Origin of the sequence: Streptomyces sp. NPDC102274, assembly GCF_044766385.1 — a bacterium.
GTDB lineage: Bacteria > Actinomycetota > Actinomycetes > Streptomycetales > Streptomycetaceae > Streptomyces.
Window position 1 is genome coordinate 57,672 of record NZ_JBIWLW010000002.1, and the last position, 226,012, is coordinate 283,683.

The following is a 226,012-nucleotide window of genomic DNA, read 5'->3' on the forward strand; positions in this document are numbered from 1 at the left end:
GATCTGACGCGACGCGTCAGTGACGACCTGATGCGGGTGAGGGGCCGCCTGAACAGTGGCAGATGCCATACCGCCCAGACGGCGCCCAGCAGGAGGCCGGCCTGAAGGCGGCTCATGGACGCGCGCAGACGCGGATACGCCGTGCCGCGCCGGCCGGGCTCCTCGGCCAGTGGACCGGCGATCAGCATGCTGACGAAGAACGGGACGATTCCGCCGACGGCCGAGAGCAGTTCCCTGCCCTCGGTCAGGCTCACTCCGGGACCGCCCTTGGCGCCGCGCACGGGCAAGCCCTCGACGCCCGCGCCATCCTCATCGAGGCCACGGGCGACGTGCACGGCCGCGACCTCGCGCTCTCCCTGGTATCCCCGGCGAGGAGAACCTTCGCCCGCGAGACAGGAGCAACTCTCGCTCGGGCCCCGCAGAAGCCTCGGCAAAGGGAATGACGGAGCCGGAAAACCCGGGTGTACATCCATCGCCCGACGCCCGAAGCACCCGGCCGCCGAAAAATGGCCCCGGACCAATGAACAAACCCCACGTCACCGACCTGGGGCTTTTATGTGGAGCGGGTGACGAAAATCGAACGCCACGGTTCCGCAGTGTGTGACGGAGCGCCTTCCAGTCCGGTGCGAGTTCGCCGCTCTGCCACACGCAACCGCTCAGCGGAGTTGGCCGTCTCTTGAGGGGATACGGACTATCAGAGGAGACAAAAGTGACGATGGAGCTGGAAGCGGACCAGAGGAGGGCACGCCCCAGGGAGGTGGAAACGGCCTTCCTGCTACTCCTCGCGGCGATTGTCGTGGACGCCGCCCTCTGGGTGCTGGACACATTCGCCATCTCTCCCTCGGGGCTCGACGAAATGCGCAACGAGATGGGCGAGAGCAGAGCGATCCAGCAAGTCGCCATGTCTGCCGGTTTTCTGATTTTCACCAGCGCCTTGTTCTTGTTCTTCGTCTTCAAGATGCGCCAGGGCCGAAAATGGGCGCGGAGCACACTCGCCGCCACCGGCACTCTCGTCATGTTCTTCCTGGTCAACAGTGTGAACGCGAGTGAATTCCATAAAGAGACTGTGGCTGACGTCATTTATGATCTTTTTATCAGCGTCAGTCCGGTCGTCCTGGTTGCCGGTGCTGTCGTGCTGATGTTCCTGCCGAGGGCGAACATGTACTTCTCCTCGACCAAACACTCTCAGTAGAGGACCAGCGTCGGCCTGCTGCGGGGCGGGCCACTACGACGCCGATCTGCTGCAGCCAGGGGCCGCGCGGGACAACAAACAACCCCCGGGTCATTGGCCTGGGGGTTCCTCATGGAGCGGGTGACGAGAATCGAACTCGCGCTCTGAGCTTGGGAATCAACGGTGCTCCGGAGCGCCGCACCGCTCTGAGCAGGGTTTACGTGGGTCTGGGAGCTGTACTGGAGCCTATTGGATTGCCCGCTTCTGACCTTGGTGTACCTCCCTGAAAGGCTGGGATGGGGCTGGCCCGGCGGCCGAGCGGTTACGAAGACTGCCTGGGTGGCCCTTGGGCGGTACGGCGAGGGACTTCGGGCCCATGGCCACGGGGTGGTGTGCTCGCGCGAAGGAACGGGATACCCATCCGCTCGCGCTCGAACTGGCCGCGGCCCGCCTGCGTACGCTCTCGCTGGCCGATCTGGCCGCCGCGCTGTCCGGCCGGTACCGGATGCTGGAGACGATCCGCGAGTACGGCCTGGAGCGCCCGGCCGAGCAGGGCACCCTGACCGGCGTGCGGGACCTGGCCGCCCGTGTAGGGTCTCAAATTTCGCGGCACAATCTCAGCTTCGATGGCACAGCCGTGGCACTTACGCCGTCTTCGTGAGACTTGCTGGTGTCCTGTCGCATTCAAACAGGCGGATTTCTCACTCGATCTCATTCGGGCCGGCAGGTTCTTGCCGACCGGGCTCTGAGCGACGGACCCGTGCAACGCCCTTGTCCAGGTCGACACCAAGTGGCGTCCCCTCTCCGATCCGGACGTTCTTATGGAGCCTCTCTTGCTCCATCGCTCGCTTCACCGCCTGCGCGGCTGGAGAGAACTCCTGTAGCAGCGCAGAGGTACCCCCTTTCGTCTCGCGGTAATAGATCCACCCACGGTGCTCTGCCCACAGCAAAGCGCGATCCACCAAAATCAGGCAGACGCTGGCGGCGACGCCGACTGTCACCACAATCACAGCGCTTCTCATACCGCCGAAACGAACCAACCCCCTACCGCGTTCCACACTCCAGCAGCCGGTACGGCAGTACGACGAACGCAACTTCCGTGAAAGCCACGTCGTTTGAGAATGCCGAGGGCCGTCGCTCTCCAGCGACGTGGCACCCCGGCAGGTCAGCAGCCCGCTGTCTGTCAGATGCACTACGACAGGACAGCGGGTCGCGTACCTGGCTGGCCCCCGGACGATGTCCTGTCTCAGTCGATCGGGTCCCCGTCTCAAACGATCTGGTCCGATTCGCTCGTCGTCTCAGGTGGCCTGGTCCGTCGGAGTCCCGTCTCATCAAAGCGGTCGTCGCACACGACGCGGATCAGCGCGCGACGGAACGCGTGACGCGGAACCCTACGTCGTCGACCTGGAAGTTCGGGTGACTGCGGCGCCGCGCAGAGGCCCGGCAGCTCCAGTGCTCGTCGAACCAGCCGCCGCCACGGAGCACGCGGTAGGTGCCGTAGACCTCGGCGTCATAGATGTCCCAGCACCAGTTCCAGACGTTGCCCAGCATGTCGTGAAGGCCCCACGGGTTGGCCTGCTTGCCGCCCACGTCGTGGATGCGCTCGTGTGAGTTGCCCCGGTACCAAGCGATCTCGTCGAGCGGCCCGTAACGCGGTCCGGTCGTACCGGCACGGCAGGCATGCTCCCACTCGGCTTCGGTCGGCAGCCGGTACCCGTCGGCAGATGCGTCCCACTCGATGCCTTCACCGTTGGAGCGGAGGTGGTAGACGGGTGCGAACCCGTCGCGTTGGGACAGCGCGTTGCAGAACCGGATGGCGTCCCACCAGGAAACGCCCTCGACGGGCAGTTGGTCCCCTTCGGCGGTGCTTGGCCGCTGGCCGGTGATCTGTGCGTACAGCGCCTGGGTGGTCGGGAACGTTGCGAGCTGGTACGGCGCAAGTTCGACCGACCAACTGCGCTGTGTCCGCCGGTCCGACAGCGTTATCTGCCCCGGCGGGATGGCGATCATCTTGTTTCCTGCGCACCCGTCCATGGGCACGTGATCTTACGGGCGCCGGTACTGGCCGACCTCGGCCGACCTCAGTTCGAGCTGGCGGAAGCAGACCGGATCAACCGAGACGACAGTCAACATTCACACGCCAGGGACCCGATCAACTGAGGTTTCCGGCGACCAGGCGGCTCAAGGGATCTGGTCGCCCCAGGCCAGAGCCGCCGACACAGGCCAGATCATCTGAGACGGGACAGACGATGAGGGGACGGCGCCATGCACCTGCTCGCTGTTGTCGACCGGGCGACGACACCTGCCGCCGGCTGATGAACCGGCGGCTGACCGTGCAGGAGTCCCGCCACCGCCTGGCCCGCGCGATCTGCCACGGCGGCCGGGACCAGATCCGCCAGGCGTATCGCGAGGGCCAGGCGGATCAGCTTGCCGCCCTCGGCCTGGGCCTCAACACCGTGGTCCTGTGGAACACCCGGTACCTGGACGCCGCCGTCGCCCAGCTCCGCGCCGAGGGCCACGACATCAAGGACGAGGACGTCGCCCGGCTCTCCCCGTTCAAGGACCGGCACAACAACTTCCTGGGCCGCCACCTGTTCACCATCGAAGCCGGCGGCCCCGGCCAGAACCTGCGCGCGCTGCGCGACCCGGACGCCGGGCAGGGGACGAGCCGGACGAGGGGTGACCGGGACCCGCTCAGCCGCCGCAGGCGCAGTCTGCGGCCACCGGCGCGGGCTCGGTGCTCTCGTCCTGCCCGGCGCAGCAGGAGTCGCCGTCGAGGACGGGGCTGTTGCCCCTCTGGTCGGCATCGGCCTTGACGACGTAGACCTCCCATGGCTCCTTGCCGGGGCCGTGGACCCAGACCTTGTCCTGGAGGGCGTAGCAGCAGGACGTGTCGTTCTCCTCGAAGGTGGCGAGTCCGGCGTCCTTGAGCCGGGTGGTGGCGGCGATGACCTCGTCGGTGGTCTCCACCTCGACGCCGAGGTGGTCCAGGCGGGTCTCCTGGCCGGGCTCGCCCTCGATGAGGACGAGCTTGAGCGGCGGGGTGGTGATCGCGAAGTTCGCGTAGCCGGGGCGCCGCTTGGCGGGCTCGACGCCGAACAGCTGGGAGTAGAAGGCGACCGACGCTTCGAGGTCGGCGACGTTGAGCGCGAGCTGGACACGGGACACGAGTCTTCCCCGATCAGGTTGAATTGATGTCTGTCGATTCAACCTTGCGGTCTTGGATCGAAGAATGTCAACATAGAAGCATGTCGAAACAAGAGCTGGTGGTCCTCGGCCAGGACGGCGCCGACGGATGCTGCCCCACACTGCTGACCGCCCCCCTGGACGAGGGCCGGGCGGAGACGCTGGCAAAGGTGTTCAAGGCCCTGGGCGACCCGGTCCGGCTGCGGCTGCTGTCGATGATCGCCTCACGGGCGGGCGGTGAGGTCTGCGTCTGCGACCTCACCCCGGCCTTCGACCTGTCGCAGCCGACGATCTCTCACCACCTGAAACTGCTGAAGCAGGCCGGGCTGATCGATTCCGAGCGGCGCGGGACGTGGGTGTACTACCGGCTGCTGCCCGAGATGACCGACCGGCTCGCCGCGATTCTCACCCGCCCTGCCGGGCAGTCCCTGCCCGAACCTGCTCCCGCCGGGGCCGCCTCGTGAGCACCGGCACCGCGGCACCCGCGGGGCCGGCAGCCGGGCGGCTCTCGTTCCTGGACCGGTTCCTCGCCGTGTGGATTCTGCTTGCGATGGCTGCCGGCCTCGGCCTGGGCCGCCTGGTCCCGGGCCTGGGCGACACGCTCGCGAAGGTGACCGTCACCGGGGTCTCGCTGCCGATCGCGCTCGGCCTGCTCGTGATGATGTACCCGGTGCTCGCCAAGGTCCGCTATGACCGCCTCGACACCGTCACCCGCGACCGGCGCCTGCTGATCCCTTCGCTGGTGCTGAACTGGGTCGTCGGCCCGGCGCTGATGTTCGCGCTCGCCTGGCTGTTCCTGCCCGATCTGCCGGAGTACCGCACCGGCCTGATCATCGTCGGCCTCGCTCGCTGCATCGCCATGGTCATCATCTGGAACGACCTCGCCTGCGGCGACCGCGAGGCCGCCGCCGTCCTCGTCGCCCTGAACTCCGTCTTCCAGGTCCTCGCCTTCAGCCTGCTCGGCTGGTTCTACCTGACCGCGCTGCCCGGCCGGCTCGGCCTGGAGCAGACCGCGCTCGACGTCAGCGTGTGGGAGATCGCCCGCTCCGTCCTGGTCTTCCTCGGCATCCCGCTGCTGGCCGGGTTCCTGACCCGCCGCCTGGGCGAGAAGGCCAAGGGCCGCACCTGGTACGAGACGAAGCTGATCCCCGGGATCGGACCGTTCGCCCTGTACGGGCTGCTGTTCACCATTGTGGTCCTCTTCGCCCTCCAGGGCGACGCCATCACCTCCCAGCCGCTGGATGTCGCACGTATCGCGCTGCCGCTGCTGGTGTACTTCGCGCTGATGTGGGCCGGATCCATGGCCGTCGGCCGCGCCGTCGGCCTGGACTACCCGAAAGCGACCACGCTCGCGTTCACGGCCGCGGGCAACAACTTCGAGCTGGCCATCGCGGTCGCCATCGCCACCTTCGGCGCCACCTCCGGCCAGGCCCTCGCCGGAGTCGTCGGCCCCCTCATCGAGGTCCCCGTCCTCATCGGCCTGGTCCATGTCGCCCTCGCCGCCCGCCGCTACTTTCCCCAGCCCACCACGGAGGCCGCTTCGGCCGCCGTCCCGGAAGGTCCCGCCCGTGTCTGAGAAGTCGAAGCCATCCGTGCTGTTCGTCTGCGTCCACAACGCCGGTCGCTCCCAGATGGCCGCCGCCTGGCTGACTCACCTGGCGGGCGACCGGATCGAGGTCCGCTCCGCCGGGTCCGCCCCGGCCGACTCGGTGAACCCTGCCGCGGTCGAGGCCATGCGCGAGGTCGGCATCGACATGTCCGCCGAGACCCCGAAGATCCTCACCATCGACGCGGTCAGGGCATCCGACGTCTGCATCACCATGGGCTGCGGCGACACCTGCCCCGTCTTCCCGGGCAAGCGGTACCTCGACTGGAAGCTCGACGATCCTGCTGGGCAGGGCGTTGACGCGGTCCGGCCGACCCGCGACGAGATCGAGCGGCGCGTCCGCGGCCTGCTCGCCGAACTCGGAGTCCAGACGGCATGACCGCCGACACGATGTGAGATGGCCAGGCGTCAAGTCGTCGTCCAGGGTGTTGCGCTTCTCAATTCCGCGCGGTAATTGGTCCCTTGTGGCACGCGGGCCCGAAATGGTCTAGACAACAAACAACCCCCGGGTCATTGACCTGAGGTTCGTCGTGGAGCGGGTGACGAGAATCGAACTCGCGCTCTGAGCTTGGGAATCACCTGGCACTTGATCGCTTCGGGTACCTCTGACCAGCCAAAACCCTGTGTGGATGTGCTCCTGGTCAGCGGCCGGATGATGCCCGTAGCGACCGCTGTTTACCCCTACGAATGGCACGTGGTGGCACGCGGCGCCCGTAGGCCCCATGTGGGGCGGTCCCTTGTGAGAGGTATGGCATGAACTCCGTACGCAGATGGGAGAGCAATGCTCAGGGCGAATGGTGGCCGCCGCGCGAGAAGTCGAGGTCAACGCCTACGAAGCTGAGTTGGCTGACCAGCGGTACGGCGCCGGTCGCCGCCTGGTCGTGTGTCGACCGGCGCAGGTCGGTCACCACGGCCGCCGGCACGGTCAACGTAAGGGCGTCAGCCGGTCATTGACAGCCCTGGTTCTGGCGACCGTCGAGAACAGCCACAAGGTCCTCAAGGATCCCAATGAACTCTGGAGTCGGGATCTCTACCACGAAGACCTCGCCCACACGCTCGGGATGCTTGATCAGGTGCTCCTCACGCCAGAATTGCAGCGTGATCACTAAGCGGTCCCCGTCGCGGAAGAGGTGGGCCGTGGCGCTGTCGGTCGTGGGTCCCCAGCCCAGGCCCGGAACTGGTTGCGAAACCTGTAGTCGGTCTGGGTCTCATCGTCAGCCCCGGCACGGAGCCAGAGGCGTCGGTGTGTGGCTTTCGCGGACAGGCCGTCGAATGGCAGCGGAGAGCCTTTACCGGAGCGCAGCCAGGCGGCCGTGTCCAGCACCGCGAGGCGGAACTGGATGACAAAAGCCATGTTGTCGTCGCAGGTCAGCAACTTCCCCGCTGCCCACGGGTCGACCGGACGCAGCGCCTGGTCCCACTCGCCGACCTCGGCGGCGAACCTGTGCGTGTCTCCCAGAACCACGATTACGCTGGGACCCTCGCAGGCACAGCGCCTCATCCGCAACGTTCCCCGCTCGATCTGGCGCGGTGGTGGTGCGGGCTCCGGAGACCTGTCTCCGCCCGGCCCGCAGTCCCCGCAACAATCCTGAGTGGCCGGCCACCGGGACGTTCGTCCACCGTAACCACCGCCGACCGAACCAGCTCGCCCAGTCCTTCCCCCGGCTCCTGAAGGTCGACGGCCTGGACCTACGCGTCACGGACCTGGACGCGATCGACAGAAGCCCGGTCTTCGACCTCGCGCCGTACTTCCGGCGCTGGACTCGATGCCGGGGAGGCGGGCGGTCGGCGACACGCCGGGTTGGGATCCGCACCTCGCCCTCCCACCCGTCGTGATCCCGATCCCCGGTGCATCTCGTCCCGGGAGCATCCGGGACTCGCTGTTCGCCGCCGAGGGAGCCTCCGCCCCCTAAAGTGCGGAGTGGCCCCGTTTGTACTGTGCGGACCTGAACATTTGAAAGGAAAACCGTCGTGAAGACCTTCACCATGCCCGGCACCGACATCCTCGCTCCGAACGTCGTGCTCGGCCTGATGCGTATCGCCGACAAGACAGACGAGGAAGTCCGCGAACTCGTCCGCACCGCGCGCGATGCGGGCATCGACTTCGTTGACCACGCCGACGTCTACGGCGGCGAGCTGCACGATTGTGAACGCCGCTTCGCCGACGCGATGGCGCTGAGCCCGTCCCAGCGTGACGAGATCACGATCCAGACCAAGGCGGGAATCGTGACGGACGGCCCGTACTACGACTTCTCGTACGAGCACATCGTCAAATCGGTCGAGGGCTCACTCGCGGCCCTACGGACCGACCGTATCGACATCCTGCTGCTGCACCGCCCCGACGCGCTGGTCGAACCCGAAGAGGTCGCCCGCGCCTTTGACGAGCTCGAATCCTCGGGCAAGGTCCGCGCCTTCGGCGTCTCGAACCAGACCCCGCGCCAGATCGACCTGCTGCGCCGGTACGTGCGTCAGCCCCTCGTGGCCAACCAGCTCCAGCTCTCGATCACGCACGAGCCGATCATCGCCCAAGGGGTCTCCACGAACATGCTCGCGGAGCAGCAGTCGGTCACCCTCGACGGCGGAGGGATCGTCGACTACTGCCGGCTGAACGACATCACCATCCAGGCGTGGTCTCCCTTCCAGGCCGGTTTCTTCACGGGTGTCTTCCTCGGCTCGCCGGACTACCCGGAGCTCAACGCCGTTATCGACCGCTTTGCCGGCCAGTACGACGTCCCCGCCATCGCGATCGCGACTGCCTGGATCACTCGCCACCCCGCTCAGATGCAGGTCGTGCTCGGCACCACCAACCCGGAGCGCGTCGCGGGCGCCGCCCAGGGCTCAGAACTTCCACTCACCCGGGCCGAGTGGTACGAACTGTTCCGCGCCGCGGGCCACCTCGTTCCCTGAATCCGGATGCGCGGCGCCACCTGATCATGCCCCTGGTGACCGCTGTTTACCACCCCTACTGGCACGTTGTGGCACGGCCCTCGCGCTTGTGACGCAGCGCGGCCCGGCTGGAAGCCGAGGCCGCTGTTGGCACTGGTGACGAGGGTCGTGCGGCAGGTCTGGGCGGGCAACTGGGCGCTGGTCCACCTGGGTACGTGGGCTCCTCAGAGTGAAGCGGGCGGGTAGGCCCGTTGGCTAGTGCGGTGACAGTCGGGGGAACGCGTTGGGCGCCCCAGAGCCCTATGTCGAGTTCGGCTATCCAGTCGATGCCCAAACTTTGGCCGATTGAGGTGTCTGCGTTGCGGTGACGGTGAACTTCTCCGTTGTCGCCGCGAGTCGCCGCTCATGGCCGGAGAATGCGTGGGGCCCGCTGAGGATGTTGCGATAGAGCTCGTAACCCGATCTTGTAGTGCGGTGGTGTTCGTCCGTAACCGGTGTGGTGATGGAGCCGTTCACGTGGGTGTGAGCGTGAAGCCGTGGGTCGTGGACGACGGGTTGTGGGCGGTGGTCAAGCCTGTGCTGCGTTCGTGGCTGGAGCGGTCGCCCGGGTCTCGGCCGGCGCCGGACCCTGTGCCTGCAGGGAGTGCTGTTCGTGCTCCACACCGATCCCTTGACATCAGATGCCGTTGGAGCTGGGCTTCCGCACCGGCGAGACTTGCTGGCGACGCCTGGAGCGTTGGCAGGACGCGGGTGTGTTCGAGCAGCTGCACCGCATATTCCTGTCGCGGCTGAGTGCGGCCGCCGAACTGGGCTGGTGTCGCGTGGGCGTGGATGCCTCCCACGTGCGCGCGAAAAAGGGGTCCGCCGCGACGGGCCCGTCACCGGTCGACCGCCGCAAGACTGGCAGCAACTCCACCTGATCAGCGACAGCAACGGAATTCCGTTGAGGGTCGTCACCGACGGCGAACATGAACAACGTCACCCAGACCATGGCCCTGATCGACCGCTTCCCCGGGGTCGCCGGCCGTGTCGGCCACCCGTGAAAGCGCCCCGAGATCCTGCTCGGCGACAAGGCTACGACAGCGAACCGGTCCACAACGGGCTGCGGCACTGCGGCATCCTGCCCATAAGCTCCCCACGGGGTGCACCCGACATCGAAGTGGTGTCATGGAGATTCCGATGATCGCAGAATTGGTAACTGCCTGTGTCAGCATCCTGATTGCCATCATGGCCTACTGGTTGAACCATCAAGGAGAGACTCGAAGATCTCTGAGGAAAGCGCGGATCGACTGGGCGAGCAGTCAATTAGAAGACCTCTACGGCCCACTTCTCGTCCTCACGGAAACGAATGAGAGGGCGTGGAGTGAGTACTGCAGACGCTACATTTTATCCATTGGTGCAGGCCCGGCCGAGATTCCGCTGCCGGAAATGGAGGAGGCACGGTGGCGCACGTGGGTAGAAGAGATATTCGCCCCCACGGCCCAGAAGATACGGAGATCATTACCGCCCGGGGAGACCTGATCATCGGGGGAGAAATGCCGCCTGTGGTCCTGGAATTTTGTGCGCACGCAGCATCCCATGACGTCCTTCTGGCGAACTGGGACGGATCCGGACCAAGCAAATCTCCCTTAATTCGCCATCCCGGGAACAGATTTCTGTCCTACGTCCGTGAGTCGTACGGATTGCTAAAGGCGGAACAGGCATTACTACTCAAGGGCGCATGAGGCCCGTCGAGCCGGATTGAATCAACCAGCACGCTGATTAAAATGGAAGGAGACTGTTATGAAGATATTTGCGATGCTGGCCGTCGAGAAGTGCGCCTTCCTCGTCAAAGGCAAGGCGAGGCTTTCCTTCGGATCTTCCGGCTCCTCTGGCTCTGCAATACCGATAGTCATCCTCTGATTCTAAGGTCGCCGACACCGGAACTCCCTGCCTTTGATCTCAAGTGATCAGTTTTGATCAATGAGGGCCTGCTCGAACACTCCCGATGCCCTGATTCAGGAAGGCAAGCCCGCTTGGAAGTCGTAACGAGATCACGATGCCCGTCGGCAGAGGCGTCGCCAGGAGATGAGTTCGCAGGCGAGTGAAACAAGGGCGTCGTCCCAGCGGATGGTAAGACGCTTGAACTGGTGGAGTTGGGCGACGGTCTGCTCGACGACATAGCGGAGCCTGCCGAGGTCGATGATATCGGGCTCGTCCCGGCGAGAGATGACCGGCATAGTGGGGCCGAAGAAGGGAACGGTCGCGATGTGGGTGCGGGACCGGCTGCGGCGGATGAGGACTGCGCCGCCGGGAAGAGCAGAACCGCCGAAGTCCGGTACAGGTTCACCGGTGTGGTGGCAGAACGGCAGTGGCGCTTCGGGCCTGGAGCCCGCCAGGTACTCAGTGTCGGGCCGGTCACTCAGTGTCGGGCCGGTCACTCAGTGGTGGTAGCCGGCTGCGGTTCCTCCGCCAGTTGGTCGGGGACGGCCGCCGCGAGGTCGAGGCAGCGGGTCATGGCGAGACCAGGGCCGTCACGTGCATCACTGCTCGGTATTCGAGACTACTCGACGCGGCTTGGCTTCCAGGGTTCTACCCCGTGATCAATCCGACCGTAAGGGCAATTATGGCAAGCGAATGGCGCGGAAGACCGGAAAGGTCTAGACAACAAGGAAGCCCCAGATCTCTGACCTGGAGCTTTTTCATAGAGCGGGTGACGAAAATCGAACTCGCGCTGAGCGAAAGGGAATCACCCGGTACTGCATAGGCTTGCCCGCCTCTGACCTGGGGAAACGTGCCCCTGGAGGCGTGCCGCAGTGGCTTCGTTCGGGCCTCTGCTGACCACTGTTCACCGTCCTGACTGGCACGTAGTGGCACGCCCACCCCCGGGTGGTCGGCCGAGAGCTGAGCGGGACCGGCCGCGCCCGGTACGGCAGCAGGGCCCGGACCGTGCGTCGCGGTCCGGGCCCTGCCCCGTGCGGTGCCGCCCTGCGGCGGCGGTGCGTCAGCTCTGTGCGGTGTCGTCGCCCGTCTGCCCGGCGCCCTCGGCTGCGCCCTCGGCTGCGCCTGCCTTCTCGCGCATCTTGCGCACCAGCTCCGCCTTCCGGTCGGCGGCACCATTGCGGTCGAGGTTGCGGTGCGGACCATTATTCTGCCGTTCGGCGCGGGACAGCCTCTTGCGCTGGCCGCCGCCCATGCCCACGGGGTTGTTGATGTTCTTGCTCACGGTCATGGGTTCTCCCGGAGTGATGTGAAGTGATCTACGGATTTATCGGTGGGGGACGGGCGCAGCGACGTCGCGGGACGTCAGCAGGGGCCCATCACGCTCCCTCTCGTAAATCGGCGTCTGGAAGAACATGACAAAGACGTTACCCGGTTCCGTCGGCCCCGCACGCCAAGCCTTCCGCCGCCCCGGCGTCGGCCGGGCTTTCGGCGAGCGCCCGGGGTCCGCCGTTTCCTTCCGGGAATCTCAGCACCGCCAGCACCCGCCGGTGCTCGCCGCCCGCCCGGGGCAGGTCCAGATGGACGCTACTGGGCCGCCGCGGGCGTGGTCAGTGGTTGCGAGCACACTGACGGCATGAGCACCGGATCCGTGGACCCCGGCGCACACCGACGCGACAGCCGAGTCATCGGCCTACCCATGACCGACCCGACAAACGAAACGGACCGCCGGAGAACCCGACGGCCCGTCACGAAAATTCGAGGTTGAGGCGAGGTCAAGGCGGTTACGGCACGCGAATGGCACGGGCAAAGAGGTCTAGACAACAAACAAGGCCCTGGTCTCCGACCAGGGCCTTCATCATGGAGCGGGTGACGAGAATCGAACTCGCGCTCTGAGCTTGGGAATCACCCCGGGCTTCGGCCAGATAATGGCCTCTGACCTGGGGTGATGGTCGTTTGTGGCCGTTCGCTCAAGGCCTCGGTGAAGCCCCTGGTGACCGCTGTGTACCGACGGTACTGGCACGTTGTGGCACGGCCCCGTTGCGCTGAGTCCTGGGAGACGGTCGGCCTGGTCGGGGAACTGGACGCTGGTCCCCCTGGATGCGGCGGCTCCTCGGAGTGAGACGGGGAGGGTAGGTCCGCTGAGGCTGATGTGCTTTCCCGGCCGGTCGGGCGGGCGGATCAGCGCAGTCCGGCGAAGAGATCGTTCTCGGGCACGGCCGCCTCGGTGGCGTCCTGGACGCGTACGAAGGTCTCTATGCCCATCAGCTCGCCGAACCTCTCCTTGCCCATCTTGAGGAAGAAGATGTTCTCGCCCTGACTGGCGTGCGCGGCCAGCGCGTCGAACTTCTGACCGCTGAACGTGGTGGTGTCCACCCACGTGGTGATCTCCTCGTCGGGGAGGCCGATCTCGGCCATCGCGGCGGCCTCCGCAGGATCCGGCTCCGGCATGTCCTCCTGAAACTCGCGCATCGTCTCCCCGAACCGCTGCATCATCGAGCGGGGCATCGTCGTCCAGTACACCTTCGGTGTCAGCGCGGTCATCTCCAGCGCCGCCATCGTGATGCGGTGCGCCTGGATGTGGTCGGGGTGGCCGTAGAAGCCGTTCTCGTCGTAGGTGACGACCACATCGGGTCGGTAATGGCGCATGAGTTCCGCGAGCCGGGCGGCGCCTTCCTCCACGGGGGTCTGCCAGAAGGATCCGGGGGCGTCGTTGGTCGGCCAGCCCGTCATTCCGGAGTCGGCATAGTCCAGCATCTCCAGATCGCTGACCTTCAAGACGTCACAGCTCGCATCGAGTTCTTGACGGCGCATCGAGGCGACGGTCGCCGGATCGTGACCGGGATCGCCCGGCTTGACACCCTCCGGTCCGTCACCGCAACTGCCGTCGGTACACGTCACGAGAACCGTGCGGATGCCTTCCGCCGCGTACCGCGCGAGGACCCCACCGGTTCCGGTGGCCTCGTCGTCGGGGTGGGCGTGAACTGCCATAAGCGTCAAGGGCCGGTCAGTCATGAAACAAGTCCTCCTGCGGAAATACGTCTTGGTCCGTGTGCGCGGCGGGCGTACCGCGACCCCGGGAGCCCGGATCCTGGTGGGGCGGACGACCTTGTGGTCTCCGTGTTCCCCGCCCGTGCGGCGCCGGTCCCTCGGTCGATGCAACCGTGCCGACCGGACCGGCTGTTCCCGGCGCGGCCGCTCAGCCTTCCAGGCGTCGACGTCTCCACGCGAACGAGGTACAGGCACGACCCGCTCGTCTCGGCGCCACGTCGGATCCGACTTCCCTCCGGCGCAGGCCGTGAGATTCCGACACGAAAGTCGAAACCCTACAGCGGTCCCCGGGGGCCAGTCCGCCGGGGGCAGACAGAAGAGATCCACGAAGGGCCGGCCATGCGGGCCATACGGCCTCGTCTTCATGGGTGAGCGGGGTGCGGCCCTCCGGGGCGCCAGCTCCGGCCGGAAGTGGCCCACTGCCCGTGCCGCGATCGGCATGCCGAAGGAGTTTCGCTTCTACGACCTGCGGCACCCTGGGACCCTCGCCGCCGACAGCGGCGCCAAGCTGAAGAACCTGGTGGTTCGCGGGTCCAGTCGTCCGAGCGGGCTCAGCTGATCTACTGGCACTCCACCGAGGCGCCGGCGCAGGCGCCGGCGCCAATGACGCAGTCTTCCGCCGCCGCATGTCAGTAGGCCCGCGTCCGGCATCGGCTCGGTCAGCGCCGCCCGCCGGCTCGTGTCCCCGCACCCGGCTCCGACGCGCTACGGAGCTGTTCGACCGGATTACGGAGCGGCTGTCGCCGCGCAGCGCGGGATAGCGACGTTCAAGGCTCGTCGGGCGGTCTCCCTGACGAACAGCAGCCGCACCGCGCGGGTGCTTGACGCGCCGCTTGATCGCCAGTTCATCGTCGGCCAATCGTCTCCTTCGACACTGAGCCGCCGCTGTCACGACCGGCCGTCGCGTCCCCGCTCCCGCCCCCTGTCGTCAGGCTTTGTCCCGGAGCGGCCTGAGTGCGGCGGCCACGAACGAGGCCACCAGCGGCCGGCGATCCTGCTCGGCCCGGGCGAGCACCAGACGGATGGGCGGCGCGTCGGCCACCGGGACGCAGACCAGGCCGGCCGGCACCGGTTCGACCAGCGAGCGCGGCAGCATCCCGATCATCCGGCCCACCGCGACCAACTGGAGCATCTGGACCACGCTGGCGATCTCCGGGTCGGTGCCGTCCTTCCCGGGTATCCCCTGCCAGCGTGGCAGTACCTCACCCTCCAGATCGGCCATGCGCACCGAAGTGCGCCCGGCCAGCCGGTGTCCGGCCGGGACGACAGCCACGCGGTCCTCGGTGTGCAGCGTCTCGTGGGCCAGGCCGTCGAGGTCGTCGAACGGCGCGTAGAGCAGGCCGACGTCGGCCCGGCCGTCAAGCAGGAAGTCGGCCCGGTCGGCCGGGCCGCTGAACAGGATGTCCACCTGGCGGGCGTCGGACTGGTTCGCGTATTCGGCCAGGAGCCCGGAGAGCAGGCCGGCGTCGCCGCCGCTTTTGAGTACGAGCCGCAAGGGGGCCTGGGTATCGCCGGCATGCTGGGCGTGCCGGACGGCGGCGCTCACCGCGTTGAGCGCGTGCCGGCCATGTTCCTGCAACGCCTTCCCGGCCGGGGTCAGCTCGACGTGCCGGCTGGAGCGGATGAAGAGCGGGACCCCGAGCCGGGTCTCGACCCGTCGGATGGCCTTCGACAGCGCCGGCTGGGCGATCGAGAGACGGACGGCGGCCCGCCCGAAGTGCAGCTCCTCGGCGAGGGCGATGAAGTACTCAAGCTCGCGGGTCTCCAGTTCGACCATGCCTCCAGGTTATCGCCGCATGGCAAACCGGTCTTGGACGCCGGCGTTGTACGGAGCCAACATTGACCGCATAATCAACCACACGATGATCGTCTCCTTCGATCAACCGCTGCCTGACGCCGAGCTCGACCAGTACCTCGCGGATATCGAACAGGTCATGCTCGACTCCGGACTCGTGCAGTCGGTCGTCACCCGGCGCCACATCCCCGTCCCCGGCGAGGAGGCCATTCCGGCCCTGATCGCGACCGCGATCGTGCGGGTGACCGTCGCCGACACCGACACGCTCGCGAAGGCGTTCACCGCGCCGGGCCTGCACGAGGTCATCGGCCGCTGGCAGTCCCGGCACCCGTACAAGGTCGCCTGGGCGAACCACACGGCGCTGGCATGAGCGAACGCCCTGTTCCGCCTGACATCCCCGGAGACCGTGGAGCCCACGACGTAAGAAGGGAACCGCAGTCCGGGCCGCGAGCGGGGGATCAAGTTCCCGGCAGGGGATGACGGGTTGCTCGGCCACGTACGGGTGCCGGTGCCGGTGCGGCCCCGCCGTTTCACAGGCGACGGGGTCCGGCTGCCTCGGCCAGAGGCCTACGGTGTCGGCGAGGCTGGCCGGATCGTGCGGTGCCTCCACCGTCTGGTCGCCGGGAACGGCAGCTCAAAGCGCGTTCGCCGGTACATCGCCACGCTGGATGACGCGCCATGACTGCCATCCGCGGCAGGCGATGTAGGCGAAGATCGTGAGCGCCGCGACGGTGGTGTCGGTGATCGAGGACTGCATGCCCTCGGTGGTGTCCAGGATGGTGAAGGCGAGCACCGTTGCCGCGACCTTGTGGAAGATGACCATTTCCCAGATCGCCGGAACGTGCCGGGGCCGGTAGGCGAGCATCGCCCACATCGCGCTGAACACGAGGTATCCGAAGGTTCGCCAGCCCTCCACCATCATGCGGTCGTCGCTCGCTTCCGCCATCAGGAAGAAGCCGTTGATGAACACCGCGAACGTCACTGCGGAGTTGAGGCCCATCAGACTGCGCCCGATGAGATCCCAACGCGTGGTGGTCGCTTTGGCCGCTGTGGTCGCTGCGCTCATGACGAGAGTCCTTTGGCGAGGGGAGATCCGGGAATCGAGAACACTGTTCTCTGTTGAGGAAGGCCATGCCTCACCCCCGGGGCGAAGTCAAGAACAGTGTTCTCGTTCGGTCGAGGCTGCGGGTGTGGGCGCGTGGGTGGAGCGGGTCGGCAGTCGGACGTTGGGGTTGCCGGACGGCTTCCGCTTCTACGATTTCCGCCACACCAGGTGCACCCTGTCGCCGCGGTCCGGCGCGACGCTCAAGGATGCGATGGTGTGCGCAGGGGCGGACCTAGGAGAAGGGCTGAGGCCGGCCCGGACGATCGGGCATCGGGCACGGAACGGGCACATGACGCCTAGGCGGGTCTAGACAGCAAACAAGGCCCAAGTCGCTGACTTGGGCCTTCGTCGTGGAGCGGGTGACGAGAATCGAACTCGCGCTCTGAGCTTGGGAATCAACGGCGCTCCGGAGTGCCGCAGTGCTCCCACCAGGGGTTGCTTGGGTCTGCGAACTATGTGGGAGCCCGCTGGATTGACCGCTTCTGACCATGGTGTACCGCCCTGAAGGGCTGGGGCGGGGCTGGCCCGGCGGCTGAGCGTCTACCAAGACGGCTTCAGTAGCCCTGGGGCGTACGGCAAGAGACTGCGGACCCATGGCCGCAGGGGCGCGTCCGCACGCGAAGGACTCGGAGTCTCGTCCGCTCGCGCGAACGGCTCGAACATCTCCGCCCCATCAAGAAGACACGCCATCGCAGACCGCACATGACCAACTCCTACTCGGGCTCGTCGTTGTCGGCCAAGTCGTCGATCAACCGGACGAGGAGAGGGGGAACCTTGAATCCGGAAGCTCGGCCGGGGCCGTTGTCGTACTCGGCGGTGAGGACCGGCACCGCCGAGTCCGGGACGACCTATTTCTCCATCAGATTCCGGCTGATTCGTGTGATGGGTTTGGTCAGGCCTCTCAGGCTGCGCTCGTCGTCGCGTCGTGCGGCGGCGCGCCACTCACGGTGATCCGTCAGTACATCGAGCAGCGAAAACGTCCGCTGTGACCTGCGGGTCAGAGCAGTCCTGAGATGCGTTTCCCGCCCCGGCTGAAGCCGGGGACACTCACGCGAGATCAGGGATGGGGACGTTGGGCACTATCAGCCGTCCACGAATGGTTGGGGTGCACAGCAGCGGCCGGCGAGCGCACACTCCTGCCCAGGGACCGTCTTACGGCGGGCCGTTTGTGGGTGTCGTGAAGAGTTCGCGCACGGTTCTCGGGATTCGGTCACGGGAGCGGAAAACTCGGAGGGCTCACTCGGTGCTTTCGAAACAGTCGGGCGCCGCCCCATGCGATAGGAGACCGATCACTGATGTTCACTCTGGTACGGAGCAGAGTGCGGACAGCCGCGCTCGCGCTCTCGGCCGTCGCGGCCCTCGCTTCAGGCACGATCGCGACGACCGGCGCGGCAGCAGCACCCGCTCCTGCGAAACAGGGGCCGACCTCGGTGGCGTACGTCGAGGTGAACAACAACAGCATGCGGAACGTCGGCAAGTACACCCTCGCCAACGGCAGCGGCAACGTTTTCGACGTCGCGGTGATCTTCGCGGCGAACATCAACTACGATACGGGTACGAAAGCGGCGTATCTGTACTTCAACGCGAACGTGCAGCGCGTCCTCGACAACGCCGCCACAGAGATACGACCGTTGCAGCAGAAGGGCATCAAGGTCGTCCTCTCTGTGCTCGGCAACCATCAGGGCGCAGGCTTCGCCAACTTCCCCTCCCAGCAGGCGGCTTCGGCGTTCGCGAAACAGCTGTCGGACACCGTGACCAAGTACGGCCTCGACGGTGTCGACTTCGACGACGAGTACGCCGAATACGGCAACAATGGCACCGGCCAGCCCAACGGCAGCTCGTTCGTGCAGCTGGTGACGGCGCTACGCGCGAACATGCCGGGCAAGATCATCAGCCTGTACAACATCGGCCCGGCCGCGTCGCGCCTCTCCTTCGGCGGCGTCGACGTGTCGTCCAAGTTCGACTACGCCTGGAACCCGTACTACGGCACCTGGCAGGTCCCCGGCATCGCACTGCCCAAGTCGAAGCTGTCGCCGGCGGCCGTCGAGATCGGCAGGACCTCGCAGAGCACGTCCGCCGCCCTCGCCCGCCGCACCGTCAGCGAGGGATACGGCGTCTACCTGACGTACAACCTCGACGGCGCCGATCGCAGCTCCGATGTCTCCGCGTTCACCCGGGAGTTGTACGGCAGTGACGCCGTCTACACGCCGTAAGGCGACCGCACGCCCCGGCACGCGCTGTTCCCCCGGGCCGAGCCGCATCCCGTAGGGCCGCGCCCCGTACAGGCCGCGCCTTCGATAACGATGTCGAGGGCGCGGTCGTACGTCATGGCCACGCCGACGCTGCCCGCTCCCTCCGGACCACGCAGGTCTCTGGCGGGCTGCAGCCGAACGTCCCGCGAGCGTGTCTGGTCCTGCCCGAGGGCGGGGCAGAGCCTTGAACTGACCGTCGGTTGCCTGCTCAATAGTGACCAACGACGACCCTGCTGGCGCCCGTTGCGGCGCACACCTCGTCGGTGGGCTCCAGTGGCACGGCTCCGCTCGCGGCGATCCTGCTGGCGACGGCGATGCGCCGGTAGCGGTGCGCGAGTTCCTTGACGGCGTGGGTGTGTACTCGGCGCATGCGCCGAGTCGAGCGGGTCGCCCAAACGAGGGGTGCGTGACGCGAGTCACATGAAATCGACCATTTGAGGGACGCTCGCCGAACATACGGGCGAATGGCCCGGGGCTCACCGCCTGAGTGGACGTTTCCGCCTCTCAAGTGGTGCGCAAGTGGTGCGAGAGGCCATGAAAGGTCTAGACAACAACGAAGCCCCGGGCCGATGACCTGGGGCTTTTGTGTGGAGCGGGTGACGAGAATCGAACTCGCGCTCTGAGCTTGGGAATCCATTGGCTCCGGGGCGCCGCATGGCCTCTGAACTGCCTAAATAATCGATCCAGAGCAGCTTAGGGTTCCCTTGTGGATGCTGCTGGTTACCGCTCTTTACCGCTCCAACTGGCACGTTATGGCACGGTCGGGTTGTTTGCTGCGGACGAAGAATGGCCCTCGCCATGTGACCGTAATCGGGCACATGGTCGCTCTGGCCTACTGGCCGCCACCGCGGGGTGCTCGGGCTCGGCCGCTGGACTTTCCCTCCGTGTCCACACGGTCCGTAACGGGCGGCGAGGCCGGTAGTCGCCGCGCGACTACGTCGGCTGGCTCCGGATCTGCTCCGCTGGCACATGCCTCGGATCGCTCCCGACGGGCGGCTCGGTCCCGGCCTGACCATCTCCCTGGCCCGTTACGGGAGTTCCGGCGCCACGCCGCTGCAGTTGGTGGTGCGGACACCGCCGGCCTGGGCGGACGCCGGACAGCGGATATCCCTGGGCCTGTGAGAGGAGTCCGGGGACGGCGCCTCCGGGCACCCGCTGCATCCGCACCCGCACCCGCATCCCGACCGGCGTTTCCGGCTCGACCTGCACCGGTATCTCTGGGATTCCGAGCGGAGCGGCGAACTGGCGCGGCGGTGCGGTGCGGGCGTGGCGCTGTCCATGGTGCCGTCCGACCAGCCCTACGTATTCGCCCGGCCCCTCTCATCCGATCGGCCGGACGTGCCTGACCGGCCAGATCGGTCCGCCGTCCACGATGACTCGTGGGCGTTGGCACGGTGGGCCGTCGAGGCGGAGTTGCTGTTGGGGGCCGAGGGCCACCTTCGCGGGGCCTTCACCGTGCGGCTCGGTGCGCGGAGCCGCGCCGTGCTCGAACTCGTCGCCCCCGACGACAGCCATGCCCCGACGTTCCGGCCGCTGCGGGAGACGCTGCCGCCGCAGGAGGTCGCGGTGCCTCCGGTGCTGCCGGAGGCGGCGGCCCGGGTCCTTCCGGATCTGGAGCTGCTGCGGGCCGGGCTGGTCGCGACCGATCGCCCGCATCCGCTCGTCGCCTCAGCATTGGCGGCGTTCGGCTCAGCGGTTTCGTCCGGCTCGGGTCCGGCGACCGGCCCTGCCCTCCAGCCAGGTGATCCGCACCGGGTGGAGTGCCGGGGTGAGGTCCACTGGATAGCGCTGCGGGACGGGACACTCACGGCGATCGATCACGACCCGGCACAACTGCGGCGGGAAGAGCTGTTGGTGGCGCTCGGCGGTCCTGCGCTGCCCTGCCTGCGGGCGATCGACGAGGTGCACCGTGACCCGGAGGCACTGCCTGCGGTGCGGGAGCGACTGGGCCACGGTGACGTCGCTGGGGCCCTGGCCGTGGTCGAGCGGCTGCTCGGTCCCGGCGCGGTCCTGCGCGAGGGACCGCTGCGGAAGGAACCGGAGTCGGCTGCGGCCCGCCGCATGGACCACGGGCTCTTCTGTTTGGGGTTGGCCGCTGTGCGTCCCGGTACCGGTTCGGCGGCGGGCGGAATGGCCTCGGACCCGAGGCACGCGGAGGTGGGCCACCGCCCCCGACTGGACCGCCGTACGCCTCCGGCGATGCGCCTCAAGCGGAGCAGCCGGGCCCGGGCCCGTACCGGCCTGTACTTGAGTAACAGCTGACCGGCTGCCCCACCTGAGTCCCGTGCGCGCGCCGCGTATTGGGCGCGGTATGCCCACGACAGCCGTACACCCATGACATCAGGGACGGGCCGTCCCGTTCCTTTATCCCACCCAAGGTGATGCCCATGACCTCCAGTACCCTCCTGCCCGCCCCGCTCCCGGCCCCCGGCGCTCCCGCACCCACCCCCGCCGACGCACCCGGAACCGGCGCCCAACTCGCCGTCGCCGACGACCTCCTGGCCCTCCTGCGCACGACCACCACCGAGCCGCGCCCCGACGAGCAACTCGAAGCCCTCACCCTGGCCGTCGCGGCCGACCTGCCCGTGCCGCTATGGGGCGAGCCGGGCATCGGCAAGACCGCGGCTCTGACGCAGCTCGCCGCTTCCCTCAACCTGCCGTTGACGACCGTTGATCGCCAGCGTCCACGAGCCGACCGATTTCTCCGGGCTGCCCATCGTCGGGGGCTTCGCTTACGACCGGGCCGAAGCGGAGACCCTGTTGGCGATGGCTGCCGCGCTGCTGCGGAACGTGCCTGGCACCAGCGCGTGATGTGGCACCAAGACGACGAGGACCAGGAGCCCGCCAGCGGCCACGGCGCGGCGAAACGAGAAACCGCTGTATCACGGGCCCCTGCACTGAGTACGACAGATGCCCGTCTTGCATGCCACAGAGGCGGGCCTACCGCCGATCCATCCGTACGCTCCGGTGACGCCCGGCCGCTACGTCACGCCCGGAACGGGCGGGCTGCCTCATATCATGATGCAGCCATTCCCCCTGTCGGTCGCCGGGGATGCCGCTGCGACACCTGTCATCGCCCTTGTTGCCAAGACGGTCAAGCAGACGAGGGTGGTGACCGGCAAGATTTTGCGCACGTGCGAGGTTCCTTCCGCGTTGATCATGGAATCGGAAGGTTACCAAAATATCGAACACGCGACACATTTGCAGATCTGAGTTCGAGATTTTACCCTATTCGTCGTAGGCTTCGGAACGGGCATCCGATCCGTCGTCGCCTATGCGTTCGATATCATTCAGGCGGCGGCTGATTCTATGCGCATCAACATTGTCTCGGTGTCGAACCAATTCGAATGCTTGACGTAATGTCATGTGCGCTTCATCGACATCTCCCGCCGCGAGTCGCACCTCCGCCAGCAGCGTCCGCGCGGCGGTTTCCTCGTCGACGTCATGGGTGCGGGTAGCGACAGCGACCGCTGCTCGCAGCCGGGCCGTCGCGGCGTCCAAGCGGCCGTTGGCCAAGTCTGCGCGCCCGAGACAGCGCAGGGCCTGGACCTCGTGGTGGGTCGTTCCTATGTCCTGCGCGATCTTCAGTGCTTCGAGGAGATGCCGGACGGATTCCTCGACGCTCCCCAGTCGCCAGTACGCCTCGCCGATCCCGACCAGAGCCTCGGCCTGGCTTTTCCGGTCGCCGAGCGAACGGAATTCTGAAAGCGTCTCGCTGAATAGGTCAAGAGCCGCCGCGGATTCACCTGACTCCGTGAGGGATCCAGCCAGATTCCTGCGTACGGTCGCACGGTCGTATCGGCTTCCATCGGCTTCCAGGAAAGATAGGGATACCTCGAACGAACGACGGGCCGACATCAATTCACCGGCCTGCATCTGCAATTCCCCGATATTGTTGAACGTCTTGGCAGATGCGATCTCGTCACCCGCCTCCCGGAAACCTGCGAGAGCACTTCGGAAATGCACGAGCGCCCGACCACGTTCCCCGAGGAACAGCATAGTCACCGCTATATTGTTTCGGCTGCGCGCCTTGTCCCAGATATCACCCGAGAGCGACTTGATGGCGAAGGATTTCTGGAGCAGAACGAGAGCCTTGCGATTCTCGCCGAGATGCCAGTTCAGCGTACCAAGGACTCGTAGCGCCTCGGCCTCGGCAGGTCCGTCGCCCAGCGCCCGCGCGAGCTCCAGCGCCCGCTCCCCTGCCTCCGCGGCCTCCGCGTAGCCCCCGATGCTCGCGTCCGCCGCACAAATGTCGATCAGGGCACGGCAGAGCGCCAGCTCGTTGCCGCGCGTTCGGTCCCAGTGGACGACGGCATGTCGCAGGAGCTTCCTGGCGTCCTGCCAGTAGCACTCCGCCTGCAGGAACCCCGCCAGCGCGCAGGTGAGTTGGGCCGCCCGCTCGGGGGCGCCGTTGCGCCGGACGTGGTCTTCGACGGCCAGGAGGTTGCCGCGTTCCGCGGCGAGCCAGGACCGCGCGGCGGCGGAGTCCGGAAAGGGCGGCGGAGGCGCCGACGGGAGTGGCGTCGGTGCGTCCAGCCGTATGCGCCTGGGATATGCCATCTGATCCGCGAGGCCGGCTGTCGTGACGTAGAAATCCGTCAGGCGGGCGACGGCCTGCCGACGTTCCTGCTCGCTGTCCTCCGAATTGGATAGACCATGGGCATATTCACGAAGTAGATCGTGGTAGCGATAGCGGTCCGGTACGGGCTCCCTGAGCAGGTGACACGCCAGCAGACCTTCGAGTAGTCGCTCCGTCGTATCCTGCGGCAGACCCAGCAGAGCGGCTGCCGCGTCGGCGGTGAAATCGGGTCCGGGGTACAGCCCAAGACGGCGAAACGCTGTCCGTTGCTGCACGGTGAGGGTCCGATAGGAGAGAGCGAATGCACGTGTCATCTCCTGCTCCTGATCCGCGGTGCGAATTTCCGCCAGCCGCCCGGGACTTCGGGCGAGACGCTCGGCGAGGACGCTCAGCGTCCAGGACGTACGGGCCCGGAATCGATGCGCCACCAACTCGATCGCAAGGGGGAGATACCCGCACAATCTTACGATCCGGCCGGTCTCCGCGATGTCGCGGGTGCGTTTCTCTCCCGCGAAGCTGCGGAAGAGCGTGACGGCGTCCTCCTTCGACAGGACGTCGAGCGGGACCGACAACGCCTGCGGGATACCGGTCAGATGTCGACGGCTGGCGATGATCGTCAGGGACGGTGACCCACTTGGCAGCAGCGGGCCGAGTTGTTCGGGTCCGGCCGCGTCGTCCAGGATGATGACCACTCGGCGCTCCGCGAGCATGGTCCTCCACAGGGCCGTACGTCCTTCCAGCTCCGCCGGAATGGAGAAGGCCGGCGCTCCGAGCAGCCTCAGCAGAGTCGCCAGCGCCGCCCTCGCGGTGAGTGGTTCCTGGGCGGGTGAATGTCCCTGTAAATCGATATATAGCTGACCGTCTGGGTACCTCTCGGCGAGCAGATGGGCAGCGGCGACGACCAGAGCCGTCTTGCCGACACCCGCCATGCCGCTGACCGCTTCCACGGTGACGACCGATCCGCCGTGCGCGCTCTTGTCGGCGATTATCGAGCTCAGGGCCTGTAACTCCGACCGGCGCCCCACGAGCGACGGTTGCTGGGGCAGATTCCGGGGCGGCGGTACATCGGGCGGGAGCCCGGCAGGCACGGGCACCTCAGGCGCACCGGCAACAGCCGCGAGTGGACTGGCCGTTCGATCCGTACCGCCCCCCTGTGCCAATACACGTGCCGGTACGCGCGCCAGCACACCCTGGTGGATCATGTTCAACTCGACCCCGGGGAGCGCCCCGTACTCAGCCATCAGCGACTGCCTGGCCCGCTGATGAACCCTGAGCGCGTCCGCGTACCTTCCGCTGCCGTAGTAGGCGAGCATCAACTGCCCGAGCAGGGTCTCGTCCTCGGGATACCGCTCAACCAACGCGGACAGCTCGCCGACCTGTTCAGCGAAGCGCCCCAGCCGCAGTCCGGCTGCGATGCGTGACGCGCTGGCGCTCAGTCGCTTCTCCGCGAGCGTCCGCCGTACGGTCGCCGCCCAGAATCCGGGCAGCCCCGCCAGTGCCTCCCCCTGCCACAACTCCTCCGCACGGGAGAGCAGTTCCACCGCCCGCGCGTCACCGTCACTGGTGAACGCCGTGTCGACGAAATGTTGGAAACGTTGCCGGTCCACGGAGTCACGCGGGGTCTGCAGGGTGTAGGTGTGCGCCCCAGCGACGATGGTGGGCGCGCCCGGCCCCGTTCCGGCCGCCCGCAGCCGTCGGCGAATACGGGAGACATAGGTGTGCGCGTTTTCGCGAGCGCGTGCGGGAGGGTCGCCGTCCCAGAGTCGTTCCATCAGCTCGCTGATCGCGACAGGACGGCCCACATCAAGAGCGAGCGCGGCCAGTAACACCCGTTCTTTGTCCGATCCGAGCTTCAGCCAGTTCCCGTTCAGCCGAAGCCCCACCGGTCCGAGAATCTGGAATTCCACCAGCGCCCCCGCTGGTCCGTCGGATGTCTCACGAGCATGACATCAGGTGGCGCACCCCGCCATAGACCGTTGCCATACTTGGCGCGATCCGTTCTTATTCCTGATGGTCATTCCAAGCCGCGCCGGGGTAGGACCCGAAAGCGTCCGTGTAATTGGCAATCGATCTGCGGGGGCGGATGGATGAGCGACTCGAGTACGGCCTCGCAAGGCCCTCACGGGAATGAGATCAGTGGCGAGGCGAGACTGTACGGTCCCACCGTCCAGGCCCGTGAGGTGCACGGCGGCATTCATCTCCACCCCGCGCGGCCCGCGCCCGCGCGGCCCGCGCCCGCGCGGCCCGCGCCACCTCGCCAACTGCTGCCCGTCCCCGTTCACTTCACCAACCGGGAAGGGGATCTCGCGTCGCTGAACGGTCTTCGCGACATGGGACTGCCTCTGATCGTCGTCAGCGGTCCGGCCGGAATCGGCAAGACGACCCTGGTGTCCAAATGGCTGCGTTCGCTGAGCACCGAATTCCCCGACGGGCAGCTGTACGCAGACCTACGTGGGCACTCGGCAGGTGGGCCGGTGGGGCCTGCGGAGATCCTTGGCCAGTTCCTCCGGGCGCTGGGCGCCGGACCACCGTCCACGGACGTGGTCGAACTGGCGTCCCTCTGGCGGTCCTTCACCGCCGACCGGCGGATCGCGGTCATGCTGGACAATTCGTTTACGGCTGCCCAGATTCGGCCGTTACTGCTCGGCGGGCCGGACGGCCTCGTGGTGGTCACCAGCCGCCGCAGGCTGACCGGCCTGCGTATGGACGGAGCGGGCTTTCATCAGCTCGACGCGCTCGATCCGGCCGCCGGTGTCGAACTGCTCACTCGTGGGATCGGCGCGGACCGCGTCGTGGGCGAACTCCCTGCGGTCCGCCGTCTGGTGGCTCTCTGCGCGGGCCTTCCGCTCGCGGTCTGCCTGGCGTCTGCTCGGCTCGCGACACGGCCGAGGCAGTCGGTGGGGGCGCTTGCCGACGCCCTCGCCCGGAACGCGGGCGGTGGCCGGCTGGCCGCGCTGGAAGTGGAAGGGGAGACCTCGGTGCACAAGGCTCTGGACGCGTCGTACGCGGTACTGAGCGAGGAGACCGCGCGCCTGTACAGGACGCTCGGTCTGCTCCCTGTGCGTACCTTCGACGGGATGATCGCCGCGGCGTCCTGCGGTGAGTCGCCGGAGTGGGCGGAGCGCCGACTGGACGAGCTGGTCGAGGCGAACCTCGTGGAGGACGTCGGCCCGGAGAGCTGCCGCTTCCATGATCTCGTACGGACCCACGCGCATGGCCACGCCCTGGAGGACGAAACGAGCGCCGCCCGCGAGGAGGTGCTGCGGCGATTCTGCGACTGGTGCCTGCACACGGCGACGGCGGCTCAGGAGCGGTTGACGCCGGTGCAGTTCACGCTGCCCCGGACTTACGTTTACCGGCCGGATCTTCCGCTGCCGTTCGCAGATGACGTCGCTGCGCTCGGCTGGCTCGACTCCCATCGAACTCAACTGCTGGGTGCCGTAAGGCTCGCGTGGAACCGCAGTTGGTACGAAACGAGTTGGATGCTCGTGGACGCCCTATGGCCCCTTTTTTTACGTTTGCGCCATTACGCCGAGTGGATCGAGGCGCACGAGATCGGCCTGGAGGCTGCCCGACAGGCCGGGAACAGGGCGGCCGAGCGCCAGATGCTCAATTCTGGGGCCATCGGCCTGGGGGCCGCCGGCCGTACCGAGGGGGCCGCCGCCTGGTACCGGGACTCCCTCCAGGCCGCGCGAGTAGCCGGGGACGTACGGGACGAGGGCCAGGCACTGCTGGGCCTCGGTGCGTGCCATCGCGAGGCCGGGCGGCCCGCCGATGCCGTGACATACCTGAACCGGGCGATTTCCGTGTGGGAGGGCTGCGGTTACCCGCGAGGCGCGGCTCTCGCCCGCACCACTCTCGGCGAGATCGCCCTCGCGGCGGGCGACCTGGACGAGGCGGTCGACTGCTTCACCCGGGCCCATGCCGGGATGGTGGCGGTGAACGACCCGCACGACGCCGCGCGGGCCCTCGCTTTCCTGGGGCGCGCCGGTGTCCGGGCGGGCGCGTACGCGGAGGGCGTGGCGAGGATGAACGAGGCGCTGGCGGTCTTCACCGGGTCCGGAGCGGCCTTCTGGCAGGCGCGCACCCTGGAGATGCTGGGTGAGAGTGCCGCGGAGCACGGTGACGCGACGGCTGCGGAGGATTTCCTCGCGCGGGCCCTCGCCCTGTTCGCGACCACGAGCCCCGCCGACGCGCGTCGGCTCGGCGGGGGCGGGTGATCCGGCAAGGCGAGACCGGACCGTGATCGACGGCCCGGTCCCGGTGTGTGGTTGGGCATGTGCCGTTCAGCTGGATGGTGCGTCGTGGGCGTACGGCAATTCCCGCAGCGAGCGCCCCGCCACCAGCCAGGCGTGCAAGAACGACGGCAGCAACGACTGCTCTGCGGAGGCTTGATACGGCCGGTGAGGGCCGTACGGTACGAGGACCACGGACCGGTCGGAGCCGCCGGCCACGGCCCAGCCGCTCGCGCCTCCGGCACCGGCCAGGGGCACCGCGGCGATGCCGCAAGCCGGGTGGGCCGAAGCGAGTTCCGCCAATCGGCGCAGTGCGTCGACGACTGAGTACGCCCGGCTTCCCTGGAGTACATCCGCGCAGTCCAGCAGGGAGCCGTCCTGGCAGGCGTCCACGTCCACGACGAGGTGCTCGTCGATGACCGCTGCGCCGTGGTCACGGTCCGCATGGCTCAGCCGCACTTCGAACGACGCGTCGGCGCAACGCGCGTGCAGCACATCCGGAAAGGGGCTCGCCTCGACCACGACGAAGCGCTTCACGCCGACGCCTCCCCGTGTACCGGAGCCCACGCGGTCGGTGGCAACGGCGGTGGCTCCGGCAGCGGGACGGTCACCGGCTCGTGCGCGGGCTGGCCCATTCCCAGGAGCCCATACATCAGCCTGCGCATGTTCCGGTTGAACCGGCCGGGCTCCGACGTGATGCGCGACCGGATCGCGGCGTACTCTTCGGGCCGGTACTCCCTTGCCGCGTAGTCGAGTTGGTCGGCCAGCGGGTGGGTGGGGGACAATGTCGGCGCGTGGGTGGCGAGGGCAGCGGCGGGGGACGACGGATTGATCTCCTGCTCCGACGAGGTGGCCAGTAGGATCGGCGCCCCGGTGAGCGTCCCGTAGAGAGTGACTGAGCCGTGATCACCGATGATCCAGTCCGCCGCGATCAGGACACTGCGCCAGTCCGCCTCAGGTGGCACGACCCCGATTCCCAGTTGACCGCACCGTGCCAGCCACGACCTGACTTGATAAGCGCCGTGCCCGGCCCACACATTGGGGTGGACGAGCAGGGCCGTACGGTAGCGCGCCGTCGGCAGCTCGCCGATCAGCCGCGGCAGCAGCGCGTCGAACCGGCCGAAGGACGAGTGCGCTCCCCAGGTCGAGACCGCGACGACGAGTTTCTGTCCTTCGGCGAGCCCGAGCGCGCGGCGGTACGCGGCGCGCAGCGGCAGGCTGGCGGTGATCCGGTCGTGTACGGGATCGCCGGTCACGTGTGCCAGCGGGAGCGCCTCCGGGCAGTCGCGCGCGAGCTCGCGCAGCTCGGCGTGGTGCGGCACGACCACGGCGGCCGGCAGCCGCCCACCGGGCAGGAGGTCCTGCCTGCGCAGTCCTGCCACGCCCGCGTTCGCTCCCCCGGTCACCCGCTTCAGGTAGTTGGCCCCGTGCGGCAGCGTGATCAGCGGCGCGTCTATGTACTGCACGCCGCGCGGCCCGGCGGCGAGGGCGAGATCGAAGGGCATGCGGGTCGCCTGGTCCCACGGCAGCAGCACGCTTCCCAGCCTCGCGAGGAAGGCGGGCACGTCGTCGCCGAAGGCGTGCGGCGGTGCCGTGAAGACGACCTGGAGCCGGAAGTCGGCTTCCAGCAGGGAAAGAACGTCGAGCAGTCGTTTCCCGTAGGTCACGGTGTGGATCACCGCGAGTACCTTCTTGCGCCCCACCAGGGTCAGCCACTGCCGTGACTCAGCCACGTTCGTTTCGGCGGTGCCCGTTTCGAACCTGCTCGCTTCGGTCGTACTCAACGCCGACATGGCGTCCCCCTGTTGGCTTCTGTCCGAGTGCCACGAACTGCTTCTGCCGACGGGATGCCCGGCAGGCGGGACGGAAGGCTCGACGGACCCTTGCGAGAACCTTGCAGCGTTTTGCCGTGCCGCCGGCAGCGCTGTGGGCGCTACTTGGTGGAGTCGGTCCGGTGCGGCTCCTCGGCGAGGATGTCCGTGTCCTCGTCGATACGTGACATGGTGAACACGATGCCGAGACCGCCGCTCTTGGCCACCGCGTACTCGGCGGTGAACTTGCCGGTCCTGCCCGGGGCGAGCCAGCCGGTCATCGTCCGGCCTCCATTCTCGGTGGAGATCGATTCCGTCGTACGGCCGGTGGAGGCGCCTTGCGCGTCATAGCCCAATACGTGGAGGTCCACGCGCTTCTTGGACCCGTTGGCGATGTCCCAGGAGAGGCGGAGCCCGGTCTGGTCGGCCTCGGGCTTGGCGTAGTACTCACCGAAGTCGGCCGCCGTCAGCTCACCGACCTTCGTGATGGTGATCTTGACGCCGTCCTTGTAGTGGAAGCCGTCACCGACCGCGAGTTCGGTGTCCAACGTCGGCTCCTCTTCGGCGTCGGGCTCGTCGTCGGCCGGGGCGCCGTCCGCCATGTCGACGGCTTGCTCCTCGGCGGCGGCAGGTTCGGCGGGTCCATTCTCGCTGTCGCCGCATGCGGCGATGAGCGGTGCGGACGCGACTTGAGGGCTGTGAATCATCGGCATACGTCGTACTAGGACAGAGAAAGTTCTGACGTCGATCCGATGTGGGTGGATCTGACCTGCGGCCTCACGTCAACACGCATTGACAAGACCAGTACGTCAACCATGGTCTAGACAACAGTGAAGCCCCGGGCTATTGGCCTGGGGCTTTCATGTGGAGCGGGTGACGAGAATCGAACTCGCGCTCTGAGCTTGGGAAGCTCATGTTCTACCATTAAACTACACCCGCGACGCGGCGCTGATCGGCTTCGCATCGTCGGACACTCTACCCCATTCGCGGGCCCCGGGCGTATTACGCCGTGGGGCCCGTGGTGTTCCCGGGCGGCGTGGGGGCCGTCGTCGTGGGTGGATGTGGGGGGCGGTGGGCGGCAGTTGGGGCGTAGGGTCGGGGGCGGAGTGCCGTTGACGGGTGGGTTCCCTTCATCCCCTAGTGTGGGCTTTCGTCCGCGTTTGTTGGGGAAGGGACTTGATGGACTTGATGGAGCGCACCGTCGTCCGCTGTGCCGAAGGGCATGTGTTCAGTACCGCCACGTTTCCGATGCAGCAGCTCGACTCCGGGCGGATCGGCCCCGGGCGGCTCATTCGGTGTCCGCGGTGTGCGCGGTTGCGGCATGCCGTGCCCGTGGAGCGGGTGGATGTGCCGGCAGAGGCAGTGATGGTGGACGCCGTGGCGATGGAGGCCGTGGCGGTGGAGCGGCACTGACCGTAGTGGTCCAGGCGCGCGGGGCTGCCCGATTGGGGTGGGCTCGCGCGCTCTGCGTATCCTCGGGGCGTGCTTCTCTCAGACAAGGACATCCGGGCCGAGCTCGAATCCGGACGCGTACGCCTCGAACCGTATGACGCGTCGATGGTGCAGCCCTCCAGCATTGATGTGCGGCTCGACCGGTATTTTCGGGTGTTCGAGAATCACCGCTATCCGCATATCGATCCCGCCGTCGAGCAGGTCGATCTGACGCGCACCGTCGAGCCGGACGGGGACGAGCCGTTCATCCTGCACCCCGGGGAGTTCGTGCTCGCGTCGACGTACGAGGTCATCTCGCTGCCCGACGACATCGCCTCCCGGCTGGAGGGAAAGTCCAGCCTCGGGCGCCTCGGGCTGGTGACGCACTCGACCGCGGGCTTTATCGACCCCGGGTTCTCCGGGCATGTCACGCTCGAACTGTCGAATATGGCGACGCTGCCGATCAAGCTCTGGCCCGGGATGAAGATCGGGCAGCTGTGTCTGTTCCGGCTCAGCTCGCCGGCGGAGTTCCCGTACGGCTCCGAGAGGTACGGCTCGCGTTATCAGGGGCAGCGGGGGCCGACCGCGTCCCGCTCGTATCTCAATTTCCATCGGACACAGGTGTGATGCGGGCATGACCGAGACCCGAGAGAACCTCACGTACGAGAAGTTCGGCCGCGCCGTTCGTGCGCTGGCGCAGACGATCGCGGACGACGGGTACGAGCCCGATGTCGTTCTGAGTATCGCGCGCGGTGGTGTCTTCGTCGCCGGGGGCCTCGCCTATGCCCTGGACTGTAAGAACATCCATCTGGTCAACATCGAGTTCTATACCGGGGTCGGGACCACGCTCGCGATGCCCGTCATGCTCGCGCCCGTTCCCAACGTCATCGACTTCTCCAACAAGAAGGTCCTCATCGCGGACGATGTCGCCGACACCGGCAAGACGCTGAAGCTGGTCTACGACTTCTGCATAGACCACGTCGCCGAGGTGCGCAGCGCCGTCATCTATGAGAAGCCCCAGTCCCTCGTGAAGTGCGAGTACGTCTGGAAGCGCACCGACGACTGGATCAACTTCCCCTGGAGCGTCGAGCCGCCCGTCGTCCGTCGCGGCGGGCAGGTCCTCGACGCCTGACACAGCGAGTGAGCGAAGCGCGCGGAGTATGCCGAAGGGGCCCGGCGTTCCTGTCCGGGCCCCTTCCGCGTGCCGTGTGCCGGGTGCCGCTACAGCGTGCCCAGCTTCAGCAGTGACAGCAGCGCGATCAGCTGGATCGCCGACGCGCCCAGCGCCTTCGGCCAGGGCAGGTCGTGCGACTTGCTCACCATCACCGTGAACAGCGCCCCCGCCCCGATCCAGGTGATCCAACCGAGCACCTGTACCAGCGAGTTCTCCCCGCCCAGGAAGAGCGCGAAGACCAGGCGCGGGGCGTCCGTGATCGACATGATCAGCATGGACAGGCCCACGGTCGGCTGCCAGGCGCCGTCGCCGCCGAGCTGGCGGGCGAGGGTGTGGGTCACCGCGCCCAGGATCAGACCGCCGAAGACGAAGGCGATGCCGGTGGTCAGTACGTACGGAATGGCCGTGGTGAGGGTCGCGTTGATCGCGTCCTCGCGGGCCGTGTCGAAGCCGAAGATCGCCAGCAGGCCGTAGACGAACGTCACGATCAGGGCGGGGCCCCAGACCGGGTAGTCGCGCATCCGCAGGAACGTCTCGGAGGGACGCAGTACGACGCCGCTCAGCAGTTCCTTCCAGTGCAGCCGGGGGCCCGTGGGGCCCGCGGCCGCGCCGGCGCGGTAGGGGGTGCCGTCGCCGTACGGGTCCTCGTTGACGCTGAACGCCTGCGTATGACCGGGGTCATTGGCGTACGGGTCGCCCGGCTGCCCGCCATGTCCGCCGTGCGGGGGCTGCCCGTGCTGCCCGTGCTGTCCGTACGGGCCCTGCTGGCCCTGCTGGCCGTACGGGTCGCCGAAGTACTCCGGTTCGCCATGACCGCCGCCGTGTCCACCGCCGCCGTGTCCACCGCCGTATCCGTTCGGTGCGCCGCCCGTGGGAGGCCACTGCTGCTGCCCGTACGGGGGCGCGGCTCGGTGCCCGCCCCCGTAACCCGGGGGCGGCGGCGCCTGCCGTCCATACGGCTGTTGCTGCTGCCGCTGCGGTTGTTGTTGCGGGGTGCGGTTGTCCCGGCCGCGTCCGATCCTGAATCCAGCCACGCGATCGAACGTACCCGCTCGGGGCGGGCCGGGCGGGTGAGGTGGGGGAACAGGGGGCCTTTGCGGCCGAGCTGTGACATCCCCTAGGGGAACCCTATGGGGACCGCACCCGGCCCGCCCGGGGCCTCGCACCCCCTGCCCGAACTACCCGAGGTACCCGGGCTACCCGGACTGTCCGAGGAAGATCGATGTGCTGAACGTGATCACCGGCCGGTCGGCTCCCGACGCGTACAGCGCGATCAGATCCGTCCGTTCGCCCCGGTGGGTGCGGGTCACCAGATCCTGGCGCCCGTCCCCGGTGAAGTCGGCCGTGCCGAGGAGTTCCGTCAGGGCCCGGCCGGACCCCGACGGGAGTCTGGGCGCGGTCGGGAACCGTACGGCCTTGAAGCGGTACGCACCCCCCTCGCGCGTCGGACCATCCGGGCCGCCGAGCAGCAGTTCGCCCTTCGCCGCGGTGCCAAGTGTGCGGGCCCGGGTGTGGGGGACGAGGTCGTCGTAGCCGTCGCCGTTGACGTCGGCCTTGGGCGTGGGCGCTTCGAGGACCGGGCCGCCGCCCGGTATCGGCGCGGAGGCGGCGCGCGGGGCACCGGCGCGGCTGAAGGGGCCCCGGAGGTAGCTCACCTGGCCCGCGCTCGCCGTCACCGCCAGGTCCGTCTCGCCGTCGCCGTCGAAGTCGCCGCAGACGGGATGGTCGGGCCACTCGTCTCCGGCGCGGGCCTTGGCGGGGATCCGGAGGACGACCGCCCTGCCGCCGTTCCCGTCACCACCAGTGCCGCTCGCGCCGAGGCCGTCGGGACCGCCGAAGAGGATCTGGAGCGGTACGGGAGGGGCGCCGATCCCGTCGTACGGCGGGTCGGTGGCGACGATCAGATCGCCGAACCCGTCGCCGTCCAGATCGCACGCGGCCTCGGCGTCGAACGCCGCGGGCAGCGTGCCGTCGACGCGGGCGCCGTGCTTCCGCGGGCTGAGGATCTGGCGTACGGCCGGATCGAGACCGCGCGCCGTGGCGGTGCCGTACACGATCCCGATGCCCGCGTCATCGCCGTAGGTGTCGCCCGCTGCCTTGACCAGGTCGTTCAGTACGAGGTCACGGCGGCCGTCGCCGTTGAAGTCGTCGGGGAGACGGCTGCCCTTGCCGCGCGGTACGGGACGACGCGGGGCGCCGGAGCGGCCGGAGAGAGGGGCGGTGTCGCCGTTCTTGCCGGCTGTCGTGCCCTTGCCCTGGTCCCGGCCGCCGTCCGCGGCCCGGTCGGAGAAGGCGGAACAGCCCGTCAGCAGCAGCGCCGCGCAGACAGCCGCGCACGCGGCCGTACGGACCCCGCGCCTCGCCACTGACGAAGCCGTCGCTGTCACACGTATGCGCATGCCCCATCCACCCCGTCCGTCCGCCCGATCCCTCGTGCCGGCTCCAGTCGTCACATGGTGCCCCAGTCCTCGCCCGCGCAGCGGCCGAAGCCCAACCGAAGCCAAAGCCGACCGATGTCGTCACTCGTCTCGGCCCCGGTTCCGGCCCCGGCCCCTGTCCCCGCCCCGGCCGATACGCCGAGCGGCCGGACCCGCCCCGAGGCAGATCCGGCCGCTCTCCGACCGACTTCAGCTACTTCACCTACTTCACGGGCTGAGGCTCCGGGGCCGGATCAGGATCCGGGTCCGGGTCCGGGTCCGGCGCGCTCTCCCGCTCCTCCAAGCCCTCCGGCCCCGCCGGCGTCCGTACCGAGTCGAGCAGCAACTGCGCCACGTCCACGACCTGGAGGGACTCCTTCGCCCGGCCGTCGTTCTTCTTGCCGTTGACCGAGTCGGTGAGCATCACGAGACAGAACGGGCAGGCCGTCGACACGATGTCCGGGTTCAGCGAAAGGGCCTCGTCCACCCGCTCGTCGTTGACGCGCTTGCCGATCCGCTCCTCCATCCACATCCGCGCGCCGCCCGCGCCACAGCAGAAGCCGCGCTCCTTGTGGCGGTGCATCTCCTCGTTCCGCAGACCGGGCACCTTCGCGATGATCTCGCGTGGCGGCGTGTAGATCTTGTTGTGCCGGCCCAGGTAGCAGGGGTCGTGGTACGTGATCAGACCCTCGACCGGCGTCACGGGGACCAACTTGCCCTCGTCCACGAGGTGCTGGAGCAGCTGCGTGTGGTGGATGACCTCGTACTCGCCGCCGAGCTGCGGGTACTCGTTCGCGATCGTGTTGAAGCAGTGCGGGCAGGTCGCGACGATCTTCTTCGACGACTTCGGCTTCTTCGTCGAAGCGTCGTCATCGTCTTCCCCGTACGCCATGTTCAGCATCGCGACGTTCTCCTGGCCGAGCTGCTGGAACAGCGGCTCATTGCCCAGGCGCCGGGCCGAGTCGCCCGTGCACTTCTCGTCGCCGCCCATGATCGCGAACGTGACGCCCGCGATGTGCAGCAGCTCCGCGAAGGCCTTGGTGGTCTTCTTGGCCCGGTCCTCCAGCGCTCCGGCGCAGCCGACCCAGTACAGGTAGTCGACCTCCGTCAGGTCCTCGATGTCCTTGCCGACGACCGGTACCTCGAAGTCGACCTCCTTCGTCCACTCCAGGCGCTGCTTCTTCGCCAGACCCCAGGGGTTGCCCTTCTTCTCCAGGTTCTTGAGCATCGTCCCGGCCTCGCTCGGGAAGGCGCTCTCGATCATCACCTGGTAGCGCCGCATGTCGACGATGTGGTCGACATGCTCGATGTCGACCGGGCACTGCTCCACACACGCACCGCAGGTGGTGCAGGACCAGAGCACGTCCGGGTCGATGACGCCGCCCGCGGCGAAGCCGCTGTCGGATACGGCCTCCAGCGTCCCGATCAGCGGGCGTTCGGCCTCGGCGAGGGCCGCGGCGGGCACTCCGGCCAGCTGCTCCTCGGTGGCCTTCTCCTCGCCCTCCGTCGTCTTTCCGCCGCCGGCCAGCAGATACGGCGCCTTGGCGTGGGCGTGGTCGCGCAGCGACATGATCAGGAGCTTCGGGGAGAGCGGCTTGCCCGTGTTCCAGGCCGGGCACTGCGACTGGCAGCGGCCGCACTCCGTGCACGTGGAGAAGTCGAGGATGCCCTTCCAGGAGAAGTGCTCGATCTGGGAGACACCGAAGACGTCGTCCTCGCCCGGGTCCTCGAAGTCGATCTCCTTGCCGCCGCTCGCCATCGGCTGAAGGGCGCCGAGCGCCGTGCCGCCGTCCGCCTCGCGCTTGAACCAGATGTTGGGGAAGGCGAGGAAGCGGTGCCAGGCGACGCCCATGTCGGTCTTGAGCGCGACCGTGATCATCCAGATGAAGGACGTCGAGATCTTGATCAGCGCGACCAGGTAGACCAGGTTCTGCAGGGTGCCGAGGCTGAGCCCGTCGAACGCCGCGACCATCGGGTACGAGACCAGATACGCCGCCTGGTACGAGTCGACGTGGTGCAGCGCGCCCTCGAGCCCGCGCAGGACCAGGATCGCCAGGCCGATGATGAGGATGACGGCCTCGACGAAGTACGCCTGGCCGAAGTTCGAGCCCGCGAAGCGGGACTTGCGGCCCGCGCGGCTGGGGAGCGAGAGCTGCCGGATGACGATCAGGGTCAGGATGCCGAGCGTCGTGAGCAGGCCGATGAGTTCGACGAAGACCTCGTACGGCGTCCAGTCGCCGATGACCGGCAGCAGCCAGTCGGCCCGGAAGAGCTGCCCGAAGGCGTTCACCAGGGTCAGCACGAGCGAGAAGAAGCCGACCGCGACGAACCAGTGCGCGACGCCGACCACGCCCCAGCGGTTCATCCGGGTATGACCGAGGAACTCCTTGGCCACGGTCAGGGTGCGCTGGGCGGGCTCATCGGTCCGCTTGCCCGCGGGGACGGGCTGGCCGAGCCGTACGAAGCGGTAGATCTGCGCGATGGCTCGGCCGAACAGCGCCACACCGACGACGGCGAGTACCAGCGACACGATGATCGCGGCGAGTTGCATTGGGGGCTCCTCGGGCCTGCGAGGGTGGGAAATCGGCCCACTCTTCCACGGGCTTCTGCTTTACGGGGACGGGCTACGGGCTTCCTGCTGCTCATTACCGCTTACGTGCTCATTACCGCTTACTAAGCGGTAACTTAATCGGTTCGTGCTGAGGTTACCCAGTTCTCCCGCCGCAATGTAGCGGCGGAGCCGGTGATCTGTGTCGCTCAGGGGGTCTCGGGGGGGTCTCGGGGGTCTTGGGGGGGCGGGAGGCTCGGGGGCCGCGGGGCCTCGCGGGGTCCTCCGGCGGCCTCAGGGAAACCTGACCGCCCCGACCGCCCTCAGTGCGCGTCCGGGCGTGCGCGCGAGGATCGCGAGGTCCAGGCCGATCCAGTGGTGCTCCACGTAGTGCTGGTCGAGCAGCTGTGTCTCGTCCCACGGTAGCCCCGAGTGGTGCCGTACCTGCGCGAGGCCGGTCAGGCCGGGCCGTACGAGCTGCCGCCAGGGCGCCGCCCCCGCCGGGGAGCCGGTCTTCAGGGGCGCGGGCCCCACCAGGGACAGCTCGCCCCGTACGACATGGGGCAGCCGGGAGAGCACGTCGAGCCGGAACAGGCGGGTGCGCAGGGAACTCAGCAGGAAGGGGTGGCCGTTGAGTCCTGTGCGGTAGTCGCGTACGAAAACGCCCCCGGCCGGCCGGGACAGCGCGAGGGCGAGGGCGGCGGCCGCGAGCAGGGGCGCGGTCAGCGCCAGGAGGGCCGAGCCGAGGGTCAGATCCAGAAGGCGCTTGGGCTCCGGGAGGTGGGGCGGGCGCCATGCCGTGGGGCGTCGCTTCAAGGTCACACCTGACCGTTCTGTTCGCTATATGTGCTCTATTGCGTTCAGTGGTAGTTTCGGTAGTTTCATTGAGTTCGGTGCTTTTGCCACGGAACGATCGCACGGTGAAGGTGTGAGGGCCGGGTAGGCGGGCCCCTCAGGCGCGTCCAGGGGTGCCCGGAGTCCGGGGCCGCGCACGATAGTTGAGTCCCTTCGACTCAGGTCCTTTGACTCTCCGGGATCCGTGATGCATCCTTGAGTCTGTTCCACTCAAGTCAGCTGGAGGAATCGAAATGGCACGTGCGGTCGGCATCGACCTGGGCACGACTAACTCCGTCGTCAGCGTTCTCGAAGGCGGCGAGCCCACCGTCATCACCAACGCCGAAGGCGCCAGGACCACGCCGTCCGTCGTCGCCTTCGCCAAGAACGGCGAGGTGCTCGTCGGCGAGGTCGCCAAGCGCCAGGCAGTCACGAACGTCGACAGGACCATCCGGTCGGTCAAGCGCCACATGGGCACCGACTGGAAGATCAACCTGGACGGCAAGGACTTCAACCCGCAGCAGATGTCGGCCTTCGTGCTGCAGAAGCTGAAGCGGGACGCGGAGTCGTACCTGGGCGAGAAGGTCACCGACGCGGTGATCACCGTCCCCGCGTACTTCAACGACTCCGAGCGTCAGGCCACCAAGGAGGCCGGCGAGATCGCGGGCCTCAACGTGCTGCGTATCGTCAACGAGCCGACGGCGGCCGCCCTGGCCTACGGGCTCGACAAGGACGACCAGACGATCCTGGTCTTCGACCTCGGTGGCGGCACCTTCGACGTCTCGCTGCTGGAGATCGGTGACGGCGTCGTCGAGGTGAAGGCCACCAACGGTGACAACCACCTCGGTGGTGACGACTGGGACCAGCGCCTCGTCGACTTCCTGGTGAAGCAGTTCGCCAACGGCCACGGCGTGGACCTCTCCAAGGACAAGATGGCTCTCCAGCGTCTCCGCGAGGCCGCGGAGAAGGCGAAGATCGAGCTGTCGTCCTCGTCCGAGACCACGATCAACCTGCCGTACATCACGGCGTCCGCCGAGGGCCCGCTGCACCTCGACGAGAAGATCACGCGCTCGCAGTTCCAGCAGCTGACCGCGGATCTGCTCGACCGCTGCAAGACCCCGTTCCATAACGTCATCAAGGACGCCGGCATCCAGCTGTCCGAGATCGACCACGTGGTGCTCGTGGGTGGTTCGACGCGTATGCCCGCCGTCGCGGAGCTCGTCAAGGAGCTGACCGGTGGCCGCGAGGCCAACAAGGGTGTCAACCCCGACGAGGTCGTCGCCATCGGCGCCGTGCTCCAGGCCGGTGTTCTGAAGGGCGAGGTCAAGGACGTCCTGCTCCTCGACGTCACCCCGCTGTCCCTCGGTATCGAGACCAAGGGCGGCATCATGACCAAGCTGATCGAGCGCAACACGACGATCCCGACGAAGCGTTCGGAGATCTTCACGACGGCCGAGGACAACCAGCCGTCGGTGCAGATCCAGGTCTACCAGGGCGAGCGCGAGATCGCGGCGTACAACAAGAAGCTCGGAATGTTCGAGCTGACCGGTCTGCCGCCCGCGCCGCGCGGTGTGCCGCAGATCGAGGTCGCCTTCGATATCGACGCCAACGGCATCATGCACGTGGCCGCGAAGGACCTCGGCACCGGCAAGGAGCAGAAGATGACCGTCACCGGTGGCTCCTCGCTGCCGAAGGACGAGGTCAACCGGATGCGTGAAGAGGCCGAGCAGTACGCGGACGAGGACCACCGCCGCCGCGAGGCCGCGGAGACCCGCAACCAGGCCGAGCAGCTCGTCTACCAGACGGAGAAGTTCCTCAAGGACAACGAGGACAAGGTCCCGGGCGACATCAAGACCGAGGTCGAGACGTCCATCGCCGAGCTGAAGGAGAAGCTCAAGGGCGAGTCCGCCGAGGGCGACAACACCGCCGAGATCCGTACCGCCACGGAGAAGGTCGCGGCCGTCTCGCAGAAGCTCGGACAGGCGATGTACGCCGACGCCCAGGCGTCCTCCGGCGCGGCCGCCGGCGGTGCCGAGGCCGGCGCGGGCGCCGGACAGGCCAAGGCCGATGACGATGTCGTCGACGCCGAGATCGTGGACGACGAGAAGCCCAAGAAGGACGGTGCGGTGTGACGGAGGAGACCCCGGGCTTTGAGGAGAAGCCCGACGTTCCCTCCGGCGCGACCCCCGAAGATGCCGCGTCGAAGGGCGCCGAGTCCGACTCCGTAACGGAGCCGGGCCCGGCGGCCCCGGGCGGGGACGTACAGGAAGTCGCCCTGACGGCGCAGCTGGACCAGGTCCGTACGGCGCTCAACGAGCGCACGGCAGATCTCCAGCGGCTCCAGGCCGAGTACCAGAACTACCGCCGCCGGGTGGAGCGCGACCGGGTCACGGTCAAGGAGATCGCTGTCGCGAGTCTGCTGACCGAACTGCTGCCGGTCCTGGACGACATCGGCCGGGCGCGCGACCACGAGGAACTGGTCGGCGGATTCAAGTCGGTGGCCGAGTCGCTGGAAGCGGTCACGGTCAAGCTGGGCCTCCAGCAGTTCGGCACGGAGGGCGAGCCCTTCGATCCGACGATTCATGAGGCCCTGATGCACTCGTATGCGCCGGATGTCACGGAAACGACGTGCGTCGCGATCCTCCAGCCTGGGTACCGGTTCGGCGAGCGGACGATCCGGCCCGCCCGCGTCGCGGTGGCCGAGCCCCAGCCGGGGGCCCAGCCCAAGGCCGGGGACGAGTCGGGCGAGTCCGCCGGCGACAAGGAGAGCGGTGGCCCGGACGAGGGCTGACGCGGCGGCTGGTCATGCGGTATCAGGCGGAGAGGAGGGACGTCGGGAATGAGCACGAAGGACTTCGTGGAGAAGGACTACTACAAGGTTCTCGGCGTCCCCAAGGACGCCACCGAGGCCGAGATCAAGAAGGCGTACCGGAAGCTCGCCCGCGAGTTCCACCCCGACGCCAACAAGGGCGACCTCAAGGCCGAGGAGCGCTTCAAGGAGATCTCCGAGGCGAATGACATCCTCGGGGACCCCAAGCGGCGCAAGGAGTACGACGAGGCGCGCACCCTCTTCGGCAACGGCGGGTTCAGGCCCGGTCCCGGTGCCGGGGGCAACGGCTCGTTCAACTTCGACCTGGGCGACCTCTTCGGCGGCGGCCCCGGCGGCGGCACGCAGGGCGGACCCGGCGCCGGTGGCTTCGGCGGCGGGCTCGGGGACGTCTTCGGCGGGCTCTTCAACCGGGGCGGCGCCGCGACCCGTACGCAGCCGCGCCGCGGCCAGGACATCGAGTCCGAGGTGACGCTCAGCTTCACCGAAGCGGTCGACGGGGCCACGGTCCCGCTGCGGATGTCCAGCCAGGCGCCCTGCAAGGCGTGTTCGGGCACGGGTGACAAGAACGGCACACCGCGGGTCTGCCCGACCTGTGTGGGCACGGGTCAGGTCTCACGCGGCACCGGCGGCGGCTTCTCGCTGACCGACCCCTGTGTGGACTGCAAGGGCCGTGGGCTGATCGCCCAGGACCCGTGCGAGGTCTGCAAGGGCAGCGGGCGCGCCAGGTCCTCACGGACCATGCAGGTGCGTATCCCGGCGGGTGTCAGCGACGGGCAGCGGATCCGGCTGCGCGGCAAGGGCGCTCCCGGCGAGCGCGGCGGCCCCGGCGGCGACCTGTATGTCGTCGTCCATGTCGACGCTCATCCGGTCTTCGGCCGCAAGGGCGACAACCTCACGGTCACCGTGCCCGTCACGTTCACGGAGGCGACGCTCGGCGGCGAGGTGAAGGTGCCGACCCTGGGCGGTCCTGCGGTCACGCTCAAGCTTCCGGCGGGGACACCCAACGGCCGTACGATGCGCGCCCGCGGCAAGGGCGCGGTACGCAAGGACGGCACTCGTGGCGACCTGTTGGTCACCGTCGAGATCGCGGTCCCCAAGGACCTCGACGCGCCCGCGCGGGACGCGCTGGAGGCCTACCGGAAGGCGACCGCGGACGAGGACCCGCGGGCGGAGCTGTTCCAGGCGGCGAAGGGAGCATGACCTCATGGACGGGCGGCGTCGGCAGTCTTCATCGTTCACCAGGGCGTATCAGCTGACCGAGGAAACGCCGGTGTACGTCATCTCCGTGGCGGCACAGCTCTCCGGGCTGCACCCGCAGACGCTCAGGCAGTACGACCGCCTCGGTCTGGTCTCCCCGGACCGCACGGCGGGCAGGGGACGCCGCTATTCGGCCCGTGACATCGAGCTGCTCCGCCAGGTGCAGCAGCTGTCGCAGGACGAGGGCATCAATCTGGCCGGCATCAAGCGGATCATCGAGCTGGAGAACCAGGTCGCCGCGCTCCAGGCGCGGGTCGCCGAGCTGTCGGCGGCGGTGGACGGCGCGGCGACGGCGATGCGGCAGCGCGAGGCGCAGGTGCACGCGTCGTACCGGCGGGATCTGGTGCCGTACGAGGACGTGCGTCAGGCGAGCGCGCTGGTGGTGTGGCGGCCCAAGCGGCCGACGGACTGAGGTGTACGTGAGTGGGCGGGCGCCCGGTCGGGGATTCCCGGCCGGGCGTTTCGCGTTGCCGTGGTGCCGAGCGGTCGGGGCAGGCCGGTCAGCCCAGCTTGCGCTCGTCCGCGGCGGCCTCGGAACTCCACCACACGCCGAGCGCGAACTGCGTATCCACACCAACGGCTTCGTAGAGCTTGTTCAGATCGCTGTTGACCGTGCGCAGACTGACGCCCAGCTCGGTGGCGATCTGCTTGAGCGTGCGGCCCTCTCGCAGCTTGTTGAGGATACGGCGCGACCGGCCCGTCGTGACTGACTCCGCCTTTCGTAGAAAACGGCCGCCCGCCCAGGGCTCAGCGCGCTCCCACTGCTGGTCGTAGATATGGCGGAAGAAGGCCAACATGCCGGGGTGTGTCGCCTTGAAGGCAACGTTCGCGCTAGGCGCGCCTCGGTGGTCGGAGAATATGGCAACTTTGTTGTCCACCAGAATCATTCGCTCAAAATCGGTGGCGAGGGTGCGTACCGCTGCACCGTGCTTGCTCACCTCCGCGGCCCACTCTTGTTCCGCGGATCGAGTGCGAGCGGTGTCCGGATAGATCGTGCGAAGTGCGATACCACGCTGAAGGAGCTTGATTTCGGATGCGACCACCGCTCGAAGCGTCTCGGGCTTTCTGTTCTGCGGATGCGCCGTACAGATCTGGAGCCTCGCCGAATCAACCGCTTGCATGATGGCGGCAGTGACCAGTTCGTTCCGGCCGAGGAACTCGATACCGTCCCCTCTCGACGACTCGGCGCTTCTCAGCTCCCGGTGCAGCTCGGAGACTTGGTCCATGCGGTGGAGGTGACGGGCGATGGCGGCGCGCTCCTCCGCCAGGGCGGTTTGCTCGGCGTGCCACATGTCCGCCGAACTCCATCGGTCGTACTGCGGGTTGTGCACTGCCAGCCCGAGAGCGATCAGTTCCGTGAGACCGGGTTCGGATCCTGCGACCTGTTCGCCCTGAATGAGCCGGCGCAGCAGGGTGCGCGCTTCCCCTGATATGTCAAGTGATGCTTCGTTGTGCGACGCTACGTCGGGTTTCATGTATCCCTCCTGCGAGCTTCCGCAGTGCACATCAGTGCAGGCATCTTTCGCTTGATCCGCGTGGGCCGGCCCCGCATTCTACAGAGGGTGACAGAAGATATCGGAAGGCTACATCGGGCGCCCGGACAGAATTGCGGCGCCTCTTCTCCGGGGTCGCCGGGGGACGGCTGAATGGCGATTCCTGGGTCAATCCGACTCGGCGCCCTGGTCCAGGATTCCGGACCGCGCGATGAGATATCCGAGCTGGGCGCGGCTGCCGCTGCCGAGGACGGAGGCGAGCTTGGCGATGTGGGCGCGGCAGGTCCGTACGTTCATCCCCAGACGCCGGGCGATGGCCTCGTCCACGTACCCCTCGACGAGAAGCTTGGCGATGGTCCGCTGAACGCCTGTGATGCCGTCCGGGGTCGGCTCGTACGAGACCTGCTCGGTGAGGGGCGTGGCGCGCCGCCAGAGCTGCTCGAAGACCTTGACGAGATAGGTCACCAGACCCGGGTGGCGCAGTTCCAGGGCGACCTGCTGGTCGTCGCGCGCGGGTATGAAGGCCACGGTCTGGTCGCAGATGATGAGCCGCTCGATCAGCTCTTCCAGGGTCCTTATCTCGATCTTGCCGCTGGCCATGCGGTCCACATAGGCCATGGTGCCCTGGCTGTGCCGGACAGTGTGCTGGTAGAGCGTGCGCATGCTGACGCCGCGGTCGATCAGTGGCCGGTCCCGTTCGAGCGCCTGACTGAGAATGTGCTCGCGCCGGCCACCTCCGGGCTGGATCGTGAGCATCTCCGTATGGCACTCGGCGGTGGCGAGATTGAGAGCGGCGTTGATCCGGTTGAAGCCTTCGAGGACGGTGATCGAGTGCGTGGGGGCCGGGTTGAGCGCGCTGATGGCCATGAATGGCTCAAAGGATTCTGTTAGATCGTTCGAGAGACGCCTCCGGTCCAGGATCTCCCGCTCGATGGGATGGAGCCGCTGCGCGAGCGCGACGGACGGCGGGACCGGCCGCAGCCAGTTCGGGTCGTCCGGATCGGGGTGCAAAAGAGCAAATTCCAGAAGGCACGGAGCCTCCTCCGCCTCCACGCGGGAGATGCGCCCGGCACTCAGAGCGCTGGCGTAAAGGTGCGCCCCCTCGTCGCACAGTGCGGTCACAGCGTGGGGATGTGTCGGTTTTGGCACGATCCTTGGCAAATCTCCACCCCCCAGGGTCCTGAACGTACAGGAACATGATGCATCTGCCCTGTGGCATTGACGTGCCTGAATGAGCCATCGTCTTGTGACGCGGGGGAGAGGAATCCATCAAGTGAGGACGAAGCCGACTATGTACAAGAGATTGCTTCGCTCGGTGCTTGCCGCAGCTTTCTCCGCGGTCGTGGCTTACGGGGTTCTGGGTGGCGCGGACAGTGGTTGGGGATTCGCGCCTCAGGCCACCCAGTCGGACAGTGGCTGGGGCAGTGGCCCGGGCGACAGTGGCTGGGGCAGCGGCACGAAGTCGGATGACAGTGGTTGGGGCTCTACGCCGGCGAACGAACCGCCGGACAGCGGCTGGGGGAGCTCACCGGCCGACGTAAGCGCATGACTGTCCCGCCGGACGATCGGGTCTTCCGGCGCGAGATGGCCACGGCCTACCGGTCGGGGTGGCACTTCATCGATCTCGTCACCGCTATTCCTCACCGTGGCGACTCGCTGATGGTCACCCTCTTCGGAGAGCCGATCGTCGTCGTACGCGAGGAGGACGAGGACGTCCGTGCCTACCGCTGCCTTCGGAGGCCGCGGGGGGCTCCGCAGCCGGTCCGGTGTGCCATCCGTTACGACATGATCTTCGTCAACCTCGACCAGCGTGACCACCAGTTGGTCGGATCGAATACCACCATCGCCACCCCCCGCAGTGCCTGAGCGATTCCCCCGTCGTTGTAAATCGCTCAGGCGCTTCCCCCACACAGCGGCGCCATCGTGGACCTGAAACACGATGGCGCCGCTGTGCTGTCCGCGTCCGTTTTCGCGTTCCTGTCCCGCGTTCCGGTTTCGCGTGTTCGTGCGCGCCGGACTTCTCGGTCCTGACGGTTCCCCGGTCCTCTCGGTCAGCCGCGGCCGAGCGCCCGTTCCAGGGCGATCTCGATGACGACCCGGTCCGGGTTGGGCGCCGGCGTGCGTTCGTACCGCTCCGCGTAGCGGCTCACCGCGTCCGCGACCACCTCAGGCTCCGTACGGACCGTGGCGCGGCCCTCCAGCGTCGCCCAGTGGCGCTTCTTGACCTGGCAGACCGCCACTCGCGCGCCGTCCGGTCCCGCCGCCAGGATGTTGGCGACCTTCGTGCTGTTCTTACTGGTGATGACGCGGGCGAGCCCGGCCTCGGGGTCGTACGTCACGCCCACCGGCACCACGTGCGGACTGCCGTCCGGACGCAGCGTGGTGAGCGTGCACACAAGGCGCTCGCGCCAGAAGGCGAGAAAATCGGGGCTGGGATCGCGTACGTCATGGGCCATGCCGGAAAGCCTAGGGCCTGTCTTCGAAGTGGCGCCGTCCGCCCGAGGGGCGGGCGGGACTTTGAAGACAGGCCCTGGATCCGGACAGGGCGTGGGGTGGCGAACGCCCCGGGGGGTTCACCGCTCCGGGTACGGGCGCGGAAACCCCGGGAGAGCGGCCCCGATTCAGGCTTGAGTGGAATAGACTCAACTTTGCGCACGTTCCCAATGTCAGGGTCGGACGGAGGCCCGAGGTCTGTGCAGGAGAGGAGAGGGCGCACGTGGACGCCGAGCTGACCAACAGGAGCCGGGATGCGATCAATGCCGCCACCAACCGGGCCGTGGCGGCCGGGCATCCCGATCTGACCCCCGCGCATCTGCTGCTCGCGCTGCTGGAGGGGCAGGACAACGAGAACGTCACCGACCTGCTGGCCGCTGTCGAGGCGGACCAGGCCGCGGTACGGTCCGGAGCGGAGCGGCTGCTGGCCGCACAGCCCAGCGTGACCGGTTCCACCGTCGCGCCCCCGCAGCCCAACCGTGAGCTGCTCGCCGCCATCGACGACGCGGCCCAGCGGGCCAAGGAGCTGGGGGACGACTACCTCTCCACCGAGCACCTGCTGATCGGCGTCGCGGCCAAGGGGGGCCGGGCCGGGGAGGTGCTCGACCAGCAGGGGGCGGGCGCCAAAAGACTGCTTGACGCGTTCGAGAAGGCAAGGGGAGGACGCCGGGTGACCACAGCCGACCCGGAGGGTCAGTACAAGGCCCTGGAGAAGTTCGGTACCGATTTCACCGCGGCGGCCCGCGAGGGCAAGCTCGACCCGGTCATCGGCCGGGACCAGGAGATCCGGCGTGTGGTGCAGGTACTGTCACGCCGTACGAAGAACAATCCGGTGCTGATCGGCGAGCCCGGCGTCGGCAAGACCGCCGTCGTCGAGGGGCTCGCGCAGCGCATTGTCAAGGGTGACGTGCCGGAGTCGTTGAAGAACAAGCGGCTGGTTTCGCTGGATCTCGGTGCGATGGTGGCGGGCGCCAAGTACCGCGGTGAGTTCGAGGAGCGGCTCAAGACCGTCCTCTCCGAGATCAAGTCGAGCGACGGCCAGATCATCACCTTCATCGACGAACTGCACACCGTCGTGGGCGCGGGCGCCGGCGGCGACTCCGCCATGGACGCCGGGAACATGCTCAAGCCGATGCTGGCCCGCGGCGAGCTGCGGATGGTCGGCGCGACCACGCTCGACGAGTACCGCGAGCGGATCGAGAAGGACGCGGCGCTGGAGCGGCGCTTCCAGCAGGTGCTGGTCGCCGAGCCGACCGTCGAGGACACCATCGCGATCCTGCGCGGGCTCAAGGGCCGGTACGAGGCCCACCACAAGGTGCAGATCGCGGACTCGGCGCTGGTCGCCGCCGCGACGCTCTCCGACCGCTACATCACCTCGCGCTTCCTGCCCGACAAGGCCATCGACCTCGTGGACGAGGCCGCGTCCCGGCTCCGGATGGAGATCGACTCCTCGCCGGTCGAGATCGACGAGCTCCAGCGCTCCGTCGACCGCCTCCGTATGGAGGAGCTGGCGCTCAAGAACGAGTCCGACCCGGCCTCCAAGCAGCGGCTGGAGAAGCTCCGTCGCGACCTCGCCGACCGCGAGGAGGAGTTGCGCGGCCTCAACGCCCGCTGGGAGAAGGAGAAGCAGGGGCTCAACCGCGTCGGTGAACTGAAGGAACGTCTGGACGACCTGCGCGGCCAGGCCGAGCGCGCACAGCGCGACGGCGACTTCGACACCGCCTCCAAGCTGCTGTACGGCGAGATCCCCGGCCTGGAGCGGGAGCTGGAGGAGGCCGCCGAGGCGGAGCAGGTGGCGGCCAAGGAGCCCACCGACAAACTGGTCAAGGAGGAGGTCGGCCCGGACGACATCGCCGATGTGGTCGGCTCCTGGACCGGCATCCCGGCCGGCCGGCTGCTGGAGGGCGAGACCCAGAAGCTGCTGCGCATGGAACAGGAACTGGGCAAGCGGCTGATCGGCCAGAACGAGGCGGTCCAGGCCGTGTCCGACGCGGTACGCCGTACCCGCGCCGGCATCGCCGACCCCGACCGCCCCACCGGGTCCTTCCTCTTCCTCGGCCCGACCGGGGTCGGCAAGACCGAGCTGGCCAAGGCGCTCGCGGACTTCCTCTTCGACGACGAGCGGGCCATGGTCCGTATCGACATGAGCGAGTACGGCGAGAAGCACTCGGTGGCCCGGCTGGTCGGCGCGCCTCCCGGCTATGTCGGCTACGAGGAGGGCGGCCAGCTCACCGAGGCCGTGCGCAGGCGCCCGTACTCGGTGATCCTGCTGGACGAGGTGGAGAAGGCCCACCCGGAGGTCTTCGACGTCCTGCTCCAGGTCCTGGACGACGGCAGGCTCACCGACGGCCAGGGGCGGACGGTGGACTTCCGCAACACCATCCTCGTCCTGACGTCGAACCTCGGCAGTCAGTTCCTGAGCGGGCACAGCCTGGTCGAGCCGCTGACCAGCGAGGAGACAAAGAAGCAGCGGGTCCTGGAGGTGGTACGGAGCTCCTTCAAGCCGGAGTTCCTGAACCGTCTCGACGACCTGGTGGTCTTCTCCGCCCTCTCGCGCGACGAACTGGCGCACATCGCCAAGCTCCAGATCGACCGCCTGGCCCGCCGCCTCGCCGAACGCCGGCTCACCCTGGACGTCACCCCGGCGGCGCTCGAATGGCTGGCCGACGAGGGCAACGACCCGGCCTACGGAGCCCGGCCGCTGCGCCGCCTGATCCAGACGGCGATCGGCGACCGGCTCGCGAAGGAGATCCTCGCGGGCGAGGTCACGGACGGTGACACGGTCCGGGTGGACCGCTTCGAGGACGGCCTGATCGTGGGCGCGGCGACGACGGCGTCCGAGGAACCGGCGACGACGGCGTCCCAGGAGTCGGCGACGACGGCCTCTCAGGAGAGTACGAGGGCGGAGTCCGGCAAGACACTGTGAGCGTGCGGCGCGCGGGGGCCGGTACGCGCGTGAGTGCGCGCCGGCCCCTTTGTGCGCCGGATCGGCGGGCCGGGGTTGCCAGGGCCTCCCCGCTATGGGGGAGGATGGAAGGAACCGTACGAAGGGAAATACACGGTGAGCATCGACCCGTCCTCGATTCCGAATTTCGGGGGACAGCCCCAACCGCAGGGTGCAGGACCGGCGGGCCCCGTCGTCCCCGACCAGGATCTGGTCAAGCAGCTCCTCGAACAGATGGAGCTGAAGTACGTCGTCGACGACGAGGGCGACCTCGCGGCGCCGTGGGAGGAATTCCGTACGTACTTCATGTTCCGCGGCGAGGACGACCAGCAGGTCTTCTCGGTGCGGACGTTCTACGACCGGCCGCACCCGATCACGGACAAGGCGAAGGTCCTTGACGCGATCGACGACTGGAACCGCCGCACGCTGTGGCCCAAGGTCTACACCCACATCCACGAGGAGGGTGACGGTCCGCCCACCGTCCGGCTCATCGGCGAGGCCCAGATGCTGATCGGCATGGGCGTCAGCCTGGAGCACTTCGTGTCGTCCACGGTCAGCTGGGTGCGCGCGTCGATCGAGTTCGACAAGTGGCTCGTCGAGCAGTTCGGCCTGGAGCCGGGCGACGAGAAGCCCGAGGACGCCTGAGTCCGCGGACCGCGCTGAACGACAGCCCGGCCGGCGCCGCGATCGTCCGTGATCGCGGCCCTGAGCCGGGCTTTCGCGTACCGCGAGAACTCGGCACGGTCCGGGCGTTGTGCGTTCCTTGGAAGCGGACACGTTCGGAAGCGGACAGGTTCGCCGGTCCTGACCACGCGTCAGGGACCGGACCCGTCAGGCGGCCCTCCGGCGGCCCCTCAGGCGGCCCGCCGGGCCGCCCGCGCGGCCTCCCGCCGGGCCGACGCCGAGGCCGGACCGCGCCACATCCGCGGGGTGCCGTCGTGGAGATGGATGGTGCGGGTGGCGAGGCGGGTGAGGGCCGGCCGGTGGGTGGTCATGACCGCTGTTCGGCTCTCGACCAGGCGGCCGAGCGCGCGGACGACGAGTTCTTCGGCGGCGTTGTCCAGTCCCGTGGTGGGTTCGTCGAGCAGCACAACGGGGGCGTCGGCGAGCAGGGCGCGGGCGATGCCGACGCGTTGGCGCTGGCCGCCGGACAGTCCGGCGCCTCGGTCGGCGAGCCGGGTGTCCAGGCCATCGGGCAGGCGTTCGGTGAACTCGGTGACCAGGGCTGCCTCCGCCGCTCGGGCGACCTCGTGCGGGCCGGCGTCGGGTCGGGCGTAGCGGATGTTGTCGGCGATGGTGCCGGAGAACAGGAACGTGTCCTGCAGCACGACCGCGATCTGGCGGTGCAGCCAGATGGCGGGGATGTCGGCGAGGGGGAGTCCGTCGAGGAGCAGGTTGCCGCGGGTGGGCGGGTAGAGCCCGGCGATGAGGGAGAGCACGGTGGATTTGCCGGAGCCGTTGGGCCCGAGCAGCGCGAGGTGTTCGCCGGGGTGGACGGTGAGGTCGAAGTGGTTCAGGACGGGGCCGCGGCCGTAGTCGAGGGTGATGTCGTGCAGGTCGATTCGGCCGGTGGCGCGGTCGGGCAGGCGCCGGTGTGGTGTCGGGCGCGGGGGTGGCTGGTCGAGGATGGCGGCGACACGTTCCGCGGAGGCCGCGCCCTGGGGGAAGGTGATCGAAAGGCGGGACATCGATCGCATGGGCTTGATCATGTCCTTGAGGTAGCTGGTCACCACGACCAGCAGCCCGACGGACCACCAGTGGTTCACGACACCGAGGCCGCCCGCCCACAGCAGTGCCGCGGTGGCCACCGCGGCGGCGGCTTCGAGCAGTGGAGTGAATCGGGCTCGCAGTTCGACGCTGCGCAGGCCGGCGTCGAGGGTGGTGCTGTTGCTGGTGGCGAAATGCGCGTCGTGCAGGTCCTGGCGGCCGAAGGCGTGGATGGTGCGGATGCCCTGAAGGGATTCGGTGACGAAGGCGGCGAGGTGTCCTTCGGCGGCGCGCTGGCGCCGTTCCGTCTGGCGGGTCAACCGGGTGTAGCGGGCGGCCGTGAGGAATACCAGCGGGGCGCCCGCGATCGCGATCAACCCCAGGCGCCAGTCGACGCAGAGGATGACGGTGGCGTACCCCGCGAGGGCCAGCAGTCCGGGCAGAAGCGTGGAGAACAGGTCGACCAGACCGTCCTGGATCCGGCCGGTGTCGATCGCGACGCGGCTGGTCAGTTCCCCGGCGGCCTGCCGGTCGTGGTAGCTCATGGGGAGCCGTTGCATGTGGGCGAAGACGTCCGTGCGGATCTCCGCGGTGATCCGCTCTCCGGCGCTGTTCATCACACGGTCACCGAGGTAGTCGAACGTCCCCGAGGCGAGAGTGATCAGCAGCAGCGCGCCGGCGGCCGCGCTGAGCATGGCCAGCGGGGACGAGCCGACGATGCCCGTGAGCCAGGTCAGTGGGCCGCTGGTCCGGCCCTTGAGTACGTTGTCGATGACCAGCGCCAGCGGCCAGGGTGCCGCCAGGTCGGCGATCAGTTCTCCGATGCGCAGTCCCACGCCGAGCACGAGCGTGCCCAGATGCGGGTGGCCGTAGGAACGGAATCGCCACAGGTGTCGCATCATTCCCACATCGGCTTGGCGGGCCTTCATCTGCGCACCTCCCCGGTCAGGTCCGCGCGGGCGGCGTCTGTGAGGGCCGCGTTGCTCGCGCCGGGGCGTATGCCGTGCTCGGCCATGGCGGTCAGCACCACCGGCGCGAGTCCGGGGTCGGCACACGTGATCGCGGACAGCAGCCCGGAGAACTGGCGGCGCTGCTTCAAGGCGTCCTTGGTCAGCCGGGTGGCGTCGGCTCCGGCCGACTCCATGCCGCGCAGCAGCGCCGCATCGAAGCGCGCCGCGTCGGCACCCGTGGCGATGACCCGCTCACGAGCGGACCAGCATGCCGATGCCCACACGGTGCCGTCGGCGTGCGGGTCCTGGTCCCGCCCGCCCCAGAAGTGCGCCATTGTCCACCGGGGCTGCAGTTTGCGGCGCCGCGGGTCCCACTCGGCGATGGCCCCGCGGTGCCAGCCGTAGATGTCCGAGGTGCCCAGCAGGATGGCCGTGAAGACATCTGCTGTGCCCTCGTCCAGGGCGATCTTCCGGTTGGTCTGCTGCGCCGGGGGACGCAGCCGGTTGAGCCGGAAGTCCGCGGTGTGCCGGCACAGATGATGGCCGACCTCGTGACAGATGATCGCGACGTTGTGTGAGGGGGCGTGGAAATACCGGCCGCCACCTGGTGCCAGGACGAATCCGTCGCCGCCCCCCAGATGGACCTCACCCGCACAACTGAGAGCGGCGGGCTCGTCCGTGAGTGACGCCCTGGGAAGCCGATAATGCCCTCCGTGCCAGCGGCGGGGCTGGTTGTGCATCCCGATTCTGACCAGCAGGTGAGGGAGAGGGTGGCCGAGCAGGGCTGAAGCGAACCGCAGGGCACGCTGGACGTGGAAGGCCGTGTTGGTCACGCCGAATGCCCGGGCCTGCCGGTCCGCGACGGCGTCGGCCAGGGGACCGCCGCCGGCCGCGGGGTCGAACTTCAACGTGGAGCCGTTGAACAGCCGCCCGCCGCGCTCGTCACGGACCGTGGCCTCGGGCAGCACCACTTCGGCCGGCCGCAGTTCAAGGACGTCCAGGGCGGCTTCGCGCAACTGTCCGGGCCCTGGACGCCCGTCAGGTATGTAGACGATCGCCGGGATCACGGGGCATCATCCCCAGACAGCGGCGTCGGCGAAGGGTCCCGTCGTGGCGTCGGTCCCCCGGCCCGGTGCGCGCACCAGGTCCACGGCCGCGCCGTTTGCCAGCTGTGGCGGGGACAGGACCGGTAGTCCCGTGGCCGCGTGTGCTTCCTGGGAGGCAAGGGGGCTGGCGGTGACCAGGCCACTCACCATGCGGACCGGAACCCCCAGTCCCTGCAGGATCGTCACCCCGGCCACCGCGTCCAACGCGTTGGCCGCCGCCAGTACGACACCGTGGGCGAATCCGGGCAGGCACTCGGCAAGTGCCCGTGTCTCGGAGTGCAGCAGCCCGTCGGCGATCTCCAGGACGACCGCGTCCGCACCGTCGTCGACCAGGGCATCGCGGATGGCGATCATCGTGGTCCGCAGCCGCTCGACCGGATAGCCGAACGTGGAGGACATGCCGAAGTCGAGGAATTCGGCCACGGTGCTGGCGCCCGCGTCGAGGTACATCCAGCGGTCCTTGCCGCTGCCGGAACCGGTGACCTTGCCCGCACCGGCAGCCAGTCCGGCTCGCGTCCAGCCCGACACCATGGCCGACGCCGTCGTGGTCTTGCCCGCGTTCATCGACGAGCCGAGCACGACCAGAGTGCCCCACTCCGGCGCCGTGTGCGGCGACGGCGTCCGCGCGTAGTGTTCCAGCGACAGTGGCATCCCGGACCGGTCGTTCAGCGTGCCGATCACCTTCAACTCGGTCGGTGGCAACCGTCGCGTATGCGCCGAGGCGACCGTTCCCACAAGGCCGCCCGCCGTCAGCAGATGAACATTGGGCCCGGTCGGCAGGTAACCCTCGTAGAAGTCCGTGGCGTACCGGTTGCCATAGGCACCCACCACGATGTCGCCCCAGTAGAGACGGACGCGCCGACCATGGACATCCTCCAGATGGTCAAGCTCGCCCAGGTGGGCCACGGTGGCAACCACAAGATCCCCGAGCTGCGGTTCGCGAACCGACCCACCGGGCGCGGTCGCGTCCCGGTCGTTGACTCTGCGCGTCACATAGCCCCACTTGGCACCAGCAAAGTCTTTCATCACAGATCCCTCATCCGGTGGGGGTCGGGCCCGTGCCGGCGCCCGAACGGATAGTCGTCCATTCCTCAGACCCATGATCGGTGCTCCCGGGATCGACCGCATTGTGGTGGCGGCCCGGGGGCGGCGGTGACCAGTGAGGCGAAGGCCCGGGGTGGGAAATCGCTCGCCGGACGAGCGGCGGGTACGGCACCGGAGAGGGGTCGCCCGCGTTCGGTGCGGCAACCGCGGCCCTGTCGCGGTAGATCGCCGCAGGCTTTACCCTGCCTCATTCGGGACGAAGGTGGCGTGAGTTCAGGGCGCCAGGTGCCGCAGGCGGCTGGTGGCCTCTTGGAGGACGTCGTCCCTCTTGCAGAAAGTGAAGCGGACCTGGCTGCGGCCGGCGTCGGGGTCGTCGTAGAAGACGGAGTTGGGGACGGCGACGACACCGCAGCGTTCGGGGAGGGCGCGGCAGAAGGCATAGGCGTCCTTCTCGCCGAAGGGAGCGATGTCGGTGGTGATGAAGTACGTGCCCTGGGGCTGGTAGACCTCGAACCCGGCCGCGCGCAGGCCGTCGCCGAGCAGGTCGCGCTTGCGTTGCAGGTCGGCGCGGAAGGTGTCGAAGTACGTGTCCGGCAGGCGCAGCGCCTCGGCGACCGCGTACTGGAACGGGCCCGCGCTGACGTAGGTCAGGTACTGCTTCGCCGTCCGGACGGCGGCGATGAGCGGGGCGTCCGCCATGGCCCAGCCGACCTTCCATCCGGTGAAGGAGAAGGTCTTGCCGGCGGATGAGATGGAGACAGTGCGCTCACGCATGCCGGGCAGGGACGCGATGGGGTGGTGCGTGCCCTCGTAGACCAGGTGTTCGTACACCTCGTCGGTGACGACCAGCAGGTCGTGTTCGACGGCGAGCGCGGCGATGGCGCTCTCCTCCTCAGCGGTGAGGACCATGCCGGTCGGATTGTGGGGGGTGTTGAGGAGAAGGAGCCGGGTCCGTGGGGTGATCTTGGCCCGCAGCTCGTCCAGGTCCGGACGGAAGGACGGGGCGCGTAGCGTCAGCGGTACTCGCTTCGCTCCGGCCATGGCGACGCAGGCGGCGTAGGAGTCGTAGAAGGGCTCGAAGGCGATCACCTCGTCGTCCGGCTCCAGCAGCGCCAGCATGGTGGCGGCGATGGCCTCGGTGGCGCCGGCGGTGACCAGCACCTCGGTGCCGGGGTCGAAGGAGAGGTCGTAGAAGCGCTGTTGGTGATCGGAGATCGCGGCGCGCAGTTCCGGGATGCCCGGGCCGGGTGGGTACTGGTTGCCCTTCCCCTCCCGCAGGGCGCGGACGGCGGCCTCGCGGATCTCCTCGGGCCCGTCGGTGTCGGGGAAGCCCTGGCCCAGGTTGATCGCGCCGGTCGCGGTCGCCAGTGCCGACATCTCCGCGAAGATCGTCGTCCCGAGCCCGTCCAGCCTGCGGTTCAGCAGCGGCCTGCCGCTCATCTCTCCACCGTCCTCAACGCGGGTACCGATCGTCCGGAGTCCATCCTGACCGATGCGCGGCAGCACGCCTATGCGGCAAGCGCCGCAGAGGCAGGCGAAAGAGGCCCGACCCAGCCGACCGCCATCTCCGCGAAGATCGCGGTGCCGCCGAGCCATTCTTCGGTCATGACCGCCATCCTGTGCCGAACCTCTGGAGTTGCTCAAGTCGGCTTTGGGCACGGGGCGCCGGGGGGACACCCACGTCACGCAACAAGTTCACGCAGGAAGCCGATCAGTACGGAGCCGGCCGCGCGAGGGCGCGAGAGCTTCGCTACGGGGGAACAGAAGGACGGTGAGGACGATGCTGGGCATAGGAGTGGTGGTCCTACTGGTCGCGATCGCGTTTATCGGGGTCGTGGCGAGTGTGAGCAGCGGGGACAAGCGCAAGAAATCGCGGTCGAAGGCGAAGAGCCGCACTTCGAGCCCCTCGCTGAAGAAGGCGGGCGCCAAGCGCCGCTCCAAGGGCAGTTGGTGGGCCGGAAGCGGCAGCGGCAGCAGCAGCGGTGGCGCGTCGTGCGGTGGCGGCGGCGGGAGTTCGTCCTGCGGCGGCGGTTCGTCGTGCGGCGGTGGTGGTGGGGGTTGCGGCGGAGGAGGCAGCTGACACGGGGCAGCTGATCCACTGTCACGAGGGTGCCCGGTGGGGAACGAACTCCCGCCGGGCATCTCTATGTTGAGGGTACTGATCGTTCGGGCGGCACGACCGGTCATCTCCGCCTGTTTTCGGTTGAACAGTTGAACCCTTGGGCCCCCGAGGGGATGGAAACCCATTCAAGTTGGGTAAAAACACTGTGAGCGTCGCGTACTTCGTGATTCCCTCGCTGTTGAGAGCTTCCAGCCCTCGGGCCTGATACGGAACCGAGCAGGCGACCTCCCCCCACAAGCCACTCGCTCATCGTCCGGGACATCCCCGGTCCACCCGTCAAGCGTGTTTGCGGAGCCGACCCATGCTCACCACCCTCAATACCGCCTACTCCGATACCCGCGCCGCTGATCTGGCCTGGGCGCTGGGCCGGGAGCCGGTCCCCGCCCTGGCCGTCCTCGATCTCGATCTCGCGGGCGCCGGGCTCCAGCTGAGACTGCTCGGCGCCTCTCACCAGGTGATTCTGGAGGAGGAGCGGGGCACCTGCTCCGAGACCGTCGCCTGTATCCCGGGCAGCAGCACACCGCTGCCGCTCGGTGTCTCCAAACGGCTCGGGGACTGGGAGTACGAGTTCGCCGCGCGCGTCGAGACGCTCTCCCAGGGCTCGTTCGCCGGACGCGCCCAGGAACTGCTCGCACTGGTCGCCGATCACCCGAACGGATTAGCGGGGACGTTTCCCGGTGCCCCGAACGCCTTCACCGCGATGCTGGCGCAGCGCGACGGCGGCCAGGTCCGATGGCGTACCTGGCATGCGTATCCACAGGAAGGCCGCCTGGTCGTCACCCGGACGCGGGTGGGGGTTCGTATGCCTGCGGCGCTGTAGATGCAACCGTGTGGGTGACAAACCGCAATGAATTCGTGACGTAGCGTTACGAACATGATCGAGCAGTCCATGTCCGCGCCGCCCCGAGGTGGCGCGCGGCTTCCCGTGCGCGCGGGCGCCGGGCGTTACCTGATCCTCACCGTGGTCTTCATCTGCGCCGCGTGCGGGCTGGTGTACGAGCTGGAGCTGGTCGCGCTCGCCTCGTATCTGATCGGGGACTCCGTCACGCAGGCCTCGGTCGTCCTCTCGGTGATGGTCTTCGCGATGGGCGTCGGCTCGCTGCTCGCCAAGCGGCTGCGCTGCCGCGCGGCGTTCGGATTCGGGCTGCTGGAGGCGGCGTTGGCGCTGCTGGGCGGTTCCTCCGCACTGGTGCTGTACGCGAGCTTCATATGGCTGGAGGAGTCCCGCTACGCACTGGTCGGCTTCTCACTGGCCATCGGCATCCTCATCGGAGCTGAGATTCCGCTGCTGATGTCGCTCATCCAGCGGTTCTCCCGGCAGGACGCGGAGGGAACGGTCGCGGATCTCTTCGCGGCCGACTATGTGGGCGCGCTCATCGGCGGGCTCGCCTTCCCGTTCCTGCTGCTGCCCTGGCTGGGACAGCTGACGGGCGCGCTGCTGACAGGCGCGGTGAACGCGGTGGCGGGGGGCGGGCTGGTGCTCTGGCTCTTCCGGCGCGATCTGACCTCGCGCTCACGCTGGGTGCTGGTGTCCGTCAACGTGCTGGTGCTGGCGCTCCTCGCCACGGCGGCCGTCCTGGTGGACGACTTCGAACGGGCGGCGCGGCGGGTGGTCTACGGCGAGCAGGTGCGGGTCGCCATCCATACCGGCGTCCAGGAAGTCGTCATCACGGGAGGACGCAGCGGGCCGCTGGAGCTGTATCTCGACGGGCGGCTGCGGGTCAGCGCGCGCGACGAGTTCCGCTACCACGAGGCGCTGGTGCATCCCGCGATGCGCGGGCCGCACACGCGGGTGCTGATCCTGGGCGGGGGCGACGGGCTGGCCGCGCGTGAGGTCCTGCGGTACGGGGGCGTCCGCGAGGTCACGGTGGTCGAGCTGGACCCGGGGGTCGTCCGGCTGGCCCGCACGGATCCCGCGCTGCGGGAGCTGAACGGGGAGGCGTACGGGGACGGGCGGGTGCGGGCGGTGTACGCGGACGCGTTTACGTGGTTGCGCCACGCGGTGGACGCCGGAGGCGTCGGGGCCGTGGGGAGTGGCGTGTACGACGTGGTCATCTCGGATCTGCCGAATCCCGGCGTCACGGCGAGTACGAAGCTGTACTCCGAGGAGTTCTACGGCCTGGCCACGCGCGTGCTGGCGGACGGCGGACGGCTGGCGGTGCACGCGGGGTCGCCGGCGACACAGCGGCACACGTACTGGACGGTGGACGCGACGTTGCGGGCGGCCGGGTTCGGGACGAGGCCGTACCACGCGACGGGGCGGCCGTCGGGCTTCGCGGCGGGCCCCGACCGGGTCAAGGACGGCACGCCGGCCGTGAGCGACTGGGGGTTCGATCTGGCGGTGGTGGGCGGGAGCCCGAGGCTGGGTCTGGCGCGGGACGTGCCGCGGTTGCGGTCGCTGGAGGGGGCGACGCTGATGGCGGGGGCGCGGGGGGTGGAGCGGACGAGGGTGCGGGGGTTGCCGCCGTCGACGCTGGTGCATCCGCGGTACGGGAGCTGAGGGTTGGGGCGCGGGTGCGGTGCGCCTCCCGGCGGGGGGTCGTGGGGTGCGGGTGCGGTGCGCCTCCGGCGGGGGTGCGGTGCGGTGCGGGGTGCGGTTGTTGTGGCTGGTGCCGGGGGCCGGGGCCTCCGGAGGTGCATGTCCGGACGGCATGATTTACGGCGCGCAGCTGCCCACAGTCGGAAGACGGGCGTCCGCGCGCCACACATCACGCTTTAGTGTCCGGACACCCACCTCCTGCGACCCCGACCCCCTCCCGCCGGTGGTCGGCTCCCACTCGCCGCACGGCTGGGGGGTTGGGGGTGAGTGCGGCCCCGGTGGGCCCCGCCACTCACCGTCCCGGCAGAGCAAGTGGGCCGGTGCGGGAGGATGCCGCCGCCTCCGCCCGCCCTCGCGCACGACCCCGTGGCTTGTGCGGGCGGTGAAGGGGGGCGCGCAGGGGTCGTGTCCGGGACACTAAAGCGTGATGTGTGGCGCGCGACCGCCCGTGCCCTGACTGTGGCCTGTCACGCGCCGTAAATCATGCCGTCCAGGGCGCGAGGCCCGGAGCGGCACCCGGCAACAACCCGCACCCGGAAACCGGCCCCAGCCGAAAACGGACGCACCTCGAACCACGACCCCCCGCCGGACGGCGCACCGCGACACCCGGCGACAGCCCGCACCGCACCACCGGCCCCAGCCGAAAACGAACGCACCCCGCACCGCGCCCCCCGCCGGACGGCGCACCGCACCCGGAGATCGGTGCTCGCCAAAGACCCACGCCCCCCGCCGGACGGCGTTACGCTCGGGGTTTATGGAGCATGAGGTGTTCGTTCCGGTGACGGCAGAGGCTCTGCGGCAGGCGCTCGCGGACCCCGTCCGTGTCGCCCGCTGTGTGCCCGGACTTCAGCATGACGCGGAGGAGTCGGCCGGGCCGCTCTCCGGCCGTATGAAGGTGCGTATCGGCGGCCACACGATCACCTACCGCGGCGCGCTCACGATCGCCGAGCGGGACGGTGTCTTCGAGGCGGAGGGCGAGGGCGTGGAGGTCCGTGGTTCGGGCTCCGCCAAATTGACGCTCACCGTGCGGCTGATGGAGACGCCGGACGGTACGACGCTCGCTTTCACGGGCGGATCGCGTTCGGAGGGCCGGCTCGCGGAGGTGCCCGCCGAGACGACGACCGCCGCGGCGCGTCGGCTGCTGGACCGTTTCGTCGCGCGGCTGGGGGAGGAGACGGAGCCTCCGAAGGACGTCGTGCCAGTGGCGGAGGTGCTGCCGGAGTTCGGACCCGAGCCGTCGGAGCTCGCGCTCGACGGGGAGACCGTCTCCGGTGAGGGGGACTTCATCATTCCGGACGAGCCGCCCGCCGAGGCCGCGCACGCCCGCCGCACCATGATCGGGCGCAGCGCCGAGGAAGTGGATCACGCGCCGCCGCGTGGGCGTTACGCGCCCGTGCCCGCGCCTGACACCGGTGGCGCGCGGGCCACGCTGCGCTGGGTCGCACCCGCCGCCGCACTCGCGCTCGCCTCCGCCGTGGTGGTCGGACGTGCACTGCGTCGGCGCAAGTAATGTCGTGGTGTGAGTAGCAGCGAAGAGAGCATCCGACTGGCGGCGGGCGACGCCGAGTTGACCATCACCCCGGCGAACGGCTGCCGGATCGGCAGTCTGCGCATCGGCGGGACCGAACTGCTGCGCCAGGGCGAGCGGTACGGCTGCTTCCCGATGGTGCCGTGGTGCGGGCGGATCGAGAACGGCCAGTTCCGCAACGGCGGGGTCGTCCATCAGATGCCGCTCAACTCCCCGCCGCACGCGATCCATGGCACCGGCCGGGACACGGCCTGGCGTACCGCACGGGTGGCCGATAGCGAGGCGGTCTTCACGTATGACCTCGTCGACCCCTGGCCGTACAGCGGCCGGGTCACCCAGACCTTCGAGCTGGCCGAGGACTCACTGACACTCGGGCTCGGGGTGGAGACGTACGACACGTCCTTCCCGGCGCAGGCCGGCTGGCACCCCTGGTTTCTGCGGAATCTGGGGGAGAGCGACGCGCGCGTCGACTTCGACGCGGCCTGGCAGGAGGAGCGCGGGGCCGACCATCTGCCCACCGGCCGCCGGATCACACCGCGCCCGGGGCCGTGGGACGACTGCTTCGGGATGCCCGACGGTGTCGATGTGACCCTGACCTGGCCCGAGCAGCTTGAGCTGAAGGTCACGAGCCGCGCGGAGTGGGTCGTGGTCTACGACGAACAGGCGGAGGCGGTCTGTGTGGAGCCGCAGTCGGGCCCACCGAACGGACTCAACACCGCGCCCCGGCTGGTCACCCCCCTGGAACCGCTGGAGATCGCCGCGACCTGGCGCTGGCAGCGGCTCTGAGGCGAGCACTTAAGCTCGTGGCCATGACTGACGTACGGGCTGAGCTGCTCCAGCTGATCAAAGACAAGGCCGTGGTGCACGGCAGGGTGACCCTCTCCTCGGGGCTTGAGGCCGACTGGTACATCGATCTGCGCCGGATCACGCTGGACGGTCATGCCGCACCGCTGGTCGGTCAGGTCATGCTCGACACCACCGCCGATCTGGACTTCGACTGCGTCGGCGGGCTGACGCTGGGTGCCGACCCGGTGGCGACCTCGATGCTGCACGCGGCCGCCGCGCGCGGGCAGCGGCTCGACGCGTTCGTCGTGCGCAAGGCGCAGAAGGCGCATGGCCTCCAGCGCCGGATCGAGGGCACGGACGTCAAGGGACGCCGCTGTCTGGTGGTCGAGGACACCTCGACCACGGGCGGCTCGCCGCTGACGGCGGTCGAGGCGGTACGTGAGGCGGGCGGCGAGGTTGTGGCGGTCGCGGTGATCGTGGAGCGAGGGGCCGCTCCGGCGATCGCGGAGGCGGGGCTTCCGTACCTCAATGTCTATGCGCTGGATGAACTGGGTCTCGGCTGAGCCGATTTTTCGTCCCGGTCCCGGCCGTTTCACGTGAAACAGCCGAGACCCGAGTGGAGTCCGTACAGGAGTCTGGAAAGATGGGGGGTGACGATGACGTCGCCCCCAGGTCAGGGACAAGCACCTCTCACCCGCACATCACAAGGAGCGGCCCGATGCCCATCGCAACCCCCGAGATCTATGCCGAGATGCTCGATCGGGCGAAGGCAGGCAAGTTCGCCTACCCGGCCATCAATGTGACCTCGTCCCAGACCCTGCACGCCGCACTGCGTGGCTTCGCGGAGGCCGAGAGCGACGGCATCATCCAGATGTCCACCGGTGGTGCCGAGTTCCTGGGCGGCCAGTACAACAAGGACATGGTGACCGGTGCGGTCGCCCTCGCCGAGTTCGCGCATATCGTCGCCGCGAAGTACGACATCACCGTCGCGCTGCACACGGACCACTGTCCCAAGGACAAGCTCGACGGCTATGTCCGTCCGCTGCTCGACATCTCCGCCGAGCGCGTCGCCGCCGGCCGTAACCCGCTCTTCCAGTCGCATATGTGGGACGGCTCCGCCGAGACCCTCGCCGACAACCTGGCCATCGGCAAGGAACTGCTCGCCAAGGCCGCCGCCGCCAAGATCATCCTTGAGGTCGAGATCACCCCGACCGGCGGCGAGGAGGACGGTGTCAGCCACGAGATCAACGACGAGCTGTACACCACCGTCGACGACGCGCTGCGCACCGCCGAGGCCCTCGGCCTGGGTGAGAAGGGCCGCTACCTGCTGGCCGCGTCCTTCGGCAATGTCCACGGCGTCTACAAGCCGGGCAATGTCGTGCTCCGCCCCGAGCTGCTCAAGGACCTCCAGGACGGCGTGGCCGCCAAGCACGGCGGGGCCGCCGGCAGCCAGCCCTTCGACTTCGTCTTCCACGGCGGCTCGGGCTCCACGGCCGAGGAGATCGCCACCGCGCTGGAGAACGGCGTCGTGAAGATGAACCTCGACACCGACACCCAGTACGCCTTCACGCGGCCCGTCGCGGACCACATGCTGAAGAACTACGACGGCGTGCTGAAGGTCGACGGCGAGGTCGGCTCCAAGAAGACCTACGACCCGCGCACCTGGGGCAAGCTGGCCGAGGCCGGCATGGCCAAGCGCGTCACCGAGGCGTGCGCCGCGCTGCGTTCCACGGGCACCAAGCTGAAGTAACGCGCGGGAGCCGCATCTCGCGCACAGCGGGCTCGTACGGCGGGCCCGGCACCGGTCGCGGTCGCGGTGCCGGGCCCTTGCCATGCCGCGGTGCCGGGCCCCTGCCATACCGTCCGCCGGGTAGCCACCCGGCTTCCGGGCGAGGATGATCCCCGTATGGACATCAGGCTGTCCTCCGCCACGGGACGCTGGGTCATTCTGACGACGGTGCTCGGCTCCACCATGGCCCTGCTGGACTCCACCGTCGTCAATGTCGCGCTGCCGCACATCGGGGACTCCCTCAACGCGGATCTCGCGGACCTCCAGTGGACCGTCAACGCCTACATGCTCACGCTGGCCGCGCTGATCCTGCTGGGCGGGTCGCTCGGCGACCGGTACGGCCGACGGCGGATCTTCGTCATCGGGGTGGTCTGGTTCGCGTGCGGCTCGCTGCTCTGCGGGATCGCGCCGAACGCCCTCGTGCTGATCGTCGCCCGCGCGCTACAGGGCGTGGGCGGGGCGCTGCTCGTACCGGGCTCGCTCGCGATCATTCAGTCGAGCTTCCATCCGGACGACCGCGCGCGGGCCGTCGGGGTGTGGTCGGGGCTCGGCGGAGTCGGTGCGGCGATCGGTCCGTTTCTCGGCGGCTGGCTGGTCGACGGTCCCGGCTGGCGCTGGGTGTTCCTGATCAATGTGCCGCTGGCCGCGCTGTGCGTGCCGGTGGCGCTGCGCCACGTACCGGAGACCAGGGATCCGGCGCATCACGGCCGGTTCGATGCGCTGGGGGCGTTGCTCGGTGCGGCGGCGCTGGCGCTGATCACATACGCGCTGATCGGCAAGGACATCTGGTCGGGGGTGGCGGGGGTGCTGGTCGCGGTGGTCTTCGTGCTGGTCGAGCGGCGCAGGCGGGACCCGATGCTGCCGCTGTCGATCTTCGCGTCCCGGCTGTTCACCTCGGTGAATGTGGTGACGCTCTGCGTGTACGCGGCGTTCGGGGGCTTCTTCTTCCTCGCCGCGCTCCAGCTCCAGGTGGTCGTCGGGTACTCGGCGCTGGGCGCGGGGGCGGCGCTGCTGCCGACGACCGTGCTGATGCTGCTGCTCTCCGCGCGCTCCGGCGCGCTGGCGGAGCGGATCGGCCCGCGGATCCCGCTCACCGTGGGGCCGCTGCTGTGCGCGGCCGGGCTGCTGCTGATGCTGCGGGTGGGCCAGGGCGCCACGTATCTCGTGGATGTGGTGCCCGCGCTGGTGGTGCTGGGGATGGGGATGGTGACGCTGGTCGCACCGCTGACGGCGACGGTGCTGGCCTCCGTGGACAACGCGCGCGCGGGTCTGGCCAGTGGCATCAACAACGCGGCGGCCCGTGCGGCGGGCCTGCTCGCGGTCGCCGCGCTGCCGCTGCTGACGGGCACGGGCCCGGAGGCGTACCGCTCGGCGACCGAGTTCGACGCCAGTTTCCGCCGTGCGATGCCGATCTGCGCGGGGGTGCTGGTGGCGGGCGCGCTGATCGCCTGGGCGGCGGTGCGTACGCCGAAGACGGCGGCCGGCCGGACCGAGCCCGAGTGCCGGGTGAGCTGCGGGCTGTCCGCACCGCCCCTGGAGCAGCTGGCCAGGGAGAGCTGGGCCGACGGGAGCGGGGACGGGACGGGCGAAGGCGGCGGTCACCCCGGCGGGGGTCCGGGCGGAGGTCCGGGTGGCGGTGGCGGATCCGGTGGTGGTCCGAGCGGGGGGTCGGGCAGGGGTTCGGGCGGAGCCGGGGACGCGGGGTCCGCCGGGCCCGAGCAAGGCAGACTGTAGGTATGGCCATCCATGAAAACCTCTTGGGGGGACCGCCCCCCACTCAGCTGCCCGATGATCCCGAGCCGCGTGAGCTGCTCGCGAACGGCACGCCGCCCGCCGACGTCGCCGCGAAATATCCGACTTCCTCGCTGGCCTGGGCACAGCTCGCCGACGGCGCGTTCGAGAACGGGAGCGTCGTCGAGTCGTACGCGTACGCCAGGACCGGTTACCACCGCGGTCTCGACTCCCTGAGGCGCAGCGGTTGGAAGGGGCACGGCCCGGTGCCGTGGGAGCACGAGCCGAACCGCGGCTTCCTGCGCGCCCTGCACGCGCTCGCCCGCGCCGCGCAGGCCATCGGGGAGCAGGACGAGTACGAGCGCTGCTCGACGTTCCTGCGCGACTCCTCGCCGCTCGCGGCCGACACCCTCGGCTGACCGGCGACCCGGCAGACTCTTTTCCCTCGCGGCCGACTCCGGTCGACGGCGGCCGACTCGGGCTGACGGCGGCCGGCACCGGCTGACACCGGCCGATCAGCAGCCGATCGCTGCTGATCGTCCCGAAACGGAACCTATCGAAGGCCCCGCCCGTCATCCTGGGCGCGGGCCTTCGTTTGATCGATCAGGCGCCGCGGATCATCAGCCGCCCCGGCACAGAGGCCTCCCACTCGCGCCTCTCCCCCCACGCCGGTCGCACCAGGGGAGAAGTCCGTTTTGGGTAAACGCGCCGCCGTCCGCCGAATAGGCCGTCATGGTCGTGACCGTGTCCGATCCCGCGTGCGCGAGAGACGCCGCGGTCGCGGCCGTCCGCTCTCCCGGCCGGCCCTCGCGGGGCTGGGCCTGATCGCCGTACTCCTCGGTGCCGGCGGCGCCCTCGCTTCCTGGCGGGGCGGCGACACGGGGGAGGGCGGGGCCACCACGACCGCCGACGCGATCACCGCGTCCCCCGTCGCCCCCTCCCTGGAGCCTCCGTCCCCGCCGCCCCCGTCGCCCAGCGAGCCCGCCGAGGAGAAATCTCCGGCCGCGCCGTCCCATGTCCCCGCCTCCGGCCCCGGCACCTTCACCACCGCGCGGGCGCACGGCAAGCCGGTCGGCGTGGGGCCACTGCGCCGCTACCGCGTCCAGGTCGAGAACGGGATCGACATCTCCGCGACGGACGCGGCGACCGAGATCGAGCGGATACTCGCCCATCCGCAAGGCTGGGCAGCGCACGGCCGGGGCTCCTTCCAGCTCGTCTCCGACAACGCCGACTTCGTCATCCGTATCGCCACCCCGGCCACCGCCGACAAGCTCTGCGGCGCCCAGGGGCTCGACACCGGCGGTGAGCTGAACTGCGAGACCGTGGACGGCGTCGTGGTCAATCTGCGGCGCTGGGTCCTGGGGTCCCCGACGTTCGAGGGGCCGGCCTCCGACTACCGGCATCTGGTCATCAACCACGAGGTCGGTCACGAGATCGGCCTGCGCCAGCATCTGGGCTGCTCCGGCCCCGGCCGGCTCGCCCCGGTGATGATGCAGCAGATCAAGGGCCTGGACGGCTGCGAGTCCAACGCCTGGCCGTACGACGAGAACGGGAAGTACATCACGGGCTCCTGACGAAAGCCGTGGCTCTGACCCCGGATTATGATGCCCGCAGGGGACCGGGGCTCCGTAACCAACACGGAAGGGGCGGACCGCTACCCGGCAGCACATATCGAGGAGACAGAGATGTCGCACGCCCCCGATGCCCCCGAAGCCGGTTCGGAAGCCCCGAACCTCGACTTCGCCGGAACCACCCCGTACGAGGACTACGTCCAGGCGGACGTCCTCACCCATCTCCAGCACCCGCGCTCCGACGACCCCGGTGAGATGGTCTTCCTCGTCACCACACAGGTCATGGAGCTGTGGTTCACCGTCCTCGTCCACGAGTGGGAGACCGCGTCCCGCGCGCTGCGCCAGGACCGGATCCCGGTCGCGATCGACGCGCTCAAGCGGTCCGTGTACGAGCTGGAAGCGCTCAACGCCTCCTGGAAGCCGCTCGGCCGGCTGACGCCCGCGCAGTTCAACTCGTACCGTGCCGCGCTCGGCGAGGGCTCCGGCTTCCAGTCGGCGATGTACCGGCGCATGGAGTTCCTGCTCGGCGACAAGTCCGCGTCGATGCTCGTCCCGCACCGGGGCGCGCCGCGTGTCCACGGCGAGCTGGAGAAGGCGCTGCAGGAGCCCAGCCTGTACGACGAGGTCCTGCGGCTGCTCGCCCGGCGCGGGCTGCCGGTGCCCGCGGAGGTGCTCGACCGCGATCTCGCGCTGCGGTACGAGCCGTCGCCGGCGGTCGAGGAGATCTGGGCCGCGATCTACGGCGAGCCCGATCAGCACACCGAACTCGTCCGGCTCGGTGAGGCGTTGACGGATGTCGGCGAGCTGGTGTGGCGATGGCGCAACGACCATCTGGTCGCGACCCGGCGGGCGATGGGCTCCAAGACCGGCACGGGCGGATCCGCGGGCGTGGCCTGGCTGGAGAAGCGGGCCGCGAAGAACGTGTTCCCCGAGCTGTGGACGGCGCGCAGCCATGTCTGAGTCACGTGCGACCGTAGGGACGCCCTCTCAGCACCACGCGTCCCAGGGCAAGTCCCTCGCCGTACGGGCCGCGACGCTGGACGCGGCGGACGAACTGGCCGGAGTGCGCGACCTGTTCACCCTCGACGACGACTCCGTCTATCTCGACGGGAACTCACTGGGCGCGCTGCCCCGCCATGTCCCCGAGCGCGTTCAGGAGGTGATCACCCGTCAGTGGGGCGAGCTGCGCATCCGCTCCTGGACGGAGGGCGGCTGGTGGACCGCGCCCGAGCGGATCGGCGACCGGATCGCCCCGCTCGTGGGCACCGGGCCGGGCCGGATCGTGGTCGGCGACTCCACCAGCGTCAATGTCTTCAAGGCGGTGGTGGGCGCGGTACGTCTCCTGGACCCGGCGGACCCGCCCAGGGACGAGATCCTCGTCGACGCCACGACCTTCCCCACGGACGGATACATCGCGCGGTCCGCGGCCCGGATGACCGGCCTGCCGATCGTCCCCGTCGACCCCGAGAACCTGCTCGGCGCGCTCGGGCCGCGCACCGCCGTCGTACTCGTCAACCATGTCGACTTCCGGACCGGTCGGCTGCACGACCTCCCCGGGATCACCGCCGCCGTGCACGGGGCCGGGGCGCTCGCCGTCTGGGACCTCTGCCACAGCGCGGGCGCCCTGCCGGTCGAGCTGGACGCGCACGGCGTGGACCTCGCGGTGGGCTGTACGTACAAGTACCTGAACGGCGGGCCCGGTTCGCCCGCCTTCCTCTACGTCGCCGAGCGCCATCAGGCCCGCTTCGACTCCCCGCTGCCCGGCTGGAACTCGCACACCGATCCGTTCGCGATGTCCCCGGACTTCGCGGCGGCGGACGGCGCGGTACGGGGCCGGGTCGGCACCCCCGACATCCTCTCCATGCTGGCCCTGGAGGCGGCCCTCGACGTCTGGGAGGGGGTGAGCCTGGCGGCGGTACGGGACAAGAGCCTCGCGCTCACGGACTTCTTCCTGGAGTGCGTGGAGGCGTACGCGCCGCCGGGCCGGGTCCGTTCGCTCACCCCTGCCGCGCACGCCGAGCGCGGCAGCCAGATCGCGCTGCGCTGCGCCGAGGCGCCCGCCGTCATGGCGGCGCTCATCGCCCGGGGGATCGTCGGGGATCTGCGCAGGCCGGATGTGCTGCGCTTCGGATTCACCCCGCTCTATACGGGTTTCGCCGACGCGGAACGGGCGGCGAGGGTCCTCGGCGAGGTCCTGACCTAGGTGCCGGCCGAAGGCGAGCCCACGGCCTAGTGCCGCGACGGGGCAAACGTTGCCGGGAGGGGCACTAGGTTCTGTCCGGACAGAACCCGGATCACCGGCCTGGATCACCGTGACCCGGCGGCCGCCCGTGCGGCCGCCGGGGATCGGGGTGATCGGGTCCGTGCGGGGCTGGTAGCGTCCCCGCTGATCAGGTCAATTCGGCCCCCGTACCGAAAGGTTGGAGCAAGATGCCGGACCCCGCCGCGCACGATGCCCTTGCTCGTGACGCCGCAGAGACCGAATCGGTCTTCTCCCATCCGGTTGTCCGGCCCGATGCCACCGCCGCGTACGGCGAGCACCCTGATCAGGTGATCGACTTCTACGCTCCCCGGGGCAACCAGGAGCGCGTGCCGCTGGTCGTCGTTCTGCACGGCGGCGCCTGGCGCGCGGCGTACGACCGTACGCACCTGACCCCCTTCGCGGACTTCCTGGCCCGGCGGGGATTCGCCGTCGCCAATGTCGAGTACCGACGGGGTCCCGTGCTCCCGCAGCAGGGCGGCGGGTCGCCGGTGGCGGGGCGCTGGCCGGAGACGTTCGACGATGTGGCCGCGGCGTTGGACGCGCTGCCCGCGCTGGCCGCGGGCGTGCTGCCGCAGGCCGACGCGCGGCGGACCGTACTGACCGGACACTCCGCGGGCGGCCATCTCGCGCTGTGGGCGGCGGCCCGGCATGTGCTGCCGGTGGGCTCGCCGTGGCGGCTGCCGGAGCCCCCGCCGCTGCGCGGGGTCGTCGCGCTGGCGCCGATCGCGGATCTCGTACACGCCGTGGAACTGGATGTGTGCGGCGGAGCCATCCTCCAACTGCTCGGCGGCGAGGTGGAGTTCAAGCAGCGCAGGGAGAGTGCGGACCCGGCGGCGCTGCTGCCGACGGGGATCGCGACGGCGGTGGTGCAGGGCCGTGCGGACCTGACCGTGCCGCACACGGTCTCCGAGGCGTTCGTGGACGCGGCCGGGCGGGCGGGCGAGATGGTGGGGCTGACGCTGCTGGAGGAGGTCGGTCACTTCCCGCTGATCGACCCGGCGGCAGACGCGTGCGCGGTGGTGGCGGAGGAGATCGCCCAGCTCGCCTGGTGAGGCTGTGCGTCTCCCGTACGCAGGGAGACGCAGGGAGACGCGGGGATGCGCAGGGAGACGCAGGGAGACGGGGAAGGCGCCGGCGGACGAGGGAAGACGCGGACAGAAACTGACCGCAAGTCTTCCTACGGTCTCCCCATGACCAAGAACACCAGCCAGACCGTGCTCGTGACCGGCGCCACCGGAACCGTGGGCCGCCAGGTCGTCTCCGAACTCCTCCGCCGCGGCCACACCGTCCGCGCGCTCACCCGTGACCCCGAGAAGGCGAGAGCCGGCCTTCTTTCTGACTTCCCGTCAGGCGTCGACGTCGTACGCGGAGACCTCGCCGACCCCGCGAGCCTCGCCCCCGCCCTCGACGGCGTCACCGGGCTGCATCTGATCACCTTCGGCGGGGCGATGTTCGCGCCGCTGGAGACCGGACCGGAGATCGTGGAGCTGGCGCGGAAGACCGGCGTACGGCGGGTGACCGTCCTGTTCGGCGGCGGGGAGACCCCGGTCCAGCGGGCCGTCGAGGCGAGCGGGCTGGACTGGACCGTGGTGCAGCCCGTCGAGTTCATGTCCAACGCGCTGGAGTGGGCCGAGGCGATCCGTACGGAGGACACCGTGAGCGAGCCGTTCACCGGCCGGCTGAGCGCCATGATCCACGAGGCCGACATCGGCGCGGTCGCGGCGGTCGCGCTCACCGAGGAGGGGCACGCGGGCCGTACGTATCTGATCACCGGGCCCGAGGTGCTCACCGTCCAGGACAAGGTGGACGCGCTGGCGGCGGCCCGGGGCCGGGAGATCGGGCTCGTGGAGCTGACCGAGGAGACGGCGAAGAAGCGGTGGCGCGCGGCGGGCCAACCCGAGGATGTGATCGACTTCCTGATCATGGTGTACCGGGACACCCCGCCCGAGGGCAGGACGGTGGTCGACACGGTCGAGAAGGTCACCGGCAGGCCCGCCCGTACGTTCGCGGAGTGGGCGGCGGAGCACGCGACGGTGTTCCGGGCCTGACCCCGGCCGCGTCCGGCCGCGTCCCACCTGGTGGGAGCCGAGTACGCGCAGTAGTACCTGGGACGGACGGGCAAGGATCCGCTTCGCTGGTGACGACCCCGTCCTTCCCTCCGCCTACCGTGGCAACGTGACCGAGACAGATACCGGGAAGACCCGGAGCCCCGAGTTCCGCTTGGCCATGGGAGCGCTTGAGGGCATGCGCCAGGACCTCTTCCACGACGCCTTCGCCTACCGTCCGCTCAAGCCCATGCGGACGGACGGCCCGATCACCCGCCGGCTGCCGGGCCGGATACGTGAGTACGCGGTCTGGACCCCGCACGCCATGATCACGGCGTGCGCGTTGCTGGTGATGTTCGCCGGCTTCCTTGAGGGCGGCAGTCTGCTCGGCCTCCTTCCGGCGATCCCGGTCCTGCTCACCATGGGCAGGCCGGTCGGCGCCCTGTGGCTGTCGCTGGGGGTCTCCGCCGCGCTGGGTGTCGCGGTGTATGACGCATGGCCGTGGGGGGTCTCCAGTTTCCTCGGGTACCTCACCGTGCTGACGGTGGCCGCGATCCGTACCCGCCCGCGCACCGGCGCCTACATGTGGGTGGTCACCGCGGCGTACGCGCTCTTCATGGAGGTCTTCTTCAACCGCGGCTACGGGGCCGGAGCCTCCACCTCGGTGACCATGCTCTTCCTCTCCGCGCTCGTTCTGCTGACCGTGACCGTGCTGCATGTCCGCCGGGAGGCGAAGCAGGAGGTCGCCGCGCAGCAGAGCGTCACCGCCGTCGAACGCGACCGGCGCACGCTGCTGGAGGAGCGCACCACCATCGCCCGCGAGCTGCACGATGTGGTCGCCCACCACATGTCGGTCGTCGCGATCCAGGCCGAGGCCGCCCCGTACCGTGTGGAGAACCCGCCGCCCGAGCTTGAGCAGGCGTTCGCCACGATCAGGGAGAACGCCGTCGCCGCGCTGACCGAGCTGCGCCGTGTCCTCGGGGTCGTACGGGCGGAGGACTACCAGGCCCCCGACGCCCCGCAGCCCACGCTCGGCGATCTCGACGGGCTCCTCGGGAATGTCCGGGACGCCGGGCTGACCGTGGAGAAGGCGATCACCGGATCCGTCCGTACGCTGCCCCAGGGCGTGGAACTGTCGGCGTATCGCATCGTCCAGGAAGCCCTGAGCAACGCGCTCCGGCACGCGCCGGGCTCGACCGCGCGCGTCGAGATCTCGTACGTACTGGGCGGGCTCGGCCTGCGCATCGTGAACACCCCGCCGCGCGGCCTGGTCAAGCCGTCGCCCGGCTCGGGGCACGGCATCACGGGGATGCGGGAGCGTGTCACGATGCTGAACGGCGAGATGACCGCGGACCTCCTGGAGGACGGCGGCTACGAGGTCGCGGCCTTCATTCCGGTGGCCGCCGTGCAGGACGGGGACGCGTCATGACCATCCGGGTACTGATCGTCGACGATCAGGTGATGGTCCGCGAGGGCTTCTCGGTGCTGCTGAACGCGATGCCGGACATCGAGGTCGTCGGCGAGGCGGTGAACGGCCGCGAGGCCGTCAGCCAGGTCGCCGCGCTCCGCCCCGACGTGGTGCTGATGGACATCCGGATGCCGGAGCTGAACGGCATCGAGGCGACCCGCGAGATCGTCGCGGCGAACGCCGACGCGAAGGTCCTGGTGCTGACCACCTTCGACCTCGACGAATACGTCTACCAGGCGCTGCGCGCCGGTGCCTCGGGCTTCCTGCTGAAGGACGCATCGGCCCGCCAACTGGCCGACGGCGTACGGGTGGTGGCCTCCGGCGAGGCGCTGCTCGCACCGACCGTCACCCGCCGCCTGATCACGGAGTTCTCCAAACTCTCGGAGGCCCCGCGCGCCCCGGCGATGGCCCGGATAGGCGATCTCACGGAGCGCGAGACGGAGGTCCTGGTGCTGATCGCGCAGGGCCTGTCCAACGCGGAGATCGCCGAGCACCTGGTGGTCGCGGAGTCCACGATCAAGACACATGTGAGCCGCATCCTGGTGAAGCTGGGCCTGCGGGACCGTACGCAGGCGGCGGTGTTCGCGTACGAGGCGCGGCTGGTGACACCCGCCTGAGCCGATACGAGTGGGATGGCGAGTACCGGTCATTTGATCACTCGCGCGGGTGATCGCACCGGAAAGAACCGTTTCGTCCGCTCGGGGGCCCGTCACGCTGGTGTCCGCCTGACAGGAGGTGCACCATGACAGTTATGGCAGAGCGCGCGGTCCAGATGTCCGTCGAGGAGTTCGAGGAGATCGCCAAACTCATCGAGAGGCAGTCCGACACCGTCAGGTTGGAGTTCATCAACGGACGGATCGGGTTCAAAGGCGTGACGGACGGCGACCACAGCGAGATCATCAGATGGCTGCAACAGCGCTGTATGCGGGTGCGGCCCGACCTGTGGCTGTACGCGGGCGGTGAGTTGGGGCTGCTGGTCGAGGCGTACCGCAGGGGCCGGGCCAAACCCGACGCCGTCCTCGCTCCGGAGGAGAGTTTCGCGGGGCAGGGGGACTGGGCCGACCCGGCGCGCGTGTTGATGACGGTCGAGGTGACGTCGTACGACTCCGACACCGACAAGCGGGACCGCAAGGAGAAGCCCGTCGCTTACGCCGTCGCGGGGATTCCGCTCTATCTGCTGATCGACCGCGACGACTGTACGGTCACCGTGCACAGCCGTCCGGCGCCCGAAGGTTACCGCTGCCGCCAGGTAGCGGACTTCGGAGAGAGAGTCACTCTCCCCGACCCCGTCGGCATCGAGCTGGACACCGAGATCTTGAAGAATTACGTGCGCTGACGCGTGCGGCGGCATGAGTCGGCCCGCCTTGTCCACAGCCTGTGGACAAGGCGGGCCGCCGCCCGTTTCCGGTCAGTTCAGCATGTCGCGGCGCCGCAGTCCCGCCAGCCCCGTCCCCACCAGCACCGCCGCGAGCGCCGTCAGCGCCACCACCGGCGTCCACGCCATCTCCCCGCCCGGCAGCTTCGGCAGGTGTCCGAACGGCGACAGGTTCATCACCGACTGCGGCAGGTCCAGCGCGGGACCGATCCAGCCCAGGGCCAGGGCCAGGCCCGCGACGGCCCAGGCGGCCACGGCCGCCTTCGGGAAGACGCCGTACAGCAGGACCGCCAGCGCGCCCAGGACCCAGACCGCGGGCAGTTGGACCAGGGCGGCGCCGAGGATGGCCGGGAAATGCCGGCCGTATCCGAGGAACAGGCCGAGACCGCCGAGCGCCATGATCAGGACCGCGCCGCCGAAGGCGATCACCAGATGCCCGGCGGCCCAGCGGAGCCGGCCGACCGCACCCGCGAGGACCGGTTCCGCGCGCTGGCCGGTCTCCTCGGCGTACAGCCGCAGCACCGACGCGACCACGTACAGCGCCGCGACCATCCCCAGCATGCCGACCATCGCGGCGAGGAAGGCATCGGTCAGTCCTTGCTGGCCGCCCATCCGCAGGATGATCTGCTGGGTCTGCTGGTTGTCGCCGACCAGATCCGCCGCGCCGTCGGTGATGCCGCCGAACATGATCCCGGCGAGCAGGAAGCCGCTTCCCCAGCCGAGCACGCTGCCGCGCTGGAGGCGCCACGCGAGCCCGCCCGCCGTGGCGAGCGCGCCCTTCGCGGGTCCTGGCCGCGCGGAGAAGAAGCTCATGCCGATGTCGCGCCGGCCCGCCAGGGTGTACGCGAGGACCGCCTGTACGGCGATCGCGGCCAGCAGGACCAGCAGCACCCACCAGCGTTCACCGGCGAAGGCGCGTACGTTCTCGGCCCAGCCGATCGGGGAGAGCCAGGTCAGGAGGGACGAACCGTCGTCGGCCGACGCGTCGCCCGCCGCTTTGAGTACGAATGCGGCGCCGATGACGGCGGCCGTCAGCCCCTTCGCGAGCCGGGCGTTCTCGGTGATCTGCGCGGCGATGGCCGCGGTGCAGGCGAAGAGCATGCCGACCCCGCCGGTCGCGAGACCGAGCGCCAGCCCGCCGGCGGCGTTCTGCCCGTTGCCGACGAGCCCCGCGGTGACCGCGAGGACCAGCGCGGCGTTGGCGATCAGCGCCGTGAGCAGCGCCGCGGTCAGCGGCGCCCGGCGCCCGACCATCGCCGACGAGAGCATCTCCTGACGGCCCGCCTCCTCTTCCTCCCGGGTGTGCCGTACGACGATGACCAGGCTCATCACCGCCGCGAGCGCGGCTCCGAAGGCGATCATGCGCCAGGAGGTGAGCCCGCCCACGGAGTCGCTGAAGACAGGTCCGTACAGGGCGCGCAGTGAGCCGTTGGCGGACATCGACTGGACGAGGTCGGCCCGCTTGGCGTCCGTGTCGTACAGCGTCGACACGGACTGCGTGACGGAGAGGAACGAGGCGCCGAGGACCAGCACCCACACCGGCAGGATGATCCGGTCCCGGCGCAGGGCGAGCCTCAGCAGCGTTCCGGTGCCGGCGAGCTGCCGGCTGCCGCCGGTGCGCGCCACCGGTACGGCCAGGGTGGTGGCGGTCATGACGCGACCGCCCCGTCGGCCGCGTAGGCGTCATCGGCCGCGTAGTGGCGCATGAACAGCTCCTCCAGGGTGGGCGGAGTGCTGGTCAGCGAGCGGATGCCGGACTCGGAGAGCGAGCGCAGTACCGCGTCCAGCTTGTCGGTGTCGACCTGGAGCCTGACCCGCTTCCCCTGGATGTCGAGGTCGTGCACGCCGGGGAGCCGGCCCAGTCCGTTCGGCTCGCCGGACAGCTCCGCGCTCACGCTCGTACGGGTCAGATGGCGCAGCTCGGAGAGCGAACCGGACTCGACGGTCACGCCCTTGCGGATGATGCTCACCCGGTCGCAGAGCGCCTCGACCTCGCTCAGCACATGGCTGGAGAGGAGCACGGTCCTGCCCCGGTCGCGCTCCTCCTCGACGCACCGCTGGAAGACCTCCTCCATCAGCGGGTCGAGCCCGGAGGTCGGCTCGTCGAGGATCAGCAGATCGACGTCCGAGGCGAACGCGGCGACGAGGGCGACCTTCTGGCGGTTGCCCTTGGAGTACGTACGCCCCTTCTTGGTGGGGTCCAGCTCGAAGCGCTCGACGAGATCGGCGCGCCGGGCCGGGTCCAGCTTCCCACGCAGCCGCCCGTACAGATCGATGACCTCACCGCCGGAGAGGTTGCGCCACAGGGTCACGTCCCCGGGTACGTAGGCCACGCGACGGTGCAGTTCGACCGCGTCCTTCCACGGGTCCCGGCCGAGCAGCTGGGCCGCGCCGGAGTCGGCGCGCAGCAGCCCGAGGAGGACCCTGATGGTGGTGGACTTGCCGGCTCCGTTGGGGCCGAGGAAGCCATGGACCTCGCCGGTCTCGACGGCGAGGTCGAGGCCGTCCAGCGCGTGCGTCCGGCCGAACGACTTGTGCAGTCCGGCGACCGTGATTGCCTTCGTCATGCTTCGGAACGTACGCTACATTCACAAACTTGTGAAGTTAAGGAAGCGTAAAAAGGGATCGGGTTAAGATCGAGGTGGACGCCGAGCAGGGGAGACGATGGGCCGATGGGCAGCGAGGACCAGCGCCGGGGCGCGAAAGGGAACAAGAGCGGGAACGCGCGCGGGAGCGAGCGCGAGGACGGTACACAGCGGGACGAGGAAGCCGTGTCCCGCTTCGTGGAGCGCTTCGCGGCCGAGATGACCGAGGCCGGGATGCAGCGCACGGCCTCCCGGGTCTTCGCGGCGCTGCTCAGCTCGGACGACGCGAGCATGACCTCCGCCGAACTGAGCGAACGGCTGCGGATCAGTCCCGCGGCCGTCTCGGGGGCAGTCCGCTACCTGACCCAGGTCAACATGGTCGGCAGGGAACGTGACCTCGGCTCCCGCCGCGACCGCTACCGGCTGCACAACGAGCTCTGGTACACCACCTTCGCCCAGCGCGACTCCGTACTGGTCCGCTGGGAGAACGCCCTCCGCGACGGCGTCGAGACGCTCGGCAGGGACACCCCGGCGGGGGTGCGGGTGGCGGAGACGGTCGAGTTCTTCGAGTTCCTCCAGCAGGAACTGCTCGCGCTGATGGGCCGCTGGAAGGACTATCAGGAGGCCAGGCGCACGGAGGGGACCAGGGGTGCGGGCACGGGCTGAGTGTGACGGCAGGGGTACGGGCCGACCGTACGACGGCGGGGGCCGAAGCGGTGAGCGTCGGCCTCAGCCGGCGGGCTCCGGCCGGTGCCTGTGCTTGACGGAACCCCCCACCAGGCCCGTCAGCGTCAGTGCCACACCGGCCAGGAACAGGGCGGCGTTCACATCATCGGCGGGAGTGCCCCGCAAGTCGGAGTCGTAGAGATCGCCCTTCCACGGGCCGTACGAGACCACCCAGCCGGTCCACCAGTCCTCCAGCAGTGGATCGCGGTCCGGGTCACAGCGGAAGGGGCCCTCGTGCCGCGCTCCGCTCCACGGGTCGGACCACCGCACCTCGCAGGTGCCGTCGGACTGCCGGCTGATCACGGTCAGGTCGATCTGCGGGTCCTTGGACGCGGCGCTGTCCGCGGCGATACCCAGGCCGAGCAGGACCGCTCCCACCAGCAGGATCCAGCGGAAGACGGCTCGGCGACGGTGCGCCGTTTTCGACATCGGTGCCCTGTGGGGCGCATCCGAAATGTCTGACATGTTCGATGCGTGAGGTATGCGCTGCTCCAGCAGCCCGGCCTGCCGCGCCCGCTGCACGGCCAACTGCCGTGCCCCGCTTCCCCGTACCGCTCGCGTCCAGATCGGCGCCGCACCGCCCGGAGGCGCGATCACCCCGCCGGTCCGAGGGTCGCCGCACCACCACAGGACGCCACCCGGGCCGGGCTGGACCGGCTGGTGGAGGCCCCATACCCTCCACACGGTCAGTGGCCACAGCTCTCCGGTCGCCGGGTCCCGCAGCACCACCGTCGCGGTCCGTGATCCGCGCGGGACCGATACGGCGGCGCAGACGGTCCAGGGGGCCGCCGCCAGGTGGTGCCGCATCCGGCCGCAAATCCGGAGGGAGAAGAGGCCCATACTCAGCGCGGCCAGGGACAGCCCCAGCAGGTTCGGCATCAGCGCGACCACTTCGTCCAGGCCCAGGCCGGCCGCGATCAGCCCGATGATCCCGCTGCCGACCAGCAGCGCCAGACCGCCGCGCGCCCACACGGTGGCGCTCGCCCGGTAGCGGGCCAGTGCCTCGGCCGTGTCCGTGACATCCAGCGCAAGGAGCCCAGGGCTCTGCGACGTGTTGTCCCCCATTTTTGTGCCCCCCCGGGCTTTGATGTGCCCCCCGGGCTTTGATGTGCCCCCGGGCTTCGAACCGGAGGCCGAGATTACCTGGAGCCCGCCCCCGCCCCGGCCGAGCCCGTCGCCGCCGGAAGCGTCAGCTGCCACGCCCCCGGCCGGAGCGTCCAGGTCCGCGTCCGTACCGGGCCCGTGACGCGGCTGTCCGCGCGGTAGCGGAAGTCCGCGCCCGAGACCGTGACGGACAGCGCGCTGGCGCGGACCGGCTCGGGCGAGGCGTGCGTACGGATCACGACCTCGGCGCGGCCCGCTCGGGAGGACACCCGTACGCCCTCGACCGGCTCGTCCAGATCGTTCAGCAGCACGCCGTCCGCCTCCACCCTCAGCCGATGGTGCGTATGTGCCGCGAACACATAGGGGACCGGCCGTACGAGCGTACGGACCAGGGAGCGGCAGGTATGCCAGACCGACCCCGTCGCCGGGGCAGTGCCCGTCGCTCCCGTCTCGTCCCTCGTCCCCCTCGCGCCCCTCGCGGGCAGTGCCGGGATCCGCAGATCCCCCAGCACCACCCCGTCGCTGTCGTCGACCAGCAGATCGAGCCGGCGCGCCGCGCCGTCCAGCACGGCGCGCGCCGCCGCCACCGCGCCCGTGGGCACGCCCAGGGAACGGGCCAGCTCCACAGAAGCGCCGACCGGCACCAGCGACAGCGCGCCCGAGGCCAGCTCCCGTTCACGGTGGAGCAGGGCGACGGTGCGCAGCAGCGCCCGGTCGTCGCCCACGACCACGGGCCGTCTGCTGCCGCGCCGGGCCAGCGCCCGCGCGAATTCCTCGGGGCCGTCGGGGAGACACAGCTTCACCCCCGCACCCGCGCTCAGCACGTCCTTCGCGATCCGCACCGATTCGCCGTCGGTCCTGCGGGCGAAGGGGTCGATGACCACCAGAAGCTGTTGCGCACCGTTCTCGGCGGGCTCTGGAGCCGACACCTCGGTCCTTCCTCGGGTAGCATCTTTGTGCAAGAGCCCCTTGCGCTATTGCGCCAGGGGCTTCGTCTATTCCGGGGCATCCGGTTCGACGGTCAGGACCGCGTCGTACAACGTTGTGCGATGTCATACGCGTAGATATGGCGTACACGCGCCGTATGAACGGCGTTTGCGCGCCCCCTGGCCTTGGACATGCCCCGCCCGGAAGGGGTGTACGCCTGTGCCCGCACTTGTGCTGCTCGGTGCTCAGTGGGGTGACGAAGGCAAGGGAAAGGCCACCGACCTGCTCGGTGGGTCCGTGGACTATGTCGTGCGCTATCAGGGCGGCAACAACGCCGGTCACACGGTCGTCGTGGGCGACCAGAAGTACGCACTGCATCTTCTCCCTTCCGGAATCCTCTCCCCGGGGTGTACTCCGGTGATCGGCAACGGAGTGGTCGTCGATCCGGCCGTCCTGCTCTCCGAGCTGAGCGGGCTCAACGAGCGCGGTGTCGACACGTCCAAACTGCTGATCAGTGGTAACGCGCACCTGATCACGCCGTACAACGTAACCGTCGACAAGGTGACGGAACGGTTCCTCGGCAAGCGGAAGATCGGTACGACCGGCCGCGGCATCGGCCCGACCTACGCCGACAAGATCAACCGCACCGGCATCCGCGTCCAGGACCTCTACGACGAGTCGATCCTGGAGCAGAAGGTCGAAGCGGCGCTGGAGTCCAAGAACCAGTTGCTCGCCAAGGTATTCAACCGCCGCGCCATAGAGTCCGGCAAGGTCGTCGAGGAACTGCTGACGTTCGCCGACCAGCTCAAGCCGTACGTCGCGGACACGACGCTGATCCTCAACAACGCCATCGACCAGGGCAAGGTCGTCCTCTTCGAGGGCGGCCAGGGCACGCTGCTCGACGTGGACCACGGCACGTATCCCTTCGTCACCTCGTCCAACCCGACGGCGGGCGGCGCCTGCACGGGCGCGGGGGTCGGTCCGACGAAGATCAGCCGGGTCATCGGCATTCTCAAGGCGTACACGACACGCGTCGGCGCCGGACCGTTCCCGACGGAGCTGTTCGACGAGGACGGCGAGGCGCTGCGCCGCATCGGCGGCGAGCGGGGCGTCACAACGGGCCGCGACCGCCGCTGCGGCTGGTTCGACGCGGTGATCGCGCGCTACGCGACGCGGGTCAACGGCTTGACGGACTTCTTCCTCACCAAGCTCGACGTGCTCACGGGCTGGGAGCGGATCCCGGTGTGCGTGGCGTACGAGATCGACGGCAAGCGCGTCGAGGAACTCCCGTACAGCCAGACGGACTTCCACCACGCGAAGCCGGTGTACGAGTACCTGCCCGGCTGGTCGGAGGACATCACGAAGGCGAAGACCTTCGCCGACCTGCCGAAGAACGCGCAGGATTACGTGAAGGCGCTGGAGGAGATGTCGGGAGCGCCGATCTCGGCGATCGGCGTGGGTCCGGGCCGTACGGAGACGATCCAGATCAACTCGTTCTTGTAGGAACGGGGTTGGGTCGGTTCGGTCGGTTGGGTTCGGTCTGTTCCCCGGTTTGGGTTCGTGCCGGGGGGAGTCGGGGTGGGCCGGGATGTTTGGTGTCGGGTGGGGGCCGCCCCTCAGGTTTCAGTTTCGCGGTTGCGGGTCGGGCGTCAAGGGCGCTCCTTCGTCGCGTCGGTTACGCCGATTGCGCTTCGCTCCACCCTTGACTCCCGTCCCTCCACCGCAAGTGCAGCTTTGAGGGGGGCGGCCCCGGGGGGAGGGGTCCCCGGGGCCGCCCCCTTGGTCCCGGGGGCCGTTGCCGACTGCCGGTCCGGTGGGCCCTGCGGGGCTGCGCGGGAGTGGTGTGGGTGGTCCGGCCCCGGCTCAGCGGCTGAGGGTCGGGAAGTGGCCGGGACTCATGCCCCGCTGGTGGGGGTGTGTGGGTGGTGGGGTGGGTGTGACTGGTGAGGCGCCGAGTGGGCCGGTCTGGGTCGGTGATGTGTCGTGGGGACGAGTTAGCCGAACACAGGACGCGTCACCGGCCGGAGAGCCCCGGAACAGCCCGACAAACCAGGACATATAGATACGCGACGGCAAAGCCCCGGGCCGCTGGCCCGGGGCTTTCGTCGCGCTGTCGGCATCCGGCGCCGTCAGGGCTCCAGCCACCAGGGGCTGGAGTATGCGACACCCATGTCGTTGCAGGGGTGGCCCGCCGGGCCCGGCTGCCCGTTCGGCTGCGAGGGGTCGGAGACCCGCAGCACGACCCACGCACCGTCCTCGACGTCGAGCGGAACGGTGAACTCGACCAGGCTGCCGGACGTGGTCTCGATGATGTCGGCCACGGTCGGCGCGTTCGTGCCGGGGCGCAGCACCTGGACGTTGAGGGGCTTGCCGGCCCACTCGGCGCCGCGGTCGAGGTCCACGGCGAAGCGGACGTCGCCGGAGGCGAGTGGCAGGACGCCGCCCATCCGGACCCCGTTCGCGGTGGCGTCGAGGCGCAGTCCCGAGTACCGGGTCGCGAAGAAGCGGCGGGCGCGCAGGGCTTCGAGCACACCTGCGCGGGTGTTCTCGGTGACCCAGAGCCCGGCGCGGCCCACGCCCTCGGGGTGGCCCCACTCGGTGCCGTGGTGGTCGCTCAGGCCGGTGATGCCGGTGCGCCAGCCGGCGTTGAGGCAGGCGTTGAGGTTCGAGGACTGGCTGTCCGCCCAGCCGTCGAAGAGGTAGTCGTCGCCGCGGTTGAACATCTCGACGCTGACCATCTTGTCGCGCGCCGCGGCGACGTAGGCGAAGTTGTTGAAGCGTCCGGCCTCACGGCCCGGATGGTTGAAGCCGGTGACGCCGTCCCGGCTGCCGAGCCAGTTGTAGTGCGAGTTCATCGAAGTGGCCCCGCCCAGGTCGACGAACTGGTCCGTGAACCAGACGTTGGCGTGGCCGATGAGCGGGTTGGACCACTCGAAACCGCGGATGGCGGTGTACGTGCCGGGGTCGCCCGCGGCGTCCGCGAGCCGGCGGGTACGGTCCCACTCGCTCTGGGTCAGACCGTTGATGGCGAAGAGGGTGGTGTGGTCGGTGAGCGCCGCCACGTCGAGCCCGGCGTCGCGCATGGAGGCGAACGCGAGGGCGGGGTCGCCGTCGCCGTCCGACATCAGCGTGTGGTTGTGCAGATCGGCACGGGCGAGCGGGCCCCGTAGACCCCCGGCCTGTTCCAGGGCCGGTCCATCAAGAGAACGGAGTGCCATGACCATCACACTCGAACGACCTGCGGAGGTATACCGCAGGTATACTGCGCCCATGGCTGACACCACGATCAAGGTCGACCCCGTAGTCCGCGACCGGCTTCAGGAACTGGCCAGGGATCGTGGGATGACGATGCGCGACCTGCTGACCGAGCTGGCAGGTGCGACCCCCACCAAGGAAGAACTCCGCAAGCGGTACGAGGAGACCAAGGCATACGTCGAGGAGCACTTCCTCGGCAGGCCGTACACCGAGGAGGACGAGAAGGCGGGCGAGGCGCTGTGGGCCGGCATCGTGTCCGGGAGTATCGGGTGGGTCCAGTGAAAAAGGACGCGTACCCCCTTCCGCGCGCGGTCATCCTCGATGACACCGCGGCTCTCGCGCTCGGCGCGGGCAACCGGATGGCGTCCCGCCTGGTGGTGGAGGCGGAGAAGGACCCGACGCTGAGGATCTACGTTCCCGCCCTGTGCCTCGCGGTCGCCGAGAGCGATCGGGCGGGCGTGGCCGAACATGTCGGCGCCCTGGAGTCGGTGGACATCACGGAGCTGGACTTCGCGGGCGCGGCCGCGGTGGGCAAGCGTCTCCGTGGCCAGAAGGCCGTGGACGCGGACTGGAGCGGCGCACACGCACTGCACCTGGCGCAGCCGTCGGTCGAGTGGCCGAGGGGCAGGCCGGTGGTCACCGTCGATCCCGTGCGGTACCGAGGTGCGGGCGTACGGGTGATCCCCATCGAGGTGTAGCACCGGACGGGCGGCGGTGCGGGGCCGGACTGCAACCGGCCCCGCACCGGATCCCGCGGCGGTCGCCCACCCAATTTCGACAAGGACGACTACAGGGAGCGGCACACGGTCGAGTGCGGGATCAACCGGCTGAAACGCCACCGCGCGGTTGCGACGAGGTACGACAGGCGCACGCTCGTCGTCCGCTGCCACGCGACCGCGCTGGTCGCGGCCATCAACGGGACAGCCCTTAGCCATTGATGTCCAAGGCCGTCCCGTACAGCCGCTCCACCCTCAACCGAATGACGATCCTGCGCTCGGCGACCAGCTGCTTGAGGAACGCGTCTTCGTCCTCCGGCTTCGCGGCCGTCGGGATCATCGCGAGCAGTTCCCGCCCGACCGCGTCGCCGGGAACCCTCGTGATCTCGGAAGCCTCTGCCGCACCCTCGGCGACGGCGAACGACCACACGTCGCCACCCTGCACATGCAGCGCCGCGCGCGGATTGCGCCGCAGGTGTTTGACCTTGACGCGGTCGGCCGTGGTGGACAGCCGCACGATGTGGGCCTCGGGGTCCCAGTTGTAGAGCATGGTGGTCAGGTGTGGATGGCCACTTTGCTTGACAGTGGCGAGGGTCCCGAACTGCTGCCCGGCGAGTAGAGCAGAGAGGGCTTCGTTGGACAGGGAGCGAGGCGCTGGTCCTTGAGTCATGCTGCGATCAACTTCCTTGACCTCCCCGGCATTCCACGCCCTCTTGCGCCCTACCATCCACTCTCGCAACAGACCCTGATCCCTGCTCAGTTCTCCTTGGTGTAGGTCAGGGACTCGCCGCTCGTCGTCACCCGGCTCAGGCTGCCGTCCGGCTGGATCGTCAGTTCCGTGGAGGTGCCGGGAGTGCAGGCGGACATGGGTTCGCCGGTGGTGACGTTGGAGGGGCCGATCCTCAGCGGCTCCTCCGGGGACGGCGCCGAGGCCAAGGGGGCCTCGAAGACGCAGTGGTACGTGCCGTCGCCGGGCGGGCCGTCCACTGTCAGGGAGAGGACCGTATCGCCCACCTTGCCCTGCTGGATGACGAGTCTGCGGCCGCTGTGGCCGGCGTCGGTTTCCACCCCGCCGGTCCAGGTGCCCAGATACTCCGTGGGTACGTCGCCCTTCTTCGCCTCGGAGGGAGTGGGGGAGGGAGTGACAGACGGTTGGGACGAGGGGGCGGCCGGATCGTCGGCCGCAGGCGTTGGGTCGGCCGTGCCGCTGACCCGTGTGCTCTTGTCGTCCTTCGTGCCGCCGCCGTCCATGAAGGCGTACACCGAACCGCCCGCCCCGATCGCGACGACCACTGCCACGGCGATCAGCGCGATCGTGGCGCGGGTGCTGCGCGGTGTGGGTTCGGGCTCCGGGGGCGTGACGTACGTCGGTGCCGTGCCGTACGGAGGGGTGGGGCCGAACTGCGCGGGAGGGGGCGGCAGTGGCCCGTATCCCGGCTGCGGATAGCCGTACGGTTGCGGAGCCGGAGCCGGAGCCGGAGTCTGCGCCTGAGCCGGGACCTGCGCATGAGCCGGAGTCTGCGCCTGAGCCGGAGCCGGGACCTGCGCCTGCGCGGCCGGAGCCTGAGCAGCCCGGTCCGGCATCGCGGTGGCAGGGGCGGCAGGAGCGACAGGCCTCGGAGTTGGGGCAGGTGCCGGTGGAGTCGGCGCCAGCCGCAGCGTCTGCTCCGACGGTACCTCCACCCCCGGCCCCGGTCGCTGCAGCCGGCCCGTCGGGTCCTCGTACTCCAGCAACTCCACCGCATGCCGCCCCAGTTGGGCCAGCAGCCCGCCCGGCAGCCACGGTTCCCCGCCCGGTCCCGCCCCCGAGTCCGCCGCCTCGCCCACCCGGGCCAGTACGTCCCGTGTCGTCGGACGCGCGGCGGGGTCCTTCTCCAGGCAGCCGCGTACCAGCTCGGCCAGGACCTCGGGCAGTCCGGTCAGATCCGGTTCCTCCTGCGCGATACGGAACATCAGCGCGTGCACACTCGTGTCCGCCGCGCCGAACGGCGGCCGGCCCGTCGCCGCGTACGCCAGGACCGAGCCCAGGCAGAACACATCGCACGCCGCCGTCACCCGGTCGCCGCGTACCTGCTCCGGTGCCATGAACCCGGGCGAGCCGATCAGCGTGCCGGTCCGGGTGAGGCTCTCGCCCGTGACCTCGTCGGCGACCGTCTCCAGCGCGCGGGCTATGCCGAAGTCGATGACGCGCGGCCCGTCGATCGTCACCAGTACGTTGGAGGGTTTGAGGTCGCGGTGGATGAGGCCCGCCCCGTGGATGTCCTGGAGCGCGTGGGCGAGGCCCGACGCGAGGATACGAACGGAACGTTCCGGCAGCGGACCGTGACCGCCACCAGCCCCGTCGGCGGGCAGGGCGGACCCGCCCGGCCGGCCCGAAACGACCATGTGAAGGGACGGGCCCGCCACGTATCCCGTCGCCACCCAGGGCACCGGCGCCTCCGTGTCGGCGTCGAGGACGGGCGCCGTCCACGTACCGCCGACCCGTCGCGCCGCCGCGACCTCCTGCCGGAACCGGCTGCGGAACTGTTCCTGCTCGGCCAGTTCCTGGTGGACGAGCTTGACGGCGACCGTACGGCCCCGGTCGGAGCGCGCCAGATAGACCTGGCCCATGCCGCCCGCGCCGAGGCGTGCGAGCAGCCGGTACGCGCCTATGCGTTGCGGATCGTCAGCTACGAGTTTTTCCATGGCCGGCCGGCCCCTCCCAAGTCGTCACGCCTTGGATCATCTCGCATGACACGGCCGAGCCCATGGGCGGTCTCGAACGAAACCTCTACGGACTGGTGTTCGCCGGAACAGAGAACTCCGTTCTGCTCACTCGGACCCGCTCACTCGGACCCGCTCACTCCGGTCCGCTCACTCGGGCCAGGCCGAGTTCTCGATCACGTCCACGAAGTCCGTCCGTACGAACCCGGGCGAGAAGCGCGCCAGCACATCCGCGTTCACATTGCCGAAGGTCGTCTCCGGCCGGTGTTCGTTCCCCTCCGTGAACGCCTGGAGGATCCGGCGCTTGAAGTCCGGCCGCGGGTGGGCCGCCACGACTTCCTCCCTCACCTTGTCCGGTACGGAGTCCAGCCCCATCCCCAGCACATCGAACTCGACGCCCGCCGTGACCAGCGCGACCTCGGGCTCCATGCGGTACGGGACCCCCGGCGTCGTGTGCAGGGCGATCGAGGTCCAGACGATCCGCGCGCTCTCCTTCGAGAGCCCGTGGCTCAGCAGGAAGTCGCGGGCGGCGTCGGCGCCGTCGAGTTCGAAGCGCTGCCGCGAGGCGCGGTGGCTCTCGGTCAGGCCGAGGTCGTGGAACATCGCGCCGATGTAGAGCAGCTCGGGGTCGTACGTGAGTCCGCGCTGCCGTCCCTGGAGCGAGCCGAAGAGGAAGACCCGGCGGGAGTGGTCGTACAGCAGGGGGGTGGTGGTGTCCCGCACCAACTCGGTGGCTTCCTTGGCGAGGGCGCTGTCGGGGATCTCGATATCGGCGATGCGTTCGGCCGAGGCGGACATAGCGGGTTCCTTTCGCGACGCTGCTTTCGCTTCCGCCTTCCATCTCAACCCGGTCACTCCGCCCCCGCCATGTCTATCCGGACCCAAACCCCACACATATGGCTATGGATCCGGGCTACCGTTGCCGCATGAGGGCCGGAGAGCGCGCCGGACGGCGCGTCGGAGAACGCAGAGACATCACCGTGTTCGTGTACGACGGCGTTCGGCTGATGGATGTCGCCGCGCCGCTGGAGGTGTTCGGTACGGCGGCCGGGCTCGGCGGCGCGTACAGCACGGCGGTCTGCTCGGCGGACGGCCGTCCGGTGATCACCTCCACCGGCACCCGGCTGCACGCCGACGTGGCGGCGGCCGAGATCGGCGGCACACACACGCTCGTCGTGCCCGGCTCCGACGCCCTGCCGCACCGCCCGCCGCCGGCCGGGCTCCTGGACGCGGTGGGCGAACTGGCCGGCGACGACAGGTCCCGTCGTATCGCCTCCGTCTGCACCGGCGCCTTCGCGCTGGCCGCCGCCGGGCTGCTGGACGGCAGGCGTGCGACGACCCACTGGCGGCACACGGCCGCCCTCGCCCGGCGCTATCCCGCGATCACCGTGGACCCGGACGCGATCTTCGTACGGGACGGCCGTACGTACACCTCGGCCGGGGTCACCGCGGGGATCGACCTCGCGCTCGCGCTGGTCGAGGACGACGAGGGCGTGGAGCTGGCCCGTGAGGTCGCCCGCGATCTGGTGGTCTTTCTCCAACGGCCCGGCGGGCAGTCGCAGTTCTCCGTGGCGGCCCGCACGCCGAGCCCGCACCACGACGGGCTGCGCGGACTGCTGCGGGAGGTGACGGCGGACCCGGCGGCCGATCACTCGCTGCCCGCGCTGGCCCGGCGCGGCGGGCTGAGCGCGCGCCATCTGACGCGGCTCTTCAACGAGCAGGTCGGCAGCACACCGGGGGCGTACGTCGAGTCCGTACGGCTGGAGGCGGCGAAGGCGCTGCTGGAGGCGGGGGAGACGGTGACGGGCGCGGCGCGGCGCAGCGGGCTCGGCAGTGACGAGTCGCTGCGGCGGGTGTTCCTGCGGCAGCTGGGCGTGACGCCGTCGGCGTACCGGTCACGTTTCCGGACGACCGCCCCCGCGAACTGAGCCGGGATGACGAGACGAACGGGGTGAGCGGACGGGGCACAGCCCGTTCGACAGGATGCCGACCAAAGTGGCTCACTCCATACAGCTTGGCGATACCGCCCCTCTATCGCGCCTCCCTACCCTTGCCGCATGACCCCTCATACCGACCCTGTCGGCCCGGTCGACCGTGCCGACCCGCAGTCCGGTGCCGCGGTGAAGGCCGCGGACCGAGCACACGTGTTCCACTCCTGGTCAGCCCAGGGCCTGATCGACCCGCTCGCCGTCGCCGGCGCCGATGGTTCCTACTTCTGGGACTACGACGGCAACCGCTATCTCGACTTCAGCAGCGCCCTCGTCTTCACGAACATCGGCTATCAGCACCCCACGGTCGTCGCGGCCATCCAGGAGCAGGCCGGCCGGCTCGCGACTTTCGCGCCCTCCTTCGCCATCGATGTGCGCTCCGAGGCCGCACGCCTCATCGCCGAGCGCACCCCGGGCGATCTCGACAAGATCTTCTTCACCAACGGGGGCGCCGAGGCCGTCGAGAACGCCGTCCGGATGGCCCGGCTGCACACCGGCCGTCCCAAGGTGCTCTCCGCGTACCGCTCGTACCACGGAGGTACGTCCACCGCGATCAACCTGACCGGCGACCCGCGCCGCTGGGCGTCCGACAGCGGCACGTCCGGCGTGGTCCGGTTCTGGGCGCCGTTCCTCTACCGTTCGCCGTTCTACGCCTCGACGGAGGCCGAGGAGTGCGCCCGCGCGCTGGAGCACCTCGAAGCGACGATCGCCTTCGAGGGCCCGGCCACCGTCGCCGCGATCATCCTGGAGACGATCCCGGGCACGGCCGGCATCATGACGCCGCCGCCCGGCTATCTCGCGGGTGTCCGCGAGATCTGCGACCGGCACGGCATCGTCTTCGTACTGGACGAGGTGATGGCGGGCTTCGGCCGTACGGGCAAGTGGTTCGCCGCCGAGCACTTCGACGTGGTGCCGGATCTGCTGACCTTCGCCAAGGGCGTCAACTCCGGGTACGTCCCGCTGGGCGGAGTCGCCATCTCCGCCACGATCGCCGAGACCTTCGCGAGCCGTCCGTACCCCGGCGGGCTGACCTACTCGGGCCATCCGCTGGCCTGTGCCGCCGCCGTCGCCACGATCGGGGTGATGGCGGACGAGAAGATCGTCGAGCACGCCGCGCACATCGGCGAGACGATCCTCGGCCCGGGGCTGCGCGATCTGGCGGCCCGCCATCCGTCGGTCGGTGAGGTGCGCGGTGCGGGGGTCTTCTGGGCGCTCGACCTGGTCAAGGACAAGGAGACGCGCGAGCCGCTGGTGCCGTACAACGCGTCGGGCGAGGCGAACGCGCCTATGGCCGCCTTCGCCGCCGCCTGCAAGAAGAACGGCCTGTGGCCCTTCGTGAACATGAACCGTACGCACGCGGTGCCGGCCTGCAACATCACCGAGGCCGAGGCGAAGGAGGGGCTGGCGGTCCTGGACCTGGCGCTGACGGTCGCGGACGAGCACACGGCGTAGTCCGACGGGCGGCCCCGGCGTGGCGGCGGTGGTCCGGGCGTGGCGTCCGGTGGTCCCGGCGTGGGGCGGGCGGGCCTGGCAACGGGGGCGGGCGGGCCCGGCCCGTCCGCCCCGAACCCCCGCGTCACCTGGCTTAAGGTGTCCGAAGCCGGACGAGGGGACGGAAGACCATGCCCGCCAGCGGAGCTGTGACCCGCAATACTTTGCGGCAGCAGATCGCGGACGCGCTGCGTGACGAGGTGCTCGCGGGGCGTTTGCTGCCGGGCCAGGAGTTCACCGTCAAGCAGATCGCCGAGCAGTACGGGGTCTCCGCGACCCCGGTCAGGGAGGCGCTGGTCGATCTCTCCGCGCAGGATCTGCTCGACTCCGACCACCACCGCGGCTTCCGCGTCCATCAGTTCTCCGTGGACGACTTCCGGCGGATGGTCGACGCGCGCTCGCTGATCGTGGACGCCGTCTTCCGCAGGCTGGAGGGCGAGCATCTGGCGGCCAGGGCGCACGGCACGGTGCTGGTGTCCGTACGGCGCCGTGCCGAGGAAGCCGCGCGTGCGGCCAGGAGCGGGGATCTGACCATTCTCATCGGCTACGACCTGCGGTTCTGGCGCGAGTTGTGCGCGCTGGTCGCCAACCCCTATGTCGCGGACTTCCTGCACCGGCTGCGCGTCCAGGCGTGGGTGTTCTCGGTGCCGTTCCTGCGCGAGGACCCGGAGGTCCGCAAGCGGCTGTGGGGCGGGCACGAGCAGCTGGTCGACGCGCTGACCCTCGGCGACGTGCCGGCGGTGCGTGCCGTGATCGGTGAGTACGACGACCACTCGCTCATGTGGGCGGACAGGCTGGAGAGTCCGCAGCGGTGACCGGTGACACGGCGAGAGCCCCAGAAGTGGGTGCGGGCGACACGGCGGACGTGGCGAATCCGTCGGACAGCGTGAATTCGTCGGACAGTGCGAATCCGCCGGACGTGCCGGGCGTCGATCTGTCCGTGGTCATCCCCGCGTACAACGAGGAGGGGCGGCTGCGCCCCACCCTGGACGCCGTCCGCGCCCATCTGCGCGCGGACCCGGACCGCTGGGGCACGTGGGAACTGATCGTCGTGGACGACGGCTCGACGGACCGTACGGCCGCGGTCGCCGCCGAGGCCGCGGCGGGCGAGCCGCGCGTCCGGGTGCTGACGGGCGGCGGCAACCACGGCAAGGGCCATGCCCTGCGGCAGGGCGTGCTGGCCTCGAACGGCCGGCGCGTGCTGCTGACCGACGCTGACCTCGCGACCCCGATCGACGAACTGGACCGGCTGGACAAGCAGCTCACGGCCGACGGCGGTGACGGCGCGGCGATCGGCTCGCGCGCGCATCCCGACGCGCGGATCGAGATACGTCAGCTGGCGCTGCGCGAGTGGCTGGGGCGGCTCGGCAACCGGCTGATACGGCTGGTCGCGGTCGACGGGATAGCCGACACGCAGTGCGGCTTCAAGCTGTTCGACGGCGAGCGGGCGCGGGCCGCCTTCGCCGACTCCCGGCTGGACGGCTGGGCGATAGACGTCGAGATCCTGCGGTTCTTCCGGCGGTCGGGGTGGCCGGTGACGGAGGTGCCGGTGCGCTGGGCGCATCAGCCGGGCTCCAAGGTGAAGCCGCTGGACTACGGCAGGGTGCTGCTGGAGCTGGTACGGCTGAGGGCGGCGCGGCCCGGTCCCGGCCTCGACTCCGCAACCGGCCCTGGCCTCGACGCCACCACAGGCCCTGGCCTCCATCCCACCACCGGTCCCGGCCGGCGTCGTCGTACGGGCCTGGCCGTCGGCGGGCTCTTCCTCCTCGCCTCCTTCTTCCTCTACAAGGGCCTGTGGGCCGACCTCGACCACGCCTATCTCGCCGACGCGGGCTCCGACCAGAACCAGTGGGAGTGGTTCTTCCGGGTCACCGCCGACAACGTCACGCACCTCCGCAACCCGCTGTTCACCACCCTCCAGAACTTTCCCGACGGCGTGAACCTGATGGCGAACACCGTCATGCTCGGGCTCTCCGTCCCGTTCACGCCCGTCACGCTCGCCTTCGGGCCGACCGTCACATGGGCGCTCGTCCTCACCCTCGGTCTCGCGGCCACCGCGCTCGCCTGGTACTGGCTGTTCGCGCGCAGGCTCGTGCGCGACCGCTGGGCGGCGGCGCTCGGCGCGGCCCTCGCCGCCTTCGCGCCGCCGATGATGTCGCACGCCAACGCGCACCCCAACTTCCTCGTCCTGTTCATGATTCCGGTGATCATCGATCGGGCGCTGCGGCTCTGCGAGGGCCGGCACGTGGTCCGGGACGGCGTGCTGCTGGGGCTCTTCGCGACGTATCAGATCTTCCTCGGCGAGGAGCCGCTGCTGCTCGCCGTGATGGGCACGCTGCTCTTCGCGCTCTCGTACGCGGCGGTGGACCGCGAGCGCGCGCGGGTGGCGGTGCGCCCGCTGCTGCGCGGGCTGGGGTGGGCGCTGCTGGTGTGTCTGCCGTTGCTCGCGGTCCCGCTGTACTGGCAGTTCTTCGGCCCGCAGAGCTACCACAGCGTGCTGCACGGCGACGGCGCGGGCAACAGCCCGCTCGCCTTCCTCCAGTACTCCGGGCGCGCGCTGTTCGGCGACGAGGCGACGGCCGACAGGCTCGCGTTGAACCGTACCGAGCAGAACGCCTTCTACGGCTGGCCGCTGATCGCCCTGGCGTTCGGGATCGGACTGTGGCTGTGGCGGGCCGCGGTGGTCAGGGCGCTGGCGTTCACGGCGGTCGCGGCGGCGCTGCTCTCGCTGGGGCCGAGGATACGTATCCCCTTCACGGACGTGGTGCTGACGGGTCCTTGGCGGATCCTCGCCCATCAGCCGCTCTTCGAGTCGGTCATCGAGTCACGGGTGGCGATGATCTGCGCGCCCGCGCTGGGCGCGCTGGTGGCGCTGGCGGCCGACCGGCTCGCCGACCGGCGCGCCGACCGGCGCGCCGAGGAGACGGGACTTCTGAAAAATGCCCCAGGCGGGGCGGCCCTGGAGGAGCGGCGCAGGCTCCGGCTCGTGGCGTACGCGGCGCTGGCCGCGGGCCTGCTGCCGATCGTCCCGACGCCGCTGCCGGTACGGGAACGCCCGGTCGTCCCGGCGTTCATCGCGGACGGTACGTACCGCTCGTACGTCGGCGAGGGCGAGACCGTCGTGCCCGTACCGCTGCCCGATCCCGGCAACGCGGACGCGCTGCGCTGGCAGTCGGCGAGCGGCCTCGGTTTCTCGGTGCCCGGCGGGTATTTCAACGGGCCGTGGGGCGAGGAGCGGATGGGGATCTACGGGGCGCCGGCCCGCTACACCTCGAATCTGCTGCGCGATGTCCGCTACAGCGGCCAGGTCCCGGTCATCGACGCGAAATGGCGCGCGCAGGCCCGCTTCGACCTGGCGTTCTGGAAGGCGGGGGTGGTGGTGCTCGCGCCGCAGCCCAATGACGCGGCGCTGTACGAGACGTTGGAGAAACTGCTCGGTGGGCCGGGGAAGCGGGTGGGCGGGGCATGGATCTGGGATCTGCCGCCTACGGGATGATGTCTCCGTAGGCACCCACGCGTTCCAGTGGGCACCCACGCGTTCCAGTGGGTACCCGCGTACACAGTAAGCAGCCGGGTACACAGTGGGCACCCGCGTAGACAGTGGGCACCCGGACATACCAGTCCCCGTCGCCCCGGCCTCTTCGCTGAACGTGCCCGCCGCATTACGCTGTCCCGACCGTCGCGACCATCGCGCGCCCGCGTACGACCCGTTGGAGAGCGAGCCTCCCTTGGCCTGTGACCTGTGGTTGGTCCCCCTCGTCGATGTGCTGTGCCACAGCCCCGACAACCCCTTCGCCGAAGAGATCGCCGTCTACGACAAGGCGCTCGGTGCTGCCGGGCTGCCGTCCGTTCCCGTCTTCGCCTATATGCCGGGCCTCTCGGGGGATGTCGCCCCGGTCGCCGGCTTCGACTACGACGCGCTGCACTTCCTGCGGCGCGCGTATCTGCTCCAGCTCTGCGGCCTCGCGGTGACGCCGGTCGGTGAACTGGGCGGTGACTACGAACAGTTGCTGGAGATGTTCGAGTCGACGGCCCAGCAGTCGCATCTGGTCTGGCACTACGACCACGCGGGCGCGTATGTCCCGGTGGACTATGACGCGCCCCTCTCGAACGAGGAACTCCTCGCGGGCGGCGGCCCGCTGGGCTCCACGCAGGGTCTGCTGCGGGAGTTGGAGATCGTCGGCCCGGCGATCGGTATCGACCCGGCCAACCCGCCGGCCGCCCCCGCCCCGCCGGCCCGCCCCACGTCCTTGGAGGAACCGGCGACCTCCATCCCGTACGACGACAGCCCGTTCGCCCGGGAGCGCCATGTGTGGCTCGGTCTGCACGCGGCGGCCACCAGGAGCCTGGGCCAGGGCTCGATGATCATCTTCAGTTGAAGAGCGGAAGAGCGCTGCATTCGGAAGAGAGCGGAAGAGCATGAGGGCCGGGGGCCGGCCGGCGGCGAAACGCCGGCCGGCCCCCGGTCTTCTGCCGGCACCGTGCGATCTCCTGCCCTCACCGCGCTTCCGGCGGTCGCTGCCTCGGCATGTTCGGGCGGGTGCCCGGGGGCAGCGGAACACGTCCCGGGGGCGGTACGGCGCCCTCCCCGCGCGCCCCGCCCATCGGCACCGATTGCATCATCAGCGGCGCGGGCCCCGAGCGGAACTCGACCATCCAGTCCGCCGTCTCCGCCCGTACCAGCTCCGTCACGTCCTCCGTGAACCGCCGCAGGACCCCGAGGCAGCGCTCCGCCGCCTCGCTGGCCGTGCCCTCGGTCGGCCCGAGGACCTCCCGTACGCACTCCGACGCCCAGTCGAACTGGAACGTCTGCAGTCTGCGCTGCACCGCCTGCGCCGTCGCGACCGCCCGCAGCCAGCCGGACGTCAGCCCGAGATACCGGTCGCACCCCGCACAGGCCGCGCCCAGCAGCAGCGAGAGGTATCCCCACCCCGCGGCCCCGGTCAGCGCGCCCGTCAGATCCAGCAGTGGCAGCGCCGCGCCCGCCGTCACCGCGAGAGCCGTCGCCGCCCGCAGGGCGCGGGCGGCGCGCCGCTTGCGTACCCGGTCGGCGAGATACCAGTCGACCGTGCGCAGCGCCCCCGTCTCGACCCAGCGGTAGAGCTCGTCGAGCCGCTCCGCGGGCTCCCCCCAGTCCCCGAGCGGGAACGGACCTCCGGTCAGATCGCCGTAGAACGGAGGGCCGCTCTCGTCCTCGCCGGTGGTCTCCCCGGACGGAGGCCCCTCCTCCCGGGCGGGGCCTCCGGGCTGCATCTCCGGCTGGCTCACCTGGGTACTCCTCTACGGTCTGGCTATGACTCTGCGTGACGGTCGGTGTGCGCGCGTACTGCCCAGGGCCTGCCCAGGACCTGCCCAGAGCCCGCCCAGGGCCTGTCGATGCGGCTGCCGACGCGTACGCACTTCCTACCGCCAAATGGTGGGCTCTGTGCCCGAAACCTCGGCATTTCCTTCCGTGTGGACGCCGTGATCAGGTAGGGGAGCAGGGAGGCTCTCACTCGAAAGAGTTCGCTTGGGGTTCGTTCCGGCGGGGTAGGGCGAGGTGCCCGGGGACCACGTAGGCTCGCCTTACGGACAACTCGTACGGATAACCCGTCCCGGGAAATCCGTCCGGAAAATCCGTTCCGTAACGCGTTCAGTAACCAGTCCTAACTCGTCGTCGAGATGCCAGGAGTGACCGTGATTCCCGGTGGTGGTCAGCCCAATATGCAAGAGCTGCTCCAGCAGGCCCAGAAGATGCAGCAGGACCTCGCGCGGGCACAGGAGGAGCTGGCGGACGCCGAGGTCGAGGGGCAGGCGGGCGGTGGTCTCGTGAAGGCCACGGTCAACGGCTCCGGAGAGCTGCGTGCTCTGGTCATCGACCCGAAGGCCGTCGACCCCGAGGACACGGAGACCCTCGCGGATCTCGTCGTCGCCGCCGTGCACGCCGCGAACGACAACGCGCAGCAGCTCCAGCAGGAGAAGCTGGGTCCGCTGGCGCAGGGGCTCGGCGGGATGCCGGGCCTGCCCTTCTAACCCGCGCTGACACCAACTAGCGTACGTACTCACCGCAGTAGGGAAGGCAATCCGTTGTACGAAGGCGTGGTCCAGGAACTGATCGACGAGCTGGGCAGGCTGCCCGGCGTCGGTCCCAAGAGCGCGCAGCGGATCGCCTTCCACATCCTCCAGACCGAGCCGACCGATGTCCGCCGTCTCGCCCATGCCCTCCTTGAGGTCAAGGACAAGGTCCGGTTCTGCGCCGTGTGCGGCAATGTCGCGCAGGAGGAGCGCTGCGGGATCTGCCGTGACGCGCGCCGCGATGTGACGGTGATCTGTGTCGTGGAGGAACCGAAGGACGTCGTCGCCATCGAGCGCACCCGCGAGTTCCGCGGCAAGTACCACGTGCTCGGCGGCGCGATCAGCCCCATCGAGGGCGTGGGCCCCGATGACCTGCGGATCCGTGAGCTGCTGGCCCGTCTCGCCGACGGTACGGTCACCGAACTGATCCTGGCGACCGACCCCAATCTGGAGGGCGAGGCCACGGCCACGTACCTCGCCCGCATGATCAAGCCGATGGGCCTGAAAGTCACGCGCCTGGCCAGCGGTCTGCCCGTGGGGGGCGACCTGGAATATGCCGACGAGGTCACGCTCGGGCGTGCCTTCGAGGGGAGACGACTTCTCGATGTCTGACGCAACGCTGCACGCCGTGAACCAGGATCCGGACGACTTCGCGGTCCAGATCGCCGACCAGATCGAGAGCTTCATCGTGGCCGTCACGGAAGTGGCGAAGGGCGATGAACCGGACAGCGCCGTGCCGTTCCTGCTGCTGGAGTTCTCCCAGCTCATGCTGGCCGGCGGTCGGCTGGGTGCCCACGAGGACATCCTTCCCGACGAGCGGTACGAGCCCGATCTCGGCCCCGAGCCGGACGTGGACGACCTGCGCGAGCGCTTCGCCGTGATCCTTGAGCCGATCGATGTCTACTCCGAGGTCTTCGACCCGTACGAACCGCGCAAGGCGCCCGTGCCGTCCCGTATCTCCGACGACATCGCCGGTGTGGTGACGGATCTGCGCCACGGTCTGGCCCATTACCGCGCGGGTCGGACGACCGAGGCGCTGTGGTGGTGGCAGTTCTCGTACTTCTCCAACTGGGGTTCCACCGCCTCCGCCACCCTCCGTGCCCTTCAGTCGCTGGTCGCCCACGTACGCCTCGACCAGCCGCTCCCGGCCCTGGACGGCCTCGACACCGACCAGGACCTGACCGAGGAGGCCGAGGACGTTCTGGCGGAGGAGGCCGGCAAGGTGATGGCGGAGGAGATCGCGACCCCGCTGGGCATGCGCACGCTCAGGTGACGCGGGCGGTTTGACCGACGCGGGCGGCTTGAGTGACGAGGGCGGCTCGGACGGCTCGGGTGACACAGGCGCCCGACGTGACGAGGGTGGCTCGGGTGACGCGGGTGCCCGACGTGACGCGGGCGGCTCGGGTGACGCGCGGGGCTCGGGTGTGACTCAGGTGACGTGAGCGGGCAAGGCTCCGTGACGTGGGCCACGTTCCCGCGTGTACCGCGCCATCGGGGGCATGCATGCACACCGAGCGGCCGTGTGCGTCTCAAGATGATCACGGAGTGGGCGGGATATCTCACGATGTGGTATAGCCGGGACGCCGTGCAGTCGCTCGTTAAACTGAGCCGACAGTGACTATGGACTGAGCGAGGAGCGCACGTGGGCCTTGTCGTGCAGAAGTACGGAGGCTCCTCCGTAGCCGATGCCGAGGGCATCAAGCGGGTCGCCAAGCGGATCGTCGATGCCAAGAAGAACGGCCACCAAGTGGTCGTCGTGGTGTCGGCGATGGGCGACACGACGGACGAGTTGATCGATCTCGCCGGGCAGGTATCCCCCATCCCCGCCGGGCGTGAGTTCGACATGCTGCTGACCGCGGGAGAGCGGATCTCCATGGCCCTGCTGGCGATGGCGATCAAAAACCTGGGCCACGAGGCCCAGTCGTTCACCGGCAGCCAGGCGGGCGTCATCACCGACTCGGTCCACAACAAAGCGCGCATCATCGATGTCACGCCGGGCCGGATCCGCACAGCGCTCGACGAGGGCAACATCGCCATCGTGGCCGGGTTCCAGGGAGTGTCCCAGGACAAGAAGGACATCACTACGCTGGGCCGTGGCGGCTCGGACACCACCGCTGTCGCGCTCGCGGCGGCGCTGGACGCCGAGGTGTGCGAGATTTACACCGACGTGGACGGTGTCTTCACCGCGGATCCCCGGGTCGTCAAGAAGGCCCGGAAGATCGACTGGATCTCGTTCGAGGACATGCTGGAGCTCGCCAGCTCCGGCTCCAAGGTGCTGCTGCACCGGTGCGTCGAGTACGCACGCCGTTACAACATCCCGATCCATGTCCGCTCCTCGTTCTCGGGGCTTCAGGGCACATGGGTCAGCAACGAACCGCAAGGGGACCGCAAGGTGGAGCAGGCCATCATCTCCGGTGTCGCCCATGACACCTCAGAGGCGAAGATCACGGTCGTCGGTGTCCCCGACAAGCCCGGCGAGGCCGCGACGATCTTCCGTGCCATCGCCGACAACGAGATCAACATCGACATGGTGGTGCAGAACGTCTCCGCCGCGTCGACCGGTCTGACCGACATCTCCTTCACGCTGCCGAAGACCGAGGGCCGCAAGGCCATCGACGCGCTGGAGAAGACGAAGTCGACGATCGGGTTCGACTCGCTGCGCTACGACGACCAGATCGCCAAGATCTCACTCGTCGGCGCCGGCATGAAGACCAACCCGGGCGTCACCGCCGGATTCTTCGAGGCGCTCTCGGACGCGGGCGTGAACATCGAGCTGATCTCGACATCGGAGATCCGTATCTCGGTGGTCACCCGAGTGGACGAGGTCACCGAGGCCGTACGCGCCGTGCACACCGCGTTCGGGCTCGACAGCGACTCCGACGAGGCCGTGGTCTACGGAGGCACCGGACGATGAACGCGTCCCGTGGCGCCGCGCGGAGCGCCGCGCGATGAACGGCGGGCCGACGCTCGCGGTCGTGGGTGCGACCGGAGCGGTCGGCGCCGTGATGCTCCAGATCCTGTCGCAGCACGCCGACGTCTGGGGCGACATCCGGCTGATCGCCTCCGCGCGTACGGACGGCGGCAAGCTGTCCGTACGCGGGGAGGCGACCGAGGTCGTCGCGCTCTCAGAGGCGGTTCTCGACGGTGTGGACGTGGCGCTGTTCCTCGTACCGGACGAGGTGTCCGCCCAGTGGGCGCCGATCGCCGCGGCCAAGGGCGCCGTGGTCGTGGACAATTCGGCCGCGTTCCGGATGGACCCCGAGGTCCCGCTGGTCGTGCCCGAGATCAACCCGCATGCCGTACGGGTCCGTCCGCGCGGCATCGTCGCGAGCCCGGGGTGCGCCACGCTCTCGATGATCGTGGCGGTGGGCGCGCTGCACGCCGAGTTCGGCGTGCGCGAGCTGACGGTCTCCTCGTACCAGGCGGTCAGCGCCGCGGGAAAGGACGGCGTCAGCGCGCTGCGCGAACAGCTCTCCCTGGTCGCGGGTACGGAGCTGGGTACCCGCCCCGGCGATGTGCGCCGCGCGGTGGGCGATGCCACGGGGCCCTTCCCCGCCCCGCTGGCGCTGAACGTGGTGCCGTGGTCCGGGTTCGCCCTGGAGGGCGGCTGGTCCTCGGAGGAGATGGCGATCCGCGCGGAGACCAGGAAGATCCTGGACCTGCCGACGCTGCGGGTGGCGGCGACCTGCGTCCGGGTCCCGGTGATCACCGGGCACTCCCTCGCCGTGCACGCGCGCTTCGAGCAGGAGATCACGGTCGGCCGGGCGCACGAGATCCTGGCGACCCAACCGGGCGTAGTGCTGTTCGACAACCCCGGCGCGGGCGACTTCCCCACGCCCGCGGATGTGGTGGGGACGGATCCGATCTGGGTGGGGCGGGTACGGCGGTCGCTGGACGACCCCCGGGCGCTGGAACTGTTCGTCTGTGGCGACAATCTCCGCAAGGGCGCCGCGCTGAACACGGCTCAGATCGCCGAGGCCGTCGCCGTCGAGCTGTCGCGGCGGTGACTCCGGCCCGGGAACGGGTGGCCGCGTGGGCAAGCGAAAACAGGAAGCGAAGGGTCCGCAAAACTTTGTAGAATCTGTGAACGTCCTGTGGGCAATTCCACGCTCCATGCCTCTTGAACTGGGACGTTGTCGTGTTCGACGATGCACATCCGTCTTTCTGCGAGGGCTCTGCAACCGCTGGACGGCTGGAAAGCGTCTCTGCGGTCGCCCCTTTGCGATGTCGCAAATATGGGGCATAGGGGGAGATCAGTTACGCATGAGGGTATTTGGTGCAGCGTCAAATAAAGTGGCGTGCGCGTACAACCCTGGTGGGGGGAAGCGTGTCCAACTGGCGTGGCAGAGGTTCTCGAAATCACAGCGATCGGCCCGGTGCGCGGCGCGACAGTGCTTCCGCTCCGGCGGCCCCGCACGCCCGGCGGCATGCCGGTGATCGCCCCCATGCCCGCCGCGCGGCCCGCACGCATACCGTCCCAGCGCGACGGCGCTGACGAGGCGATGGCCGCGGGCACCACCGTCGACCACCTGACCGAGACCTACCGCGCCCACTACCGGTCGCTGCTCGGTCTCGCCGCACTGCTGCTGGACGATACGGCCTCCTGCGAGGACGTCGTCCAGGAAGCCTTCATCCGGGTGCACTCCGCGCGCAATCGCGTACGTGAGCCGGAGAAGACCCTCGCGTATCTGCGGCAGACGGTCGTGAACCTCTCCCGTTCCGCGCTGCGCCGCCGCATCCTCGGTCTCAAGCTGCTCTCGAAGCCGATGCCCGATATGGCGAGCGCGGAGGAGGGCGCGTACGACCTGCTGGAGCGGGACGCGCTGATCAAAGCCATGCGAGGGCTCCAGCGACGGCAGCGCGAGGTGCTGTCCCTGCGATACTTCGCGGACATGACCGAGGCGCAGGTCGCCGAGACGCTGGGAATATCCCTGGGCTCGGTGAAGGCGTACGGCTCGCGCGGCATAGCGGCGCTGCGCGTCGCCATGGAGGCCACGGCATGAGTGGGCGCGAGGACCGGCACGGATTCGGCCGGGGCGAGAGCCCGGCCGAGGATCGCGGCGAGGGCCGCGGGAACGAGTTGGCCGGGCCGGACGCTCCGTCGAACGACCTGACTGGAAACGGAATTGTGAACAACGGGCCGGAGAATGAGCTGAGCGGCCTCGGTGACACGGGTGCCGACAGGTATGAGAACGCCGCCGAGGACGACAGCGGCGGCGGTCGCGGCGACAGTGGCGGCGGTGACGGCGGCGAGGTCGCGAGCAACGACCTGAACGGTGTCCTGAACGAAGACGAACTGGCGCTGCGGCGGATGCTGCACGGCGCCGTGGGCGACTTGCGGCCGTCCGACGGCGCTCTCGACCATCTCCGCAAGGCCGTACCGACCCGGCGGGCCAGAAAGCGCCAGGCGGTCGTCGGCATGGCGGCGGCGGCGCTGCTGTTCGGTACGGCGGTCCCCGCCTTCGTCCATGTCGCCAACTCCATCGATGTGACGGACGACCGGGCCGTCAGCACCGGCCACGGCGAGCAGACGCACGGCGGCACCGACGCCGACAAGGGCACCACGGGCGGCAAGAAGGACACGGACGGCCCCTCCGACAAGGTGTCCGCCGACGAGGACGAGCCCGACAAGCAGGAGAAGCCGGACGGTGGGGTCGCGTCGAACAAGCCGGACGGCGGCAAGGACGGATCGGTCGACCCCGGGGCCCCCTACGAGACCGCCTCCTCGCCCGCCTGCGGCCCGAGCCAGCTCCTGGTAGTGGGCCAGACGGGCGCCCCGGACGCCGGAGGCACGGTCTACGGAAGCTTCCGTGTCTCCAACGTCTCGGGCGCGGGCTGCTCGGTCAGCGGCCGTGGCACGGTCGACGTCCTGGCGACGGGCGCGGCGGACCAGAGCAAGATCACCGTCGCGCAGCACACCGCGGGCGACCCGGCGGCCGCGCTGCCCGACCCCTCGCAGGAGGCGGAGGCGCTGGTGCTGCCGCCGAACGGCGCGTACGAGGTGAAGTTCGCCTGGGTGCCCTCGGAGACCTGTCCGACGACCGGCGCCTCGCCCGACCCCTCCCCGTCCGAGGACGGCTCTGGGGGCACGACCGGCGACCCTGGTACGGGTCCGGGCACCGGCACGGACGGCTCGAACACGGAGACCCAGCTCACCACCGACGGCGGCACGATGGACGGCACGGTCGCGGTGACCCACACGGCGGAGTCGGGCGCCCCGAGCGGCCAGACAAGCATCTCCAACGCCTGCGCCGGCACCATCTACCGGACAGGCGTCCTCAAAGCATCGTAGGGGCAGGACGCGAGCGCTCGTTAGGACACGGGACGCGGGACGCGCGACGCGGGCTACGGTACGTGGGACAGGGCCGGGGCACGGGACGTGGCATACGGGCCGGGAGGCCGGACACGGGTCCGGAAGCCGGACACTGCTCGGGAGGCCGGAGTGCTACGCGGCGGTCTCCAGCCCCAGCTTCCGGTCCTTGATCGCCTCCGCCTCGCGCCGGACGAGCCGGAACCACATGAAGACCACGAACCCGGCGAAGACGAACCACTCACCGGTGTAGCCGAGGTTCTGGAACGCCTTGAGGTCGAGCCCGGTGTTCTGCGGCACGCCCGCGGGCACGGCCCGCAGCCCGTCCGACGCCTTGCCGACGGTGACCCAGGCGTCGTACACGTCGTACGGCACGACATTGACCAGCGACGCCGCGCTGATCATGGCCAGCTGGCCGCGGGGCAGCCCGCCGCCCGCCCGCACCCCGTCCGAGCCGGTGGACTCGGACGCCTGGAGCGACCCGGTCACGGTGACCTCGCCGGTGGGTGGCGCGGGCGCCTTCTCGCCGCTGGGCAGCCAGCCGCGCACCACGGGCAGCGCCTTGCCGCCGTCGGTGCGGAGCATGGTCAGCACATACGAACCGGTCTTGCCGTCCAGCTCCCGGTCGGGCACCAGGAACTGATCCCCGTACCGCCCGCTGGCCGTGGCATGCCGGCCCGAGGTCTCCTGGTCGACCGGCAGCAGTGTCTCCAGCGCCGCCGCGGGCCGCTCACCGGGATCGGGCGCCGTCTTCGCGGCCTCGTGCGAGGCGACGCGGTCCTCGAAGCGGCCCAGCTGCCAGGTCCCCATGAAAACGCACACGGGGATCGCCAGCAGGACGAAGACGTTGATCCCCAACCAGCGCGGAGTCACCAGGAAGCGGTACACCCCTCCACGGTACGGAACGCCGCCCCGGCCCCCGGTCCCGGGTCCCCCGTAGGCCTCTCGCGGAGGTCCCCCGGCAGGGCCCGGGGCCGCGGGCTCCCCTCCCCTCACGTCATCTCAACCTCATCTCAACCTCGCCTCGCCTTACCGTGCGCCCTCCCTCAGGTGTTTGACGGCGAACTCCAGCTCCAGCCGGACCTGCTTGATCCGCTCCTCCACGACGAGCGAGCCATGGCCCGCGTCGTACCGGTACACCTCGTGGACCGCGCCCCGGGCCGCCAGTCTGTCCACATAGTTCTCCACTTGGCGGATCGGGCAGCGCGGGTCGTTCACACCCGCCGAGATATAGACCGGGGCCCGGACGGCGTCGACATAGGTCAGCGGGGACGAGGCCGCGAACCGCTCCGGCACCTCCTCCGGCGTACCGCCCAGCAGCGTGCGGTCCATCGCCTTGAGAGCCTCCATCTCGTCGTGGTACGCCGTCACGTAGTCGGCGACCGGTACGGCCGCGAGCCCCACGGCCCAGGCATCGGGCTGGGTGCCGAGACCGAGCAGGGTCAGATAGCCGCCCCACGATCCGCCCGACAGCACCAGCTTCGCCGGATCCGCCAGACCGGATGCGACCGCCCACTCCCTGACCGCCGCGATGTCCTCCAGCTCGATCAGCCCGATCCGGTGCTTGAGCGCGTCCGTCCACTCCCGTCCGTATCCGGTGGAGCCCCGGTAGTTGACCCGGACCACCGCGAAGCCCTGGTCGACCCACGCGGCCGGGCCCGCCGCGAACGCGTCGCTGTCATGCCAGGTCGGGCCGCCGTGGATCTCGAAGACCGTCGGGAACGGGCCCTCGCCCTCCGGCCGCTGCACGAGCGCGTGGACCCGGCCACCGGGGCTCTCCACCCACGCGTCCTCCACCCGCACCGAGGCGGGCGCCGCCGGCCCCGGCGGATCGAGCACCACCCCGCCGGCCGTGGAACGCACCTCCGGCGGCCGGGCCGCCGACGACCAGAGATACTCCACGCTTCCGTCGGGCCGGGCCGTCGCCCCCGAGACCGTCCCCGCCGGGGTCTCCACCTGGATCAGCGCACTCTTGGCGAAGTCATAGCGCCACAGCTCGCTGCGGGCCTCGAAGCTGTGCGCGACCAGCAGCCCCGATCCGTCCGGATACCACTCGGCGTTGACATCGCCGGGCAGCTCGATGGCGAGATCGGTCTCCTCGCCGGTCAGCGGATTCCAGACGACCGGTTCCCAGCGGCCCCGCCGCTGATGACCGATGAGCAGCCGGCTGTCCCCTTCCACCGGCGCGAAGCCGAGCACCTCCAGGCCCAGCTCGCGCGTACCGCCCTCCGTGTCGTCCAGTTGGGCCACCACCGAGCCGTCCAGCCGCAGCACCCGCACCGCCGAGTGCATCGCGTCGCCGTGCTCGGTGTGCTCTATCGCCAGCAGCGAGCCGTCGTACGACAGATCGCCGACCCCGGCCGACTCGCGGTGCCGGTAGATCTCGACGGGCTTCTCGCCGGGCCGTACGACATGGAGCGTCGAGCCGTCCTCGTCGGTCGAGCGCCCCACCACCGCCGTGCCGTCCCGGCCGAGCGCCAGCCCGGCCGGATAGGAGGGGCCGAGACCCGGCACCGCCGACTCGTCACCGGCCCCGTCCGCCCCGGCGGTGAACCGCTGCCGCATCCAGACCCCGAACTCGTCCCCGTCCGTGTCCGAGAACCACCAGATCCACTCGCCGTCGAGCGAGAGCACGCCGTCCGTCGTCCCGTTCGGCCGGTCCGTCGCCTGCCGCTGCTCACCGGTCGCGCGATCCCACGCGTACAGCTCGTACGTCCCTGTCGCATTGGAGACGAACAGCGCGCGCTCCGGCGCGTCCTCCGCCCAGTCGGGCAGCGAAACCCGCGGCGCGCGGAAGCGCTTCTCCCACTCGGGCATCGAGCCCGGGGCCGAGCCCGGGGCCGAGGCCGCTGTCGAATCCGGTGTCGAACCGGTGATCTCAGTCATGCCCCCTATTCTGCGCCCGGCCCCTGACATCGCGTCGGCGTCCCGCTCAGCCTGTGGATAACTCCTTGAGCAGCATCTTCGTGGCCATGACAGCCAGCTCCCTCTCGGCCTCGTCCCAGGTCCAGCCGCAGTCGTCGACGAGCGTGCGCCAGGCGGCCAGGCCGAAGCAGAACCACAGCACGTCCGCGCACCGCTCGACGGTCATCCCGGCTCTGAGAGCACCGAGGCCCTTGAGGTGTGAGGCGATCTCGCGAAGGGCAGAAGTGTAGATAGAGGTGCCCTCGTCCCAGAGTGCTTCCGCCGCGTCGTTCACGGGCAGCGCGCTGTAGAGGATCGCGATGGATTCGCGGTGCTCCTCGTTGCTGAGCCGGGTGCGGTGGGCGAGCAGGGCGATGGCGGAGACGGCGTCCTCGGTGCCCCGTATCCGCTTCACGGTCTCCTGAGCGCCCGAGTGCGCGGCCGCGCGGTGGACGGTCTCCCGCAGTATGTCGAGCCGGCCCCCGGCACTGACGTACACCGTCTTGACCGCGGTCCCTGCCTCGCGGGCGATCTCGGCGACGGTCACCTGTGCGAAACCCCGCTCAAGGAAGAGCCTCCGCGCCGCGTCGATGATGTCACGTCGCGTGGCGGCCGCGGTGAGTGCGCGGCGAGGAGAGTGATACGAACGCTCGCCAGACATGCCGATATTTTAGGGCAAGTCGGGCATTTATTGAAGTAGCTTTGGGTTCATTACATAGGGGATAACCCCTATTTTCGAGGGACAGAGAATGACGGTTTCATCCGCGCTCCGAGTCGAACGCGCGCGCATGTACGACGAACTCCTCGCCGAGCACACGATCATGCGACGGGGCGCCGCTCTCGTGGCAGTCTCGTTCGCGAATCTCGCCGACGGTCAGCCCGTCGATGTCAGGACGCTGGTCAGCACCTCCCGCTGGCTGATCGAGTACGTCAGGAGCCATCACGGGAGTGAGGACAAACAACTCTGGCCGGCGCTGAGCGACCTGTTTCCCGCCGCCGTCGCCGAACTCGACCGGATGATCGTCGAGCACCAGGCGCTCGACGCCGAGCTGCACACCCTCGCCAGGGCGGTCGACGCGATCGACGCCCGGGAGATCACGGGCGGGCGCGACGAGGTGCTGGTGGTCGTCAGTGAGGCGGCCATGTCGGGGCTGCCGTCGGCCCAGCGGGTCCGCGAGATTCTGACCAGGCATTTCGACGAGGAGGAGCCGGTCCTGCTGGAGCTGTTCCCGCAGGTACCGGACTCCGACCTCGCGCGGGTACGGAAGGGGATCTTCCACGGCGGCTTCCGGTGCAGCGCGCACCTGGTGCTCGGCCTGATGGAGGACCCGGACCGGATCCCCGGATACGCGGCCGTGCTGAGCGCCTTCCCGGCGTCGGTGCGCTGGCTGCGCCCGGTACTGCTGGCGCGCTACCGCTCCACCAAGAAGGCGCTGGCGGTGTCGACGTACCTGGACAGGATCTGAACGTCGTCCCGGACGGATACCTGCCCGGACCGAGCCATGGATGCGGGTGGCTGGATATGGGTGGCTGGGGAGGCGGGGGCTGGACGTGGGTGTCAGCCGCCGGAGGCGCGCGAACGGGCGTGCAGCGTTCGCGCGACCCTCGGGCCCAGCCAGCGCTTGAGCCTGCGCAGTGCCTCCAGCTGCTCGGCCGCCCGGTCGATCCGGTAGTACAGCTGGGGCGGGATGTGCGGCAGCAGCGGCGAGTGCCGCTGCCCGAGCAGCGCGAACATCTGCGGCGGGTCCAGATGGATATAGCGCGGGAGGTTCTCGTACCACTGGGCGCTGTAGCGCGCCGCGCTCTGGACGGGGAGGAGGGCGGACCTCCGTTCCCGCTCGTACTGGACGAGCGCGGGCCGCAGTTCCGCGTGTACGTCGCTTCCGCCGCGTCCATGCTCTCTGCTGTGCCCGCCGCTGTGTCCGCGCAGTGCGCCGGCCAGTGCGATGGCGTCCTCCAGCGCGAGCGTGGTGCCCGCGCCGATGGAGTAGTGCGTGGTGTGGGCGGCGTCGCCGAGCAGGACGAGGTTGCCGTGGTGCCATGTCCGGTTGGTCAGGGTGCGGAAGTTGAGCCACTGCGCGCTGCCGTCCGCGTGCGCCCGGCCGATCAGCCGGTGTCCGTCCAGCGGCCCCGCGAAGAGCCGCTCCAGCAGGGCCAGTCCGTCGGCCTCGCAGGCCTTGTCGAGCCCGAGACCCGTCCAGGTCGCCGGGGAACACTCGACGATGCAGGTGCTCCCGTTCTCGCTGAACCCGTAGGCGTAGCACCAGATCCAGCCGTGCTCGGTCTCGACGAAGGCGAAGGTGAACGAGTCGAAGATCTTGGTGGTGCCGAGCCAGATGTATGTGTTGTGCCCGGCCGTGGATTCGGTGCCGAAGTGTCCGGCGTGCCGCTCGCGGAGTGCGCTGCCGACCCCGTCGCAGGCCACGACCAGTTCGGCGTCGGGCAGTTCGGCGGCGTCGGTGATCGTGTGCTCGAACTCGACGCGTACGCCGAGAGCGCGGGCCCGCTCGGTGAGGATGCCGAGCAGCCGGCGCCGGCCGATTCCGAAACCCGTGTCGCCGTGGTGCACCGTCTTCCGGTCACCGACGTGTGCGATCCCGTCGCTCCAGCGGACCGAATTCTCGCTGATGGCGACCGCTGATTCGGGGTCGTGGACATGGAGACTGTCGATGAGGCTGCCCCAGTAGGTCACTCCCCAGCCGTAGGTGGACCCGGCCGCGTTCCGTTCGTAGACAGTGATGTCGTGGGACGGATTCTGCCGCTTCATCAGGATCGAGAAGTACAGGCCGGCGGGCCCGCCGCCGACGCATGCGACCTTCACAGGAGCTCCCGGTTGTCCCGTTGTGACACTAAGTGATCAATTGCGGACGAAGAGTAGCAGGCTGTGGTGCGGTTGGCTCGGTACGGGCTTGTTGTGGGGTTGTCCCGTGCCGGATACTTCTACAGCGCTGTAGAAGCAGATCGATCCGATCCGTTACCGGGAGAGAGCAGACCTGATGTTCGGCTTGAGTGAACTGGCCCTGATCCTCATCGTCGTCGCGGTGGTCGTCGGGGTGAAGAGGCTCCCTGAGCTGACCCGCTCCGCCGGCAAGGCCGCCCGCATCCTCAAGAGCGAGACGAAGGCGCTCAAGGAGGAGGGCAAGAAGGAGGACGGCAAGGAGGAGGATGGCAAGGAGTACGCCAAGGCGGAGGGCAAGACGTCCGAGGCCGCCGCGCCGGGGGACCGTCGAGTCGTCACAGGCACCATCGTCGAGCGGGACGCCGCGCCCGCGCGGGATTCTCGCGACAAGCCGTAGCCCTAGACTGAACCGCCGGTTCGGGCCTGCGGGCCCACCGGCCTTCGGGCCGACGGGCCCACCGGCCTTCGGGCCGACGGGCCTGCCGGCCTTCGGGGCTACGGTCCACGGGGCTACGGTCCACGGGCGGTTCGGGCATCCGGGCCTTCAGGTATGAGGACATTCGGGTTGACGGGGTGACGGCCCGCGCGGGACGGGAGAGCGATCGTGACGGCAGGTGTGCCGGCGGGTGCCGGCGGCTTCGAGGACCCTCCTGCCGAAGTGCTGGCCGAGGCCGCCGCCGCGTTCGGGCTGCTGGCGTCGTCGGCGCGGCTGCACATCGTGTGGGTACTGGCTCAGGGCGAGAGCGATGTGACCGGACTCGCCGAGCGCGTGGGCGGGGCGCTGCCCGCCGTGAGCCAGCATCTGACCAAGCTGAAGCTGGCCGGTCTCGTACGGTCGCGGCGCGAGGGCCGTCGCCAGGTGTACTTCGTCGACGATCCCGATGTCGTGACCGTGGTCCGGCTGATGGTCGGACAGCTGACCGATCGCGCGGCGCAGGCTCCGGCACGGCGCGTCCGCGACATCACGGCCTGAGCCCGCAGTGCCCGACTCCGTGATGTCCGGGGCCGGGAGGGCGGGTGTGTCCGGGGCGGACGTGTCCCCAGCGGCCGGGTCCGGGCCGGGAGCCGGGCCGGGGTCCGGTGCCGGCCGCGGTCCCACTCCGTGGGCGCCGGGCGGGGACGGCACCCCACCGGACCTGACCGCCCTCACCTCCCTCCAGGTGCTGCGGCGGCTGGACAGCGGGCCGCGCGGGCTGACGGACGCGCAGGCCGAGGAGCGTCTGCTCCGGTACGGCGAGAACGCGGTGCCGGAGTGGCGTACGGCGTCCCGGCCGCGGCGTTTCGTACGGAGCGTGCGGGATCCGTTCACCGCCGTGCTGCTCTGTCTCGGGGCGGTGTCGGCCACCGTCTCCGCCTGGGGCACCGCCCTGGTGATCCTCTCGCTGGTCGTGGTCAGCTGTCTGCTGCGCTCGTCCGGGGAGCATCGGGCCGACCGGTCCATGGCCGGGCTGCGCGAGCTGGTGGCGACCACGGCGACGGTGCTGCGGCGCGGGAGCGGCGGGAGTGCCGGGAGTGCCGGGAGCGGCGGGAGCGAGGGCCGTGACGGGTATGACCGTCGCGGTGCGCGTGACGGGGCTGGCGCGGGTGGCGCGCGTGACGGGGGCGGCTCGCGGCCGAGGGAGATTCCCGTCGACCAGTTGGTGCCGGGCGATGTGATCCGTCTCGGCCCCGGCGATCTGGTGCCCGCCGACGTTCTGCTGCTGCGCGCGAGCGGGCTGACCGTACATCAGGCGGCGCTGACGGGGGAGTCCGCGCCGGTCGCGAAGTACGCCGTCGACGTACCGGGCCCGGGAGGCGTCGAGGCTGTGGCCGGTACGCCCACGGCCGACGAGGCGTTCGCGGGGGTGTTCGCGCAGCCGCGGCTGTGTTTCCAGGGCAGCAGCGTCGCCTCCGGCAGCGGCACCGCCGTCGTCGTGGCGACCGGGACACGTACGCGGTTCGGCGCCGCGCGCAGCCGGCCGGGGCGCCGTACGGCCAGCGCCTTCGACCGGCAGGTGAACGGCATCTCGTGGGTCCTCATCCGGTTCATGCTGCTCACCCCGCCGCTCGTCCTGATGGCCAACGCCGCCCTGCGCGGCCGGGGCCTGGAGACGCTCCCCTTCGCGGTCGCGGTCGCCGTCGGTCTCACGCCGGAGATGCTGCCGGTCATCGTCACCACCGCCCTGGCCCGTGGCGCCTCACGCCTCGCGCGCCACCACGCGGTGATCGTCAAACGCCTGCCCGCGCTGCACGACCTGGGCGCCGTCGACGTACTGTTCCTGGACAAGACGGGCACCCTCACCCAGGACCGGCCGGTGGTCGGCGGGTCGATGGACGCGTACGGGGCCCCCGACCCCGAGGTGCTGCGCTGGGCCGCCGTCAACGCCTGGTGGACCCTGCAACTGGCCGATCTGCCCGCCCCGGACGCCCTCGACGACGCGATCCTCGACGCGGTGGACGAGGAGGATCCGGCGCGGTACGAGGGCGTGGCGGCCCTGCCGTTCGATTCCGTACGCCGCCTCTCCACCGCGGTCGTACGACGGCCGGGCAGCCTCGGCATCCACACGCTCGTCGTCAAGGGGGCGGTGGAGGCCGTACTCCAGCGGTGCGCGCTCGACGACGAGGAACGGAACCGGCTTACCTCGCTGGCCGCCCGCGTGGCGGACAGCGGCCTGCGGCTGCTCGCGGTCGCCCTCGCGGAACGGCCCGCCCGTCACCGCGACTACACCCCGGCCGACGAGCGCGGACTCGATTTCCTGGGCTTCGTCGCGCTCCACGACGCACTCGCTCCGACCGCCGCCGAGGCGCTGAAGGTACTCGCCGCGCGCGGCGTCACGGTCAAGATCCTGACGGGCGACCACCCGGGCACCGCGGCCCGCGCGTGTCTGGATCTGGGTCTGGATCTGGGTCCGGACGTGGCTGCCGCCGACATGGCTGCCGCCGACATGGCTGCCGCCGACATGGTTGCGGCCGACATGGCTGCCGGCGACATGGGGGCCGGTGACATGACGGCCGGCAACCCCGCTGCCGGTGGCAAGATCACCACAGCTGACAGCGGTGAGGTCGTCACCGCCGAACGGCTCGACGCCCTCACCGACGCGGAACTCGCCGAGGTCGCCCGGCGCACCACCGTCTTCGCGCGCTGCACACCCGAGCACAAGGCACGTATCGTCGCCGCCGTCCGTGCCGACGGGCACACCACCGGCTTCCTCGGCGACGGGGTCAACGACCTGCCCGCGCTGCACGCCGCCGACGTCGGGATATGCCCGCGCGACGCCGTCGATGTCGTCCGTGAATCCACCGATGTCGTGCTCGCGCGGAAGGACCTCACCGCGATCGAGCACGCGATCGGCGCCGGGCGCCATTCGAGCGGCAACATCGCCACGTATCTGCGGATCACGCTCTCCTCCAACCTCGGCAATGTCATCGCGATGCTCGTCGCGGGGCTGCTGCTGCCGTTCCTGCCGATGCTTCCGGCCCAGGTCCTCGTACAGAACCTGTGCTTCGACGCCGCGCAGCTCGCCTTCGCGTACGACCGGCCGCGGCCCGAGGCGCTGCGTCGGCCGACGGAGCTGCGCTCCCGGGCGTTCTTCCGGTTCATCACGGGCTTCGGTCTCATCAACGCGCTCTCGGACCTGGCGACGTTCGCGGTGTTCGCGTCGGCCCCGTACACCGCCGTCGACGCGGGCAGCCAGGCGGAGTTCCACTCCGGATGGTTCACCGAGAACCTGCTCACCCAGGCGCTGGTGATGCTGCTGTTGCGTACGAGCGCACGCCCCGCGTCCGGTCGACGGGCCCCGAGCCCCGTCCGCTGGGCCGCCGCCGGGCTCGCCGTGACCGGGCTGCTGCTGCCGCTCTCGCCGCTCGGCCCTGTCCTGGGCATGCCCGCGCTGCCGGGGCTCTACTACGTACTGCTCGGCGCCGTGCTCGGGCTGTACGCGGCCGGACTGGTCTTCGCGCGGGGGCGAATCGGCGGCGCTCAGCTATAGGGGCGTCAGCTATAGGGGAGCTCGGAGACAGGGGAGCTCAGCTGTACGGGCGCTCAGCCGTAGGAGAGGTTCGCGCAGGGGTCGTCGTCGGCGGAGCGTGCGTCATCGGCCACGGCCGACGGCAGGGGGCCGGGCTGCGCCGATCCCGGTTCCGCCGATGCCGCGTCCCCCGATGGCGCGTCCGCGGGGCTGTACGACGCTCCGAGGATGACGTTGATCCCCGCACCCGTCTCCGTGGCGGACGTCGACGCGAGCCGCGCGCCCGGGAAGAGCCTTCCGACGGTCCGCGCCTTGTCCTCGTGGCCGGGACCGTACTCGATCACCGTGGTCGCGTGGTCCTGGGTGCTCGCGGTCGTGGTGCCCGTGATGGTGAAGCCGTGGTCCGTGAGCATACGGGCGGCACGGGCGGCGAGCCCCGTGACCGTGGTGCCGTTGTAGACGGCGACGTCGATGCCCGCGCCCGAGACGGCCCCGGTGGCGCTCGGCGTGGCGGAGGGGGCGGTGGTTCCCCGGCCGCCTTTGCCGCTGGCGTCCGCGCCGTCGAGCGTACGGTCGGCCCTCAGCGCCGCCCAGAGCGCGGACGCGTCCGGCTCGACGATCGCGACGCGCTCCCCCTCGTAACGCCAGGGAATGGTCAGGAACTTGGTGTTGTGCAGATCTATGTCCTTGAGCGACATGGCGAAGCCGAGCAGCTTGTCGGCGGAGCCCAGCCCCGGGTCGACGGTCATGGACCGGACGGCCGCGTCCGCGAGCGGCAGCAGCTTGGCGGGCGTCAGCCCCTGTTCCTTGACCTTCTTCAGCAGGCTCGCGACAAAGGCCTGCTGGCGCTTGATCCGGCCGATGTCGGAGCCGTCGCCCATGCCGTGCCGGATCCGTACGTAATCCAGCGCCTTCTGTCCCGAGACGGTCTGGACGCCCTTGGCGAAGACGCGCTCGCCGCGCGCGGCGCGGCTGGGGCTGAGGTCCTTCTGGTAGATGTCCTGCGGGACGCAGACCTGTACGCCGCCGACGACTTCGGTCAGCTGGGCGAAGCCCTTGAAGTCGACGACGACGGTGTGATCGACACGCAGTCCGGTGAGCTTCTCGACGGTGTTCTGGGTGCAGGCGGGGTTGCCCTTGACCGTCTGCCCCACGGAGAACGCCGCGTTGAACATGGTGTTGCTCTGCGGCTGCGTCCAGCTGCCGTCCGGCAGTCGGCAGGGCGGGATGTCCAGGAGGGTGTCGCGCGGTATGGACACGGCGACGGCGTGCTGGTGGTCGGCGTAGACGTGGAGGAGGAACGCGGTGTCGGAGCGGCCGACGTCGTCCTTGCTGCCGCCGCCCAGCTCACTGTTCCCGCCGGTGCGCGCGTCCGACCCGATGACCAGGACGTTCTGCCCTTTCGCTATGCCCGGCGGGCGGCTGTCGGAGAGCCCGCCGGCGCTGAAGGTGTCGATGTTTCCGCTGAGCTTGAGATAGATCCAGCCGACACCGGCCGAGGCGAGCACGACGAGGGACAGGGTTATCCCGAGGGCGAGCCGCAATCGGCTCCTTCCCTCGCTCCTTCTGCGTCGGCCGTCTGCCATAAGTGCACCTTCCCATGGTTGTACAGTTGCGCAATGTAGCAACTTATAGGCACATGGTTCGACGAGGGGAAGGCGGGGCGGAAGTGTTGCGTAACGGGTTGGAGCCTTGGCACCTGCTGATCGTGGCGATCGTGATCATCGTGCTGTTCGGCTCGAAGAAGCTGCCGGACGCCGCCCGTGCCGTGGGCAAGTCCATGCGCATTCTCAGGAGCGAGGCGAAGGCGATGAAGGAGGAGGGGCTGGGGGAGGGGCTGGGGCTGGGGGGCGGGCAGGGTGCCGAGCACCCTGCCCCCTCCGCTCAGGCGCCTGTGGCCGCGGCGCGGGCGGTGGCTCCGGAAGGCGCCGACGCGGCGCGCTGAGCGCCTGGCCGGCTCGACTCAGGGGCTGGCCCTGTCGATCCCGTACCGCAGTGGCTCGCCCTGTATGCGCGGGTCCCGCCGGTATACGTAGACCGCTTCCGCCTGCGCGCCGCCCGCCGGTCCTTCCAGCTGGCAGGGGTAGGTCACCTGCACCACGGACGGCCGGTCGGTGACCCGCATCCGTATGCCGTCCGCGGGCCCGCCGTCGAGCACCGCGGTTTCCCATTCCGTCGTGCCCGGATTCCTGTCCGGGTACCTGCCCGGATCCCTGTCCTGATCATTCATGCGAACACTTTAAGGGTTGCGCAAGTTTAGGACTATGGTCGAGATCCGGACAGGGACGTACGCCGGCTCTACGGGCAGGTCGGTCGTCCGAGCTCGACTACAGGGTGCGCTCCAGCCGGTCCGCCATCAGCTTGATGAAGCGCGAAGGGTCGCTCAGCTCGCCGCCGTCGGCCAGGAGGGCCATCCCGTAGAGGAGTTCGGCCGCCTCGGCCAGTCCGGCGTCGGCGTCCCGTTCGGTGTGGGCCTTCCGCAACCCGGTGACCAGCGGGTGTGTGGGGTTGAGTTCGAGGATGCGCTTGATGTGCGGCACCTCCTGGCCCATGGCGCGATACATGTTCTCCAGGGCGGGCGTCACATCGTGGGTGTCCCCGACGATGCAGGCGGGCGAGACGGTGAGCCGGGACGAGAGCCGTACCTCCTTCACGCTCTCAGCCAGCTCCGACGTCATCCACGTGAGCAGACCGGCGAACTCCTGCTGCCGCTTCTCGCGTTCGGCCTCGACCTCCTTCTTCTCCTCCTCGGTGTCGAGATCGACTTCGCCCTTGGCGATCGACCGCAGTTGCTTGCCGTCGAATTCCGGTACGGACTGGACCCACACCTCGTCGACCGGGTCGGTCAGCAGCAGCACTTCGAAGCCCTTGGCCTGGAACGCTTCCATGTGCGGTGAACTCTCGATGGCCGAGCGCGACTCGCCAGTCATATAGAAGATGTGCCGCTGCCCCTCCTTCGTACGGTCCACGTACTGCCGGAGAGTGGTCAGCCCCTCCTTGTCCTGGGTCGACGCGAACGAGGAGACGCCGAGGATCGCGTCGCGGTTCTCGAAGTCGCTGAGAAGACCTTCCTTCAGGACCCGGCCGAATTCCTTCCAGAACGTCGCGTAGCGCTCCGGATTGCCGGACATCATGGCCTTCAGCGTCGACAGCACCTTCTTCACGAGGCGACGGTGCATCAACTGGATCTGACGGTCCTGCTGGAGGATTTCCCGCGACACATTCAGCGACAGGTCCTGCGCGTCGACGACACCCTTGACGAAGCGGAGGTATTCGGGCATGAGCGCTTCGCAGTCGTCCATGATGAACACGCGCTTCACATAGAGCTGAACTCCGCGCTTGTGCCCCTGCATGAACAGGTCCTGGGGCGGGTGGGACGGGATGAAGAGCAGCGCCTGGTATTCGAAGGTGCCCTCCGCCTGCATGCGGATGGTTTCGAGCGGGTCGTTCCAGTCGTGACTGATGTGCTTGTACAGCTCGCTGTACTCGTCGTCGGTCACCTCGTCCCTGGACCGGGCCCACAGCGCCTTCATCGAGTTGACCGTCTCGGCCTCGCGTGGGCCGTCACTGTCACCGTCAGCGTCGCTGTTCTCGTCCGTGGACTCCTTGGCCATCTTGATGGGCCAGGTGATGAAGTCCGAGTACCGCTTGACGATCTCCTTGATCTTCCAGGTGGAGGTGTAGTCGAAGAGCTGATCCTCGATGTCCTCGGGCTTGAGCCGCAGCGTCACCGACGTACCGCGCGGCGCGTCGTCGACCGTCTCGATGGTGTACGTACCCTCGCCGCTGGACTCCCAGCGCGTCCCCCGGCTCTCTCCTGCCCGCCTGGTCAGCAGCGTGACCTCGTCGGCCACCATGAAGCTGGAGTAGAAGCCCACGCCGAACTGTCCGATGAGTTCCTCGGACGCGGCCGCGTCCTTGGCCTCCTTCAACTCCTTCAGTTCCTTCAGGAACTTCGCGGTGCCGGAATTCGCGATCGTCCCGATGAGCTGCACCACTTCGTCGTGCGACATCCCGATGCCATTGTCGCGTACGGTGAGCGTGCGCTGCTCCTTGTCGACCTCGATGCCGATGTGGAGATCCGACACCTCTTCCCGCAGCTTGTCGTCGCGGAGCGATTCCAACCGCAACTTGTCCAATGCGTCGGAGGCGTTGGAGATGAGCTCGCGCAGAAATACATCCTTGTTCGAGTAGATCGAATGGATCATCATCTGCAGGAGTTGTCGCGCTTCTACCTGGAACTCGAATGTCTCGATAGGCATGTTGCCCGGATTCCTTCCCCGATTACTCGTCAGCGCCAATGCAGTGAGCCGACCCACATGGTATCCAGCCCTCGAGGCGCTCACAGGGTGTGCGGCGAGAGGGGACGAGGAAGGGCGAGGGCCGGCGGAGCGGGCGGGGGCCGACGTGGCCCGGCGAGGGCTGACGTGGGCTGACGTGGGCTGGGCCGGTAGGGGCGGACGCCTCAGAGTTCCCTCGCCGCGAGGTGCCGCCGCGCACGGGCCCACGCGTTCTCGAACTCCTCGGCGGTCGGCCACTCCGGCACGTACCCCTCCCATTCGGACACGGGACCCGTCCCATCGCCGCTGAACTGTGGGGCCAGAGTGTTCCGTTGGTCGGCCTGGAGCAGTAGCGCTCCTCAGATCAGCGCACCCACCGTCACCAGCGCCAGGTCCGGACCGCCGGCCCCGCCCGTCGGCCCCGCCCGCCGGCCCCGCCCGCCGGTGACGCCCGTCATCGGCGCGCGTCATCGGGCTCATGCCATGGGCATGAATTCGGGCAGGGTGAGGGCCGAATGGGCCGGTCGTCCCTCCGCGGAGGGCATGGCGCTGAGATTGCGCAACATGTCGTTGCGCTGCTCCAGGGCCCGAGCGGTGGTCGGGAAGAGTGTGGCATCGCCCTCGCCGACCTGCTCCTGGTTCACGGTCACAAACTGACGGGTGGTGTGTTCGTAGGCAGCGAAGCCCGCGGCGTGGTCCCGGTCGGCCAGGGAACCGGCGAGCATGTACGCGCCGACGAGCGCGAGGCTGGAGCCCTGTCCGGTGAGGAACGAGGGCGCGTACGCGGCGTCGCCCACCAGCGCGACCCTGCCGCTGGACCAGCGGGGCATACGGATCTGGCTGACCGCGTCGAAGAACAGGTCATCCGCGTCCCGCATGGCGGCAAGCATGCCCGGGACCTCCCATCCCGCGTCGGCGAAGACCGCGGCGACCAGGTCCCGTTGGGCGTCCGGGTTCCGGAACGCGTCGAACGGCGGTTCCGGGTGGGCGAAGTTCAGGAGGGCGTGCACTTCGTCGTTGTCCCCCACGGCGTAGAGTGCCGCCGCCCTGCCCGGGGTGTTCCACATCATGGTCTCGCGGAAGAGCCCGAAGGTGTTGCGCATGGTGAACCCGGCGAAGCAGTAGCCGAGGTACCGGTGGAACTGTTCTTCGGGGCCGAACAGGAACTCGCGGGTACGTGAGTGCAGACCGTCCGCACCGAACACCATGTCGAACGTACGCCTGCTGCCCCCGCGGAAGGTGACGTCGACCCCGTGGCCGGACTGGTCGAGGGTATCGATGGAGTCGTTGAACAAGAACCCCACGTCGTCACGGATCGCCGTGTAGAGAGCGCCGGTCAGATCCCCGCGCCGCACCTCCAGGTCCTGTCCCGCGACACCGCCGGTGACGGTGTGCGGGTTGACCGAGGCCACCTCGCCGCCGTCCCCGTCGAGGAAGGTCAGCCGGCGCAGGTCGATGTGCGCGTCCCGCAGTCGCGGCAGGAGTCCCATCCTCCGGACGACCTCGAGTGCGGTGCCGCGCACGTCGATGGGGTAACCACCGCTACGAAGTGTGCCCGCCTTCTCGACTAACGTGACCGCGAATCCGTAGCGGTTCAGCCAGAACGCGAGGGCGGCCCCCGCGACGCCGGCCCCGGATATCAGGACCTTGCGCCTCGGCGTGGTACGGATATCCCTCAACCGATCAGTGCGGGTCATTCCTTGACTCCTTTGCTCATGGTGCGGGCGACAAACAGGCACAGCGCCGTGACGGCGCCGGCTATGACGAAGCCGGTGACGAAGGCGGATTCGGCCGGGACATCCGACCCGGAAGGGGTCCCGGCGGTGAGGATCGCACCACTGACCTGCACACCCACGGCGTAGCCGATCACGCGAGTCACCAGGACCAGGCTGGTGGCGATGCCGGTGTCACTTTGATCGACGGATGTGGCGGTGCTGGTCACCATCGCGGTAACGCACAGGCCGTTGGCAAGCGCGATCATCATCTTGCCGATGACGAGGTGCCAGACCTCGGTGTGCACGGCTGCCAGGGCGATCAGGGCGGCGGCCATGATGACGATTCCGGCGGTGACCACGGCACGCGAGCCGAAACGCCGCGCCCCGATCCCACTGATCGGCCCGGCCAGCGACGCGGCCACGGCGCCGGGCAGCAGGAAGAAGCCGATCTCGGTGGCGCCGGCCCCGAAACCGTACTCGCCGGCGGACACCGCGAACAGTTGCGGGACGAGATAGACCGCCACCGAGGTACCGACGCACATCACGAACGTCAGCACACACGACTTCCACACCGCAGGCCGTGCCAGCATGTGCAGATCGACCATCGGCGAGGCCGCACGACGCTCAACGGCTATCCATCCGGTCACGAAGGCGGCCAGAACCACGATGAGGGCGCCGAGCACGAGTGGCTGCGAGCCGATGTCGGGCGCCAGCGCGAGCACGAGCATGAGCGTGCCCAGCGTCCCGCTCAGGAGAACCAGGCCGGGCCAGTCGACCCTGGCGTCGTCCGACCGGCCCGGCGGATCATGCGGCATCAGCCTGTTCACAAGCATGGTGGCCCCGATGACCGCGATCGTCGGCAGCGCGAACATCCAGTGTCGGGACAGCCCTTCCGCCACGGGCCCGGCCGACAGCGTTCCCGCCATCCCGCCCCCCACGAACAACCCGCTGACCACCCCGATGGCCACCTTCGACTCTCCCGCGGGGAGGTGTTCGCGCACCAGGACGAACGACAGGGGCAGCGCGCCCACCATCGCCCCCTGCAGTACCTGACCGAGCAGCAGCACCGGCAGGTTCGGCGCCAGGGAGGACACCAGACCACCGGCCGAGACCACCACCATCAGCCGGATCAGGACCCGTTTTCCGCCGTAGCGGTCGCCGAACTTGCCTGCGACCGGTGTGACGAGCGCGCCGGTGATGAGGAGCATGATGCTGAGTAACGCCCCTTCGGCGGGACTCATATCCAGCTCGCGTTGCAGGAGCGGGAGCGTCGGCGTGACCACCGACTCCAAGGCACCGGTGGCGACTGCCAGCATGCCGAGGGCCCCGACAGCGGCCTTCCCGATGCGGACCGGGGAAGCCGGCGTTGCGGTCATGGACATCCTTTCCGTCATTGCCGGGCGAGTAAGGGGTCGGCCGTACGCGTGGCGCTGCCGCCTTGCCGGGCCCGGCGCGGACACAGCGGCCATTCACGCGGGGCGCGGTGTGCATGGTGCTTGGCGGACAGGCGGACAGGCGGACAGGCGGACTGGTCCGAGGTCGTCCGGCGGGGTGAACCCGGGGAAGCGGTACCCGAGGTGGCGCATGCACGGCTCCGCCGGGCGGAGCGGGTGTACGAGTGCGGCCCGCGCCAAGGCGATATTACACTACACCGTGCAGTGTAGAACGGCTAAGATGTGCCCATGCCGACCACGAAGACACTGCGCGAAGGGTCCACGCGGAAGCGGGCCGCCATCCTCTCGGCGGCCCGGGAACTGTTCCTCGCCGACGGCTTCGACCGGACCAGCGTCGACGCGGTCGCCGCTCGGGCCGAGGTGTCGAAGCGGACGGTCTACGACTACTTCGGGGACAAGCAGACGCTGCTGCGAGCAGTCGTCGACGCCGTCGGCCAGTCACTGATCACCACGATCCGGCGCACCCTCGACGACACCCTCACCGACCTCACCGAGGTCGCCGGTCTTGAGGACGCCCTGGTCACGTTCTCGATGCGCATCGCGACCGACATGCTCGACTCGGCGGAGTACGCAACGCTGCAACGACTGGTCCGGTCGGAATCCGGCCACCTGCCGCACCGGGGCTACAACTCCATGGCCGACACCCCCGACGAGGCACTTGCCGAGCGGTTCGCCGCCTTCGCCGCGGCCGGACTGCTAGACGTCCCCGACCCCCGACTCGCGGCCGACCAGTTCATCGCGCTGACCTTCGGCGTCGCGCTGGACAGGCTCGGTTCCGCGAATGCCGCGGAGGACACCCGCGTCCGGCCACTCGTCGTCGAGGGAGTGCGGACCTTTCTCCGGGCATACCGAACCACGTAGGGCTGGGGCAGCACGAAAGAACAGTGCGCCGTCAGCCACACGTTCCCTCCCTCTTCTCCTCCCCTTCGAGCTCGTAACACGATCATGACCGGTGTTTCTTGAGGCGTCTCCAGCAGATGAGGCCGCCGGAGCGTAGGTGTGCGAGGGCGAGCAGTGCCTGCCGTGCGGCGGGCAGTCGGCGCCATCGGATGCCGCGTTCGCGGCGACGGGGCCGCAGGCAGGCGGACAGGCAGCGCAGGGTCGCGGTGGACACATCGACGCCGGAGGGGCGGACAAGCACACGAAAGCTCCTGGTCAGACAGGCGGTTTCGGCTACCCGAGGAGTCAGCCCGCGGCGGTGTTGTAGTTGACGATTCGCTCCACCATGAGAGCGACCGCACCGGCCAGTGGGCTGTCCGCCCCTTTGCTCACCACGTCAGGTAACCGGTGTGCCTCCTCCTCGGTGACTGCCACCATGCCCCAGAACGCGTTGAAGCCCGAAGGATCCGCCGGCTTGTCGGCGGCCGCCCCGACTGTCACGACGCCGCCCTCCTCGACCAGGGCCAGTGCGCCCATCTGCTGCAGCGTGTCGGGATCCCGCTCTTCGGCGGCCACTACGCTCCAACCCGCCACCCCTATTTGTCGCAATGCGGCGAGAAGACTGCCGGCACTGCCCGCACCGGTGACAACGATGTCGGGCAGGACAAGGGCCACCGGCCCTTGCGTCATCGGCAGGGCAGACCGGATCGCCCCGTCGAGCCCCGGTTCAAACGACTCGTCTTGGTAGACGAAGACCATTTGAAAGGTCTCGGCGTAGCGCGCGAGATAACTCACCGTGTCCAGCTTGTGTGTCCCAAATACGACGACCAGGCGCACGTTGAGTCCGCTTTTGGCCAGTTCAACAACGGCCTCCAGGCTGCGGTCCAGCACAGTGACCCCAGGAGCCAGACAGTGCAGCTCCTTCGAGTAGGGCGCCCCGAAGCGCGTTCCGAATCCGGCGCAGGGCAGGATGATCGAAACATCAGGGATGGGCACAGACGAACTATGCATTCAGTGGCTCTCAGGTTGTGTTGACGATCGGGAACCTTGCGCGCCTCGCCGGGTACGGGCGGCCCAAGGCAGACGCCGCACCGTCGGCCTGAAAGGCACGCTGGCGCTCACCGTAGTCACCGAGGACGGCTCCCGCGAGAGGGAGCGTTGATCGACGAGATCGTCAGCGAGGGAACCCGGCGGATGCTCGCCGCTGCCCACGGAGGCAGAAGTCGATATCGAAATAGCCGAGTTGGCCCATGAGCATGAGAGGGACGAGACCGGCCGCCGCCCGGTCTGCAACGGCCGCCACCGGACGCGTACATAGCCTGTCCACCGGCGACTTCGCTACGTCGCGACAGTTCCCGGGCAGCTCGGCGGTCCTGTCGACGGCCACCGTCACCCGGCTCACCAGGCAGTGGACCGACCACCACACGGCGTTCCAGGACCGGCACCTGTCCGGTGTCGACTGCTTCCAACTCCGTTACTACGGCGTTCACTTGCCCATCTGCCTGGGCGAGGGCAAGGGGTGTACGGGCCCCGGCACCTTGGTATTCCGCGACTACCACCGCGTCAATACCACGCGACGTACACTGCTGCCGCACACCCGCTACGGCCGACGCGTCGCCGTCAACGAGGACCGCTCGAAGCCTGGGCGGGCACGGGCCGAAACGTATGGGAAGACAGAACGAAAGAGGACGCTGAATGCGGGTGCTGTTGTCTACATACGGGACGCGTGGCGACGTCGAACCGCTGGTGGCACTCGCGGTGCGGCTACGGGCGCTCGGCGTGGAGGTGCGGATGTGCGCCCCGCCGGACGAGGAGTTCGCGGAGCGGCTGGCGGGTATCGGCGTACAACTGGTGCCGGTCGGGCCACCGGTGCGGGCGTTGATGCGCGGGACGTCTCTGCCGTCGGCGGCGGATCTGTCCCGGTACCGGACCGAGTTGGTTGACGCACAATTCGACATCTTCCCTACGGCGGCCGACGGATGTGACGCGCTGGTGGCGGCCGGCCTGGCGCAGATTGCCGCGCGGTCTGTGGCCGAGGCTGCGGGCATCCGCTACGTGTACGCGAGCTATTCGGCGATCAACCTGCCGTCGCCGCACCACGCGCCGCCACCGCGGCCGGGCTGGCCGGAGCCGGAGGTGAACGACAACCGGACGCTGTGGGAGCTGGACGCCCACAACGTGAACGCGCAATTCAGGGAGACGCTCAACGGCCACCGGGCATCGATCGGTCTGCCACCGGTGGACAACGTCCGCGACCACGTCTTCACCGACCAGCCGTGGCTGGCGGCGGACCCGGCCTTGGGACCGTGGCGGGAGACCCCGGGCCTCGACGTGATACAGACGGGTGCGTGGACCCTGGCGGACGAACGCCCGCTCCCGGCCGAATTGGTGACGTTCCTGGACGCGGGCGCGCCGCCGGTCTACGTGGGCTTCGGCAGCATGCACCCGTCGCCGGACATCGCCCGCAGGGCCATCGAGGCGATCCGCGCACAAGGTCACCGCGCACTCGTCTCCCGCGGCTGGGCGGACCTGGACCTGGTCGACGACCGAGACGACTGCTTCGCCATCGGCGAGGTCAACCAACAGCGTCTGTTCGGCAGGGTGGCCGCCGTGGTACACCACGGCGGCGCGGGCACGACGGTGACGGCCGCCCGGGCGGGCGCGCCGCAAGTGGTGGTAGCTCTCCAACTGGCGGACAACCCCTACTGGGCCGGCCGGGTGGCAGACCTGGAAATCGGCGCGGCACTCGATGGTCCGACTCCGACCATCGAGTCCCTGAGCGTCGCGTTGAAGACGGCTCTGGCACCCGAGACCCGGGCGCGGGCAAAGGCTCTGGGCACCAAGATCCGCACCGACGGAGCGACGGTGGCCGCGAGCCTGCTGCTCGACGCCCTCCGGTGAGCGAGGCCGACCCGGCCCGCCGGCCCGGGATGACGCCACCACGCAAGAGCGACGAGGCCGAGGAAGAACGCTCCGACTGATCCAGGCGGAGCCCCGGTCAGTGGGAATCCGACCGGGGCTCCGGCGTGTGATGCACATCCCCCATCGACTGTGGCGGCCCATTGGTGATCGCACAGTGAGCCTTTTCCGACCTGCCTGGCAGGCAGGGCAGTTGGCCTGACAGACAAGTGAAGCCCCCGGTAGATGGGTTTTCGACCAAGAGAACCGTCTCGGGGACTGGCGACGCCCGTCACTGTGGGGGCCGTCGTCGCGACACTTTTCGTGCTCCTGTTGTGGGGGCAGGACGGAGGAACCCCCGAGTAGCGTGCCGACGCGGCAGCGAGGAATGGGATCTGCCGGGAGCCACCTCCCGCCCTCGGCTCCCAAACGGCTCCCAGAAACCTGGGCCGGTCCCGTCTGGGCCAGACCGTTCGCCCTCGCTTTACCGCGTGGGGCCAGACAGGTCCTCCACCAGAAGGTCAAGAGTCGCCTCCTCATGGAGCGCGACGCCGAGGGCGGTCATGGCAGGGGCGAGGCCGGGGTCCCAGTCCGCGTCGACCGGGCGGCCGTCGAGTGGTAGTTGAGGGACACCCTCCGCCTGGCTGACAGCGGCGAGGCGTTCGTAGTCCTCGGCGCCCATGCGCCACGGTAGGGCTTCGTAGCGGCGGATGATCCGGTTGGCCAGAGCGACGCCCGGCCAGTCGAAATCGCCGTGGTAGGCGAAGCGGCAGCCGGTGGCGGCGAGGGCGTCGAGGAGTGTGAGGACCACCGTGGCGGCGCTGCCGGAGGTGCAGACCAGGGGCTTGGCGCAGGCCGTGTCGGCTGCGGCTTCCACTACGCGCGGGTTCTCGCAGATGTGGATGACGGTTCCAGCGGGCAGTTGGAGCCGGAGGTCGAGCAGATCGCGCGGTGTCAGGTGAGTCTCGGCGTTATGGGCGGCGCGCTCTCGCAGCGATCGCTCTCGCCAGCCCTCGCCGGTGGGCCGGAGACCGTAGGTCAGCACCGTGCTGGAGACCTCGTCCGGTGTGACGGACACCAGCCGCCACAACGCGCGTCGGCCTGCCGCGTTGCCGGGGAGGTCAGCGTCGTGGGCCAGGGCGACGCCGCGTTGAACGAGGCGGGCGAGCCAGGTGCCGTCGTCCAGACCGTGTGCCGAGCCGGTCGCCGTCGCGGCGAGCTCTCCTCGGCCTCGTGTGCCGGTGCGTTTCGAGTCGAGCAGCACGGTGAGGACCTGGACCGCCTGCTGAAGCGTCCGCACTGCCGCTTCGGGTTTCACCCCTTTCGGAACACCGGTGCGGCGCAGCACGTCGGACCACTGCCGGGTCCACTCCTGCCCGGCGAGCGGAGAGGCGTCGAGAGACGAGGTGAGCGACGACCACACGTGCCGGCGCTGTGCCGCATTGTCCTCGCGGGCCGCCCGGCGGTCGGTGAGCGGTGGCCCGAGTTCCTCCAGTACTTCCCTGAGCCCGAGTCCTGCGGCCGAGGCGCGCAGGCGTGCGTCGAGCGCGTCGAGCCGCACGGTCACGGCCGTACCTGTGAGGGGTTTGCCCAGCAGGAGCGACAGGTCGTTCCGTTCCTGCGCACTCACGGCGGTCAACCGGAGGGAACCGGTGGACCGCACGCCGTTGCCTTCCAGACGTTTGCGTACCGCACCCCAGAGCCGGGCGAGACCTGGTTCTGCCAGCCAGTCGCGGGTGGCGGCCGGGAGCCCGCTCATACCGAAGTCAGTCGCCGGTGCCGACCGTTCCAGGTGTAGTGCAACGTGGCCACCCCGCGGACGTGGGGGTCGCGGAGGCACTCGTAGATGTGGAGGGACGGGACCTCGGCCCAGTTGCCCATCAGCCGCTCGCTCGTGAGGACGAAGTCGAGATCGAGGTCGACGAGGATGCGGCCCAGCCGCCCGTGGGTGGGTTCGTCGACCTTGGCGAAGGCGTCGTCCAGGAGGATCAGCCGCGGTGCGTGCGGGGCCGACTCCGCGAGGCTGGTGAAGTGCGCCGCGGCGGCTGCGAAGAGCACGAGGTACGAGAGTACGCGCTGCTCTCCCTGGCTCAAGCCAGTGCGGCCGGTCAGTTTCCTCCTGCGCCCCGGTGCCGCGTCCTCGACCACGAAGGTGTGGAAACGGAACCACGCGCGGTAGTCCAGCGCGGTCCGCAGATGGGCCGTGTAGCCGGCCGAGGGATCGGCACGGCGGGCGTCCTCGATACGGCGTTGCAGTACCTCGCGGAGCTGCTCGGTCTGCTCGCGCGTCCGGAGGCTCGACGGGCTGCGCAGCAGCTCGACGGCTGCCCGCACGTCCGCGTCCACGTCCTCGTCGAGCTTCCACAGCAGTTCCACGCCGAGACCGTGCGAGGTCCGTACGGTCTTCAGGGTGTCGTTGAGAGCCGCCACCAGATTGGCCGCGGTGATGACCTGCGCGGAGAGATGATCGCCGAGCTCGCCGGTCAGGAACCGCTGGAACACCTCGCGTTCGCGCTCGGTGAGCCGACCTCGGTCCTCTGCGGTCTGGACGGCGATCCGCTCGCCCACGACCGCGACATCGTGGGAACCGTGGTCGTCGAGCAGGCGGCACACCTTGATGCCGTCGCGTTCCTCAAGCTGTGCGTCGTATCCGCCTGCCAGTTGGTCGCGCAGCTCCGTGTGCCGGTTGAGCAGGGTGCTGTCCGACACCTCTCCCTTCGAACGGCCGAGGGCCTGCTCCACCGCGTCGGCCAGTGAGCGCAGCGCGCGCAGGCGGTCGCGGACGTCCGAACCGGGGTTGTCCGAGACGTGGTGGGGCAGGGAGGACCGCTCCAGCCCCGCACCGTTGACGACTTCCGGACGGTCGAGAGCCTCGCGGAGTGCGCGGCCGGTGTCGATGACCGTCGTCTCCTGGTCCGCCAGCTCCTCGCGCAGGCGCTTCTCCTCCTCTTCCGCACGCACGCGCTGATCGCGGAGTTCGCCCTGGGTGCGCTCTGCCGCCGGGATGGCGCCGGCGGCGTTCGCGATGCGTTGCATGGCGTTCTGTTCGCGGGTGAGGATCTCCTCCTCGGACGATCCGACGGCCGCCTCGCGGGTCCGCAGATCCTGTTGCGCGGTGCGCAGTTGGTGGAGGCGGAGCCGGTAGTTTCCTTCCGCCTCCAGGCGCCCCTCCCGGGCACGCTCGTACCGCCCGTCGTCCGCCTGGCTTCCGCCGAGCCGCCCGAATGTGCCGCCGACCGCTCTGCGCAGGTGACCGATACCGCTGAGCAGGGCCGCCAGTGCCGTTCGTACCCGGTCCAGGGAGGTGGCGTCGGTGGGCAGGTCGTGGGCGGTCGCGGTGGCATCCGCTGTGGTGCGCGCCGACACGGCGAGAGCGCGGGCCTCCTCGGCCAGCCGTGCCGCACGGGTCGCCTTGGCTGTGAGGTCCCGCAGCGTCTTCTCGTCCGAGTCGGTCCTGCCCCAGGCGTCGGAGAGCTGCCGGGCTCGGGGAAAGTCCCGTTCCGCGAGCGAGAGGGCCCGCCGCCTGGAGTCGGCTGCGGTCAGTTCGGTACGGGCGTCGGTCAGCCGTTGCAACGTGTGCGTGAGCCGGTCCTCCAGCTCGGCGAGGGCGCGCCTCCGGGTCTCGGCGCGTACGGCTGCCCCCACGTACTCGGTGACGCTCTTGTGGTGTCGGCCGCGGAGGGTGCCCAGACGCCAGCTTCCGTCGAAGTGGACCGCGCCGGCGGCGGCGGTCTCCGAGGCCGGTACGAGCGCGATGGCAGCCAGCAGGCGCTCGACCTCCTCGGACGTGATGCCGCACTCCGGCTGCGGGGCCGGGCGCAGGGCCGAGGCGAGAGTCGGTGCTCCCAGCAACTCGGGGCCGGGCTGGAGAAGGGTGTCTCGGGTGAGGGGGTCAAGAAGGACCCCGTCCGCGCTGACCCAGGCGTCCAGGATTCCGCTCGCCTCCAGCGCCGCCTCCAGGCCGGCCCGGTCAGTGGAGGTCACGTGTTCCGCGAAGTCCACCAGTCGGTAGAAGGGTGCTCCATCGGCCGGATTCCTTTCGGCGGTGCGGTGGTACGGGGCCGGAGGCTCGGGGTCCGTACGCCGCTCCCAGTCCTGTTTCTCCTTCGACAGGCGGTCGATCTCTTCGCCGAGCCGGCCGACGCCGAGCGCCAGCGCATCGCGGTGCCGGGTGAGGTCATCGGCGTACGGCTCCAGGGCCGCATGAGCCGTCTGCCGCGCGCGGGCGTCGATGCCGGGTGGCAGCGTGCGCTCCGAGAACGGCAGGTCGGAGGAGGTCTCACTGGCGACTTCGCCGAGGACGACATCCAGCGGCGGGCAGCCGGGCCCCGTCGCGTTTCGCGTGCGTTCCACCCACGCGGCGACCTCGTCGGCGTACCCACGGCTCTCCTTGACGACCTCCTCGCGGCTCTCTTCGAGACGGCCGACGGCCTCCTCCGCCTCGTCCTCCAGCCGTTCCCGTTCCGTGTCGGCCTGCGCTGCCCTGGCCCGAGCCTCGTCGGCCTGAGAGGAGAGACGGGCCACCTCCTGGACCATGCGTGTCCGGTTCCGTGCGACAGCTTCGGCATCCTCCAGTTGCCCCTGCCAGGAACGCAGCCCGGCCTCTGTCGTGGCCGTGTCCACGCGCACCACCGGCCGGTGGCGTACTGTCTGCGGTTCCCCGTCCGGGCTGGTCAGCTCCGCCTGCGCCGCCTGGGAGCGAACCGTGCGTGGCAGGGCCACCGCGTCGCCGAGATGCCCGCTGGGCAGCCTCGCCTTCTCGGCCTGGGACAACAGCTCGCGGTGTTCGGTCCCCAGCTCGGTGAGCCGGCTCCCCAGATCTTCGACACCCTCGGCCAGTCGTGCGGCCGCGCCCTCTTCCGCCTCGTGCGCGTTGCGCAGGGCGGTGAAGGCGGTCATGGCCGTGGTGTGCAGGGCCTCCACCGTGCTGCGGCGTTCCGACAGTTCGCGCAGGCTGCGGTAGGCGTGACTGGCGTGCAGTGCGGCAAGCTCCGTCCGGGCGGTCTGTTCCTCCTCGCGGAGAGTCTCCAGCCCGGCTTCCGACTCCTCCTCCCGCCTCTTCAGGTCACCCGTTCGCTGTGCGGCGTCCCCGGCCGTTCGGCGTCGTCGGGAGAGGGCGTCCAGTTCCCGGCTCACGTTCCGGGCCGAGGTGCGCAGGACCCCGGCGAGGTAGCGGCGGTAGTCGGCGAGGAACGTGCGCAGCGCCGCGTCGGTACGTTCCAGGCGGCCGAGTTCGTCCCGTACGGCGTCCAGGTCGTGGAGGTTGCGTGCCACCTTCTCGACCACGTCCTCGTCGAGCCCCGGCAGGGTCTCGCTCAGCAGGACGGCCAGGCCACCGTGCTCGATGCGGTCCCCGACCGTGGGGCGCCGCAGCCGGTGGAGGAGCTGGGTGAGGTTGCGGTAGCGCGTCGCGTCGGTGATGCCGAAGAGATCCCGCGCCACGCGAGCGCGGTGGCCGACCGCGCGCTCGGTCGCGTTGTCGGAGCCGACGATCTCCTTGAGCCGGTCGACGGGGAGTGGCCTGCCCACTTCGACCAGGTGCAGGTCCTCACCGACCCGCAGCGGGGTGACGAAGAAGGTCGGCACCGCCTTCTGCGTCGACTTCGAGGCGCGGACGGCGGCACCGAGCGTCAGATAGTGGTGGTCGCCGCCCTCGTTCGTACCCCGGAACTCCACCCACAGGTAGCCGAGGCGGTTGGTCTGCTCGAACCCGTCCAGCATCAGCCAGGCGAGCGTCGTCCGCCCGGTGCCGGTCGCGTCCAGGGCCCGGGAGTCGCCGTCCAGCAGGTACGGGAGCAGCATTTCCAGGGCCTTGGACTTCCCCGCGCCGTTCTTGCCGCGCAGCAGCAGTCGCCCGTCACCGAAGGCGAACTCCTGCTCGTCGTACTGCCAGACGTTCTGGATGCCCGCGCGGTGCAGCCGGAACCGGGTACCGGCTGTCGTCGGCGGGCCGGAACGTGGCGGCGGGATGAGGCCACGCGCGTCGTCGGTCATAGCGGCAGCTCCTGCTGTGCGTCGGTATCTTTGCGGGTCGAGTCGGCCGTACGCACGGTGACGCGGGTGGCGTAGCGGGCCGCCGCTGCGAGCAGCACCCAGCCCTCGCCGCCGGGCCGGGCCCCGCCGACGTCGGTCACCTGGCGTCCTTCCGGCAGCTCTTCGGCGCGCCCCTCCGGTAGCCCGTTTCCCTCGGCCCGCAGCGGACCGGCAGGGGCCAGCAGCCGCATGCGGGACAGCAGGTCCAGCACGGCTTCCCGCAGGGCGTGGAGATCTTCCAGGTAGCCGCGCTGCCAGTTGCTGCGGCCCCCGTACTCGGCGACCAGGTCAGCCAGCAGCTCATCCACCAGGCCGTCCGGAACGGCCACTCCGACGACGAGGACGCCGCCGGTCGCCGGATGTCCGGGATCGGCTGGACGAAGCCGATCAACGAGCCGTTCCACCAGCAGCAGTGCGGCCTGGGCGACGGTCCCTGTGCCGGGAAGGTGGAGATCGGTCAGCTCTTCCTCGGGGTCGACCAGCGCCACTCCCTCGGCCCGGATCTCCGTCTCCAGGCCGAGGAGTTCGAGGAACGCCTGGGCTTCCCGGCGCTGGCGGGTGCGAAGCCAGTCGCGTTCGGCGTCGGTCAGTTCGTCGAGGTGGACGACGGGTGTTTCAACGAGCATCCGCCGCACGTAGGTACGAGGTCCGCCGAAGCCCGGGTCCGCTGCCCGCCGGACCAGATCGGCGCCGTCCCGGGACTGGGCGAGCGGTCCGGCGACGACGACGCGGGCGAGCTCGCGATCCACCGTGATCAAAGCTTCCCCGCCGGCTTCCTGGGCGATGGCGGCCACCTGGCCCTCCGTCTCGACGAGAACGCCCCACTCGACCAGCTGGCGCAGAGCCGCGACCAGGGTCCGTTTCCCGGCCGCCCGGCCCGTCTCCTCCAGTTCGACGTTCGCGTCGGCCGCCGCGGCCCGGATATCGGCGACCAGCTGTGACAGCAGCATCTGCTCGGGTGCGGTCACCAGCACCGACAGAGCCAGCGCGAGGCAGGCGTACGTGTGCGGGGTGAAGGGAGTACCGGTGGACCGGAGAAGCCGGTGTCCCGCCCGTGCTCCCAGCCCGGCCTTGAACAGCCGGGCGTAGGAGCTGTCGACCAGGAGGCGATAGCCGAGCACCTGCTGGAACCGCTTGCCCAGCCAGTCGGCGTGCCTGCGGACCAGCGGGAAGAGGTCGGCGTGCGGGCCGTCCGATGTGACCAGCGGATGGGCGAGCAACAGCCGGGCGGCGGTGCGGCGTTCGGCTGCCAGGGCCACGTCGTGGGCTGAGGGGAGGGTCATGACGCGCTCACCTCCGCCTCGCCGTCGGCCGTGGCGGAGGTCCGGCCGATGACCAGCTCCAGGTCGTCCAGGAGCAGGTCCCCGTCGGCCGAGTGGACGAGCGTCCGAGTGCCCGCCGTACGGTGCACGGTGAGTCGGATGCCCAGATCGGCGTCCTCGCTCCACGCCGCGTCCAGGCCGAACCCCGTCGTCGTCACTTCCCCGTACGTACCGGCGCGCCGCTTGAGCTGCGCGTTCCCGAGCGCCGTGGCCAGCAGCTCCAGGAGCAGGCTGAGCGCTGCTGAGGTGAGCCGTACGTCATCGAAACGGCCCGACGCGCTGCGCAGCTCGTCCGCCGCCGCTTTCCTGGCCGCCGCCCGCTGACGCGCGGACTCCCGTAGCCGCTCCTTCTGCGCGGAGTGGTCTTCCACCGACGCTGTCCGGCCCCGCTGCGCGCGGCTGCCCCTCTCGCGCAGCGCGACCGGGACTTCGACCATCGGACCGGTCCACCAACTGGTGTAGGCGGGCACCACTTCGTCGGTGGCAGGCGGGATACCGAGATGGCGGGCCCCGTACAGTCCGAAGGCGGCGACGGCGATGTCGTGCGCGTCCTGCGGCGCTGCTTCGTCGAACCACCGGGCCAACCGCAGCAGGTCCCGGCGGCGCGACATCTCCCCGGTGGCCGAGCGCAGTATCCGCTTGGCGTTGGCCAGCAGCGACTGGAGCGCCCGCAGGGTGGCGTCGCGCAGCTGATCGACCTGGCTGCCCTGACCGTCGGTGTCGCTGAACCAGCCGCGCAGCCCCTCCCAGTCCGCGAGCTCGCGCCCCCGGCTGCGCTGCACCCGGGTCTCCGATCGGCCTTCGCCGTGCGGGGAGAGCCCGGCGAGGCCCTGGGCGTGGGCATCCAGCCGGTCCAGCAGGGCCGGAAGGTGCGGCCACAGCGTGTCCAGTGCCGCCGAGATCCGGGGTGCGCGGAAGGCCACGTCCTCCGTGATCGCCTCTACGTAGTCCAGGAGCAGTTCCTTGAAGCCCTGGTACTCGGCGCTGTCCAGGTCGTACCGGGCGAGCACCTGGCCGAGGTAGGCGTAGAAGTCCCGGATGGAGTCCGCGAACTCGGCGAACTGCACGAACAACGTGCTGACCCGCTCCAGCCCGTCCTGCGGCGCGATGCCGCCCGGCTCGGACACCAGCTCGGCCAGCTCCCGGAGCCCGCGCTCGACCAGGGCCAGCAGTTCGTTGCTCACCTCGCGGGCGGCATCGGCCTCGGCCAGCACCCCGTCGGCGTCCCGCTGGATCCGCTCGCCCAGCCTCGACAGCTGATAGCGCGCACGGGAACGCTGGTACTCGGTGATGCTGGACGCTTTCACGGTGTGGCTGCCGCGCAGCAGGTTGCCCCACCGCTCCAACTGTTCGAGCCGGGCCGTGAGGGTGTCGGCGTCGAGCCCCGCCCCTGGTCCGCCGGACTCACGCAGCTTCGCCATGACCTCCGGGACAGCCAGGTCAGCCAGGAGCGTTCCACAGAAGACCCGCATGATCGCGATGTGCTCCAGCCGCTCCGGCGCGCTGAGGTACGCGTACGCGTCCAGCCGCCTGCGCGCCTCGTCGTGGCCGGGTTCCGGCGGTGTGTCCGGTGAGGGTGCCTCCATGCTTGCGAGGCTACGTGGAGCATTCGACTGTCGTTGGGACATAGCTCGAAATGCTCCCCGAGTATGCGGAAGTGACGACACTGCCCCCCCGATCGTCCACGCTTCAGCACGCAAGTGGAGGCAGGCGAGACCTGCGCCTTTCACTCGGTCCTCGGCGACGTCAACCATGTCTCGAAGCCGACCAGAAGCTCGCCCATGGCACCGAGCGAGGCCGACGACGACCCTTACTGGACCGACAGGTTGACCTCGTACAGCTTGTAGGGAGGCTCGGCTTCCCGTGCGACAGCGCACGCGGCTGCCAGCACTGGACCGCACGCTCGCGGGCGCCGGCATCCACCGCCGCCACGAGGTCGGGCCACAGCGTGCCACAGCGTGTCACCGATGTAGTCGATGAGTTCCATGATGTGGGCCCCTCCCCGGCTGGCCCGGTCCTTGATCGCTTCCCGCTGTGCACCGGCGTGGTCCTCGGCCCGCTAGGAGTCCCGTTCGCCCAGGTCCTCCCAGAAGTGGTCACCCCAGATCTCCTCCCAGCGCTGATCCGCCCGTGCCGGCGCGGCCTTGAACGCGCGGTCCAGGTCCTCCTGCGAGAGCCGAGGGCGATCCCAGGAATCCTTCGTCCCGAATGAGGCCCGGACAAGATTACTACGAGCATTGCTGGTGTTTGTGCTGGTCAGGATGTTGGTTCCGATCGTTCTGGCGTGGTGGCGAGGGACTTTCGGGAGCGGATCGGCTCCCGGATGGCTCCCAAGGACGTCGCCGAACGGAGATCGCCGGGAAGCGGGGCACGAGGCACCCCGGATTCGACTTGTCGGGGGCGCCGGCGCGCCCGGCCGACGTCCGCACTGAACCCCAGCAAACTCAGCCAATGCTCTGAGCCACGTCTTGAACCCCTCGCACACACGACTGGACCGTGAGATAGAACGGCGGGGTGGCCGGGGAGGGTTCGAGCTCGCAAAGCCGGCGAACGGGAGGGGATAGGCATGAGTGATGGGCTGGCGCCTCATCTGAAGTTGATAGCCGAGGGCATGATCCGTAGCACCATGGGTCTGGCGACTGACGTCATGCGAGGTGCCCGCGACACCATGATCGCGCTCTCCCATGAGCTGGATCGACAGAAGGGGATGGCGGGAGACGACGACGCGGGTCGCGACTTCGCGAAGGTGTACAAGTCCGCGGCGTCCACCACGCTCAATCACATGGGATTCAGCTCGTACGTGCTGGGTGAGTCCGGCAGGGGGCTGATGCGCAACGCGCGCGAGTTCATGGTGCAGGAGAGCCGCGTCGTCGCGTCCATCATCGGTGAGCAGGTTGATCTGACGTCGGGTATGGGCGACCCGGGTGCGGACTGTCCGGAGAACTATCTGGGGCTCGGCCAGGAACTGCCCGAAGTGGTGGGCGAGACGGCGTGGCACGATCAGTACGCTCCCGGTGGCGGGAGCGACCGCTCCCTCGACCGCGTCGAAGACACACTGGCCAAGCCCGTCAAGCTGAACAACAGGGGAGAGATCGCGTGGGACCCCGTCGTCGATGCCATGTACGGCGGTGACGAGAAGGAACTCGTGTGCTACAAAAAGGCCATGGCCAATCCCGCGAACGGTGAGATCCGGGGCCTGGAGATCGTCACGAACGGGCGGGACAATGCCGCCTACTGGCAGTCCAGAGAACCCGATGATCGCTTGGGATGACGGTAGCGGCAGGATTCGACTCAGCTCAGGTGTTCTGCCCAGCGGCCGCCCGCAGCCGGAAGCCGGATTCCGAGATCGGTTCCCCAACGGCTCCCAAGACGGTCCCAGAAACCACTCAGGGGCCTGATCCGCTCTCGCGGATCAGGCCCCTGATCTGGTGTTTCAGCTGTCGGGGTGGCGGGATTTGAACCCACGACCTCTTCGTCCCGAACGAAGCGCGCTGCCAAGCTGCGCTACACCCCGATGTCGCCCGTGTCGCGGCGACATCGATTACTTTAGCCCACCGCTGGCCGGAGACGAAATCCGGTTTCGGGGCCCCACGGGCCGGGAGTGGGCCGCGTCTCGGTCGGTCAGGGGCGGGGCGTCAGGGTCAGGAGCGTGGCTTCCGGGGGGCAGGCGAAGCGGACCGGGGTGTAGCGGTTGGTGCCGCAGCCCGCCGAGACGTGGAGGTAGGCGGTGTGGCCGCCGGAGCGGTGGGTGGAGAGGCCCTTGACGCGGTCCGTGTCCAGGTCGCAGTTGGTGACCAGCGCTCCGTAGAAGGGGATGCAGAGCTGGCCGCCGTGCGTGTGGCCAGCCAGGATCAGCGGGTAGCCGTCGGCGGTGAAGGAGTCCAGGGAGCGCAGGTACGGGGCGTGCACCACGCCGATCGAGAGGTCGGCGTCCGCCTCGGGGCCGCCCGCGACCCGCTCGTACCTGTCCCGCTTGATGTGAGGGTCGTCGACGCCCGTGAAGGCGATCTCGTGGCCGTCGATCTTCAGCCGGCCCCGGGTGTTGGTCAGGCCCACCCAGCCCGCCGCGTCGAAGGCGTCGCGCATCGGCTCCCACGGGTTGTGCACCGCGTGCACGGCCGGGGCGTTCCCGTTCAGACCGTGGCGGCCCTGGGCCTTCTCGAAGAGATAGCGGGCCGGATTGCGGAGCTTCGGGCCGTAGTAGTCGTTCGAGCCGAAGACATAGACACCCGGGAACTCCATCAGCGGGCCCAGCGCGTCAAGCACCTCCGGTACGCCCTCCGGGTCCGAGAGGTTGTCGCCGGTGTTGACCACGAAATCGGGGCGCAGCCCGGCCAGCGACTGGAGCCAGCGCTGCTTCTTCCTCTGTCCACTCACCATATGGATGTCGGAGACCTGGAGAACCCGCAGGTCACGCATCCCGCGCGGCAGCACGGGCACCGAGAACCGGCGCAATCGGAACGAGCGGGTTTCGATGCCCGCGGCGTAGGCGAGGCCGGCCGCGCCGACTGCCGCGATGCCTGCGGTGATTTTCAGGGGGACCCCGTAGCGTGCGCGCATGCGCCCATCGTCGCAGACGCCGTACGGGCGCGAAATCCGTGGGCGGGTACGGCTCGGCACCTGCCACACTTGCCCTTATGACCAGCCTTAAGTCCAAGCTGAAGGAAGACCTCACCGAGGCCATCAGGGCGCGTGACGAGCTCCGCTCCGCCACGCTGCGGCTGACCCTCTCCGCGATCACCAAGGAGGAGGTCTCGGGCACGTCCGCGCGCGAGCTCTCCGACGACGAGGTGCAGAAAGTGATCGCCAAGGAGGCGAAGAAGCGCCGTGAGGCCGCGGAGGCCTTCGCCCAGGGCGGCCGCGCGGAGCAGGCCGAGCGGGAGAAGGCGGAGGGCGTGCTCCTTGACGCGTATCTGCCCAAGCAGCTGACCGACGAGGAGCTGGCCACGATCGTCGCGCAGGCCGTCGAGGAGGCCAAGGGCGCCGGAGCCGAGGGCCCGCGTGCCATGGGCGCCGTGATGAAGATCGTGAACCCGAAGGTCGCCGGCCGCGCCGAGGGAGGCCGGGTGGCCGCCCTCGTGAAGCGCTCGCTCGCGGGCTAAGGGCTGTCCCGTTGTCCCCGGCCGGCAGCGGAGAAAGCAGTGGAGAAAAGCGGTAGAGCAGCAGCGGTAGAGCGGTAGAGCGGTAGAGGAATGAGGAAGGGGCGCCCCATCCCGTCGGATGGAGCGCCCCTTCCTCATTCGGTTACCGCGGTTTACGGGAAGCCTCCGCCGCCGTTGCCGTTCCCGCCGTTCCCATTGCCCTGGGACTGGCCTCCGCCGATCAGGTCCGGCGGGATCGAGATGCCCGGGAACGGATTCGTACCGTCGTCGCCCGGCTTGTTGTCGCCCCGGCCGCCGTTGCCCTGGCCCCGGCCCTGGTTGTCCCCGCCCGGCTTCTCGGTGTCCCGGCCCTTCGGCGCGTCCGGGATGTCGACCGTCACGAAGCCGGGGGCGGGCTTGCCCTCCAGCGCGCCGGACACCGCGTCCTTCCAGATCGGACCCGGGACCTGACCACCGAAGACCTTGTCGTGGTACTCGCCCCCGATCGTGATGGCCTCCATCTCGACCTGCTGGGACGGGCTGCCGACCCAGACCGCGCCGGACATGTTCGGGGTGTACCCGACGAACCACGCGTTCTTACGGGCGTCCGTCGTACCCGTCTTACCGGCGTTGTCGCGGCTCGTCAGTCCGGCCTCCTCACCCGTACCGGAGTCGACCACGCCCTTCAGCAGGGTGTTGATCGTGTCGGCGGTCTTCTCCGACATGGCCTGGGAGCAGCCCGACTCCGGCACCTTGAGGCTCTTGCCCGTCGCCGTCTTGATCGACTCGATGGCGATGGGGGTGCAGTACGTGCCGCGGTTCGCGAAGGCCGCGTACGCGCTCGCCATCCGCAGCGGCGAGATGCCCTGCGAGCCCAGGGTGAGGGCCGACGGTGACTCCGGGAGCTTCTTGCCGTCGCCCTGGACCACGCCCAGCTTGGCGATCGTCTCCGTCACGGGACAGAGTCCGATTTGCTCTATCATCTGGACGAAGTACGTATTGACGGACTTGGCCATCGCGTCCTTCAGCGCGTACGGCCCGACCTCAGACTCGTTCTCGTTCTCGGCCGTGTCGCCTTCCGTGTTGACCCACGGCTTGCCGCTGCACGTCTGGATCGAATCCGGGTACGGCATCTGGTACGGCGCCGGATACGACTGTGTCGGCGGGACACCGCGCTCGATGGCCGCCGTCGCGAGGAACGGCTTGAAGGTCGAACCGGTCGGGAAGCCGTAGTTCGAGCCGCCCATCCCCTTGTCGACCGAGAAGTTGATCTGGGTCTCGTTCTTCCCGAAGCCGTAGGGCTTGGACTGCCCCATGCCGAGGATCTTGCCGGTGCCCGGCTCGACCAGGGTCACCGCCGCGGCGACCTTGTCGCTCTGGTTGACGTGGTCCTTTATCGACGTCTGTACCGAGTTCTGGGCCTTCGGGTCGAGCGTCGTACGGATCGTCAGACCGCCCTGGTTCCAGACCTTGGCCCGCTCCTTGCGGTCCTTGCCGAAGACGGGGTCGGTCAGGAAGACCTCGCGTACGTAGTCACAGAAGAAGCCCGCACCGGCGACGGCGGTGATGCAACCGTTCGCGGGACGGCTCACCTTCAGCGTGATCGGCGTGGCCTTGGCACGGTCGGCCTCCGCCTGGGAGATGTCGCGGACGTCGGCCATCCGCTGCAGCACGGTGTTGCGCCGCTTGGTGGCCTCCTCCTCGTCATTGACCGGGTCGTACCGGCTCGGCGACTGGACGATGCCCGCCAGCATCGCCGCCTCTTCGAGCTTGAGGTCCTTGGCCGGCTTGGAGAAGTAGCGCTGGGCGGCAGCCTCGATGCCGTAGGCCTGCTGCCCGAAGAAGGTGATGTTCAGATAGTTCTCAAGGATCTTCTTCTTGCCCAGCTCCTCCTCGACCTGGATCGCGTACTTCAGCTCCTGGATCTTGCGGCCCAGGGTCTGCTGGGTGGCCTGCGCGACCTTGTCCGGGTCGTCGCCGGCCTCCTCGACGAAGACGTTCTTCACATACTGCTGGGTCAGCGTCGAGGCGCCCTGGGCGACGCCGCCCGACTGCGCGTTGCGGTTGACCGCGCGCAGAACGCCCTTCAGGTCGATGGCCCCGTGCTCGTAGAAGCGCGAGTCCTCGATCGCGACGATCGCCTTCTGCATGTACGGGGAGATGTCCGTGAGCGGGACGACGGTGCGGTCACGGGAGTAGACCGTGGCGATGGGGCCGCCCTGGGAGTCCAGGATCGTGGTCCGCTGACTCAGCGGCGGCGTCTTGAGGTTGGCGGGGATCTCGTCGAATCCCTCGACCGTCCCCTTGGCGGCGAGTCCCAACGCCCCGAAGGCCGGCAGGGCGATTCCCGCGAGCACCGCTCCCGCGAGCACGCTGACACCGAGGAACTTGGCGGCCTGCTGGGTCCCGGTCAGACCCCCGCCCGAGCGCTTCTTTGGCATGAGGGCAGCCTACGTTCTCAATCGCCGGACACGCGTCAAGGCTCTGGCCTAAGCTGTCCCCAACTGTCACAGCAGTGCGGTTGCGTATCAAGCACCCGGTGTGAACTTTCCGTGAACCCGAAACGCGGAATATTGACGCCCGAATCCTCCGTATCCGGCATGAGATGCCCGCTGTGACCCCAGCGAAATACCCGACTCTGTCGGATGTGCCGGTTATGCCCTCGGCTCACTCCCCTGGGTGATCTGCCGCGTACGCATAGTCCGTTCGGGCCATTCAAGATTGGGCCCGAAGGGGGTGTTGCGCTGTGCCCGCCTTCCGTAACGTCCTCAACTGGCAACGGTGAATATGCCGCTGCCGCCGTGGGGGAGCCTCGATTCGGGAGAGGACGGCGCCAGCATGGGCTGGGTAACCGACTGGAGTGCGCAGGCAGCTTGCCGCACTACCGATCCAGATGAACTGTTCGTGCAGGGTGCGGCGCAGAACAGAGCCAAGGCTGTGTGCACCGGATGCCCGGTGCGGACCGAATGCCTGGCCGACGCGCTGGACAATCGCGTCGAATTCGGCGTGTGGGGCGGAATGACCGAACGGGAGCGCCGCGCACTGCTGCGCAGGCGACCGACCGTCACCTCGTGGCGCCGGCTGCTAGAGACCGCGCGCACGGAGTACGAGCGCAGCGCGGGCCTGCTGCCCGTGGGCTTGGAGGATGACGAGACGTACGAGACGTACGCGGCGGTGGGGTGACCGGTGGGGCAAGTGGGGTAACCGCTCTCCCAACCTGTGGGGTAACCGCTCTCGCTCCTGCTGCCCCTGCTCAGGGCGCCATGACTCGGCGGTGAGGCGGGCAGCGCTTCGGGCATGTCACATCGGATGTGGCGGCGTGTCGAACGCGGTGCGCCGGACACGACGGGGCGAGCGGGAGGTGCTGGACATGGCGTGTCGAGCCGGGGGGTGCTGGGCACGGCGTGTTGAACGCGGCGTGTCGGGCATGTCATGTCGAAGCGGTCGGTGGAAGCGCTCGGTGGAAGCGGTCGCCGGTAAGGGGTACGTGGCGCCGCGCGCTGCGTCGTCGTGCAGTCCTCTCCCGGTGCCGTCCTCACCCGATCACCGTCGCTCGACGTCCGGGGGCTCAGCTCGGCGTACGGTCGCTCGGCCCGACGTACGGTGCTCGGCTCGGCATACGGTGCTCAGCTCGTCGTGCCACCCGTTGTCGTACCACCCGCCGCGAGGCGGTCCGCGATGGCCCTGAGCCCGGCAAGGTCGTGAACGTCGCCGGGCAGGGCGGGGACCTCCGCCACCGCCACCTCGGGGTGCAGCGCGGTGAAGCGATCGCGCGTGCGCTCTTCACGCGCGAGCACCTGCATCCGTTCGGCATGAAGGCGCAGCAGGCCCGCCGTCAGCTGTTCCACAGTTGTGACAGACGCGACCGATTCGGGGGCGGCCGAGGCGGCGGGAATGGTGGATACGTCGGATTCGTGGGATACGTGCGGTGATGCGGGTACGACAGAGTCAGCGGTTACGGCAGATACGGCGGCTTCGAGGGGCTCGTGCGTCTCGGAGGCTTCGGGAGAAGAGCCGTCCGGGGCTGCACTGCCACGACTCTGAGCATTCCCGGTCCCCTGATCCACAATGCGGCCGTCTTCAAGAATTTCCGCCGCGGCCCGCGCCCGCTCCGCCGACAGTCGCGCCGCGCCGCTGCCGTGGACACGGTTGAGCACCAGCCCGGCCAGCGGCATCTCCTCGGCCGCCAGCCGTTCCACGAAGTACGCCGCCTCCCGCAAGGCGTCCCGCTCCGGCGCCGCGACCACCAGAAACGCCGTACCCGGCGCCTGAAGCAGCCGGTATGTCGCGTCCGCGCGCGTACGGAACCCGCCGAACATCGTGTCCATCGCGGTGATGAAGGTCTGCACATCGCGCAGGAATTGGCCGCCGAGCAGCTTTCCCAGCGTGCCGGTCATCATCGACATACCGACATTCAGAAACTTCATCCCCGCCCGGCCGCCCATCTTGGCCGGGGTCATCAGCAGTCTGATGAACTTCCCGTCGAGAAAGGAACCGAGCCGCTTCGGCGCGTCCAGGAAGTCCAGCGCGGAGCGCGACGGCGGCGTGTCGACGATGATCAGGTCCCAGTCGTCGCGGGCCCGCAACTGCCCCAGCTTCTCCATCGCCATGTACTCCTGCGTGCCCGCGAAGCCGGCCGACAGGGACTGGTAGAAGGGGTTCTCCAGAATGGCGCGGGCCCGCTCCGGGTCCGCGTGCGCCTCGACGATCTCGTCGAAGGTCCGCTTCATGTCGAGCATCATGGCGTGCAGTTCGCCGGGGCCCTCGACGCCCTTCACCTGCCGCGGCGTGTTGTCGAGCGAGTCGATCCCCATCGACTGGGCCAGCCGACGCGCCGGATCGATGGTCAGGACGACCACCTTCCGGCCGCGCTCGGCCGCGCGTACGCCGAGAGCCGCCGCGGTTGTTGTCTTGCCGACGCCGCCCGAGCCGCAGCACACGACGATGCGGGTGGCCGGGTCGTCGAGCAGCGAATCGATTTCGAGTGGGGCAGCCGCAGAGTCCAGGGTCATGCGAAGACCTCCCCGAGTTGCCGTAGCTCCCCCGCGAGTTGGTAGAGACCGGCGAGATCCATTCCCTCGCCGACCAGGGGGAGTTCGTACGCGGGCAGCCCCAGCTTGGTCAGGACCGCCCGCTGCTCGCGCTCCAGCTCCACGCGCTGCGCGTGCTCCGCGGCCTGGTCGAGCAGCGGCCCGACAAGCTTCGTCGGCGCGGGCACACCGGCGGCCGCGAGCGCCTTGGCGACCTCCTTGCGGCGATCGCCGGCCGCGGCGCGTACGGCGGCCTCGTCAAGGAGATGCGGCCGGACCATGTTCACGATCACCTTGCCGACCCGCAGCTCCGCGCTCCGCAACTCGGCGATGCCGTCCGCGGTCTCCTGGACCGGCATCTCCTCCAGCAGCGTCACCAGATGCACAGCCGTCTCGGGCGACTTCAGGACCCGCATCACGGCCTGCGCCTGATTGTGTATCGGGCCGATCTTCGCCAGCCCGGCCACCTCGTCGTTCACATTGAGGAAGCGGGTGATGCGGCCGGTGGGCGGGGCGTCCATCACGACGTAGTCGTAGACGAAACGTCCCCTCTTGTCGCGCCTGCGAACCGCCTCGCACGCCTTGCCGGTCAGCAGTACGTCCCTGACCCCCGGCGCGATCGTCGTCGCGAAGTCGATCGCGCCGATCTTCTTGAGCGCCCGGCCCGCGCTGCCGAGCTTGTAGAACATCTGGAGATAGTCGAGGAGTGCGCGCTCGGCGTCGATGGCCAGCGCGAACACCTCGCCGCCGCCCGACGCGACGGCGATCTTCCGCTCCTCGTACGGAAGGGCCTCCGTCTCGAAGAGCTGTGCGATGCCCTGTCTGCCCTCGACCTCGACGAGGAGCGTGCGCTTCCCCTCGGTGGCGAGGGCGAGCGCGAGGGCGGCGGCGACCGTCGTCTTACCGGTACCGCCCTTGCCGCTGACGACTTGGAGCCTGCTCACGTATTCGAGCCTAACCAGTCGGGCCGCGGGCTACGCACGAGGCCGCCACGCGGTACGACTACAGTCGCCTCCATGACCAAGTGGGAATACGCGACCGTGCCCCTTCTCGTGCACGCGACCAAGCAGATTCTGGACACCTGGGGCGAGGACGGCTGGGAGCTCGTCCAGGTCGTTCCCGGGCCGAACAACCCGGAGCAACTGGTTGCCTATCTGAAGCGGGAGAAAGCCGCATGAGCGGAGCCGTCGAGGCCACCCTCGCCGAGCTCGGGCTGAGGCTGCCCGGGGTCGTACCTCCGCTGGCGGCCTATCAGCCGGCCGTACGGTCCGGTGCGTACGTCTACACCTCGGGCCAGCTCCCGATGGTGGAGGGCAAGCTTCCGGTCACCGGCAAGGTCGGCGCCGAGGTCACCGCGGAAGAGGCCAAGGAACTGGCGGCCACCTGCGCGCTGAACGCCCTGGCCGCCGTGAAGTCCGTCATCGGCGATCTGGACCGCATCGCGCGCGTGGTGAAGGTCACGGGCTTCGTCGCCTCGGCCGCGGACTTCACCGGCCAGCCGGGTGTTCTCAACGGCGCGAGCGAACTGCTCGGCCAGGTCCTCGGCGACAAGGGCGTGCACGCGCGCAGCGCCGTCGGCGTGGCGGTGCTGCCGCTGGACGCGCCGGTCGAGGTCGAGATCCTGGTGGAGCTGACCGAGGCCTGAGCGCGGACGGTGCCTTCCGGTCACGGGCCGGGTGGCGGCTGAGCGCGGGCCGAGCGACGGCTGAGCGCGGGCCCGTGGGTTTAGCGACGACTCAGCGCGGGCCCGTAGGTTTTGGGTACGGCCAGGTGGCTTCTGGTCACGGGCCGGTGGCTTCTGGGCGCGCGTCCCGCGCCTGGTGCGTGGCCGGAGATCCTGCCTGGTGCGTGTATGTGAGGCGCACCGGGTGGGATCGTGCTGTACGTGGTGGCGCAACACATGCCCTCCAGCGCCTCTCGAACATCCCCGCGCCAGCGCATAGCATCCGGCCATGCCCAATGGTCAGTGGTACCCGCCGGAATGGCCCGTTCGGATCCGTGCCCTCGCCGCCGGTGAGATCACCGCCATGACTCCCCGGCGTGCCGCGACCGTGATGCTCCTGCGCGACGATCCCGCCGGCCACGGCGGCCCCTCCGTCCATATGCTGCGGCGCCGCGCCTCCATGGCGTTCGCCGCGGGCGCGTACGCGTACCCCGGCGGCGGAGTCGATCCCCGGGACGACGACGGGACCGTTGGCTGGGCCGGTCCCGGCCGTGACATATGGGCGCGCCGACTCGGCGTCGATCCCGCGTCCGCGCAGGCCATCGTGTGCGCCGCGGTCCGCGAGACCTACGAGGAGGCCGGTGTCCTGCTCGCCGGGGAGACCGCGGGGACCGTCGTCGGCGACACCACGGGCGACGACTGGGAGGCTGACCACGACGCCCTCGCGAGGCACGAGCTGTCGTTCGCGAGCTTCCTCAACCGGCGCGGTCTCGTGCTGCGCAGCGACCTGCTCGGCGCGTGGGCCCGCTGGATCACCCCCGAGTTCGAACCGCGCCGCTACGACACCTGGTTCTTCGTGGCCGCGCTGCCACCGGGCCAGCGGACCAGGAACGCCTCTACGGAGGCCGACCGTACGGTGTGGATCCGACCGGCCGAGGCGACGGAGGCGTACGACAGGGGCGAGCTGCTGATGATGCCGCCGACCGTCGCGACGCTACGTCAGCTCCAGTCGTACGGTACGACCGCCGAAGCGCTTGCCGGTTCCGACGGCCGCGATCTGACACCGGTGCTGGCCACGGCCCGGCTGGAGGGCGAGGAGCTGGTGCTCAGCTGGCCCGGCCACGAGGAGTTCACCAAGCGCGTGGAACCGCGTTCGAGCGAGCAGAAGGAGAAGCAGAAGGAGAATCAGAGTCCGAGTCCGAGTCCGAGCCCGAGCCGGGGGCAGGGCCAGAGTCCGTCCGGAGGTTCCCGATGACCGACGCCGCCGCCCTCCCGGGCCAGCCGCGCGGCGGGGTGCTCTCCGGCCCCGCCACGGACCGCGCCATCAATGTCCTCGCCCCGAACGCCTCCCCGATGACCCTCGACGGCACCAACACCTGGATCGTCTCGGAGCCGGACTCGGCGTCGGCGGTCGTCATCGACCCGGGCCCGCTCGACGAACTCCATCTCAAAGCGGTCATCGACGTCGCGGAGAAGGCCGGGAAGCGGATCGCGCTGACCCTGCTCACCCATGGCCACCCGGACCACGCGGCCGGCGCGGCACGCTTCGCCGCGCTCACCCGTACCTCGGTCCGTGCCCTGGACCCGGCCCTGCGGCTCGGGGACGAGGGGCTCGCGGCCGGGAACGTCATCACCACCGGCGGTCTTGAGCTGCGGGTGGTCCCCACCCCGGGCCACACCGCGGACTCGCTCTCCTTCCATCTGCCCGCCGACCGCGCGGTGCTCACCGGCGACACCATCCTCGGCCGGGGGACGACGCTCGTCGCCCACCCGGACGGCAGGCTCGGCGACTACCTCGACTCGCTCCGCCGACTGCGCTCGCTCACGGTCGACGACGGGGTCCATACGGTCCTGCCGGGCCATGGGCCGGTCCTGGACGACGCCCAGGGCGCGGTGGAGTTCTATCTCGCCCATCGCGCGAACCGGCTCGCCCAGGTCGAGACGGCCGTGGAGAACGGGCACCGTACGCCCGCCGAGGTGGTGGCGCATGTGTACGCGGGGGTGGACAGGTCCCTGTGGCCCGCGGCCGAACTGTCCGTAAGGGCGCAGCTGGAGTATCTGCGCGAGCACGGCCTCATCTGACGGCCTCATCTGACGGCCTCGTCTGAGGGATGACGGTCTCGTCTGAGGGACCAAGGGCTCAAGCGATAAAGGGCTCAAGCGGCCAAGGGCTCAAGCGACGAAGAGCCCCGCCAAGAGGCGGAGCCCTTCGGGAAGTGCGGCGTGGTGTCAGCGCGAGCGCTTCGCGAGGCGCTCCACGTCCAGCAGGATCACCGCGCGTGCCTCAAGGCGGAGCCAACCACGCTGCGCGAAGTCGGCGAGCGCCTTGTTGACCGTCTCGCGGGAGGCGCCGACCAACTGGGCCAGTTCTTCCTGGGTCAGGTCGTGGACGACATGGATGCCTTCCTCCGACTGGACGCCGAAGCGGCGCGACAGATCGAGGAGCGCACGGGCCACGCGGCCCGGGACGTCGGAGAAGACCAGGTCGGACATCTGGTCGTTCGTCTTGCGCAGTCGTCGCGCGACCGCGCGCAGCAGGGCCGTGGCCACTTCCGGGCGGGCGTTCAGCCACGGCTGGAGGTCGCCATGGCCGAGCCCGAGGAGCTTGACCTCCGTGAGCGCGCTCGCGGTGGCGGTGCGCGGGCCGGGGTCGAAGAGGGACAGCTCGCCGATCAGTTCGCCGGGGCCGAGTACGGCCAGCATGTTCTCCCGGCCGTCGGGGGAGGTGCGGTGGAGCTTGACCTTGCCCTCGGTGACCACATAGAGGCGGTCGCCCGGGTCGCCCTCGTGGAAGAGCGCGTCACCGCGCGCGAGCGTCGCTTCACTCATCGAGGCGCGGAGCTCCGCCGCCTGCTCGTCATCGAGCGCCGCGAAGAGCGGGGCACGCCGCAGAACGTCGTCCACGTGTTCTCTCCTTGTCGACCTGCTCAGGGAACTGTGGTCCCTACCTGCTCCGGGACCGTGGTCCCCATGATGCCGTACGTGCCGCTTGTTCTCGGGTGGCTTGGCATCCGCGGGCTGCTTGGGCCCGATACCGGATTCCGGTTGTTCGAAACCGTGCGATCAGTCACAAGTTTGACGTACGCGCGTGCCCAACCGTGCCCTGGGTGCCGATTCGGGTAGTGATCGGCCGTCGCCGGGGCGGATGTCAGTGCGGGGCTTTACGCTGGCCGAGTGTCCAACTCGCCGGTGACAGCGCAGGCCAAGGGGGCTGGAAGAGTGTCCGCGGAGCAGAATTCCGCTGTGGGCGAACAGCCTTCAGTGAAACGGGAAAAAGCCGCAAAAGGGTCAACGGCCAAGCCGGCCAAGGCCCCAACCAAGTCAGCGGCCAGGTCGGCGGCCAAAGCTGAGGCCAAGTCCACGGCCGCGGCCAAAATCGCGGCCGCCGCCAAATCCGCCGCCAAGCCTGTGGTCAAGTCCGCAGCCAAGTCGGCCCCCGAGCCTGCGGCCAAGCCCGCGGCCAGACCGGAATCGCATCTGGCGATGGTGCGCCGGGCCCGCCGGATAAACCGCGAGCTGGCCGAGGTCTATCCGTACGCCCATCCCGAGCTGGATTTCCGGAACCCGTTCGAGCTGCTGGTGGCGACGGTCCTGTCCGCCCAGACGACCGACCTGCGGGTCAACCAGACGACGCCAGCGGTCTTCGCGAAGTACCCGACCCCCGAGGACATGGCCGCGGCCGTGCCGGAGGAGCTGGAGGAGGCCATCCGTCCGACGGGCTTCTTCCGGGCCAAGGCGAGGTCGCTCATCGGACTGTCCACCGCGCTGTGCGACCGGTTCGACGGCGAGGTCCCGGGTGGGCTGGACGATCTGGTGTCGCTGCCCGGTGTGGGCCGCAAGACGGCGAACGTCGTTCTCGGCAATGCCTTCGGCGTCCCCGGCCTCACGGTCGACACCCACTTCGGCCGGCTGGTCCGCCGCTGGAAGTGGACGGAGCAGGAGGACCCGGAGAAGGTCGAGGCGGAGATCGCCGCCATCTTCCCCAAGAGCGAGTGGACGATGCTCTCGCACCGCGTGATCTTCCATGGCCGCCGTATCTGCCACTCCCGCAAGCCGGCCTGCGGCGCCTGTCCGATCGCGCATCTCTGCCCCTCGTACGGAGAGGGCGAGACGGACCCGGAGAAGGCACGCAAGCTGCTGAAGTACGAGATGGGCGGCTACCCGGGCCAGCGTCTGAGCCCGCCCGCCGACTACCCGGGCAAACCGGCCCCGGCGCGCACTGAGTAGCGGAGCGGTCCGCGCCGTATGAAGGCCGTACGAAGGCTCCACGAAGGCCCTACGAAGGCCGTATGAAGCACGACACCGACCGACCAGTACGAGTGCCGGACCAGCGGACACGAACGAGTGGAGCCGGACGTGGGCGGAACGATCAGGCCGACGGCAGGCGTTGTACGACAGGGGTGCCTATGACGCGAGCTAAAGAGAGCTGCGGAGCTCAAGAGAGCTACCGAGCCGAGGAGGGCTACGGAGGCGACGAGAGCTACGGAGGCGACGAGAGCTACGGCGATCCGGCGACGGCCGGGGTCGCCGTCACCACCGACGGGCTGCCCGACTGGCTGACGCCCGTCGTGCGCGCCTCGCGGACCGTCGCGCCGGAGGAGCTCAGCCGCTTTCTGCCGCCGGAGAGCGGTGGCGGCCGGCAGTCCGCCGTCCTGATCCTCTTCGGCGAGGGCGCCCGCGGCCCCGAACTGCTGCTCATGGAGCGCGCCAGCAGCCTGCGCTCGCATCCTGGACAGCCTGCCTTCCCCGGCGGTTCCCTCGACCCCGAGGACGGCGATCCGGCCACCACGGGACCGTTGCGGGCGGCGCTGCGCGAAGCCGAGGAGGAGACCGGTCTCGACCCGTCCGGGGTCCAGCTCTTCGGCGTGCTGCCCAAGCTCTACATCCCGGTGAGCGAGTTCGTCGTGACCCCCGTGCTGGGCTGGTGGCGCAGCCCCACCCCCGTCGGCGTCGTCGACCCCGGCGAGACCGCCCGGGTCTTCACCGTCCCCGTGGCGGATCTCACGGACCCGGCCAACCGCGCGACCGCCCGCCACCCCAGCGGCCACCGCGGCCCTGCCTTTCTTGTCGCATCTGCCCTGGTCTGGGGCTTTACGGCCGGAGTGATCGACCGGATCCTGTATTTCGCGGGCTGGGAGCAGCCGTGGGACCGCTCGAAGCAGGTCCCGCTGGACTGGCGTGCATGACAGGCTGACCCCCATGCTCCGCCCTTCGGAGGTCCATGACCGTGGCGGCTCCGCCACCGGTCGCCAGGGCCGCCGGAGCCCCCGTACCGGCCGCCGGGCGGGGACACCCGCCGCCCCGGTGGGGCGACCGGAGACGTATCCGCGAGGCAAGCGAGGCTATTGACGGTGAACGTGCTGGACATCCTGCTGCTGCTCGCCGCCGTGTGGTTCGCGGTCGTCGGCTACCGCCAGGGTTTCGTGGTGGGCATCCTGTCCGTGATCGGCTTCCTCGGCGGCGGTCTCGTGGCGGTCTATCTCCTGCCCGTGGTCTGGGCCGAGATGACCGCGGACTCCGAGGTCTCCACCACGGCCGCCGTCGTCGCGATCGTCATAGTGATCGTCTGCGCCTCGGTCGGCCAGGCCTTCACCACCCATCTCGGCAACAAGCTGCGCCGCTACATCACGTGGTCGCCGGCCCGCGCCCTGGACGCCGGCGGCGGGGCGCTGGTCAATGTCGTGGCCATGCTGCTGGTGGCCTGGCTGATCGGCTCCGCCCTCGCCGGGACCTCACTGCCGACGCTCGGCAAGGAGGTCCGCAGCTCGAAGGTGCTGCTCGGGGTCTCCCGCGTGATGCCCGCCCAGGCGTCCAACTGGTTCACGGACTTCTCGTCGGTCCTCGCCCAGAACGGGTTCCCGCAGGTCTTCAGCCCGTTCGCCAATGAGCCCATCACCGAGGTCCAGGCCCCGGATCCGGCACTCGCGGGCAGCCCGGTGGCGGCTCGCGCCCAGCAGTCGATCGTCAAGGTCGTCGGTACGGCACCCAACTGCGGCAAGGTCCTCGAAGGCTCCGGCTTCGTCTTCGCCGACCGCCGGGTGATGACCAACGCGCATGTGGTCGGCGGCGTGGAGGAGCCCACCGTCCAGATAGGCGGTGAGGGTCGGCTGTACGACGCCAAGGTCGTCCTCTACGACTGGCAGCGCGACATCGCCGTACTCGACGTGCCGAACCTCCCCGCCGAGCCGCTCCAGTTCACCGACAAGGACGCGGCGAGCGGGGACAGCGCGATCGTCGCGGGCTTCCCGGAGAACGGCTCGTACGACGTACGCTCCGCGCGCGTCCGCGGCCGTATCGATGCCAACGGCCCGGACATCTACCGCCACGGCGAGGTCCGGCGCGATGTCTACTCACTCTTCGCGACCGTACGCCAGGGCAACTCCGGAGGCCCGCTCCTGACCACCGAGGGCAAGGTGTACGGAGTGATCTTCGCCAGGTCGCTCGACGACCCCGAGACCGGCTACGCGCTGACGGCGGACGAGATCCGCGACGACATCACGCTCGGCCGGAACGCCAACCAGCAGGTCGGCACGCAGGAATGCGCCCTCTAGGGCCTGGCGGGCGTCCTCAGGGGGCCGGGCGGGCCCGACGGACTCTGTGACGCGCCCTCAGGAACGCTGATGACGCAGCCGGGCCGAGACCCAGCGCGCTCTGCGGCGGAGGATCAGGGAAATACCGAGCCGGGGATCATGGCCCTGTTCGTCGGGGCCGCCCCTTCTGTGGGTGATCGGCACAGAGGCCGAGCGGCGGTTGCGTGCTGCGTCACCGTAGTCGTGCGTCCAGCCCATACTTCGACCTGTGCCCCTGGCCCATGGTCGGTAACCGCCCGGGAGAGGGCCAATTGGCCTATGCGCGAGGCATTTGGCTGTTCATAGGACAAGCATTCAAAGGGTGACAACCGGGACGGGCGGCGCGTCGCTCTTCACCGTCCCGTGTGAGCCGGAGCCGCCGCCCCCGCGTGAGCCGCCGCCCCGAGGAGCCCCCGCCGACAGTCCTGTTCAGCGGTCCGGCTCGGGGTCCTTGAGCCAGTTGATGAGTTCCGCGGAGAACGCGGTGGGGTCCTCCTCGTGCGGGAAGTGCCCCAGACCGTCGAACAGTCGCCAGCGGTAGGGCGCTTCCACATACTCCGCCGACCCAGCGGTGCTACGCGTCCTCATCGCCGGGTCGAGCGACCCGTGCAGTTGGAGCGTCGGCACCCGCACCGGGCGCTTCATCCGCCGGTTGAACTGGATGCCGTCGGGCCGCGCCATCGACCGCACCATCCAGCGGTACGGCTCGATCGAGCAGTGCGCCGTCGACGGGATGGTCATCGCGCGCCGGTAGATCTCGATCGACTCGTCGTCGGGCGGCCGGGGGCCGGACCAGTCCCGGATCAGCTGCCCCACCAGCGCCGCGTCCTCGGCCACGAGCTGACGCTCCGGGATCCACGGTCGCTGGAAACCCCAGATATACGATCCGGCACGGCTCTGCGAGAAGTCGGAGAGCATCGCCGAGCGCCAGCGGCGCGGGTGCGGGATCGAGGACACCGCGAGCCGGCGCACCAGCTTGGGCCGCATCACGGCCGCTGTCCAGGCGAGATAGCCGCCCAGATCATGGCCGACGAGCGCCGCGTCGGGCTCACCTAGGGAGCGCACCACGCCGGTGATGTCGAGCGCCAGATTGGCGGGGTCGTAACCGCGGGGCGTACGGTCGCTGCCGCCCACCCCCCGCAGATCCATGGCCACCGCGCGATACCCGGCGTCCGCCAGCGCGGTCAGCTGATGGCGCCAAGTCCACCAGAACTGCGGGAAACCATGGAGCAGCAACACCAGCGGCCCCTCGCCCATCTCGGCGATATGGAAGCGCGCACCATTGGCAGCCACATCGCGATGGGTCCAGGGACCATCAAGACGGACGGCAGAGGCCGGCGTCGCTCCTGAGGTCCCACCGGAGGACGCGCCAGGCGCCATGCCGGAGGTCTTGCCGGGGCCGGATTCAGGGGCGGTCATGCAGACGAGCGTGCCACAGACTTGGTGACTTCCCGGACCTGGCGGGGATGCGGCTTCACGTTCTGCAGCACGGCCGCTGTCTCCTTCGCCGAGGCGATGGACTTCTCTGGCGGCTTCACCTTCTTGAACTTCAGTACGGCGAGCCCGGCGAGCAGCGCCGCGAGGATCAGAAACGCTCCGCCCACGATCAGGAACGACCAGGCGAGCCCGAGCCCCAGGTTGTGGATCCCGTAGGCGGCCGCGAAGCTCAGCACCGGCAGGGAGAACAGGGCGAACACCGCCGCGATCGCGATGGCGGCTCCGCCCGTCACACCGCGCTTGACGTCCTGTCGGATCTCGGCCTTGGCCAGGGCGATCTCATCGTGCACCAGCGCGGACACCTCGGCGGAGGCCGAGGCGACCAACTGGCCAATGCTGCGGTCGCCCGCGGCTGCTTCGATCACGGTGCCGGTCCGGACGGCATCGGCGACGTGCTTGCCGGGGTCGCTCATCGGTGACTCCCTCTTCTCGCTCTTCTCGGCTACGGACCGCTCGGCTACGAATCCGTTGTCCGATCATGCCGGACCGTCGCCGTCCCCGCGCGCTGCCCCCGCGTGTTCCGCCAGCCGACGGTGCTCGGCGGCCTTCGTCTCGTACAGCTCGGCCATGCGCAAGTGGTAGGCCGGATCGTCCTGTTCGTAGATGTCCGGTATGCCGTCCCGGTCATCGTCCCGCTCCTCCTCCTCGTACAGCGCACGGTACTTGCGGACCCGCAGCTTGAGCAGCACCCCGGAGAGGACGGCGGCGATGACCGAACCGGTCAGCACCGCTGCCTTCACCTCGTCGGTGAGCGCGGGGTCCGTCGAGAAGGCCAGCTCGCCGATGAGCAGCGAGACGGTGAAGCCGATCCCGGCGAGCGACGCGAGCGCGAAGACATCGGGCCAGGCCAGGTCCTCGTTCAGCTCGGCCTTGGTGAAGCGCGCTGCCAGCCAGGTGCCGCCGAAGACGCCGACCGCCTTGCCGACGACCAGACCCAGTACGACGCCGAGGGTCTCCGGCTGTGTGAAGACCCTGCCGAGCGCACCGCCGGATATGGAGACGCCCGCGGAGAAGAGCGCGAACAGCGGTACGGCCAGACCGGCCGAGATGGGGCGCACCACATGCTCGATGTGTTCGCCGGGGGAGTGCTCCTCGCCCTCGTGCCTGGTGCAGCGCAGCATCAGACCCATCGCGACACCGGCGATCGTGGCGTGGACGCCGCTGTTGTACATCAGGCCCCAAATGACCAGCGCCAGCGGGATATACACGTACCACCCGCGTACGCCCTTGCGTAGCAGCAGCCAGAAGACGACGAGTCCGGCGACCGCGCCGCCGAACGCCGCGAGGTTCAGATCGCTGGTGAAGAAGACGGCGATGATCAGGATGGCGAAGAGATCGTCGACGACCGCGAGGGTGAGGAGGAAGGCGCGCAGCGCCGAGGGCAGCGAGGTGCCGAGGACCGCGAGGACGGCGAGCGCGAAGGCGATATCGGTGGCGACGGGCACGGCCCAGCCGCTCAGAGACCCGCCACCGGTCTTGTTGACCAGCACATAGACCAGGGCGGGCATGATCATTCCGGAGAGCGCGGCGATCACGGGGAGCGCGGCTGCCCTGGGATCGCGCAGCTCCCCGGCCACCAGTTCGCGCTTCAGCTCGATGCCGGCGACGAAGAAGAAGATGGCGAGCAGACCGTCGGCCGCCCAGTGCTGTACGGAGAGGTCGAGGCCGAGCGCCGAGGGTCCCAGGTGGAGGTCGCTCACGGCCTCGTAGCTGTGGCTCAGCGAGGTGTTCGCCCAGAGGAGGGCGACGATGGCGGCGACGAGCAGAAGGACACCGCCGACGGTCTCCGTGCGCAGTGCCTCCGCGAGAAAGTTCCGTTCGGGCAGCGGCAGGCGTCCCAGAAACTTACGGCCGGTGGGGGTGGGCGCGGATACAGGCACGGGGTAATCCTTCGGTCGATCTGTGGACATGACGCATCGCATGCCGACCAGACTTCCCGGCGCACCTTGAAAATCTTGTTGTGTTATTTACGCGCTGCCTACTTTACCTGTACGCGATGAACGGGGCGCAGGGGAGCGGAGACGGCAGCACAAAACGGGGCGTCCGGCATCGGATGCCGGACGCCCCGCCGCTTGCGTTATGTACGTACCAGCCCGCTCAGTCCTCGCTGGTCGCGCTGGGCAGCTGGGTCTGGATGAGGTCCATGACCGACGAGTCGGTGAGTGTCGTGACATCGCCGAGCTGACGGTTCTCCGCGACATCCCGCAGCAGGCGCCGCATGATCTTGCCGGAGCGGGTCTTGGGCAGCTCCGCGACGGGGAGGATCCGCTTGGGCTTCGCGATCGGACCGAGCGTGGTGCCGACATGGTTGCGCAGCTCGGCCACGAGCCCGTCGTCGACGACGGCCGTGCCCCGCAGGATCACGAAGGCGACGATGGCCTGGCCGGTCGTCTCGTCCGCGGCACCGACCACGGCGGCCTCGGCGACCTTGGGGTGCGAGACGAGGGCGGATTCCACCTCCGTCGTCGAGATGTTGTGGCCGGAGACGAGCATGACGTCGTCCACCCGCCCCAGCAGCCAGATGTCGCCGTCGTCGTCCTTCTTCGCGCCGTCCCCGGCGAAGTACTTGCCCTCGAAGCGGGACCAGTAGGTGTCGATGAACCGCTGGTCGTCGCCCCAGATGGTGCGCAGCATCGACGGCCAGGGCTCGGTGAGGACGAGATAGCCGCCGCCCCCGTCGGGCACCTCGCGGGCCTCGTCGTCCACGACGGTCGCCGAGATGCCGGGCAGGGCGCGCTGGGCGGAGCCCGGCTTGGTCTCCGTCACGCCGGGAAGCGGGGAGATCATCATGGCGCCGGTCTCGGTCTGCCACCAGGTGTCCACGATCGGGGTCTTGCCCGCGCCGATGTGCTCGCGGTACCAGATCCACGCCTCGGGGTTGATCGGCTCGCCGACCGAGCCAAGCACCCGCAGGGAGGTCAGATCGAACTTCGCGGGGATGTCGTCGCCCCACTTCATGAACGTACGGATCGCGGTCGGCGCGGTGTAGAGGATCGTCACCCCGTACTTCTGCACGATCTCCCAGAACCGCCCCTGGTGCGGGGTGTCGGGGGTGCCCTCGTACATCACCTGCGTCGCGCCGTTGGCCAGCGGCCCGTACACGATGTACGAGTGGCCGGTCACCCACCCGATGTCGGCCGTGCACCAGTACACGTCCGTCTCGGGCTTGAGGTCGAAGACGGCGTGGTGGGTGTAGGCCGCCTGGGTGAGATAGCCGCCCGAGGTGTGCAGGATGCCCTTGGGCTTACCCGTCGTGCCCGAGGTGTAGAGGATGAAGAGCGGGTGCTCCGCGGGGAACGCCTCGGGGGTGTGCTCGGGGGACTGGCGCCCGACGATGTCGTGCCACCACACATCACGGGAGTCGTCGAAGGCGGTGTCCTGGCCGGTACGGCGGACCACCAGCACATGCTCGACCTGCGGGCACTTGGCCACGGCCTCGTCGATGGCCGGCTTGAGGGCGCTCGGCTTGCCACGGCGGTAACCACCGTCGGAGGTGATCACCAGCTTGGCGTCGGCGTCCTGGATACGGGAGGCGACGGCGTCGGCCGAGAAGCCGCCGAAGACCACGGAGTGCGCGGCCCCGATCCGGGCGCAGGCCAGCATGGCGACCGCGGCCTCGGGGATCATCGGCAGATACACGGCGACCCGGTCGCCCGCCCGCACCCCCAGCTCGGTGAGAGCGTTGGCGGCCCGCGACACCTCGTCCTTCAGCTCCGTGTAGGTGATCGCGCGGCTGTCGCCCGGTTCACCCTCGAAGTGGATGGCCACGCGGTCTCCGTGACCGGCCGCCACATGGCGATCGACGCAGTTGTAGGCGACATTCAGCTCGCCGTCCGCGAACCACTTCGCGAACGGCGGCTTCGACCAGTCCAGTGTCTCGGTCGGCTCGGTGACCCAGGTGAGCCGCCTCGCCTGCTCGGCCCAGAAGCCAAGCCTGTCCGCCTCGGCCTGCTCGTACGCCTCCGCCGTCACATTGGCGTGCGCGGCCAGCTCGGGCGGCGGTGCGAACCGCCGGTCCTCCTTGAGCAGGTTGGCCAGGCTTTCGTTGCTCACGACATCTCCCTTTCCCAGGGCGTCCTATTTATCTATATCCCGGGCCTAGCTCATCAGGCGGACGCCGAGGTGACAAGGGGCTTCCGAAATTGGTTTAGACCTGTGTGATGGGGGTCGCATCCATGTCTCGGACACCGGTCCCGGATCCGCTGTCCCACGCCCGACTGAGAAGTGGCCCTCCTCCCCGGGGTGGTGGGGAAAGGGGCCACACACTCTCACGGATGTGATACGAGGTCGGTTCAGGCGCGCGACTCCTCCAGCGTGGTCGGGGCCACCCGGTTGAACACCTCTTCGCCGCCGTAGTCGCCTCGGGCCCCGACCCCGTCCGCCAGCAGATAGGCCTGGGCCTCGCCGACATGGAAGTACATCCCGTGCAACTCCAACGTGCCTTCGGCCAGTCGGCGGGCCACCGACTCATGGGCCCGCAGATGCTCCAACTGCTGGACGACATTGGTCAGACAGAGCTGCTCGACCGCGTCGGCGGGCAGCCTTCCGCAGATCCTGGCCCAGGAGTGCTCACGGCTTCGCATCCGCTCCAGGCTGGGCAGCCCATGGCGCAACCAGCGCCGTAGCGGGGTCCCGGCCCCGTCCGTGCCGGCGGGGGTGTTCAGCAGGGCCTGCATCGCCCCGCATCCCGAATGCCCGCATACGGTAATGGACTCGACGCGCAGCACATCCACCGCGTACTCGATCGCCGCGGCCACCGAATCGTCCGCGCAGTCCGCCCCGGGCAGCGGGACCAGATTCCCCACGTTCCTCACGGTGAACAGATCGCCCGGACCACTTGACGTGATCATGCTCGTGACCAGCCGGGAGTCGGCGCAGGTGAGGAAGAGCTGGGAGGGCCGCTGCCCCTCGCGCGCCAGCCGGGCCAGCTCACCGCGTACCAGCGGCGCCGTATTGCGCTGGAAGGAGCTGATCCCGTTGGCCAGTTGACGGACACCGGGTGAACGCGCCGCGCCCGCGGACAGCGTGCGGCACATGGCGGTCGTATTCGCTCCTGACCAGGTGGCGCCGGGCTGGTCGGCTGCGGGTTGGTCGGTTGTGGACGGGGCGTCGTGCGTCTGCTCCGTGCGCTGCGAATGTTCTGTGCGCTGCGAAGCCTTCAGCTGCCCGTGGGAGTGCTCTTCGCACTGGTGGTTGCGCCATGGCGTCCAGGGCCGGCAGCAGGTGGGCGACTCCGTGGCCGGCTCGGCGATCCGGCCGCCCGCCCGCCCGGTGAACTCGGCCGTACGGCCATGGGCGATATGAGCCATCTGCCAGTCGTGCAGGGCCTCGAACGCCGCGTGGTCCATGAAGGAGCCGTCCAGCTCGACCACGCAGTCCGTGTCCCAGGGCACCTGGTGCAGCACCCGGCTGAGCCGCGGCACGGCGAGGAATGTCAACTGGCCCCGCGCTCGTACACGGTGGATCCCGTCCTGCACCTCGACCGTGATCCGGGTCCTGGTGAGCCGGTGCAGCGCCACCGCGACCGCCACGGCGATCCCGATCACCACGCCTTCCAGCACGCCGGTGAGCACCACGGCGGCCAGCGTCACCACGTACACCAGCATTTCGCGATTCCGCTGCACGCTGCGCAGATGGACGAGGTTCACCATCTGGACCCCGACGACCATCACCAGCGCGGCCAGGGCCGCCAGCGGGATCAGATCCAGCACGGGCACCAGCAGCAGGGCCGCGATGGTGACCCACAGCCCGTGCAGCATGGTCGAGTGCCGGCTCACCGCGCCCGCCGCCACATTGGCGGCGCTGCGTACGGCGACCCCTGTGATGGGCAGGCCGCCGAGCGCGCCCGAGACGACATTCCCCGCCCCTTGTCCGGCCAGCTCCCGGTCCAGCCGGGCACGCGGGACATGGACGTCCCGCTTCTTGCGCGCCGCCGTCAGCTTGTCCACGGCGACCGCGGACAGCAGCGATTCGACGCTGCCGACCAGAGTGACGGTGAGAACGGCCGCGAGCAGTCCGAGCACCGGCCCTTCGGGCAGCGCGGGCAGGGCATGGCTGCTCCAGGAGGGCAGATCGACGCGCTCCAGACTGACTCCGGCGAGCGCGGCCAGGGTTGTTGCGATCGCCACCGCGGCGAGCGTGCCCGGGATCTTGCGAACGATCCGGCCCGTACGCCCCGGAATCCGTGGCCAGGCGAGCAGTACGGCGATGGTCAGAAGGCTTACGGAGAGCGCGCCCGGATGCAGATTGGCCAACTGGGCGGGCAGACCGCGCACATTGTCGACGGCGGAGCTCTGCGGCGTACCGCCGAGCACGATATGGAGCTGGGCGAGCGCGATCGTGACCCCGATGCCGGCGAGCATGCCGTGCACGATCGCCGGGCTGACGGCGAGTGCCGAGCGGGCCACCCGCAGCGCCGCGAGGCCGAGTTGGGCGAGCCCGGCGCAGATGGTGATGGCGCAGGTGACGCGCCAGCCGAACTGCTGGATCAGATCGGCGGTGACGACAGTGAGCCCGGCGGCGGGGCCGCTGACCTGGAGCGGGGCTCCGCCCAGCCGGCCGACGACCAGACCGCCGACCGCGGCGGCCACCAGGCCCGCCTGGAGCGGTGCGCCGGTGGCGAGAGCGATGCCCAGGGAGAGCGGCAGCGCGATCAGGAAGACGGAGATCGACGCGGATACGTCGGCTCCGGCGATTCGGAACCCGCCCCCTTCGCGTTCCCCGCGGCCGCCACGGTCGTCGTTGCGGTCTTCGCGGTGGTCGCGCGGAGGTCTTTGCGGTCGTCGGAAGCGTGAGACGCGCCCCAACGGGGACGCGGGCTCGGTGGGGGCGGTACGGGTGGGGATGGCGGCGGTCATATTTCCCGTCTCCTCCGGGCGGCGCGGTCGCGGTATGTGGGGGCGCGGCCGTGAGTCACGGCGTGCAGTGGCGGGACGTGTTTTCTCAACACTCGGTAAACAGATCGTAATGGAGAGTAAAGATTCTGGCATTACTTTCCGGGCAAATGGGGCAATAATTCACCCGGGAGGGTGATTAGTGATCTTGTACGGCTTGTCGTTTCTTCTTCTCATCGGTCTCAGTGCGACGTTGGCGGCGCTCGGCGCCGTGCCGGCAGTCGCCGCTCGGCACTTCGGTACTGAAACCTGAAGGAAGAGGGTGGGCGGATGCTGGCCGCCACTAAGAGAATCGGCTTCGGCGCCACCGTCATGGCGCTCGCCGTCGCACTCGCGGGGTGTTCCGGATCGCCGGGAACCGACAAGGTGGCCCCGAAGGGTGCTTCCGGCGCCGAGAGGGCGCCCGGAGCCGCCCCGCATCTCATCGGTGACGGCTCGACCGCGTTCACCGGCGCTCAGCCGCACATGCCGAAGCCGGGGCGGCTGAAGCCGGGCCAGAAACCACCCCAGTTCGTGGTGTTCTCCTGGGACGGCGCGGGCGAGGACAGCCAGAAGCTCTTCTCCCACTTCCGCGGGGTGGCCAAGAAGTACAAAGCGAAGATGACGTACTTCCTGAGCGGCGTCTATCTGCTTCCGGAGGAGAAGGCCGACCTGTACAACCCGCCGCAGCACGGTCGCGGCACTTCGGACATCGGTTTCAATGACGCCCAGGGGATCAAGGACACCCTGCGGGAACTACGCGGCGCCTGGCATGACGGCAATGAGATCGGTACCCACTTCAACGGCCACTTCTGCGGCGACGAGGGCGGCGTCGGCACCTGGTCCGTCGACGAGTGGAAGAGCGAGATGAACCAGGCCAAGTCCTTTGTGAAGAACTGGAGGACCAACGCGGGTCTGAAAGACGAGGCGCCGCTCCCCTTCGACTACGACAAGGAAGTGATCGGCGCCCGCACGCCCTGTCTGGAAGGGCAGAAGAACATGATGCGAGCGGCGAAGACGATGGGATTCCGCTACGACTCCAGCGGCATCAGCAAACAGATCTGGCCGAAGAAGACGGACGGTCTCTGGGACATTCCGCTCCAGCTGGTCCCGATGCCGGGGAGCGATATCGAGACGCTCTCGATGGACTACAACTTCATGTTCAACCAGTCAGGGACGGTCAGCGGCGATCCTTCGCAGCACGCCTACTGGGGCAATCAGATGCGTGACGGCCTGCTGGAGGCCTTCGACCGCGTCTATAAAGGGAACCGCGCGCCGCTGATCATCGGCAACCACTTCGAGTCCTGGAACGGCGGTACGTACATGACCGCCGTCGAGGAAACGATCAAGACGGTCTGTGTCCAGAAGGACGTGCAGTGCGTGACGTTCCGCCACCTCACCGACTGGCTGGACGCGCAGGACCCGCAGACCCTGGAGAAATTCCGCAGCCTGCGCGTCGGCAAGGCGCCCAAGGGCGGCTGGACGGCGCTCGCGGCCGCCCCCGTACCCAAGAGCCCGTCCCCGGCCGCCCGTCCGGCCGACCACTCCGAAGAGCACTGACGGCGCCGACGGCGGGACGGAGGACGGGGGCTTCGGCGTTTCGGTTCAGGAAGGCTGGGGTACGGCGGGTGTTTCGCCGAGGACGAAGGCGGGGTCGACCTGCGCGGCAAGGTCGACGCCCGTCTTCGCGTTGCCCCAGCTCTCCGCGTTCCTGAGGTGGAAGTGGACCATCTGCCGTGTGTACCGCTCCCAGTCGCGGTGCTCGTACGAATCCTCCGCCGCGTCCTGGAGCGTCTGGAGCGCGCAGCGGTTGTCCGCCTCCAGGAGTTCGAAGCGGATCGGTCGGCCCTTCTCCATCGCCCGGACCCAGTCGGAGTGGCCCACGGTGATGAGCAGGTCGTCGCCGACCTCCTCGCGCAGGAAGTCCAGATCGTCCTGCCCCTGGACCTTGTTGCCGATGACCTTCAGCGAGACGCCGAAGTCCCGCGCGTACTCCTTGTACTGGCGGTATACGGACACGCCCTTACGCGTCGGCTCCGCCACCAGGAACGTCATGTCGAACCGGGTGAACATCCCGGACGCGAACGAGTCCGAGCCCGCCGTCATGTCGACCACCACGTACTCGTCCGGGCCGTCGACCAGATGGTTGAGACACAACTCGACCGCACCGACCTTGGAGTGGTAGCAACTCACCCCGAGATCGGACTCGGTGAAGGGGCCGGTGGCCATCAGCCGAATCTCGCCGTCGTCCAACTGGACGGTACGGGCGCACGCGTCGTACACCGGGTTGTTCTCGCCGACCCGGAGCAGTCGCGACCCCTCACCCGGTGGTGTTGTCTTGATCATCGCCTCGGCCGACGGGATCCGCGGATTGCTGCCCCGCAGATATTCCTTGATCAGCGGGAGATGCGCACCCATCGCGGGCAGCGCGGCGGCTTCTGACTCGTCGAGGCCGAGCGCGGCCCCGAGATGCTGGTTGATGTCGGCGTCCACCGCGACGACGGTGGCCTCGTTGGCGGTCAGATGACGGATGAAGAGCGAGGACAGCGTGGTCTTGCCGCTGCCGCCCTTGCCCACGAAAGCGATCTTCATGTTCACCTAGGGTAGTGGCAATCTCGCTCAAGGTGAGCGGCTTGAGTGCGGAAGATCACTCCAAGGTGGGGCATGCGACGCGGGCGCGTAGCCTCCCTACTTATGAGTACGACTGCCTCTGACGCTTCTTTCCCGCCCCGGCCGGAGGACCCCCTGCTCGCGCTGGCCTCCTTGCCCGGGGTTTCCGGCGCGGTGGATTCCGTACGTAAGGCGGTCGACCGTGTCTACAGCCACCGCGTGATGCGCCGCCGAAGCAATGAGGTCACTTCGGAGGCGGCCCTGCGCGCGGCGCGCGGCTCCGCGGCGCTGTCCGGTGCTGACTGGGCGCTCGAAGAAGTGCGCCGGCGCAGCGACTTCGGTTCGGAGGCCGAGGCCCGTACGGTCGGCGCGGCGCTCCGGTTGAACGCCGAGGCAGGTCAACTCCTCTCCGTCTGGGGGCAGTCACCGCTGCGGGTGCTCGCCAGGCTGCATCTGGTGGCCGCGGGGGGCGCGGGTGTCACGGACGAGACCGTGGGGCGGCCCCGGCTGGCGGGCGAGCCGGTCGTGGAGGCGCCCGGGGGCGATGTTCCGGAACCGCTGGCCAACACCCCGCTGCCGGAGGCGGACGAGGTGGCCGGACGGCTGGAGGGGCTGTCGCGGCTGGTGATCACGCCGAGCAGGGCGCCGGCCCTGGTGACGGCGGCCGTGGTGCACGGCGAGCTACTGGCGCTGCGCCCCTTCGGCTCGTACAACGGCCTGGTGGCGCGGGCGGCCGAGCGGGTGGTGCTGATCGGCAGCGGTCTTGATCCCAAGTCGGTCTGCCCGGCGGAGGTGGGCCACGCGGAGCTGGGGCGCGCGGCGTACGCCACCGCCTTTGACGGCTATCTGTCGGGCACCCAGGAGGGTATGGCTGCGTGGATCACCCACTGCGGGCGGGCGATCCAACTGGGTGTACGGGAGTCCACCGCCGTATGCGAAGCGCTTCAGCGGGGCGCGGCCTGAGCCGAGGCGCCCACGTGAAAGTGGCCCGAGCGAAAGTGGCCTGAACAGGGTTGCGGCGGCGCCTCGTTGGCACCGCCGCTGGCATGTCCACCGAGTTACCAAGCGTCCTCATTGTGTTGCCCATCAGGTCGGGTACTTCGCCCGTCACCTGGTGCGGCTGGCCCGTATTCGACGGGTCGACGTCGCGTGGGTGCTCAGTTTCCATGCTCGGTCCGTGGGGCCTGGTGCGTAAACGGGTAATCCTCTCGGATGTCCTTGGTCTCGCGGGCCGTTGACTCCTTTCTACTCCTGTCCACAAGGATGCGAAACCCCTGACTGGACTTCTTTACTTTTAGGTTCAAACAATGACAAAACGGTCATGAGTTGCGTGCCTTGGTCGGTTGGGCGACCGTGGAGCTGGATGGCATCAGGCGAGGGTCGACTGCCGTCGTCTGCTGGCGTACCAGACCAGCCCGGCCGTCACCGCGGCCGCGCCCACCGCGGCTGCCGCGACCAGTGTCGGCCGGGGTGGCATGGAGAAGGCGGGCAGGCGCTGCTTGAGGCGCACGGGCCGGTTGAAGACGAGAATCGGCCAGTCGCGCGCCGTCGCCTCCCGGCGCAGTGCGCGGTCCGGGTTGACCGCGTACGGGTGCCCCACCGACTGGAGCATGGGTACGTCGGTGACGGAATCGCTGTACGCGTAGCAGCGGGAGAGGTCGTACCCCTCCGACGCGGCGAGCGCCTTGATCGCCTCGGCCTTGGTCGGCCCGTACGCGTAGTACTCCACCTCGCCTGTGAAGCAGCCGTCGGCGCCGACGACCATCCGGGTGGCCACCACCCGGTCGGCGCCGAGCAGATCGCCGATGGGCTCGACGACCTCCGCGCCGGAGGTGGACACGATCACCACATCGCGGCCGGCGATGTGATGGTCTTCGATGAGGGACGCCGCCTCGTCGTAGATGATCGGGTCGATGAGATCGTGCAGCGTCTCGGCGACGATCTCTTTGACCTGCTGGACGTTCCAGCCCTTGCAGAGCGCGGAGAGATACTCCCGCATCCGCTCCATCTGGTCGTGATCGGCGCCTCCGGCGAGGAAGACGAACTGCGCGTATGCGGTGCGCAGTACGGCGCGGCGGTTGATCAGGCCGCCTTGGTAGAAGGACTTGCTGAAGGTCAACGTCGATGACTTCGCAATGACCGTCTTGTCCAGGTCAAAGAAGGCTGCTGTACGCGGCAAGGAGTGGTTTTCCACGAGGCCGAGCATATGCGCCCACCATTCGGCCTAAGCTGCGGCGCGTGGGTTTGCCTGAGAAGGCTCTCGGGTACACCATGGAAGTCACGGATCGTTCGCGACCGTGCTAACCCGGTCCGGCTCCTCCCCCCCCGAGTCGGCCGTGGGGACGACCCCCGCTCTCCCCCCCGGCGGGGGTCGTCGCATGTCCGGACGCTTTTTTGGCTCTTCGAAGTCACTCGTCCCCCTTCTTGAAGCTCTGCGTGCGATGGCGCCTCCGCGAGCATGCCCGTCACCGTGTGTAGCCAATGCGCTGCTCTCCGGAAGTCACCGGTATGAGCTACCGGGATATTCACAACTGGTGAGTTGTCCACAGTTTTCGAGCAAGATCCACACGATTTCTTGTTGCACTGCACGGTGATTCCTGCCGCGAAGTTCGCGGAAGCCGGAATCACGGATACCGGATCACTGCGAGATCGCGGAGAGAAGCGCTCGCGGATAGCCGGATCGAAGAAGAGATAGGGGGCGGGGATCGTGGCTGGATCCATGACATCCGATCGTTCGCGGATCGGCGGGAGCAGCGGGGCGGGACCGCTGATCCTGACTGAGGATGTGGAGTTGCTCGACGATCTGCTGAGGCTCTGTGCCGCGGCCGGCGCCGAGCCTCAGGTCCATCATTCGGTGCCGGAGCGGAAGGGGTGTTGGGAGGACGCGCCGATGGTTCTCGTCGGCGATGACGCGGCGGCGCGCTGCCGTGGCGCCACCCGCAGGCGGGACGTGATGCTCGTCGGGCGGGACCAGGACGACCCGGGTGTGTGGCGGCGAGCGGTGGAGATCGGCGCGGACTGCGTACTGAGGCTGCCCGACGCCGAAAGCTGGCTCGTCGACCGGATCGCGGACGCCGCCGAAGGAGTCGGTCGGCCCGCGCTCACCGTCGGCGTGATCGGCGGGCGGGGCGGCGCCGGCGCTTCGACGCTGGCGTGCGCTCTGGCCGTCACCGCGGCGCGTGCCGGTCGGCGCACGATGCTCATCGACGCCGATCCGCTCGGCGGCGGCCTTGATGTGGTGCTCGGCGGCGAGCAGGCGGAGGGCAGAAGATGGCCGGATTTCGCCGCTTCCAAGGGGCGTGTCGCGGGCGGCGCGCTGGAGGAGTCGCTGCCCCGGCTCCATGAACTGCGGGTGCTGAGCTGGGACCGCGGCGATTCGGTGATGATTCAGCCGGAGGCCATGCGGTCGGTGCTCGCGGCCGCACGCAGGCGCGGCGGGGTCGTGGTCGTGGATCTTCCCCGGCGTGTCGACGAAGCCGTGGCGGAGGCCCTGGCTCAGCTGGATCTGGGGCTGCTGGTGGTGCCCGCCGAACTGCGGGCCGTCGCGGCGGCCGGCCGGGTGGCCTCGCTGGCGGGCATGGTCCTCAGGGATCTGCGGGTGGTGGTCCGGGGTCCGTATGCCGCCGGTCTGGACGAGCAGTGGATCGCCGACGCGCTCCGGCTGCCCCTGGTGGGCGAACTGCCCCTGGAGCCCGGTCTGTCGGAGTCCCAGGACGGCGGAGCGCCGCCGGGATCCCGGGTGCGAGGACCGCTCGCCGCTTTCTGTACCGCCTTCTGGGAGCGGGCGCTGGCCGGGGCCGGGGACGGGAGCGTGGCGTCATGAGCGGCGGCGCGACGGCTGGAACGGGCGGCGGCGCGGCGGCGTATGGGCTGCTGGACGCCGTACGGCAGCGGCTCGCGGAGAGCGGGGCGGACCCGACACCGGCCAGGGTGGCGGCGGCGCTGCGGGCCCAGGGGCGGTTGCTGGGCGATACGGAAGTGCTCGGGGCCGCGGCGGAGTTGCGGTGCGAGCTGGTGGGGACGGGCCCTCTGGAGCCTCTTCTCGACGACCCCTCGGTGACGGACGTGCTTGTCTCCGCGCCCGACCAGGTGTGGGTGGACCGGGGCGGCGGTCTTGAGCTGACGGCCGTGACGTTCGCCGACGCCGCCTCCGTACGGAGACTGGCGCAGCGGCTCGCCGCCGTGGCCGGGCGTCGGCTCGATGACGCCAGACCCTGGGTGGACGCGCGACTGCCCGACGGGACACGGATGCACGCGGTGCTGCCGCCGGTGGCGGTCGGCTCGACCTGTCTGTCGCTGCGGGTGGTGCGGCCCAAGGCCTTCTCGCTGGCGGAGTTGACCGCGGCGGGGACGGTACCGCCGGGCGGGGAGCGGGTGTTGCGGGCCCTGATCGAGTGCCGGCTGTCGTTCCTGATCAGTGGTGGCACGGGCACGGGGAACCCGAATAATGCTATGGAACACCCCTATCTGGCAGACCTCGGCGGCACCCGGGAGCTGGAGGACCATCGCGGTCTTCCGGCCCTGTGACCTGCGGCTTTGCGCGCCATGTCGGTCGGGGCGAGAGGCCAGGCCCGCTCGCCTTTGAATCCAAGGTTGGCGGGCAAAGCGGACATGGCAGAGCCCTGGCCGCTGAGACGCACAAGCAGTAGGGGCTCTGCCAGGGGGTGGGCTCAGGCGTGCGCGCGGACGAGCAGCGTGCCGATGTGCCCAGGTTCCGGGGCGTCCAAGACGCGGGCCTCGGCCCTGCGGAACCCCGCTCGCAAGAGCAGTCGCTCCCAGACCTGCGGCTTGTAGCTGTACCGGTAGGTGAACATAGCCTTCCCGGCGAACCCGCCCTTGTACATGCCCTGTGGACCGTAGGCGCCCGGAATGGCTGGCGGCTGGGAGAAGACGAACCGGCCGCCCGGGGCGAGCCGCTCGGCCACGAGGGGGAAGAGAAGGTGCGGCGGCGTGAACCAGACTGCGCCGAAGATCGAGTACACGGCGTCATACGTGTGCTTGTTCTCGCGCAGGAAGTCGAGGACCTCGGAGTGGACGAACTGGGCGCCGGTCTCGGCCCACCGCTCCGTGATCTTCCCGACCATGACGGGCGACAGATCCACCCCTGTGCCCTTCACCCCCTGCCGTGCGAGGCAGGCCAGCGCACGCCCGGTTCCACACCCGATCTCCAGCGCGGTGTCCGGGTCGCCGAGCAGTTCGGTGCCAGGGCCGTGGCCGGCGTACTGGGTCCAGTGAAAAACCGGTTCGGCGTCAGCCTCGAAGACGGACTGGGCGTAGGCGTCCCACAGCTCGGTCTCGGCGGCGATGTCGTGCAGTGCTGGCACGGGCGTTCCTTCGTGGGTGCGGACGGGCAACGACCCCCACCCGCCGGTGAGGGCGGGCAGGGGCCAGAGTAGGCGGTTAGTGACTGTCGGGAACCTTGTCGTCGCAGGGCGAACAGTTCGCCCCGTCGATGGCCCACAGCTCCTCGTCGATGGGCCAGCCTTCAGAGCGGAGGAACTCGCCGGTACGCAGGCACAGGCCGTCGCCGCGGCGCTCGATGAACGGGGCGTGGTGCTTGAAGCGGCCGCCGTTGTACAGACGGCAGAGACCCCACCACACGGGGGTGTCGAGGATCAGCTGGTGCACGCCGATGTCGACGAGCTTGCCGACCCCGAGGTGCACGTCAGGGTTCTCGATGGACCCTATGACGTACATGACCGCGTTGCCGAGGATCCGCTCGGCCATGTCGCGGACCATGGTGTGGTCGCGAAGGAGCAAGGCGACCTCGCGATCCCACAGGCTCATGCCGCTGTCGAAGACGTTGACGGTCAGTTCCGTGATGTGAGGCGCGACTTCGTTGAGGAGGGCCTGCGGGTCTCGGGCCTTCGTCTGCTGGTCGGTCACGATGACTGCTGTGCTCATGTGCTGTACGTCCCTTCGTGGGATGGTGCACTGCACTTGCTGTCCCACCCCGGGTGCCGACTGCCTAGGAAGGTGCCCGGGGTGGGGTCTAGCGCTCCGGCCGGTGGGGCGGGGGGCTCCCGCCAGCCGGAGCGGTTCAGGGGGTTGGGGCGGGCACATAGCGGCGGACGGGTGTCTCGTGCGCGCGCTGGTGCATGGCGGTCAGTCGCTCGGTACACGCCCGGCAGGCGAACAGCGGGGTCTCAGCGCCGTCGGGGTCGATGCTCTCTCCGACGTGGGTGACCTGGATTGCGCCGCGGTCGCATCGGAAGCAGTCCCCGAGGTTTGCGGCCCAGCTGGTCATGGGGTGCTCTCCTGGCAGTCGCAAGGGCACGGCTGGGGCTCCGCCAGCGCCATCCCCGTGACCAAGGCGCGTGCGACGCTCCGGCCCATGCACCGGTGCGGAGAGCGGAGGTCGAACATGCGGGCCGCCATGCACGGCCCGCACGGGGCGAGGGCGCCGGGCTCCGACGGGAGGTCGTTTTCCGTGATGAGCGGCCCGTTCCACAGCAACGTGAAGCCGTGCGGTTCGCAGCGGGCGCCGTCCTCGTCCTCTACCGGGAAGTCGTGGCCGCCGCCGGGGCACTTCGTCACCGTGCCTCCCGTGCGGCCTGCCGCAGACGGGTGCCGGTCGGGCAGTCGCGGAGGGCGCTGCACTCGCCGCACTGCGCGACGTGGTCGAGGATCTCGTCATACGGCGCCTGAACCTCCGGCGGAATGACGGGGATGTCGGTGGTCCCCCCGGAGGCACATGCGGGGCTCCCCGCCGGGGGCCTCATGACTGTTCCCTGGATCCGGCATGCGCGGCCGGGCGCTCGGCGGCCAGCGCCTGGCGGTCGTCGTCGCCCTGGCACGTGGCCGTGTACCCGCCGGCCGCCGCTACCCGGCGCAGGTACTCAGGGAGGGCGCCGGTGCGGGTGAGGCGCTCCCAGGTGTGGACGAGGCAGAGAACCTCACGGGTGCCCGCATACAGCTCCATCGCCCTGCACAGCCCGTCGAACTGCGGCCGGTCGTCCTCGATCAGCGCGTTGTCGCCGAGGTCGAGCCAGATTCCCGCGATCTCCCAGCCGTGTAACGCTGCCCAGTTTCGGCATCCGTCGAGCCGTAAGTCCATGGGAGCGCGGTGCGAGGTGGCGTGGCGGTCATAGATGAACGCGAGCGGCGGCGGCCCTACGGCGACCGGCCCGGCTGCGGTCTTCGTCATGGAGGGACCGTATGGAGGCCACGGCGGGAGAAGGGGCAGGATTCCAGCCCCTAGGTCACACGTTCGATTTCATGCCGCAAGGAGCCCCAGCTCCACAGCAAGGCGTGCCGCGGCCTGACGACGCGCGGGGGTCTTGGATTCGACCTCCTCCAAGATGATCCGCTTCGCGTACCCGTTGTATTTGATCGTCTCTGGCGCAGCCTTGTGCGCCCGCTCCAGGGTGGACAGAGCTACTTCGGGCTGCCCGTCCAGCTGGTAAGCGCGCGCTTCCTCGATCCGGTGCCTGGCCAACCGGGGCCGGGATGGGATGGGGGCTGCGTCGGAGTCCACGGCCTGACGGACGCTCTCGCCACCGGAGCGGAGTTCTACCGCCACGGTGACGGCGTGGGCGCCCATGATGGCCCGCGAAAATGATGTGACGGGGTGGTAGTAGCTGGGCGACAGACTCTTGGACGTCCTGTCCGCCTGGTCCCACCACCCCCAGGCCGCGCCCTCTTCGCCTCGTCGCGCTGCGGTGTAACCGGCCTCAAACTGGAGGGCTCCGGTGATCGCGCGAACCGCGTCGTCTGCATCTGATAGGAGTGGGGTCAGGTAGCGGAGCGCCTCAAGGGTGATCGCGTCGGCGGCGTCGAAATGGCTTGGCCCGGTGTCTCGGTGAGCCTGCGCAGCGAGCCAGGCCGCCACGCCGATGGCATGGGGGTCCTCGCTCTCCTGCGCGGAGACCATGCCGCGCTCGGCGACGCGCCACAGCAGTGCGCTGTCAGGCTGGTAGGCCACGAAGAACTGGCTGAGGCTGTACACCTCTGACAAGGCGGCCTGCGCAGTCCGCCGGTCGGCGGCGGAGTCGGCCTGGCGGGCAGCGAGTTGGGCATCTCGGATCAGGTCCGGGAGGAGTTCACCGACGACCTCGCGGTGATTCGGGGCGTGGTGCCGTGCAGCCCATGCGCGCGCCAGCCTCGCCCTCACGTGAGCGGTCGGCGGCGCTTGCTGGCTGGTAGTGAGCATGAAGTCATTCACAGCAGCTTGTACGGCGCCGAGTCGCGGATGTCCTGGGCCGATGAACAGGTCGGTACTCAGGGACTGGTCACCAGTGAGGTCCGACAGATCGCGCACGCGCAGCAGCTCGGCGATACGCAGGATCATTGGCAACTTAGGCATCTGGATCTGACCCTTTTCGACTTGCTTCAGCCACGACGCGGACATGCCCAGCAGACCGGAAAGAACCGGTCGGCTCATGCCGCGTTTCTCGCGAAGGATCAGCAATCTCTGCCCGAACGCAATGGGGTCGGACGGGTCGGGGGTAGCATCAACAGGCATGGCCTTGCCCCTCTCTGAACAGCTCGACACTGTCAGGGTATGGGGCGAGGCCGATTTCATGTGTGCCAGAACGCACAACTGCGCCCCCTGTCCAGCCCGTGAGGGCCAGTCAGGGGGCGCAGTGGTGAGCGTCAGCGTAGGAGGGCGAGGATCCCGGTTGCGGTGCCAGCGACTCCGGCGAGGATGCCGATGGTGGGCAGGGGCCAGCGGGCGCGTTCCAGGGCTCGGAGCCGGACCTCGTGGTCCTGGAGGTCGCCACGGATGTCCTTGGTGTCGTCGAGGATGCCGTCAATTTTGGTCTCGATGCGGCCGACCGCTTCAGCCAGACCTCTCACCTCCTGATAGGTCTGGGCCGGGCTGATGTACACGCCCGGATCGGGCGGGGCGCCCATCACACCCCTCGGGCGAGGGGCTTGGCGCCGACGTCCTGGACGCGGCCCGCGATACCGGTCGGCTTGTACAGCCCGAAGTGCATGAGGACACCGAGGGTGAAGGAGACGAGCGCGAGCACGGCCGCTGTGCCGACGCTGTACCCCGGGCCCCGGTCGGCGAACTCGATGACGAAGCCGTTGGCGGTGCTGAGCCCGAGCAGGAGCACGGCCTTCACGCCGGCGTTGACGACGCGCGTGGTGACGAGGCCGACGAGGACGGGCAGTACCACGCTGGCGAGGAGACCGAGCCAGTACGCGGCCGGGAGGTTGACGGTCATGAGGTGATCCGTTTCTGTGAGGTCAGGCATGGGTCCACTGGCCGTTGCGCACGAAGCCGTGCAGGCCGCAGCAGGCCCACAGCAGGGATGGTTCGAGGTGCAGTGGCTCGCGGGATACGAGGGTGTGCGCGCTGGTCCCGGCGGCGACCCAGGGCCCGTGCACCGTGCGGTCCTCGGGCACGTCGGCGAGCGCGGCGCACCAGTGCCAGAACATCGGGTTGGCCCCGCCCGCGAGCCAGCCGAAGTAGATGTCGTCGTTCAGCTTGGTCAGGCCGTCCATTTCCAAGCCGGGCCAGTCGGTAGGCGGGGTGCCCCGGTCCTGGCTCATCAGACGTTGGGGACCTTGAGCCGGTCCCAGCTCGTCTTGCCGGGGATGCCGTCGGCGTCGCTGCCCGCGTAGCCGAGCTTGCGCTGGAAGGCGGCATACGACTGCCGGTCCGCCTCGGACCAGTCGGGGCTCGGCCCGACCTTGTACCGGCCGCACCCTTCGGCTACGAGCCGCTTGCCCATGGCCGTGATGACCGCGCTCCGGCGCCCGGCCGCGAAGAACCCAGCCCCGGGGAACGGCTCGTAAGTCGGCGGCTTCGGGGGCTTCGGCTTCGCCGCGGCGAGCCGCTCGCCGATCCGAGCGCGCATCGAGTCCATGGTGAAGCCGAGCGGGTCGATCTTGCCCGGCTGCCACTCCTTGTGACCGATCACCGAACGCTGCGTCCAGCCGTGCGCCCGGCAGATCGCCGCCGACACCTTCTCGATCGCCTCCAACTGCGCGGCAGGCCAAGGGTCTTTGCCGTCGCCGAGGTTTTCGCACTCGAAACCATAGAAGTGCCGGTTGCCGTCGGTGCTGGCCTCGTTGTCGGCAGGCAGCGCCGACTCGGTGATGACCGCGCGCAGGACATCATCGTCACCGGAGCCGGCGTGATTGGCGCGGCCGTTGCCGACCAGGTAGACCGTGCCGTCCTTGGCGATCACTCCGTGGCACAGCGGGCCCGGCAGGCTCGAATGGCCGTTGTAGCAGAGCTCCACCGAACCCTCTGTGCCCGAGGTGACGGTGTGGTGGATCATCACCCCGTGCATCGGCCCCCAGGGGCCCTTGTGGTTGCGGTTGTGCGTGCGCCAGCTCCGGTGCTCAACGACGCGCAGACCTTCGTTCCTGAGGACTGTGAGCAGCCGGTCGGCGGTGAGCGGTACGGCCATGTGCCCTCCCAGGGCATGAAAAAGGCCCCGGCCTGGTGGCTCGGGGCTCGGGGTGGGTGGTGTTACAGGGGCGTGGCGTTGGGGTAGTCGGCGGCAGGGCCGATGTCCACTACTTCGAGATAGGCAGGGGTCGCGGACGATCCGAAGACGGCGACCGTGCCGGTGTTGGTGCCGGCTGTTTGGTAGACCATCTGGTAGGTGCCGACCAAGGCGGTCACGACGTCGAGGCCGGTGTTGTTCACGACGACGTTCTCAAAGTAGAAGCCCACGGTTCCTGCCTGTCCGTCCGCGCATTGGATGCGCTGGCTGTTGAGGATGGCGGGGCCGGTGGCGGTGCCTCGGGTGACGAGGACGGACCCCTGTTGCCCGAGGTTGTTCGAGCTCATGCCGCCCCGGTAGGAAACGCGGTACGCGCGGCCGTTCCGGAACGTCAGAGGGTCGGTGGTGATGGCGGCTGTCGGCGTGGTGCTCGTGATGGCCGCCGTGGTCGTGGTGATGGATTCGTAGGCGACCGTGTACGGGGCGCGGGCGTTGATGTCGCCGACGCGGACGCGCGCGCCTGCTGGTACCAGATCGGGCATGGTGGCCCCTTTCGTTCTACAGGCCCCAGACGTCGGGGTCGGCCAGGGCTACCGGGGCCCCGGACGGGTGTGGTTTGACGATGCCGTTGACGGCGCGCGCGAGGGTGAACCGCTGGGGGATGGGGGCGCTGACGTCGCCCCATGTCGCGAGGACGGGCAGCGCGTTGGTGTTGGCGGTGGAGAGGATGCTGCGTGTGCCGATCTGTCCGGCCGTGGTCAGTGATGTGTCGGTGACTGCGACAGTCCAGGCCGCGGGCTCGCGCCCGGAGGCCAGCCACGTTTTCGCGCGCAGGGCGCTTCCGGTGATCTGGAGACGGATGGCGAAGCGGCGGTTCGGCTCGTGGGTGAGTCCCGGGACGGTGCCGCCGCCCAGGAGGGTTTCCGTGCCTGCCAGGCGCCGCCGGAGGGTGAGCGCGACGGCCGAGGCGGTAGTGAACTCCAACCTCGCCAGGTAGCTGTTGCTGGTGTCCTGGTATCGGCCGACCAGCGCCACGAAGTGACTGCCCCCGGTGACGATGCGGTCGGTGGCGACGGTGGCGGTCAGATCGATGTCGGGCGAGGGGGCCGGGATCAGGGTGTAGCGGCTCACGTTGATGCTGGTCTGCGCGACGGTGCCGAGGCCGGTGTAGGCGGACCGCAGGGCCTCCGCGTAGTCCCAGAATGCTGCTGTCCGCTGCCCGGACTCCCTCATCGCCCGGGACAAGTCACCGTTCGGGAAGAAAGCGGCGCGCTGGGCCCGGCTCATCTCCAGCTGCACGCCCGCCGACGTGGTCGTCTTGTTGCAGATGTTCAGCGGATTGGTGCCGCTGATCTCTGACGGAGCGCTGATGACGACGAATCCCCGGGTCTCCAGAGAAGCGGTGACCCGGGCCACCAGGGCCGGATCCAGTCCGCCGATCGCGGTCTCGGCGACGCCAGTGGTACCGGTGTAGCCGTGGAAGGAGAGGCAGCGCCGAGCAGCTGCCACCAGAGCGATGCCCATCGGTTCGTCGTACACCGTGCTCGTCAGGTGCAGATCCCCGTTCCCGCTGTTCTTGATGCCCGCGAACTCGAAGAACGCCATGCGGCCGTCGGCGACCGCGCGGGCCACTTCCCCGGAGCCGGGCTCGATCGACCCACCGTGGATCGCGATGCTGGCCCAGGTCGCCCCGGCCGGTGTGAGGGAGGTTCGCGTGTAGTCGACCCCTTCGGCCTCGGCGGCGGCCAGCGCGGCGTATGAGGGGTATGTGTCAGCCATTGCTCATTCCCCCTGTACCGAGTAGTCGGAGGCGGTGCCGCCGCTGTTCGTCCAGGTCTGGCCGGAGTCCGCGGTGCCCCAGCCGCTCGGGATGGTGCGGGCGAACTGGTCTTGTACCAGTCCAGTCACCGTGGTGACGGTCATTCGCTCTCCTCCCACGGTGATATCCAGCGGGAGATCAGCGGGCGCGGTGGTCCACAGAGCACCTTGCGTGGTGCGCACCGTGGCGGTGGTGGCCGAGGCGGTCAGGGCGGTGGCCAGGACGGATCCGTCCGTCCCCCAGCGGGATTCGGTGCCGGCCGTATCCGAGCCGTCGCCCCACTGCGCGACGGACCAGGGCATGGCGGGGGTGCAGTTGAGGGTGACTTCCCAGCGGTAGGGGCCGAGGGTTTCCGTCCAGCCCTGGACGAGTTGCCGCACTGGCTCGGGCCCGCCTTTGCCGATGGGCATGTTCAGGATGTCCGCGCGGTCGCCCGGGGTCAGCCGGAGGAAGGGCTCCACCAGTTCGGGGGCGCGGCGCAGGTTGAAGGTGACGGTGGGGAAGCGGCTGCCGGGGTAGGTGCCGTGGGCGCGTTTCCAGTCCGCGATGGGCTGGGTCTGACCGTCCTCGTGCAGGGAGAGGGTGACGGCCTGGTCGTACTCTCCGACCGCGTCCGCGTTGGTCCCGGGGTCCTGGACGTTGAGCGGGCCTGTCTCCTGTACGGACATGGCGGAGGACCCGCCGGCCCGGGTGACGGTGACGTTGTTGCGGGTGGCCTGGTCGTCGTCCACGGGCCGGATGCCGGGCATCACATGGCCCGGGGCCGTGTAGTGGAGGGTCAGTACGGGTGCCTGCCCGTACATGGTCTGGCGGTCGCGGTAGCGCAGCGTCGGCGCGCCGCGGTCCTCGTAGAGGATCCCTCCGTCGGCTGCCGCGGCCGTCTCGATGAGGGACAGCCACGTGTCGGCCGTCTGCGGGCCCACCGGCTCGCTGCGCCCCAGGGGCGCGTCCAGTGCGAGCGGCCGGGCCTCCTCGGCGGCCAGGCGCTGCATGCGGGTGGCCGCACTCTCGCCGGTGTAGGCGGCCCACGAGCCGGCGTACACGTTGTCGATCAGACGGGATCCGAATACGCCGATGTGACCGATGGCCATACCGTCCAGGGCGGCGGCGTACCCGGACGGCGGGGAGGTCCACAGGGTGGGGCGCCCGAGAGTCCCGGGGAAGCTGTAGATCCCGGACCCCTCGGACTCGCCGGTGACGTCGTGCCATCCGAGCTGGCAGGAGACGTTGGCGCCGTCCTGCCAGACCATGAGGTGGACGGACAGCCACCGCTGATACTTCTCGGCGCCGGTGGTGATCAGCCGGTCCAGGAGGGTGTTGCCGTCCGCGTCCTGGACGAGGAGCCGCGAGGTGTCGTTGCGCAGCTGGACAACCCACCGGGCGGCCGTGCCGGTGGAGAGCACATGGAAGAGGCTGTAGAAGGTGGTGTTCACCGTGTCCAGCTTGTAGAGCATGCGGGCCTGCCAGCCCGTGATCGGGCTGCGGGGCGCGGGGATGCGGGCCTTGACCGTGGGCAGGTCCGCGCCGTTGTCCGCGGACGCCAGCTCCGGCAGCGCGTTCGACGCGGCCAGCGTGCTGTTGGCGGCCCATCGCACATTGCTGACCGTCATCGGGGAGACACCGGGGACTGGGCTGTAGCCCTGCGTGGCGGCCGCGCCCTCTTCCATGGGCCAGTAGGCGAGCATGTGTGACTCGCGCACGACGCTGCGCCGAAGCGCGGACTGGAGCGCCTGTTTCCCCTGCTGGTAGCGGCGTTTGGGCCCGTTCGCGGTGAGAGTGACCCACTGGTCGGATCCGCTCGGATCCCACTCGGTGGGAAGCGCGGCGATCTCGCCGTAGAAGCGGTAGTTGCGGTTGGAGACGGCGGCCGGGGCGGTGACGGTCCAGGGCAGGCCCGCGCCGTCGGTGAAGGAGCTGGCGCCCGGCGTGAGGGCCCGGAAGTCAGGCGTTGCCGCCACGGGACCGTCGATGCCGGCCCGGACCTCCGCGCGGTGCACCTGCCCGGCCATGGGCAGCCACGGAGGGGTGATGGTCGCGGTCGTGGGCGCGATCACCAGCGGCGCGGAAGCGGCGAAGATGCCGGTAGCGCCTGCGGCCACGCCCTCGTCGCCGAGCGGCGTCCACGGGCCGTCGAGCGTCTCGGACCAGTAGCCGCGGGCAGTCCAACCCCCCGCCCCGTTGTCCACGTCCAGGGTGACCCGCAGTGCCGCCCGCGCCGGGAGGGCGGGAGCTTCCCAGGTCGCGGAGAGGTTGTTGACCCCGTTCGGGCTGAACAGGAATCGGACCAGACCGTTTTCCAGCTGGAACATCCAAGCGCGCTGGTCGGTGGCCGAGTCCCACTTGCCGATCAGCATCTGTACGCGGGTGGTCCACCAGTCCGTGACGGTGGCCTCGATCCGGACATCGATGTCCCCCGTGATGGCGTGCGCCGTGGCGTGCGGCGTGGAGGCGGTGGCGGCCTCGGTGCCGTCCAGGGCCAGATAGGTCTGTGTCTGGGGGACCGAGATCCGCACGGGCGTGTTGCGGCCCAGCAGCCCGTACCAGGGGCTGAGCGGGTTGTCGTGGCTGTAGTGGCCGTGCCGGTTGTTGAGGGTCAGGGCCGCTCTACAGGGGTCGGACTCGCCTGCGTAGTCCGCGCGCCCGTGCGTGATCGTGAGGTCGGTGGAGGTGCGCACGTCGTCGGAGACGTTGACCCACTGCCCGCCGAGCTGGAACTCAGTGCGGATATCGGTCATGCGGCAGAGCCTCCGAAGAACCGTTGGGCGTTGCCGCCCGCGTCGGCCTGGATCATTGAGCGGACCCAGGATTTGAAGGCGTCCTGGCCGGAGCCGTCGACGGTGACCACGAGCCGCGCGTTGCTGTTCGCTTTCGCGGATGCCGCCCCTGCTGTGCGGACACCGACGTTCACGTTGCCGGGGATGTCGGAGGTGATGCCTTGGAGCTGGCTGCGCAGGGCCGGGACGGTCTTGTCGACTCCGGCCATGAGGCCGCTCATCAGGGCCTCGCCGGACGGCGTCAGGAGCTTCATGTCCACGGTCATGGGCCCCTTCCAGTCGGGGATCATGTTCGTGATCGAGGAGAACTTGGACCTCAGTGCGCCGATCATGCCGGTGACGCCGTTGATCAGGCCCTGGACGATGCTCCGCCCGGCGCCGAGCAGCAGTGAGCCGAGGTTGCCGAGGGCCGATTTCACCTTGCCGGGGATGCTCCGGACGAACGCGATCAGGCTGACCACCCGCTGCGCCACGCTGTCTCTCATCCGCTGGAAATAGCCGGCCACCAGCCCGGGTATCGCGGACAGACCGGTGATGATCGCCCTGACGGTGTTGATCTGGCGCTGAATGAACCCGCGGATCCAGTTCCAGACCGTGTTCCAGACGGCTTTGATGGCGTTCAGGACCCGCTCGACGGTCGCTCTGACGCTGTTGATCGCGGTGCTGATCGCGGACTTGATGCCCTGCCAGACGGCGAGGGCGACAGACTTGATCGCGTTCCACACCGCGTTCCACGCCGTGGTCAGCGCGCCGGAGACGGTGGTCCAGACGGCGACCAGGAAGGCGAGGGTGGCCTTGAACGCCGACTTCAGCCAGTTCCACACGGCCAGGGAGACGGTCTTGATGAAGTTCCACGTGTACTGCCACGCGGTCTGGAACCAGGTCGTCTTGGTCGCGATCAACACGATGATCGCGATGAGCGCGATGACCGCCACGATGATCAGGAAGATCGGGTTGGCGAGCATGGACGCGTTGAGCTGCCACTGAGTGGCCGTCCAGATCCTGTTGCGGACCGCCACGACGGTCTGCGCCAGCGCCCACAGCTTCATCGCGGCCACCACCGTGCCGATGGCCACGGCCAGCGCGGACAGCACCGGGGTGGGAATGTTGTTGACGATCGTCGCCAGCTGGAGGGCGAGTGTCGTGGTGATCCCGATCAGCGGGCCGAGGGCCACCAGCAGTTTCAGCCCGGCCGCGGCGAGCCCTCCGAGGGTTTCCGCTCCTTGCTTGGCCAGTGCCACGAACTTCTCGAACCCGCCGGAACCCGCCAGAGACTTGCCCCATTCGGCGAACTTCGCCGTCATCTGCTCGATCCCGCCCGACATCTGCGTCGACATGGGCAGGAACGCTCGGATGATCCCGGCGATCCCCACGCCCACGTTCTTCAGCGAGTTGAGGAACGAGCGCAGGTTCTTGCCCGCGAACGCCGCGAGACTGTCGGCGAAGCGCTTAAGGCCGCCGCCCTCCGCGCCCTTGGCGATGTCGTCGATGAAGCCGCTGACCGCGCCGGCCGCCGACTTCACCAGGGGGGTCAGCAGCGGCAGGAGCTTGCGGAGCAGTTCGATGCCCTTGGTGTAGACGGGCATGGTGCTGCTGGCCAGGCTGTCGGACCACGCCTGCTGGTCGTTCTTCAGGCCGATCAGGGCTTTCGCTGTGGCCTGTGTCGCCGGCGGAAGCTGGGCGAGACTGTCGGCGTATGCCTTCTGTGCTGCTGCGGCTTTCTCCCCGCCCTGGGCTGCGGCTTCCTCGGCGGCCGCGGCGAGTTCGGCAACGTTCTTGACGGCCTCCATCTGTGGCCCGGCAGCCATCTGGAACGCTTTCACGGCCGCTCCGGCGGACACTGCCGCGGCGGCGATCCCGCCGACAGCGGCCGCCACTGCCGCGGCGGCCGGCACGCCGACGCCGAGACCGGCCGCTGCTTTGCCCAGGCCGGACAGAATGCCCCGCGCGCGGTCCGCGCCCGCGCGCAGCTGGTCGGTGTCGATGCCCAGCCGCACCGTCATCGAAGCGAGGGTGGCCATGGGAACCCCCCTTCTCTGTTCAGTTGTCGGTTCGGATGTGCGCTGTTCCGCCCATGGCGACGTTGGCTTGCATCGCTGCGGCGAACATCTCTTCAGGGGTCATCACGTGGCGCGTGCCGTCCCACTTGGGCAGGAAGTCGCTGGGCGTGGACATGCGGCCCTTGGATCGCTGGGAGTTCGCGACGACCGAGGCCAGAACTGCCATCTGTACGTCGCTGCGGTGACCGCCGAAGGGGCCCGTCAGGCGTTCAAAGGCTTGCCATTCGGTGAGCTCGCGCGAGGAGATCCGGTCAAGAAGCTCTTCGACGGTGTATCCGAGGTGCCCGGCCAGGCGGAAGTAGAACTGCCGCTCTGGCCGGGCCCTCAGTTTCCCGTCAGCTCTTCGACGTCGTCCTCGGTCAGCCCGGACAGGCGGTTGGCGACGTCAACGACCCGTTGCAGGGCTTCCGCGCTCTTCTCGGAGAGCCGGGCGACCTCGGCGGCGGACCGGAACATCCGGTCGCCCTTGGCGTCCACGAGGCACGCTGCTGCGATCCGAGCCCGGTAGTTCTCCAGCGCCTTGTCCTTGGCCGCTTGCTTCATGTCGGCGCCGACGAAACCGGCCTCGAAGCGGTCGCGCTCCTTGCCGGACATGCCCTTCACTCGCACGGTGCCGCCCCACTCGGGCACGGGGACGTCCTCGATGGCGAGGTCGTCTGCGGTGAGGATCTGCTCTGCTGACAGGTATTCGGTCATCTCAGGTTCCCGGGGTGATGACGGGCTTGCCCGACACCTTGAAGGTGAGGGACGCGGCGAGCTTTTCGTCGTGCGGGGCCTCGGCCTCGAAGCCGGTCAGGAGGGCGGTGAACTCCCACTCGCCGAGCGTCTTGGGCCATACGATCTTGTAGTCGCGCGGCTCGGAGTCCGCGAAGTCGGCGACCAGGGCGTCATGGACGCGCGGGTCATAGTTGACGTCGATCGAGACTTCCCCGCCGTCCTTCAGACCGCCGGCGAATTCGCGGTACGCGTCCGGCGAGCCGTGCGAGGTGACGTCCAGCGTCTCCCGCTCCAGTCCTGGCGGGGTGATGTTGGTGACGTTGGCGATCGCCGCGAAAACCGGCGTCGTCGCCATGTCCGAGCGCTTCAGCTGCGTGCCGAACGCGTCAAGACCAGCCATATCCGTTCTCCTATTCCTTGGTCAGCCACACCCGGTAGGTCACGGCGATGTGCCGGATCTCCGGGTCGGGATCCCGCAGCTGCTGGTGCTGCTGGTGGGCGATGGACACATCCCGGAATCCGGCCACCGTCAGGGGGCGGCGGTCCAGGACCTGGTCGAGGGCGGCGAGGATGCCCGCCGCCTCCTTGAAGCCGAGGTGTTCCGACCAGACGTGCAGCGTCATGTTCGAGGTCAGGCCGCGCTGGTTGTGCGCGTCATCTGCGGCTTCGGTCGCGGTGCCGTAGGTGACATACGGGCGGGCCTGGGTTTCGGGCACGTTGTCGAACACGCCGGTCACCAGCCCGGACAGAGCCGTGTCGGTGCGCAGCGCGGTGATGACGGCCTGCTGGAGCGGCCACAGGGCGGTCGTCACCCGCCCCCCATGTGCCGGCGGAACGCGACCCGGTAGGTGCGGGTCACCTGCGGGCGGGCCGCCTCGAACGCGGGCAGCAGATACGGCTGCTCGGCCATCGAGGACGTGCCCCTCTCCACATACAGGGCGTATTCGAGCTGGGCTTGGTCCCACACGCCGACCTCGGCGCGGCCCCAACGCTCTTCCACCTTCTGGTCAAGGGCGGCCCACAGGTCACCGGTCCGCCGGGGCGCACGCTCCTCAGCACCGTCCTGCACGGTGCCCGCCCACTCGTTGAGCGTCTCGGTACGGGCCGCGCGCATAGCCTCGGGCACACGCCCGACCGCGCGCAGGGCCTCGGTCAGGCCGTCCAGGCGGCTTCTGCCTCGGGCCATGGCGGACTCCTCTCAGGGCAGTTGGAGGACGGCGACGGTGACGGTGGTGACGGCGCTGTAGGTGATGGACGCCCGGCCGGTCATCGGATCGCGGAACACCGACTTCAAAGGGATGAACACCGACCCGGCGGCGGGAACCGCCTGGATCGCGTCGGCCACGGCGAGATCGCCGACCGTGCCGGGGGTCGCCGCGGTGACGGTCACGGTGGACCCGGATCCGTTGCGGACGTGCAGAACGAGCTTCTCGCCGACCGGCGCCAGGTCGCCGCCGACGGCGGCACTGGCGTAGGTGGCCTGGAGCCCGGACAGGGGCAGCTGCTGTGCGGCCAGAAGTGCCATGGAGGTGCCTCAATTCGTGTTGGTGGGCTGGCGGGTGGTGCAGTCCGCCCGCAGATAGGTGCCGGGCCCGGACGGCTCGAACACCGCGAACACCGCGTGGACCATGCCGGGCTCGCGCAGTTCGTCGCCGCGGCGCACATCCGCCCGGGTATCGAAGTACCACGTGTAATCGAGGCGGGCCTCCGCCTGGTCGGCGGCCTGGCGCTCACGGGCGGTGGGCTGAGACCGGCGTCCGTGCTGCGTCGACTCGTGCACCCACATCTGGTCCTGGCCGCCGCCGCCGTCGTCGGCGAGAACCACCCGCCACACCTCCACCGTGCGGTTGAGGTACCGGCCGATGCGGCTCACCGTGTTCTCACCACGTAGGCGCCGCCACCGAAACGGGCGGCCAGGCGCTCGCGCAGGTAGTCCGGCAGCTCCATCTCCGTGATCTGCCCGCCGTCGCCGTAGGTGACCGAGTAGTCCCCGATCCGCTCGGCGCGGATGTCGCCGGCGGCGAGACCGGTACCGCCGTCCTCGGCCCGGTAGGAGACCAGCGCCGCGGCCGCGATCCGGCACACCAGGTCCACGATGTCCGCCGGCACGGTAGGCAGGCCGTGGGTGTAGGTGACGTCCACCTCGGACGGCGCGCAGCTGGTCGACCAGCCGGCAGCACGCCACAGCGCCCCGGAGCGCAGCCGCCAGTCAGTGACCGGGACTCCGTCCAGAACGACCGACGCGACATTCGTGACGGGCGGGCCGGGCAGCCGCAGCCGCTGGTCCGCCTCGCCGTCCAGCGCCACGGTGGAAACCATCTGAAGGATCGGGCAGCCCGCCGCTTCCCGGACGGCGGCCGACGCCACGTCCAGGTAGACGGCGACGATCGCCGTCTCGCCGGATTCGACGGTCAGGCCGCGGGCGGTCAGATCGGCCACCGTCGCCAACGGGTCAAGTGCCACGGTGACCTCCCGTTACTTGTCGGCGGGTGGGGACTTGGGATCGGCGGACGGCTTCGTCCCGCCGGTCTGCTTGGCGGGAGCCTTACGGTCAGCGACTTTGGTCACGGACTTCAGGTCCTCCCGGCGGACGAGGGTCTTGAGGTACTCGTGGGTCTCGCCGCCCTCCTCTACGCGCAGGCCAACGGTCTGGCCGCTGTTGTTCACGATGTTCACGCTGATCTCAGCCATGGTTTTCAGTTCCCTTCTCAGACGCCGGAGGTGACGTCGACGTCCATGACCGCGAGCGCCTCCGGGCGCACCACCCGCGAGCCGTACAGGTGCAGGCCCTTGACCGCGTCGGAGAACGAGCTCTCCGGCCGGTACGCCTCGGTCTTGTTGATCTGGTCGGCATACGTGGTCGCGATCCGGTGCCCGGCGATGACGAAGTTCGACACGGCGGGCGCAGTCCCGGCGGTACCGGCGGGCAGGTTCAGGGACACCATCACCCGGGAGCCCGCGATGCGGCCGACCTCGCCGTTCATGATCGGCGCGGTGGATCCGTACTGCGATGCGTCGATGAACCGCGCATCCTGCAAGAGCAGGGCGTAGAAGTCCGGGGAGACGATCAGGAAGCGGCCATCGGCCGGGACCTTCGCCTTGTCGAGCCGTAGCCGCAGCCCCAGCACGATCTTGTATGCGGCGTCAGGCGTAGCGGCGGCGCCTGGAATGATGACGTTGCCCGCGTTCGTGGTCATCAGCGTGGCCAGGAACAGGTCAGCGACGTCGGTCAGACCGTCGGCCGCTTCGGTCGCGGCCTTGGACAGGAGCTGCCCGGAGTCGCGGGCCTGGCGCGCGTCGACGTCGTCGACCTCGAACGCGAAGTACTTCGCCTGGTCGATCAGCAGCGTCTGGTCCGTGGTGGTCAGCGTCTGCGGGTTGATGGTGGTCGAGTTCTTCGTGTAGGTCGAGATCGTCGGCGCCGTGAGGGTACCGATGTGGACGGTGTCACCGAACTGCGCGATGTCGCCCTCGTAGTCGCGGTTGATGACGTCGGCCTGGCCGAAGACGTACCGCTTCTTGAGGGACACCAGCAGTTCGGCGTTCCACACCTCGGGAAGGAAGGTGTCAACAGCCATGGGAGCCTCCTAGGCTCGTCAGAGGGTTACCGGGTGATGCCGAGCGCGTCGTCGAGGCGGCCGTCGGCCTTGGCCTTGACGATCTGCTCGGGGCTCATCCGCTTCAGGTCGTCGCGGGTGAGCTGGGATGGCCGGCCGCTCCCCTTGCGGGCGCCGGAGTCCGCGGTTCCTTGGAACCGCTTGCCGCTTTGCGCGGCCAGGTAGGGCTTGTTCTTCACGAGGTCGGTGATCGCGTCGGCGACCTCGTCCTCGTCGACCTGGCCGTCCTCGTCGACCTCGAACTGATCGAGGTCGAGGAACTTCAGGGCGTCCTTGGGGTCGGCCAGCTTCCCGGCCGCCGCCGCACGGACCTCGGAGCGCACGATCCGGGCGTTGGCGCGGGCGGTTGCCGCCGCGTCCGCCTTGGCCTGGATCTCGTCCGTGTTGCCCGTGCCGGCGGGCTTGTCCTGCAACTTGGCCTCGGCGGTGCGACGGCGCTCGCGTTCCGTCTTCAGCTTGGCCTTCATGGCGTCCAGGGCCTTCTTGCCCTTGTCGCCGAGATCCTCGGCACCGTCCGGGTCCGCGTCCGGATCGGCGTCCGGGTCCGTATCCGGATCGGCGTCCGGGGCGGGGTCGGCGTCCGGGTCGGGGTCCCCGTCGGCGTAGAACACGGGCGAGAACGGGCCGGTGCCGTAGGGGTGGGACCAGCCGGGCGCGTCCGTGCGGGCGTGGCGGGGCAGGGTGCTGAAGTACATGTGATCTCCCATTGCGGGGTATGGGCCCGCGCGTTGCGCGCGGGCGGGGACGTCAGACGATGTAGGCGTGCTGCCGCAGCATGCGGACAGCCTGCTCACGGTCCGAGGCCAGGCGGAAAATCTCCTCCGGCATGAGGCGCGGGGAGCGGGCTCCGCGGCGGCGGGCTCCGGCGATACCGCGGCGGGTCATGCCCTCGGTCGTGGCCTGGACCGCGCGCCCGTAGGCGGTCGCCGTGGACATGCCGCGCCGGGCGTTGACGACCTGCGCGATATCGGCCCCGGCCTCGATCGCCTTGACCGCGGCGGCCCCGAACGTCGTGAGCTGCCGCGCGGGACTCAGCTGCCCGAACATGGTCTTGGCGCTGGTCGGCTCCGGCCGGTGGGTACGGGTGACAGGCTCCATCCCGCAGTCGCACCGGGGATGGCGCTGAAAGCCGGTGCTGAGCCCGTACTCGACTCCGGCCAGCAGGATGCACCGTGCGCACGCGGGCATCTCCACCACCCGCACATACGACGTGACGGCCGGGCGGACAATCATGCCGACCAGGTCGGCGGCCCTGCCCATGTCCGCCACCAGCGTGCGGGCCAGCAGGTCCAGGAACGCGGCACCCGAAGCGATCGACGCGGCGGTGCTCACGCCGCGGCTGATCCCTGACAGGGTCACCCACAGCGGGTAGAGGAGCAGTTCCAGCAGATCCCGGCCGTCCGCCGCCACTCCGGCCAGCGCCTCGGGCCGTATCCGGCCCTCGCTGTCCACGCCCCGCAGCAACTCGTCCAGGTACGGCTGCGACTGCCGGGCGGCGCCCAGCTGCCCGGCAGTCACCAGCGCTACGACGCGGGGCAGCAGGAGGCGCCAGGAGCGTTGAAGGTCGTCCGGGTCGGTCTGCTGCCACAGCCGCACCGCGGCACGGGCTGTTGCCGCGGAGATGACCGCACGCTGCTGCTGGTGCTCCACGGCGGCCGGGGACGGGCTCACACCGCACCAGAGCCGGGGGCGTCCGGCTGGCGGGCCATGAGGGCGGTGGCGGCGCCCAGCGGATCGAGCTGGGCTTCCCGCGCCTTCATCGCCACCACGTCGGCGACCTCGGCCGGCGTCAGTCCGTAGCGCAGGGCGAGGAACTCGAAGGGGAAGCCGATGGTCTTCAGCTTCACCAGGGCGTCGGCCTGCTGGGCCTGAGACCGGGATTCGGCGTCCGCCCACAGCATCTGACCGGCCCGAAGAGCGGTCGCCTTGGCATCGTTGCCCTGGGCCAGGGCGATCAGGGCGAACGCCTCGCGCAGGGCCTGCCCGTACCAGAGCTGCTTTTCCTCCACACGCTTCACCAGCCCGGTTTCCGCGGCGAGCAGCGCGTCAGCCGACAGGTTCGAGAAGCTGCCGACCAGGTAGTGCTGCGGGGTGCGGGTCTGCGCCGCTATGTGCCCGACCGCTTTCTCGATCACGTCGGTGAAGGCGGCCAGGTTCGCGGCCGTCCACTCGCCGATCTTGGCGTTTTCGCCGGTGAAGACCGCGACCCGGTCAGTCGTCAGCTTCTCCAGGTCCATCGGCTTGCTGCCGACAACCTCGCCATCCCTGTTGAGGATCGGGATCTTCGGGACCTCGGTGCCCAGCAGCACGCGCTGCGGCAGAGCCGCGGCGTCCGAGGCGGTGAACAGGTGAGCCCACAGCAGGTTCACCGCGTTCTGCATGGCCACCACCCCGGCCACGTCCGAGATGGGCTCGGTCACCAGGCCGGGCCGGTTCGGGAGCTCCACCACCGGCACCACACCCATCGGGTTGGTCTGCGGGTTCGGCTCGGCTTTCATCTCGCGCGGCGTCCAGCCGTCGATCACCGTGTCGGCGGCCTCCATGTCCGTCGACTTCTGCTGACGCTCCACCGGCCGCTCGAACTTCCACAGCTGATCGGGCAAGTAGAGGATGGCCATGTACGTGTCGCCGTCCTGCCACCTGCGCAGAGCGGCCCGCCGGCGCCTGCGGCTCCCCGGCTCGTACACGACGATGCACGACGTGGCGTCCTCGAACGTCACCACCGGGTTCTGTTCGTCGTCAGGATTCCCCCACACCAGGACGAAGGAACGGGCCGCGGTGACGGCGCCGAGGAACCCCAGCTGGCTGTCCGCGTCCAGGCCGTTGGTCTGCCACACGCGCCACGACTCGGCGTCCGCCTGGTCCAGGCCATAGGGCTTGACCCCCGTGACCGTCAGACGCTCCACCGGAGAATCCGCCACCACCTGCGTCCAGTTGTCGGCGAAGTCCTTGTACCGGTCGCCGTGAAGCTTCCGGAACTCCTCCGAGGAGTACGCCAGGGGCTGCCTGCCCCGGTAAAACGCCTGGAACGTCTCGATGCTCGGGTTGCGGGCCGTGAGCTCCCGCTCCAGAACCTCCACCAGAGAGCGTGCCTGCTCCTCGGAAACGGGCATGAGGCCCCCCTTTCACGCGCCGTAGTAGTAGTTCCCTGTCTCCGCCGCGAGGCCGGCCGCCCGAGCGTCACCAGCCGCCTCGTGGGCGAGGATGCTGGTCACACAGGCATCGATCTTCTGCGCCACCGACGCCTTACGGAGCACGTACCGGTCACCAGGCCTGGCAGCCGAGCGGGCGTTCGCCACCTGATCCGACGTGATCGGGCACCCGTCGTGAGTGAAGGTGCTGTCCTTCTTGACCACATCGGTCTTCAGCCGCTCACACGCCGCGTGCATCTGCACCACCCGCCGCGTGTACCAGCGGATGACGACCCTCTCCCCGTACTTCTCGGCCCACTCGTCGACCTCGGTGTCCCAGTACGGCGGATCGAAGTAGCCGCGGACCACATCGAAGGTCCGCATCACCTCGTCCATCGCGGCCTTCACCTCAAGCCGCGGGACCTGGCCCTCGTAGTCCGCCGGGTTCCACACGGTCGGCAGCCTGTCCGGCCCATACCTGGGGGTGAACTGGTGGCCGTCCAGCGTCTCCAGCCTGATCGCCGTGTGGTCGTCGATATCCGAGCCGTCAAAGCCCAGCACCACCCGCGTACCCGCCTTGACCACTCGCGGCTTCTTCACCGCGCGGGCATCCCACAGGGCAACGTCCAGCCATGACCCGCTACCCGACACGGCCCGGTTGCCGAAGAAGCGTTCAGCCTGCGCCTCGTCCTTCTCCATGATCTCGGCGGCCTCGGCCTCGATCGCGTCCAGGTCCACATGCGCAGACCCGGCGTAGACGATGGCGTGGATCTTCCGGCGCTGCCGCTTATCCCTGTAAGACAGCGACTTCGGAGCCTGCGGGTGATACCGAAAGATGTCCTTGGCCTTCGCCTCGGACGTCGTCTGCGCCACGCTGTTCTCGCTCGGATCCCACCCGTTCGTCGTCTCCATCGACCGGCCGCCCATACCGGCCGTGCCACGGCGCTGCGTCTCCGCGACCCGCCGCAGCTTGTTCGCCGTGGTGTACAGGCCGGTCTCGTCCTGCATGGCGAAGATGATCGGGTTGCCCAGCCTCGACAGGGCCGAGGACGTCACGACGTCGATACGGCCCTGCTCGCCAATGCGCGTGAACTCCTCGCCCACCCGCAGCTGACCGGAGAGCGGACCGCGCTTCACCATGCTCTGCAAGGGCCGGTAGACGTTGGCGACCTGGTCCTCGGACGTGGCCAGCAGCTGCATCTCCGGCGTCGGCCACGGCGTGCCCATCGGCTCGCCCACCTGATACTCGTACCACCAGCCGCAGTCACAGCCGTGATCCGAACACCGGTAGCGCTCCCCGCCCCTGGCCCAGCCGTCGAACACTGCCGGGCCACATGCTTCGTTGAGCACGATCGTCGCCGACCACGGCCCCTTGCCCGTCTTCTGCGGAGCGACGATCTGCGAGCGGCGGTTGTGGAACGCGGGCGCCAGCTGCCCGACGCGCGCCGTCGGCTTGACCCGGTAATGGTTGACCGTGCACCACAACTGCCACGGGTACAGCTCCATGTCCTCGCCCGCACGGAAGCCGTCAGGGATCGGACAGTGCGCCTCGATCCAGTCCGGGACGACCCACAGAGTGGGGAAGTCGACGACGAAGGCGAGGTCAGGGGCCTTCGCCACGGGGCACAACCTTCAGCCGGTCACGCGCCGACGGACGACGCACCACCGGAACAGCCGCAGCATCCGCCGGGACAGACTCGGCGGCGGCGATCTTCCACCGGTGCCGGAGCATGCCCTGGACGCTGAGTCCCAAGCTGTCGAGGTACTGCCGCACCATCTTCTTGATGTCCACCCGCGCGTCGCCCTGCTCGGCCTCGGCCAGCGTGCGCACGAACAGCGCGACCTCCAGCGCCTGGCCCAGCTCCTCCCACACCACGGCCTGCGGCTTGCGCCACAGATCCGCCCACAGCTCGCTTTCCCGCTCGGACGGCTCGATCAGCGGCCACTCCGGCGCATCGTCCGCGCGGCCCTCGGCGGGCAGCGTGCGCCACCCAGCCTGATCGGACTTGCGATCACGCCTCAACGCGTTCGGATCCGGCGCCGGGCCAGACACAGGACGGGCTCCCCCTCGGGGCATACGAATCACTCCCTCGGCCGCGTTGCTCGACGACGAATACCGTCACATTGCGTGAGCGGCGGGGACCTTCTGAACCTGACGAACCTTCCGGAGCCCTCCCCGGCGTTCGGGGACCCCAGGTCAGGAGGGGGCATCCCCCAGGGCTATGTCACTAAAAGTGATCTGGATCTTTGAGATTTCAGATTGGATTCAGATCGGATCGACCTTGATCAGACTTCTCGGTCGTTCCAGCCGCCGGGCTGTTCGCGGGCGGTGTGCCTGCTGTGGTGGGCCTTGGTCATGGCCTGGAGGTTGGTCCAGTCGTGGCCGCGGGGTCCGAGTGGTCCGAGTCCGTCGAGGTGGTTGACCTCGGTCGCGATAGGGCGCAGCAGCACGGGCTGGGCCACGCAGTCGTCGCATTCGCAGTAGGGGTGGGCTTGGAGGTAGGCGCGGCGGGTGCGCTGCCATCGCGTGTTGTAGCCCTTGGCGGTGGGGCTGGGGCGCCGGCGGCTGGCCTTGGCGAGACAGGCGGTGCAGCGGCCGGTGACGGTGAGGGCGGGGCAGCCGGGTGTGGGGCAGGCCTGCATGGCACGGCGGGGCATGGTTACCTCCGGGCATGCGAAGGCCCGGCCACGCGGGGTGCGCTGGCCGGGCCGGTGAGCGGTCGAGGCTACGGGCAGGTCTCTTCGAGTTTCACGGTCCCGAAGTCGATCGACGTGTCCGCGGGGTGCTCTCCGGCCGCTGGAGTCTGCGAGCAGACGGTCCAATTGCGGTCCAGCACTTGCATACGGCCGGTTCCCAGGGCGTCGCTTGAGGTGAGCACGTAGAACCCTGCCGCTTGAGCTGCGTCCTGGGCGGCCTGGAGAGTCTGGCCGGTGAGGTCAGGGAGCGTAGCTGTCTCGCTCGCGGTCTCGGCCGGCGTTTCCGCCTCGGGCTTTGTGGCCGGTGTTTCCGTTGCGGGCTCTGTGGCGGGCGCGTCATCAGCGATGGGCTTGTCGGGCGCGGATGTGGCGCCGCATGCGGTAAGGCTGGCGAGCAGGAGCGCCGCGGCGATGGCTGTACGGGTGCGCATGGTCCCCCCAAGGACTGGTGTGTGAGGGGCCATCATGCGGGATGTGCGGTCAGGGTGGAGACATGGTGACGATGTCGTGACATGCGGGCGGCCCTGGCGCCTGGCACGAGTGTGCAGCGGCCGGCGGTGGTGAGCGTGGGGCATCCGGGCGTCGGGCAGCGCGTCGGGGCATGGCGCCTCTTCTCACGCCGTCTGTGACATGCGAGTCTCGGCCTCATGTCGAATCGGTCCTGCAACTGTCCCGGGGCGTCAGACGGCTTAGACTGCTTGCACCGAAACGCCGTCACGGATCTTTGCCCGAACGAGGCCATGTATCTGAACCGCGTCGTGGGAATCGGAGCACTGGAACTGTGTGATGGATGTGCGACGTCTGTTGCCCACGCTCGCAGGTTCGAGGACGGTCTGCCCACTACCGGCGTGCCCAAGGGCGGCCTGACCGTCATGTGAAGTGTCGCTGACATGGCTAAGGCCCCGTCCGTTGCCGGTTCGGAGCCTGGGCGTTCTCTGCGGTATGTGGGCACGCCGAACGCCCCTTGAGTGTTACACCCGGTGATCGTGCTGGTCAAGCGGACTTGAGCGGGGCGTGGGGCTGGAGTTCGTTCAGGTCGACGAGGACGCGGCCTGCCCGGTCGTATCCGTGGTGGGTGAGCGTGCCGCGGCGGAGCCGTTGGCGGATGGTGCCAGGTTTGATGCCGGTAGCGGCTGATGCGGCGTAGGGGTCCACGAGGAGTGGGGCGTTCATGGCTCCATGATCCCGCAGGAAGGCCCCGCCGCGCGGGGTGCGCGACGGGGCCCCGGCCTGTGAACTTCGAGTCCTGCTACTCCCTCACGCCAGGGAGTCCGGCAGCGCGGGTGACGCCGTTGAACTGGTCGAGCCGTTCGCCGAGCGCCGTATGGAGTTCATGGGCGGTGGTGGCGTGTAGGTAGTGGTCCACGCCGTGGATCGTGACCTTGACGCACTCGTCCTGGTCGTCGCCAGTGAGCTGTGCGCTCACGTGACTGCTGGGCCAGTTCGGGAGCGGCATGCCCGGTTCGTGCGTCTCGCTGGCGGGCCTCTCGCGGCGGGGTTTGCTGGGCTTGGCTCGTCCCATGACGTATGCCTCCTTTGGTCGGTTGTCAGTGTGGTCGGTAAGGGGTGGGCGAGGGGGCGGATTGGTCAATGTGCGTGCGGCGGGTACCACCAGCCACAGATCTGGCAGTACGTCAGTTCGGCGGCGAGGGTGATGACGGCATGGATGGGGCGTCTCACGAGGGTCTCCGGGTGGTCTACAGCCCGTTCTACGGGCGGTCTACGCGGGCTCTACAGCCCCTTCTAGTGGGGTGTGACCTGCGTCTACGTCGGAATCGGGGGTCTCTTCTCTCTTGGGGGAGAGGAGGGTGGTGATGTCGGCGGCCTTGATGCCGCTGCGGCCGGTCTGGTCGCCGATGCGGACGCTCTTGTGGATGGTGATGCCGCAGTGGACGAGGACTGCCCGGAGGCGGGCGGCGTCCATGTGCGCGGCGGCGGGCCGGGTGAGGAAGGCGGCGTATACGTCGGCGAGGAACACGGCGGGCCGGTCGCCGATGAGGTGCTGGACGCCGAGGAGTACGCGGCGTTTCAGCTCATCCTCGGTGGGCGGTACAGGCGGTACGCGCGGTACGGGGCGGCCGGCGCGCCACGCCTGGATCGCGTAGGCGCCGGCGGCGACGGCCAGGAGCCGGGGCTCCTCGTTCGCGGTACGCCAGACCATGAGCGCGCCGAAGGCCAGGCCGCCGGAGCGAGCGGCGACGGTCTTACCGCGGGCGGGGTGGTTCTCGGCGATGGTCCAGGCGCGGAGGCGGGCGTACAGGGCGAGGTGGCCCCGGCCGAGCCGTCGGGGGTGGACGCGCTGCGCGGCGACCCGGGGCCGCCCGTTCCCGAAGGTGGGGACGGGCGGCAGTTCGAGGGTGTCGGCCTCGGTGTCGGTCATGGTCAGGCGTTGCCGATGAGAGTGCTCAGCATCTGGCCGACGCTGCCGAAGAGCGTCCCGATGGTGGTGCCGATGGTGGTGCCGGAGAGGCACAGGCCGAGACCGAGGCAGACGAAACCGGGCAGGAGGTGGAGCTTCTTGGTGTCCTTGCCGTGCTTGTGCATGTTCCAGGCCCACAGACCGAGCACGATGATCAGGAGCACGGAGATGGGCACGGATCCGCCGGCGCCGACTGCGGCGGGCTGCGCGGCCATGGTGTGGGTGCTGGCGGTGTCGATGGCGGCGATGAGGCTGGTCTTCACGGTGGTCCCTTAGTACGAGAGGCCGACGATGGCGGCGGTCAGCAGGAGGAGTGCGAGGGCGGCGCGGGCGACCAGGCGGCGGGCGTGGGAGCCGCGTGGCAGGACGCGCAGGAGGAGGGCTGCGGCGAGGAGCGCGGGCAGGCCGTAGTAGCCGAGCGCGTGGTACGTGATCACGGGTGCTCCCGAATGCGGGTATGACGGGTGGGGCGCCGAGGCGGCGCGCGGTATGACCGGCACGCCCGGGGCGGCCCCACCCGGGGCCGAGTGGCGCGGGATTACCCCTGCGGCGGGGCCGGGGTATGACCGGCCAGGGGCGGGGTATGACGCTGCGTCTCGGCGGTCGTACCGGGGTCATACGGGGCGACCTGGCAGGCGATCACCTGCGGTTCGACACCCGGCGGGTAGACCCCGGCCGCCCACGCGTTGCGGTAGGCACCGGCGATGAGTGATACCGCGTGCTTGACGGCCATGGAGGCGGTCATACCTTCGGTATTACCGTCGGCGGTGGTGGTCATACCGGCGCTCATCATGACGGCCAGGTCGTCATACAGCTCGGCGTCGACCTTGACGGAGAGGCCCTTGCCGGGCAGCGGCGGAGTGCTCATCGGGTCAGCTCCTCGGCGGCGGTGCGGAGCGCGGCCAGGACCTCGTCCTGGGTGCGTCCCGGCTCGTTCTCCCACGGCACGACCAGCTGCTCACCGAGGTGGACGACGAGCGCGTCCCACGCGCGCAGCGTGGTCTCTTCGGCGGCCAGGTCGATGCCGGGTGTGGTGAAGCCGGCCGCGCGGTCGATGGCGAAGATGACCGGATTGCGGCGGGGGTCCCAGCCTTCCTCGTTGAGGAGATCGGCGGCCTGGTGGAGAACCGCGGTAATGCGCGAGCGGGTGACGGACAGCGTCAGCACGGTGCCGCCTCCCCGGTTTCGGGGCGCTTCCACGGGGTGTAGGTGACCGGGCGGGCGTCGGCCTCTTCGCGGATCCACTGGGCGGCCCGGCCGATGGGGTGGCCGTCTTCGAGGATCAGCAGGGCGGCGTTGCGGACGCGGGCGGCCCGATCGCTCAGCAGCCCCGCGTGAGCCACCTCGTCCGCCGGGTCGAGGGAGGGCAGCGGGAGGTCGAGGCTGTCGGCGATCGCGGCGAGGAGCTCGGCGACCGGCTCGGGAAGCTGGGCGTCACTCACTGGCCCTCACCGCCGGCGGCCTTGCGCAGGATGAGCGCGTACTCGCCGCGCGTGGTGTCGCGGTCGACAGCCGGGGCGTACCGGAGCACTTCGCGCTCCAGGTCCTCGGCGGCGTCGCTCATGTAGCCGTGCAGTTCGCTGGTCCAGGTGAGGACCATGGCGAGCCGCATGGAGTCCTGCATGGCGTGCGTCGGCCGGACGGAGGAGAGGCGGCCGGCCAGCTTGAGCAGGACGGCGCGGGCGTCGTCGCTGGGCTGGGTGTGGGTCTCGTTCACCGGGCACCCGCCGGGCGGATCGAGCCGGTGACGCCGGCCTCGGTGGCGCGCACGGTGAGGGTGCAGCCGTCGTGGCGGCGGATGATGCCAACGGCGATCAGACGCCGGTCGGGCGGGAAACTTGCGGGCGCACTGGGGCGCGGGAAATGATCGGCCATAGCCGAGTCCTCCTGCTTGCTCAGGGGGTTCTTCGGTCAGGGAGTCAGGCGGCGCCCGGGCTCCTCTGGTGGTTCCAGCCACCGGAGGGAGCTGCCGTCTGGCTCCCGTTCTGCGTTATGCGGTTGTGTCGGGGCCCGTTCCAGCGGGCCTCTTCTTCTTGCCGTGCTTCTTGATCGACTTGTCTACGGCGGTCCAGCTCTTGCCGATGTCGTTCGCCACGGCGTAGACGCTGCCGAGTTCCGCGACGCCCTCGGCGAGGGCTGCCGCCCTGCGTGCGGCGGATTCGGATACGAGGGAGGCGAGCTGTTCCAGCAGCTTGTCTTCCTCGCGGACCCGTTCCCGCCAGGGCTTCGTGTCCATCGAGAGGAAGTTATCACACCTGGGGTGTGATAGTCCAGGGCGCGCGGCCATCAACTCACTACCTGCTGCGGGTCGTTGGCCGTGGTCTTCTCGTCCTCGTCCTGCCACTGCTTCAACGAGGTCCACGTGACCGGCGGATAGACCGTGCCGCACCACCGGCACGTCACCGCCTTCTCGCCCCTGAACAGCCGCAGCACCGCCCCGCACGCCGCGCCGCCGTCGATCTGGGCCACGCAGGCCCCCATGCGCGTGCCCCGGTCAACGAGCCCCTGGGGATCCACGATCGAGGACACTGACCTCGTCAGCTCCCGAATGTCGGCGGCGAACACCCCGGCGTCCGGCCAGGACACGGCCACCCATGGCAGGTGGTTCAGCAGCTCGGCAACCGCGGACTTCAGCCGCGCCTCGATGGACAGTCCGCTGTGCCGCACCGGACCCGAGTAAGCGCGCGCCTGGTGGATGACGCCCACCCAGTTCTCCACCACGCCGACCATGCCGCCGGGGCCGCGCAGGTCGAGGATGTCCACGGCCACCGGCAGCGGAGCGTGGGCAGGCTTCGAGCCGCGCGGCTGACTGCCGGCCGCAGCCGGGGTGAGGAACGGGGCAAGGCCCTCGTACAGGGCGGGCAGCAACTCCAGCCGGACCCTGGTTGCCTTGGTGCAGCCGGGGCACAGGTAGCTGCCGGTGTCGTCGGGCTGCTCGCACAGCAGGCAGGTGTTCACGATCGGACTCCTTGGGGCTGAACAGGGGCGGTACTGGGCGGGTGGCGGTTCAGGCGAATCCGATAGGGGGCTTGGGCGCCTTGTCCTGTTCGTCGAGGAGCTTGAGCGCGTGGGTGAGGAGTGCCCGGCAGACGGCGCGTTCGCGGTCGTCGGTGACGGCCTCGGTGTCAATGGCGGTGTACGTGCCGGTGGTGGAGCGGTAGGCAATGAGGGGGCCGCGTCCGGATGGCAGGGCCATCAGTGCTCCTCGGTCTCGTCGGGCAGCGGGAAGCCGGCGGACGACAGCCGGTCACCGAGGTCGTTGGCGTCCAGGCCGCCGACGACGTTCGACTCGATGACGTATTCGGTGACAATCCGCAGGACCGTGGCGAGCCCCCCTTCCGCGCGCTGCCGGGCCTGGTGCGGCGTGACCTTCCCGACGCGCTGAAGGGTGAATGCGTACCGCTCCGGCGACTCGCCGACCTTGACGACCATCTCAACAGGCGTCTCGGTGTAGTTCGGGGCGTCGCCGAGCATCGCGCGGGCTGCGCCGACCCATTGGGCGACCATGTCCCGGGCGGGCTCTATGTCCATCGCCATGCCGGTGCGGAAGTCCATGGACTTGAGGCCGGTCTCGTCGAGCTGCTTCTCGATCCACCGCTCGCGAGCCTCATCGTCACGGCCGCCGAGTTCCGCGAGGAGAGCGGCACGTTCGGCGTCGAGCCGCTCAATGGCGGCCTCGGCCTGCTCGGCCCGCTCTCGATCTCGTCGGGCACCACCGTTGACCATGCGGTTGGTGCGCTTCATCCGCTCGATGGTGACCTCGGCCCTGGTCACGCGGGCGTACAGCATTTCCAGGGCTGCATCGGTGATGGTGCTGGCGGTGTACCTCGGCTCGCTCATGAGGCCACCTCGCGCTCAATGCGGCGCACGATGGACCAAGCCATGTCGTCCGTCTCGGCCTCGGCGTGGTCAACCTCCGCGAAGTACGCATCGAGGGTCTCGCGGATCAGGTCTGCCAACCTGTCCTGGTTGGGCATCTCGGTGGGCATCTGTCGGTCCTTTCGTAGCGTGCTGATGGGTCAGGCGGCCAGGGCCGCCGAGTTGAGGCCGCACAGCACCGCGCTGACGCTGTGCACGGCCTGAAGGTCGGAGACGTCACCCGCCGTGCTGCCGCGCGGCACCGGGATCCGCTGGTGGCGGCAGTAGGCCAGTTGCTTGCCCGACGGCTTTCCGTCGCGCCAGCGCGCACCCTTGGCGACGAACGCGGCCGGGGCGAGCGCGCGGGCGGCCTTCTCTGCCCAGGCCATGACCTCGGACAGAGGCATCGCCGGGTCCGGGGCCGGCGGCCTCACCCCGTGCCGCGCGTCCCAGCGCCTTACCCGGTACGTCCGGCCGCCCGGGTCGCGTACCAGGAAGAGGAACAGGTCGTGCTTCAGCGGGATGAACCAGGTGCCGGCCTCCGTCCGGAGCCAGCGAGTCCCCGACCCGCTGAAGACGTTGACCTCTTCGAACTCCAGCTGCCGCACTGCCAGTTGCCGGGCGGTCTCGGCCTTCGCCGTCTCGGCCACCTCTCGTAGCGACCGTTCCTCGGCCACGTCGCCGATCTCCTGCGCGGTGAGGTCGATGATGGAGGCCAGCTTGTGGCGGGTGGACGCGCCCATGACGTCGAGGACCAGGGCGTCCCGCTTTCCCTCGTGGAGCCGGAGGCCGCGGCCGACCATCTGGCAGTACAGCCCAGGGGACTTGGTGGGCCGGGCCACGACGACGCATGACGTCCACGGGGCGTCGAACCCCTCGGTCAGCACCATGCAGTTGGCCAGCACCTGGACGGCGCCGCTCTCGTAGTCCCGCAGCGCCTGGACGCGATCGACGCGCGGCATGTCGCCCCACACAGCGGCGGCCGTGACCCCGGCGGCCTTGAAAGCGTCCGCCATGGACTGGGCGGTGGCCACCGTGGGGGTGAAGACCACCCCGGGCCGGTCGGCGGCGTGCTCGGTGTACGCCGCGGCGATCGTCCCGGCCGCGCCGGAGTCATCGAGGGCCTGGCCCAGTTGACTGTCCTGTAGGTCTCCAGCCCGGGTCTTGACCGCGTCCAGGTTGAGGCCGTCAACGACAACGCGCTTACCGCGCACGTCGCACAGGTAGCCGTCTCCGATCATCTCCAAGATGTCGAGGGTGAAGACGACGTCCTGCCAGATGTCGGCCAGGCCGCCGTCCCCGCGCGTCATCGTCGCGGTGAATCCGGCGACCGGTACGCCGCGCCAGGCGCCGAAGTGGTCCAGGACCGCGCGGTAGCTGGCGCTCGCGGCGTGGTGGCACTCGTCCACGATCACCATGCCGATGTCCTGGATGGCCTCTCGGCGGCGCTTCACGGCCAAGGTCTGGACGCTGGCCACGACCACGTCCATGAAGCGGTGGTGGTTGCGCTCGGCCTTGACGATGCCGACGCGGAGATCGGGGCAGACTGCGCGGATCTTCGCTGCGGCCTGCTCGATCAGCTCTTCCCTGTGTGCGATGACCAGGGCGCGCTTCCGGCCGAGTTGGGCGCGCATCTCGGCGATGAGGTTCGCGAACACCACGGTTTTGCCCGCGCCTGTCGGCAGTACGACGGCCAGGCGGTTGTTCGGGCCGGTCCAGCCGGTGGCCAGGGCCTGGATTGCGGTGGTCTGGTAGGGGCGTGGAGCGAAGGTCTGGAGCACGGGAGTTGTCACCTCGTCGTGGGTGCTGGGGTTTTGCAGGGAGTGCAGGGACTCGCCGGGGGCTGTGCAGGGACCTGCGGAGCGATTCGGTAGCGCTCTGATCTGCCGTTTTGCAGGGACGCAGGGACTTGCAGGGAGATATCCGTATGTCTGCGCAGTGGGAGAGTCGGAGGACGTTGCATCACATGCAGATGCATGTGTGTTGCGCGATGTGTGTGTGATGCGCGCGGTGTAATAGGGGCGGGGCCAAGTCCCTGCAAGTCCCTGCCTCCCTGCGGTCATGCAGGTCAGGGGCGGTGCAGGGAGCCTCTCGGCTCCCTGCCCGGGTCCCTGCAAGGTCCCTGCGGTCCCTGCATCACGCGGGGTTGTCACTGCCCGGTCCGCTGGTGTTGCTCGACCCGCCATCGGTTCGAGCATCGGTGGGAGTCCCAGACGCGGATGATGCGGAGGTCGCCGAAGAACCTGCCGTCGCGGGCCTTCAGCCAGCCGCCCAGGACGTTCGCGCTGGGCAGTTCGCCGGTCTTCGGGTGGCGGGGCACGTGCTCGGCGAGGGTGCTGCCTGCGGATCCGGCGGTGATGATCTCGTCGCCGAACCTCTCGCGCCAGGCGATGAGGAAGGCGGCCCACTCGGCGGTCTCGCTGTCCTGCCGCATGGCGTCGGCGCGGTCTGCCATCCACCCGGGCACGCCGAGGAAGTCGAGAAGGCCGGCCAGCATTGAAGCCCACTCGGAGTAGTCACCCTTGCGGGTGCGGACGGTAGGAGATCCGGCAGCGACCCAGGCCCGGACCATCGTGACGAGGGCAGCGACGACCGTGGACGCGTTGGCGCGGAGCCAGGGCCGGAGGTCACCGACCTTGAAGCCGTCGCGCTGGTCTGGATCGGGCACGTTGGGGTTGATGCGCACCCACATGGCGCGGCGTCCGTTGTCTCCGCCGGTCTGGAGCCCGTTGCCGGTGAGGATCCAGAGCCTGTCGTTCGGCATGCTGACGGAAGCGCTGGCGCCGAGGACTCGGTCACCCCAGGTCTCGGCGGTGAGGAGCGCCGACAGCACCGGGGACTTGACGGTGTACCCGTTGGGCAAGTTGTCGAGGACGATGACGGGATGGCCGGTGGTGTAGAGCTGCGTCGTGATCGATTTCCGGAGTTCGGTGTCGTTCTCCGGCCACGGCGTATCGCTGGACCCGTAGGCGTACTTGAAGATGTCCTTCAGCAGCGACTTGCCCGAGCCTGCGGAGGTTGACGACAGGATGAACATCGGTGTCGGACCGTGGAAGTACGGGCGCAAGATCGGGGTCAGCAGGGCGCCCAGATAGTGGGCCCGATCGGACGGCTTCTCCCACGGGAAGTCGGCCAGCATCTGATGCAGGACGATGTCCTTCGCCTTGGCCAACGAGTCCGCGCTGACCTCGGCCCGCAGACGGCGCAACGCGACCCGGGGATGAAGGTAGAGCCCGGTCTCATTGTCGTAGCCGGGCGACTGGAGCAGCGAGCCGTCGGGGCGGATCACAGGGGACGTGACGATGCCGCGCAGCGGCGGGAGCGGCCAGTCCTTCCGGCCGAGGATCGTTCCGCAGGTTTTCGGCATGAGGAGTTCCCGCTCCTCGGTCTCTATCTCGGTCTTGGGGTCGACCCGGACGGTGTAGCTGGTGAGGTGGTCGGCGAGGTACGCGCGCAGGTTGTCGGTGCCGAGCTGCTTCACCTCCGGGCTGCCGCTGTCGTCGTGGTGCACCCAGCACGGTCCGCCGGACCGCTTGTACAGGTCGGGGAGCTGACCGGTGCGCATGAGGTCCAAGACGCCGTCGATGGCGTCGGCCTCGTTCGTGATGTCGAGGTCGGGCCGGACCGGGGGCAGGACCCGGAGGTCGGGCTGCTCCTGGTCGTGGGGCGGCTCGGGCTCGGCGGCCGGGTCGAGCGCGCCCGACCCTGCGGTGAGGGGACCGGGCTGAGCGCGCACGGCGGTTACCCGGCGGCGGGCAGGCTCGGAGCCGTAGCCGCGGCGGCGCAGCTCGGCCGCCGCCGCCTTGTGGTTGCCCCCGTGGTGCAGCTGCGCGTAGGCGCCGAATTTGCTGTACGGCGTCTCGGCCGCGAACTCCGAGCTGGTGGTGAAGACGTACAGACGATCGTGCTCGTCGCGGCCGGTGGTCGCCTTCACACCCCCCTGCCCATCGGCCCAACCCCAGTACGTCGTACTGCCGCGCGTGATGAGGGGCCGGAAGATTCCGTGCAGGAGTTCCTGCCAGTCGGCACGGCGCTCGTAGTCCTCGCCGGGGCGCAGTCCGCCGTCGGGCAGCGGCGCCATTGGGCGGGGTGCTGCCTTCGGGATCTCCGGTTTGGGCAGCGTGTCGACCATGCGGCACACCGCATGGATGGTGTCCATGACGTCGGCGCTGATCGTGGGGATGGTGCCGGGGCCGCCGTCGAGCCGGAGGTAAGGGCGGCCGGTGGCGTGCACTGTGCCGCAGCTCGGTTCGACCAGTCCGTACCCGCCTTCACCGCGCGTCTCGATCTGGACGCGGACGATGCGGGCGTTGGGATTCTCGGCCAGGCGCTGCTTGTTCGCCGGGGTGTACTCGTCCTCGCGGGCAAGGCGACTGGCCAACTTGGTGTTGCCGGGGACTGGAGCGCCCATGACGCGGGCCCGGTAGTGCCGGCCGCCGGACGGGGATTCACTGGCCCAGCCGGTGAGGATGGACTGCCACGCGTCGCCGAGCCCGGACGCGTCCATGATCTCCGTGACCTCGTCAAGGAGGCCGTCAGCGATGGCAGTTCCCTCGAACTCGATCAGCTCGATGCCACCGGACACCGCGCCGTAGGCCACGGCGATACCGGCGGCCTTGCCCGGAGGGAACCAGCTGTCGTGTTCCTCAGGGGTGGAGCGGGTGACCTTGTACGGGGTCCAGGAACGGACGGCCGGGGCCTTGCTGCCGTCGGCCTTGATGGGGATGACGCACAGGCCAGCGTCGTGCATCTCGCGAGCGGAAGCCCGGAGGTTGGGGGTCTGTGCATCGGTCACGCGCTGCTCCTGGCGGTGCATCTGGCGGGGTGGTCAGTGCGGATGGACGCGGCGAACTCCGTGACGTCCTGGTCCCCGTGGACGGGGCCCTCACGGGTCTGGCAGAGCAGGCACTCGTACTTGGCGCGGGGCGGCCGGACGCGCTTGCCGTCGGGGTCGAGCCCGAAATCGACAGTCAGGGCAGCGACGACGGTCTGTGCGCGGGCCGGACGGCCCGGGGTTTCCCGGGCCGTCGCAGTGCTCGTCATCAGGCGGTCACCACCGGGGTGGCCTTGAACTCGCGGCGGTAGCGCCACCGGAGCGTCGGAGCCTGGGTCTCGTGCCACTCGATGGGGCCGTGGCACTTTCGCAGCGGGTTGTGGTACCACTCGCGCTTCATAGCCAACTTGCCGCAGCCGGGGCACTGGATCTGCGGACCGAACGGGGCGGTGCCGATCGTGTCGCGGCGCTGCCAGTGGGCGAGGCGGCGGATCTCGAATCCGCCGTCAATCGCCTGCTCGCCGTCAAGGTCGGGGCACTCGTCGCTCCAGTTCTCCAGGGCCTCGTCCTCGGTCGCCCCCGGCGCCTTGACGACGTAGACGCTGGTGACCTCGATGACGATCGGCCACTGCATCTCGTCCATGCCCCACGCGGCGCGAGCCTTGGCCCCGGCCTCGATCAGGTCCTCGATGTCCGGGTCCGGCACCATCGGCTCGGGCCGGGGGAACTTCTGCCCGCCGAAGTACTCGTGCGCGCCAGAGTGCCCCAGCTTCAGCTGGCAGTCCCGCGAGGAGTAGTCCTCGCCATCGAGGTACAAGGGCTCGCCACAGTTCATGCCGCACCGCCCATGGGGTGTGCGTTGTCAGTGGCCCCTCGTACAGTTCTCATTGAGTTCGTTCCGATCTGCTTCGCGGCTGTTTCGTTGACGTGCTCGCTCGATGCCGTCGGGGTTGCGCCCCCGGCGGCATCGCTGTTGGGGGCCTGGTGAAAGATCGCCCGGAGCCGGGCGCGCTGGTCGTCGGAGAGCGGCGGGGCCGCAGCCACCAGGCGGTCGATGCGCGCCCAGTAAGCGGCGTTCCGGGCCGGGTCCGAGTCACGCACGGGCCGGTCATTCGGAGCGCTGGCCAGGTCGAGGACCTGCGCGGGCGCGGTCATGCCGACACCGCCGTCCGGGTGCGAACGCTGCGGCCGACGGGGGCGAAGATGACCAGGATGTCGACGCCGAGCTCTCGGACTATCGCGGCGGCTTTGTGGTCGGGTATGACGTCCTGCTTGCCGGTGAGCAAGTTGCCGATCGTGGTCCGGGCGACGCCGCTCCGGGCAGCCAGCTCCCGGACGCTGACGGCCGAGCCGTCGCCGGTGCGCTGCATCAGATCGGCGAACAGCCGAGGGCGGACCAGCTTGTACATCAACGGGTCGTGCTTGATCACGTCCACCTCACGCAAGGATTCATTGCACGGCTTGGATGGATCGAGCATTGCATGACTTGGACGATGCGTCCACCAGGTGCGATGACGTGTCATTTTTCGGTCAATAGGGCCGTGCGCCCTTTCGTGCGCCGCCCGATAGGTTGGACACTTCGTCCATCGGCTGGGATGGTGGCCAGTCGTGACCAGCGGATCCCCGCCCCCCACACCCGCTGGTGCCATGGACACCCCAAGGCTCATGAGCTGATGCGGAGTGGCAGGATGACCCTTATGGCTACGAGTGACCCGGTAACTCCACCTGCGGAGGTGCCGCTCAGGGATCTCGTGCGCGAGCGCAGGGCAGCCCTAGGGCTCAGCTATGAAAAACTCGGCGAACGCTGCATTGACCCCGAATCAGGCGAGACGGTCGGCGGCAGCTGGCTACACAGGCTGGAAACGGGGCGCCCCGTACTCGCGCCTGGCGTGCCCCAGCTGCGCGCCATCGCCGCAGGTATTCAGGTTCCGGACGAGCTGGTCCGGGAGGCTGCCGCCGTCCAGTTCTTCGGCGTCACTACCGTGTGGAGTGCAGATCGCCGCGCCCGCGCGCTAGTCCTTCGATACCAGGGGATGAGCGAAGAGGACCGCCGGCGCATCGACGCTCTGGTTGAGACCTTCAGTGCAACGAGCAAGACCCCTGATGCTCACCGTGAGTGATTTTTCCGTAGCCCCTGGTCATATGCCGATGGCCGATGCATGATGAAACCCGCTTATGGGTGGAATGCTCAACTCCGGTGCAGCGCGCGTAGATAGCCGCGCCGGTTGGCAGGGGGGAACAGATGGAAAAACTCGGCGAAGCACCGAAAGTCCGATTCACAACACGGCCATCGGTGCAGATTCCGGCAGGTCGAGCTTGCCGAATTACCGAAGATAAGGGTGCACTTACTGTGCACATACGAGCGTTCCATGTCGCGTCACATTTCTGCGACACGATGAACGTGCTGTGTGACCAGGTCATGGAGGGGTGGGCTCAAACCTGGGCCAACGATTCGCCCATGCGCGCCGACGAGCCGCCCACGGGCGCATGCCTGGCCTGCGTCAGTTGGAGAATCGATCAGACTGGCGAGCTGCCGGAGGGCGTTGACTGCTTCCCGCTCGAAAAGCGTGGACGCTTCACCTGGACGATTCGCAAGGGCGTCATCACGGACCAGCTCTGCGCAGAGCTGAATAGGTATATGGAGCGCCTCGTGGGCGACGGACTGTGGGTCCAGAAGTGGGAAGGTGCGGCGCCCCTGCACAGCCGCCCCCGTGCCGTACACGCCGGTTGAGCCCCTGTTTCGGCTACGCCAAGTCTCGGCGTAGCCGAAATCCGGGCGCCCCCTGGAATGCGACGGGCTGCCGCTTATCGCTTCCATTCGACCTTGATCGCCTCGTAGTCGAAGTAGCCGCCGTCCGGCATTCGGCCCGGCCGCGCCGGCAGGATCGTCACCTCCAGCAGAGCCCGCAACACTGCACGCTGCCGCTCCAGCCCCAGCGCCTTCCACGCCGCCCCAACATCCGGCGCCCCCACCAAATCCACCAGCGGATCCCTCACCGACGCGCGGGCCAGCTGCTTCGTTACACCCTCCAGCTGGGCCTGCGCCACCCCGGAAGCTTCGGTGAACTCAGGCAACGTGATCTGCCCCGCTCCGAACGCCGCAGCGTTGTCCTTGAGGCGGCGCCGGATCTCATCGCTCTCCGCTTGCAACGCGGCCACATTCATGCCGTCCGGCGCGGGCTCCAGCAGATCAGCGGCATCCGGTCGTGACACCCGCTCGATGATCAGGTCGATGATGTACGCGTCGAGCTTGTCGGCTTTCCGCGCGCCGCCGTGCCCGGTCGTGCACCGGTAACCCATCGTCTTCGCGCCGCCCGTCTGGGTGCACTTCGTCGTCGCGGTGCACCCCGGCTGACCGCACTTGTAGATCAGCGACCCGAACCACTTCGGAGTCGACCCCGGAGACGTCCGGCGCGTCGGGTCCTTCAGGACCGCACAGACGCCCCTGAAGCGCGCCTCGTCCACGATAGGCTCCCACTTGCCCTTGCCGATCTCCTCGCCCCTGTAGACGGCGATCCCGGCGTTCCTCGGCCGCATCAGCATGTCCCGGGCCTCGATCGCGCCGAACGGGTTTCCCCGGCTTGTGATGAGGCCCTTGTCCGCGAGCCACTTCACGTAGCCCCTGACCGACCCGCCCGCCAGGATCGAGTCGATGCCGTGCTCGATCGCCGCAGCCTCTTCGGGAACCTTCTTGCTCATGTCGAGGACGGGCACTTCGGTCTCTTCGGCGGTCTCCTCGCTGGTCTCCTCGTTGACCGTGGCCACGGTCCTCTTCTGCGTCTCGCCGGTCGGCAGGCCCCAGCCGAACGGGCGGATCCCGCCGGACCACAGGCCGGCCTTCGCTTTCTGCTGGCGGGCTCGGGCGACGCGCTCGGCCTTGTGCTCCGATTCGTGTCGGGCGACGGCGCCGAGCATCCGCGCGAGCATGCGCCCCGAGGATGTCGACAGGTCCAGTTCGCCGCCCTGAACTGCGTGGGTGTCGACGCCGCGGCGCTGGCTGAGATCGATGTACCTCTCCAGCTCGACCGGGGAGCGGTGCAGACGGTCCGTGTGCCAGGCGATGACGATGGTCGCCGTGCCGTCTTCGAGGTCGGCGAGCATCCGCAGGTAGTCCTTGCGCGGCTTGCCGCTGTACGCGGACAGGTCGTTGTCGATGTACGTCTCGACGACGTCCCAGCCGTTCCGTTCGGCGAGGGCTTCGCAGTCCTCGCGTTGCCGGTCAACTCCCAGGTGGGAGCCGGTCCGGTCTTGCGAGATGCGGACGTAGATCACTGCGCGTAGTTGCTTTTTGGTACTGGCCCTGGTGCTCTCCATGGTTCTGAGTGTCCTTCACCATGGGTGTTCCTGTCTCGACTTCGGGAAGACCACGCTCCTGTCCACCCTGCTCGGTCTGGTCGGCGAGCGCGAGCGGATCGTACTGGCCGAGGACTCCGCCGAGTTGAGGCCCGATCATCCGCATGTGGTGCGGCTGGAGGGCCGGCAGGCGAACCAGGAGGGCGCGGGCCTGGTGACGCTGCGGGATCTGGTCAGACAGGCGTTGCGGATGCGGCCGGACAGGCTGGTCGTCGGCGAGGTCCGAGGCCATGAGGTCACCGAACTGCTCGCCGCCCTGAACACGGGACACGAAGGCGGCTGCGGCACGGTACACGCGAATACGGCGGCGGACGTGCCCGCGCGTCTGGAGGCGCTGGGAACGGCGGCCGGTCTCGACCGGGCGGCGTTGCACAGCCAGCTGGCAGCCGCGCTGGCGGTCGTGATCCATCTCGTACGGGACCGCGATGGGCGCCGGAGGATCGCCGAGGTGCATGTGCTGGAGCGGGATCCCGCGGGGCTGGTGGTGCCGGTGCCCGCGTTGCGCTGGGGCGCCGGAGGCTTCGCGTACGACCGAGGCTGGCCACGGTTGCTGGCGCTGATCGGAGGCGCGTCGTGACGGCTCTGACGATGTACGTCACCGCTTTCGCGGCGGCGCTGTTCGCCGGGGGAGCGGTCCTGCTGGCCGTCGGCCAGGAACGGGGACTGCGCCGGGCCAGAAAACTGCTCACGGCCCCGGGCTCGTCCGTCGCCGTGGTGCCTGGGGCGCCGCCGTGGGAGCGATGGCTGCCGAGGGCTCGCGAGCGGGCGCGACGGCTGCGCGGGAGGTGGCTCTGCCTGCCGCCCGCGGTGCTGCTCGCGCTGCTGGGCGAGTCGGTACTGCCGCTGTTCGGGGGCGCGCTGGCGGTGCCGCTGGTGGGGCGGTGGCTGCGGGCCAGGGAGCGGAGGAAGGCGCGTGAGCGACTGGCCGACAGGATCGTCGCGCTGTGCGGCACGGCCGCGGGCGAGCTGAGAGCCGGTACGCAGCCCGCCCAGGCCCTGATGGCCGCCGCGGGATCGACCGGAGGCCTGGGAAGCGCGGAGGGCGCCGTGCTGGCGGCCGCGCGGTTCGGCGGTGACGTACCCGACGCCCTGCGGAAGGCGGCGCGTGAGCCGGGAGCGGACGGCCTCGTGGGGCTCGCGGCCTGCTGGCGGGTGGCTGTGGACGGCGGGGCGGGGCTCGCGGCCGGGCTGGATCGTCTGGACGCCGCGCTGCGGGCGGAGAGGGAACAACGGGAAGGGTTACGAGCCCAGTTGGCGGGTGCCTGGGCGACAGTCGTGGTACTGGCGCTGCTTCCCGTGGTGGGCCTGGCGCTGGGCTGGGCCCTGGGGGCGGATCCGCTGGGTGTCCTGCTGCACACCCCGGCCGGGCTCGGCTGTCTGGTGGTGGGCGGGCTGCTGGAGGGCGCGGGCCTGTGGTGGGCCGCCCGGGTCGTACGGACCGGGGAGGCGCCGTGACGGGGGAGTTCGCCCACAGGCTGTGGGTGGCCGTCCTGGTACTCGCCGCGATCGGCTCTCTGGCCTTCGCGGTGGCGGCCGGGCGGCGTGAACAGCGGGCGCGGGCGCGGTTCGTGGCCCTGCTGGCGGTCGAGTACGGACGGCGGCGGCCATGGCTCCGGGCGGCTGCGGTGTGGGCACGGCGCTGGGGTCCGCCGGGCGGCGCGGTGATCTTCGGCTGGGTCATGGTCGGCGGGGTGGCCGGCTGGCTGGTCGGACTCGCCGGGGCCTACGGGGTCCGCAGGTGGCTGCGTACGAGAAAGCCGGACGACCGTACCGGTACCGATGAGGGGGCCCGTCAGCTCCCGCTCGCCGCCGATCTGCTGGCCGCCTGCATCGCGGCCGGGGCGGGGCCGCGCGAGGCGGCGGAGGCGGTCGGGGAGTCGCTGGGCGGACCCGTCGGCGACCGGCTGGCACGGACGGCCGCGGAGCTGCGGCTCGGCGGCGACCCGGCCGAGGCGTGGGGGCGGTTCGGGGAGATACCGGGCGCGGCGGGGCTGGCCCGCTGTCTCGAACGGGCGGGATCGACCGGGGCGCCGGCCGCCGAGCCGGTGTCCCGGCTGGCCGAGGGCTTCAGGGCGGAACGGGCCCGTGCGGCGGTGGCCAGAGCCCAGCGGGCCCAGGTGCTGATCACAGCCCCGGTGGGGCTGTGCTTCCTCCCCGCCTTCCTGGCGGTGGGGGTGGCGCCTGTGGTCATCGGTCTGGCGAGCGGGCTGCTGAACGCCGACTGATCAATTTCTGACCAACTTCTACTTTCTGCGGTTTCTACGGGGAGACGACATGTGGATGAGGTTCCGACGAATGCGGCGGGTATGGCCGCGCGGGGCGAGGGACGACGCCGGGATGACCACGTCCGAGTACGCGGTGGGGACGATCGCCGCCTGCGCGCTCGCGGCGGTGCTCTACAAGGTGGTCACGAGCGGGCCCGTGGCGGGTGCCTTGCAGTCGTTGATCGGGAGGGCTCTCAGTGCGCAGTTCTGAGACGGTCCGTAGGCACCCGGCCCACGGCCGACGCCTGGTCCGTCGCGGCGATCGGGGGTTCGTGACGGCGGAGGCGGCGGTGGCGGTACCGGCGCTGGCCGTGTTCGCCCTGGCCCTGGTCTGGGCTCTGATGGCGGCCTCCGCGCAGATCCGGTGCGTGGACGCGGCGCGGGCGGGGGCGAGAGCGGCCGCCAGAGCGGAGCCACGGGCCGCGGCGGTGGCCGCCGCCCGCTCGGCAGCCCCGGTGGGCGCCAGGGTCTCTCTGGGCCGTACAGGCGATCTGTGGCGGGTGCGGGTGGAGGCGCCGACGCCGGGGCCGGGCGCCCTGGCCCTCACGCTCACCGCTGAGGCCGTCGCGTCGGCGGAGGACGCCGTGGATGCCCCGGACCCCGTAGAGGCCGCGAGAGACGGCTCTGGAGGCCCGCACACGGCCGGAGTGGCGCCATGACCGGGGACCGGGCCAGGGCCGGAGGCCGGGACCGGGGGTCGGCGACGGTGTGGGCGGCGGTGGCGGCGACCGCGCTGTGCGCCGTCTTCGCCCTGGTGCTCGCCATGGGTCAGGCGGTCGTCACCCGGCACCGGGCGGGCGGGGCGGCCGATCTGGCGGCCCTCGCCGCGGCGGACCACGCGCTCCTCGGGTCGGCGGATGCCTGCCGCAGAGCGGTCGAGGTGGCGGCGGCACAGGGATCGGAGGTGGTGCGGTGCGTGGTGAGCGGTGAGATCGCGGACGTGACGGCGCGGGCGGTCTTCGGGCCGTACGCCCCGACGGTCAGGGCACGGGCGGGACCACCGCTCCCGGTACCTCCGCCAGGTGCCGTGCCGGGTCTCGCGGACAGCCCTTAGGCCACGGTGGACGCGTCCGCATCCGCAACCACGCCCGCGACCGTGACCATGTCCGCAACCGAATCCGCTTCCGCCCGCGCGTCGGGGGCGGCGCTGAGGAGCTCGGTCAGCAGCCGTACGGCGCCTCGTTTGTGCAGCGGGTCGTTGCCGTTGCCGCACTTCGGGGACTGGATGCAGGACGGACAGCCGGCGTCGCACTCACAGGAGGCGATCGCCTCGCGGGTGGCCATGAGCCACTCCCGGGCTGTCCGGAAGGCCCGCTCCGCGAAGCCCGCGCCGCCGGGATGGCCGTCGTACACGAAGACCGTCGGCAGCAGCGTGTCCGGGTGGAGGGGCACGGACACTCCGCCGATGTCCCAGCGGTCGCAGGTCGCGAAGAGCGGCAGCATCCCGATCGAGGCGTGCTCGGCGGCGTGCAGCGCGCCGCCCAGCTGCTCCGGATTGACACGGGCCCGGTCGAGCTGGTCCTCGGTGACCGTCCACCACACGGCCCGGGTACGGAGCGTCCGTGGCGGCAGGTCGAGTTTGCTCTCGCCCAGTACCTCGCCGGTGATGAGCCGGCGGCGCAGAAAGGAGACGACCTGATTGGTGACTTCGACGGAGCCGTAGCAGAGGCGTCCTTCGCCCCACGGGATCTCCGTGTCGGTTTCGAGCACCGAGACGGCGGTGGTGTCGCGTGCGGTGGTGGAGTACGGCGGGTTCGCCTCCTCGACCAGGGCGACCGAGTCGGCCAGATCGAGCCGCTTCACCAGGTACGTACGGCCCTGGTGGAGGTGGACGGCGCCGTCGTGGACGGCGGTGTGGGAGGCGGCTTCGTCGACCGTGCCCAGCAGCCGTCCCGTCCCCGCCTCGACGATCTGGACGGGACTGCCGCCCTCGCCCCGGATGTCGGCGAGGTCGGCGGCCCGCTCGCGGCGGGTCCAGTACCAGCCGGAGCTGCGGCGCCGCAGCAGCCCCGCGGTCTCCAGCTGTGGGAGCAGATCGGGTACGGCGGGGCCGAAGAGTGTCAGATCGGCTTCGGTGAGTGGGAGCTCCGCGGCCGCCGCGCACAGGTGGGGGGCGAGGACATACGGGTTGTCGGGGTCGAGGACGGTGGACTCGACCGGCTGCTGGAACAGCGCCTCGGGGTGGTGGACGAGGAAGGTGTCCAGCGGATCGTCCCGCGCGACCAGGATGGCCAGCGCCCCCTGCCCGGAGCGGCCGGCCCGGCCCGCTTGCTGCCACAGGGAGGCGCGGGTGCCCGGATATCCGGCGATGACGACGGCGTCCAGGCCCGAGACGTCGATGCCGAGCTCCAGGGCGGTGGTCGCGGCGAGGCCGAGCAGCTCGCCGGAGTGCAGGGCGTTCTCCAGGGCGCGCCGTTCCTCAGGGAGGTAGCCGCCGCGGTAGGCGGCGACCCGGCGGGCCAGTGAGCGGTCCACCTCGGCCAGCCGCTCCTGGGCGATGACGGAGATGAGCTCGGCGCCGCGCCGGGAGCGTACGAAGGCGACCGTACGGACGCCCTGGACGGTCAGGTCGGTGAGGAGGTCGGCGGTCTCGGCGGTGGCGGTACGGCGGACGGGGGCGCCCTTCTCGCCGTGCAGATCGGTGAGCGGCGGCTCCCAGAGCGCGAAGACCAGTTCGCCGCGGGGTGAGGCGTCGTCGGCGACCTCGTGTACGGGCAGACCGGTGAGCCGGCCGGCGGACCGGGCCGGTTCCGCGGCCGTCGCCGAGGCGAGCAGGAAGACCGGATTCGCTCCGTAGCGGGCGCATACGCGGCGGAGTCGGCGCAGTACCTGCGCCACATGGGAGCCGAAGACGCCGCGATAGGTGTGGCACTCGTCGATGACGACATAGCGCAGGGCGCGCAGGAAGGAGGCCCAGCGGGGGTGGGACGGGAGTATCCCCCGGTGCAGCATGTCCGGATTGGTCAGCACGTAGTTGGCGTACTGCCGGACCCACTCCCGCTCCTCGACGGGGGTGTCACCGTCATAGACCGCGGGGCGCACGCGATTGCCGAGCGGGGCGGCCAGCGCTTTGACGGCGCGGCGCTGGTCGGCGGCGAGCGCCTTCGTCGGGGCGAGATAGAGCGCGGTGGTTCCCCGGCCGTTGGGCGCCTCGGAACCGTCGAGGAGGGTGGTCAGTACGGGGGCGAGATAGGCGAGGGACTTGCCCGAGGCGGTGCCGGTGGCGATCACGACGGACTCGCCGTCCAGGGCGTGCTCGGCGGCGGCCGCCTGGTGGGCCCACGGATGGTCGATACCGGCCCGCTGAATGGCGTTGATCACTTCCGGGCGGATGCGGTCGGGCCAGACGGCATGACGCCCCGTGCGCGGGGGCAGGTGCTCCGTATGGGTGATGCGCGCAGCACGGCCCGCCCCCGTGGCGAGCCGGTCCAGGACCGTACGGGGGGAGGGGCGGTTGCCCCCGCTCTCGGGGGGTCCACTGGGGCGGTGATTCCTGGCCATCGGCATCGAGTGTGTCACTGGCGTGACGGACAATGGTCTCAAGGCGTCGTGCATGACTGCTGGTAAGTGATTGAATGCCATCGCGGCTGGCGATACGTCCCCTGGCTCCGTCGGGGAGACCCGAGGGGCGACCGCTCGATAGCAAGGTGCTGGAGGATCCGTGGACCTGTCCCTGTCGACTCGCAATGTGTCCGGCCCTGGTGGCGACCGTACGGTCGTCGAGGTCGGTGGCGAGATTGATGTGTATACCGCGCCCAAGCTGCGCGAGCAGTTGGTCGAGTTGGTGAACGACGGCAGCTACCACCTGGTTGTCGACATGGAGGGTGTGGACTTCCTGGACTCGACCGGACTTGGCGTGCTCGTGGGTGGCCTGAAGCGTGTGCGCGCCCATGAGGGCTCGCTGCGTCTGGTCTGCAACCAGGAGCGCATTCTCAAGATCTTCCGGATCACCGGCCTCACCAAGGTGTTCCCGATCCACACCACGGTCGACGAGGCCGTAGCGGCCACCGACTGAGGTCGACCGCGTCTTCCGGAGGAGAGGGCAGAGGCACCGGGCGTGATGCCCGGCGCCCGCGCCCGTGAGTTTCCACGCTCGTACGTTCGAGGGGGATCGCATGGCCACCGTTGAACTCCGCTTCAGCGCCCAGCCCGAACATGTCAGAACGGCCCGTCTGGTGGCGGCCGCCGTGGCTCGCCGGGCAGGCGTCGATGAAGCTGTGTTGGACGAGGTCAGACTCGCGGTCGGTGAAGCGTGCAGCCGGGCGGTCGGGCTGCACCGCAGCCATGGCATCACCGCCCCGGTGAGAGTCGTGCTGAACGAGGAGGAGAAAGCCTTCTCCATCGAGGTGGGCGACGGCGTCACGGCCGCCGGCGGTGCCGCCGACGGCGAAGCCCGCGACGGCGCGGCGCCGGGTGATTCCCACGAGAGCGATGCCGAGGGCGAGGACGAGATGGGTCTCGCGGTCATCAGCGGGCTCGTCGACGATGTGGAAGTCACCTCGGGCGACGACGGTGGCGTCATCCGGATGAGCTGGCCGACGGCCTCGGCCGTCGCGCTGCCCTGACGGCGCTACCACCGGCCCTTTCGGGCAGCCGGCCGGGGAGCCGGTGATCCATTCTCAAGGAGGGCCCTGCTGAGCAGGGTCTTTCTATTTTCCATCGGATTATCGATCACCAATTAACGCGCTTATCCCATTACCCATTCCAAGGTCATTCGATAAGTCAAGGTCAATTGCATGTGGCGTGCTCTGTTTTGATCGGGTTCCGCTCCCTACAATCCGTCCATCTTGAACGCTGAGCGTCAAGGAGGACGAATGGCGGGGCACTTCCAACCACAACTGTCCGAGCACCCCACTTCTCTCGCAGTCGCGATACTCACGGATGACAACCGCGTCATCGTGATCGTCATCGCGGTCGTCGCGCTGGCGGCGCTGTTCGTTGCCCAGCTGCTGGTGCGCCAGGTGCTGGCGGCCGGCGAGGGCACTGATTCGATGAAGGAGATCGCGGCCGCCGTACAGGAAGGCGCGAATGCCTATCTGGCACGGCAGCTGCGCACTCTCGGCGTATTCGCCGTCGTGGTGTTCTTCCTGTTGATGTTGTTGCCGGCCGACAACTGGTCACAACGCGCGGGACGTTCGCTGTTCTTCCTGGTGGGTGCGCTTTTCTCGGCGGCCACCGGTTACATCGGCATGCGTCTGGCCGTACGCAGCAATGTGCGGGTGGCGGCCGCCGCGCGTGAGGCGACACCGGCTGAGGGCGAGCCGGAGAAAGATCTCACGGCCGTTTCGCACAAAGCCATGAAGATCGCATTCCGTACGGGTGGCGTGGTCGGCATGTTCACGGTGGGCCTCGGTCTGCTCGGTGCCTCCTGCGTGGTCCTCGTCTACGCCGCCGACGCCCCCAAGGTGCTGGAGGGCTTCGGCCTCGGCGCCGCGCTGATCGCCATGTTCATGCGAGTCGGCGGCGGCATCTTCACCAAGGCGGCCGACGTCGGCGCCGACCTGGTCGGCAAGGTCGAACAGGGCATCCCCGAGGACGATCCACGCAACGCGGCGACGATCGCGGACAACGTGGGCGACAACGTCGGCGACTGCGCGGGCATGGCCGCCGACCTGTTCGAGTCGTACGCGGTGACGCTCGTCGCCGCGCTGATCCTCGGCACGGCGGCGTTCGGGGACTTCGGGCTGGCCTTCCCGCTGATCGTCCCCGCGATCGGGGTGATCACCGCGATGATCGGCATCTTCGCGGTCGCCCCGCGCCGCGCCGACCGCAGCGGGATGAGCGCCATCAACCGGGGCTTCTTCATCTCCGCGGTGATCTCGCTCGCGCTGGTGGCCGTGGCGTCCTTCGTCTACCTGCCGTCCTCGTACGCCGAGCTCGACGGGGTCACGGACCAGGCGATCCTGACGCACAGCGGTGACCCGAGGGTGCTCGCCCTGCTCGCGGTCGCCATCGGGATCGTGCTGGCGGCCCTGATCCAGCAGCTCACCGGCTACTTCACCGAGACCGGCCGGCGCCCGGTCAAGGACATCGGCAAATCCGCTCTGACCGGCCCCGCCACCGTCGTGCTGGCGGGGGTGGCCATCGGTCTGGAGTCCGCGGTCTACACGGCGCTGCTGATCGGTCTCGCGGTCTACGGGGCGTTTCTGCTCGGCGGTACGTCGATCATGCTCGCCCTCTTCGCGGTGGCCCTGGCGGGCACCGGTCTGCTCACCACCGTCGGCGTCATCGTGGCCATGGACACCTTCGGTCCCGTCTCCGACAACGCCCAGGGCATCGCCGAGATGTCCGGCGACGTCGAGGGCGCGGGCGCGCAGGTGCTCACCGACCTCGACGCCGTGGGGAACACCACGAAGGCCATCACGAAGGGCATCGCCATCGCCACGGCCGTACTCGCCGCGTCGGCGCTCTTCGGCTCGTACCGGGACGCCATCGCCACGGCCGTCGTGGATGTGGGGGCCAAGGCGGGCGAGCTGACGCTCAGTCTGGACATCTCGCAGCCCAACAACCTGGTCGGGCTGATCCTGGGCGCCGCGGTCGTCTTCCTCTTCTCGGGGCTGGCGATCAACGCGGTCTCGCGGTCGGCCGGTTCGGTGGTCTACGAGGTGCGCCGACAGTTCCGTGAGCACCCCGGGATCATGGATTACACCGAGAAGCCGGAGTACGGCCGGGTGGTCGACATCTGCACCAAGGACGCGCTGCGCGAGCTGGCCACCCCCGGACTGCTCGCCGTCCTCACCCCCATCGCCGTCGGCTTCTCGCTCGGCGTGGGCGCGCTCGGCTCTTTCCTGGCCGGCGCGATCGGTACGGGCACGCTGATGGCCGTCTTCCTCGCCAACTCGGGCGGTGCCTGGGACAACGCCAAGAAGCTCGTCGAGGACGGCCATCACGGCGGCAAGGGCAGTGAGGCCCACGCCGCGACGGTCATCGGGGACACCGTGGGAGACCCGTTCAAGGACACGGCGGGCCCCGCCATCAACCCGCTGCTCAAGGTGATGAACCTGGTGGCGCTGCTCATCGCCCCGGCGGTGGTGCAGTTCAGTTACGGAGCCGACGCCAGCGCCGGCGTCCGCGCGCTGGTGGCGGTGCTCGCCCTCGCCGTCATCATCGGCGCGGTCTATGTCTCCAAACGGCGCTCGGTCACCGTGGACGACGGAGGTGAGGGCGGCGGCGGCGGTTCCGGCGGCGGGAGCGAGAAGTCGCCCGACCCGGTGGCGGCCTCCTGACAGCTGCGGAATGTCCAGGAGCGGGCGGGTGGCGCGGAGTGACGCGCCGCTCGCCCGCTCGCGTCGGCCATGGAAGGCGTACGCCCGGCGTGAGGTGTCTCTCCCTTGGTGTAAATGGTTGAAAAAAGGTATTAACGGGACGTTCGGTACACGGTTGTCGCCCACTTGGCGTGTATGTTCCGGGGCCGAGAGCCTTGGAAGGGACCCATCCGGTGAACAAGAAGCTTGTGGCCGCGCTGTCCGGCGGTGCGGTGCTGCTCATGGCGCTGTCCGGCTGCAGTGGTGATGACAGCGACGAAAAGGTGAACGCCTGGGCCAAGAAGGTCTGTGACCAGGTTCAGCCTCAGCTGACGAATATCGCGAACTCCAACACCTCCATCCAGCAGGCGACCTCCGACAGCAGCAAGCCCGCTGATGTCCAGAAGGCCGATTCGGCCGCCTTCCAGTCCATCTCCGACGCCTACAAGGCGCTGGGCTCCGCCGTGGACGGCGCGGGCGCCCCGCCCATCACGGACGGCGAGAAGACCCAGCAGGAGGCCGTCAAGGAACTCAACGCCACCGCGACGGCGTACGCGGGTCTCAAGACGAAGGTCGACGCGCTCAACATCAAGGACCAGGCGGACTTCGCCGACGGCCTCAAGGGTGTCGCCGACGAGCTGGACAAGCTCGGCAAGAGCGGTGACCAGGCGCTCCAGAAGCTTCAGTCCGGGGATGTCGGCAAGGCGATGGCGAAGCAGGCCGGCTGCCAGAGGCCGCCGGCGACGGCCGGCGGGACCGCCTCCCCGGCGGCCGGGTCGTAACCCACGGCATCGGCTCCTGGACGCCCTCAGGCGCTTCAGGCCGCTCCGGAACGCGCTCGCACGCGGCCCGCGGCCCGGTCCCCCCCGAACGGAGGGTCCGGGCCGCGGGCCGTTGTCAGTGGCAGCCGCCACAATGAGGGGGTGAGTACGACCAGCCTTCCCGCGCCCGACCACTCGCCCCGACTCCGTGCGGCCCTGCTCGCCGCCGACTTCACCGCCGACGGCCTGCTCGACCTGCTCGGCGCACCCGCCTATGCCGCGCTGGCTCGCAGCGAGACCGTGCCCGCGCTCCGCGCCACCCCCGGCGACACCCCGCTCGAAACGCTCGTACGGCTCTTCCTGCTCCAGCGTGCCGTCCCCGAGGAGCGCGCGGCGGCCGCCCTGCCGCTGGACGAGGCGCTGGCCGACGGCTGGGTCGCACAGGACGGTGACGACATCCACGCGACGGTGGATGTGCGGCCGTACAGCGGGCCCGAGGGGCAGGACTGGTTCATCGTCTCCGACCTGGGCTGCGCGGTCGGCGGTGCCTCGGGCGCGGGCGGCCATGACGAGGGGGTGGTGCTCGGCGTCGGCGGCGCCTCGACGACCCTGGCCGGGATCACCGTACGTACACCGGTCGGGAGCGCGCTCGATCTCGGCACCGGCTCCGGTATCCAGGCGCTGCACGCCGCCCAGCACGCCACCCGCGTCACGGCCACCGACCTCAACCCCCGGGCGCTCGGCTTCACGCGGCTGACCCTGGCCCTCTCCGGCGCCGCCGCCGCCGCGCTGCGCGAGGGCTCGCTCTTCGAGCCGGTCGCGGACGAGACGTACGACCTGATCGTCTCGAACCCGCCGTTCGTCATCTCGCCCGGAGCCCGGCTCACCTACCGCGACGGCGGGATGGGCGGGGACGATCTGTGCCGCACGCTCGTTCAACAGGCCGGGGAGCGGCTGAACGACGGCGGGTTCGCGCACTTCCTCGCCAACTGGCAGCACGTGGAGGGGGAGGAGTGGCAGCAGCGGCTGCGCTCGTGGGTGCCGCACGGCTGCGACGCCTGGATCGTGCAGCGCGAAGTCCAGGACGTGACGCAGTACGCCGAGCTGTGGTTGCGCGACAGCGGTGACCACAGGACCGACCCGGAGGAGTACACCGCGCGGTACGAAGCGTGGCTGGACGAGTTCGAGGCCCGTAAGACCAAGGCCGTCGGCTTCGGCTGGATCACGCTCAGGAAGACGAGGGCGGCCGGAGAGCCGTCGATCGTCGTGGAGGAGTGGCCGCATCCGGTGGAGCAGCCACTCGGCGAGACCGTACGGGCCCACTTCGAGCGCCAGGACTATCTGCGGACGCACGACGACGCGGCGCTCCTCGCCGGCCATTTCGTACTGGCGCCGGAGGTGGTCCAGGAGCAGGTGGGACTGCCGGGCGCCGAGGACCCGGAGCATGTGGTGCTCCGTCAGCACCGCGGTATGCGCCGGGCCACGGAGGTCGACGCGGTCGGGGCCGGTTTCGCGGGGGTCTGTGACGGGACCCTGAGCGCGGGACGGATCCTGGACGCGATCGGTCAGCTGATGGGGGAGGACCCGGTGCTGCTTCGGGACCGTACGCCGCAGGCGATCCGGCTGCTGGTGGAGGAGGGATTCCTGGAACCGGCGCCCGCGGCCCGATGACGCTGCTTCGGGACGACGGTGCTCGGCCGTCGGCTGTCGGCCGCCTGGCACCCGGCCTCGGCGTGCGGGTGAAAGCGTGCCGCGTTCACCCGGAATTCGCGCGGGTGACGTCCCGGGGTGCCAGCCTCGGCGCCTGAGACCTCGGCGCCCTGGAGCGGGTGCCCACGGAGTGAGCGGGGTACGGGCATGGAAAGTGGGCCGGCGATCTTCGCGGGGACGGCGTTCACGCTGTTCGGCGGCGCGCTGCTGCTATGGACGGGGGCGCGCCTGCTGCACCGCGCACCGGTGGCCCACGGCGTACGGCCTGCGGCGTCCATCACGCTCGCGACACTCTCCGGCGTGGTCTTTCTCGCGCTCGGCGTGTGGTGCTTCGGTCGTATCTGAGGGCTCCCGACGTGTCCGGGCCCGGTTTCGGGAAGCCGGACCGGAACCTCCGGCCATGATCGACAAAGGCCTCTGTGCGGCTCCGGCAGGCCGCCGGACCTGCGCCGGACGCGCCGAGGGACCTTGATCCGGAACTGTCGCCGCGTACCCCGGCGGAATCACTGCCTCCGCGTTCCGACGCGACGAGCCCGGGGGTCCGGGCGGCAGGAATGACTGGAGTCGGGTTACCGTTCGAGTGGCCGTTGCGGGCTTTCGCCGTTTGACACGGGGGCGGGTTGTACCGTCACACTCCGCAGCGAAGCAGCGTCACCGCTGGGCCGTACCGGGCCCCGCCAAGGCGTACTGCCGTACTGCCGTACGGGCCCACCGAGCGTCGACCGGAGAGAAGAGCGAAGTTGTCCCCGACCAGCGAGACCGCACACGGCGGCCGCCGACTCGTCATCGTCGAGTCGCCTGCCAAGGCGAAGACGATCAAGGGCTACCTCGGCCCTGGCTATGTCGTCGAGGCGAGCGTCGGGCACATCCGCGACCTCCCGAACGGCGCCGCCGAGGTGCCCGAGAAGTACACCGGCGAGGTGCGCCGCCTCGGCGTGGACGTCGAGCATGACTTCCAGCCGATCTACGTCGTCAACGCCGATAAGAAGGCCCAGGTCAGAAAGCTCAAGGAGCTGCTGGCCGAATCCGACGAGCTCTACCTCGCCACCGATGAGGACCGCGAGGGCGAGGCCATCGCGTGGCACCTCCAGGAAGTCCTGAAGCCCAAGGTCCCGGTCCACCGGATGGTCTTCCACGAGATCACCAAGGACGCGATCCGGGCCGCCGTCGCCAATCCGCGCGAGCTGAACACGCGCATGGTCGACGCCCAGGAGACCCGCCGCATCCTCGACCGCCTCTACGGCTACGAGGTCTCGCCGGTTCTGTGGAAGAAGGTCATGCGCGGCCTCTCGGCGGGCCGGGTCCAGTCCGTCGCCACCCGGCTCGTCGTCGAGCGCGAGCGCGAGCGCATCGCCTTCCGTTCCGCCGAGTACTGGGACCTGACCGGCACGTTCTCCACCGGCCGCGCCGGTGACGCCTCCGACCCGTCCTCGCTGGTCGCCCGGCTGAACTCGGTCGACGGCCGGCGCGTCGCCCAGGGCCGTGACTTCGGTCCGGACGGCCGGCTCAAGTCCGACCAGGTGCTGCATCTGGACGAGGCCAACGCGCGGGCGCTCGCCGCCGCCCTGGCGAACTCCTCCTTCTCCGTGCGCTCGGTCGAGTCCAAGCCGTACCGCCGCTCCCCGTACGCCCCCTTCCGTACGACGACCCTCCAGCAGGAGGCCTCGCGCAAGCTGGGCTTCGGGGCGAAGTCGACGATGCAGGTCGCGCAGAAGCTGTACGAGAACGGCTTCATCACTTATATGCGTACGGACTCGACAACCCTCTCGGACACCGCCATCTCGGCGGCCCGTGCGCAGGTCACGCAGTTGTACGGGGCGAGCTATCTGCCGGACAAGCCGCGAACGTACGCGGGCAAGGTCAAGAACGCGCAGGAGGCGCACGAGGCGATCCGTCCCTCGGGCGACCGCTTCCGTACCCCCGCGGAGACCGGGCTGACCGGCGATCAGTTCAAGCTCTACGAGCTGATCTGGAAGCGGACCGTCGCCTCGCAGATGAAGGACGCGGTCGGCAACAGCGTCACCGTCAAGATCGGTGGCAGGTCGACCGACGGCCGGGACGCGGAATTCTCCGCCTCCGGCAAGACGATCACGTTCCACGGCTTCATGAAGGCGTACGTCGAGGGCGCGGACGACCCGAACGCGGAGCTGGACGACCGCGAGCGCCGGCTGCCGCAGGTCGCGGAGGGCGACGCACTCTCCGCCGAGGAGCTCTCGGTGGACGGCCACGCGACGAAGCCGCCGGCCCGGTACACCGAAGCCTCGCTGGTCAAGGAGCTGGAAGAGCGCGAGATCGGCCGTCCGTCGACCTACGCCTCGATCATCGGCACCATCCTCGACCGCGGCTATGTGTTCAAAAAGGGCACGGCGCTCGTCCCGTCCTTCCTCTCCTTCGCCGTGGTCAACCTGCTGGAGACGCACTTCGGCCGGCTGGTCGACTACGACTTCACGGCCAAGATGGAGGACGACCTCGACCGCATCGCGCAGGGCGAGGCCCAGGCCGTGCCGTGGCTGCGGCGCTTCTACTTCGGCGAGGGCGACGACAACGCGGGGGTCGCGTCGGGCGCCGGGAACGGCGACGGCGACCACCTCGGCGGCCTCAAGGAACTGGTCACGGACCTCGGCGCGATCGACGCCCGGGAGATCTCCTCGTTCCCCGTCGGCGACGGGATCATGCTGCGCGTCGGGCGGTACGGCCCGTATGTCGAGCGTGGCGAGAAGGACGAGGAGGGCCACCAGCGCGCCGATGTGCCGGAGGACCTGGCGCCCGACGAGCTGACGGTCGAGTACGCCGAGGAACTGCTGGCCAAGCCGAGCGGTGACTTCGAGCTGGGCGCGGACCCGGAGACCGGCCACCAGATCGTGGCGAAGGATGGCCGTTACGGACCGTACGTCACCGAGATCCTGCCGGACGGCACCCCGAAGACCGGCAAGAACGCGGTCAAGCCGCGCACCGCCTCGCTCTTCAAGTCCATGTCCCTGGACACGGTCACGCTCGCCGACGCCCTCAAGCTGATGTCGCTGCCGCGAGTGGTCGGCACGGACGCCGAGGGCGTCGAGATCACCGCGCAGAACGGCAGGTACGGCCCGTACCTGAAGAAGGGCACGGACTCGCGGTCGCTGGAGAACGAGGACCAGCTCTTCAACATCACGCGGGAAGAGGCGCTAGCGATCTACGCCCAGCCCAAGCAGCGGGGCCGCGCCGCGGCCAAACCGCCGCTGAAGGAGCTGGGTACGGACCCGGTGAGCGAGCGGCCGGTCGTGGTGAAGGACGGGCGGTTCGGCCCGTACGTCACGGACGGCGAGACGAACGCGACGCTGCGGACCGACGACAGCGTCGAGACGATCACTCCGGAGCGGGGTTACGAACTGCTCGCGGAGAAGCGCGCGAAGGGGCCAGCCAAGAAGACCGCGAAGAAGGCGGTGAAGAAGGCTCCGGCGAAGAAGGCCCCCGCCAAGAAGGCGACGACGGCGAAGAAGGCGGCCGCGAAGACGACGACCGCCACGACGGCGGCGAAGAAGACGACGGCGAAGAAGACGGCCGCGAAGTCGTCGGCGGCGTCGGCATCGTCGGCGAAGTCGGACGAATAGGCAGCTGGGTTGAGGTAGTCGAGTCGCGGGGACGGAGGCGGCGGCGCGGAGACTTCTCCACTTCCCCGTTCTCTGTTCGGATGGGGCTCCAGGGTTGTCACCGGCTCCCGATAGGCTGGGCGGATGACGCGAGCCGAGCAGCCAACGGTCGTGAGCCCCACCTCCGACTCCGACGCACTTGCCGCAGACTCACGAGAGCGCGCCGTACGATCTCTGTTGCGCCTTCCACCGCTGCGGCGGCTTTGGGGTGCCCAGTTCGTCGGCGGGATCGGCGACGTACTCGCCGTACTCGTGCTTCTGCTGTTGTCGTTGCAGGCGGCGATCGCCGAGGGCTCGTTCGGTGCTGGATACCGGGGTGTGGCGTTCGCCGTCGCCGCCGTGTTCGGGGCCCGGGTTCTGGCCACGCTGCTGTTCGGGGCGGTGCTCCTCGGGCCGCTGACGGCGCTGATCGCGCCCAGCGGCGGGGCCGGGGCCAAGACCAAGAACAAGACCACGAAGACGGCGGACGCGGCCGGCGTCGCCGGAGGCTCTGAGACGCCTGGTGTGCCCGGGGTGCCTGAGGCATCGGGGGCCACGGCGGTCAAGCCTGCCACGTCCGGCGCGGGCACAGCGGGCCAGTCCGCGAAGCCCGCGCGGGACGGCGGCCCGCTGGACCGTCGCTGGACGATGATCGTCGCGGACGTACTGCGCCTCGCGCTCCTCATCGTCGCGCCGTTGTGGCTCGACTGGACCCCCGACCGCGCCCTGCCGATCCTCCTCAGCACGGTCTTCGTCGTCGGTGTCGCCGAGCGTTTCTGGACGGTCGCCAAGGAGAGCGCGGCTCCGGCCCTGCTGCCGGCTCCGCCGCTGGAGGGCGCCGCGGTACGCCCGCTGCCCGACCACCTCGACGCGCTGCGCCGACTGTCCCTCCGTACGTCCTTCGCCGCCGTTCCCGCCGCCGCCGCGGTCCTGCTCGTCGCCACACTGATCGGCAATCTGCTGGGCACGGGCATCGAGTGGTTCTCGCTGCATCAGGCGGCCCTCGGCTCGTATGTCGCGGCCGGGCTGTTCGCCGCGTCGGTCTCGACCCTCTACTTCCTCGAACTGCCCGACGGCCATACGCCTCGCCCACGTTCCCCGCTCGAAGGGCTGCGCCGGTCCGTTCGCGGCGCGAGCGGCAAGGGATCCGGCGGCAGCGGCGGCCAGGACAGCGGCCAGGACAAGGGGCGTACGGGCGCGGTGCCGCTGTTCGTCCTCGCGTGCGGCACGCTCGCCGGTGCTGTCGCCGCCGCCGTGGGTGTCGCCATACTCCAGGCCAAGGACCTCGGAGGCGGTCCCGCGGCCTTCGCCCTCCTCGTCCTCGCCCTGACCGGCGGTACGGGGCTGGGCATCCGCGGCGCCGCGAAGGTGCTGCCCGCGCTGTCCCGTCGCCGGCTGTTCGCGCTGGCGATCGCGGTCACGGGTATCGCGCTGCTCGTCATGGGCCTCGTTCCGGACATGGCGACCGTGCTGTTCCTGGCGGTGCTCGCGGGCTTCACGGCCGGTGTCGCGGCGAATACTGGACACACCCTTATCGACCTGGAGACGGAGGAGTACCGTCGTAGTCAGGTCACCGATCACCTACAGGCTGTAGTCAGGGTCTTTGTGGGGCTCGGCGTGGTCATCGCCCCCCTCGTCGCGGCGGCCATCGGCCCGCACCGCCTCTCCGGTGGCAACTTCGTCTTCGCGCACGACGGAGGGGCCTTCACGCTGATACTGGTCGGCGCGCTGCTGCTGCCCGTGGCGGCCGTCGTCCTCGCCAAGACGGACGACCGGTCCGGTGTGCCGCTGCGTCGCGATCTGCGTGACGCGCTGCGCGGCGGTGCCGACCCGGCGCAGGCCCCGGCGGCGACCGGCTTCTTCCTCGCGATAGAAGGCGGCGACGGCGCCGGAAAGTCGACTCAGGTCGAGGCACTCGCCGACTGGATCAGGGCCAAGGGCCATGAAGTGGTGGTCACGCGCGAGCCGGGTGCCACCCCGGTGGGCAAGCGGCTGCGCTCGATCCTGCTGGATGTGTCGAGTGCCGGTCTGTCGAACCGCGCCGAAGCACTGCTGTACGCCGCCGACCGGGCCGAGCACGTCGATTCGGTCGTCCGTCCGGCGCTGGAGCGCGGCGCGATCGTCATCTCCGACCGCTACATCGACTCGTCCGTGGCCTACCAGGGCGCGGGCCGTGATCTTTCGCCGACCGAGATCGCCCGTATCTCGCGCTGGGCGACGGACGGGCTCGTACCGCATCTGACAGTGCTGCTCGACGTCTCCCCGGAGACGGCGCGCGAGCGGTTCACGGAGGCGCCGGACCGGCTGGAGTCCGAGCCCGCGGAGTTCCATCAGCGGGTACGGTCCGGCTTCCTCACCCTCGCCGCCGCCGATCCCACCCGCTATCTGGTGGTGGACGGCGGCCAGGAGCCGGAGGCGGTCACCACGGTCGTACGGCACCGGCTCGACCAGATGCTGCCGCTCTCCGAGGCCGAGGTGAAGGCCCAGGAAGAGGCGCGGAAGGCGGCCATCGAGGAAGCCCGCCGCAGGGCGGAGGAAGAGGCCGCGCGCAAGGCGGAGGAGGAGCGGCTGGAGCGCGAGCGCCAGGCGCAGCTCGCCAAGCTCCGTGCCGAGGAGGAGGAGCGCAAGCGCCGCGAGCTGGAGGAGGCGCGGCAGCGCGAGGCCGAGCGGCAGGCGGAGGAGGCCAGGCAGCGCGCGGAGGAGGCGCGTAAGAAGGCCGAGGAGGAGCGGCAGCGGCGCGAGGCCGAGGAGCGGGCGTACGAGGCGGAGCAGGCGCGCCTCAGGCGGCAGGCTCAGGAAGAGGCCAGGCTCCGGGCGGAGGCGGAGGAGCGCCGCCGCGAAAAGCAGCGCAAGGCGGAGGAGGCGCTGCTCCGGGCCGAGGAGGCGCGGCGGCTGGCGGAGGAGTCGGCGGACGCGGCGGCTTCGGCGGCGGCCCCGGCGGCCCCGGGGGTCTCTCCGAACGAGATCACGGTCCCCACGCGTCTCGTCAAGAAGCCGGAGGTCGCGCCGGACGAGGTGACGCAGGAGGTTCCGGCGGTACGTCCGGCGGATCCGGACGAGACGGCCGTCATTCCGCAGGTGCCGGATCCGGATCGGCCCGCTGACCGGGGTGAACGAAGTGACCGGGGTGACCGGGGTGACCGGGGCGAGCGTACGGACCGAGGTGAGCGCACGGACCGGGCGGATCGTGCGGACCGGGCGGTTGACGAGACGACGGCGCTCCGGCCGGTACGGGACGACGGGCACGGCGACGCGCGGGGTACGGGTGACTCGGGGGGCAGCCGGGACGCTCGCGCGGCCGACGAGACCGCCGTATTCCCGCCCGCACAGAACGCCGGTCCGGCCGACCGGGTGCCGCGGGGCTTCTTCCGGGAGGACGCGCCGCCGTCGCCCGCCGAGGGCGGCAACGAGCGCACGCGAGAGCTGCCGCAGGTCAACCCGGAGGCGCATCCGGAGGGTGGTCAGGGACGTACGCCCGAGCGCCCGCGCCGGCGCTCCGACTGGGCGGAGGAGACTCCGCTGGACGACCTTCCCAGCCTGGCGGACGAACTGCTCGGCCCGCACGACGACGGCGACGACCGCGACGGCAGGCGCCGCAGCTAGGGACTGTCGGACTCCGGTCCGGGCCTTCGGACCCGGGCCGGAGTCGTCAGACCCGGGCCGGAATCTCGGACCCGGGCCGGATTGTCAGACCTCGGCCCCACAATGGGATCCGGCGCTCGCGCAGGTGGGACCGCACATGGCATGGAGGTGGTGACGGCGCATGACCGTATGGGACGACCTGGTCGGACAGGACCGCGTTCGGACGACGCTCGCCGCCGCCGCTCGTGACGCGGACGCGCGGGTGACCGCCGAGGCCGCGGGCACCGAGCCGCCGGAGGCGTCGAAGATGACGCACGCCTGGCTGTTCACCGGGCCGCCCGGTTCGGGCCGGTCCACCGCGGCCCGCGCCTTCGCCGCCGCCCTGCAGTGCACGAGCCCGGACCGGGCGCTCGGCGGTGAGCCGGGCTGCGGGTTCTGTGACGGCTGCCATACGAGCCTGATCGGTACGCACGCCGATGTGGACATCATCCGCACCGATCTGCTGTCGATCGGCGTGAAGGAAACCCGTGAGCTGGTCCGCCGCGCCCAGCTCTCGCCGGCCGGCGGACGCTGGCAGGTCAATGTGCTGGAGGACGCCGACCGCCTCACCGAGGGCGCGGGGAACGTCCTGCTCAAGGGGGTGGAGGAGCCTGCCCCCCGTACGGTCTGGCTGCTCTGCGCGCCCTCCCTGGAGGACGTCCTGCCCACGATTCGTTCGCGCTGCCGCCACCTCGTGCTGCGTACTCCGCCCGTGGAGGCCGTCGCCGATGTCCTGATCCGGCGCGACGGTATCGAGCCCGAGGCCGCCCATGCCGCCGCCAACGCCACCCAGGGACATATCGGCCGGGCCCGCCGTCTTGCCACCGACGAACGGGCGCGGGCCCGTCGCGCCACCGTCCTCAAGATGCCGCTGCGGGTGGACGACATCGGAGGCTGCCTCAGGGCGGCACAGGAGCTGATCGACGCCGCCACGGAGGACGCCAAGCAGGTCGCAGAAGACGTCGACGTCAAAGAGACCGAGGACATGAAGGCGGCGCTCGGTGCCTCGGCGGGCGGCCGGATGCCCCGGGGCACGGCGGGCGTGATGAAGGAGCTGGCCGACCGCCAGAAGCGCCGTTCCACCCGTACGCAGCGGGACAGTCTGGATCTGGCCCTCAGCGATCTGACCGGCTTCTACCGCGATGTGCTGGCCATCCAGCTGAGCTCGCGCGTCGCCCTCGCCAATGGGGACGTACGGGACGCGCTGGACCGGGTGGCCCGTGCCTCGACGCCCGAACGGACCCTGCGCCGGATAGAGGCGATCGTCGCCTGCCGCCAGGCTCTGGACCGTAATGTGGCGCCGCTGCTGGCGGTGGAGGCGATGGCGGTCTCGCTGCGGGCGGGCTGACGGCACGGGGCCGCGGACAGCCTGGCCGTACGGGGCACGGACAGCCTGACCGTCCGAGCGGGCCGATTGCCGGAGAAGGCGGAGACGCCGGAGACGCCGGAGAAGGCGGGGAATCGGGAATCCGGAGAATCCGGGGGGATCACCCGTACGAGCATCGACAGGCGGCGTACGCGATTCGGCGGCTAGGCTCCCTGAATGGACACCAGGCGCCTGTTCCGTCTCACCGCCACCGCGTTCGTGGCGGCCGGTCTGCTGATCTCCGGCTGCAGCTCCGGCAGTTCTTCGTCGGAGGCATCGACTTCGGATGCGGACGCGGGCTCCGGCGCGGTGTCCATCGATCCCGCCACGCTGAAGAAGTACTACGAGCAGAAGCTCAAGTGGCGCGCGTGCGGAGTCCCCGGTTTCGAGTGCGCCACGATGAAGGCCCCGCTCGACTACACGAAGCCGGACGGTACCCAGATCGATCTGGCCGTCTCCCGCAAGAAGGCCACAGGACCCGGCAAGCGCCTCGGCTCCCTCATGGTCAACCCGGGCGGCCCCGGCGGCTCGGCCATCGGCTACCTCCAGGCGTACGCGGGCATCGGCTACCCGGCCCAGGTCCGCGCCCAGTACGACATGGCGGCCATCGACCCGCGCGGCGTCGCGCGCAGCGAGCCGGTCGAATGCCTCACGGGCAAGGAGATGGACGCGTACACCCAGGTCGATCAGACGCCCGACGACCAGGCCGAGACCGCGAAGCTGGCCGCGTCCTTCAAGAAGTTCGCCCAGGGCTGCGAGAAGCGCTCCGGCACGATCCTCCCGCATGTGTCCACGGTCGAGGCGGCCCGTGACATGGACATCTTCCGTACCGCATTGGGCGACCAGAAGCTCTCGTACGTCGGGGCGTCGTACGGAACCTTCCTCGGCGCGACATACGCCGAGCTGTTCCCGAAGCGCACCGGCCGCCTCGTCCTCGACGGCGCGATGGACCCGTCCCTCCCCGCCCGTGAACTGAACCGCGACCAGACTGCGGGCTTCGAGACCGCCTTCCGGTCCTTCGCCGAGGACTGCGTCAAACAGCCCGACTGCCCCCTGGGCACGAAGTCCGTGGCCGACGTCTCGAACCGTATGAAGACCTTCTTCACCGCACTGGACGCCAAACCTGTCCCGACAGGCGAGAGCCGCCCCCTGAGCGAGTCCCTCGGCACGACCGGCGTGATCGCCGCGATGTACGACGAGTCCGCCTGGCCCCAGCTCCGCCAGGCCCTCGCCGACGCCATGAAGGGCGACGGCGCGGCCCTGCTCTCCCTCGCCGACTCGTACTACGAGCGCGACAGCGAGGGCTCGTACGCCAACCTGATGTACGCCAACTCCGCCGTGAACTGCCTGGACCTCCCGTCGGCCTTCAACGGCCCCGAAGAGGTCACCCAAGCGCTCCCCTCCTTCGAACAGGCCTCCCCGGTCTTCGGTAAGGGTCTGGCCTGGGCCTCCCTGAACTGCACTTACTGGCCCACCAAGGCCACCGGCACCCCGCACCGCATCGAGGCGAAGGGCGCGGCCCCGATCGTCGTGGTCGGCACCACCCGAGACCCGGCGACCCCGTACAAGTGGGCCCAGTCCCTGGCCGCCCAGCTCTCCTCCGGCAGGCTCCTCACCTACAACGGCGACGGCCACACGGCGTACGGCCGCGGCAGCGACTGCATCGACACGGCGATCAACACCTACCTCCTGGAGGGCACGCCCCCGACGGACGGCAAGAAGTGCTCCTGACCTGCGGAAAGACCCCCGCAGGAGGGGTGTGCGGAGCACCCTCCAAAACTGTGTAGACTTTGGCGTGCTGCTGATCGCACCATGGTGCGGAAGGCGCGCCGCCTTAGCTCAGTTGGCCAGAGCAACGCACTCGTAATGCGTAGGTCTCGGGTTCGAATCCCGAAGGCGGCTCCGGAAAACCCTGGGACTCACTCGCCGTGACCTGGGGTTTTTCCTTTTTCGGGGCATGACGCGTCACGCGGCCGGGGTGCCGCGAGACGGCTTGCGTGAGCGATGCGTGAGCGGAGCGGTCCGGTGCCCTACTTCTTGGGCTTCTTCCGGTTGCCCTTCTTCTTGGTCCTGGCCTCGGCTTTTGCCTTGTCCTTGGCCTTCTTGGCGGCCTTACGGGCCTCCTCCGCCGCGGTCTTGCGCTGAAGCGGGACCAGTTTGGCGGTGGCCTCGGCCGCGTTCTTGCCGACCTGTGGCAGGACGCTCTGGTAAATGTCCCGCGTAATGCGGGTGTCGCTGTGCCCGAGCGTGTCCGACACGATCTTCACGTCGATGCCGGCGGCGAGCATGAGCGTGGCCGCGCCGTGCCGGAGGTCGTGCAGCCGGATCGGCGGGAGTCCGGAGGCGGCGACGAGGCGCTCGAAGAGGTCGGTCACCTTTCCGGGATGGAGCCAGGAGCCGTCTTCCTGGGTGAAGACCATGCCGGTCTCGACCCAGGCCGTTCCCCACTCCTCGCGGTCCGCGTCCTGCTGTTCGCGGTGCCGCTTCAGGACGTTGACGGTGTCGTCGTCGAGCGCGACCACGCGGAAGCCGCTGTCCGTCTTGGGTTCGGAGGTCTCGACCTCCCACCCGTCCTGGACGAGCTGGGCGGAGACGGTCAGGGAGTGGTCGTCGAGGTTGGTCTCCGACCAGGGCTGCGCGCATGCCTCGCCCCGCCGCAGGCCGCGGAAGGCGATCAGGTGCCACATCGCGTACAGCCGGTCCTCCGCGAGGAAGTCGAGGAACGCGCCGGTCTGTTCGGGCGTCCAGACCATGACGGGGGAGGGCTTCTCGCCCGTCTGCTCCCACCTGGCGACCCGTGCGTCGGTCCACACCAGGGCCTTCGGCTTGCGCACGGGGTCGAGCTCGACGTGTGCTGCCGGGTTGAAGGTGAGGATCTGCTGGCCGATCGCGTCGTTCAGCGCAGACCGCAGCGTGGCCTTGATACGCAGCCGGGTAGCCGGACCGGTCACACGCCGGAACGGGGGCATGGCGTCGATCGCCGTCTTCATCACCTTGCGGTGGGCACGGTTGTCCGTGCCCTTCCACGCCACGGTGGCCAACTCCTGGACCGCGGCCCGGCGCTGGGCGTTCTGCTCCAGGATCTCGGCATTGGCGTCGGCGATGGCGGTGAACATGTCGCTGAGGTGGCTCACGCGCAGCCGATCGAGACGGTGGTGGCCGATCCGGGGCTTCAGATGGAACCGGATATCGGTCTCGTAGCGGCTGAGTCCCGACTTGCGGATGCGCTTGCCGTCGAGCCATCGGTCGAGCCACTCGCTGACGGTCAGGCGGCCGATCAGGTCCTGACCGGACTTCAGGCGCCGTCGGGTCTCCTCGACATCGGGCAGTGGCGACTTCTCGTCGCCGACCTCCTCCAGCATGGCCGCGATCTGTGCCATGCCCTCGGGGTCGTCGGTGTCGGCGAGGCCGAGCAGGGCGCGTATGTGGTCGAGGTCGGCCTGGGCCGCCTTGAGGGAGTCGTAGCCGGCGCGGCTGAAGGAGCGGCGGGTGCCGTCTTCTCGGGGCGGGAGTTCCTGGCGTATGGAGTACGAGCCGTGCTTGCGGCTGGAGAGCTTCGGGCACTGCTTACCGAGCGGCTTACCGGTGTGGGCGTCGCGGCAGTAGCAGCGGCGGTGGGTGGAGCCCTTCAAAGATCATTCTCCTCTGTGGTGTCGCCGACGGGTGGGTCGACGTCGGCGAGTTCGGGTGGCAGGTGCGGTGGTGTGCCGCCGTCTTCGCGGATGAAGGCGCGGGCGCTGCGGAGCCGGTACTTGGCTTCCCACACCCTTTCGGCGTAGTCGGCTTGGGCGAGGACGGCTTCCTCGCGTTCGGCCTGGTTGGGTGCCGTCTCGGCTTTCCAGCGCTCGTGCTTCTCGCCCTTCAGGGCGGCCAGGGCGGCGCGCTGGTGGCGGACGTGGGCGCGGAAGGAGCGGAGCATGTCGTCTTCCATGCCGAAGTCCTCGCTGTCGCCGGTGAACCAGCGCATGGCGTCCCATGTCGGGTCGGAGTGCTGAAGGGGCAGGCGCTGGACTCGGTCGACGTAGCCGACGGGGTAGAGCAGGCAGATGGGGTAGGTCCGCAGGGCTTCGGCGAGGACGAGGACGTCGACCAGGGGCAGGCTGGCGCGGCGGCCGGATTCCATGTTGGCGATCACGTTGCGCGGGATCGGGTGGCCGATCTCCGCGCAGCGGTCGGCCAGGTTCTGGGCGCTCATGCGCAACTCCTTCCTTCGTCTGCGGACCTCGGCGGCCACCGTGGCCATCACCTGATCCACCCAC

The 226,012-nt window shown here is 69.4% G+C and carries 207 protein-coding genes, 3 tRNA genes and 9 pseudogenes (2 of these 219 only partly in view); 101 read left to right on the top strand and 118 right to left on the bottom strand.

Features of this window, described 5'->3' with window-relative positions:
- A protein-coding gene (locus ACIRQP_RS02605) for a CPBP family intramembrane glutamic endopeptidase (RefSeq protein ID WP_403882270.1) crosses the window boundary here: on the bottom strand, positions 1-473 show its 5' portion. It extends 184 nt beyond the left edge of the window; 473 of the gene's 657 nt are visible here — the first part of the coding sequence; the start codon lies at positions 471-473; its stop codon lies beyond the left edge, outside the window.
- 236 nt (positions 474-709) lie between these two features.
- Here ACIRQP_RS02605 and ACIRQP_RS02610 point away from each other — a divergent pair, with 236 nt between their 5' ends.
- Both ACIRQP_RS02610 and ACIRQP_RS02615 read left to right on the top strand, forming a co-directional pair.
- A complete protein-coding gene (locus tag ACIRQP_RS02610) occupies positions 710-1,192 on the top strand; it encodes a hypothetical protein (protein WP_403882273.1) in 483 nt (160 codons plus the stop codon).
- 355 nt (positions 1,193-1,547) lie between these two features.
- Positions 1,548-1,832 (top strand): hypothetical protein, encoded by a 285-nt coding sequence (locus ACIRQP_RS02615; protein WP_403882276.1) that lies wholly within the window; start codon positions 1,548-1,550, stop codon positions 1,830-1,832.
- A gap of 698 nt (positions 1,833-2,530) precedes the next feature.
- Here the strand turns inward: ACIRQP_RS02615 and ACIRQP_RS02620 are convergent.
- Positions 2,531-3,205 (bottom strand): formylglycine-generating enzyme family protein, encoded by a 675-nt coding sequence (locus tag ACIRQP_RS02620; protein ID WP_403882279.1) that lies wholly within the window; start codon positions 3,203-3,205, stop codon positions 2,531-2,533.
- A 231-nt stretch (positions 3,206-3,436) separates the two neighbouring features.
- Here ACIRQP_RS02620 and ACIRQP_RS02625 point away from each other — a divergent pair.
- Positions 3,437-3,831, top strand: a pseudogene (locus ACIRQP_RS02625) (Tn3 family transposase); the annotation flags it as partial.
- A 34-nt stretch (positions 3,832-3,865) separates the two neighbouring features.
- Here the strand turns inward: ACIRQP_RS02625 and ACIRQP_RS02630 are convergent.
- The gene (locus ACIRQP_RS02630) at positions 3,866-4,339 is read right to left on the bottom strand and encodes an ArsI/CadI family heavy metal resistance metalloenzyme (RefSeq protein ID WP_403882282.1); all 474 of its coding nucleotides are present in this window, start codon (positions 4,337-4,339) and stop codon (positions 3,866-3,868) included.
- Positions 4,340-4,419: 80 nt separating this feature from the next.
- Here ACIRQP_RS02630 and ACIRQP_RS02635 point away from each other — a divergent pair, with 80 nt between their 5' ends.
- From ACIRQP_RS02635 to ACIRQP_RS02670, 8 genes and pseudogenes are all read left to right on the top strand, one after another.
- The gene (locus ACIRQP_RS02635) at positions 4,420-4,821 is read left to right on the top strand and encodes an ArsR/SmtB family transcription factor (RefSeq protein WP_403882285.1); all 402 of its coding nucleotides are present in this window, start codon (positions 4,420-4,422) and stop codon (positions 4,819-4,821) included.
- On the top strand, positions 4,818-5,933 hold the full coding sequence (arsB, locus tag ACIRQP_RS02640) for an ACR3 family arsenite efflux transporter (protein WP_403882288.1): 1,116 nt from the start codon (positions 4,818-4,820) through the stop codon (positions 5,931-5,933). Before ACIRQP_RS02635 ends, arsB begins: the two co-directional genes overlap by 4 nt.
- Positions 5,926-6,342 (top strand): arsenate reductase ArsC, encoded by a 417-nt coding sequence (locus ACIRQP_RS02645; protein ID WP_403882291.1) that lies wholly within the window; start codon positions 5,926-5,928, stop codon positions 6,340-6,342. The genes arsB and ACIRQP_RS02645 overlap by 8 nt, the downstream gene beginning before the upstream one ends.
- 415 nt (positions 6,343-6,757) lie before the next feature.
- Positions 6,758-7,072 (top strand): hypothetical protein, encoded by a 315-nt coding sequence (locus ACIRQP_RS02650; RefSeq protein ID WP_403882294.1) that lies wholly within the window; start codon positions 6,758-6,760, stop codon positions 7,070-7,072.
- A 454-nt stretch (positions 7,073-7,526) separates the two neighbouring features.
- A pseudogene (locus ACIRQP_RS02655) lies at positions 7,527-7,799 on the top strand (TrmO family methyltransferase); the annotation flags it as partial.
- 135 nt (positions 7,800-7,934) lie between these two features.
- Positions 7,935-8,870, top strand: a complete 936-nt coding sequence (locus ACIRQP_RS02660; protein ID WP_403882297.1) for an aldo/keto reductase family oxidoreductase — start codon at positions 7,935-7,937, stop codon at positions 8,868-8,870.
- 731 nt (positions 8,871-9,601) lie between these two features.
- Entirely contained in the window at positions 9,602-9,769 is a 168-nt protein-coding gene (locus tag ACIRQP_RS02665; RefSeq protein ID WP_403882300.1) for a hypothetical protein, read from the top strand.
- A 259-nt stretch (positions 9,770-10,028) separates the two neighbouring features.
- A complete protein-coding gene (locus ACIRQP_RS02670; RefSeq protein WP_403882302.1) occupies positions 10,029-10,370 on the top strand; it encodes a hypothetical protein in 342 nt (113 codons plus the stop codon).
- A 512-nt stretch (positions 10,371-10,882) separates the two neighbouring features.
- Here ACIRQP_RS02670 and ACIRQP_RS02675 read toward each other — a convergent pair.
- The 4 genes from ACIRQP_RS02675 to ACIRQP_RS02690 form a co-directional block, all read right to left on the bottom strand.
- The gene (locus ACIRQP_RS02675; RefSeq protein WP_403882305.1) at positions 10,883-11,269 is read right to left on the bottom strand and encodes a hypothetical protein; all 387 of its coding nucleotides are present in this window, start codon (positions 11,267-11,269) and stop codon (positions 10,883-10,885) included.
- Between the two features lie 563 nt (positions 11,270-11,832).
- The gene (locus ACIRQP_RS02680; RefSeq protein ID WP_403882308.1) at positions 11,833-12,060 is read right to left on the bottom strand and encodes a DUF6243 family protein; all 228 of its coding nucleotides are present in this window, start codon (positions 12,058-12,060) and stop codon (positions 11,833-11,835) included.
- A gap of 890 nt (positions 12,061-12,950) precedes the next feature.
- Positions 12,951-13,784: a PIG-L family deacetylase gene (locus ACIRQP_RS02685; RefSeq protein ID WP_403882311.1), complete on the bottom strand. Its 834-nt coding sequence runs from the start codon at positions 13,782-13,784 to the stop codon at positions 12,951-12,953.
- A 964-nt stretch (positions 13,785-14,748) separates the two neighbouring features.
- Positions 14,749-15,597: a LysR family transcriptional regulator gene (locus ACIRQP_RS02690; protein ID WP_403882314.1), complete on the bottom strand. Its 849-nt coding sequence runs from the start codon at positions 15,595-15,597 to the stop codon at positions 14,749-14,751.
- Positions 15,598-15,667: 70 nt separating this feature from the next.
- Between ACIRQP_RS02690 and ACIRQP_RS02695 the strand changes: the two genes are divergently transcribed.
- The gene (locus ACIRQP_RS02695; RefSeq protein ID WP_403883265.1) at positions 15,668-15,985 is read left to right on the top strand and encodes a hypothetical protein; all 318 of its coding nucleotides are present in this window, start codon (positions 15,668-15,670) and stop codon (positions 15,983-15,985) included.
- A 264-nt stretch (positions 15,986-16,249) separates the two neighbouring features.
- Here ACIRQP_RS02695 and ACIRQP_RS02700 read toward each other — a convergent pair whose 3' ends face one another.
- Positions 16,250-16,681, bottom strand: a complete 432-nt coding sequence (locus ACIRQP_RS02700) for a hypothetical protein (protein WP_403882317.1) — start codon at positions 16,679-16,681, stop codon at positions 16,250-16,252.
- Between the two features lie 1,334 nt (positions 16,682-18,015).
- Between ACIRQP_RS02700 and ACIRQP_RS02705 the strand changes: the two genes are divergently transcribed.
- A complete protein-coding gene (locus ACIRQP_RS02705) occupies positions 18,016-18,933 on the top strand; it encodes an endo-beta-N-acetylglucosaminidase H (RefSeq protein WP_403882320.1) in 918 nt (305 codons plus the stop codon).
- Positions 18,934-19,180: 247 nt separating this feature from the next.
- On the opposite strand, the gene ACIRQP_RS02710 is transcribed toward ACIRQP_RS02705, so the two are convergent.
- Positions 19,181-19,342, bottom strand: a complete 162-nt coding sequence (locus ACIRQP_RS02710; protein ID WP_403882322.1) for a hypothetical protein — start codon at positions 19,340-19,342, stop codon at positions 19,181-19,183.
- Positions 19,343-19,899: 557 nt separating this feature from the next.
- On the opposite strand from ACIRQP_RS02710, the pseudogene ACIRQP_RS02715 reads away from it, so the two are divergent.
- The 3 genes and pseudogenes from ACIRQP_RS02715 to ACIRQP_RS02725 all read left to right on the top strand — a co-directional run.
- Positions 19,900-21,234: pseudogene (locus ACIRQP_RS02715) on the top strand (hypothetical protein); the annotation flags it as partial.
- A 125-nt stretch (positions 21,235-21,359) separates the two neighbouring features.
- Positions 21,360-21,696 (top strand): annotated as a pseudogene (locus ACIRQP_RS02720) (AAA family ATPase); the annotation flags it as partial.
- A 186-nt stretch (positions 21,697-21,882) separates the two neighbouring features.
- A complete protein-coding gene (locus ACIRQP_RS02725; protein ID WP_403882324.1) occupies positions 21,883-22,185 on the top strand; it encodes a DUF6420 family protein in 303 nt (100 codons plus the stop codon).
- A gap of 15 nt (positions 22,186-22,200) precedes the next feature.
- Here ACIRQP_RS02725 and ACIRQP_RS02730 read toward each other — a convergent pair whose 3' ends face one another.
- Complete coding sequence (locus ACIRQP_RS02730) at positions 22,201-25,458, bottom strand: AfsR/SARP family transcriptional regulator (RefSeq protein WP_403882327.1); 3,258 nt, start codon at positions 25,456-25,458, stop codon at positions 22,201-22,203.
- Positions 25,459-25,638: 180 nt separating this feature from the next.
- On the opposite strand from ACIRQP_RS02730, the gene ACIRQP_RS02735 reads away from it, so the two are divergent.
- Positions 25,639-27,771, top strand: coding sequence for a tetratricopeptide repeat protein (locus ACIRQP_RS02735; RefSeq protein ID WP_403882330.1), 2,133 nt, complete (start codon positions 25,639-25,641; stop codon positions 27,769-27,771).
- Positions 27,772-27,837: 66 nt separating this feature from the next.
- On the opposite strand, the gene ACIRQP_RS02740 is transcribed toward ACIRQP_RS02735, so the two are convergent.
- The 4 genes from ACIRQP_RS02740 to ACIRQP_RS02755 form a co-directional block, all read right to left on the bottom strand.
- Positions 27,838-28,323 (bottom strand): hypothetical protein, encoded by a 486-nt coding sequence (locus ACIRQP_RS02740; protein WP_403882333.1) that lies wholly within the window; start codon positions 28,321-28,323, stop codon positions 27,838-27,840.
- A complete protein-coding gene (locus ACIRQP_RS02745; protein WP_403883268.1) occupies positions 28,320-29,489 on the bottom strand; it encodes a hypothetical protein in 1,170 nt (389 codons plus the stop codon). Before ACIRQP_RS02745 ends, ACIRQP_RS02740 begins: the two co-directional genes overlap by 4 nt.
- A 230-nt stretch (positions 29,490-29,719) precedes the next feature.
- Positions 29,720-30,310 carry a hypothetical protein gene (locus tag ACIRQP_RS02750; RefSeq protein WP_403882336.1) on the bottom strand — a complete coding sequence of 197 codons (591 nt, stop codon included), beginning with the start codon at positions 30,308-30,310 and terminating at the stop codon, positions 29,720-29,722.
- 152 nt (positions 30,311-30,462) lie between these two features.
- A tRNA-Gly gene (locus tag ACIRQP_RS02755) sits at positions 30,463-30,536 on the bottom strand.
- A 240-nt stretch (positions 30,537-30,776) separates the two neighbouring features.
- Here ACIRQP_RS02755 and ACIRQP_RS02760 point away from each other — a divergent pair.
- The 3 genes from ACIRQP_RS02760 (at position 30,777) to ACIRQP_RS02770 (ending at position 32,160) form a co-directional block, all read left to right on the top strand.
- Positions 30,777-31,010: a hypothetical protein gene (locus ACIRQP_RS02760; protein ID WP_403883319.1), complete on the top strand. Its 234-nt coding sequence runs from the start codon at positions 30,777-30,779 to the stop codon at positions 31,008-31,010.
- A 69-nt stretch (positions 31,011-31,079) separates the two neighbouring features.
- On the top strand, positions 31,080-31,655 hold the full coding sequence (gene dcd, locus ACIRQP_RS02765; RefSeq protein ID WP_030353166.1) for a dCTP deaminase: 576 nt from the start codon (positions 31,080-31,082) through the stop codon (positions 31,653-31,655).
- Between the two features lie 7 nt (positions 31,656-31,662).
- Positions 31,663-32,160, top strand: coding sequence for a phosphoribosyltransferase (locus ACIRQP_RS02770; protein WP_403882339.1), 498 nt, complete (start codon positions 31,663-31,665; stop codon positions 32,158-32,160).
- Positions 32,161-32,249: 89 nt separating this feature from the next.
- On the opposite strand, the gene ACIRQP_RS02775 is transcribed toward ACIRQP_RS02770, so the two are convergent.
- From ACIRQP_RS02775 to ACIRQP_RS02790, 4 genes are all read right to left on the bottom strand, one after another.
- The gene (locus tag ACIRQP_RS02775; RefSeq protein WP_403882342.1) at positions 32,250-33,236 is read right to left on the bottom strand and encodes a Yip1 family protein; all 987 of its coding nucleotides are present in this window, start codon (positions 33,234-33,236) and stop codon (positions 32,250-32,252) included.
- 162 nt (positions 33,237-33,398) lie between these two features.
- The gene (locus tag ACIRQP_RS02780; protein ID WP_403882345.1) at positions 33,399-34,601 is read right to left on the bottom strand and encodes an FG-GAP repeat domain-containing protein; all 1,203 of its coding nucleotides are present in this window, start codon (positions 34,599-34,601) and stop codon (positions 33,399-33,401) included.
- Positions 34,602-34,842: 241 nt separating this feature from the next.
- Complete coding sequence (locus ACIRQP_RS02785; RefSeq protein ID WP_403882348.1) at positions 34,843-37,170, bottom strand: (Fe-S)-binding protein; 2,328 nt, start codon at positions 37,168-37,170, stop codon at positions 34,843-34,845.
- A 291-nt stretch (positions 37,171-37,461) separates the two neighbouring features.
- Positions 37,462-37,989, bottom strand: a complete 528-nt coding sequence (locus ACIRQP_RS02790; RefSeq protein WP_403882351.1) for a sugar transferase — start codon at positions 37,987-37,989, stop codon at positions 37,462-37,464.
- A gap of 266 nt (positions 37,990-38,255) precedes the next feature.
- Between ACIRQP_RS02790 and dnaK the strand changes: the two genes are divergently transcribed.
- From dnaK to ACIRQP_RS02810, 4 genes are read left to right on the top strand one after another with little or no spacing between them, the layout of a single operon-like run.
- Positions 38,256-40,133: a molecular chaperone DnaK gene (gene dnaK, locus ACIRQP_RS02795; RefSeq protein ID WP_403882354.1), complete on the top strand. Its 1,878-nt coding sequence runs from the start codon at positions 38,256-38,258 to the stop codon at positions 40,131-40,133.
- On the top strand, positions 40,130-40,792 hold the full coding sequence (grpE, locus tag ACIRQP_RS02800; protein ID WP_403882357.1) for a nucleotide exchange factor GrpE: 663 nt from the start codon (positions 40,130-40,132) through the stop codon (positions 40,790-40,792). The genes dnaK and grpE overlap by 4 nt, the downstream gene beginning before the upstream one ends.
- A gap of 48 nt (positions 40,793-40,840) precedes the next feature.
- Complete coding sequence (gene dnaJ / locus ACIRQP_RS02805; protein ID WP_403882360.1) at positions 40,841-42,031, top strand: molecular chaperone DnaJ; 1,191 nt, start codon at positions 40,841-40,843, stop codon at positions 42,029-42,031.
- A 4-nt stretch (positions 42,032-42,035) separates the two neighbouring features.
- The gene (locus ACIRQP_RS02810; RefSeq protein WP_403882363.1) at positions 42,036-42,500 is read left to right on the top strand and encodes a heat shock protein transcriptional repressor HspR; all 465 of its coding nucleotides are present in this window, start codon (positions 42,036-42,038) and stop codon (positions 42,498-42,500) included.
- Between the two features lie 88 nt (positions 42,501-42,588).
- On the opposite strand, the gene ACIRQP_RS02815 is transcribed toward ACIRQP_RS02810, so the two are convergent.
- Positions 42,589-43,563: a hypothetical protein gene (locus ACIRQP_RS02815; protein ID WP_403882366.1), complete on the bottom strand. Its 975-nt coding sequence runs from the start codon at positions 43,561-43,563 to the stop codon at positions 42,589-42,591.
- A 186-nt stretch (positions 43,564-43,749) separates the two neighbouring features.
- Positions 43,750-44,703: a helix-turn-helix transcriptional regulator gene (locus ACIRQP_RS02820; RefSeq protein WP_403882369.1), complete on the bottom strand. Its 954-nt coding sequence runs from the start codon at positions 44,701-44,703 to the stop codon at positions 43,750-43,752.
- Between the two features lie 423 nt (positions 44,704-45,126).
- Between ACIRQP_RS02820 and ACIRQP_RS02825 the strand changes: the two genes are divergently transcribed.
- Complete coding sequence (locus tag ACIRQP_RS02825; protein ID WP_030353182.1) at positions 45,127-45,447, top strand: hypothetical protein; 321 nt, start codon at positions 45,127-45,129, stop codon at positions 45,445-45,447.
- A 185-nt stretch (positions 45,448-45,632) separates the two neighbouring features.
- On the opposite strand, the gene ACIRQP_RS02830 is transcribed toward ACIRQP_RS02825, so the two are convergent.
- Positions 45,633-46,037: a pyridoxamine 5'-phosphate oxidase family protein gene (locus ACIRQP_RS02830; protein ID WP_403882372.1), complete on the bottom strand. Its 405-nt coding sequence runs from the start codon at positions 46,035-46,037 to the stop codon at positions 45,633-45,635.
- 260 nt (positions 46,038-46,297) lie between these two features.
- Between ACIRQP_RS02830 and clpB the strand changes: the two are divergent.
- Positions 46,298-48,904, top strand: a pseudogene (gene clpB / locus ACIRQP_RS02835) (ATP-dependent chaperone ClpB); the annotation flags it as partial.
- 231 nt (positions 48,905-49,135) lie between these two features.
- Positions 49,136-49,663: a YbjN domain-containing protein gene (locus ACIRQP_RS02840; protein ID WP_129769910.1), complete on the top strand. Its 528-nt coding sequence runs from the start codon at positions 49,136-49,138 to the stop codon at positions 49,661-49,663.
- A 209-nt stretch (positions 49,664-49,872) separates the two neighbouring features.
- Here the strand turns inward: ACIRQP_RS02840 and ACIRQP_RS02845 are convergent, their stop codons facing one another.
- From ACIRQP_RS02845 to ACIRQP_RS02860, 4 genes are all read right to left on the bottom strand, one after another.
- Entirely contained in the window at positions 49,873-51,654 is a 1,782-nt protein-coding gene (locus ACIRQP_RS02845; RefSeq protein WP_403882375.1) for an ABC transporter ATP-binding protein, read from the bottom strand.
- Complete coding sequence (locus ACIRQP_RS02850) at positions 51,651-52,742, bottom strand: hypothetical protein (protein WP_403882378.1); 1,092 nt, start codon at positions 52,740-52,742, stop codon at positions 51,651-51,653. The genes ACIRQP_RS02845 and ACIRQP_RS02850 overlap by 4 nt, the downstream gene beginning before the upstream one ends.
- A 6-nt stretch (positions 52,743-52,748) precedes the next feature.
- Positions 52,749-53,807: a DUF1611 domain-containing protein gene (locus ACIRQP_RS02855; protein ID WP_403882381.1), complete on the bottom strand. Its 1,059-nt coding sequence runs from the start codon at positions 53,805-53,807 to the stop codon at positions 52,749-52,751.
- A 291-nt stretch (positions 53,808-54,098) separates the two neighbouring features.
- The gene (locus tag ACIRQP_RS02860) at positions 54,099-55,265 is read right to left on the bottom strand and encodes a pyridoxal phosphate-dependent aminotransferase (protein WP_403882384.1); all 1,167 of its coding nucleotides are present in this window, start codon (positions 55,263-55,265) and stop codon (positions 54,099-54,101) included.
- 340 nt (positions 55,266-55,605) lie between these two features.
- On the opposite strand from ACIRQP_RS02860, the gene ACIRQP_RS02865 reads away from it, so the two are divergent.
- The 17 genes from ACIRQP_RS02865 to ACIRQP_RS02945 all read left to right on the top strand — a co-directional run bounded on the left by ACIRQP_RS02865 (position 55,606) and on the right by ACIRQP_RS02945 (position 73,003).
- The gene (locus tag ACIRQP_RS02865) at positions 55,606-55,905 is read left to right on the top strand and encodes a hypothetical protein (protein ID WP_403882387.1); all 300 of its coding nucleotides are present in this window, start codon (positions 55,606-55,608) and stop codon (positions 55,903-55,905) included.
- A gap of 343 nt (positions 55,906-56,248) precedes the next feature.
- Positions 56,249-56,767, top strand: coding sequence for a DUF2617 family protein (locus ACIRQP_RS02870; RefSeq protein WP_403882390.1), 519 nt, complete (start codon positions 56,249-56,251; stop codon positions 56,765-56,767).
- A gap of 54 nt (positions 56,768-56,821) precedes the next feature.
- Entirely contained in the window at positions 56,822-58,447 is a 1,626-nt protein-coding gene (locus tag ACIRQP_RS02875) for a polyamine aminopropyltransferase (protein WP_403882392.1), read from the top strand.
- 793 nt (positions 58,448-59,240) lie between these two features.
- Entirely contained in the window at positions 59,241-59,996 is a 756-nt protein-coding gene (locus ACIRQP_RS02880; RefSeq protein WP_403882394.1) for an SRPBCC domain-containing protein, read from the top strand.
- A gap of 9 nt (positions 59,997-60,005) precedes the next feature.
- Positions 60,006-60,800, top strand: coding sequence for an aldose 1-epimerase (locus tag ACIRQP_RS02885; RefSeq protein ID WP_403882397.1), 795 nt, complete (start codon positions 60,006-60,008; stop codon positions 60,798-60,800).
- Between the two features lie 23 nt (positions 60,801-60,823).
- Positions 60,824-61,363 carry an orotate phosphoribosyltransferase gene (gene pyrE, locus ACIRQP_RS02890; protein ID WP_403882400.1) on the top strand — a complete coding sequence of 180 codons (540 nt, stop codon included), beginning with the start codon at positions 60,824-60,826 and terminating at the stop codon, positions 61,361-61,363.
- A 155-nt stretch (positions 61,364-61,518) separates the two neighbouring features.
- Positions 61,519-62,550, top strand: coding sequence for a class II fructose-bisphosphate aldolase (gene fbaA / locus ACIRQP_RS02895; RefSeq protein ID WP_403882403.1), 1,032 nt, complete (start codon positions 61,519-61,521; stop codon positions 62,548-62,550).
- A gap of 156 nt (positions 62,551-62,706) precedes the next feature.
- A complete protein-coding gene (locus ACIRQP_RS02900) occupies positions 62,707-64,323 on the top strand; it encodes an MFS transporter (RefSeq protein WP_403882406.1) in 1,617 nt (538 codons plus the stop codon).
- Positions 64,324-64,325: 2 nt separating this feature from the next.
- Positions 64,326-64,739: a DUF3151 domain-containing protein gene (locus ACIRQP_RS02905; protein WP_403882409.1), complete on the top strand. Its 414-nt coding sequence runs from the start codon at positions 64,326-64,328 to the stop codon at positions 64,737-64,739.
- Between the two features lie 276 nt (positions 64,740-65,015).
- Complete coding sequence (locus ACIRQP_RS02910) at positions 65,016-65,894, top strand: DUF3152 domain-containing protein (RefSeq protein WP_403882412.1); 879 nt, start codon at positions 65,016-65,018, stop codon at positions 65,892-65,894.
- 111 nt (positions 65,895-66,005) lie between these two features.
- On the top strand, positions 66,006-66,851 hold the full coding sequence (locus ACIRQP_RS02915; protein WP_403882414.1) for a tryptophan 2,3-dioxygenase family protein: 846 nt from the start codon (positions 66,006-66,008) through the stop codon (positions 66,849-66,851).
- Positions 66,844-68,094: a kynureninase gene (gene kynU / locus ACIRQP_RS02920; protein WP_403882417.1), complete on the top strand. Its 1,251-nt coding sequence runs from the start codon at positions 66,844-66,846 to the stop codon at positions 68,092-68,094. The genes ACIRQP_RS02915 and kynU overlap by 8 nt, the downstream gene beginning before the upstream one ends.
- Before the next feature lie 227 nt (positions 68,095-68,321).
- A complete protein-coding gene (locus ACIRQP_RS02925; protein WP_403882420.1) occupies positions 68,322-69,206 on the top strand; it encodes an alpha/beta hydrolase in 885 nt (294 codons plus the stop codon).
- A gap of 138 nt (positions 69,207-69,344) precedes the next feature.
- Entirely contained in the window at positions 69,345-70,202 is an 858-nt protein-coding gene (locus tag ACIRQP_RS02930; protein WP_403882423.1) for an NmrA family NAD(P)-binding protein, read from the top strand.
- Positions 70,203-70,380: 178 nt separating this feature from the next.
- Positions 70,381-71,628, top strand: a complete 1,248-nt coding sequence (locus ACIRQP_RS02935; protein WP_403883271.1) for a sensor histidine kinase — start codon at positions 70,381-70,383, stop codon at positions 71,626-71,628.
- A complete protein-coding gene (locus tag ACIRQP_RS02940) occupies positions 71,625-72,284 on the top strand; it encodes a response regulator (protein ID WP_403882425.1) in 660 nt (219 codons plus the stop codon). Before ACIRQP_RS02935 ends, ACIRQP_RS02940 begins: the two co-directional genes overlap by 4 nt.
- 125 nt (positions 72,285-72,409) lie before the next feature.
- A complete protein-coding gene (locus ACIRQP_RS02945) occupies positions 72,410-73,003 on the top strand; it encodes a Uma2 family endonuclease (RefSeq protein WP_403882428.1) in 594 nt (197 codons plus the stop codon).
- Between the two features lie 72 nt (positions 73,004-73,075).
- On the opposite strand, the gene ACIRQP_RS02950 is transcribed toward ACIRQP_RS02945, so the two are convergent.
- Both ACIRQP_RS02950 and ACIRQP_RS02955 read right to left on the bottom strand, forming a co-directional pair.
- Entirely contained in the window at positions 73,076-74,695 is a 1,620-nt protein-coding gene (locus tag ACIRQP_RS02950; protein WP_403882431.1) for an ABC transporter permease, read from the bottom strand.
- A complete protein-coding gene (locus tag ACIRQP_RS02955; RefSeq protein ID WP_403882434.1) occupies positions 74,692-75,609 on the bottom strand; it encodes an ATP-binding cassette domain-containing protein in 918 nt (305 codons plus the stop codon). The genes ACIRQP_RS02950 and ACIRQP_RS02955 overlap by 4 nt, the downstream gene beginning before the upstream one ends.
- A 105-nt stretch (positions 75,610-75,714) precedes the next feature.
- Between ACIRQP_RS02955 and ACIRQP_RS02960 the strand changes: the two genes are divergently transcribed.
- A complete protein-coding gene (locus ACIRQP_RS02960) occupies positions 75,715-76,293 on the top strand; it encodes a GbsR/MarR family transcriptional regulator (RefSeq protein WP_403882437.1) in 579 nt (192 codons plus the stop codon).
- A 63-nt stretch (positions 76,294-76,356) separates the two neighbouring features.
- Here ACIRQP_RS02960 and ACIRQP_RS02965 read toward each other — a convergent pair whose 3' ends face one another.
- Positions 76,357-77,418: a hypothetical protein gene (locus ACIRQP_RS02965; RefSeq protein ID WP_403882440.1), complete on the bottom strand. Its 1,062-nt coding sequence runs from the start codon at positions 77,416-77,418 to the stop codon at positions 76,357-76,359.
- A gap of 74 nt (positions 77,419-77,492) precedes the next feature.
- On the bottom strand, positions 77,493-78,386 hold the full coding sequence (locus tag ACIRQP_RS02970; protein WP_403882443.1) for a diacylglycerol kinase: 894 nt from the start codon (positions 78,384-78,386) through the stop codon (positions 77,493-77,495).
- Positions 78,387-78,603: 217 nt separating this feature from the next.
- On the opposite strand from ACIRQP_RS02970, the gene ACIRQP_RS02975 reads away from it, so the two are divergent.
- Positions 78,604-79,887 (top strand): adenylosuccinate synthase, encoded by a 1,284-nt coding sequence (locus ACIRQP_RS02975; RefSeq protein WP_403882446.1) that lies wholly within the window; start codon positions 78,604-78,606, stop codon positions 79,885-79,887.
- Positions 79,888-80,513: 626 nt separating this feature from the next.
- Here ACIRQP_RS02975 and ACIRQP_RS02980 read toward each other — a convergent pair.
- On the bottom strand, positions 80,514-81,602 hold the full coding sequence (locus ACIRQP_RS02980) for a CehA/McbA family metallohydrolase (protein WP_403882449.1): 1,089 nt from the start codon (positions 81,600-81,602) through the stop codon (positions 80,514-80,516).
- A gap of 52 nt (positions 81,603-81,654) precedes the next feature.
- On the opposite strand from ACIRQP_RS02980, the gene ACIRQP_RS02985 reads away from it, so the two are divergent.
- From ACIRQP_RS02985 to ACIRQP_RS02995, 3 genes and pseudogenes are all read left to right on the top strand, one after another.
- A complete protein-coding gene (locus tag ACIRQP_RS02985) occupies positions 81,655-81,921 on the top strand; it encodes a hypothetical protein (RefSeq protein WP_403882452.1) in 267 nt (88 codons plus the stop codon).
- Positions 81,909-82,337: a hypothetical protein gene (locus ACIRQP_RS02990; protein ID WP_403882455.1), complete on the top strand. Its 429-nt coding sequence runs from the start codon at positions 81,909-81,911 to the stop codon at positions 82,335-82,337. Before ACIRQP_RS02985 ends, ACIRQP_RS02990 begins: the two co-directional genes overlap by 13 nt.
- A gap of 36 nt (positions 82,338-82,373) precedes the next feature.
- Positions 82,374-82,577 (top strand): annotated as a pseudogene (locus ACIRQP_RS02995) (hypothetical protein); the annotation flags it as partial.
- Here ACIRQP_RS02995 and ACIRQP_RS03000 read toward each other — a convergent pair.
- The 3 genes from ACIRQP_RS03000 to ACIRQP_RS03010 form a co-directional block, all read right to left on the bottom strand.
- Positions 82,567-83,025 (bottom strand): PPOX class F420-dependent oxidoreductase, encoded by a 459-nt coding sequence (locus tag ACIRQP_RS03000; protein WP_403882458.1) that lies wholly within the window; start codon positions 83,023-83,025, stop codon positions 82,567-82,569. The pseudogene ACIRQP_RS02995 and the gene ACIRQP_RS03000 overlap by 11 nt on opposite strands.
- A gap of 86 nt (positions 83,026-83,111) precedes the next feature.
- Positions 83,112-85,040, bottom strand: coding sequence for a serine/threonine-protein kinase (locus ACIRQP_RS03005; protein ID WP_403882461.1), 1,929 nt, complete (start codon positions 85,038-85,040; stop codon positions 83,112-83,114).
- 168 nt (positions 85,041-85,208) lie between these two features.
- Positions 85,209-85,856, bottom strand: coding sequence for an HD domain-containing protein (locus ACIRQP_RS03010; protein WP_403882464.1), 648 nt, complete (start codon positions 85,854-85,856; stop codon positions 85,209-85,211).
- A 128-nt stretch (positions 85,857-85,984) separates the two neighbouring features.
- Here ACIRQP_RS03010 and ACIRQP_RS03015 point away from each other — a divergent pair, with 128 nt between their 5' ends.
- From ACIRQP_RS03015 to ACIRQP_RS03035, 5 genes are all read left to right on the top strand, one after another.
- Positions 85,985-86,986 (top strand): GlxA family transcriptional regulator, encoded by a 1,002-nt coding sequence (locus ACIRQP_RS03015; RefSeq protein WP_403882467.1) that lies wholly within the window; start codon positions 85,985-85,987, stop codon positions 86,984-86,986.
- A gap of 129 nt (positions 86,987-87,115) precedes the next feature.
- Positions 87,116-88,498 (top strand): aspartate aminotransferase family protein, encoded by a 1,383-nt coding sequence (locus tag ACIRQP_RS03020; RefSeq protein WP_403882470.1) that lies wholly within the window; start codon positions 87,116-87,118, stop codon positions 88,496-88,498.
- 170 nt (positions 88,499-88,668) lie between these two features.
- The gene (locus ACIRQP_RS03025) at positions 88,669-89,352 is read left to right on the top strand and encodes a GntR family transcriptional regulator (RefSeq protein ID WP_403882473.1); all 684 of its coding nucleotides are present in this window, start codon (positions 88,669-88,671) and stop codon (positions 89,350-89,352) included.
- Positions 89,353-89,423: 71 nt separating this feature from the next.
- Positions 89,424-92,033, top strand: a complete 2,610-nt coding sequence (locus ACIRQP_RS03030) for a dolichyl-phosphate beta-glucosyltransferase (protein ID WP_403883274.1) — start codon at positions 89,424-89,426, stop codon at positions 92,031-92,033.
- A 232-nt stretch (positions 92,034-92,265) separates the two neighbouring features.
- Positions 92,266-92,916 carry a hypothetical protein gene (locus tag ACIRQP_RS03035; protein ID WP_403882476.1) on the top strand — a complete coding sequence of 217 codons (651 nt, stop codon included), beginning with the start codon at positions 92,266-92,268 and terminating at the stop codon, positions 92,914-92,916.
- 118 nt (positions 92,917-93,034) lie between these two features.
- On the opposite strand, the gene ACIRQP_RS03040 is transcribed toward ACIRQP_RS03035, so the two are convergent.
- Positions 93,035-93,805 carry an SLATT domain-containing protein gene (locus tag ACIRQP_RS03040; protein WP_403882478.1) on the bottom strand — a complete coding sequence of 257 codons (771 nt, stop codon included), beginning with the start codon at positions 93,803-93,805 and terminating at the stop codon, positions 93,035-93,037.
- A gap of 408 nt (positions 93,806-94,213) precedes the next feature.
- Between ACIRQP_RS03040 and ACIRQP_RS03045 the strand changes: the two genes are divergently transcribed.
- The 7 genes from ACIRQP_RS03045 (at position 94,214) to ACIRQP_RS03075 (ending at position 100,883) form a co-directional block, all read left to right on the top strand.
- Positions 94,214-94,549 carry a YbaB/EbfC family nucleoid-associated protein gene (locus ACIRQP_RS03045; RefSeq protein ID WP_078490815.1) on the top strand — a complete coding sequence of 112 codons (336 nt, stop codon included), beginning with the start codon at positions 94,214-94,216 and terminating at the stop codon, positions 94,547-94,549.
- Positions 94,550-94,603: 54 nt separating this feature from the next.
- Positions 94,604-95,203 (top strand): recombination mediator RecR, encoded by a 600-nt coding sequence (gene recR, locus ACIRQP_RS03050; RefSeq protein WP_403882481.1) that lies wholly within the window; start codon positions 94,604-94,606, stop codon positions 95,201-95,203.
- Entirely contained in the window at positions 95,196-95,864 is a 669-nt protein-coding gene (locus ACIRQP_RS03055; protein WP_365976523.1) for a DUF5063 domain-containing protein, read from the top strand. The genes recR and ACIRQP_RS03055 overlap by 8 nt, the downstream gene beginning before the upstream one ends.
- Positions 95,865-96,233: 369 nt before the next feature.
- Positions 96,234-97,505, top strand: a complete 1,272-nt coding sequence (locus ACIRQP_RS03060; protein WP_403882484.1) for an aspartate kinase — start codon at positions 96,234-96,236, stop codon at positions 97,503-97,505.
- A gap of 34 nt (positions 97,506-97,539) precedes the next feature.
- Entirely contained in the window at positions 97,540-98,598 is a 1,059-nt protein-coding gene (locus tag ACIRQP_RS03065; RefSeq protein WP_403882487.1) for an aspartate-semialdehyde dehydrogenase, read from the top strand.
- A gap of 333 nt (positions 98,599-98,931) precedes the next feature.
- Positions 98,932-99,594: a SigE family RNA polymerase sigma factor gene (locus ACIRQP_RS03070; RefSeq protein ID WP_403882490.1), complete on the top strand. Its 663-nt coding sequence runs from the start codon at positions 98,932-98,934 to the stop codon at positions 99,592-99,594.
- Positions 99,591-100,883: a hypothetical protein gene (locus ACIRQP_RS03075; RefSeq protein WP_403882492.1), complete on the top strand. Its 1,293-nt coding sequence runs from the start codon at positions 99,591-99,593 to the stop codon at positions 100,881-100,883. Before ACIRQP_RS03070 ends, ACIRQP_RS03075 begins: the two co-directional genes overlap by 4 nt.
- 153 nt (positions 100,884-101,036) lie before the next feature.
- On the opposite strand, the gene ACIRQP_RS03080 is transcribed toward ACIRQP_RS03075, so the two are convergent.
- The 3 genes from ACIRQP_RS03080 to ACIRQP_RS03090 all read right to left on the bottom strand — a co-directional run bounded on the left by ACIRQP_RS03080 (position 101,037) and on the right by ACIRQP_RS03090 (position 104,466).
- The gene (locus ACIRQP_RS03080) at positions 101,037-101,789 is read right to left on the bottom strand and encodes an SURF1 family protein (protein WP_403882495.1); all 753 of its coding nucleotides are present in this window, start codon (positions 101,787-101,789) and stop codon (positions 101,037-101,039) included.
- 141 nt (positions 101,790-101,930) lie between these two features.
- Positions 101,931-103,787 carry a prolyl oligopeptidase family serine peptidase gene (locus ACIRQP_RS03085; protein ID WP_403882498.1) on the bottom strand — a complete coding sequence of 619 codons (1,857 nt, stop codon included), beginning with the start codon at positions 103,785-103,787 and terminating at the stop codon, positions 101,931-101,933.
- A 46-nt stretch (positions 103,788-103,833) separates the two neighbouring features.
- Positions 103,834-104,466 carry a TetR/AcrR family transcriptional regulator gene (locus ACIRQP_RS03090; RefSeq protein ID WP_403882501.1) on the bottom strand — a complete coding sequence of 211 codons (633 nt, stop codon included), beginning with the start codon at positions 104,464-104,466 and terminating at the stop codon, positions 103,834-103,836.
- 88 nt (positions 104,467-104,554) lie between these two features.
- Here ACIRQP_RS03090 and ACIRQP_RS03095 point away from each other — a divergent pair, with 88 nt between their 5' ends.
- Positions 104,555-105,271 (top strand): hemerythrin domain-containing protein, encoded by a 717-nt coding sequence (locus ACIRQP_RS03095; RefSeq protein ID WP_403882504.1) that lies wholly within the window; start codon positions 104,555-104,557, stop codon positions 105,269-105,271.
- A 92-nt stretch (positions 105,272-105,363) separates the two neighbouring features.
- Here ACIRQP_RS03095 and ACIRQP_RS03100 read toward each other — a convergent pair whose 3' ends face one another.
- Complete coding sequence (locus ACIRQP_RS03100) at positions 105,364-106,626, bottom strand: FAD-dependent monooxygenase (RefSeq protein ID WP_403882507.1); 1,263 nt, start codon at positions 106,624-106,626, stop codon at positions 105,364-105,366.
- A gap of 175 nt (positions 106,627-106,801) precedes the next feature.
- On the opposite strand from ACIRQP_RS03100, the gene ACIRQP_RS03105 reads away from it, so the two are divergent.
- From ACIRQP_RS03105 to ACIRQP_RS03115, 3 genes are all read left to right on the top strand, one after another.
- Positions 106,802-107,101: a twin-arginine translocase TatA/TatE family subunit gene (locus tag ACIRQP_RS03105; protein ID WP_403882510.1), complete on the top strand. Its 300-nt coding sequence runs from the start codon at positions 106,802-106,804 to the stop codon at positions 107,099-107,101.
- A 207-nt stretch (positions 107,102-107,308) separates the two neighbouring features.
- Positions 107,309-107,677, top strand: coding sequence for an ArsR/SmtB family transcription factor (locus ACIRQP_RS03110; RefSeq protein ID WP_403882513.1), 369 nt, complete (start codon positions 107,309-107,311; stop codon positions 107,675-107,677).
- Between the two features lie 46 nt (positions 107,678-107,723).
- Positions 107,724-110,672 carry an HAD-IC family P-type ATPase gene (locus tag ACIRQP_RS03115; RefSeq protein ID WP_403882515.1) on the top strand — a complete coding sequence of 983 codons (2,949 nt, stop codon included), beginning with the start codon at positions 107,724-107,726 and terminating at the stop codon, positions 110,670-110,672.
- A gap of 53 nt (positions 110,673-110,725) precedes the next feature.
- On the opposite strand, the gene ACIRQP_RS03120 is transcribed toward ACIRQP_RS03115, so the two are convergent.
- Positions 110,726-112,237 carry an LCP family protein gene (locus ACIRQP_RS03120; protein WP_403882517.1) on the bottom strand — a complete coding sequence of 504 codons (1,512 nt, stop codon included), beginning with the start codon at positions 112,235-112,237 and terminating at the stop codon, positions 110,726-110,728.
- Positions 112,238-112,320: 83 nt separating this feature from the next.
- Between ACIRQP_RS03120 and tatA the strand changes: the two genes are divergently transcribed.
- A complete protein-coding gene (tatA, locus tag ACIRQP_RS03125) occupies positions 112,321-112,596 on the top strand; it encodes a Sec-independent protein translocase subunit TatA (RefSeq protein WP_403882519.1) in 276 nt (91 codons plus the stop codon).
- A gap of 18 nt (positions 112,597-112,614) precedes the next feature.
- On the opposite strand, the gene ACIRQP_RS03130 is transcribed toward tatA, so the two are convergent.
- The 4 genes from ACIRQP_RS03130 to ACIRQP_RS03145 all read right to left on the bottom strand — a co-directional run bounded on the left by ACIRQP_RS03130 (position 112,615) and on the right by ACIRQP_RS03145 (position 118,022).
- Positions 112,615-112,881, bottom strand: a complete 267-nt coding sequence (locus tag ACIRQP_RS03130) for a hypothetical protein (RefSeq protein WP_403882522.1) — start codon at positions 112,879-112,881, stop codon at positions 112,615-112,617.
- Between the two features lie 97 nt (positions 112,882-112,978).
- Complete coding sequence (gene htpG / locus ACIRQP_RS03135; protein WP_403882525.1) at positions 112,979-114,913, bottom strand: molecular chaperone HtpG; 1,935 nt, start codon at positions 114,911-114,913, stop codon at positions 112,979-112,981.
- Positions 114,914-115,407: 494 nt separating this feature from the next.
- Entirely contained in the window at positions 115,408-116,628 is a 1,221-nt protein-coding gene (locus ACIRQP_RS03140; protein ID WP_403882528.1) for an FAD-dependent monooxygenase, read from the bottom strand.
- Positions 116,625-118,022 (bottom strand): MFS transporter, encoded by a 1,398-nt coding sequence (locus ACIRQP_RS03145; protein ID WP_403883277.1) that lies wholly within the window; start codon positions 118,020-118,022, stop codon positions 116,625-116,627. The genes ACIRQP_RS03140 and ACIRQP_RS03145 overlap by 4 nt, the downstream gene beginning before the upstream one ends.
- A 306-nt stretch (positions 118,023-118,328) precedes the next feature.
- On the opposite strand from ACIRQP_RS03145, the gene ACIRQP_RS03150 reads away from it, so the two are divergent.
- Positions 118,329-118,961 carry a TetR/AcrR family transcriptional regulator gene (locus ACIRQP_RS03150; protein WP_403882531.1) on the top strand — a complete coding sequence of 211 codons (633 nt, stop codon included), beginning with the start codon at positions 118,329-118,331 and terminating at the stop codon, positions 118,959-118,961.
- Positions 118,962-119,085: 124 nt separating this feature from the next.
- Here ACIRQP_RS03150 and ACIRQP_RS03155 read toward each other — a convergent pair.
- Both ACIRQP_RS03155 and ACIRQP_RS03160 read right to left on the bottom strand, forming a co-directional pair.
- Positions 119,086-119,241 (bottom strand): annotated as a pseudogene (locus ACIRQP_RS03155) (IS5/IS1182 family transposase); the annotation flags it as partial.
- A gap of 44 nt (positions 119,242-119,285) precedes the next feature.
- The gene (locus tag ACIRQP_RS03160; protein ID WP_403882534.1) at positions 119,286-119,975 is read right to left on the bottom strand and encodes a hypothetical protein; all 690 of its coding nucleotides are present in this window, start codon (positions 119,973-119,975) and stop codon (positions 119,286-119,288) included.
- A 699-nt stretch (positions 119,976-120,674) separates the two neighbouring features.
- Between ACIRQP_RS03160 and ACIRQP_RS03165 the strand changes: the two genes are divergently transcribed.
- Positions 120,675-121,880: a glycosyltransferase gene (locus ACIRQP_RS03165; RefSeq protein WP_403882537.1), complete on the top strand. Its 1,206-nt coding sequence runs from the start codon at positions 120,675-120,677 to the stop codon at positions 121,878-121,880.
- 481 nt (positions 121,881-122,361) lie between these two features.
- Here the strand turns inward: ACIRQP_RS03165 and ACIRQP_RS03170 are convergent, their stop codons facing one another.
- Genes ACIRQP_RS03170 through ACIRQP_RS03185 form a run of 4 tightly spaced genes read right to left on the bottom strand, consistent with a single transcriptional unit; the run spans position 122,362 to position 130,818 of the window.
- A complete protein-coding gene (locus tag ACIRQP_RS03170; RefSeq protein ID WP_403882540.1) occupies positions 122,362-123,636 on the bottom strand; it encodes a TIGR02679 family protein in 1,275 nt (424 codons plus the stop codon).
- On the bottom strand, positions 123,633-127,871 hold the full coding sequence (locus tag ACIRQP_RS03175; protein ID WP_403882542.1) for a TIGR02680 family protein: 4,239 nt from the start codon (positions 127,869-127,871) through the stop codon (positions 123,633-123,635). The genes ACIRQP_RS03170 and ACIRQP_RS03175 overlap by 4 nt, the downstream gene beginning before the upstream one ends.
- Positions 127,868-129,193, bottom strand: a complete 1,326-nt coding sequence (locus ACIRQP_RS03180; RefSeq protein WP_403882545.1) for a TIGR02678 family protein — start codon at positions 129,191-129,193, stop codon at positions 127,868-127,870. Before ACIRQP_RS03180 ends, ACIRQP_RS03175 begins: the two co-directional genes overlap by 4 nt.
- The gene (locus ACIRQP_RS03185) at positions 129,190-130,818 is read right to left on the bottom strand and encodes a TIGR02677 family protein (protein ID WP_403882548.1); all 1,629 of its coding nucleotides are present in this window, start codon (positions 130,816-130,818) and stop codon (positions 129,190-129,192) included. The genes ACIRQP_RS03180 and ACIRQP_RS03185 overlap by 4 nt, the downstream gene beginning before the upstream one ends.
- 980 nt (positions 130,819-131,798) lie before the next feature.
- Here ACIRQP_RS03185 and ACIRQP_RS03190 point away from each other — a divergent pair.
- Positions 131,799-132,503, top strand: a complete 705-nt coding sequence (locus ACIRQP_RS03190) for a restriction endonuclease fold toxin-2 domain-containing protein (protein ID WP_403882551.1) — start codon at positions 131,799-131,801, stop codon at positions 132,501-132,503.
- A 169-nt stretch (positions 132,504-132,672) separates the two neighbouring features.
- On the opposite strand, the gene ACIRQP_RS03195 is transcribed toward ACIRQP_RS03190, so the two are convergent.
- Positions 132,673-132,746: transfer RNA gene (locus ACIRQP_RS03195), tRNA-Pro, on the bottom strand.
- Positions 132,747-132,853: 107 nt separating this feature from the next.
- A complete protein-coding gene (locus ACIRQP_RS03200) occupies positions 132,854-133,792 on the bottom strand; it encodes a metallophosphoesterase (protein WP_403882554.1) in 939 nt (312 codons plus the stop codon).
- Positions 133,793-133,869: 77 nt separating this feature from the next.
- Here ACIRQP_RS03200 and ACIRQP_RS03205 point away from each other — a divergent pair, with 77 nt between their 5' ends.
- Entirely contained in the window at positions 133,870-134,334 is a 465-nt protein-coding gene (locus ACIRQP_RS03205; protein WP_030353246.1) for a GatB/YqeY domain-containing protein, read from the top strand.
- A gap of 152 nt (positions 134,335-134,486) precedes the next feature.
- Here the strand turns inward: ACIRQP_RS03205 and ACIRQP_RS03210 are convergent, their stop codons facing one another.
- Positions 134,487-136,754 carry a transglycosylase domain-containing protein gene (locus ACIRQP_RS03210; RefSeq protein ID WP_403882556.1) on the bottom strand — a complete coding sequence of 756 codons (2,268 nt, stop codon included), beginning with the start codon at positions 136,752-136,754 and terminating at the stop codon, positions 134,487-134,489.
- A 397-nt stretch (positions 136,755-137,151) separates the two neighbouring features.
- Here ACIRQP_RS03210 and ACIRQP_RS03215 point away from each other — a divergent pair, with 397 nt between their 5' ends.
- Positions 137,152-137,496: a WhiB family transcriptional regulator gene (locus tag ACIRQP_RS03215; protein WP_030353248.1), complete on the top strand. Its 345-nt coding sequence runs from the start codon at positions 137,152-137,154 to the stop codon at positions 137,494-137,496.
- 443 nt (positions 137,497-137,939) lie between these two features.
- Here ACIRQP_RS03215 and ACIRQP_RS03220 read toward each other — a convergent pair whose 3' ends face one another.
- Together ACIRQP_RS03220 and ACIRQP_RS03225 are read right to left on the bottom strand one after the other, a co-directional pair.
- Entirely contained in the window at positions 137,940-139,325 is a 1,386-nt protein-coding gene (locus ACIRQP_RS03220; RefSeq protein ID WP_403882559.1) for an ArsA family ATPase, read from the bottom strand.
- The gene (locus ACIRQP_RS03225) at positions 139,322-140,287 is read right to left on the bottom strand and encodes an ArsA family ATPase (protein ID WP_403882562.1); all 966 of its coding nucleotides are present in this window, start codon (positions 140,285-140,287) and stop codon (positions 139,322-139,324) included. The genes ACIRQP_RS03220 and ACIRQP_RS03225 overlap by 4 nt, the downstream gene beginning before the upstream one ends.
- A gap of 72 nt (positions 140,288-140,359) precedes the next feature.
- Here ACIRQP_RS03225 and ACIRQP_RS03230 point away from each other — a divergent pair, with 72 nt between their 5' ends.
- From ACIRQP_RS03230 to ACIRQP_RS03245, 4 genes are all read left to right on the top strand, one after another.
- Positions 140,360-140,521 carry a DUF4177 domain-containing protein gene (locus tag ACIRQP_RS03230; RefSeq protein ID WP_014178397.1) on the top strand — a complete coding sequence of 54 codons (162 nt, stop codon included), beginning with the start codon at positions 140,360-140,362 and terminating at the stop codon, positions 140,519-140,521.
- The gene (locus tag ACIRQP_RS03235) at positions 140,518-140,988 is read left to right on the top strand and encodes a RidA family protein (protein ID WP_403882564.1); all 471 of its coding nucleotides are present in this window, start codon (positions 140,518-140,520) and stop codon (positions 140,986-140,988) included. Before ACIRQP_RS03230 ends, ACIRQP_RS03235 begins: the two co-directional genes overlap by 4 nt.
- 307 nt (positions 140,989-141,295) lie before the next feature.
- Positions 141,296-142,261 carry an NUDIX hydrolase gene (locus ACIRQP_RS03240; RefSeq protein ID WP_403882567.1) on the top strand — a complete coding sequence of 322 codons (966 nt, stop codon included), beginning with the start codon at positions 141,296-141,298 and terminating at the stop codon, positions 142,259-142,261.
- Positions 142,258-143,088, top strand: coding sequence for an MBL fold metallo-hydrolase (locus ACIRQP_RS03245; protein ID WP_403882570.1), 831 nt, complete (start codon positions 142,258-142,260; stop codon positions 143,086-143,088). Before ACIRQP_RS03240 ends, ACIRQP_RS03245 begins: the two co-directional genes overlap by 4 nt.
- A 147-nt stretch (positions 143,089-143,235) precedes the next feature.
- Here ACIRQP_RS03245 and ACIRQP_RS03250 read toward each other — a convergent pair whose 3' ends face one another.
- On the bottom strand, positions 143,236-143,910 hold the full coding sequence (locus ACIRQP_RS03250) for a Crp/Fnr family transcriptional regulator (protein WP_030353254.1): 675 nt from the start codon (positions 143,908-143,910) through the stop codon (positions 143,236-143,238).
- 270 nt (positions 143,911-144,180) lie between these two features.
- Between ACIRQP_RS03250 and nth the strand changes: the two genes are divergently transcribed.
- From nth to ACIRQP_RS03265, 3 genes are all read left to right on the top strand, one after another.
- Positions 144,181-145,233: an endonuclease III gene (gene nth / locus ACIRQP_RS03255; protein WP_403882574.1), complete on the top strand. Its 1,053-nt coding sequence runs from the start codon at positions 144,181-144,183 to the stop codon at positions 145,231-145,233.
- 179 nt (positions 145,234-145,412) lie between these two features.
- On the top strand, positions 145,413-146,192 hold the full coding sequence (locus ACIRQP_RS03260) for an NUDIX hydrolase (RefSeq protein ID WP_403882577.1): 780 nt from the start codon (positions 145,413-145,415) through the stop codon (positions 146,190-146,192).
- A gap of 165 nt (positions 146,193-146,357) precedes the next feature.
- Complete coding sequence (locus ACIRQP_RS03265; RefSeq protein ID WP_403882580.1) at positions 146,358-147,557, top strand: MarP family serine protease; 1,200 nt, start codon at positions 146,358-146,360, stop codon at positions 147,555-147,557.
- Between the two features lie 57 nt (positions 147,558-147,614).
- On the opposite strand, the gene ACIRQP_RS03270 is transcribed toward ACIRQP_RS03265, so the two are convergent.
- From ACIRQP_RS03270 to ACIRQP_RS03295, 6 genes are all read right to left on the bottom strand, one after another.
- The gene (locus tag ACIRQP_RS03270; RefSeq protein WP_403882583.1) at positions 147,615-147,794 is read right to left on the bottom strand and encodes a hypothetical protein; all 180 of its coding nucleotides are present in this window, start codon (positions 147,792-147,794) and stop codon (positions 147,615-147,617) included.
- Positions 147,795-148,004: 210 nt separating this feature from the next.
- The gene (locus ACIRQP_RS03275) at positions 148,005-148,994 is read right to left on the bottom strand and encodes an alpha/beta fold hydrolase (RefSeq protein WP_403882586.1); all 990 of its coding nucleotides are present in this window, start codon (positions 148,992-148,994) and stop codon (positions 148,005-148,007) included.
- Positions 148,991-149,485: a phage holin family protein gene (locus ACIRQP_RS03280; protein ID WP_403882589.1), complete on the bottom strand. Its 495-nt coding sequence runs from the start codon at positions 149,483-149,485 to the stop codon at positions 148,991-148,993. The genes ACIRQP_RS03275 and ACIRQP_RS03280 overlap by 4 nt, the downstream gene beginning before the upstream one ends.
- A gap of 63 nt (positions 149,486-149,548) precedes the next feature.
- Positions 149,549-150,982 carry a Na+/H+ antiporter NhaA gene (gene nhaA / locus ACIRQP_RS03285; RefSeq protein ID WP_403882592.1) on the bottom strand — a complete coding sequence of 478 codons (1,434 nt, stop codon included), beginning with the start codon at positions 150,980-150,982 and terminating at the stop codon, positions 149,549-149,551.
- A 187-nt stretch (positions 150,983-151,169) separates the two neighbouring features.
- Entirely contained in the window at positions 151,170-153,125 is a 1,956-nt protein-coding gene (gene acs, locus ACIRQP_RS03290; RefSeq protein ID WP_403882595.1) for an acetate--CoA ligase, read from the bottom strand.
- 239 nt (positions 153,126-153,364) lie between these two features.
- On the bottom strand, positions 153,365-155,929 hold the full coding sequence (locus tag ACIRQP_RS03295; protein WP_403882598.1) for a bifunctional SulP family inorganic anion transporter/carbonic anhydrase: 2,565 nt from the start codon (positions 155,927-155,929) through the stop codon (positions 153,365-153,367).
- Positions 155,930-156,235: 306 nt separating this feature from the next.
- Between ACIRQP_RS03295 and ACIRQP_RS03300 the strand changes: the two genes are divergently transcribed.
- Positions 156,236-157,504: a hypothetical protein gene (locus ACIRQP_RS03300; RefSeq protein ID WP_403882601.1), complete on the top strand. Its 1,269-nt coding sequence runs from the start codon at positions 156,236-156,238 to the stop codon at positions 157,502-157,504.
- 45 nt (positions 157,505-157,549) lie between these two features.
- On the opposite strand, the gene ACIRQP_RS03305 is transcribed toward ACIRQP_RS03300, so the two are convergent.
- On the bottom strand, positions 157,550-158,536 hold the full coding sequence (locus ACIRQP_RS03305; protein WP_403882604.1) for an ATP-binding protein: 987 nt from the start codon (positions 158,534-158,536) through the stop codon (positions 157,550-157,552).
- 102 nt (positions 158,537-158,638) lie between these two features.
- Between ACIRQP_RS03305 and ACIRQP_RS03310 the strand changes: the two genes are divergently transcribed.
- A complete protein-coding gene (locus ACIRQP_RS03310) occupies positions 158,639-159,517 on the top strand; it encodes an oxidoreductase (protein ID WP_403882606.1) in 879 nt (292 codons plus the stop codon).
- Between the two features lie 406 nt (positions 159,518-159,923).
- On the opposite strand, the gene ACIRQP_RS03315 is transcribed toward ACIRQP_RS03310, so the two are convergent.
- On the bottom strand, positions 159,924-160,760 hold the full coding sequence (locus ACIRQP_RS03315) for an HAD family hydrolase (RefSeq protein WP_403882609.1): 837 nt from the start codon (positions 160,758-160,760) through the stop codon (positions 159,924-159,926).
- 513 nt (positions 160,761-161,273) lie between these two features.
- On the opposite strand from ACIRQP_RS03315, the gene ssd reads away from it, so the two are divergent.
- Together ssd and ACIRQP_RS03325 are read left to right on the top strand one after the other, a co-directional pair.
- A complete protein-coding gene (gene ssd / locus ACIRQP_RS03320; protein ID WP_403882612.1) occupies positions 161,274-162,377 on the top strand; it encodes a septum site-determining protein Ssd in 1,104 nt (367 codons plus the stop codon).
- Positions 162,374-162,991, top strand: a pseudogene (locus ACIRQP_RS03325) (ATPase, T2SS/T4P/T4SS family); the annotation flags it as partial. The gene ssd and the pseudogene ACIRQP_RS03325, both read left to right, overlap by 4 nt.
- Positions 162,992-163,224: 233 nt before the next feature.
- On the opposite strand, the gene ACIRQP_RS03330 reads toward ACIRQP_RS03325, so the two are convergent.
- From ACIRQP_RS03330 to ACIRQP_RS03580, 51 genes are all read right to left on the bottom strand, one after another.
- Positions 163,225-163,878: a class I SAM-dependent methyltransferase gene (locus ACIRQP_RS03330; protein WP_403882615.1), complete on the bottom strand. Its 654-nt coding sequence runs from the start codon at positions 163,876-163,878 to the stop codon at positions 163,225-163,227.
- A gap of 76 nt (positions 163,879-163,954) precedes the next feature.
- Complete coding sequence (locus ACIRQP_RS03335; RefSeq protein WP_403882618.1) at positions 163,955-164,458, bottom strand: hypothetical protein; 504 nt, start codon at positions 164,456-164,458, stop codon at positions 163,955-163,957.
- A gap of 136 nt (positions 164,459-164,594) precedes the next feature.
- On the bottom strand, positions 164,595-164,801 hold the full coding sequence (locus ACIRQP_RS03340) for a hypothetical protein (protein WP_403882621.1): 207 nt from the start codon (positions 164,799-164,801) through the stop codon (positions 164,595-164,597).
- A 471-nt stretch (positions 164,802-165,272) separates the two neighbouring features.
- On the bottom strand, positions 165,273-165,701 hold the full coding sequence (locus ACIRQP_RS03345; protein WP_403882624.1) for a hypothetical protein: 429 nt from the start codon (positions 165,699-165,701) through the stop codon (positions 165,273-165,275).
- 69 nt (positions 165,702-165,770) lie between these two features.
- Entirely contained in the window at positions 165,771-167,018 is a 1,248-nt protein-coding gene (locus tag ACIRQP_RS03350; RefSeq protein ID WP_403882626.1) for a helix-turn-helix domain-containing protein, read from the bottom strand.
- Positions 167,019-167,149: 131 nt separating this feature from the next.
- On the bottom strand, positions 167,150-167,410 hold the full coding sequence (locus tag ACIRQP_RS03355) for a hypothetical protein (RefSeq protein ID WP_403882629.1): 261 nt from the start codon (positions 167,408-167,410) through the stop codon (positions 167,150-167,152).
- On the bottom strand, positions 167,410-167,727 hold the full coding sequence (locus tag ACIRQP_RS03360) for a hypothetical protein (RefSeq protein ID WP_403882632.1): 318 nt from the start codon (positions 167,725-167,727) through the stop codon (positions 167,410-167,412). The genes ACIRQP_RS03355 and ACIRQP_RS03360 overlap by 1 nt, the downstream gene beginning before the upstream one ends.
- Before the next feature lie 22 nt (positions 167,728-167,749).
- Positions 167,750-168,055 (bottom strand): hypothetical protein, encoded by a 306-nt coding sequence (locus ACIRQP_RS03365; protein WP_403882635.1) that lies wholly within the window; start codon positions 168,053-168,055, stop codon positions 167,750-167,752.
- On the bottom strand, positions 168,055-168,921 hold the full coding sequence (locus ACIRQP_RS03370; RefSeq protein WP_403882638.1) for a peptidoglycan-binding protein: 867 nt from the start codon (positions 168,919-168,921) through the stop codon (positions 168,055-168,057). The genes ACIRQP_RS03365 and ACIRQP_RS03370 overlap by 1 nt, the downstream gene beginning before the upstream one ends.
- Before the next feature lie 62 nt (positions 168,922-168,983).
- Positions 168,984-169,502 carry a hypothetical protein gene (locus ACIRQP_RS03375; RefSeq protein ID WP_403882640.1) on the bottom strand — a complete coding sequence of 173 codons (519 nt, stop codon included), beginning with the start codon at positions 169,500-169,502 and terminating at the stop codon, positions 168,984-168,986.
- Between the two features lie 16 nt (positions 169,503-169,518).
- On the bottom strand, positions 169,519-170,739 hold the full coding sequence (locus ACIRQP_RS03380) for a poly-gamma-glutamate hydrolase family protein (protein ID WP_403882643.1): 1,221 nt from the start codon (positions 170,737-170,739) through the stop codon (positions 169,519-169,521).
- Between the two features lie 3 nt (positions 170,740-170,742).
- On the bottom strand, positions 170,743-173,514 hold the full coding sequence (locus ACIRQP_RS03385) for a hypothetical protein (RefSeq protein WP_403882646.1): 2,772 nt from the start codon (positions 173,512-173,514) through the stop codon (positions 170,743-170,745).
- Positions 173,511-175,574, bottom strand: coding sequence for a hypothetical protein (locus ACIRQP_RS03390; RefSeq protein ID WP_403882649.1), 2,064 nt, complete (start codon positions 175,572-175,574; stop codon positions 173,511-173,513). The genes ACIRQP_RS03385 and ACIRQP_RS03390 overlap by 4 nt, the downstream gene beginning before the upstream one ends.
- Positions 175,575-175,593: 19 nt before the next feature.
- Positions 175,594-175,779, bottom strand: coding sequence for a hypothetical protein (locus tag ACIRQP_RS03395; protein ID WP_403882651.1), 186 nt, complete (start codon positions 175,777-175,779; stop codon positions 175,594-175,596).
- Positions 175,780-175,937: 158 nt separating this feature from the next.
- A complete protein-coding gene (locus ACIRQP_RS03400; protein ID WP_403882653.1) occupies positions 175,938-176,309 on the bottom strand; it encodes a hypothetical protein in 372 nt (123 codons plus the stop codon).
- A gap of 1 nt (position 176,310) precedes the next feature.
- Positions 176,311-176,730, bottom strand: coding sequence for a phage tail tube protein (locus ACIRQP_RS03405; RefSeq protein ID WP_403882657.1), 420 nt, complete (start codon positions 176,728-176,730; stop codon positions 176,311-176,313).
- A 10-nt stretch (positions 176,731-176,740) separates the two neighbouring features.
- Complete coding sequence (locus ACIRQP_RS03410) at positions 176,741-177,142, bottom strand: DUF3168 domain-containing protein (RefSeq protein ID WP_403882660.1); 402 nt, start codon at positions 177,140-177,142, stop codon at positions 176,741-176,743.
- Positions 177,139-177,516, bottom strand: a complete 378-nt coding sequence (locus ACIRQP_RS03415) for an HK97-gp10 family putative phage morphogenesis protein (RefSeq protein WP_403882663.1) — start codon at positions 177,514-177,516, stop codon at positions 177,139-177,141. The genes ACIRQP_RS03410 and ACIRQP_RS03415 overlap by 4 nt, the downstream gene beginning before the upstream one ends.
- Before the next feature lie 12 nt (positions 177,517-177,528).
- Positions 177,529-177,855: a hypothetical protein gene (locus tag ACIRQP_RS03420; protein WP_403882666.1), complete on the bottom strand. Its 327-nt coding sequence runs from the start codon at positions 177,853-177,855 to the stop codon at positions 177,529-177,531.
- A gap of 9 nt (positions 177,856-177,864) precedes the next feature.
- A complete protein-coding gene (locus ACIRQP_RS03425) occupies positions 177,865-178,203 on the bottom strand; it encodes a head-tail adaptor protein (RefSeq protein WP_403882669.1) in 339 nt (112 codons plus the stop codon).
- The gene (locus ACIRQP_RS03430; RefSeq protein ID WP_403882672.1) at positions 178,200-178,793 is read right to left on the bottom strand and encodes a hypothetical protein; all 594 of its coding nucleotides are present in this window, start codon (positions 178,791-178,793) and stop codon (positions 178,200-178,202) included. Before ACIRQP_RS03430 ends, ACIRQP_RS03425 begins: the two co-directional genes overlap by 4 nt.
- A 12-nt stretch (positions 178,794-178,805) precedes the next feature.
- Complete coding sequence (locus ACIRQP_RS03435) at positions 178,806-179,021, bottom strand: hypothetical protein (protein ID WP_403882675.1); 216 nt, start codon at positions 179,019-179,021, stop codon at positions 178,806-178,808.
- Positions 179,022-179,038: 17 nt separating this feature from the next.
- Positions 179,039-179,908, bottom strand: a complete 870-nt coding sequence (locus tag ACIRQP_RS03440; RefSeq protein WP_403882677.1) for a P22 phage major capsid protein family protein — start codon at positions 179,906-179,908, stop codon at positions 179,039-179,041.
- 26 nt (positions 179,909-179,934) lie between these two features.
- Positions 179,935-180,642 carry a hypothetical protein gene (locus ACIRQP_RS03445; RefSeq protein WP_403882680.1) on the bottom strand — a complete coding sequence of 236 codons (708 nt, stop codon included), beginning with the start codon at positions 180,640-180,642 and terminating at the stop codon, positions 179,935-179,937.
- A gap of 52 nt (positions 180,643-180,694) precedes the next feature.
- The gene (locus tag ACIRQP_RS03450) at positions 180,695-181,618 is read right to left on the bottom strand and encodes a hypothetical protein (protein WP_403882683.1); all 924 of its coding nucleotides are present in this window, start codon (positions 181,616-181,618) and stop codon (positions 180,695-180,697) included.
- On the bottom strand, positions 181,615-183,060 hold the full coding sequence (locus ACIRQP_RS03455; protein WP_403882686.1) for a phage portal protein: 1,446 nt from the start codon (positions 183,058-183,060) through the stop codon (positions 181,615-181,617). The genes ACIRQP_RS03450 and ACIRQP_RS03455 overlap by 4 nt, the downstream gene beginning before the upstream one ends.
- 12 nt (positions 183,061-183,072) lie before the next feature.
- Complete coding sequence (locus tag ACIRQP_RS03460) at positions 183,073-184,698, bottom strand: hypothetical protein (RefSeq protein ID WP_403882689.1); 1,626 nt, start codon at positions 184,696-184,698, stop codon at positions 183,073-183,075.
- Positions 184,682-185,131: a hypothetical protein gene (locus ACIRQP_RS03465; protein ID WP_403882692.1), complete on the bottom strand. Its 450-nt coding sequence runs from the start codon at positions 185,129-185,131 to the stop codon at positions 184,682-184,684. The genes ACIRQP_RS03460 and ACIRQP_RS03465 overlap by 17 nt, the downstream gene beginning before the upstream one ends.
- A 233-nt stretch (positions 185,132-185,364) precedes the next feature.
- A complete protein-coding gene (locus ACIRQP_RS03470; RefSeq protein ID WP_403882695.1) occupies positions 185,365-185,736 on the bottom strand; it encodes an HNH endonuclease signature motif containing protein in 372 nt (123 codons plus the stop codon).
- Between the two features lie 68 nt (positions 185,737-185,804).
- On the bottom strand, positions 185,805-186,206 hold the full coding sequence (locus ACIRQP_RS03475; RefSeq protein ID WP_403882698.1) for a PASTA domain-containing protein: 402 nt from the start codon (positions 186,204-186,206) through the stop codon (positions 185,805-185,807).
- Between the two features lie 562 nt (positions 186,207-186,768).
- The gene (locus ACIRQP_RS03480) at positions 186,769-186,948 is read right to left on the bottom strand and encodes a hypothetical protein (RefSeq protein ID WP_403882701.1); all 180 of its coding nucleotides are present in this window, start codon (positions 186,946-186,948) and stop codon (positions 186,769-186,771) included.
- A gap of 76 nt (positions 186,949-187,024) precedes the next feature.
- Positions 187,025-187,297 (bottom strand): hypothetical protein, encoded by a 273-nt coding sequence (locus ACIRQP_RS03485; RefSeq protein WP_403882705.1) that lies wholly within the window; start codon positions 187,295-187,297, stop codon positions 187,025-187,027.
- Positions 187,298-187,495: 198 nt separating this feature from the next.
- Positions 187,496-188,155, bottom strand: a complete 660-nt coding sequence (locus tag ACIRQP_RS03490; RefSeq protein WP_403882708.1) for a hypothetical protein — start codon at positions 188,153-188,155, stop codon at positions 187,496-187,498.
- 2 nt (positions 188,156-188,157) lie between these two features.
- Positions 188,158-188,457 carry a hypothetical protein gene (locus ACIRQP_RS03495; RefSeq protein ID WP_403882711.1) on the bottom strand — a complete coding sequence of 100 codons (300 nt, stop codon included), beginning with the start codon at positions 188,455-188,457 and terminating at the stop codon, positions 188,158-188,160.
- 9 nt (positions 188,458-188,466) lie between these two features.
- A complete protein-coding gene (locus ACIRQP_RS03500) occupies positions 188,467-188,631 on the bottom strand; it encodes a hypothetical protein (RefSeq protein WP_403882714.1) in 165 nt (54 codons plus the stop codon).
- A gap of 101 nt (positions 188,632-188,732) precedes the next feature.
- Positions 188,733-189,062 (bottom strand): hypothetical protein, encoded by a 330-nt coding sequence (locus tag ACIRQP_RS03505; RefSeq protein ID WP_403882717.1) that lies wholly within the window; start codon positions 189,060-189,062, stop codon positions 188,733-188,735.
- Positions 189,059-189,361, bottom strand: a complete 303-nt coding sequence (locus tag ACIRQP_RS03510) for a hypothetical protein (RefSeq protein ID WP_403882720.1) — start codon at positions 189,359-189,361, stop codon at positions 189,059-189,061. The genes ACIRQP_RS03505 and ACIRQP_RS03510 overlap by 4 nt, the downstream gene beginning before the upstream one ends.
- Positions 189,355-189,636 (bottom strand): hypothetical protein, encoded by a 282-nt coding sequence (locus ACIRQP_RS03515; RefSeq protein WP_403882723.1) that lies wholly within the window; start codon positions 189,634-189,636, stop codon positions 189,355-189,357. Before ACIRQP_RS03515 ends, ACIRQP_RS03510 begins: the two co-directional genes overlap by 7 nt.
- Positions 189,633-189,911, bottom strand: coding sequence for a hypothetical protein (locus ACIRQP_RS03520; RefSeq protein ID WP_403882726.1), 279 nt, complete (start codon positions 189,909-189,911; stop codon positions 189,633-189,635). The genes ACIRQP_RS03515 and ACIRQP_RS03520 overlap by 4 nt, the downstream gene beginning before the upstream one ends.
- Positions 189,908-190,069 carry a hypothetical protein gene (locus ACIRQP_RS03525; RefSeq protein ID WP_403882729.1) on the bottom strand — a complete coding sequence of 54 codons (162 nt, stop codon included), beginning with the start codon at positions 190,067-190,069 and terminating at the stop codon, positions 189,908-189,910. The genes ACIRQP_RS03520 and ACIRQP_RS03525 overlap by 4 nt, the downstream gene beginning before the upstream one ends.
- 115 nt (positions 190,070-190,184) lie before the next feature.
- The gene (locus tag ACIRQP_RS03530; protein WP_403882732.1) at positions 190,185-190,430 is read right to left on the bottom strand and encodes a hypothetical protein; all 246 of its coding nucleotides are present in this window, start codon (positions 190,428-190,430) and stop codon (positions 190,185-190,187) included.
- 50 nt (positions 190,431-190,480) lie between these two features.
- Positions 190,481-191,152 carry a hypothetical protein gene (locus ACIRQP_RS03535; RefSeq protein WP_403882735.1) on the bottom strand — a complete coding sequence of 224 codons (672 nt, stop codon included), beginning with the start codon at positions 191,150-191,152 and terminating at the stop codon, positions 190,481-190,483.
- A gap of 49 nt (positions 191,153-191,201) precedes the next feature.
- Positions 191,202-191,390 (bottom strand): hypothetical protein, encoded by a 189-nt coding sequence (locus ACIRQP_RS03540; RefSeq protein ID WP_403882738.1) that lies wholly within the window; start codon positions 191,388-191,390, stop codon positions 191,202-191,204.
- Positions 191,390-192,034 (bottom strand): hypothetical protein, encoded by a 645-nt coding sequence (locus ACIRQP_RS03545; RefSeq protein ID WP_403882741.1) that lies wholly within the window; start codon positions 192,032-192,034, stop codon positions 191,390-191,392. Before ACIRQP_RS03545 ends, ACIRQP_RS03540 begins: the two co-directional genes overlap by 1 nt.
- The gene (locus ACIRQP_RS03550) at positions 192,031-192,183 is read right to left on the bottom strand and encodes a hypothetical protein (RefSeq protein ID WP_403882744.1); all 153 of its coding nucleotides are present in this window, start codon (positions 192,181-192,183) and stop codon (positions 192,031-192,033) included. Before ACIRQP_RS03550 ends, ACIRQP_RS03545 begins: the two co-directional genes overlap by 4 nt.
- 30 nt (positions 192,184-192,213) lie before the next feature.
- Positions 192,214-193,845: a DEAD/DEAH box helicase gene (locus tag ACIRQP_RS03555; RefSeq protein ID WP_403882747.1), complete on the bottom strand. Its 1,632-nt coding sequence runs from the start codon at positions 193,843-193,845 to the stop codon at positions 192,214-192,216.
- Between the two features lie 356 nt (positions 193,846-194,201).
- Positions 194,202-196,847: a bifunctional DNA primase/polymerase gene (locus ACIRQP_RS03560; protein WP_403882750.1), complete on the bottom strand. Its 2,646-nt coding sequence runs from the start codon at positions 196,845-196,847 to the stop codon at positions 194,202-194,204.
- Positions 196,844-197,095 (bottom strand): hypothetical protein, encoded by a 252-nt coding sequence (locus ACIRQP_RS03565; protein ID WP_403882753.1) that lies wholly within the window; start codon positions 197,093-197,095, stop codon positions 196,844-196,846. The genes ACIRQP_RS03560 and ACIRQP_RS03565 overlap by 4 nt, the downstream gene beginning before the upstream one ends.
- The gene (locus ACIRQP_RS03570; RefSeq protein ID WP_403882756.1) at positions 197,095-197,661 is read right to left on the bottom strand and encodes a hypothetical protein; all 567 of its coding nucleotides are present in this window, start codon (positions 197,659-197,661) and stop codon (positions 197,095-197,097) included. Before ACIRQP_RS03570 ends, ACIRQP_RS03565 begins: the two co-directional genes overlap by 1 nt.
- Positions 197,658-197,981 (bottom strand): hypothetical protein, encoded by a 324-nt coding sequence (locus ACIRQP_RS03575; RefSeq protein WP_403882759.1) that lies wholly within the window; start codon positions 197,979-197,981, stop codon positions 197,658-197,660. The genes ACIRQP_RS03570 and ACIRQP_RS03575 overlap by 4 nt, the downstream gene beginning before the upstream one ends.
- The gene (locus tag ACIRQP_RS03580; protein ID WP_403882762.1) at positions 197,978-198,271 is read right to left on the bottom strand and encodes an XRE family transcriptional regulator; all 294 of its coding nucleotides are present in this window, start codon (positions 198,269-198,271) and stop codon (positions 197,978-197,980) included. Before ACIRQP_RS03580 ends, ACIRQP_RS03575 begins: the two co-directional genes overlap by 4 nt.
- Positions 198,272-198,523: 252 nt before the next feature.
- Here ACIRQP_RS03580 and ACIRQP_RS03585 point away from each other — a divergent pair, with 252 nt between their 5' ends.
- Together ACIRQP_RS03585 and ACIRQP_RS03590 are read left to right on the top strand one after the other, a co-directional pair.
- A complete protein-coding gene (locus tag ACIRQP_RS03585; RefSeq protein ID WP_403882765.1) occupies positions 198,524-198,946 on the top strand; it encodes a helix-turn-helix domain-containing protein in 423 nt (140 codons plus the stop codon).
- A 122-nt stretch (positions 198,947-199,068) separates the two neighbouring features.
- A complete protein-coding gene (locus tag ACIRQP_RS03590; protein WP_403882768.1) occupies positions 199,069-199,557 on the top strand; it encodes a hypothetical protein in 489 nt (162 codons plus the stop codon).
- Positions 199,558-199,631: 74 nt separating this feature from the next.
- Here the strand turns inward: ACIRQP_RS03590 and ACIRQP_RS03595 are convergent, their stop codons facing one another.
- Positions 199,632-201,140, bottom strand: coding sequence for a recombinase family protein (locus tag ACIRQP_RS03595; protein WP_403882771.1), 1,509 nt, complete (start codon positions 201,138-201,140; stop codon positions 199,632-199,634).
- 43 nt (positions 201,141-201,183) lie between these two features.
- Between ACIRQP_RS03595 and ACIRQP_RS03600 the strand changes: the two are divergent.
- From ACIRQP_RS03600 to ACIRQP_RS03625, 6 genes and pseudogenes are all read left to right on the top strand, one after another.
- Positions 201,184-201,756, top strand: a pseudogene (locus ACIRQP_RS03600) (ATPase, T2SS/T4P/T4SS family); the annotation flags it as partial.
- An 11-nt stretch (positions 201,757-201,767) separates the two neighbouring features.
- On the top strand, positions 201,768-202,634 hold the full coding sequence (locus ACIRQP_RS03605) for a type II secretion system F family protein (RefSeq protein WP_403883280.1): 867 nt from the start codon (positions 201,768-201,770) through the stop codon (positions 202,632-202,634).
- Positions 202,631-203,404, top strand: a complete 774-nt coding sequence (locus tag ACIRQP_RS03610; RefSeq protein WP_403882774.1) for a type II secretion system F family protein — start codon at positions 202,631-202,633, stop codon at positions 203,402-203,404. Before ACIRQP_RS03605 ends, ACIRQP_RS03610 begins: the two co-directional genes overlap by 4 nt.
- A 49-nt stretch (positions 203,405-203,453) precedes the next feature.
- A complete protein-coding gene (locus tag ACIRQP_RS03615; RefSeq protein ID WP_403882777.1) occupies positions 203,454-203,654 on the top strand; it encodes a DUF4244 domain-containing protein in 201 nt (66 codons plus the stop codon).
- Positions 203,641-204,102: a TadE family type IV pilus minor pilin gene (locus ACIRQP_RS03620; RefSeq protein ID WP_403882780.1), complete on the top strand. Its 462-nt coding sequence runs from the start codon at positions 203,641-203,643 to the stop codon at positions 204,100-204,102. The genes ACIRQP_RS03615 and ACIRQP_RS03620 overlap by 14 nt, the downstream gene beginning before the upstream one ends.
- Positions 204,099-204,497 (top strand): Rv3654c family TadE-like protein, encoded by a 399-nt coding sequence (locus ACIRQP_RS03625; RefSeq protein WP_403882783.1) that lies wholly within the window; start codon positions 204,099-204,101, stop codon positions 204,495-204,497. Before ACIRQP_RS03620 ends, ACIRQP_RS03625 begins: the two co-directional genes overlap by 4 nt.
- On the opposite strand, the gene ACIRQP_RS03630 is transcribed toward ACIRQP_RS03625, so the two are convergent.
- Positions 204,494-207,025 (bottom strand): DEAD/DEAH box helicase, encoded by a 2,532-nt coding sequence (locus tag ACIRQP_RS03630; RefSeq protein ID WP_403882786.1) that lies wholly within the window; start codon positions 207,023-207,025, stop codon positions 204,494-204,496. The two genes, ACIRQP_RS03625 and ACIRQP_RS03630, sit on opposite strands and share 4 nt — an antisense overlap.
- Before the next feature lie 79 nt (positions 207,026-207,104).
- On the opposite strand from ACIRQP_RS03630, the gene ACIRQP_RS03635 reads away from it, so the two are divergent.
- The 11 genes from ACIRQP_RS03635 (at position 207,105) to ACIRQP_RS03685 (ending at position 223,655) form a co-directional block, all read left to right on the top strand.
- Positions 207,105-207,458 (top strand): STAS domain-containing protein, encoded by a 354-nt coding sequence (locus ACIRQP_RS03635; RefSeq protein WP_003967428.1) that lies wholly within the window; start codon positions 207,105-207,107, stop codon positions 207,456-207,458.
- A 100-nt stretch (positions 207,459-207,558) separates the two neighbouring features.
- Positions 207,559-208,008 (top strand): ATP-binding protein, encoded by a 450-nt coding sequence (locus ACIRQP_RS03640; RefSeq protein WP_403882789.1) that lies wholly within the window; start codon positions 207,559-207,561, stop codon positions 208,006-208,008.
- A 249-nt stretch (positions 208,009-208,257) separates the two neighbouring features.
- On the top strand, positions 208,258-210,669 hold the full coding sequence (locus ACIRQP_RS03645) for a sodium-translocating pyrophosphatase (protein WP_403882792.1): 2,412 nt from the start codon (positions 208,258-208,260) through the stop codon (positions 210,667-210,669).
- 212 nt (positions 210,670-210,881) lie between these two features.
- Complete coding sequence (locus ACIRQP_RS03650; RefSeq protein WP_403882795.1) at positions 210,882-211,469, top strand: small secreted protein; 588 nt, start codon at positions 210,882-210,884, stop codon at positions 211,467-211,469.
- 141 nt (positions 211,470-211,610) lie between these two features.
- Complete coding sequence (locus tag ACIRQP_RS03655) at positions 211,611-213,119, top strand: methyltransferase (protein ID WP_403882798.1); 1,509 nt, start codon at positions 211,611-211,613, stop codon at positions 213,117-213,119.
- A gap of 186 nt (positions 213,120-213,305) precedes the next feature.
- Positions 213,306-213,503, top strand: coding sequence for a hypothetical protein (locus ACIRQP_RS03660; protein WP_403882801.1), 198 nt, complete (start codon positions 213,306-213,308; stop codon positions 213,501-213,503).
- A 395-nt stretch (positions 213,504-213,898) separates the two neighbouring features.
- A complete protein-coding gene (gene topA, locus ACIRQP_RS03665; protein WP_403882804.1) occupies positions 213,899-216,748 on the top strand; it encodes a type I DNA topoisomerase in 2,850 nt (949 codons plus the stop codon).
- Positions 216,749-216,871: 123 nt separating this feature from the next.
- Positions 216,872-220,369 (top strand): dTMP kinase, encoded by a 3,498-nt coding sequence (tmk, locus tag ACIRQP_RS03670; protein WP_403882807.1) that lies wholly within the window; start codon positions 216,872-216,874, stop codon positions 220,367-220,369.
- Positions 220,370-220,529: 160 nt separating this feature from the next.
- Positions 220,530-221,735: a DNA polymerase III subunit delta' gene (locus ACIRQP_RS03675; RefSeq protein WP_403882810.1), complete on the top strand. Its 1,206-nt coding sequence runs from the start codon at positions 220,530-220,532 to the stop codon at positions 221,733-221,735.
- Positions 221,736-221,930: 195 nt separating this feature from the next.
- Positions 221,931-223,484 carry an alpha/beta hydrolase gene (locus ACIRQP_RS03680; protein WP_403882813.1) on the top strand — a complete coding sequence of 518 codons (1,554 nt, stop codon included), beginning with the start codon at positions 221,931-221,933 and terminating at the stop codon, positions 223,482-223,484.
- 97 nt (positions 223,485-223,581) lie between these two features.
- Positions 223,582-223,655 (top strand) — tRNA-Thr (locus ACIRQP_RS03685).
- Positions 223,656-223,783: 128 nt separating this feature from the next.
- Here the strand turns inward: ACIRQP_RS03685 and ACIRQP_RS03690 are convergent.
- The gene (locus tag ACIRQP_RS03690; RefSeq protein WP_403882816.1) at positions 223,784-225,385 is read right to left on the bottom strand and encodes a tyrosine-type recombinase/integrase; all 1,602 of its coding nucleotides are present in this window, start codon (positions 225,383-225,385) and stop codon (positions 223,784-223,786) included.
- Positions 225,382-226,012, bottom strand: the 3' portion of a protein-coding gene (locus tag ACIRQP_RS03695; protein WP_403882819.1) for a transcriptional regulator. It continues 50 nt past the right edge of the window; 631 of the gene's 681 nt are visible here — the last part of the coding sequence; its start codon lies off the right edge, out of view; its stop codon occupies positions 225,382-225,384. The genes ACIRQP_RS03690 and ACIRQP_RS03695 overlap by 4 nt, the downstream gene beginning before the upstream one ends.

Bases quoted from the DNA above. Each gene is read 5' to 3' on its own strand.
- ACIRQP_RS02615 (WP_403882276.1), top strand. From the start codon at position 1,548: ATGGCCACGGGGTGGTGTGCTCGCGCGAAGGAACGGGATACCCATCCG.
- ACIRQP_RS02620 (WP_403882279.1), bottom strand. From the start codon at position 3,205: ATGGACGGGTGCGCAGGAAACAAGATGATCGCCATCCCGCCGGGGCAG.
- ACIRQP_RS02635 (WP_403882285.1), top strand. From the start codon at position 4,420: ATGTCGAAACAAGAGCTGGTGGTCCTCGGCCAGGACGGCGCCGACGGA.
- ACIRQP_RS02650 (WP_403882294.1), top strand. From the start codon at position 6,758: ATGGTGGCCGCCGCGCGAGAAGTCGAGGTCAACGCCTACGAAGCTGAG.
- ACIRQP_RS02670 (WP_403882302.1), top strand. From the start codon at position 10,029: ATGATCGCAGAATTGGTAACTGCCTGTGTCAGCATCCTGATTGCCATC.
- ACIRQP_RS02680 (WP_403882308.1), bottom strand. From the start codon at position 12,060: ATGACCGTGAGCAAGAACATCAACAACCCCGTGGGCATGGGCGGCGGC.
- ACIRQP_RS02685 (WP_403882311.1), bottom strand. From the start codon at position 13,784: ATGACTGACCGGCCCTTGACGCTTATGGCAGTTCACGCCCACCCCGAC.
- ACIRQP_RS02690 (WP_403882314.1), bottom strand. From the start codon at position 15,597: ATGGTCGAACTGGAGACCCGCGAGCTTGAGTACTTCATCGCCCTCGCC.
- ACIRQP_RS02700 (WP_403882317.1), bottom strand. From the start codon at position 16,681: ATGAGCGCAGCGACCACAGCGGCCAAAGCGACCACCACGCGTTGGGAT.
- ACIRQP_RS02705 (WP_403882320.1), top strand. From the start codon at position 18,016: ATGTTCACTCTGGTACGGAGCAGAGTGCGGACAGCCGCGCTCGCGCTC.
- ACIRQP_RS02710 (WP_403882322.1), bottom strand. From the start codon at position 19,342: ATGCGCCGAGTACACACCCACGCCGTCAAGGAACTCGCGCACCGCTAC.
- ACIRQP_RS02725 (WP_403882324.1), top strand. From the start codon at position 21,883: ATGCCCGTCTTGCATGCCACAGAGGCGGGCCTACCGCCGATCCATCCG.
- ACIRQP_RS02735 (WP_403882330.1), top strand. From the start codon at position 25,639: ATGAGCGACTCGAGTACGGCCTCGCAAGGCCCTCACGGGAATGAGATC.
- ACIRQP_RS02750 (WP_403882336.1), bottom strand. From the start codon at position 30,310: ATGCCGATGATTCACAGCCCTCAAGTCGCGTCCGCACCGCTCATCGCC.
- ACIRQP_RS02760 (WP_403883319.1), top strand. From the start codon at position 30,777: ATGGACTTGATGGAGCGCACCGTCGTCCGCTGTGCCGAAGGGCATGTG.
- ACIRQP_RS02770 (WP_403882339.1), top strand. From the start codon at position 31,663: ATGACCGAGACCCGAGAGAACCTCACGTACGAGAAGTTCGGCCGCGCC.
- ACIRQP_RS02780 (WP_403882345.1), bottom strand. From the start codon at position 34,601: ATGCGCATACGTGTGACAGCGACGGCTTCGTCAGTGGCGAGGCGCGGG.
- ACIRQP_RS02785 (WP_403882348.1), bottom strand. From the start codon at position 37,170: ATGCAACTCGCCGCGATCATCGTGTCGCTGGTACTCGCCGTCGTCGGT.
- dnaK (WP_403882354.1), top strand. From the start codon at position 38,256: ATGGCACGTGCGGTCGGCATCGACCTGGGCACGACTAACTCCGTCGTC.
- dnaJ (WP_403882360.1), top strand. From the start codon at position 40,841: ATGAGCACGAAGGACTTCGTGGAGAAGGACTACTACAAGGTTCTCGGC.
- ACIRQP_RS02810 (WP_403882363.1), top strand. From the start codon at position 42,036: ATGGACGGGCGGCGTCGGCAGTCTTCATCGTTCACCAGGGCGTATCAG.
- ACIRQP_RS02815 (WP_403882366.1), bottom strand. From the start codon at position 43,563: ATGAAACCCGACGTAGCGTCGCACAACGAAGCATCACTTGACATATCA.
- ACIRQP_RS02825 (WP_030353182.1), top strand. From the start codon at position 45,127: ATGACTGTCCCGCCGGACGATCGGGTCTTCCGGCGCGAGATGGCCACG.
- ACIRQP_RS02830 (WP_403882372.1), bottom strand. From the start codon at position 46,037: ATGGCCCATGACGTACGCGATCCCAGCCCCGATTTTCTCGCCTTCTGG.
- ACIRQP_RS02845 (WP_403882375.1), bottom strand. From the start codon at position 51,654: ATGAAGGCCCGCCAAGCCGATGTGGGAATGATGCGACACCTGTGGCGA.
- ACIRQP_RS02855 (WP_403882381.1), bottom strand. From the start codon at position 53,807: ATGAAAGACTTTGCTGGTGCCAAGTGGGGCTATGTGACGCGCAGAGTC.
- ACIRQP_RS02860 (WP_403882384.1), bottom strand. From the start codon at position 55,265: ATGAGCGGCAGGCCGCTGCTGAACCGCAGGCTGGACGGGCTCGGGACG.
- ACIRQP_RS02865 (WP_403882387.1), top strand. From the start codon at position 55,606: ATGCTGGGCATAGGAGTGGTGGTCCTACTGGTCGCGATCGCGTTTATC.
- ACIRQP_RS02870 (WP_403882390.1), top strand. From the start codon at position 56,249: ATGCTCACCACCCTCAATACCGCCTACTCCGATACCCGCGCCGCTGAT.
- ACIRQP_RS02875 (WP_403882392.1), top strand. From the start codon at position 56,822: ATGATCGAGCAGTCCATGTCCGCGCCGCCCCGAGGTGGCGCGCGGCTT.
- ACIRQP_RS02880 (WP_403882394.1), top strand. From the start codon at position 59,241: ATGGAGCATGAGGTGTTCGTTCCGGTGACGGCAGAGGCTCTGCGGCAG.
- pyrE (WP_403882400.1), top strand. From the start codon at position 60,824: ATGACTGACGTACGGGCTGAGCTGCTCCAGCTGATCAAAGACAAGGCC.
- fbaA (WP_403882403.1), top strand. From the start codon at position 61,519: ATGCCCATCGCAACCCCCGAGATCTATGCCGAGATGCTCGATCGGGCG.
- ACIRQP_RS02900 (WP_403882406.1), top strand. From the start codon at position 62,707: ATGGACATCAGGCTGTCCTCCGCCACGGGACGCTGGGTCATTCTGACG.
- ACIRQP_RS02905 (WP_403882409.1), top strand. From the start codon at position 64,326: ATGGCCATCCATGAAAACCTCTTGGGGGGACCGCCCCCCACTCAGCTG.
- ACIRQP_RS02915 (WP_403882414.1), top strand. From the start codon at position 66,006: ATGTCGCACGCCCCCGATGCCCCCGAAGCCGGTTCGGAAGCCCCGAAC.
- kynU (WP_403882417.1), top strand. From the start codon at position 66,844: ATGTCTGAGTCACGTGCGACCGTAGGGACGCCCTCTCAGCACCACGCG.
- ACIRQP_RS02925 (WP_403882420.1), top strand. From the start codon at position 68,322: ATGCCGGACCCCGCCGCGCACGATGCCCTTGCTCGTGACGCCGCAGAG.
- ACIRQP_RS02930 (WP_403882423.1), top strand. From the start codon at position 69,345: ATGACCAAGAACACCAGCCAGACCGTGCTCGTGACCGGCGCCACCGGA.
- ACIRQP_RS02935 (WP_403883271.1), top strand. From the start codon at position 70,381: ATGGGAGCGCTTGAGGGCATGCGCCAGGACCTCTTCCACGACGCCTTC.
- ACIRQP_RS02940 (WP_403882425.1), top strand. From the start codon at position 71,625: ATGACCATCCGGGTACTGATCGTCGACGATCAGGTGATGGTCCGCGAG.
- ACIRQP_RS02945 (WP_403882428.1), top strand. From the start codon at position 72,410: ATGACAGTTATGGCAGAGCGCGCGGTCCAGATGTCCGTCGAGGAGTTC.
- ACIRQP_RS02950 (WP_403882431.1), bottom strand. From the start codon at position 74,695: ATGACCGCCACCACCCTGGCCGTACCGGTGGCGCGCACCGGCGGCAGC.
- ACIRQP_RS02955 (WP_403882434.1), bottom strand. From the start codon at position 75,609: ATGACGAAGGCAATCACGGTCGCCGGACTGCACAAGTCGTTCGGCCGG.
- ACIRQP_RS02960 (WP_403882437.1), top strand. From the start codon at position 75,715: ATGGGCAGCGAGGACCAGCGCCGGGGCGCGAAAGGGAACAAGAGCGGG.
- ACIRQP_RS02965 (WP_403882440.1), bottom strand. From the start codon at position 77,418: ATGGGGGACAACACGTCGCAGAGCCCTGGGCTCCTTGCGCTGGATGTC.
- ACIRQP_RS02980 (WP_403882449.1), bottom strand. From the start codon at position 81,602: ATGGCACTCCGTTCTCTTGATGGACCGGCCCTGGAACAGGCCGGGGGT.
- ACIRQP_RS02985 (WP_403882452.1), top strand. From the start codon at position 81,655: ATGGCTGACACCACGATCAAGGTCGACCCCGTAGTCCGCGACCGGCTT.
- ACIRQP_RS03000 (WP_403882458.1), bottom strand. From the start codon at position 83,025: ATGACTCAAGGACCAGCGCCTCGCTCCCTGTCCAACGAAGCCCTCTCT.
- ACIRQP_RS03005 (WP_403882461.1), bottom strand. From the start codon at position 85,040: ATGGAAAAACTCGTAGCTGACGATCCGCAACGCATAGGCGCGTACCGG.
- ACIRQP_RS03010 (WP_403882464.1), bottom strand. From the start codon at position 85,856: ATGTCCGCCTCGGCCGAACGCATCGCCGATATCGAGATCCCCGACAGC.
- ACIRQP_RS03015 (WP_403882467.1), top strand. From the start codon at position 85,985: ATGAGGGCCGGAGAGCGCGCCGGACGGCGCGTCGGAGAACGCAGAGAC.
- ACIRQP_RS03020 (WP_403882470.1), top strand. From the start codon at position 87,116: ATGACCCCTCATACCGACCCTGTCGGCCCGGTCGACCGTGCCGACCCG.
- ACIRQP_RS03025 (WP_403882473.1), top strand. From the start codon at position 88,669: ATGCCCGCCAGCGGAGCTGTGACCCGCAATACTTTGCGGCAGCAGATC.
- ACIRQP_RS03055 (WP_365976523.1), top strand. From the start codon at position 95,196: ATGTCTGACGCAACGCTGCACGCCGTGAACCAGGATCCGGACGACTTC.
- ACIRQP_RS03065 (WP_403882487.1), top strand. From the start codon at position 97,540: ATGAACGGCGGGCCGACGCTCGCGGTCGTGGGTGCGACCGGAGCGGTC.
- ACIRQP_RS03075 (WP_403882492.1), top strand. From the start codon at position 99,591: ATGAGTGGGCGCGAGGACCGGCACGGATTCGGCCGGGGCGAGAGCCCG.
- ACIRQP_RS03085 (WP_403882498.1), bottom strand. From the start codon at position 103,787: ATGACTGAGATCACCGGTTCGACACCGGATTCGACAGCGGCCTCGGCC.
- ACIRQP_RS03090 (WP_403882501.1), bottom strand. From the start codon at position 104,466: ATGTCTGGCGAGCGTTCGTATCACTCTCCTCGCCGCGCACTCACCGCG.
- ACIRQP_RS03095 (WP_403882504.1), top strand. From the start codon at position 104,555: ATGACGGTTTCATCCGCGCTCCGAGTCGAACGCGCGCGCATGTACGAC.
- ACIRQP_RS03105 (WP_403882510.1), top strand. From the start codon at position 106,802: ATGTTCGGCTTGAGTGAACTGGCCCTGATCCTCATCGTCGTCGCGGTG.
- ACIRQP_RS03120 (WP_403882517.1), bottom strand. From the start codon at position 112,237: ATGGCAGACGGCCGACGCAGAAGGAGCGAGGGAAGGAGCCGATTGCGG.
- ACIRQP_RS03130 (WP_403882522.1), bottom strand. From the start codon at position 112,881: ATGAATGATCAGGACAGGGATCCGGGCAGGTACCCGGACAGGAATCCG.
- htpG (WP_403882525.1), bottom strand. From the start codon at position 114,913: ATGCCTATCGAGACATTCGAGTTCCAGGTAGAAGCGCGACAACTCCTG.
- ACIRQP_RS03140 (WP_403882528.1), bottom strand. From the start codon at position 116,628: ATGACCCGCACTGATCGGTTGAGGGATATCCGTACCACGCCGAGGCGC.
- ACIRQP_RS03145 (WP_403883277.1), bottom strand. From the start codon at position 118,022: ATGACCGCAACGCCGGCTTCCCCGGTCCGCATCGGGAAGGCCGCTGTC.
- ACIRQP_RS03150 (WP_403882531.1), top strand. From the start codon at position 118,329: ATGCCGACCACGAAGACACTGCGCGAAGGGTCCACGCGGAAGCGGGCC.
- ACIRQP_RS03165 (WP_403882537.1), top strand. From the start codon at position 120,675: ATGCGGGTGCTGTTGTCTACATACGGGACGCGTGGCGACGTCGAACCG.
- ACIRQP_RS03170 (WP_403882540.1), bottom strand. From the start codon at position 123,636: ATGAGCGGGCTCCCGGCCGCCACCCGCGACTGGCTGGCAGAACCAGGT.
- ACIRQP_RS03175 (WP_403882542.1), bottom strand. From the start codon at position 127,871: ATGACCGACGACGCGCGTGGCCTCATCCCGCCGCCACGTTCCGGCCCG.
- ACIRQP_RS03180 (WP_403882545.1), bottom strand. From the start codon at position 129,193: ATGACCCTCCCCTCAGCCCACGACGTGGCCCTGGCAGCCGAACGCCGC.
- ACIRQP_RS03185 (WP_403882548.1), bottom strand. From the start codon at position 130,818: ATGGAGGCACCCTCACCGGACACACCGCCGGAACCCGGCCACGACGAG.
- ACIRQP_RS03190 (WP_403882551.1), top strand. From the start codon at position 131,799: ATGAGTGATGGGCTGGCGCCTCATCTGAAGTTGATAGCCGAGGGCATG.
- ACIRQP_RS03200 (WP_403882554.1), bottom strand. From the start codon at position 133,792: ATGCGCGCACGCTACGGGGTCCCCCTGAAAATCACCGCAGGCATCGCG.
- ACIRQP_RS03205 (WP_030353246.1), top strand. From the start codon at position 133,870: ATGACCAGCCTTAAGTCCAAGCTGAAGGAAGACCTCACCGAGGCCATC.
- ACIRQP_RS03210 (WP_403882556.1), bottom strand. From the start codon at position 136,754: ATGCCAAAGAAGCGCTCGGGCGGGGGTCTGACCGGGACCCAGCAGGCC.
- ACIRQP_RS03215 (WP_030353248.1), top strand. From the start codon at position 137,152: ATGGGCTGGGTAACCGACTGGAGTGCGCAGGCAGCTTGCCGCACTACC.
- ACIRQP_RS03220 (WP_403882559.1), bottom strand. From the start codon at position 139,325: ATGACCCTGGACTCTGCGGCTGCCCCACTCGAAATCGATTCGCTGCTC.
- ACIRQP_RS03230 (WP_014178397.1), top strand. From the start codon at position 140,360: ATGACCAAGTGGGAATACGCGACCGTGCCCCTTCTCGTGCACGCGACC.
- ACIRQP_RS03235 (WP_403882564.1), top strand. From the start codon at position 140,518: ATGAGCGGAGCCGTCGAGGCCACCCTCGCCGAGCTCGGGCTGAGGCTG.
- ACIRQP_RS03240 (WP_403882567.1), top strand. From the start codon at position 141,296: ATGCCCAATGGTCAGTGGTACCCGCCGGAATGGCCCGTTCGGATCCGT.
- ACIRQP_RS03245 (WP_403882570.1), top strand. From the start codon at position 142,258: ATGACCGACGCCGCCGCCCTCCCGGGCCAGCCGCGCGGCGGGGTGCTC.
- ACIRQP_RS03260 (WP_403882577.1), top strand. From the start codon at position 145,413: ATGACGCGAGCTAAAGAGAGCTGCGGAGCTCAAGAGAGCTACCGAGCC.
- ACIRQP_RS03270 (WP_403882583.1), bottom strand. From the start codon at position 147,794: ATGGGCTGGACGCACGACTACGGTGACGCAGCACGCAACCGCCGCTCG.
- ACIRQP_RS03275 (WP_403882586.1), bottom strand. From the start codon at position 148,994: ATGACCGCCCCTGAATCCGGCCCCGGCAAGACCTCCGGCATGGCGCCT.
- ACIRQP_RS03280 (WP_403882589.1), bottom strand. From the start codon at position 149,485: ATGAGCGACCCCGGCAAGCACGTCGCCGATGCCGTCCGGACCGGCACC.
- nhaA (WP_403882592.1), bottom strand. From the start codon at position 150,982: ATGTCCACAGATCGACCGAAGGATTACCCCGTGCCTGTATCCGCGCCC.
- ACIRQP_RS03295 (WP_403882598.1), bottom strand. From the start codon at position 155,929: ATGACCGCCGCCATCCCCACCCGTACCGCCCCCACCGAGCCCGCGTCC.
- ACIRQP_RS03300 (WP_403882601.1), top strand. From the start codon at position 156,236: ATGCTGGCCGCCACTAAGAGAATCGGCTTCGGCGCCACCGTCATGGCG.
- ACIRQP_RS03305 (WP_403882604.1), bottom strand. From the start codon at position 158,536: ATGAAGATCGCTTTCGTGGGCAAGGGCGGCAGCGGCAAGACCACGCTG.
- ACIRQP_RS03310 (WP_403882606.1), top strand. From the start codon at position 158,639: ATGAGTACGACTGCCTCTGACGCTTCTTTCCCGCCCCGGCCGGAGGAC.
- ACIRQP_RS03315 (WP_403882609.1), bottom strand. From the start codon at position 160,760: ATGCTCGGCCTCGTGGAAAACCACTCCTTGCCGCGTACAGCAGCCTTC.
- ssd (WP_403882612.1), top strand. From the start codon at position 161,274: ATGACATCCGATCGTTCGCGGATCGGCGGGAGCAGCGGGGCGGGACCG.
- ACIRQP_RS03335 (WP_403882618.1), bottom strand. From the start codon at position 164,458: ATGAGCACAGCAGTCATCGTGACCGACCAGCAGACGAAGGCCCGAGAC.
- ACIRQP_RS03340 (WP_403882621.1), bottom strand. From the start codon at position 164,801: ATGACCAGCTGGGCCGCAAACCTCGGGGACTGCTTCCGATGCGACCGC.
- ACIRQP_RS03345 (WP_403882624.1), bottom strand. From the start codon at position 165,701: ATGACGAAGACCGCAGCCGGGCCGGTCGCCGTAGGGCCGCCGCCGCTC.
- ACIRQP_RS03350 (WP_403882626.1), bottom strand. From the start codon at position 167,018: ATGCCTGTTGATGCTACCCCCGACCCGTCCGACCCCATTGCGTTCGGG.
- ACIRQP_RS03355 (WP_403882629.1), bottom strand. From the start codon at position 167,410: ATGGGCGCCCCGCCCGATCCGGGCGTGTACATCAGCCCGGCCCAGACC.
- ACIRQP_RS03360 (WP_403882632.1), bottom strand. From the start codon at position 167,727: ATGACCGTCAACCTCCCGGCCGCGTACTGGCTCGGTCTCCTCGCCAGC.
- ACIRQP_RS03365 (WP_403882635.1), bottom strand. From the start codon at position 168,055: ATGAGCCAGGACCGGGGCACCCCGCCTACCGACTGGCCCGGCTTGGAA.
- ACIRQP_RS03370 (WP_403882638.1), bottom strand. From the start codon at position 168,921: ATGGCCGTACCGCTCACCGCCGACCGGCTGCTCACAGTCCTCAGGAAC.
- ACIRQP_RS03375 (WP_403882640.1), bottom strand. From the start codon at position 169,502: ATGCCCGATCTGGTACCAGCAGGCGCGCGCGTCCGCGTCGGCGACATC.
- ACIRQP_RS03380 (WP_403882643.1), bottom strand. From the start codon at position 170,739: ATGGCTGACACATACCCCTCATACGCCGCGCTGGCCGCCGCCGAGGCC.
- ACIRQP_RS03385 (WP_403882646.1), bottom strand. From the start codon at position 173,514: ATGACCGATATCCGCACTGAGTTCCAGCTCGGCGGGCAGTGGGTCAAC.
- ACIRQP_RS03390 (WP_403882649.1), bottom strand. From the start codon at position 175,574: ATGGCCACCCTCGCTTCGATGACGGTGCGGCTGGGCATCGACACCGAC.
- ACIRQP_RS03395 (WP_403882651.1), bottom strand. From the start codon at position 175,779: ATGGCAGTTCTGGCCTCGGTCGTCGCGAACTCCCAGCGATCCAAGGGC.
- ACIRQP_RS03400 (WP_403882653.1), bottom strand. From the start codon at position 176,309: ATGACCGAATACCTGTCAGCAGAGCAGATCCTCACCGCAGACGACCTC.
- ACIRQP_RS03405 (WP_403882657.1), bottom strand. From the start codon at position 176,730: ATGGCTGGTCTTGACGCGTTCGGCACGCAGCTGAAGCGCTCGGACATG.
- ACIRQP_RS03415 (WP_403882663.1), bottom strand. From the start codon at position 177,516: ATGGCCCGAGGCAGAAGCCGCCTGGACGGCCTGACCGAGGCCCTGCGC.
- ACIRQP_RS03420 (WP_403882666.1), bottom strand. From the start codon at position 177,855: ATGGCACTTCTGGCCGCACAGCAGCTGCCCCTGTCCGGGCTCCAGGCC.
- ACIRQP_RS03435 (WP_403882675.1), bottom strand. From the start codon at position 179,021: ATGGCTGAGATCAGCGTGAACATCGTGAACAACAGCGGCCAGACCGTT.
- ACIRQP_RS03440 (WP_403882677.1), bottom strand. From the start codon at position 179,908: ATGGCTGTTGACACCTTCCTTCCCGAGGTGTGGAACGCCGAACTGCTG.
- ACIRQP_RS03445 (WP_403882680.1), bottom strand. From the start codon at position 180,642: ATGTACTTCAGCACCCTGCCCCGCCACGCCCGCACGGACGCGCCCGGC.
- ACIRQP_RS03455 (WP_403882686.1), bottom strand. From the start codon at position 183,060: ATGCCCGTTTCCGAGGAGCAGGCACGCTCTCTGGTGGAGGTTCTGGAG.
- ACIRQP_RS03470 (WP_403882695.1), bottom strand. From the start codon at position 185,736: ATGCCCCGCCGTGCCATGCAGGCCTGCCCCACACCCGGCTGCCCCGCC.
- ACIRQP_RS03475 (WP_403882698.1), bottom strand. From the start codon at position 186,206: ATGCGCACCCGTACAGCCATCGCCGCGGCGCTCCTGCTCGCCAGCCTT.
- ACIRQP_RS03480 (WP_403882701.1), bottom strand. From the start codon at position 186,948: ATGAACGCCCCACTCCTCGTGGACCCCTACGCCGCATCAGCCGCTACC.
- ACIRQP_RS03485 (WP_403882705.1), bottom strand. From the start codon at position 187,297: ATGGGACGAGCCAAGCCCAGCAAACCCCGCCGCGAGAGGCCCGCCAGC.
- ACIRQP_RS03490 (WP_403882708.1), bottom strand. From the start codon at position 188,155: ATGACCGACACCGAGGCCGACACCCTCGAACTGCCGCCCGTCCCCACC.
- ACIRQP_RS03505 (WP_403882717.1), bottom strand. From the start codon at position 189,062: ATGAGCACTCCGCCGCTGCCCGGCAAGGGCCTCTCCGTCAAGGTCGAC.
- ACIRQP_RS03525 (WP_403882729.1), bottom strand. From the start codon at position 190,069: ATGGCCGATCATTTCCCGCGCCCCAGTGCGCCCGCAAGTTTCCCGCCC.
- ACIRQP_RS03530 (WP_403882732.1), bottom strand. From the start codon at position 190,430: ATGGACACGAAGCCCTGGCGGGAACGGGTCCGCGAGGAAGACAAGCTG.
- ACIRQP_RS03540 (WP_403882738.1), bottom strand. From the start codon at position 191,390: ATGGCCCTGCCATCCGGACGCGGCCCCCTCATTGCCTACCGCTCCACC.
- ACIRQP_RS03545 (WP_403882741.1), bottom strand. From the start codon at position 192,034: ATGAGCGAGCCGAGGTACACCGCCAGCACCATCACCGATGCAGCCCTG.
- ACIRQP_RS03550 (WP_403882744.1), bottom strand. From the start codon at position 192,183: ATGCCCACCGAGATGCCCAACCAGGACAGGTTGGCAGACCTGATCCGC.
- ACIRQP_RS03565 (WP_403882753.1), bottom strand. From the start codon at position 197,095: ATGACGAGCACTGCGACGGCCCGGGAAACCCCGGGCCGTCCGGCCCGC.
- ACIRQP_RS03570 (WP_403882756.1), bottom strand. From the start codon at position 197,661: ATGAACTGTGGCGAGCCCTTGTACCTCGATGGCGAGGACTACTCCTCG.
- ACIRQP_RS03575 (WP_403882759.1), bottom strand. From the start codon at position 197,981: ATGACCGCGCCCGCGCAGGTCCTCGACCTGGCCAGCGCTCCGAATGAC.
- ACIRQP_RS03585 (WP_403882765.1), top strand. From the start codon at position 198,524: ATGGCTACGAGTGACCCGGTAACTCCACCTGCGGAGGTGCCGCTCAGG.
- ACIRQP_RS03590 (WP_403882768.1), top strand. From the start codon at position 199,069: ATGGAAAAACTCGGCGAAGCACCGAAAGTCCGATTCACAACACGGCCA.
- ACIRQP_RS03595 (WP_403882771.1), bottom strand. From the start codon at position 201,140: ATGGAGAGCACCAGGGCCAGTACCAAAAAGCAACTACGCGCAGTGATC.
- ACIRQP_RS03605 (WP_403883280.1), top strand. From the start codon at position 201,768: ATGTACGTCACCGCTTTCGCGGCGGCGCTGTTCGCCGGGGGAGCGGTC.
- ACIRQP_RS03615 (WP_403882777.1), top strand. From the start codon at position 203,454: ATGTGGATGAGGTTCCGACGAATGCGGCGGGTATGGCCGCGCGGGGCG.
- ACIRQP_RS03625 (WP_403882783.1), top strand. From the start codon at position 204,099: ATGACCGGGGACCGGGCCAGGGCCGGAGGCCGGGACCGGGGGTCGGCG.
- ACIRQP_RS03630 (WP_403882786.1), bottom strand. From the start codon at position 207,025: ATGGCATTCAATCACTTACCAGCAGTCATGCACGACGCCTTGAGACCA.
- ACIRQP_RS03640 (WP_403882789.1), top strand. From the start codon at position 207,559: ATGGCCACCGTTGAACTCCGCTTCAGCGCCCAGCCCGAACATGTCAGA.
- ACIRQP_RS03645 (WP_403882792.1), top strand. From the start codon at position 208,258: ATGGCGGGGCACTTCCAACCACAACTGTCCGAGCACCCCACTTCTCTC.
- ACIRQP_RS03660 (WP_403882801.1), top strand. From the start codon at position 213,306: ATGGAAAGTGGGCCGGCGATCTTCGCGGGGACGGCGTTCACGCTGTTC.
- tmk (WP_403882807.1), top strand. From the start codon at position 216,872: ATGACGCGAGCCGAGCAGCCAACGGTCGTGAGCCCCACCTCCGACTCC.
- ACIRQP_RS03675 (WP_403882810.1), top strand. From the start codon at position 220,530: ATGACCGTATGGGACGACCTGGTCGGACAGGACCGCGTTCGGACGACG.
- ACIRQP_RS03680 (WP_403882813.1), top strand. From the start codon at position 221,931: ATGGACACCAGGCGCCTGTTCCGTCTCACCGCCACCGCGTTCGTGGCG.